The organism is Thermaerobacter litoralis (assembly GCF_054654595.1).
In genome coordinates, this window is sequence record NZ_BAAIES010000008.1 from 1 (window position 1) to 230,686 (window position 230,686).

Sequence of the window (230,686 nt, forward strand, 5' to 3'; positions counted from 1 at the left end):
GTTCAGGGTCTGGCCGGCGGCGGCCAGCATGGCGAAGGAGCCCACCACGGACACCGGCAGCATCAGGCCGACCACCAGGGTGGTGCGCCAGTTGCCGAGGAACAGGTACAGCACCGCCACGGCGATCAGGCCGCCCAGCAGGCCGTGCTCGGCCACGGTGCGCACCGACTCCTCGATGAAGTCCCCCTGGTCGAGGATGGGGCGCAGCTCCACCCCGGGCGGCAGCTGGGGTGCCAGCCGCTCCAGGGCCTGGCGGACGCCGCGGGAGACGGCCAGGGTGTTGCCGTCGGTGGCCTTGAGCACCTGGAGCTGGACCACGGGCTTGCCGTCCAGGTAGGCCAGCTGCGAGGGATCGGCCAGGGTCTCCTCCACCGTGGCGATGTCGGCAATGCGCACCGCCGCCCCCGCCGGCGTGGTGACGACCGCCTGCGCCACGTCCTGGGCGCTGGCGTACTGGGCGTCCAGCCGCACCGACAGGGCGGCCCGGCCCCGGTCCACAGACCCGGCGGTCGCCAGGCTGGCCCCGCCGCCCAGGGCCCGGGCCACCAGAGCCGGGCTCAAGCCGTAGGCTTCCATCCGCGCCGGGTCCAGGACCACCCGCACCTCCCGGTGGCGCAGTCCCACCACGCCGACGGAAGCCACCCCCTCCACCTGCTCCAGGGCAGGGGCGATGCGGTCCTCCGCCAGGGACTGCAGCTGGGCCGCCGGCAGGTCGCCGGTGACGCCGACGATGACCACGGGCTCGGCCGACGGGTCCAGGGTCAGCACCCGCGGGCTGCCGGCGTCCTCGGGCAGGACGCCGCGCACCGCGTCGATGCGCTTCTGCACCTCCAGCACGGTGAAGTCCAGGTCCGTCCCCCAGTCCAGCTCCAGGATCACCAGGGCCGAGCCGGGCTGGGCGATGGAGCGGACGCCCTTGACCCCGTTGATCGTGCTGACGGCCTGCTCCAGCGGTTCGACCACGCGGGCTTCCAGCTCCGCCGGCGCGGCACCGGGGTAGGAGGTGGCCACGACGACCACGGGCAGCTCCAGCTGGGGCAGGAGGTCCACCGGCATGGCCGGCAGGAGGAAGGCGCCGAGGAGGACCAGGGCGATCACCAGGACGGTGACGAAGACGGGCCGGCGGACGGAGAAGCGGGCGATGCTCACGGCCGACCGCCCTCTTCCACGACCTGGACCTGCTCGCCGCCGGCCAGACCGGCCGCGCCCCGGGTGACCACCTGCTCACCCGCCCGCAGCCCCTCCAGGATCAGGGCCTGCTCCGCGGTCACGGTGCCGTAGCGCACCTCTCGCCGCTCGGCCCGGCCGCCCTCGACGACGAAGACCACGCCCCGGCCAGGTTCGTCCCCCTCCTGCAGGGCGTCCACCGGCACCACCACGCCCCGGGTGCCGCCGGTGGGCGTGAACCGCAGGGTGGCCGGCTGGCCCGAGACGGGCCAGTCGACGCCCTCCTGGGGCAGCAACTCCACGGTGACCGTGTAGGCCCCCGTGCGCAGGTCCGGCACCAGCGTCTTGCCGGTCACCCGCCCCTTCCAGGTGGTCGACCCCACCTGGACCTCGGCGGGGTCCCCGGCGGCCAGGGCGTCGTAGAGGCCCGGGGGCAGGTCGGCCTCCACCTGGACGGGTCCCGGTTCCACCAGGACGACCAGCGGGTCCACGGCCTGGGGCGAGGCCAGGGTGCCCACCTGGGCCTTGACCTGGGCCACCACGCCGGCCACCGGGGCCGTCACCCGGGTCAGCTCCAGCTGGCGCCGGGCCAGGGCCACCGCCGCCTCGGCCTGCTCCACTTGCGCCCGGGCGGCCGCCGCCGGGTCGCCGCCCGCCGCCAGGTCGCGGGCCTGGCGCGCGGCGTCAAGACGCACGTCCGCCGCCTGGAGGTTGAACTCGGCCTGGCGCACGGCGGCCCGGGCCTCCGCCAGGGACGCGGCCAGCTGGGCGCAGCCGGCGCTCCCGGTCCCGGGCTCCGCCGCGCCCGCCCCCGGCAGACCGCCGCCAGGGCCCGTGGCGGGGGTGGTCCCGCCGGGTGCCGCCGACGCCGGGGTCCCGGCCCCGGCGCCGGCGGCGCAGCCCAGGGCCTGCCACTGGCGCTCCAGGGTGGCCAGGGTCTGGCGCGCCCCATCCAGCTGGGCGGCGGCCCCCTTCCGTGCCAGCTCCGCCTGGCGCAGCTCGGCGTCGGCCTGCAGGACCTGCAGCCGGCCGCCCTTCTCCGCCTGGCGGGCCGCGGCCCGGGCCGCCTCTAGGGCCGCCTCCGCCTGGCGCAGCTGGGCCTGAGCGGCCGCCGGGTCGATCTCCACCAGCACCTGGCCGGCCTTCACCCGGTCGCCGACCTTCACGTGGACGGCGGTGATCATCCCCGCCGCCTGGGGGCGGACAGCCACCTCGGATCGGGCCCGGACGCGGCCGGCCAGTTCCACCGGCTGGGTCACCGTCCCCTCCTCGGCCACGGCGATCGCCACGGGGACGGGGCCTCCATCACCGGCCCCGGCGCCCTCGGCCGGCTCCCCGCGCCCGCCACCGCTGCAGGCCGAAAGGACCACCGCGGCGGCAGCCATCAGGGCCACGGGAACCGCCCACCGGGCGCGGCGGGCGGCCCGCCGCCCCGGCGCCTGTCGCTCGTGGGGTCCCCGATCGTCTCCACGCAAGGGGAACACAGGCTGGATTGGGCTGCTCACGGCCTTCCGCGCTCCTTTCCCGGGCCGGCCCCCGTCGCGCCGGGGGCTTCGTGCGGCCGGCCAGCTCGGTCGCTCCGGCCGCCGGCTGGGCCGCCGCCGGCTGGGCCGCCACCGGTGGAGTGGACGCCCTGGCCGCCGGCGGCCCCGGCCAGGTAGGTGTCGATGGCGGCCAGCAGGCGGGGCAGCAGGCCCGGCGGCGCCCCGCTGTGGTACCAGGCCGCCAGCCGGGCCAGGGCGATGCCCTCGATGTCCAGGGCCAGTTCCTCCGCCGGCCGCCCGGCCTGCAGCTCGCCCCGCGCCTGGCCGCGGGCGCACAGGTCGGTGACCAGCCGGTGGAGCAGCTGGGACGCCCGTTCCGAGGCGCCCCGGCGCAGGTTCTCGATGCACCAGAGCCAGATCACGTCGGGGTGGACCTCCCGGGTCCACTCCACCAGCCGGCTCAGGAGGCGGTGGAGGGCGGCCCTCATCGGTAGGTCGGCCGCCTGGTCCAGCTCCCGCCGCAAGGCCTCCAGGCGTGGCGGCAGGGCGGCCAGGGCCAGGTCTTCCTTGGTGGCGAAGTAGTTGTAGAAGGTGCCCTTGGCGACGCCGGCCGCGCTGGCGATCTGGTCGACCGTCGTCGCGGCGAAGCCCTGGCGCGCCAGCAGCCGCATGCCCTCCCGGAGCAGGGCCTGGCGCACCGCTTCCCGCTGGGTCTGGCGCAGGTTCATGGGCAACGCCTCGCCTTGACCGCGGTCATTCGATGACCGCGGTCACATCATGGACCCAGCGTAGGCGGGCGACCCCACCTGTGTCAAGATCCTCCGGCTCTAGGTGCAGCGATGTGGGCCGGCGGTCCGGACCCAGAGGCTGCGGGCCTCGCCGAGGGGCTCCGGGCCGGCCCGCCACGGGGCGGGCTGGTGCGAGCTGTGGCAGGCCGGCCTGAGCTGTGGCAGGCCGCCCCGCGGCGGGGCAGGCCGGCCCGAGGTGTGACAGGGCACCCCGAGAGGTTTTGGGGATCCCGTCGGGGTTTGGGAGCCCTCGGTCTTGGAAGGCGCGCCAGGGAAGGGGCACGGCGGATCGGCCGCCGGCGGTCGATCCTAGCGGTCGACCTCGCAGAGGACGATGTCGATGCTGCCGATGATGGCCGTCATGTCCGCCACCAGGTGGCCCCGGGCCATCAGGGGCAGCAGCTGCAGGTGGACGAAGCAGGGCGAGCGCCAGTGGGCGCGGTACGGCATGACGTCGCCGCCGGCAACCAGGTAGAGCCCGATGCTCCCCCGGGGCGATTCGATCTCATGGTAGATCTCCCCGGTCGGGCGCAGGGCCCGGGGCAGCTTGGCCATGACGGGCCCGCCGGGCAGGTTGCGCAGCGCCTCCCGGGCCAGCCGCACGCTTTCCAGCACCTCCTGCACCCGGACCTGGTTGCGGGCCCAGACGTCGCCTCCTTCCGCCGTCACCGGGCGGAAGCCCAGCTCCCGGTAGGGAACCCCGTCGTCGTGGGCGCGCAGGTCCCGGGCCACGCCGCAACCCCGCAGCACCGGCCCGCTGGCCTGCCAGGCCACCGCCTGCTGGGGCGTCAGCACGCCAACCCCTCGCGTCCGGCGGAGGTACAGGTCGTTCTCGAAGAGCAGCTGGACGTACTCGGGCCAGGCCTCCTGCTCCATGTGGTCGAGCCAGGCCAGGGCCCGTTCCACCCAACCGTCGGGCGTATCGTTGCGCAGGCCGCCGATGCGCATGAACTGGGGGAAGAGCCGGCCGCCGGAGAGCTCCTGGACCAGCATGTAGTACATCTCCCGGTCCCGCCAGGCGAACAGGAAGGGGGTCACCGCGCCCAGGTCCAGGCCCATGGTCCCCATCCAGAGGACGTGGCTGGCGATCCGTTCCATCTCGCACAGGGCCAGGCGCAGCCACCGCGCCCGCTCGGGCACCTCGACGCCCAGCAGGCGCTCGATGGCCTCGCAGATCAGCCGCTCGTTGTGGAAGGGCGCGATGTAGTCGTTGCGGTCGGAGAAGGGGACGTTCATCGCGTAGGTGCGGTATTCGGCCTGCTTCTCCCAGTTGCGGTGCATGAAGCCGATGTCCGGCTCGGCGTGGACGATGGTCTCCCCCTCCAGGGTGAGGACGACCCGCAACACCCCGTGGGTGCTGGGGTGCTGGGGCCCCATGCTGAGGACCATGTGCTGGCCCTCGTCGTCCAGGTAGCGCAGCTCGACCCGGGCATCCCCCCGCGGGTCAGGCAGCGCCGCCGTGTACGCCGGATCCCGCTCCAGGACGGCGCTGCCCGCCTTGCCCGGCACGCGATCGCCGCCGGCCATGGTCGCCCGCCTCCTCGGCCGCCAGTTGGGTCCCGCCCGACGGGGTCCGGGTCCCGCCCGGCCGGGCACGGCCCCGCCGAGGACCGCTCCCCCGCCGACGCCCTACCGAACCCCCGCCGAACCTTTCCCGGGTCCTAACCTCTCCCGGGTCCGGGCCCCTTATCCCGACGAACCGGCCGGCGGCGCCGGGCCCCCCGGGACGTCCCGGCGCCGCGCCCCCGGCCGGTCCCGGGCGCTGGATCGCCCCAGGCCGTCCGGGCGCTGTTGCGCGCCGCGTCACGGCCGCTGCCTGTCCTGGCCCGTCCCGGGACCGGGCGCCGGGGCACCGGCAGGCGCTGGCGCCCCGCGGATCGCGGGCCCCGGGCACGGCGGTCAAGCCACCGCCAGGCCCGGTGCGCTAGAGGTGCGCTACACTGGTATCCATGGACGCGATGGACGCGCGCAAGTCCGGGCCCCCTGAGGCCCCATTCCCCGCCGGTGCCCGGCCCCCCCATCCGGCCGGCCCCGCCGCCGGTGGCTACGCCGGTCCCGCCGGCGCCGCCCCTGGCGGCAACGCCGGCCCCGCCGGTGCCGCCGGGGCCGCCGGATCCGGCACCACCCGCCGGCGTCCGGCCGAAAGCGCCGCGCCGGGGGACGGGCCGGCCGCCGGTCCCGGCGGGCTCGACGGCGTGCCGCCGGGCCCCGTGGTGGAGGCCGGGTTCTTCCGCCGCCCCGCCGCCGAGCTGGCGCCGGCCCTGCTCGGCCTGGAACTGGTCCACGAGACGGCCGAAGGCCTGGCCAGCGGCATCATCGTCGAGGCCGAGGCCTACCAGGGCCCCGAGGACCGCGGCGCCCACTCCTACGGCGGCCGGCGCACGGCCCGGACGGAGGTGATGTTCGGGCCGGCCGGCTACGCCTACGTGTTCACCATCTACGGCATGCACCATTGCTTCAACGTGGTGGCGGCCGAGCCGGGTGAGCCCCAGGCCGTGCTGGTGCGCGCCCTGGAGCCCCGCCGCGGCGTGGGGCTGATGGCCCGGCGGCGCAATCTGACCCCCCAGGCGGCGGCCCGCCCCGGCCTCCTGACGGGCGGCCCTGGCCGGCTGTGCCAGGCCCTGGGCATCACCCGGGCCCACTACGGCCTGCCCCTGTTCGACCCCGGCTCGCCCTTGCGGATCCACTACCCGCAGCCGCCCTTTCCGGTCGGCACCGTGGCCCGCGGCCCGCGGATCAACATCGACTACGCCGGGGAGTGGAAGGACGTGCCCTGGCGCTTCTGGGTGGCGGGCAATCCCCACGTCTCCAAGGGGTGACGGCCGACCGCGGCCAACTGCGACCGCCGGCCGACCGCGGCCGCCCCCGGCCGTCCGCGACCGCCGGCCACCCGCGGTCGTTCGTTGCCGTCCCGGCGGCGGTCGTTCCTGGCCGTCCCCGGCCCGCCGCCGCCGTCCGCGATCGGCCCGGGCGCGTCGGGCAGCGGTCGCGGCGCACCCGCCGGCGGCGCCCGCGCCCCGTCCGCCCCCGGACGATCCTTCCGCTCCCGGTCTGCACCATGGGTGCCAGCCGTCCCCTGCGACGGCTGTCATCCCGCACCAGGGGTTGCATCCCGCGGCATCGGCCCCAGAATGTTCTGGCCGGGACGAACGGCTGGGCGGCAGGATATCGTCGGAGGACGGGGAACACGTCCATGGTTCGCGGCTTCGACACGATTCGCGGGGCCGCTCGCACCATCACAGCCTTTCAACGGGGGGTTTCCTATGCGCGGGCGAGCCAGAGGCCGGATGTGGGGTCTGGCCCTCGTGGTGGCGGGTTCGCTGATCCTCTCCGCCTGCGGCGGCGGTGGCGGCGGGACCCAGGAGCAGGGGGGCGGCACGGGTACCGGCGGCGGCGAGCAGGCCAAGGTCCGCGTCGGCCTGGTCTACGACGTGGGCGGGCGCGGCGACCAGTCCTTCAACGACATGGCCTACGCGGGCTTGGAGAAGGCCAAGCAGGAGTTCGGCGACCGGCTGGAGGCCCAGGACGCCGAGCCCGACGCGGGCGGCCAGAACCGGGAGGACCTGCTGCGGACCTTCGCCGACCAGGGCTACGACCTGGTGATCGGCGTCGGCTTCCTCTTCACCGACGCCATCAGCGCCGTGGCCAAGGAGTACCCCGACGTCAAGTTCGCCATCATCGACTCCTGCCCGCAGGAGCAGCTGGACAACGTGGCCTGCCTGACCTTCAAGGAGCACGAGGGCTCCTTCCTGGTCGGCGCGGCCGCGGCGCTCAAGAGCAAGACCGGCACCATCGGCTTCGTCGGCGGCATGAAGACCCCGCTGATCGAGCGCTTTGAGGCCGGCTACCGGGCCGGGGCCAAGTACATCAACCCCGACATCAAGGTGCTGTCCGACTACGCCGGCACCACCGGCGAGGCCTTCAACAACCCGACCAAGGGCCGGGAGCTGGCCCTGGCCCAGATCCGGCAGGGCGCCGACGTGATCTACCACGCGGCCGGCGGCACCGGCAAGGGCGTGTTCGAGGCCGTCAAGCAGCAGGGCAAGCTGGCCATCGGCGTGGACGCCGACCAGTCCCTGACCTCGCCCGACTACGCCGACGTGATCCTGACCTCCATGGTGAAGCGGGTCGACGTGGCGGTCTACGACGTGATCCGCTCCGTGGTCGAGGGCAACTTCCAGGCCGGCCTGCACGCCTACGGCCTCAAGGAGGACGGCGTCGGCTACGCGGTCAACGACAAGAACCGCTCCATGATCGAGGACATCACGGCCCAGCTGGACGAGCTGAAGCAGAAGATCATCAGCGGCGAGATCCACGTCCCCGAGACGCCGGGCGACGTGTGAGGAGCGCACCCCGGGCGCGCCCGGGGAAGCGCGGGCCGGGTTCCACCGCAGGGGACGGCACGGGGGCCGTCCCCTGCCCATGCCCGGGCGCCGCGGCGCAGGGAGGTGCGGTCGTGCCGGAAGCCGAGTGGATGCTGGAGGTCCGCCACATCACCAAGCGCTTTCCCGGCTTGGTGGCCAACGACGACATCAGCTTCGCCGTGCGCCGCGGCGAGATCCACGCCATCGTCGGGGAAAACGGCGCCGGCAAGTCCACGTTGATGAAGATCCTGGCCGGCCTCTACGAGCCCGACGCCGGGGAGATCCTGCTGGAGGGCCGGCCGGTCCGGCTGCGGGGGCCGCGCCACGCGGCCCAGCTGGGCATCGGCATGGTCCACCAGCACTTCATGCTGGTCCCGCGCTTCACGGTGGCGGAGAACGTGGTGCTGGGCAGCGAACCCGGCTCGGCGGGCCGGCTCGACCTGGCGGCTGCCCGGGCCCGGGTGGCGGAACTGGCCGGCCGCTACCACCTGGACATCGACCCCGACGCCCGGGTGGCCGACCTCTCCGTCGGCCAGCAGCAGCGGGTGGAGATCCTCAAGGTCCTCTACCGCGGCGCCCAGGTCCTGATCCTGGACGAGCCGACGGCCGTCCTGGTGCCCCAGGAGGTGGAGGAGCTCTTCCGCCACCTGCGGGAGCTGCGCCAGCAGGGCAAGACCGTGCTGTTCATCAGCCACAAGCTGGACGAGGTCCTGGCCATCGCCGACCGCATCACCGTGCTGCGCCGCGGCCGGGTCATCGGCACCGTCGCCGCCGGGGAGGCGACCAAGCCGCAGCTGGCCGAGATGATGGTCGGCCGCCCCGTCCTCTTCCGGCTGGAGCGGCCCGAGCCGCCCCGGCTGGACGAACCGGCCCCCTTGCTGGCCCTGCACGACGTGACCTGCCTCGAGGGCGCCCGCGCCGTGCTGGACGGGGTCTCCATCACCGTGCACCCCGGCGAGATCTACGCCATCGCCGGGGTCGAGGGCAACGGCCAGGCCGAGCTGGTCCAGGTGGTGACAGGGCTGCGGCCGGTCCACCGGGGCCGGGTGGAGATCTTCGGCCGGGACGCGGCGGGCTGGAGCGTGGCGCGCCGCCGCGCCGAGGGGATGGCCGTGATCCCCGAGGACCGGCACCGCCAGGCCCTGGTGCTGCCCATGACCCTGTGGGAGAACGCCATGCTGGGCAGCCACCGCGACCCCCTCTGGCGGCGCGGCCCCCTCTACCGCCCCGCCGCCATCCGCCGGCGGGTGGCCGGCTACGTCGCCCGCTACGACGTCCGCACGCCCTCCCTGGACGTCCCCGCCGCCGCCCTGTCGGGCGGCAACCAGCAGAAGCTGATCCTGGCGCGGGAGCTGGAGCGCGGGCCCCGGCTCATCGTGGCGGCCCAGCCCACCCGGGGCCTGGACGTGGGCGCCATCGAGTTCGTGTGGAGCCAGCTCCTCGAGGCGCGGGCGCGGGGGCTGGGGGTGCTGCTGATCTCGGCGGACCTGGAGGAGATCATGGCCCTGGCCGACCGCATCGGCGTGCTGGTGCGAGGGCGGCTGGCCGGCGAGCTGGCCCGGGAAGAGGCCACGCCCGAGCGGCTGGGCCGGCTGATGCTGGCCGGAGGTGAGACGGCATGAGGTGGACCCGCGGCCTGCTCTACGCCGCCGTCCCCGTCGTCGCCCTGGTGCTGGCGGGGCTGATCGGGGCCGTGGTGGTGCGCACCACGGGCGGCCATCCCCTGGAGGTCCTCCAGGTGATGCTGACCTACAACCTCTCCAGCCCCGACAGCATCGCCGGCGTCCTGTCGCGGATGACACCCCTCATCCTCTCCGGCCTGGCGGTGGCGCTGAGCTTCCGGGCCGGCCTGTTCAACATCGGGGTGGAGGGCCAGTACCTGATCGCCGCCTTCACCGCCTCCCTGGCCGGGATCTACCTGGCGGGCCTGCCGGCCGCCCTGCACCTGCCCCTGACGGTGCTGGCCGGGATGGCGGGCGGCGCCCTGTGGGCCTGGCTCCCGGCGGAGCTGAAGGTGCGGCGGGGCGTCCACGAGGTCATCAGCACGATCATGCTCAACTTCATCGCCACGTCCCTGCTGCTCTGGCTCATCGGCGACGTGTTCCGCGACCCGACCCAGGCCGGCACGACCCGGGTGCGGATGCCCGAGATCGCGGCGTCGGCCCGGATCCCCCGCATCCACGGCCTGGCCGAGCTGTTGGGTATCCACCTGCGGCCGTCGGTGGCCCTGGACTGGTTCTTCCTCGTGGCCCTGGCCCTGGCGGCGGTGGTGTACCTGGTGCTGTGGCGGACGCCCTTCGGCTTCGAGCTGAGGGCGGTGGGTCTCAACCCCGAGGCGGCCCGGGCCGCCGGCATCCCCGTCCCCGCCGTCCAGCGCAAGGCCCTGCTTTTGAGCGGCGCCCTGGCGGGCCTGGTCGGGATGTCCGACCTGCTGGGCTACTTCGGCTACCTCGACATCGACTTCCCCCGCGGCTACGGCTTCACCGGCATCGCCGTCGCCCTCTTGGGGGCCAACCACCCCGCCGGGGTCGTCCTGGCCTCCTTCCTGTTCGCCTTCCTGCAGCGGGGCGGCCTGGGGGTCCAGGCCCTGGCCGACGTGCCGCGGGAGGTCATCACCGTGATGGAGGGCGTGATCATCCTCACCATGCTGATCACCTCCGCGGTGGCCGGGCGCTGGCTCCGCCGCTGGGAGCGGGCCCACATCCTGGCCGGCCAGTCGGCGGGGACCGCCGGCGGGGGACGAACCCGGCCGGACGCCCCGGGGCGAGAGGAGGGACACCATGCCGGCGCATGACGCCGCTTCGCCGGCCCTGCTGGTGGGACTGGTGGCGCTGGTGGCCGCGACCCTGCGCCTGTCCCTGCCCGTGCTGATCACCGGCGTGGGCGCCACCTTCACCGAGCTGGGCGGCGTGGTCAACATCGGCCTGGAGGGCATGATGCTGTTCGGCGCCTTCTGCGCCGCCTGGGCCGGCATCACCGCGGGGCCGGTGGCCGGCATCGTGGCGGGCGCCCTGGCCGGCGCCGCCCTGGCGGTGGTCCACGCGGTGGCCGCGGTGCGCTTCCGGGTCGACCACATCGTCAGCGGCGTGGCCATCAACCTGCTGGCGACGGGCCTGGTGCGGATCGGCAGCTACCGCGCCTTCGGCACGGCCACCACCTCGCCGCGGGTGGAGGGGCTGCCGGCCCTGCCGGTGCCCTACCTGGGCGACATCTCGCCCCTGGTCCCCGTGGGCTTCTTGCTGATCCTGGTGGTCTGGTACGTGCAGCAGCGCACGCCCTTCGGCCTGCGCCTGCGGGCCTGCGGGGAGAACCCGCTGGCGGCCGACACCCTGGGGGTCAACGTGGAGGCCATGCGCATGACCGGGGTGATCCTGAGCGGCCTCTTCGCTGGGCTGGCCGGGTCCTACCTGGTCGTCGAGCTCAACCACGTCTACGTGGAGGGCATGACCCAGGGGCGTGGCTTCGTCGCCCTGGCCGCCATGATCTTCGGCAACTGGACGCCCGTGGGCGCCGCCCTGGCCTCGCTGCTGTTCGGCGCGGCCGAGGCGCTGTCGATCCAGGCCAACGTGGCCATCCCCTATCAGTTCCTGGAGATGCTGCCCTACGTGGTCACCCTGCTGGTCCTGGCCGGGGTGATGCGGCGGTCGACCCCGCCGGCGGCGGTGGGCACCCACTATACCCGGGGCGAGGAGTAGATCCGGGCTCACCCCACCCATGCGCGCCCATGCGCGAAGGGTGCGCCCATGCGCGAAGGGGACCGCCGGTGGCGGTCCCCTTCGCGCGAGACAGGGGGAGTACCCTGGGGGGTGGACCATCGCAGCCGATGGGCCCGGCCGGGGGACGACCGGCCCCGGCCGCTTACCGATACTCTTCGCAGGCCCGGGCGCCAATCCGGGGGTGGGTCCGCCGTCGTGCCGCTGGCCAGCGCGGCGGTCCCCCGACCGGCCGGCGGCCTGCCCTGGCCCACCGCTGCGGGCCGGCCTCCCCGCCCGGCCGCCGCTACCGCTGCCGCGGCCGGCCGGTACCCTGCCGCTCCCCGCTCCCGCCGTGTGCTATACTGAGAGCTTGCCGGAATTTTCGGGAGACGGGATAACCGGAAAGGATGGAGCCCGTTGGGCAAGCGCATGGCCTTCCTCCTCCGCCTGATCCGCCCCCACTGGACCCGCTACGCCCTGGGCGTGGGTGCCCTGCTGGCCACCGACCTGCTCCAGCTGGCCATCCCCCGGCTGGTCGGCGGCTTCACCGACGCCCTGGACCGGGGTGCCCTGGACCTGGGCGGCGTTTTGCGCTACGCCGGGCTGATCGTCGGCCTGGCGGTGGGCGTGGGCATCTTCCGCTACTTCTGGCGGATCTACGTCTTCGGCACCTCCTGGCGCATCGAGCGGGAGATGCGGGAGCGGCTCTTCCGGCACCTGCTGGGCCTGTCGGCCAACTACTTCAACCACCACAAGACCGGCGACCTGATGGCCCATGCCACCAACGACCTCCAGGCCGTGCGCATGGCGGTGGGCCCGGGCGTCCTGATGCTGGCCGACTCCCTGATGATGAGCGCCGGCACCCTGGCGGTGATGTTGCTGACCATCGACTGGCGCCTGACCCTGCTGGGCCTGGCGCCCCTGCCCCTGCTGGCCCTGTCCTCCTGGGGCCTGGGACGGGCCATCCACGCCCGTTTCCGGCGGGTGCAGGACATCTTCAGCGACCTGACCGACCGGGTGCAGGAGAACCTGTCGGGCATTCGCGTGGTCAAGGCCTTCTCCCGCACCGCCGCGGAAGAACAGGCCTTCCAGCGGGTCAACCACCGCTACCTCCAGGCCAACCTCCACCTGCACCGGGTGGACGCCGCCTTCGACCCGCTGATCGACTTCCTCACCCGCCTGGGGTTCGTCATCGTCCTGGGCTACGGCGGCGCGCTGGTGCTGGACGGGGTCATCAGCCTGGGCGACTTCGTCGCCTTCATCAGCTACCTGGGCATGCTGGTCTGGCCCATGCTGGCCATCGGCTGGGTCGTCAACCTGCTGGAGCGGGGCGCCGCCTCCATGGAGCGGATCGACGCCATCTTCGCCGAGCGGCCCGAGATCACCGACGCCCCCCAGCCGGCGCAGGTGGACCGCCTGGCGGGCCGGATCGAGATCCGGGGCCTGACCTTCCGTTACCGGCCCGACCTGCCGCCGGCCCTGCAGGACTTGACGGTGACGGTGGAACCCGGCCGCACCCTGGCCCTCATCGGCCGGACCGGCTCGGGCAAGACGACCCTGGCAAACCTGCTGGTGCGCGTCTACGACCCGCCGGCCGGCACGGTGTTCATCGACGGCATCGACGTGCGGGACATCCCGCTGGAGGTCCTGCGGCGGGACGTGGGCTACGTGCCCCAGGACCACTTCCTCTTCTCCAAGACCATCGCCGAGAACATCGCCTTCGCGCCGGGCCGGTGGAGCCGGGAGGCCGTGGAGGCCGCCGCCCGCGACGCCCAGGTGGAGGAGGACATCCGCCGCTTCCCCCGGGGCTTCGAGACGCCGGTGGGCGAGCGGGGCGTCACCCTCTCGGGCGGCCAGCGCCAGCGGATCAGCATCGCCCGGGCCCTGCTCAAGGACCCGCCGATCCTGATCCTGGACGACTGCCTCTCCGCCGTGGACAGCCAGACGGAGAGCCGGATCCTGGAGCGCCTGCGGGAGATCATGGCCCGGCGGACCACCATCCTCATCTCCCACCGGGTGTCCACCGTCCAGCACGCCGACGAGATCCTGGTGCTGGACGGCGGCCGGGTGGTGGAACGCGGCACCCACCAGGAGCTGCTGGCCCGCCGGGGCGAGTACTACCGCCTGTACCACCGCCAGCGGCTGGAGGAACAGATCGCCGCCGAGTGAACCCCTTGGGAGACGGGCGCCGCAGCCGCGCCGCCGCGAGAGAGGAGCTGCGCCAACGGGCATGGAGGAATACCGCGAGGACGAACATCTGGGCAAGATCTACGACGGCCGCCTGATGCGCCGGCTGCTGGGCTACGCCCGGCCCCACCTGGGCTGGATCCTGGTCAGCATCGTCCTGCTGCTGCTGGTCACGGCGGCCGACCTGGCCGGGCCCCTGCTGATCCGCACGGCCATCGACCACCACCTGCGGGCGGCCGACCGGCCGCGCATCGCCCTGCAACCGGCGGTCGTGGAGCAGCTGCCGGCCCGCCTGCAACGGGAGGCGGTGGCCTTCGAGGGCCGGTTCTTCCTGAGGGAAGACCGCCTGCCCGCGGGCTTCCTGTCCCCGGCCCAGCGGGCGGCAGCCCGCTACCAGGTGCTGGAGGTGGACGGCGGCCGGTTCTACCTGGTCCAGGTGGGGGACGAACCGGTCACCGCGCCGCCCGCCCAGCTCCAGGTGGGCACGGCCGGCGGCGCCACCGTGGTCCTGGCGCCGCCGGCCGGCGGGACGGGAGGCGATGCCGGAGGGCGGGCCTTGCCGGCCCGGCTGCTCAGCCGCGAGGAGGTCCACCAGTTCCGCCAGCCCGAGCGGGCGGCGGTGGCCCGGATCGCCGGGCTCTACCGGGCCCTGGCGGCGGCTGCCTTCGTGCTGGCCTACACCCAGGGCTACCTGCTGCAGTGGACGGCCCAGCGCATCGTCGCCCAGATCCGGGCCCAGGTGTTCGGCCACCTGCAGCGGATGCACCTGGGCTACTTCGACCGCAACCCCGTCGGCCGGCTGGTCACCCGGGTGACCAACGACGTGGAGACCCTGAACGAGATGTACACCAGCGTGGTGGTCAACCTCTTCCGCGACCTGTTCGTCCTGGTGGGCATCGCGGGGATCATGCTGGCCTACAACGCCCGGCTGGCCCTGACGGCCTTCGCCGTGCTGCCCCTGGTGGTGGTGGCCGCCGCCATCTTCCGCAGCCAGGCCCGCTCCGCCTACCGCCAGATGCGGGTGCGGCTGGCCCGGATCAACGCCTTCCTGTCCGAGAACATCTCGGGCATGCGGATCATCCAGGTGTTCCGGCGGGAGCGGGAGCAGTTCGCCGAGTTCGACGCCATCAACCGGTCGTACTTCGAGGCGACCATGCGCCACGTGACGATCTTCGCCGTCTTCCGGCCGGTGATCGATTTCCTCTCCTCCCTGGCCCTGGCGCTGGTCATCGCCTACGGCGGTGCCCAGGTGCTGGGCCGGCAGCTGGAACTGGGCGTCCTGGTGGCCTTCATCCAGTACGTCCAGCGGTTCTTCCGGCCGATCACCGAGCTGGCGGAGAAGTTCAACATCATGCAGTCGGCCATGGCCTCGGCCGAGCGCATCTTCGGGGTGCTGGACACGCCCCCGGCCATCGTTGACCCCGAGCGGCCGCGGGTCCCCGCCCGCGTGCGGGGCGCCGTGGAGTTCGACCGGGTCTGGTTCGCCTACCGGGATGAGGAGTGGGTGCTCAAGGACGTCTCCTTCCGGGTCGAACCCGGCGAGACGGTGGCCTTCGTCGGCCACACCGGCGCCGGCAAGACGTCCATCCTGAGCCTGATGAGCCGGTTCTACGACGTCCAGCGGGGCGCCGTGCGCATCGACGGCATCGACGTCCGGGAGTGGCCCCAGGAGGAGCTGCGGCGCCACATCGCTGTGGTCCAGCAGGACGTCTTCCTGTTCACCGGTACGATCCGGGACAACATCCGGCTCTGGAATCCCGCCATCTCCGACGCGGCGGTGGAGCGGGCGGCCCGGCTGACCCGGGCGGACGAGTTCATCCGCCGGCTGCCGCGGGGGTACGACGAGCCGGTGACGGAGCGGGGTTCGACCCTCTCGGCGGGCCAGCGGCAGCTCCTGGCCTTCGCCCGGGCCCTGGCCTACGATCCCGCCATCCTGGTCCTGGACGAGGCGACGGCCAACATCGACACGGAGACGGAACAGCTGATCCAGGAGGCGCTGCGCCAGCTGACCCGGGGCCGCACCACGCTGATCGTGGCCCACCGGCTCTCGACGATCCAGCACGCCGACCGCATCATCGTGCTGCACCGCGGACAGATCCGGGAGGTGGGCACCCACCAGGAGCTCCTGGCGCGGGGCGGCCTCTACCACCGCCTGTGGCTCTTGCAGTACGGTGAACAGGAGCAGCTGACCCGGAAGGAGGCCTGAGGGTTGGAGAACCGGCATGGGACCCCGCGTCCCGGCGGAGGCGGCCCCGTCATCCCGGCCCAGCCGCCGCTGCGCGTCGCGGTGATCGGCGACTCTGGCGCCATCGCCCCCGCCCTCTACCAGGCGGCGGTGGAGGTGGGCGCGGCCCTGGCGCGCCTGGGGGCCGTGGTGCTGACGGGCGGCCGCGACGGCGTGATGGCGGCCGTATCCCAGGGCGCCTGGGAGGCGGGCGGCCTGACGGTCGGCATCCTGCCCGGCGACGACCCGCGGGAGGGCAACGGGTGGCTCTCGCTACCCCTGACCACCGGCCTGGGGATGGAGTGGCGCAGCCTGGTGCTGATCCACAGCGCCGACGCCGTGCTGATGATGGGCGGCGGCAACGGCACCCTGGGCGAGCTCTCGGCGGCCTACCTCAACGGCCGGCCCGTGGTGGTGCTGGCCGCCACCGGGGGCTGGTCCGACCGGATCCGGCAGGTCCTGACCGACGGCCGTTACCTGGACCACCGGCGCACGGTGGCCCTGGAGTTCGCCGCCACCCCCGAAGAGGCCGCCCACCGTGCGGTGCAGCTGGCCCGCCAGTTCCGGCAGCGCCACTTCCCGGGCCCGGCCCGCTGGCGGGGCCTGGGCGAGGCCGGCGGCGGGGCCGGCGACGTGGTGGCCCCCGCCTGAGCCGCAAAGGGTTGGTCCCGGCCGGGGCCGGCCCCCGCGGTTTCCCGTCGGGAACTGTCCCGCCGGCTCGGACGTGGCCCGGCGGCCCCGGGGGCGGTACTAACGGCGGCGGAATTCGAAGGTGCGGCGCATGGGGTTGTAGACCGGACGCATATGGGCGTAAAGGCCCGGCAGGGGCTGGGGATCGGACATGGGCAGGATCGCCCCGGCCAAGAGCAGCCGGCCCAGTTCCTCCATCCCCACCTGCCGCAGCTCGGGCCCGCCCTCCCACAGGAAGTAGCGCCGCTCCCGGTCCTGGACGATGGTGACGTCGTTGCGGTGTAGAAACCGGTACACGGCGTAGTAGCGCGCCCGGAAGAAGGGCTCGTCGTCCAGCTCGGGCGGCAGGTACACCGAACTGCCCAGGGCGAAGAGCCGTTGCAAGATGCGATCGACCATGGCCTTGTGACCCACCCCGCTCGTCTTCAGGAAGGTATGTTCGTTTTTGGCAAAGACGGCTCCTGCAGGCGACGCCGGGGAGGCAACGGGATCCGGAGGTGAGGGCGATGGGCGAAGCCGGCCGGGGCAGCGGCGGGCACGATCGGCCGGCGCATCCCCGTGGGAACGGCCCCGCAGGCCGGCCAGGCCGCCATGGCGGGCTGGGCGACCCCGGCGGGCAAGGGCCCGCCGGCCCAGGCCCGGACGGCCCCGCGGGCCGCCCGGGCAGCCACGGCCAGGACGGCCGGCGCCAACGGCCCGGGGGCGGGATTGCGGCGGCCCCGGATTCCGCCGCGGCCCCTGAGCCCGCGGCAGCCCCGGATCCCCAGGGCACCGGCCCCGCGCCCGCGGCCGGTCCTGCGCCGGCGGCCGGCAGGGACGGCAGAGCCGGCGGGGATCCCCCGCTGCGCTACACCGTGGTCGCCACCCCCGTCGGCCCGGCCCGGGTCGTGTGGTCCACGCGCGGCCTGTGCGCCCTGGAGCTGGCACCGGGGGAACGGGGGGAACCGGACGAACCCGCCCCCGCCCCAGACAGGGCGGCCCCGTCGAACGCGGCGGGCCGGGCGGTGCGGGACGACGGCCGGCGGGCGGAGTGGCAGGCCCTGCTCAATGCCTGGTTTGCGGGCGAGCCCGTCGACGTCCCCCTGGACCTGGACGTGTGGAGGCTCGGCCCCTTCACCCGGGCCGTCCTCGACCAGGTCCGCCGGATCCCCCGCGGCAGCGTCCGCACCTACGGGGCCATCGCCCGCGCCCTGGGGCGGCCGGGCGCCGCCCGGGCGGTGGGCAACGCCGTCGCCGCCAATCCCATCGCCCTGCTCATCCCCTGCCACCGGGTGGTGCGGACCGGAGGGGTCCTGGGCGCCTACTCGGGCGGAGGCCCTGCCGTCAAGGAGCGGCTGCTGCGCATGGAAGGGGCCTGGCCACTGCCCCCAGGCCGCCCGGGGAGGACGGCTGGGTGAGGGGACGGCGCCGCGGGCACCCGCACCCGTCTTGGGCTGCGCGGGGCCGGCCGCCGGCGCCGGCCGGCGGTGGCGGGGCCCGCGTGGCGGCCGGCCCCCGCGCCGGCCGGTTCCTCCCGCCGCTGGGCCCGGCCCCACGGCCCACGGGCCTGGCCCTGGCGGTGGGCCTGGGCGCGGCCGGGTGGAGCCCAGGGAGTCTCGCCGCCTTCCTGCAGCTGGTGGCGGCCCTGCTCATCCTGGCGCTGGCCTGGGGCTACCTGGTGGAACCCCGCTGGCTGAAGGCGCGGGCCTACCGGCTGCGCCTGGACCGCCCGGCGGGCGGCCAGCCGGTCTCGATCCCCCTGCCGGCACCAGCCCCCGGCGCGGCCGGGGCTGCCCCGAACCCCGCCCCCCGGGCCGGGGAGGAGCCCGGGACCCGCCCGGCGCGGCTGCGCCTGGTCCACCTGACGGACCTCCATGCCCCGGTCTACCGGATCGCGGAGGGGCGCCTGATCCGGTGGATCGAGGCGTGGCAGCCGGACGCCGTGGTCTTCACCGGCGATCTGGCGGAGGGCAAGGGGCTGCCCGCCGGGCGGGGGGTGGCGCTCTTGCGGCGGCTGGCCCGGCGCTGGCCGGTCTACCTGGTCCCGGGCAACCACGACCACCTCTACGGCTGGTACGGGCTGCGGCGGGATCTGGAGGCGGCAGGGGTCCAGGTCCTGGTCAACCGGGGCGTGCAAGTGGGCTCTGGGGCGGCCGCCATTTTCCTGGCCGGCGTCGACGACCCCCACACCGGCCGGCACGATCTGGGCGCCGCCCTGGCCGGGGCGCCGCCGGGCCTCCCGGTGGTCCTCCTGGCCCATGCCCCGGCGGACGGCATCCGCCAGGAGGCCGCCCGCCGCGGCGTCGCCCTGGCCCTGGCCGGTCACACCCACGGCGGCCAGGTCCGCCTCCCCCTGGTGGGGGCGCTGTGGATCCCCGGCCAGGGGTGGTTCCCCACCTACGATCGGGGCTGGTTCCCCGTCGCAGGCACCTGGTGGTACATCAACACGGGACTCGGCACCCCCCGCCCGTGGATCCGGCTCCTCTGCCGGCCCGAGGTCGTCCTACTGGAGCTGGTCCTGCCCTGACCTCGCGATGAACTGGGATCCCCCGACCTGTTCCCCGCCGCGCCGCGGTGGCCCGGGTCAGGCCCCCGGACCGTCCCCCGACCGCCAGGCCGCCTCGAAGAAGGCCAGCTCCAGCGCCATGGCGGTCCGGTAGACGGCGGCCACCTCCGCTGGCGGCTGGAGGGCGCTGGCGCCGGCGTTCCACCGGTTGAGGAGGTTCTCCAGGCGGGCGGCCAGGGCCGCGAAATCCGGGCTGGCGTAGGTGGCGATCCAATCCCGGTAGGGGTTGTCGGGCCGCTGGCCGGAGCCCAGGGACTGCCCGAGGAAGGCGTACAGCCGCATGCAGGGCGTCATGGCGGCGGCGATGAGGCCCACCGGCCGGGACCACGCCACCTCCAGGACGAACCCGGTGTAGGCCCGGGTCGCCAGGGACGGTTCGGGCCGCAGGTCCACCCCCCAGCGGGCGGCATAGGCCCGGTGCAGGCGGAGCTCGTCCAGGACGCCCTGCAGGAGCTCCTGCAGGGCGGTCATGGCCTCGAGATCGGGCGCCTTGGCCAGGGCCAGGGCGTAGGCCCGGGCGAAGGCCTCCAGGAAGGCGGCGTCCTGGCCCACGTACCAGGCAAAGCGCGACCGCGGCAGGTCGCCCCGGCCGATCCCCTGGACGAAGGGGTGCTCCAGGCAGCGGCGGGCCAGGTCCAGGTTCTGCTGCCAGAGCCGGCCGGCCAGGCCTTCCGGCTCCACGGGATCCAACCTCGCCACATGGCGTCCCTCCCTGCTTGGCATACTGGCCACCCGGGCGCGCCGCCGGGATCGCCCGCCGGTGAACCGGTGCAGAGGTCGCCCCGCCGCGGGGGGGGGGGCGAGGGGGCAGGGCGGGGCGGCGGGCCGTCTCGAAGCCCGCGGGTCCCCCGCGGCGACCGGTCCGTGCCGGCTTACGCCAGCCGCCCGGCCAGCCAGAGGGCAAGCCCGCTGGCCGCCAGCAGGAGGACGGCGTAGGCCACCTCCCGCCATCCGGCCGGCAGGGTGCGGTAGTAGGTCCGCCGCCGGGAGCCGTCGAACCCCCGGGCCTGCAGGGCCACGGCCACCACCTCCGCCGTCCGGATGGCGTGGACCAGCAGCGCCAGGCTGTAACGGTACACCGCCCGCAGCCGCCCCAGGGGCCCCCGCCCCGTCAAACCCCGTACCCGGTAGGCCTGCCGCACCCGTTCCAGTTCCTCCTGGAACAGGGGGACGAAGCGCAGGGCAGCCAGCAGGCCGTAGGCCCACCGGGGGCTGAGCCGCCACTGCTGCATCAGCCCGAGGACCAGGTCGGCCAACCCCGTGGTCCCCGCATAGAGCACGCCCAGGGCCCCCAGGCCGAGGAGCCGCAGGCCGACCACCAGCCCGCTCTCCAGCCCTTCGGCGGTGAACCGGTACCAGAGGATCTGGCCCACCACCTGCTCGCCCCGGCCGAAGGCGCCCAGGGTCCAGAGGCGGGTTCCCGCCACCAGGACGAAGGGGGCCAGGGCCACCAGCCACCGGCGCAGCCCGATCCCGCCCAAGAGCCCGCCGACCAGCACCGGCACAGCCAGCAAGGCCGCCAGCATCCTCGGGTCGCCGGTGGCCAGGATCACGGCGGCCAGGGCCAGGTGGACGGCCAGCTTCCACGCGGGGTGGACGCGGCAGGCCCACGGAACGGGCTGCGGCCGCCCTGCTCCCTCCTGGGGCCTTGGGCCCGAGGCCGGTCCCGCGCCCGCCACCCCGGACCCCACCGCCGCTCCCACGGCGCCGCCGGCCCCGCCCCCTCCGGGCTCCCCGGCCCCTCGCCCCCGAGCGCCCCCTTCCCCACGGGCCGCCACCCCATCCACCGGGCCGCCGGCGCCGGCCCCTGCGGGACCCCGGAGCCGGCCATTGGGGGACCGGGCACCCCACGGCGCCCCGGGAGCGGCGGCCAGGCCCGCGGCCTCCAGCAAGCCGGGTTCGTCCCACAGGGGTTCGGGCGGGCCGTCATAGAGCAACCGCCCCTGGCCAAAGACCAGCACCCGGGTGGCCGCGGCCGCCGCCAGCTCCAGATCGTGGGTGGCCATGACCAGGGTCGTCCCCTGCCGGTGCAGGGCGGCCAACTCGGCCACCAGGGCCGCCGCCGTCCGGGCGTCCTGGCCGAAGGTGGGTTCGTCGAGGAAGAGGATCGGCCGGGGGACCACCAGCACGCTGGCCACGCTGAGGCGGCGCTTCTGCCCCTGGGAGAGGGTGTAGGGGTGGACCTGCTCGAGACCCTCCAGGCCGAAGCGCCGGATCAGCTGGTCGACCCGGGGCCGGAGGACCTCCTCGGGCCATCCCGCCAGCCGGCCGGCCAGGGCGATCTCGTCGTAGACCGTGTCGGTGACGAACTGGTGCTCGGGATTCTGGAAGACGAAGCCGGCCTGGGCCGGGCCGCCCCGGCGCCCCGCCAGGGCGGGCGCGTGGACCACCCGGCCCGCCGCGGGCGGGTGCAGGCCCGCCGCCACCTGGAGGAAGGTCGACTTGCCGGTGCCGTTGCCGCCCAGGACGGCCACCCATTCGCCGGCCCCCAGGCTGAGGGTGACGCCGGACCACACGACCCGCGCCCCCCGGGTGGCCGTGACCGACTCCAGGCGCACCAGGGGCGCGGGGTCGGTGCCCGCGTCGGTCCGGGGCCCCTCGCCGGGATCCCCGGGAGGATCCGGCCGGGGGGCGGGCGCCGCCGGCCGATCCGCCGGGGCCTCACCCCCCGTCCCAGGCGCCTGCGGCCGGGCCGCAGCCCCAGCGGGGGCCCGGCCCGTCCCGCCGGGGGAGGCCGCCGTCTCCCCGGGCCAGCGGTCCCGGGCCTCCCGCAGCACGGGCGCCCAGAAGGGCCCCCACCGCCGCGGCCGCCAGATCCCATCGCGCTCCAGCACCTGGCGGAAGGAGGTGAAGACCTGCTGGGGCGTCCCGTCGGCCAGCAGCCGGCCGTCGGGACCCAGCACGACGACCCGGTCCACCCACTCCACCACCCCGTCCAGGTTGTGCTCGACGACCAGGACGGTGGTCCGCCGGTCCAGCGCCCAGAGGTTCTCCAGCACCAGGGCCCGGCCGGCCGAGTCCAGCTGGGCCGTGGGCTCGTCCAGGATCAACACGTCCGGCTCCAGGACCAGGACGCCGGCCAGGGCCAGCCGCTGTTTCTGGCCGCCTGAGAGGGCGTGGATCGGGTGGCCGAAGGGCACGGCCAGGCCCGCCCGGTCCAGGGCCCGGGCGATCCGGGGCGGCATCTCGGCCGGAGGAACGCAGCGGTTCTCCAGCCCGAAGGCCACCTCCTCGTCCACGGTGAACAGGCAGAACTGGGCCTCCGGGTCCTGGAACAGCACCCCGGCCCGCCGGGCGGGCTGCAGCTCGCCCCGGACCTGTGCCTCGACGACCGCGGGGATCAGCCCCGCCAGGGCCAGGGCCAGGGTGCTCTTGCCCGACCCGCTGGGGCCGAGCAGCAGCACCCGCTGGCCGGCGGCGAGGGTTAAGGTGAGATCCTGCAGGGCGGGCTTGGACCGTCCCGGATAGCGGACGGTCAGCCGGTGGCAGGACGCCACCGGGGACGCCGCCGGGGACGCCACGGCGGAAGCCCGGGTTCCAGGGCCCGTTCCACCGGGGGCGCCCCCGGCCGCCGGACCGGCGGCGGGCCCGCAGGCGGCACCCCCGGGTTCCGGCCGGTTCCACCCCATCTCAGCCCGCCAGCCCCGCCGCCCGGTCCTGCCGGTTGCGCACCACGGCAAAGCCGTTCAGGACCCCGGTCCGCGCCAGGCCGTCGACCAGCACCTTGCCGAAGACACCGGCCACCACGGCGCCGCTCACGAGCCGCACGGCGACTGCCGCCGCCAGCACCCCCGCCTGCATTTCCGCGAAGTAACCGTTGATGTAATCCAGCGGGATGCTGGCCACCGCCGCCAGGAGGCCGGACAAGGCCAGCACCGGCAGGTCGAACCGGCGGTAGCGCAGCAGGGCGAAGGCGGCCTCGGCGCCCAGACCTTGCAGCCCGCCGTAGAGCAGCACCCAAAACACGTCCGGGCTGCCCAGCACCAGTTCCCCGGCGGCCGCGGCCAGCTCGGCGACGAAGGCCACCCCCGGCTTCTGGATGATGTAGGCGGCGACGGTGGCGGCGACGAACCAGATGCCGTAGGTCGTCTCGGCCAGCACGGGATGGACCGCCTGGGCCAGGGACCACAGGGTCCAGGCGTTGATGAAGACCACCGAGCACACGGCTGCGATGAAGGTGAGGATGACGATCTCGCGGAACTGCAACCCGCGGGACGAACCGGCCATCCCAAGGCCCCCCTTGTGGTTCCGGGCGGAACCGGGGGGCTCGCGGGGCCGGCGGACGCCCTGGCCGTCGCCTGGGGGCTGGCCGACCGGTGGCCGCGGCCGCTGCGGGCCGGCCTCCTGGGAGGCCGCGCCGTCATCGCGGACCACGCCGTCGATCCACCCCACCCTGGGTAAACGGCGATCGGGCTGAGGAAAGAGACCCACCTCCGGTCGGAGGTGGGTCGCGTCACGCCGCCCACAGGCGGCCATGCGGTACCTTCCTCACGCCGGTATGACCCGGATCGAGTCCGAAGGGTAGCGCCGGGCCGCCTTGGGGCGGGCGGCGCTTCTCAGCCCAAGCGGGCACCCCCGGTACCGACTTCCCGATGGATTGTGCACCCCGATCATAGGCCGGCACCACCGGCCCCGTCAACGCCCCTCGGGCGCCGTCACCGGCGATCCGGCGCCGCCCCAACAAGGCCGTTCCCGGCAAGCCCGGCGGCGCCCTCATCAAGTCATCAAGGCCGCTGCCGAACCCGTCGCCGCCCGTGGTAGCCCGGCCACGCCCCCGCACCCCCTCACGCCCGGGCCGGATCGCCTCGGGCGCCCCGCGGCAGCCGGGGTGCGGAGGCCGTGGCGCGCCCGCCGCCGGCCCAGTCCCCCGCCCGGCCGGGGTCAGGTGGCCGTCATGCCGCCGTCGATGGCCAGCACCTGACCGGTGATGTACGAACCGGCCTCCGAGGCGAAGAGCAGCACCGCCCCCTGCAGGTCCCGCTCGCCCCCCAGCCGCCGCAGCGGCACCGTCTGCTCGATCAGGGGACCATACTGGGACAGGATGCCCCGGGTCATCTTCGTCGGGAAGAATCCGGGCGCGATGCAGTTCACCGTGATGCCGTATTCGGCCAGCTTGGCCGCCAGGTCCCGGGTGAAGTTGATCACCCCGGCCTTGGAGGTGTTGTAGGGCAGGGTCTGCATCACCCGCGGGTCGCTCCCCCGCAGGCCCGCCACCGAGGCGACGTTGATGATCCGGCCGCCGCGGCCCTGGTCGACCATCACCCGGGCCGCCTCCCGGCTCATGTAGAAGGTCCCGTGCAGGTTCGTCCGGATGACCTTGTCCCAGGCCTCCAGCGGGATCTCGAAGAAGGGGGCGCCCCAGGTGGCGCCGGCGTTGTTGACCAGGATGTCCAGGCCGCCGAAGGCGTCCACCACCCGCCGCACCGTGGCGGCCACCTGGTCGTAGTCGGTGACGTCGCAGGGGACGGCCAGGCAGCGGATGCCCTGGCTGCGCAGCCGCTCCTCCGCCTCCCGCAGGCCCTCCTCCTTGCGGGCGGTGATGGCCACCGCGGCCCCCGCCTCACCCAGCCCCTGGGCGATCTGGAACCCCAGGCCCCGGCTGCCGCCGGTCACGAGGGCCACCTTGCCGTCGAGACGAAAGCGGTCGAGGATGCTCATTCCGCAGGGCGCCTCCTTCCCATGCCCCTCCTACCGGCCGCCGGCGGGACCGGCCCGTCCCGGCGAGCATGCAGGTATTCCCTTCTCGGCGCCGAAGCCAACTCCTACCGCCCGGGCCCTGCGCCGGCGGATCCCGACGACCAGCCGGTCTTCCGCGGCGGGAAGCGATCACCGAGGTGATCCCCGTGTACGACTTCCGCCCCACTCCGGAGCAAGAGGCCGTCCTCGAACGCACCCGCGCCCTCATGGACGCCTACGTCTACCCGGCCGAGGCCGAGTTCTTCCGCACCGGCACCCTGCCGGAGGAACGGCTGAAGGCGATCCAGCAGGCGGTCAAGGACGCCGGCCTCTGGGCGCCCCACATGCCGCGGGAGGCCGGGGGCCTGGGCATGGGCATGGTCACCCTGGCGCTGATGAACGAGATCCTCGGCCGCAGCCCCCTGGCGCCCCGGGCCTTCGGGACCAGCGCCCCGGACACGGGCAACCAGGAGATCCTCTGGATGTTCGGCACGCCGGAACAGAAGGAGCGGTTCCTCAAGCCCAACCTGGCGGGCGAGGTCTACAGCTGCTTCGCCATGACGGAGCCGGAGGTGTCGGGGTCCGACCCCACGACCCTGCGCACCCGGGCCGTGCGGGACGGCGACCACTGGGTCATCAACGGGCACAAGTGGTTCATCACCAACGCAGCCCGCTCCGCCTTCGCCATCGTCATGGCGGTCACCGACCCGGAGGCGCCGCCCCACCGGCGGGCGACCATGATCATCGTCCCCACCGACACGCCCGGCTTCCGCATCGTCCGCCACGTGCCCGTGATGGACGACGGCGGCGGGCTGGGAACCCACGACGAGATCGTCCTCGAGGACTGCCGCGTGCCGGTGGAGAACACCCTGGGCCCCGTGGGCGAGGGGTTCCGGATCGCCCAGGCCCGCCTGGGCCCCGGGCGCATCACCCACGCCATGCGCTGGATCGGCGTGATGAACCGCAGCTTCGAGATGATGGTCCAGCGGGCGCTGACCCGGGAGACCCGCGGCCAAAGGCTGACGGAGTTCCAGACGATCCAGAACTTCGTGGCCGACTCCTATGCCGAGATCCAGGCGGCGCGGCTGCTCACCCTCTACGCCGCATGGCGGCTGGACCAGGGCCTCGACGCCCGCAAGGAGATCTCCCTGATCAAGTTCTTCGGGGCCAACGTGCTCCATCGCGTGGTCGACCGGGCCCTGCAGGTCCACGGGGCCCTGGGGTACTCGAAGGATACGCCCCTGGAGTTGTTCTACCGGGAGGCGCGGGCCGCCCGCATCTACGACGGGCCCGACGAGGTCCACCGGGTGGTGGTCGCCAAGCGGATCTTCAAGGAGTTCGCCCCGGTGCCCGCCGCAACGGGAACCGGCGCCGGCACCGGCGGCACGGGCGGCCCCGGCACCGGTCCGGAGGGCGGGCCGGCATGAGGTGGGCGGACGAACCGGCCCCGGGCCTGGGGCCGGGACGGCGCCAGGAGCCGGTCCCTGTCCCGGAGACGGCCCCCGGCGCGGAGACGGCCCCCGGCGCGGAGACGGCCCCCGGGCCGGAGGCCCTGGCCGGCGGGCCGGCGCCGGTTTCCGACCCGTACGGGGCGGCGGGCCCCGGGCCGGTCCCCGATCCCCAGGCACGCCGCCCGGCCGGGGCCGGTTCCACCGCCGGAACGTCCGGCGCAATGGAAACCGGGGTGCCCCCCGAGACCGTCCCCGTCCGTCCGGGGGAGGAGCTCGACCTGGACGCGGTCAGCCGGTTCCTGGCCCGGGAGGTGCCCGGTTTTCCCGGGCCGCCCCTGGAGGTGCGCCAGTTTCCGGCCGGGGCTTCCAACCTGACCTACTGGCTGCGGGCGGGGGACTGGCAGGCCGTCCTGCGCCGGCCTCCCTTCGGCCCCCTGCCGCCCCGGGCCCACGACATGGTGCGGGAGGCCACCATCCTGCGCCACCTGCACCCGGTCTTCCCCCTGGCGCCCCGGCCCCTGGCCGTCTGCGCCGACCCGTCGGTCCTGGGAGCCCCCTTCTACGTGATGGAATACCGGCCGGGGGTGGTGGTCGACCGCAGCTTCCCGGGGGACCGGGTGCCGCCGCCGGCCACCTGCCGCCGCATCGGGGAGCGGGTCGTCGATACCCTGGCGGACCTCCACGCCGTCGACTACCGGCAGGCGGGGCTGGGCCAGCTGGGCCGGCCGGAGGGGTTCGTCCGGCGCCAGCTGGAGGGGTGGGCCGGCCGCTGGCGGCGGGTCGAGACGGAGCCGATCCCCGTCCTGGATCCCCTGCTGGCCTGGTTGGAGGAGCGGGTGCCCGCGCCGGCCGGCGCCGCCCTCATCCACAACGACTTCAAGCTCAACAACATGATCCTCTCCCCGGATCTGGACCGGGTGGTGGCCGTGCTGGACTGGGAGATGGCCACCGTGGGCGATCCCCTGTTCGACCTGGGCGTCAGCCTGAGCTACTGGGTCCATCCCGACGATCCGGAGGTGCTGCGGAACGGGTTGCCCACGGTGACGGTCCATCCGGGGTTCCTGCGCCGGGGGGAGTTCGTCCACCGCTACGCCCAGCGCACCGGCCGCGACGTGGCGGGCATCGGCTGGTACCTGGTCTTCGCCTACTTCAAGCTGGCCGTGATCCTGCAGCAGATCTACTTCCGCTGGCGGGCGGGCCAGACCCGGGACCCGCGCTTTGCCAGCTTCGGCGACATGGCCCGCGGGCTGATCGAGCTGGCGGCGGAAGCGGCCCGGAACGGGGGCGGCGAGCGGCTCCTGTGAGCCGGCCGGTCCGGGATGCTGGCCCGGGATGCCGGCCCGGGATTCGGGCCGGGGCCCGCCGGCGGCCCCCGAGGACGGTGAGCGAGGAGGGTGAGCATGGACGGCTCCGGCCCGAACCGGCGGCTGACGGCCGCCGACCTCTTCCTGCCCAACCTGCAGGGGTGGCGCCAGGTGCTGATGGCCTGCACCGACGCCATGGACGACGAGCAACTCCATTGGGTCCCGCCGGGCGGGGTGAACTCGGCGGCCTGGTGCGTCCGGCACCTGGCGCAATCGGAGGACTGGTTCGTCAACGCGGTGATCCTGGGGCGGGACATGCGCCCCAAGCGGGCGCGGGAACTGCCCACCCGGGAGGCGCTCTTCGATTACCTGCGGGCGGTCTGGGCCCACACCGACGCCCGCATGGCGGAGTGGGACCTGGACGACCTGCTCGAACCGCGCATCATGCCCCCGGGCTTCCGCGGGACGCCGCCGGCGAACCTGACGGTGCTCTGGGTGGTCAACCAGATGATCCAGCACTTCGCCTACCACGTGGGCCAGGTGCGGATGCTGGCCCGGCTGATGGGGGTGGAACCGGCCCCGGGCGGCTCCGGGGGCGCCACCGGGACCGGCGGGGGCGGCTCGGGCTGAGGGGTGAAGGGGCCCGCCGCCCGAGGATGGAGCGCGAGCCGCCCCCATCACCCCCGCTCCGGACTGCCGCCGCCGGCTGCCTCGATCACCCGTGGGCCGTGGAGCAGCCGCCACCACTGGCGGTACAGCTCCTCGGCGGCGTCGCCGTCGATGGGCCGGAACCGGATCCGGTCGCCGGGCCGGGCCTGGGCGAGCAGCCCCACGTCGGGCGTCACCACCACACCCAGCTTGGGGTAGCCCCCCACCGTCGCCCGCCCCGCCAAGAGCACGATGGGCCGGCCGTCGGGCGGCACCTGCACGGCCCCCAGGGGCTGGCCCTCGGAGAGGACCTCCCCCGGCGGCCTCGGGATGGGGGGCCCCTCCAGCCGCAAGCCCATGCGGTCCGAGGCCGGCGTCACCGTGTACTCGGCGGCCAGGAACGTCGTCCACGCCCCGGAGGGGAAGAACCCGGCCTGGGGGCCCGGGACCACCCGGGCCACGAAGGGCCCGCCGTCGGGGACGAAGCTCCAGCGAACCCGGCGTCCCGCCAGGGCCCGGGGCTGCCGGACCGGCGTCCCCAGGGGGAGCCGGTCGCCGGCCTGCAGGGGCGTGCCCGGCCGCTGGGGCACGCCGCCCAGCCGGCCCAGGGGGTCGGTGGACCGGCTTCCCGCCACCGGCTCCACGGCGATGCCGCCGGCGACGCAGACATAGGCCCGGCAGCCCCGGGAGCCGCCCCGGAAGGCCAGGACGTCGCCGGGTTCCACGGCCACCACCTGGCCCACGGGCAGGGGGCGGCCGTTGAGGGTCGCCCCCAGGTCGGCCCCGATCACGCAGGCGGCCGTTGACACGTGGAACCGCAGGACCGGCCCGATCAAGGTGGCTTCCAGGCCCGCGGCGCCCGGATCGTTTCCCACCAGGCGGTTGCCCAGGATCAGGGCGGCCCGATCCACCGCCCCCTGCACGGGCACGCCCAGGTGCTGGAGCCCGGTTCGCCCCAGGTCTTGGATGGTCGTGTAGAGGCCCGGCTGGATGACCTCGATCATGGCCGGCCGGCGGAGGCACCTCCTTCGGGGTCCGAGTCCCTGGTCGCCGGGCGGCCCGCGCCGGCCGGGCCGGCCGCCGATCCTGGGGCCGGTTCGTCCCGGATCAGCCACTGGGGCCGGTAGGTCCCCCGGGCGACCGCCTCGGCGATCCGCTCGAAGGTGCCGCCGTCGACGGGGACGAAGCGGACATAGTCCCCGGGCCGCAGGAGGGTGGGCGGGTCGGCGGCCGGGTCGAACAGCCGCACCGGCGTCCGGCCGATCAGGTTCCACCCGCCGGGGCTCTCCACCGGGTAGACGCCCGTCTGCTCGCCGGCGATCCCCACCGAACCGGCGGGGACCCGGGTCCGGGGCGTGGACCGGCGGGGGGTGGCCAGGCGCGGGTCGAGCCCGCCCAGAAAGGGGAAGCCGGGGCTGAACCCCAAGAAGTACACGAAGTAGTCGCGTCCCGCGTGGCGCCGGATCACCTCCTCCGGCTCGAGGCCGTGGAAGCGGGCGACCGCCTCCAGGTCGGGGCCCCAGGGGCCGCCGTAGGCCGTCGGCAGCACGCAGATCCGGGTTTCCTCCGGCTCGCCGCCCGCCGCCGCGCCCAGCAGCTCCCGGCAACGGTTGACCAGCCGGTCGAAGGTCACCGTCACCGGGTCGAACTGGATGTACACGGCGGCGTAGGAGGGGACGACGTCGATCACCCCCGGCCAGCGGGCCGCCATCACCGCTCGGGCCAGGCGGCGGGCCTGCCGGTTCACCGCCGGGTCCACCACCTGGGGGAAGAGGGCGTAGAGCCCGCAGTCGCCCGCCCGCACGAAGCGCGGTTCGGAGGGCCCTGCCGCAGACGGCCCTGCAGCGGAGGGGCCTCCTGCGGAGACCCCTGCGGCACCCGAGCCGGCCCCTGCGGTGGCCCCTGCGGCGCCCGCGCCGGCCCCTGCGACCCCGGCGGTGCCCCCTGCGGCGCCCGCGCTGGCCCCTGCGACCCCGGCGGTGCCCCCTGCGGTGCCCGCGGCGGCCCCTGCGGCCCCTGCGGTGCCCCCTGCCGTGCCCGCGGCGGCCTGCGCCAGTCGGGCCGGGAAGGGGCCGGCCGCCGCCGGGCCGGGATCCAGGACTCCGCCCGGCAGCGGCGAGGGCGGCGCGCCGTCGACTCCGCCGTCGTCCAGGTCGTCGACCACCCTGCATCCCTCCCCCGGGCGTCAGCGGTCGGGGCGTCCGGGGTCGAGCAGCCTGCGCAGCGGCCGGATGGCGACGCCCGCCGCCTCCAGCCGCTCCCGCACCCGCCGCGCCAGGTCCACGGCGGCGGGATTGTCCCCATGGATGCACAGGCTTTGCACCCGGAGGTCGATGTCCCTGCCGTCGACCGCCCGCACCTTGCCCTCCCGCACCATCCGCTCGGCGCGAGCGGCCACCTGGTCGGGCTCATGGAGGACGGCGCCCGGCTGCCGCCGGCTCACCAGGCTGCCGTCAGGGTTGTAGCCGCGATCGGCGAAGCCTTCCAGCGCCACGGGCAGGCCCGCCTCCGCGGCCGCCCGGGCCAGCTGGCTGTTGGGCGGCGCCAGGACGATCAGTTGCCGGTCGAAGGCGGCGATGCCCTCCACCACCGCCCGGGCCAGCCCGGCGTCCCGGGCCGCCTGGTTGTACAGGGCCCCGTGGGGCTTGACGTGCTGGAGTTCGACCCCCAAAGCCCGGCAGAAGGCGTAGAGGGCGCCGATCTGGTAGAGCACGTCGGTCCGGACCTCGTCGGCCGTGGCCCGGATCTCCCGCCGGCCGAAGCCCACCCGGTCCGGGTAGCCCACGTGGGCACCGATCCCCACCCCCAGCGCCGCGGCCCGCCGCACCGTCCGCTCCATCACCCGCGGGTCGCCGCCGTGGAAGCCGCAGGCGACGTTGGCCGACGAGACCAGCGGCAGGATGGCCTCATCCATGCCGATGGTGTAGGCGCCGAAGCTCTCGCCCAGATCGCAGTTCAGGTCGATGACGGTGCTCATCGCCTCGCCTCCCCTTCCGGCCCCCCGGCGGCTTGGGGCGGCAGGGCCCGGGCCGCCGCCGGTTCCGCCTCCCACGGGCGCCGCCGCCGGCGCCGCCGGTAGACGGTGGTGCCCTCCACGGCCACCGCCTCTTCGATGGTGACGGGCTGCTGCCGCAGCCAACCCAGGATGGCCAGGTCCACGGCCAGGTGGGCCTCGGCGCAGGTCTCCAGATACGGCCCCACCGCCGTCTCGTCGGCCGCCTCGGTGATGAATTCCACACCGGTGATCTCGGGATGGCGCTGCATGGCGTAGCGGCCGCCGGCATCGGCGCCGATGGGCCAGCGGTAGCACACGAACTCGCCCACCGTCTCCACGTTGAACACCTGGGGCAGCCAGTCGGCTGCGTACTTCCGGTACACGGCCAGCCAGCGGCGGTTCGCCTGGGCGATGGCGGGCCAGCCGTCCAGGCTCCGGGCGACGAATTCGGCCATTTCGATTTGCTTGGCGGCCCGTTGGTCCCCTTCCTTCGCCGCCAAGACCGGCAAGATGCCGTAGATCAGCGCCCGCGGGAGCCAGTAGGAGGTGAACTTCCGGCCCCCGCCGTGGGCGCCGAAGGGCTGGACCCACTCGTGGGAGGGGACGCCGTGTTCGTCGATCACCACGTCGGGCAGCCAGCGGGTCCAGAGATCGGTGTACACCCGGGTCTCCGGCGCCCGCGGCGTCTCGTGGAAGTATTCGCTCGCGTACTCCTGGCCCAGGGCGTTGTAACGGGCGCTGTGCAGGCTCCACCGCGGGTTGTCCCCGCTCAGCTGGCGGTGCAGGGCGGCGCCGTCCACGTTCTCCAGGGGCATGACCACGCAGTTGACCCCCTCGGTGGCGTCAAGGTGCTCCCCCAGCAACGCCAGCAGCGCATTGGTGCTGGACACCTCGTTGGCGTGATGCCGCGCCTTGAACAGCACCGTCGGCCGGAAGAGGGTGGCGTTGACCGGGACCACCAGAAGATCCCCATCGGCGGCGCCAGCGGCCCCGGCCGCCGCCGCCGCGACCGGCGCCCCCTCCTGGGTTCCCGCGGCCTCCGCCTCGACCGGAAACACCTGGTAGACGGGCCGGCCTTCAAAGGAGTGGCCGGCCACCGACCAGCGCAGGGAATCCCGGCCCGAGCCGGCCAGCCACCGCTGCACGGCCTCGGCGTCAAACAGGGTTCGCTGCCACGGGACGTCGCCCGACCCGCCGCCAGCACCGGCGGAGGGGCTGGTGCCAGCCGCCAGCGCCCCCGGGACCCGCGCCACAGCCCCGTCGTTGTCCACGGCCGCGTCGCCGGCCGGGCGGGTGGCCCACGGGCCGGCTAGCGTCGCCACCGCCCGGCCCGCGGCGTCCACGGTGACGGAACCCACGGATGGGCGGCTGCGGCCGGGCGGGAAACCGCGGCCCCCATCGGCTGGGGCCAGGCGGGTTCCGATCCCCATGCCGGTTAGGCGGACGGTGGCCTGCGTCCCCAGACCGGCTTGCACCCGGACCCGGGGCACCACCTTGCCGGGGGCCACAAAGGGCGTGCCCGCCCGCTGCTTGCCCCACTCCTCGAAGAAGTCCAGGGTGTTGAAGTAGATGTCCTCGTGGAGCCCCTCGGCGGTACTGTGGGACTCCTGGCGCACGCCCAGGGGCTCGTCGGGGCGGGTGTCCAGCCGGACGTCGACCTCCAGGGTCAGGAAGAAGGGCTGCCCCTCGGCCCGCAGGTCCGGCCCCAGGGTCTCCTCCAGCACCCGGGCCAGGGCCGGGAGGACCTGGGCCTGATAGCGGTCCCAGAAGATCTCTGCCCCGGTGGGCAGGAGCTGTTCGAACACCACCTGGCACCGGCCCCCGTCTCCGCCGGCGGCCCGTTCCACCCGGCAAAGCCCCGTCTCCACGTGGACCCACCCCAGCTGGGGGTTTGCGTCCTGATAGCGCCGCCGGCGGGCCGCCACCCGGAGGGAATCCTGCCACAGGACCCGGCCGTCCCGGTCGGCCACCATCACGCGGTAGGTGGGCCCGTCGTCCCCGGTGGGTTCCATCGCCCGGAAGACGATGCGCTCGGCGGGAAGTCCCGTGCGGGCCGCTAGCACATCGTCCACCGGGTAGAGGGGCTGCAGCCAGCGGATGGGCAGGTCCAGGCAGGGCGTCCCGTCGCCGGGGCCATCCCCCTCCGACCCCGGGGGGCCGTCCCTTCGCCGGCCGTTCCCGGCCGCCGGCCCCAGGCGGGCGAATTCGACCACCACCTGGTGGGCCCCCGCATGGGCCGCCACGGCCGGCGGCACCACCTGCAAGAGCCAGTGAAACCCCTGGCGGAAGGCAGGCAGCCAGCGCACGTGAACCTCCTCTGGGGCGAAGCCGAGGTCTGCCAGGGAGCGGCGGACCTCGCCGGCCAGTTCCTCCAGCACCGCGTCGGGCTGGTCGAGCCGTAGATCGACCCGGATCTCGTCGCCCGGCCGGCAGCTCGCCCGGATCGCCGGCAAGGCACGCTCGTGCCAGACGGCGCGGAACCGCTCGGCTTCCGGCGCGATGGCGTCTTCGAACAGGATCCGCGGTTCCTCCCGGGCCACCGCCTCCCACCGGCGGCGGGCGTTCTCCCGCTCCAGGGCCACCACCGGGCTGTCCAGGGCGGGCCGGCGGGATCCCGCGGGACGCAGGGCCTCGCTGGCGTGGGCGGTGGCGAGCCACTGGAGCGCCCGGCCACGGCCCGCCGGGTCGCCGGTGATCCAGAGGACGACCCCGGCCCGTTGGCGGCGGAGCTCGATGCGACCGCACCCGGCGGGCAGGGCGTCTCCGCTCAGGCCCGAACCGGCCGCCAGCTTCAACAGGAAGGGGCGGTGCCCGGCCCCGGCGGCGGTCAGGGGAAGGGCGATGCCCGTGCTTTCGAGACCGAGCCGGAAGGCGAACATGATCAGGCCCGCTAGTTCGTCGGGATCCCAGGTGCGGACGGCGTCATCGGGCTCGACGGACAGGGCGACCCGGTCCGGGTGCAGGCCGTCGCTGCTGCCGAGAAGGCCCCGCGGCGTCCAGAGGTGCTCCAGGGGCAGGAGCTCATCCGCAGGGCACCCGTCCTGGCCGCCGGGGCACCGGCCGCCGGGATCGCGGCCGGCCCCGGGCTGCCACGGCTCGGCCTCGATCCCGTGGAGGACCACCTCGGCGGCGTGCCCGGCGGGGTCTAGCCGGACCGCGGCCTGCCACGGGGACGCCACCGGGCGGCCGGTGGGGCCGGAGGGGAAGGCGTGTCCGGGCCCGCCGGCCGGTTCCACCGGGCTCGCCGTGCCATCCCCGGCCCCCGCGACCGCCGCGGCCAGGGGGCCGGTCCCGACCGCCGCCAGCCAGGCGGCCAGCTTCCACAGGTCCCGGCTGTCGGCCGCGGAAAGCCGCAGGCCGGCGTCCGCGCCGGCCAGGCCCGGGACCACCTCCACCCGGCCGCGGCCGGGGGCCGGCCCGGGGGAACCGGCCGGGCCGCCCCAAGGCCCCGCCCCGCCGGAGCCGGCCTCCAGGACGACCGGGACCGCTCCCGGCGCCGGTCGCTGACCCGGCCGGACCACCAGGCGCTCGGGGTCCCCCGCCTCGCACTCGTACCCCAGGCGGGCGGCCAGTTCCACCATGGCCAACCCGGTCCACCGATCCTCCTCACCGCTCAGGAGGAACTGGGCCCGGGGCCGGCGGGCTCCCGTTCGCCGGCCCGGACCGGGAACCAGCAGCCCGCCGGGACTGAAGAGATCCTCCAGTTTCACGCCAACCCCTCCACTTGATGTGCCGCGTTGATCTGCCGCGTTGGTGGCCCGCGGCGGCCCGGCCGCCCCCCTGGGCGGGCCGCGGCGGCCCGGCCGCGCCCCCGGCCGGACCGCGGCGGCCGCCGCCCCTTGCGGTCGCGCTGCCGGCGGCGGCCCGGCGCTAGTCCAGCTTCGGGTCGAGGACGTCCCGGAGCCAGTCGCCCAGCAGGTTGAAGCCCAGCACGGTGAGCATGATGGCGAGGCCGGGGAAGGTGGCGAACCACCAGGCCGTGGTGACGTAGTCCCGCGCGGCGGCCAGCATGCCGCCCCAGGACGGCGTCGAGGGGTCAACGCCCAGCCCCAGGAAGGTCAGGCCGGCCTCGAGCAGGATGTTGTTGGCGATGTTCAAGGTGGCCAGGACGATGACGGAGTTCATCACGTTGGGCAGGATGTGGCGGCGCAGGATCATCCCCGGCGGGGTCCCGATGCAGCGCGCCGCCTCGACGAACCCCATCTGCTTGATGACCATCACCTCGCCCCGCACGACCCGGGCGTACTGGCCCCACTGGGCGATGGCCATCAGGACGATGACCTTCCACAGTCCCGGCCCCAGCACGGCCATGACGGTGATGGCCAGCAGGATGAAGGGGAAGGACAGCTGCAGGTCGACGAACCGCATGAGCAGATCGTCGAGACGGCCGCCGGTATACCCGGCCACCAGGCCCAGCAACACGCCCACGACCACCGACAGGCCCACCGAGGCGACGCCGACCAGCAGGGAGATCCGGGCCCCGTAGACGATCCGGCTCAAGAGGTCCCGGCCGACGGTGTCCGTGCCCAGCAGGAACGGCGACGGCTGATCCGCCACCCACGAAGGTGGCAGCAGCCGGTTCCCCAGCTCGCCCATCTCGGGGTCGAAGGGGGCCAGGTATGGGGCCCCCAGGGCCGCGGCCACCGCCAGCGTGACCAGCAGGGCGCCGGCCACCGGCATGGGCCGGAGGAAGGCGCGGATCCAGCGCCGTTCCCGCCCCACGGGGGTCGCGGCGGGGGTGGCGATCTGCCCTGGCGCGACGCTCACGAGGATGCACCCCCTTCCACCTTCACCCGCGGATCCAGCAGGCCGTAGCTGAGGTCGACCACCAGGTTGATGAACACGGTCACGGCGGCGAGGACGGTGACCACACCCTGCACCACGGGGTAGTCCCGGTAGCCGACGGCGTCCAGGGCCAGCTGCCCCAGGCCGGGCCAGGCGAACACCTTCTCGAGGATCACCGTTCCACCCAGCAGCGCCCCGAACTGGAGTCCGACGAAGGTGACGGTGGGGATCAGGGCGTTGCGCAGGCCGTGGGCCACCACCACCCGCCATTCGGGGACGCCCTTGGCCCGCGCCGTTTCGATGTAGGGCTGTCCCAGCACGTCCAGCATGCTGGAGCGCACCAGGCGCACCAGGGTGGCCGAGAGGATGATGCCCAGGGTCACCGCGGGGAGCACCAGGGAACGCCAGCCGTCAAAGCCCGACGGGGGAACCCACCGCAGGCGCACGGCGAACACCAGCATGAACATGATGGCCAGCCAGAAGTTTGGGAAGGAAAGGCCGAACAGGCTCAGCACGCGGCTCAAGGAGTCGACCCAGGTGCCGCGCCGCAGGGCGGCCAAAACGCCCAGGGGCACGGAGATCACCACGGCCACCGCCATGGCCGAGACCGCCAGCACCACCGTGGCCGGCATCCGCTCCACGATCATCGCGAAGACGGGCTGGCCGGTGCGGAAGGACGTGCCCAGATCGCCGCGCAGCGCCCCGGCGACGAAGTCCGCGTACTGCTCCCAGAAGGGGCGGTCGATGCCCAGGGCGGCGCGCATCTGGGCCAGTTGCTCGGGGGTCGGCGCCGAACCTCCCTGGAACATGGCGACGGTCGGGTCACCCGACAGCCGCACCGCGTAGGCGACGAACAGGGTGGTCAAGAACAGGACGACGGCCGCCCCCGCGAGGCGCCGGAGCACGTATCGCCACATCCAGGTCTCCTCTCCCCTCCTGCAGGGCGCGAGGAACCGGCCCAGCCGGCTCCTCCCGCCCCGCGTCCTTCTGCCCCGGGCCGGGTCCGGTTCCTCCCGGCGTCACTGCGCCCCGGCGATGGACGTCTCGAAGAACCAGTGCCGGGTGTCGGGCGGCGGCACGAAGTCCTGAACCCGCCGGTTGACGGCCCAGACGGTCACGTCCTGGTACAGCGGGACGGTCGGCACCAGCTCGTAGAGCCGGCGGTCCAGCTGCTTGAAGATCTCCAGCCGCTGTTCCTGGTCGTAGGTCGAGCGCTCCGCCTCCAGCAGCCGCTGGACCTCCTCGTCGTAGAAGGTCGGGTTCCAGAACTGGCCCTTGCCGTACAGCAGGTAGGCCGTGTTGTCGAAGTCCAAGGTCCAGCCGCCCCAGCCCTCCTGGTACAGGTGCCCGGCCTGGGCATTGGGGATGACGTCGTTGTAGAAGGTGTTGGTCTCGAAGGTCTTCAGCTCCACCTCAAGGCCCACGTTCTTCAGGTACGACTGGACGGCCTGGGCGATCTCCCCGAAGACGGTGTTCGTCCCGATGTACCCCAGGGTGAGCTTGGTCCCCGGCGTCACGCCGGCCTCCGCTAGCAGCTTCTTGGCCGTCTCCGGGTCATACGGGTACGGTTCCAGGGACGGGTCGTTCCCGAAGGACAGGCTGCTCTGGAAGGTGGAGATCCGCTTCCCATAGCCCTTCAAGATCGTGTCGATGATGGCCTGGGTGTCGATGGCGTAGGCGATGGCCCGCCGCACCCGCACGTCGTCCACGGGCGGCTTGGAGACGTCGAAGCGGAGCCCATACACGGTGGGGCTGTCGGCGGTGACAATCTCGAGGAAGGGCGTGTTCTTCACGTTCTCCACCTGGCTCGGGCTGACGGCGGCGATGTCCACCCGGCCCGTGGTCAGCTCGGCGATGCGGGTCGCTTCCTCGGGGATGAAGCGATAGGTGATCTTCTCGATCTTCGGCTGGCCGCGCCAGTAGCCGTCGAAACGCTCCAGGGTGATGTGGTCGTCCTGCTTGTACTCGACGACCTGGTACGGCCCGGTACCCACGGGGTGCTTGTCGAAGTACTCGTCGCCGTGTTCCTTGATGTACTTAGGCGGGACGATGACGGCGCCGTAGCCGGCCAGCTTGGTCAGGATCACCGGGTCCTTGGTCTTCATGTGGAAGTTGACGGTGTAGTCGTCGACCTTCTCCACCCGCTCGATGCTGGCGTAGTTGCCCTGCTGCGGCCCCTTGGCCCCCTCCTCGCCCAGCAGGCGCTCGAAGGTGAACACCACCGCGTCGGCGTTGAAGGGCTCCCCGTTGTGGAAGGTGACACCCTGTCGGAGCTTGAACTGGAGGGTGTCCTCGTCGATCCACGTCCACTCCTCGGCCAGGCCCGGCTGGAGCTGGAGGTCGGGGCCGCGGAAGACCAGCCCCTCGAAGACGTTGTTCATCACCGACGCCCAGGCGACGAAGAAGGTGTCGATGGGGTCCCAGTTGCCGGGGTCCTGGGCTTGGGCCACCACCAGGTGGTTGCCGCGCTCGGCGGCCGGGTTCGATCCCTGGGCCCCGGAACCCGGGCCCTCACCCGCCGTCCCCCCGCCCCCGCCGCCACACGCCGTCAGCACCAGGGCGGCCGCCACCAACAAACCTGCGACCCCACGGATGGAACGCCACCTCGAAGTCCGCTGCATCGTCGATCCCTACCCCCTTGGGTTCATGAGAAGCGGTGACCGTCGCTTCGGAGCTCTGGAACGAATCGGGGAAGACCCGGCCGGCGCCGACGGGGGCGTCCGGACCGGCGGGGCCCGAGCCTAGCGGGCGGTGGCCGCCACGGGGACGGCCGCGCTCACCCCCTTCCCGGCGGCCTCGCCCTCCCCGGCCAGGTGGCAGGCCACCCAGTGCCCCGGCTCGACCTCCCGCCAGGTGGGGACCTCCGTCCGGCAACGATCCACCGCCAGCGGGCAACGGGTGTGGAACCGGCACCCGGCCGGCGGGCGAGCCGGGCTCGGCAGCTCGCCCCGCAAGACGATGCGCTCCCGCCGCACCGCGGCCTCGGGATCCGGAACGGGCACCGCCGAGATCAGGGCCCGGGTATACGGGTGCAAGGGGCTTTCGAACAGCGCCTGGGCCGGGGCCAGTTCCACCAGCCGGCCCAGGTACATCACGCCGATGCGGTCGCTGACGTTCTGCACCACGGCCAGGTCGTGGGCGATGAAGATGTAGGTCAGCCCAAAGCGCTGCTGCAGGTCCTGCAACAGGTTGAGGATCTGGGCCTGAACGGAGACGTCCAGGGCCGACACCGGCTCGTCGCACACCACCAGCCGCGGCCGCAGGGCCAGCGCCCGGGCGATGACGATCCGCTGGCGCTGGCCGCCGGAGAACTCGTGGGGGAAGCGGCGGGCATGGCCGGCCCGCAGCCCGACGGCCTCTAAGAGCTCCCCCACCTGGCGCTCCAGCTCCCGGCCCCGGGCAAGGCCGTGGACCAGCAGCGGCTCGCCCACGATGTCCCGCACGGTCAGGCGCGGGTTGAGGGAGGAATAGGGGTCCTGGAAGACCATCTGCATGTCCCGCCGCAGCTGGCGCAGGCGGGCGCCGCGGGCCCTTGTCACGTCCTGGCCCGCGAAGCGGATCGTCCCCGCCGACGGTGCCAGCAGGCGCACGATCAGCCGCGCCAGGGTGGACTTGCCACACCCCGATTCCCCGACCAGCCCCATGGTCTCGCCCGGGTAGACGTCGAAGCTGACGCCGTCGACGGCCTTGACCGGCGGCCGGCGGCGGCCCGCGGGGAAGTGCTTCTTGACGTCCCGGACCTGGAGGATCGGTTGCAGGTTCCCGTCCATGACACCACCCAATCACGCCACCCCCGAACCGGCCGCCGGGCCCGCCCACCAGCAAGCCACCCTGTGGGTCTCCGACCGGGGCTCCAGGGTTGGCGCTTCCCGGCGACACCGTTCGTCGGCCAGGGGGCAGCGCGGGTGGAACCGGCAGCCGCCCGGCATGGCGGCGGGATCGGGCACGGTGCCCGGGATCGGCCGCAGCCGCCCCTTGCCCTGACCGAGCCGGGGCACCGACTGCAGCAGCCCGGCCGTGTAGGGGTGGCCCGGCTGGCGGAAGATCTCGGCCACCGTGCCCTCCTCCACCACCTTGCCGGCGTACATCACCACCACGCGCTGGGCCACCTCGGCCACCACCCCCAGGTCGTGGGTGATCATGAGCACGGCCATGCCGAACTCCGCCTGCAGCTGGCGGAGGAGCTCGAGGATCTGGGCCTGGACGGTGACATCCAGCGCCGTCGTGGGTTCGTCCGCAATCAGGAGCCGCGGGCGGCAGGCCAGGGCCATGGCGATCATCACCCGCTGGCGCATGCCGCCGGACAGCTGGTGGGGGTATTCGTGGACCCGCCGCTCCGGGTCGGCGATCTGGACCTTGCGCAGCAGCTCCACCGCCTCGGCCAGGGCCCGCCGGCCCGTCAAACCCCGGTGCAGGCGCAAGGCCTCGGCGATCTGCTGCCCCACGGTGTAGACCGGGTTCAGGGAGGTCATGGGTTCCTGGAACACCATGGCGATGGCGTTGCCGCGAATGCGGCGCATCTCGGCCTCCCCCAGCGAGAGCAGGTCCTGCCCCGCGAAGAGGATCTGGCCCCGGGCCACGCGGCCCGGCGGCCGGATGAGCCCGAGGATCGAGCGGGCAGTGACCGATTTGCCGCAGCCCGACTCGCCGACCAGGGCCACCGTCTCCCCCGCGCCCACCTGGAAGCTCACGCCGTCAACCACCGTCACCGCCTGCCCGTGGCGGGTGAACTGCACCTGAAGGTCACGGACGTCCAATAGCGGCTCCAAGAGCATCGCTCCCCCCTTCCTCCCCGGCGCCCGCCGGCCCGCCCCGGCCCTCCGGTGGCGCGACGGACCCCGGCTCCACGTAGGGCCACGGGCCGCGGTAGCCGAGGCGGCGGGACACCTCTTCCGCCGCCGCCAGGAGCTCGGCCTTGAGCCCCGCGGCGATGGCGGGATCCCGGTACCGCTCCTCAAAGCCCGCCAGGCTCAAGGCACCCACCACGCCCTGGCCGTCCACCACCGGCGCCGCCATTTCCGCCGTGTGTTCGACCAGCTCGCCAAAGCTGATCGCATAGCCCGTGCGGCGGATCTCGGCGAGAAGAGCCCGCAAGTGCCCGGGATCCGTCGGCGTGTGGGGCGTGTAGGCCACCAGCGGGCCCTCGAGGACCCGGCGGACGACCGCTTCCGGCTGCCACGCCAGCAGCAGCCGCGTCGAGGCACCGGCATACAGGGGCGCCCGGCGGCCCCAGCCCACATAGAGGTGGATCGGCGCCCGCGGCGGCACCACGTGGGCATAGATGGCGGCGTCGCCGCTGGCGACAACGAACTGCACCGACTCTCCGCACCGGTCCCGCAACCGTTCCATCGCCTCGCGGATGACCCCGTCGGGGTCCAGCGCCCGGGCAGCCAATCGGCCCAGTTCCAGCAAGCGCAGCCCCGGCCCGTACCGGGTGGCCCGCCCGCCGTCCACGCCCCTTTTGGTGAGCAAGCCGGCGGCGACCAGCTGCTCCAGCAGCCGGTAGGTGGTCGCCCGGGGCATCCCCGTCGCCAGGGCCGCCTCGGCGATGCTGATGGACAGCCGCGATTCGTCGAAGAGCCCCAACAGCGCGATGGCCTTGCCGACCGTTCCCGGTCCCTCTCCCCGCATCGGCATCCCCCGGCTGAAACCCGGCAATATATGGTTCAAATAATGAAACAAGTGTCCATTATTTGAACTTGACGCCCAACATTCGACGCCCTTCGCCAAATCCCTGCCGTGGCGGTCCGGCTTTCGCCGCCGGCCGGCACGAACACACCGGCACGAACACGAAGAAAGCCGGCCGCCGAGATCACGGCGGCCGGCCGATGGCCTTCGTCGGGATGGGATCTTGGTTCTCGGGATGGGATCGTGGCAGGGTGGGCGACCGCACCGCGGCGGCCGAATCGGAAACCCCCGCGGCGGGGTCGGAACCGCGGCGGCCCGGCTAGACGGCGATGGCCCCTGCCCGGAAGTCCGACGTCCCCATCTTCACGTTGACCAGGGCGGGCTTGCCCGAGGCCAGGGCGCGCCGGATGGCGGGCCCCACGTCCTCCGGCCGTTCGACCCACTCCCCCTGACCGCCCAGGGCCTCTACCACCTGGTCGTACCGGGCGTAGCTCAGGCCGGTGGCCACGGCACGGTCGGTGCCGAAGAGCTGGACCTGCAAGCGGCGGATCTGGGTCCAGGCGGCGTCGTTGCCCACCACCGCCACGAAGGGCAAGTCCTGGCGCACGGCGGCCTCGAATTCCAAGAGATCCAGGCCCGCCGCCCCGTCACCCAACAGGACCACCACCGGGTCGTCGGGTCGCAGCACCCGGGCTGCCAGGGCGAAGCCCAGCCCCACCCCCAGGGTGCCCAAGGGACCGGGGTCCAGCCAGCCTGCCGGGTAGCGCCGCGGCCGCACCACCTTGGCGGCGGTGCCGATGAAGTCGCCGCCGTCACCGATCACCGTCACCCCCGGGGGCAGGGCGGCGTCGATCTCGGCGCAGAGCCGTAGCGGATCGACGGGCACCGCCGGGCTGGTCAAGCCCGGTTCCATCTTCCGGGCCCGGCGCTCCTCCTCTTCCCGCAGGCGGGCGAGCCAGGCCTCCCGCTGGCCGGGTTCCTTCGGCGCCGCGCCGGCCTCCAGCAGCTGGTCCAGCACCGTGGCCGTATCCCCGCTGAGGCCCACGGCCACATCCCGGTTGCGGCCGAGCTCCGTGGGGTCGAGGTCGACCTGGATGATCTGCGCCTCCCGGTGGATGGCCTGGCCGTAGTCGAGGCGGAAGTCCAGCGGCGTCCCGGCCACCAGGACCAGGTCGGCCTCGGCCAGGGCCGTCTTGCGGCACAGGTTGAAGAAACAGGGGTCGCCCGCCGCCATGACGCCCCGGGCCATGCCGCTGGTGAACACCGGCACCTGGGCGGCCTCGGCAAACCGCGGCACGGCCGCCGGGTCCGGCGACCAGTGGACCTGGCTGCCCACCAGCACCACGGGACGGCGGGCCTGGCGCAGCAGGGCGGCCGCCCGTTCCACCTCCCGGGGGTCGGCGGGCAGGGCCGGCCGGTCGGGGACGGGCGCCGGAAAGCGCACCGCCTCCAGGTTGACCTGGGCGAAGACCACGTCCAGCGGAATCTCCACATACACCGGGCCGGGCACGCCGTGGAGGCTGCGGCGGAACGCCAGGTTGAGGATCTCGGGGAGCCGCTTGGGATCCTGCACCTGGACGGCCCATTTGGTGATGGGGCGCACGACCCCCAGGTGGTCCATCTCCTGCAAGCTGCCCCGTCCGGCGTGCTCGAGGGGGCCCTGGCCGCCGATGATCACCACCGGCGACTGGGCCCGGTGGGCGTTGGCGATGGCGGTGACGGCGTTCATCACGCCGGGGCCGGCGGTGACCGCGGCCACGCCCGGCCGGCGTGCGATCCGGGCATAGGCGTCGGCGGCATAGACGGCCGCCTGCTCGTGGCGAACGTCGACCACCCGGATCCCCTCGTCCAGGCAGCCGTCGTAGATGGGCATGATGTGCCCGCCGCACAAGGTGAAGAGGGCCCGCACCCCTTCCCGGGCGAGGGCCTGGGCGATGACGCGCCCTGCGTGAACGTGGGCCAAGGCCATTCCCTCCGACCGTGGGTCTTCCCGGCCGACCCCTGCTTCAGACCGGCCGGCCGGCCATCGGCGGTACCCCTGGAGGACCCGGCGGGGGTTTACGCCCCCGCCGCCGTCCCGGCGGAACCGGCCGCCTCCGTTCCGGACGAACCGGCCGCCTGGCGCGCCCGCTCCTCCTCCACCAGGACCCGGCGCAACACCTTGCCGACGGCCGTCTTCGGCAGCTCGCTGCGGAACTCGACCAGCTTGGGCGCCTTGTAGGCCGCCAGGCGCTCCCGGCAGAAGGCGATGATCTCCTCGGCCGTGGCCGAGGCGCCGGGCTTCAGCACCACGTAGGCCTTGACCGTCTCCCCCCGGTAGGGATCGGGCACCCCGGCCACGCAGCACTCGGCCACCGCCGGGTGCTCGTAGAGGACCTCCTCGACCTCCCGCGGGTAGACGTTGTAGCCCGAGGCGATGATCATGTCCTTCTTGCGGTCCACGATGTAGAAGTAGCCGTCTTCGTCCATGGTGGCGATGTCGCCGGTGTACAGCCACCCGTCCCGCAAGGTCTCCGCCGTCTCCTCGGGCCGGTTCCAGTACCCCTTCATCACCTGGGGCCCGCGGATCCGCAGCTCGCCGACCTCGCCGGGGCCCAGGACCCGCGTGCCGGTCTCCACGTCGACGATCTCGGCGTCGGTGTCGGGGTAGGGGATGCCGATGCTGCCCGGCTTGCGCAGGCCGTGGACCGGGTTGCAGTGGGTCACGGGCGACGCCTCGGACAGGCCGTAGCCCTCCAGCACCTGGGCCCCGAAGCGCCGCTCGAAGGCGTTCATCACCTCGACGGGCATGGCGGCGCCACCGGAGTTGCAGAACTCGATGGACCCCACCCCGTACTCCTCGGCGTTGGGGTAGTTGTTGACCGCCACGTACATCGTCGGGACGCCGGGGAAGAAGTTGGGCTGGGTCGCCTTGATGATCTCCATGACCTCCGGCAGCTCGAAGCGAGGCACCAGGATCAGCTCGTAGCCGGAGGCGAGCCCGTAGTTCATGCACACGGTCATCCCGTAGGAGTGGAAGATCGGCAGGATGGTCAGGATGCGCCCCTCACCGGGCTTCATCCGCTCTTCGGCCGGGAACCAGTGCTGGATCTGGACCACGTTGGCCACCAGGTTGAAGTGGGTGAGCATGGCGCCCTTGGACCGGCCGGTGGTCCCCCCCGTGTACTGGAGCACCGCCACATCCTCCCGGGGCGCGATGGGCACCTCCGGCACGTCGTCGCCGGCGCCGGCCAAAAGCGCCTCGAAGGACTGGGCCTCGGGGCCCGGCTGCACATTGCCCAGCAGGCGCACCACCAGGATGTGCTCCAGGTCCAGCTCCGGCAGCGCCGCCTGGACCGTGGGATAGAGGGCATCGGCAACGATCAGCACCTTGCTGCCGCTGTCGCCGATCAGGTAGCTGAGCTCCCGCGGCGTGTAGAGCGGGTTCACCTGGGCCACGATGGCCCCCAGCCGCAGGGTCGCGTAGTAGCTGATCACGTACTGGGGGCAGTTGGGCAGCATGATGGCCACCCGGTCGCCCTTTTGCACCCCCAGGGACGCCAGGGCGGCGGCGCAGCGTTGGACCCGGGCCCACAGTTCGGCGTAGGTCATCCGGACCATGTAGTACCGCAAGGCGGGCAGGTCGGGGTGCTCCCGCGCCGTCCGCGCCAACAGCTCGTAGAGCGGCACCTCCGGGTATTCCAGATGGGCCGGCACGTTGGCCGGGTAGTGCTTGAGCCACACCTTTTCCGCCATCATCAGGCCCCCTCCCGCGGGATTGCCATCCCAGGAAGCTGTCCGGTAACGGAATTCGCGACGGTGTCCGGGAAACCTGCCCCGTCGCCGGATCCTGGGAATTCACCCGGCGGCCGGTTCGTCCCGGCGGGGTCGCAGGATGGCCAGGGGAGCCTGCTGGTCGGTGTTTCCCCAGGGGTTGGCGCACATGACCCGCCGCACGGCGTCCCGGTCGACGCCGGGGCTGGCGCCGACCACCTCCGCCCTGCCCAGGTCGTTGGCGTCGATGATGCAGGCGCCGATCCCGGGCCCGAGGGCGCGGGCAAGCCGGGCCGCCACCCCGTCGGGATCCGCCGGGGGCAGCACGATGTGCTTGTCGAAGGGCGGCAGGGTGCCCATCACGTCGTCGATCACCCGGGCGTAGTAGCCGGCCACCCGGTAGAAGTCGCCGCTGCGGCGCAGCAGCACCCGGGTGAGGCCGCCGACCACAAAGGCCAGGGCGACCCGGCACCGGCCGGTGTGCTCGATCACCGCCTGCAGCGAGTAGGGCGACGAACAGCTGCCCTCCTGGTCGATGAAGCGGGAGACCAGCCGCGCCAGGGTGCCGGGGCGCAGCTCCTCCGGCCGCAGCAGCCGCCCCTGGGTGATGGAGACGATCTTCGTCGACACCGCCACCACGTCGCCCGGCTGCATCCGGCCGCGGGTGTAGCGAGTGACCACCTCTTCCAGGTCGTGGTCGGGGGTGATGATCTCGGTCCGGATCACCTGGACGTCGTATCCCGGTCCCGGGGGCGGCCCGGCGGACCGGCCGCGGTCCCGAGACCGCAGCCTCCCCTCCCGGCCGGCTACCGCGCCTTTCACCGTCCACCCCTCCCTCCGGCGACCGCGGCCGGATCGGCTCCGCCGCCCCTCCCCTGGCGGTGGGGAGCGGCCGGACGACCCACCACCCGCAGGACGGGCCGCCCGGGGCCGGCGGTCCCTCCGGGTCCCGCAGGTCGCACCGGCGTCGAGGCCGCCGGGCGCCCCGCCGGTTCCACCGGCTCGGGCGGCGGCCCCCCGCTCTCCGCGGGCGCGGCGGCGCCCCATCCCACCAAGGTCTCGCCCGGTGCTGCCAGGGACGAGCGGGTGGCAGCCGCCGCAGCCAGCGGCAGCTTGACCTCCGTCAAGGACCAGCGCAGCGGGGAACGGCCGATCACCCCGTGACGGACCACGAGACCCAGCCGGTCCAGGGCCGCCAGGCGGTCGAGGACCGGGTCGGGACCATAGGCGGTCAGCTCGACCTCCAGCGGGACCACCTGGCCCGGCTTGAGCAGGGTGGCGCTCCAGTAACCGGTCTCCTGCACCCCCGGCCAGAAGAAGGCCACCGACCAGCGGACGGGGGCGGCCCAGCGACCCGGGAACTCGGGGCGGACCAGGATCTCGTAGAGCATCCCCTTCTGCCGGCCCCGGTTGACCACGGGCAGGCGGAAACGGACCTGCCAGCGGCCGGGCCGGCGTTCCACCGCCAGGACCGACACCGCGCGGGCATCGACCTGGACGTCGGCGTCGCCCTGGCGGCGGACGTAGAGGGCCAGGGCGGCCGGGCCGGCGGCCAGGCCGGCCAGGGTCCATGCCAGCCAGCGCAAGGTGGTTCCTCCCCTGCGCCGCGCTCGGGCCTGGGAGGGTCACGGATGTGGGACGAACCGGGCCGGCCCGCCAGGCGGGGCCGGGACGCCCGCCCCACCGGCCGGGACGGAAGCCCGGCCGGCCGGGACGTTCGCCCGGCGCGGCGCATCCGCACCATATGCAGGGCGGCCGGGGACCGTCACGGTGCGGGCGGGGTGCCAAGCCCGGGGGCGCGGGAGGCCGCGGCTCAGCGGTCCCGCAGGTCGGGGGCCGGTTCCGGCCCCACCTCGCCGCGGCGGTGGCGGATCACGCCGCGGACGATGGCCTCGGCCAGGGCCCGGCGCCGGGCAGGGTCGTGGAGGATGGCCCGGTCGTGGGGGCTGTCGACGAAGCCCAGTTCCACCAGGACGCCGGGCATGCGGGTCAGGCGCAGCACCCGGTAACGGCCCGTCTGGATCTCCCGGTAGTTCTCGGGGTCCACCTTCTTGAGCTCGTCCTGGACCAGCAGGGCCAGCCGCCGGCTCTCCTCCCGGCCGGGGAAGTAGAAGGTCTGGGCGCCGAAGCAGGTGGGGTCGGGGAACCAGTTGACGTGGATGCTGAGGAAGTAGTCGGCGCCGTTGGCGTTGGCGATCTCGATCCGCGGGTCCAGGTCCAGGTCCTCATCGGTGGTGCGGGTGAGGAGGACCCGGGCGCCCCGCTCCCGCAGCAGATCGCGCAGCAGGAACGCGAACTCCAGGTTGATCTCGCTCTCGATGGTGCCGGAGGGAAGGTGGCAGGCGCCCCGGTCGATCCCGCCGTGGCCGGGGTCGACCACGATCAGGGTGCCGGCCAGGGGCCCCTGCTCCGGGGAGGCAGCGACCCCGGCCACCCGGCCCAGGGCCAGGAGGACCAGGACCGCCAGGACCAGGGCCGGGGCCCAGGAGAGGGCGAGGATGCCGGTGGGCGGGCCGGCCTGCGCCGGTGGCGTCCCCGCACCCGCTGGGAGCAAGGGGCCCGTGCGGGTCGCCCGCCGCACCCAGGGCCCCCACGCTGCCCCCAGGTCCCGGCCCTCGAGGTCACGGCCGGCGAAGGGGCCGCGGGCGGCGGAGGGGTGGCCGGCGGAAGAAGGTTGGCCGCCAGCCGAGGGGTGGCCGGCGGTAGAGGGGTCGCGGCCGGCGGAGCCCTTCTCCGCTGGTTCCGGCCGGTGCGCGGCATCGTGCCCCTTCAGCTCGTCCCGTCGGTCCAAGGGCCGGTCCCCCTGTGGGGGGCCCCCCGCGGCGACACCCGGGGTGGAGAAAGGGGTCTCGGGGGCCTGGCCGGCCACGGTGCGCACCGGTCCCGGCGGCCGGGGTGGGGCCGCCGGCGGGATCCCAACGGGTCCCGCCACCCCGCCGGCGGGATTTCCGCCGGGTCCCGCGACCCCACCCGCAGGCCGCCCCGGACCTCAGCGCCCGTACCAGAGCACGCACCCGGCGAAGACGCACCCGCACCGGTCGACCACGTGCTCGATGGAGCGGACCAGGATCTCCCGGGGGCGCCCCCCGCGAATGGTGAAGCTCTCCTCGACCATGCGGCGGATGGTCGCTTCGACCTCGCTGGCACTGGCATATGCCGTGTGCTCCATGATCATGCCGAACCGGCCGGGTTCGTCCCGCCCCACCGCCACAGCCGCCGCGATGCGGGTCCCCGGCTCGGCGGAGATTAGCCGGCCGTAGGCGATGGGGACCAGGGCCCCCGGGGGCAGGACCAGTTCCTCCAGCGGCTCCGCGTGGGGCGGCAGGATGCTGGACACCTTGATCAGGTTGACGTTCGCCACCCCGGCATCCAGGAGCGCGGCGTCGAAGGCCGTCAGCGGCGTCTCGCCCTCGGCCCGGCCCGTCACCAGGGCGAACCGGTTGGGAATCGGCAGCATGCCTTCACACCTCCCGGCCGTGGCGCGGGCCCTTGGGGCCTGGGCCGTTGACCCGGCCGCGGGCCCACGCGACTCACGCCCCATGCTATGGCGCGGCGCAGCCGGGGGTGCCGGGCGCCGGGGAGGCAGGCCGCCGCGAAGGCCCCTGGGGCCCGGGGCGCCACCGATTCCACCGATGGTGCCGATGCCGGAGAGGGGGGCGGGGGCCGGCGATGGCGGCGGAGCCGGTGGGGGCCCGTGGGGGCCGGCGGGGGCGGGTAGGGGCCGGTGGAGGCTAGCGATGCCCGGGGCCGGTCCTTCCGCAGGGCGCCGCCCGGCGCCTACCGCTGGCCGGCGGCCGGCACCTTGCGAGCAAGCCACCGGCTCCCCGGATGCGGGGCCCCGTGGGAACGCGCCAGGACCACGCCGCTCGAACGCTATCCACAGGAGGCGGGCCGTTCATCCCCAGGTTGAGGGGCGGTTATCCCCACCCAACCCCTCGATATCCCCAGGAATCGACAGTTGCCCACAGCTTGTCAACAAGGAGCGACACGCCCTCCCAAGAATGGACAGCGCGGTAGCGGCCTGCACGACCGGGCCGGGGGCGCCCCTGGGGGAGGGCGGGCGGCCTCCGGCCCGGCCCGTCCCCGTGGAGGTGGCCCCTGTGACGATGCCCCTGCCCGCCGGTTCCCAGCGGCCCCGGCGGTGGCAACAGGCGGAGATCGAGGCCCTGCGGCGCGAGCTGTACCGGCTGGCCCGGCGCCGCGGATACGCCGATCCCCAGGTGGTCGAACTCAGCCGGCGCCTGGACGAGCTCATCGTCCGCTGGCACCGCCGCTTCGGAGCCGGGGGCGCCCGGGCGGCGACGAGCCCGTCATCCTGAGGGCGCCCCCTTCGTCCCCGCCAGGGCGCCCCGTTCGTCCGCGGCGTAGGACGATCGCCCCGGCATCCCCTTCCGGACCGGCCCCCACCCCCGCGCCGGTTCGCCCCCGGCCCCCTCCGTCCCGCAACGCCCGGCGGCGACCGTCGGGGCAGCGGCCCCCGTGGCGACCGTCGGGGAGGCGGCCCCCATGGCGACGGCCGGGGAAGGCGGCTCCCATGGCGCCGGCCGGGGGAGCCCACAGCCGTGGTAGAATCGGGACATGAGCCAGGACCCGAACGTGGCCCATCGGCCGGCGGACAACGGGCCCGAAGGGCCCGCAGCCATCGACTGGGACGCCTTCCAACTGGTGGCCCTCGACCTCGACGGCACCTTGGCCGGCCCCGACGGCCGGGTCAGCCCGGCGGGCCTTCACGCCCTGCAGGCGGCGGAACGGGCCGGCCTGCACCCCGTCATCGTTACGGGCCGCGCCCTTCCCGCCGCCATGGGCATCTGGCTGCGGGCGGGCCTCACCCGTCCCGTCATCGTCTGCGGCGGGGCGCTGATCACCTGGCCCAGTGCGGGACGGGCCCTCTGGGAGCGCCCGCTGGAGCCGGCCGTCGTCGACCGGGCCCTGGACCTGGCCCTGACACTGGGGCTGGCGCCCTTCCTCTACGGCCCGGACGCCATCGTCACCGACCGCCGGGGCCCCTGGCGGGACCGGCTGGCCCACCTCAACGAGATCCCGATCCCCGTGATCGACCCGCCGCCGGCGGGGCCCGGCGACGGGCCCGCGGAGACGCCGGCCCCCGGCGCCGCCGTCCCAGGGCGGCCCGGGGCTCCTTGGGCCGGTTCCTCCGAACCCGCCGGCGCGGGACGGCAGACCGCCCCCGCCGCCCCCATGGCTCCGCCCACCGCGCCGTCAGGTTTCAACCGTTCCGGGGCCGCCGGGCCCTCGACCGCCGGCCCGGACCAGGGTGCGGGCCCGGACCCCGCCGCCGGTCTGGCCGGCTGGCACCGGGGCCGGGTCTACAAGGTCATCCTGGCCGGTGAACCGGAGCAGGCCGCGGCGGTCCGGGCCCAGGTGGAACAGGGCCTGGAGGACCTGCCGGCCGTGGTCGTCGCCACCTTGCCGGGCCTGCTGGAGATCATCCGGCCCGACGCCACGAAGGAGGCGGCCCTCGCCGAGCTCTGCCGGCTGCTGGGGGTGCCCCGGGAGCGGGTCATCGCCGTCGGGGACGGCGAGAACGACCTGGGGATGATCCGCTGGGCGGGGCTGGGGGTCGCCGTGGCCAACGCCCGGCCCGAGGTCCGGGCGGCCGCCCGCCTGGTCATCGGACACCACGCCGACGAGGGGGTGGCCCGCTTCCTCCAGGCGGTGGTCGCCCGGCGGGGACGCGGGCCGGCGCCCCAGGGGCCGGGGCCCCAGGGACCGGCGCCCCAGGGGCCAGGGCCCCAGGGGCGCCATGATTGAAGGAGGTGGCAGGGGTGGAGGTCGCAACCCGCCGTGGCCTCCCCGGGCCGGACCGGCCCGCCGCGGCGCCGTCCCGCCCCCGGGACTGGCGCCACGAGTCGCCGGCCCTGCGGGAGGCCGCCGTCCGGGTCGCCCTGGGCCAGCAGCCGCCCGACGTGTGGTTCCGCGGCGGTACGGTGCTCAACGTGTACACCGGCCGGTGGGAACCAGCCGAGGTGTGGGTGGCCGGCCCCCGCATCGCCTACGTCGGTCCGGAGGAACCCCGCCCGGGCCCGGACACCCAGGTGGTCGATTGCCGGGGACGTTACCTCGTTCCCGGTTATCTGGAGATCCACGCCCACCCCTTCCAGCTCTACTCCCCCCGGGCCCTAGGGGCCGCCATCGCCCCCCGGGGCACGACGACCCTGGTCAGCGACACCTTGTTGCTGGGCCAGATCCTGGGGCCCCGCCTGGCCGAGGCCCTGGACGCCGGCCTGGTGGCTCCGGTGCGGGACCTGTGGGGCTTGCGGGTCGCCCCCCAGACGATGACCCCCGAACGGGCCGGCTTTCTCCCCGGCGCCGCGGCGGGCACCCCATGGCCGGCGGCTGATGGCGCCCCCGGCCCCCACGTCCCGGCCGGGCCGGAGGATGGGGGTGACGGGGCCCGCCCGGCCGGCGCCGCCGACTTCGCAGCCGCCTACGGGATGCCGGTGGAACAGGGCATCGCCCTGCTCCACCACCCCCGGATCGTGGAGATCTTCGAGTGGACCAGCTGGGCCGGCACCCTGCGCCGGGGGGAGCCGCTGCCGTCCGTGCTGGCCGCCGGCCTCGCCCAGGGCCTGCCGGTGGACGGCCACGCACCGGGCGCCTCGGCGCGGACCCTGGCTGCCCTGGCCGCCGCCGGGGTCGGCGACTGCCACGAGAGCATCCGGCCGGAGGAGGTCCTGGAGCGGGTGCGGCTCGGCCTGTTCGCCATCCTCCGCCACAGCTCCCTGCGCCCCGACCTGCCCGAGCTGGTGGCCGCGGCCCGGGAGGCCTTCGCCCAGGGATACGGCCACCGGCTGGCCCTGACCACCGACGGCCCGACGCCGGACATGGTCCAGGAAGGCTTCCTCGACCTGGCCCTGCGGGTGGCCATGGCCGGTGGGCTTCCGCCCGAGGCGGCCTACCGGATGGCCACCGTCAACCCGGCGATGTACCTGGGCCTGGACCGCTACCTGGGCGCCATCGCCCCCGGCCGGCTGGCCGACGTCAACGTGCTGGCCCGCCCCGACGACCCGGTGCCCGTGGAGGTCTGGATCGATGGCCGGCCCGTGGCCCGGGAGGGGCGCTTGCTGGAGGAACCGGCCCCCCTGGATTGGGCCGCTCTGGGGCTGGGCCCCCGGCGGCTGGCCGGCGCCGGCGCCGCCGTCCGCGCAGCCCTCAAGCGGCCGGTGCCCACCCGAGCGGGCGCCCCGGCCCCGGCGGCGGCGAAGGCCGGTGCCGGAGCCCGGATCGGGGGCGAGCCGGGTGCGGCGGCCCAAGCCGGAGGGACGAAGCCGGCAGGGGCACCCGGGGCCCGGCGGCGTGCCGCGGAAGGCCGCGCCGCCGAAGGCGCTGCCGGTGACACGCCGAACCGGGTGCGCCTGCCCGTGATCCGCCTGCTGAACGCGGTGATCGGCCGGCTGGAGGAGCGGGAGCTGGAACTCGATCCCCAGGGGCTGCCGGTTCTTCCGCGGGAGGACGACCTGCTCTTTGCCGCCCTCTTCGACGGGGATGGGGGGAGGGTGACGCGGGCCCTGGTGGCGGGCTTCGGGGCCGGCATCGAGGGCCTGGCCACCACCTACACCATGGCCGGCGGGCTCTTGGTGCTGGGCCGGGATCCGGACGCCATGGCCCGGGCGGCCGAGGGAGCCGCCGAGGGCGGCATCGTCCTGGTGGAAGGGGGCCGGGTCCTCTTCCACCTGCCGCTGCCCATCGGCGGGTTCCTCTCCGATCTCGACATCCCCCAGCTGGCCCGTCGCTGCCGGGAGCTGGCCCGCCTCTTGCGGGAGCGCGGCCACCCCTTCCACGACCCCGTCTACTCGCTGCTCTTCCTCTCGGCCGACCACCTGCCGGGGCCGCGGCTGACGCCCGCGGGCCTCTGGGACGTCAAGGGCCACCGGCTGCTGGTCCCGGCCGAGCCGGCGGGCGACCAGGTGCTGCCATGGGGGTCCGGCCCGGCCGGGGGGCGCGCCGAGGGGTAAGGGGCGTGCCGGGGCCCCCAAAAGGCCCCGGCCCTCAGGCCTCGGCACCCGCCCGCAGGCGGATGGCCGCGGTGACCGCCTGCTGGCAGGGGGTGTCGACCCCGTGGCGCTGGCCGTAGCGGACGATGGCCCCGCACAGGGCGTCCACTTCCACCGGCCGCCGGGCGGCCAGGTCCCGCTGGAGGGAGGAGGTCATGGCCGGGTCCATCCCCAGGGTCGTCGCCATGACCTGGTCGAAGGCGTCGGCGGGCAGGTCGATCCCGGCAGCCCGGGCGACGGCGACCGCCTCCCGCACCATCCGCTCGTAGACCGCGCGGCCGTCGGGATCGCCGAGCACGGCCCCCAGGGGCCGGTTTGCCACCGCCGTCATGCCGCCCATGGCGGAGATGAAGATCAGCTTCATCCACATGTCGACCAGGATCCGCTCCGACACCCGGTGGGGGATGCCGGCGGCGGCGAAGGCGGCGGCGATCTGCTCCACCCGGGGCGTGATCCGGCCGTCCAGCTCTCCGAAGGTGATGTCCCGGCGGGCGCTGGTCTGGCGGATCTTGCCTGGCTCGATCAGGGCGGTCTCGATGTGGCAGAGGCCGCCCAGCACCCGTTCCGCGCCGAACCGCTCCGCCAGGATCTCCAGGTGGTCGATCCCGTTCATCAGCGGCAGGATGGCGGTGCGGGAGCCGACCAGGGCGGCCATCTCGTCCAGGACGCCGGGCAGGCCGTAGGCCTTGACGGCGACCAGGACCAGGTCGGCGCCCTCCCCGGGCGGCAGGGCCAGTTCCTCCGCCAGCCGCAGGCCCCGGTCGCTGGCCAGGGGGCGCAGGCTGAACCGGCCGTGAACGCTCTCGATCTGCAGCCCGCTGCGCCGCATGACCCGCAGGTGACGCCCCCGGGCCAGGAACCCGACCCGGGCGCCCTCCAGGACGGTCCCCGGTTCGGCCCACTGGGCCGCCCGGGCCAGCAGGGCGCCGAAGTAGCCGCCGACGCCCCCCGCCCCGATGACGGCGATGCGCATGGCGCTCACCTCCTCTTCACCGGATGGGAAAGGTCCCAAGACGGTCTGCCCGCGGCCGCGGCGCCGGGACCCCTGGGGTCCAGCGGCCGCATTCCCCCTATCCCCGCCCCCCGGCCCCCAGGCCTGTCTCAGGGTGCGGGCCAGCGGTCCACCACGGGGTTGCGCAGGCGGCCCAGGCCCGTGATCTCGATCTCCACCACGTCGCCCGGCCGCAGGAAGCGCGGCGGGTCGAACCCCATGCCCACGCCGCTGGGCGTGCCCGTGGCGATGATGTCCCCGGGCTCCAGGGTGATGCCCGCCGACAGGGTCGCCAGCAAGGTGGGGATGTCGAAGATCAGCTGGCGGGTGTTGGCCTCCTGGCGCAGCTCGCCGTTGACCCAGGTGCGCACGTCGACCTCCACGGGCCACCCCACGGCGTCCCGGTGGACCAGGTACGGCCCCGTCGGGCAGAAGGTGTCCAGGCTCTTGCCCAGGTGCCACTGGCTGGTGCGCCGCTGCAGGTCCCGGGCCGTGACGTCGTTGAGGATCATGTAGCCGAAGATGTACTCGCGGGCCCGCTCCCGGGGGATGGACCGGCCCCGCCGGCCGATGACGACGGCCAGCTCGCCCTCGTAGTCGACCGCCTCCGTCACCCCCGGATGGGTGTAGATCGGGTCGCCCGGTCCCTGAACGGCGGAAGCCGCCTTGGTGAAGACCACGGGGTGCTGGGGGACGTCGCGGCCGCTGATCTCGAAGACGTGGTCCCGGTAGTTGAGGCCGATGGCCATGACGTTTTTGGGCGGGCGAGCGATGGGCGCCAGCAAGCGGACCGCCTCGGCGGGATGCCAGAGGGGCCCGGCGGGCCCGTCCTCACCCGGGCCGCCAGGGACGGCGCCGCCCGCGGGCGCTTCACCGCCGCCGGGTGCTTCCCCGCCGGCCCCGGCGGGCTCGGCCCCACCCGCCAGGGACCACCAACGGCGGGCGGCGACCACCGCCTCGTCTCCGAGGGCGATCCACTCCACCATGTCGGGAGGAACCGGCGGTCCCCCCCAGCGCGCCCGGGCCGCCGCCAGGTCGAGCACCCGGCGCAACCGGCCCTCGCCGTCCACCTCGGCCAGGCCGATGGCCACCCGGCCGGCCTGCTCAAACCGCACGAAGCGCAATCCCGATCCCTCCCCGGGCGGCTCCCGGGCCCGCCGGAACCCCGAGGGCCGCCCCCGCGGGTCCCCCCTGGCGGGCCCGCTGCCGCACCGCCATTGCGACGAGAAGGCCCTTTGAAGACGAGAAGGCCCTTTAAAGAGGTAACTCTAGGGAATTCCCTCCGGATCGCGCCAATCCTTCCCGGGGCAAGGGGCGGCTGCAGGCCGGGTTAGGGAAAAGCACGCGGGTGGCGGGGTGCCCGCTCGTGCACCCCGCCACCCGCCTTGGCCGGGCTCTCCGGTGGCCTTAACGGCCGGATCGCTCGCCGCCCCGGCCCCGCTCGTCGCCCCGGTGTCCGCGCTCCTCCCGGTCCTTGGCGTGGGCGCGCCCGGGCTTGTCCTCCGAACGGTGCTCGACCGCCGGCCGGTCGGCATCATCCTCGTCGTCCTCGGCGGCGGCGATCACGGCATCCTGGTCCGGCTCGCCCTCATCTTCCTCCACCGCCTCACCGGCCTCCGGGGCCGATCCGTCGGGCTCGGCGTCCTCCGGCGCCTCGACGGCCGTCCCGTCGTCCGGCGCCTGGCCGTCCTCCAGGGCGCCGTCGCCGTCCTGCTCCGGTTCCGTGGCCTCCGGCTCCTCACCGGCCGGCTGCTCGGCGGGCGGCTGGAGGGTGGCCCGGTGGGCCGCCGCGATCCAGCGCCCGGGCTTCAGGTCCCGGCGCTCGATGCCATAGAGGGCCAGGAGCTCCTTCAGTGTCCGCCCGAAGGCCCTGACCTTGGTGGCGGGCAAGACGCCCGTCTGGGGCGTGCCGTCGTCGTCGAGGGTCGCGCCGGTGGCACCGGCCGCGGTCCCCTCCGGGGCCGCCAGACCCTGCCCTTCCGACGAACCGGCCTCGCCCGCCGGCTCCGCAGCGTCCCCGGTGGGCGCCGGCGTCGCGTCGTCGGCGTCCCCGGACCCCGGCGGCGCCGCTTCACCGCCGGAGCCGGAGCCCGGGCCGGCGGCCAGGGCAGCCAGCTGGGCCGCCAAGTCGAGGACGCCCACCTCCTCGCCGCCGGCCAGCCGGATGGCTTGGGCCGTGGCGTAAAGCAGCGCGATCTGGCCGTAGCCGTAGCCCTGGTCCCGCAGGGCGGTGATCTCCGCGGGATCCATCATGGCGACGGAGCCGGCCACCAGCTCGGCTTCCGCGGCCGCCTCCAGGGCTTCGTCGAGGGCACCGGTCCCCTCCTCGTCCCCGGGTTCGACGGCCTCCGGCGCCTCCCCGGCGGGTTCGGCCCCTTCACCCGTCCCGCCTTCTTCGGCAAGGGCGGGCTCCTCCTGGGGTGCGGCGGTTGCGGGCTGGCCGTCGTCAACCCCGGCCCCGGCCGAACCGGAGACGTCACCGGCCCCGCTGGCGACATCCCCGGCCCCGGTGTCCGCGGGCCCGCCGCTGGCCGCGGCGTCTGCCGGCCCCGTCACCGCCTCCTCTCCGGTCCCGTCGCCGGAACCGGCGGCGCCGGCCCGCTGGGGCAATTCCGCCACCTGGGCCGCCGCCTGCTGGAGGGCCGCCACCGCCTGATCCGTCGCGGCCCCCTCCGCCTGGGCCTCGACCAGGCGCTCCTGGGCCAGGCGCAGGTATGCGGCAATATCGGCGGCCAGGCGCTCGAACCAGTCGGACCCGGGGGCCAGCTCCGCTGCCTGGGTCGCCCGCTGCTGGGCGAAGGACGCCGCCAGGGCCGCATCGCCCGCCGGGTCGAAACTCGCCCAGAGGCGGACCTGTTCCGCCGCGTACCGGGCGTAGTAGCCCACGGCGAACCACCAGCCGGGCTCGGCGGACGAACCCGCCGGGCCGGCGGAAGCCGCCTCCCCGCCCGCCGCAGTCGCGCCGGTGACCGCCCCGCCGTCCGACGACGCCAGGGCCAGTCCCGGCAAGCCGGTCGCCAGCACCAGGACCCAGAGCAGGGTCGCCGCCACCCACCGGCCTGCGGCGCCGCCGGGCCACCGCCTGCCACGCTCCACCATCGCGCCACCTCCCACCGGTTTCTCCCCGGGAAACGGCGGGGCCCGTTTCCCGTTCCCTCACATTTTCGGACAAGCCGGCCGGCTTTTCGGGGCCCGGTGTCGAGCAGCGGCGAAAATTGAACCAAAGGGCCTACCCGATGGGACCCGAGACCCCCATGGCACCCCCGGCCATCGGGTCGCCGGGCCCAGTGTCGGTGTACGGGAGGATCCGGGCCTCCACGGCAGCGCGCCAACCCATGGGCCCGGCCCGGGCACGGTCCGGCGAGGGGCCGCTTGCCCCGAGGGATGGCGACCGGCCGGGAACCGCTCGGAGGGCCACCGGCTGCCGGCGGGTCTGCGGACAATGGACGGACAATGTGCGGGCCAATCTTGCGGACAATCTATTGTTTGCAAATCGGATTTATTGACATTACAGGAAGCCCCCGCTACAATCGCCGTGAACGAGCGGGTTCTCGCCAGCGGCCGGTGGGGTCCGGATCGTCAGGGCCTCGACGGGGAGGCTCTGGGAGAACGGAGCCGGGCTGCCATCCTACGCCGGCGGCAGGCCGGCCCCAGGAAAGGCCAACGGCGCCCCTCGGCGACCGGTCGCCGGCGGTTCAGCTGCCTGCCGCCCAGGGCGAGGGGCGAGGACCCGCGTCATCAACCGGGGGAGTGGGGAGGAGGAAGGGATGGACCTTCACGGGCCGGTTCTCCTTGGCCTCGGTGCCGCCTTCGGCCTGGTGTACGGTTTCTTGCTCCAGCGCGGCGACTTCTGCTTCACGTCGGCCTTCCGCGACCTGTACGCCTTCCGCCACACCCGCGTGCTCCAGGGCATCGTCACGGCGGTGGCGGTGACAACCCTGGGCTGGGGCCTGGCCCTTTCCGCCGGCTGGGCGACACCCGACCGCCTCTGGGTGCCGCCGGTGGGGTGGAACAGCCTGCTGGGCGGCTTCCTCTTCGGCATCGCCATGTACATCGCCGGCGGCTGCGCCTCGGGCACCCTCTACCGGGCGGGGATGGGCTACGGCCAGTTCTGGCTCACCCTGCTGGGCATGGGCGCCGGCTACTACGCGTTCCTGCGCCTGTTCCCGGACGTGCTCCAGCCATACTTCTTCAAGCCCCTGCAGATCACCGGCCCCGTCACCCTCTACCGCCTGCTGCCCTGGCCGCCCCTGGTGACGGCCCTGCTGGCGGTGGCGGTCCTGCTGCTGGCCGTCGCCCTGGTGGCCGGCCCCGGGGCCATCGGGCGCAGCCTGCGGGAGGTGGCCGCGTTCTTCCGCCAGGGACCGGCCACCTTGCTGCGGCTGCGGTCCTGGGACACCCGCGCCGTGGGGCTGCTGCTGGGCCTGGTGTCCACCCTGCAGTTCAGCCTGTGGACCATCTGGGGCATCACCGGGCCGGAGACCCGCTGGGTCGCGCTGGCCTGGTCCGCCGTGGACGACCCGGCGCGGGTGGCCGCCAACCCCTACGTGGCCAACCTCTTCAAGGGCTATCCGGGGCTGGTGCCGGGCGGTGAGGAGCTGCTGATCCTGGGCATCATCGCCGGGGCGGCCCTGTCGGCCCGCCTCAACGGGACCTTCCGCTGGCGCAAGCCCCGGCTGCACCGCCTCCCCAACGCCATCGGCGGCGGGTTCTTGCTGGCCTTCGCCTCCCGGCTGACGCCGGGGTGCAACATCGGCAACCTGCTGAGCGGCTTGCCGGCCCTGTCGTTGCACAGCCTGCTGGCCTCGGTGGGCATCGCGGCGGGCATCTACGTCGCCTGGAAGGTGGCCCACCTGCGCCAGGCCGCCCTCCTGCGCTCGTGCCAGGTGGAACCGGCCGCGGCCGGCACACCCCCGAGCCGCACGGCGGCCGGTGCGGCGGTCACCCCCGCGTCCCGGTGACGGGCCCGGTGACGGGCCCGGGGAAGGGCCCGGTGGCGGGGCGGGGTCCAGGTCCCCACGGGACCCCCGCCCGCCCCCGCCGCGCCCCAGCCCCCGCCGGGCGGCACCGGCACGGCCCAGCCGCCGCCGGACGGCACCGGCGCTCCGCGCCCCGGCGGCCCTGGCGCCCGGGCCGCCAGCCCGCCCCGCCCGGGCGCCCGTGCCCACCCGGCGGTCAAGGCTTTCCAAAACCTGCGCCAAACCTGTCACGGCGGCTGGCCCCGGAGCCTGCGACGGGCTCCGGAGCCTGCGCGAGGACGTCTTCGAGGAGGGACCCACCCATGGCGCTGTTCAAGCGGCCGAACCTGGAGCAGGCCCGCCGGCGGCTGGAAGCCCTGGGCCAGGCCAACCTGGTCGACCGGGCGGGCACGGCGGCGACCCTGACCGCCGACCGGGAGCTGGACGTCACCGGTGAGATCTGCCCCTATCCCGTCGACGCGGCCCTGGAGGCCCTGGCCCAGATGGCGCCGGGCCAGATCCTGGCGGAGCTGACCGATCACACCATCTCCACCCACACGGTCCCGGCCGCGGTGGAACGGTCTGGCCTCGGCGAGGTGCTGCGGGTGGAGGAGAAGGAACCGGGCCTCTACCGGATCTGGATCCGCCGGCGCTGAGGGGGCTGGGGGCGGGAACGCCGCGGGCGGTCCCATCCGGCTCACGCCCTGGGAGCCGCCGGCAAGGTGAACCAGAGCCGGGTCCCCCGGCCCGGGGCGGAGGCCACCCCCACCCGTCCCCCGTGGGCCTCCACCAGGGCCCGGACGATGCTGAGGCCGAGCCCCGCGCCCCGGCTGCGGGCCGCCTCCCGGCCCCGGTAGAAGGGCTCGAAGATCCGGGGCAGGTCGGCCGGGTCGATGCCCGGCCCGTCGTCGGCCACCTCCACGCGCACGCCGCCCGGCACCGCGGCGGCCTGGAGGACCACGCGTCCTTCCGGCCCTGCGTGCCGGGCGGCGTTGTCCACCAGGTTGCCCAGCACCTGGGACAGGCGGTGGGGATCGGCCTCCAGCCACACCTCGGCCAGGGCCGGGTCCACCCGCGCCTCCCAGCCCGCTCCCCGTTCCCGCACCAGGGCCTCCAGGGCCGTGGCCCGTTCCTCCAGCCAGGGACCGGCGGCGAACCGGCGGAAGCGCAGGTCGAGCTGGCCGGTCTCGATCTGGGCCAGCTGGAAGAGGTCGTCGATCAACCGGCCCAGCCGCTCGGCCTCGGCCACGATCTGCCCGGCGTGGCGGCGGCCCTGGGGGCCCGGTTCCACCAGCCCGTCCCGCAGGGCCTCCCCCAGGCCGCGGATCACCGTCACCGGCGTGCGCAGCTCGTGGGAGATGGTGGCCAGCATGGCCCGGCGCAGGGCCTGGGAGCGGCGGAGCTCGTTGACCAGCCCTTCGATGCGCTCGGCCATGTGGTTGAACCCGGCCGCCAGGCCGGCGATCTCGTCGCGGCCGGCCACCTGAAGCCGCCGGGACAGGTCGCCCGCGGCCAGGGCCGCCGCCGCCTCCTGGATGGCCGCCAGCCGGCGCACCACCCGGTAGCCGACGGCCCACCCCGCGGCCAGGGCCACGGCCAGGGCGGCCCCCGTGCCCAGGGCCAGCCAGGTGCCGATCTCCCGGCGCACACCGGCCAGCTCCCGCAGGGGGCGGAAGACCACCACCGTCCCCAGGGTGCCGCCACCCCCGGGGACGGGGATCGGCGCCACGGCCACCACCGCCGGCACGTTGGCCAGGATCTCCCGCACGCCGTAGCCCGGCGCCTGGATGCCGCGGATCACCTCCGGCGCCAGCTGCCAGCCCTCCAGGTCGCCGACCAGGGTGGCCGAGTTCCAGCGGATCCGCCCCGAGGGGTCGACCACCAGGACCTCGCCGTCGACATAGAGGCGGGAGAGCCGCACCGCCGCCAGGTCGGCCAGGTAGGTGGCGTGCAGGCCCGGGAAGGCCTGGACGTCCAGCAGGGCCACCACGCTGCGGGCCTGGCGCAGGAGCACCGGGCCCAGGGCGTCGACCATGGCCCGCTCGGCCAGGGCGGGGGCGGCGACCAGGAGCACCCCGGCGACCGCCACCAGGATCGAGGCATAGACCGCCGCCAGACGCCAGGCCAACCGCACGTCAGCTCGCCTCGCCCTCGGGGTCGAACCGGTACCCCACGCTCCAGACCGTCTTCAGGTAGCGGGGCCGCTGGGGATCGGGTTCGATCTTGCGCCGCAGCCGCTGCACGTGGACGTCCACGGTGCGGGTGTCGCCGGCGTAGGTGAAGTCCCAGACCCGTTCCAGCAGCTGCTGGCGGGTGAACACCCGGTGGGGATGGGTGACCAGGAGGGCCAGCAGGTCGAACTCCTTGGGCGTGCAGGACACCTCGCGGCCGTCCACCCACAGGCGGCGTGCGGCCAGGTCGACGGCGCAGCGGCCGAAGCGGACGGTCACCGGGGCCGGCTCCCGGGAGCCCCGGGCCCGGCGCAGCACGGCCCGCACCCGGGCCACCAGTTCCCGCGGGCTGAAGGGCTTGGTCACGTAGTCGTCGGCGCCCAGCTCGAGCCCCAGGACGCGGTCCGTCTCGTCGGCCCGGGCCGTCAGGCAGACCACCGGGATCCCCGCCTCCACCAGCTCCCGACAAAGGTCGAGGCCGCTGCCGTCCGGCAGCATCAGGTCCAGCACCACCAGGGCCGGGGCACCGCCCCGCAGGGCGGCGCGGGCGCCCGCCAGGCTGGCCGCCTCCCGGACGGCGAACCCCTCCCGCTCCAGATAGAGCCGGCAGATCTCCCGGATGCCCGGCTCGTCGTCCACCACCAGGATCGGCTCTCCCGGCACCTCCCGGCCCCTCCCCCACCGCGCCGGCCGCGGCGGCCGGCGCCCCTGCCGGCGTAAGGCAGGCGGAAGCCATCAGAACAACCCGTAGCGCTGCTCCTTCCAGGGATCGGCCTCGTTGTGGTAGCCGCGTTCCTCCCAGAAGCCGGGCCGGTCCTGCCGCAGCAGTTCGAACCCCCGGACCCACTTGGCCGACTTCCAGAAGTAGCGGTGGGGCACCAAGAGGCGCACTGGATAGCCGTGCTCGGGGGTCAGGGGCTGGCCGTCGAACTCGAAGGCCAGCAGGACGTCGTCCCGGTACAAGTCCGCCAGGGGGATGTTGGTGGTGTAGTCCGGGTCGGCGTGGACCAGGACGAACCGGGCCTCCGGCCGTACGCCCGCCTCCTCCAGCACCCGGGCGGCGGGAACGCCGCGCCAGCGGGTGCCCAGCTTGCTCCACCGGGTCACGCAGTGGATGTCCACCACCACCTCCCGGGTCGGCAGCCGGCGGAACGCCTCCCAGGAGAGGGTGACGGGCCGCTCCACCTCGCCGAAGACGCGGAAGGTCCAGTCGCTCAGGTCGTCCCGGTAGCGGGGGACCTCCCCCGTGTGCAGGACGGGGAACTTCTCCGTCACCACCTGGCCGGGAGGAACCCGGTCGCGAACGCCGGCCTCGGTCATGGCCTTCACCTCCGACGGCTAGTGTGACCCGCGGGCGCGGGGGCGGGGCGGACTGACGGGCCGGCCGCTGTCCCATCTTAGCAACGGACGACGAAGGAGGTCGACGGACCATGCCCAGCAGCCTCTGGCAGGCGGGCCGGATCGCCCGTCCCGCCGTCTACGCCCGGCCGGAGGACCCCGTGGCCACCGTGCTCGCCACCCTGCGCCGCGCCGGCTACAGCCGTGCCCCCGTCTGGGACGGCCACCGGGTGACCGGGGCCCTGACGGCCCGCACCTGGCAGCAGCTCCTGGAGGCCGGGGCCGACCTGCAGCGGTTGACGGCCGCCCAGGTGCAGGAGCCCCCCTTGCCCCAGGTGGCCCCCAGCGCCGGGCTTCTCGAGGTGCTGGACGGGCTGGAGCGGGCTCCCGCGGTGGTGGTGGCGGCGCCGGGCCGGCCTCCGGGCATCATCACCTACGTGGACGTGGTCCGGGATGCGGCGCCCTACCTGCGCCTGCGGGAGCTGGAACAGGTGCTGCGAGCCCTTCTCGACCGCCTGGAAGGCGCGGGGCCGCCCGGCGGCTGGCTCGCCCTGCTGCCGCCCGGCCAGGCCCGGCGCATCGAGGCGTACTGCCGGCGGGACGGCGGGACCGACCCCCTGGACTACATCGACCTCTACGACCTGCGCCAGCTGGTCGAGGCCGGCTGGGAGCGCTGGTTCCAGCCCTGGTTCGCCCCCCTGGGGCTCCCCGCCATCCTGGACCTTCTGGACCGGCTGCGCCGCACCCGCAACGACGTGGCCCACATGCGGGATCTGGCCCCCGGCCAGGAGGAGGAGCTGGAGCAGGCGGTGCGCCGGCTGCGGGAGCCGGTGCGCCGCCGCCTGCTGGAGGAACCGGCCGGGCCGCCGCCCCGGCCGTGAGCCGGCCGCGGCCCCATGTCCCTTACCGGCCGGGCCGGTCGCCGGACCCGGACCGGCCCGGCTCCTGCCGCTCCAGCTGCCGGCGCAAGAGGTGGTACACCAGCCAGAGGACGGTGGCGTCGTCCAGCCACGCCAGCGGCGGCAGCCCCGGCAAGAGGTCGGCCGGCCAGATCAGGTACAGGGCGGCCAACAGCGCCAGCAGCCGCGGCCCGGGTCCCGACCGGGGGTCCCGGAGGAAGCGGTACACCTCCAGCCACTGGCGCCAGCCCAGGCGGGGGCGGCGGCCCCCCGTCGGCATCGTCGTCCCCTCCTCGCGGCGGCGGGCTCCTTCCCGGCCCACCGGCAGGCTCACAGCCGGCCCGAGCGGACGATGGCCCAGAGCAGGGCCGCGGTGGCCAGGGCCAGCACCGCCACCCCCACCTCCAGGAAGGGGAAGCGGAGGACCGGCTCGCTGCGGCCCAAAAGGGCCCCCGCCACCACCAGCGCCGCCATCAAGATCGTAAAGGAAAGCAGCAGCACGCTGAAGGCGAGGCGGTTGACGAGCCGGCTCAGCCCCTGGTGGAACTCCTCCCGCTCCACCACCTCGACCTTGAACACCGGCCGGCCGGCCCGGGCCTGGACCAGCAGGGCGTGGAGCTGGGCGGGCAGGTCCAGCAAGGGTTCGGCCCGTTCCTCCCACCGGTCCAGCCAGCGCCGGCCCACCTCCGCCGGCGACAGGTACTGGCGCAGGAGGCGCCGGCCCAGGGGCCGGGCCAGGTCCAGCACCGACAGGCCGGGGTCGACCGCCCGCACCACGCCCTGCAGGGCCAGCAGGGTCTTGCCGACCAGGGCCAGATCCGCCGGCACCCGCACCCGGTAGCGCCGCAAGAGGTCGAAGAAGACCGGCAGGATCTCCCCCAGGTCGAGCCGGCTCAGGGGCACGTCCAGGTACCGGTCCAGCAGCAGCTCCAGGTCGCGGCGCAACCGGCGCCGGTCGGTGCCGGGCGGCACCAGGGCCAGCCCCTCGACGGCCTCCAGCAGCGCCGCCGCATCGCCCCGCCAGAGGGCGATGACCATCCCGGCCAGCCGCCGGCGGGTGGTCCGGTCCAGCTGGCCCGTGATGCCGAAGTCGACCAGGCCGATCCGCCCGCCGGGCAGCAAGAGGATGTTGCCCGGGTGGGGATCGGCGTGGAAGAACCCCGCCCGGAACAGCGGATCGAGCACCGCGTCGACCAGGGTGCGGGCGAGCCGCCGGGCGTCGCCGGGCGCCAGGGGCCCGGCCTCGGCCAGCCGCGTCCCCTCCAGCCGCTCCATGGTCAGGACCCGGGGCGTGGTGTACTCCCAGATCACCTGGGGCACCCGCACCCCCGGACGGCCGGCCAGGAGCCGCGCCAGGCGCTGGGCGCTGCGGCCCTCCCGCACGAAGTCCAGCTCGGCCCGCAGGCTGGCGGCCAGCTCGCCGGCGATGTCGCGGAAGGGGTAGAAGGCCGCCCAGGGGCTGTAACGCTCGGCCAGCTCCGCCAGGTCCAGCAGCAGCGCCAGGTCCGCCTCGATGGTGCGGCGGATCCCGGGGCGCTGCACCTTGACGACCACCGCCCGCCCGTCGGGCAGCTGGGCCGCGTGGACCTGGCCGATGGAGGCGGCGGCCAGGGGCCGCGGGTCGAAGCGGGCAAACAGCTCGGTCAGGGGCCGCCCCAGCTCCCGCTCGATCTGGGCGGCGGCCTCTTCGAAGGGGAAGGGCGGCACCCGGTCCTGCAGCCGCTCCAGTTCCCGCAGGATGTCGGGCGGCACCAGGTCGGGGCGCGTGCTGAGGAGCTGGCCCAGCTTGACGAAGGTGGGGCCCAGCTCCTCCAGGGCCTGGCGCAGGTGGGCGCCCAGGCCCTGGCCCCGCTCCTCCCCGCCGGCGGGCCGCGGCGGGGCGGGGGCCGGCGGCACCCCGTCTGGGCCGGGACGGCCGCCGGGGGCCGGCGCGGTCCCGGGCCCCTCCGCCTCCCAGGACCCCGGCCAGCGGCCGGCGACCGGCCCCCCGGCGGCCCGCTCCCCCGCCGCCCCCTCGCCGCCGGCACCGGCGCCCTCCACCGGCCCCGTCCCCGGACGGGCCGCCGTGCCCACCGCCCTCCCGTCGTAGCCCGGGCGGCCGCCGTCCGCGCCGTCCGCCCGGGCCGCCTCCCGCCGGCGCCGCAGGCGCGGCCGGATCCAGGCCCAGCGGTCCCGGCGGCCCTGGCGGGGCAGGCCAGCCTGTTCCACCAGCACCGTCAGGCCGTGGCGGGCCAGGACGGCCGCGATCTCCCGATAGCGCCTCAGGTTGCGGAGCCGCTGGTAACGGCTGCTCGCCGCCATTCCCCGTCCTCCTCGCCGCCGCCGCCCCCCAGGGACCGCCGGCCTCTAGGACGCGGTGCCGGAACCGGGCGCGCCCGCGGCCGGTTCCTCCGCCGGGATCAGGTCCAGGTACCAGAACCCGTTGCGCTCCACCCTCGGGCCGGCCCGGAAGCCCACGGGCGCCGCGAACCCAGGTCCATCATAGACGAAGGTGTGGAATTCACCGCGCTCGCCGCACGGGTCGACCCCGGCGGGCAGCGCCGCCAGGAACGCCTCGTCGTAGGGCCGTCCCAGCCACTCGGGTCCCAGGTGGCGCGGGTCGACGGCGACCACCACGGCCCGCACCCCCGCGCCCACCACCTGCCGGGCCAGCTCCCGCGTATCCTTCCCCCAGAGGGGGAAGAGGGCGGCCATCCCCGCCCGGGCCAGCTGGGTCTCCCGGTAGGCGCGGATGTCGGCCAGGAAGAGGTCGCCGAAGGCCACGGTGGCGATGCCCCGGGCCGCCAGGTGCTCCAGCGCCCGGGCCATGCGGGCCTCGTACTCGGCGTTGGTGCAGGGGTCGGGCAGCGGGACCCACCAGAGGGGCAGGCCCAGGGACCGGGCCTGGGCCTCGACCAGCGCCTGCCGCACGCCGTGGATGCTGATCCGCCCGTTGGTCTCGTTGGCCGTCGCCAAAAGCCCGGCCACCCGCACCGCGGGATCGGCCGCGAGGCGAGCCAGGGCCAGGGCCGAGTCCTTGCCGCCGCTCCAGCTCAGGACCACGGGACGAACCGGCCCCGGGCCGGCGGCGGGCCCGCGGGACCCAAGGGGCGCCTGCGCCGTCACGCCGGCCTCACCCCCTTCATGCCGGCCTCACCGCCCCGGGGCCGGGGCCCGGGTCCCCGGCGACCCCGAGCCAGCCGGCGAAGGTGGCCGCGTAGAGCAGGGCCCCCTGGGCCAGTTCGTCCAGGCGGATGAACTCGCCCGGGGCGTGGGCCAGATCGGACCGCCCCGGCCCCACGATGACCGTGGGGATGCCGGCGGCCACCAGGTAGCGCATGTCCGTCACCGCCACCGTCCCCGCCTCGGGCAGGTCCTGGCCGGTCACCGCCCGGCCGGCGGCCTCCACCAGGCGGACCACCGCGGCGCCGGGGGGCGTCTCGGCGGGCTCCGCCCAGCGCCAGCGGGTGATGGCCGCCCGCACGCCGGGGTGGCGCGCCAGCACCTGGGCCACCACCGCCTCCACCTCTTGGCGGACGGCGGCCTCCGTCTCCCCCGGCACCGCCCGGCGGTCGACCACCAGTTCACACCGGTCGGGCACCCGGTTGGGACTGTCCCCGCCCCGGATCGTGCCCACGCTGGCCGTCGGCGGCCCCAGCAGCGGGTGGAAGGCGTCCCACACCCGCTCTTCCAGCGCCAGGACCAGGCGGGCGGCGGCGGCCACGGCGCTGGCGCCCTGATGGGGCGTGGCCGCATGGGCGGAGCGCCCGTCCAGGCGCAGGTGGATCCAGGCCGCCCCCCGCTGGGCCCGCACGAGGTGCAGCCGGGTGGGCTCGCCGACGATGGCGCCGTCGGCCCGCAGCAGGCCCCGGTCCACCAGCCAGCGGGTGCCCCAGCGGCCCATGGCCTCCTCGTCGGCCACCAGGGCGAGCACCAGCTCGCCGCGGCGGGGACCGCCCAGCCGGTGGAGGGCGGCCGCCGCGCCCAGGGCCGCCGCCACCGGTCCCTTCATGTCCACCGCACCCCGCCCGTACAGGCGGTCGCCCTCGACGACGCCGGCGAAGGCCGGGTGGGGCCAGGCAGCCCCATCCCCCGGTTCCACCACATCCAGGTGGCCGCACCAGAGGAGGGTCGGCCCGGGCTCGGGCCCCCGGCGGCGGGCGATGACGTTGACCCGCCCCGGCCGGGGTTCGTAGACGCGAACGGCAAAGCCGTGGGCCTCCAGCCAGGGGATGGCCACGGCGGCGGCCCGGCCCTCGTCCCCCGGCGGGTTGACCGTCACCGCCCGGATCAGGTCCTGGGCCAGGGCGACCAGCGCTTCCCGGGGCAGCGCCGCCTCCAGGTCGGGGAGGAGCCGCCGGATCCCGGCCTCGAGCGCCCCTTCTCCCCCTGCGCCCGCCGCGTCACCACCCGCCCCCTGGCCGGCTGCTCCTTCCCGGCCTGTCCCCTCGCCGCCGGCAGCCCCGGCGCCGGCGGCCCCGGGGCTGCCCGCAGGAGGCGCGCCTGGGAATGCCTCGGCACCACCCGCCGCCTCCGGCTCGCCGGCGGGCGCCGGGCCACCCGGTGCCCCCGGGCCGCCGCCAGGGCGCGGCACCTGCGGGTTGGCCGCGGGGGCGGCGCCCGGTCCAGCCGCCGGCGGGGCTGCCGGTTCGTCCCGATGGGTTCCTGGGTCTGGTCGCAATGGCGTACCTCCTTGCCGCCGGCCCAGCGCCGGCGCCTGCGGACCGCCGGGACCCGGTCTTGCCGGCGGCCCCCACAAGGCTACAATGGGGCGAGAACGGCCTGGCGACAACCCCGGCGGGCGCCCCGCGGCGGTGGGGCCGGCCGCCGGCGGCCCCGGACGCCCCGGTCCGGATTCGCCCGGGCGCGCCCGGAACGGGCCTCCTGCCGCCGATGGGGGGACCTCCGGACGGGGACGGGGCGCGCAACCGGCGACGACGGGGCCGGGAACCTGGGGGGTTGGCGATGGCGAGCGAGACCCCGCAAGCGCCGCTGCGCATCGGGATCAGCTGCTACCCCTCGTCGGGGGGCAGCGGGGTGGTGGCCACCGAACTCGGGCACCAGCTGGCGGCCCGGGGCCACCAGGTCCACTTCATCAGCCACGACGTCCCCTTTCGCCTCGACCTCACCCGCCCGGGGATCCACTTCCACCCCGTGGAGGTGCCCTCCTACCCGCTGTTCACCTACCCGCCCTACGACCTGGCCCTGGCCAGCCAGATGGCGGCCGTCGCCGAGGAGTGGCGGCTGGACCTGCTCCACGTCCACTACGCCATCCCCCACGCCACCGCGGCCTACCTGGCCCGGGCCATGCTGGGGCCGGAGCGGGCGCCGCGGGTGGTGACGACCCTGCACGGGACCGACATCACCCTGCTGGGCACCCACCCGTCCTTCCAGCGGATCGTGGAGTTCAGCATCAACCAGTCCGACGCGGTCACGGTGGTCTCCCAGCACCTGCGGGACGCCACCCGGGCCGCCTTCCGGGTGGAGCGGCCCCTGGAGGTCATCCCCAACTTCGTCGACCCGGCGGTCTTCCACCCCGGGCGGCGCCGCGACGCCAGCCTGCGCCGCGGCCTGGCCGAGCCGGGGGAGCGGCTGCTGCTTCACATCTCCAACTTCCGTCCCGCCAAGGACGCCCCGGCCGTCATCGAGATCTTCGCCCGGGTGTGCCGGCAGCTGCCCGCGCGCCTGTTGCTGGTCGGCCACGGCCCCGACGTGGACCGCTGCGCCCACCGGGCCCGGCAGCTGGGGATCGCCGACCGGGTGCGGTTCCTGGGCGAGCACACCGACGTGGCCCGGCTGCTGGCGGCGGCGGACCTGTTCCTCCTGCCGTCGCGCCAGGAGGCCTTCGGGCTGGCGGCCCTGGAGGCCATGGCCTGCGGGGTGCCCGTGGTGGCCGCCCGCACCGGCGGCCTGCCGGAGGTGGTCGAACACGGCCGCACCGGCTACCTCTTGCCACCGGGCGACGTGGACGGCATGGCCCGCTGCGCCCTGGAGCTCCTCACGGACCCGGAGCGCCACGCGGCCTTTTCCCGGGCAGCGGCCGAAGCGGCCCACCGGCGCTTCGCCGCCGCGACCGTCGTGCCCCGCTACGAGGCCCTCTACCGGCGGCTGCTGGCCGGACCCGCGGGCCCCGTCAAGGCCAGCCCGGCGGATGCCCTGGGCCCGGGGATGGGACCTGCGGCCCCGGGAACGGGGCCTGCCCGCTGGGCGGGGGCCGGTTCCTCCCCTTCAGTTCCGCCCGCGGATGTGAGATAATAGGTCCATCCTGGCATCTAGGAGGCTCGGCATGGCGGAAGCATATTCGGTCGGGGACATCGTCGAGGGCACGGTGGACGGCATCACCGGCTTCGGCGCCTTCGTCAAGCTGCCCGACGGGCGGACCGGCCTGGTCCACATCTCGGAGATCGCCCACGGTTGGGTCGAGAACGTCAGCGACCACCTGTCGGTGGGCGACACGGTGAAGGTCAAGATCCTGCGCATCGACGAGACGAACAACAAGATCGCCCTGTCGATCAAGGCCACCCAGCCGGCGCCCGCCGACGGCGGCCGCCGGCCCCGGCGCGACAACCGCGATTTCGAGCGCAAGCTGGCGGACTTCCTCAAGCAGTCGGAGAAGAAGCTGCGCGACGCCCGGCTCGAGCGCTGGTGAGGTCTGGCCCCCTCACCCGCGAAGCCGCCGGCCCCACCGGCGGCCCGGCCACCGATGCGACGATCACCGCCCGCACCCGCCCGCCGGTCCGGCGACCGGCGGGCCTTTGATTTCCCGTGGCCTGTTTTGTGCCCGTCCCCGCCCGCATAGCCATGGTTGCGTGAGAGGGGACGGATCGGCATGGGGGGCATCATCCGCTCCACCCTGTGGCTCACCGCCGGCAACCTGGCCAACCGCATCCTCGGCCTCGTCTACCGCTTGCTGCTGGGCCGGCTCCTGGACCCGGCGCGGCTGGGTCTCTTCCAGCTGGCCATGTCCCTGTACTTTTCCCTGCTCACCCCGGTGGTGGCCGGGCTGCCCGACGCCGTGGCCCGGGTGACGGCCCGTAGCGTGGGCCATCCCGCCCTGCCCCGGGTGATCACCCGGACCGCCGGCCTGGCGGTGGCCGGCGTGGTCCTGCCCGCCGCCTGGCTGCTGGCCACCGGCTGGACCCCGCCGGGTCCCGGCTGGGCCGAGGCCCGCCGCGCCGTCCCCCTGCTGCTCTTGCTGCCGGCCATCGCCCTGGCGGCGGCCTCCGCCGTGTTGCGCGGCCAGTTCCTGGGCGATGGGCGCTCGGCCTGGATCGTGGTCGCCCAGCTGGTCGAACAGGTGGTGCGGGTGGGCGCCCTGGCCCTGGCCGTCCACCCCGGCCTGGCCCTGCCCTGGCCGCCCCTGGTGTTCCTGGTGGGCCTGCTGGTGGCCGGCGAGGCGGTGGGCTTCCTCAGCACGTGGTGGGCCTACCGCGCCGTGCCGCCGCCTCAAGCTCAAGCAGGCCACGGCCCGTTCAACCCGCCGGGAGCGCCCCGGGACCCGACCCGGCCGCCGGGGGTCGATCGCGCCGCCTCCCGGCCCCCGGACCCGTCGCCCCCCACCCCCCGACCGGCCGGCCCTGCCCTCCCCGGCACCGCGCCCGGCGGCCCCGGCGGCGCCGGCGGGCCCGCCGGCCCGGCCGCCTCGGGGACCGGCGGGCCGGCGGCGGCCGGTTCGTCCCCCGCCGGTTCGCAGGACCTCGGGCCACCGGCTGCCCCGGCGAGCCCGCCCACCCTGGTGGAGGTCCTGGCCCTGGCCGGACCCGCCACGGTGGAGCGGATCCTGCTGTCCGCGGCGCGGCTGGTGGAGGCGACCCTGATCCCCACCCGCCTGGTCCAGGTGGGCCTGACGGTGACCCAGGCCCTGGCCGTCTACGGCGAGCTGGGCAGCCTGGCAGCGCCTCTGCTGCTGCTGCCGACGGTCTTCAGCGGGGCCCTGGCGGCGGCCATCGTGCCTGCCGTCGCCCAGGCCGAGCACGACCCCCGGCGCCTGCGGGACCAGGTGCGGCGGGTGGTGGCCGTCGCCCTGCACCTGGGCGTGCTGGCGGCGGTCCTCTTCGCCCGGGAGGGCACGACCCTGGCCGCCCTGCTCTTCCCCGGCGCGGCCGGGGGCGACTACCCCGGCGCCGGCCGGCTGATCCACTGGGTCGCACCAGCGGCCCTCCTGTTGTACACCGACCAGGTGGCGGCGGCGGTGATGCGCGGCCTCGGCCGCCCCCTGGAGCCCATGCTGGTTGACCTCACCTCGGCGGCGGTGCGGGTCGGCGTGATCGCCTGGGGGATCCGCCCCGGCATGGACCCGGAGGCGGCGGTGCAGGTGGTTTGCCTGTCCCTGGTGGCCGACGTGGTGGTGGCGGGCAGTGGCAACCTGGCCTTCGCCCTGTGGCGGACGGGGACGGCGCCCGACCTGCTGGGCTGGGTCGTCCTGCCGGCCTGTGCCGGGCTGGCCGCCCTGGGCATCCTGGACGGCCTGGGCCCCTTGCTGGGCGCCGGCCTTGCCGGCCGGCTGCTGACGTGGGGCCTGGCCGCCGCTGCCGTTGCCGCCATCGCCTGGGTGGCGGCCGCGCCCTTGCGGGCGGCCCGGCCGGCCCTGCCGTCCTGAGCGGCTCGCGCCGCCCGGGTCTCGCCCCAACGGGGGTCTCCCCACCCGAGCGACGGGGAGCCCGCGACCGCAAGAGGGAAACGGCCCCGGCCGAATCGAAGAGAGCCTCCCCGGCAAAGGCTGTGAGGGATCCCGCCGGCCCGCCGGCGGCCCCCTCCGATCCCGTCAAGAACGGCCGGGGAGGCGATGGGAATGCGGGTGGCGTTGATCGCCCACGACAAGAAGAAGCCCGATCTCCTGGAGTTCGTGAAGCGCTACCGGGACGTCCTGGCCCGCCACGAGCTGGTGGCCACCGGCACCACGGGGCGGATGGTCGCCGAGGCCACAGGTCTACCTGTCCACTGCTACCTGTCCGGGCCCCTGGGTGGCGATCAGCAGATCGGCAGCGAGATCGCGGCGGGACGGATCGATGTGGTCTTCTTCCTGCGGGACCCCTTGACCGCCCATCCCCACGAGCCCGACGTCAGCGCGCTGCTGAGGCTGTGCGACGTCCACAACCTGCCCATCGCCACGAACCTGGGCACGGCGGAGGCGGTGATGGCCCACCTGGCCCGCCAGGGCGGCCCGGGTGGGGACGAACTGGCCCGCCAGGGCGGCCCGGGTGGGGACGAACTGGCCCGCCAGGGCAGCCCGGGCGGGGACGAACCGGCCCAGCGGGGCGGCGCGGCGGGGGACGAACCGGCCCGGGGCGCGCCGTAGTGCCCCGCAACGCTGTTCAAGCCGGCAAAACCCGCCACCGTCCCGACCAACCCGAGCCCGCCGCTGGCCACGGCGCGCACCGCCGCCGGCGATCGCCCATGGCTGGCAGCCGGTCCCGGCAGCCCGGGAGCGCGATCCCAACAGCAAGGAGGCGGGGACGAAAGCCCCCGCCTCGGGGTGTCCTGGGTCACGCGGATCCGGCCGTGCCGCCTCCAAGGCCCGAACCGGTGCCCCTTGTGGGGGCCGTGCCGGCCGGGATCCGCTGCAGGGACCTGGAGCGGTTACCGGGTCTGCTGGCCGGGAATCTGCTGGCTCACCGGAGGCAGGGTGCCCTGCTGCGCCAGCTGCTGCTCGGCCAGGGCGATCATGCGCCGCACCATGTGACCGCCGACGGCACCCGTCAGGCGGGTCGGCATGTCACCCCAGTAACCGTCCTGCGGGACCTGAATGCCCAGCTCCTGCGCCACCTCATACTTGAAGCGGTCCAGCGCCTGCTCCGCACCGCGGAAGAGGGCGCGGTTCCGCTGCTGACCCTGAGCCATCGTCGCACCTCCTTCACGGCTTCTTGAGGGCCGTCGTTGCCCGAGGCAGTCATAGCATGAGGACGCCTATCGGCCTTCATGCTGCCAAGCTCAGGGTTCTTCACCGGCATCCGGGTTCGGCCCGCCGTCGCGCAGGGAGCCGCGAACAGGACGCCACCCGCCGTCCCGCAGCGCACCACGGCGCCTTCATCCCTGTGGAACGAAATGGCAACCCTGCAGGAAACGTTGCGCGCCCTTGCAAAGTTGCATGGGCGGTTGCGAGCGGGTCGTAGTACAATACGGGTGCAGTAGAGAACGGATGGCGGCTTCCGCCGAATCCCTCTAAGGAGGCAGCGTCCGTGAGCAATGAGCTCACCTGGGTGGTAGGCGGCCAGCAAGGCGAGGGGATCGATACGACGGGTGAGATCCTGGCGTCGGCGCTGAACCGCCTTGGCTATCATATCTACGGTTATCGGACCTTCGGGTCCCGGATCAAGGGCGGTCACACGAACTATCGCATCCGGATCGCGCACCGGCCGGTCTACGGCATCGCACCCCGGATCGACGTTCTCATCGCCTTCGACCAGGACAGCATCAACCGCCTCGCCGGCGAGATGGCCCCGGGAGGCGTCGTTGTTTTTAACGGCAAGGGTGGCCGCGGCAAGCTGCCCGCGGGCATCGAGGGCGTGCGGCTGATCGAGGTCCCCATGGTCGACCTGGCGCGCGAGCTGGGCAACCCGATCATGAAGAACATGGTGGGCGTCGGCGTCTCCACCGCGCTGCTGGGCCTGTCGCCCGAGGACATCGAGCCCATCATCGACGAGCGGTTCGCGGGCAAGGGCGGCAAGCTGGTGGAGGCCAACAAGGAGGCCCTGCGGCGCGGCTACGACGCGGCGCGGGCGGCCCTGGGCGAGGTGGACGGGCGGCTGCACCTGGCTCCCGCCGACGGCCGGCGCCGCTACCTGATGACGGGTGACGAGGCGGCGGCCTTCGGCGCCCTGGTGGCCGGTTGCCGGCTGGTGGCGGCCTATCCCATCACCCCCGCCTCGGAGATCATGCACTGGCTGGTCAAGAAGCTCCCCAAGTACGGCGGCGTGGTGGTCCAGTCCGAGGACGAGATCGCGGCCATCAGCACGGTGATCGGCGCCGGCTACGCCGGCGTGCGCGCCCTGACCTCCACGTCGGGCCCAGGCTTCTCCCTGATGCAGGAGGCCCTGGGCTACGCGGGCATGATCGAGGCGCCGTGCGTCATCGTCAACGTGCAGCGGGCGGGCCCCAGCACGGGGATGCCGACCAAGCACGAGCAGTCCGACCTGTTCGAGATGGTCATGGGCTCCCACGGCGACTTGCCGCGGATCGTGCTGGCGCCCGTGAGCATTGAGGATTGCTTCTACGGCGCGATCGACGCCTTCAACCTGGCCGATCGCTACCAGACGCCGGTGATCCTGGCGCTGGACCTGGCCCTCGGCCTGGCGAAGCAGACGGTGGAGGACATCGACTTCAGCCGCGTGCGCATCGATCGCGGCGAGATCGCCGTGCCCGACGACCTCAACTGGGAGGGCGGCGACTTCAAGCGCTACCGCTTCACCGACAGCGGCATCTCGCCCCGCTCCCTGCCCGGGATGCCCGGCGGCCTGCACCTGGCCACGGGCCTGGAGCACGACGAGACGGGCCACATCACCGAGGACCGCGGCAACCGCGTGCGGATGATGCAGAAGCGGCTGCGCAAGTTCACCGCCGTCGAAGGCGTCGAGGCCGTGCGCTACGAGGGCCCCGAGCACCCCGAGGTGCTGCTGGTGGGCTGGGGCGCCAGCTACGGCGCCCTGCGCGAGGCCCGGGAGATCCTGGCCGAGCGGGGGGTGGCCGCCGGCCACGCCCACATCCGGCTGCTGGCACCCTTCCCCGTGGCACCGGTCAGCGACCTGCTGGGCCGCGCCAAGCACGTGTTCGTGGTGGAGAACAACGCCCTGGGCCAGCTGGCGGCCCTGATGCGCCAGCACATCGACAGCGCCGACAAGGCGCGCCTGCGCACGGTGAACAAGTACGACGGCACCCTCTTCCTGCCGGCGGAGATCGTGGAGCCGGTGCTGGCGGCGGTGTCGCCCATGGCGGCATCGGCCAAGGAGGTTGGATGAGGCATGGCGACGGTCATCCGCACCCCCAAGGACTACCGGACGAACGCGGCCCCCTGGTGGTGCCCCGGCTGCGGCGACTTCGGCGTGCTGCGCGCCCTGCAGGAGGCCGCGGCCAAGCTGAACCTGGCGCCGGAGAACGTGGTCCTGGTGGCCGGCATCGGCTGCTCGGGCAAGATCGGCGACTACTTCCGGTCCTACAGCGTCCACACCGTCCACGGGCGCACCATGCCCGTGGCCACGGGCATCAAGCTGGCCAACCGGAACCTGACGGTGATCGCCGCCGGCGGTGACGGCGACGGCTACGGCATCGGCCTGAACCACTTCATCCACGCCGTGCGGCGCAACATCGACATCACCTACATCGTCATGGACAACCACATCTACGGGCTGACCAAGGGCCAGTTCTCGCCCACCAGCGCCCAGGGCTTCAAGACCACGTCGTCGCCCGCGGGCACGGCGGACCGGCCCATCAAGCCCTTGCAGCTGGCCCTGTCGGCCGGGGTCACGTACCTGGCCCAGGCCTTCTCGTCCCATCCGGACCACATGGCGGAGATCATCGCCGAGGCCATCCAGCACAAGGGCTTCTCCCTGGTCAACTGCATCAGCCCGTGCGTGACGTACAACAAGGTGAACACCTACGACTTCTACAAGGAGAACCTGGTCAACCTGGACGAGGACCCGAACTACGACCCGCGCAACTACGACCTGGCCGTGGAGACGGTGCGCAAGTACGACGAGCTGGTCATCGGCCGGATCTACATCAACGACAGCCAGCCCTCCTACCAGGACCTGCTGCCCGGCTACGCCGAGGAGCCGCTGGTCCAGGCGCGGCTGGAGTACGAACCCGAGCACTGGCAGGAGATCCTCAAGGAGTTCGCCTGAAGGGGAGGCCGGACGGCCCGCGGGGGCGCGGGCCGTCCGGTGCCCGCCCGATCCCGGTGGACACGATCCCGGTGAAAGAGAGGACCCGGCCCGGCGGCCGGGTCCTTTGCTTCCACCACCGCCTGCTGGCCACCGGCCACCACTCGCCCCGGGTCCGCCACCGCTGGCCGCCCGCCGCGCGCATGACCCCCGTTCCCGGGGTACAATACGAACAAACCTTACCAGGGGACTTGGACGGCCGGACGGCCGATGGGAGGTGCCCGCCATGCCGGTGCACACCCTGGAGGACCTGCAGAGTTACATCGACCACGCGCGGCGCAAGGTGCTGCGGCTGGCCGGCGGGGTGCCCCGGTCCCTGTGGCGGGAGCGGCCGGCCCCCGATCGCTGGTCGGTGCTGGACAACCTGGAACACCTGGTGCTGACCGAACGCTTCTGTGGGGATCTACTGGAGCGGATGCTGGAGCGGGCGCGGCGGGAGGGCCGGATGAGCCGCGGCCTGCCCATCCAGTGGGTCGACGCCCGCCCGGTCATGCTGGACGCCGAGGGCAAGACCTACACCGCCCCCGTCTGGGCCGAACCCCGGGGCCGCTGGGACGACCAGGAGGTGGCGGAGGAACTGGCCGCCAGCCGCCGGCGCCTCGAGGCGATCCTCCAGGACCTGCCCCGGTATGACGTGGAGCGGGTGATCGAGCCCCACCCCCTCTACGGCTGGCCCTTCAACGCGGCCCAGTGGATCCACTTCGTCGGCCTGCATGAGAACGTCCACGCCCGCCAGTTGGAGCGCATCGCCCGCCACTGGGCCCAGCAGGGGGCGTTGAACGCCTGACGCCAGGGAGCGGGTCCCGTTCAAACCACCCCCACTGGGGCGTCAGCCACGGCGCCAGGGCGCCGGCCACGGCCATGGCCCATAGCTGGGTGCGGTCCACCAGCCCCCGGGTGAAGAGGCCCACCGCCCCGGGCCCGCGCCCGATGCCCGGCACGCCGCCCAGCCGTTCCAGCAGGGGGCCCAGTTCCTCCCCGTCCAGCACCGCCCGCACCACCTGGGGCGGCAGGGGCATCCGCAGGCTCCAGGCCACGCTCTCCCGCCCCCGGCGGTCCCGGACGCAGCAGGCGCTGAGGAGGAACCCGCCGGGGTCCACACCACCTTCCAGGCCCACCCCCAGGTCCGCCTCCGGCACCGCCTCCAGGACCCGGCGGGCCCGCTGCCGGGCGCCCGCCTCGGTCTCGGCGGTCCCCAGGGGCTGGGCCCGGACCCCGCTGGGCACGTCGCGGCCCAGGACCTGGACGGCCGGCCAGGCGGCCGCCGCCACCTGCCGGACCGCCTCCACCTTGGTGGGGTTGGTCGAACCGACGGCGATGCACCGAGGTGCCCCGCATTCCGCGGATGCCCGGATGGCTCCCTCCAAGGTCCCGTCCCCCGTCCCCGCACCGCCCCCGCGGCCGATCCCCGGCCCCCCGGCCCTCAGTCGTCCAGGGAGATCAGGCCGTGGCGGATGGCGTACTTGGTCAGCTCCACGGCATCGTGCAGGTCCAGCTTCTCCATGATGTTGGAGCGGTGGGCCTGGACCGTCTTGATGCTGATGAACAGCCGGTCGGCGATCTCCTGGTTCGTCAGTCCCTGGGCGATCAGGGTGAGGACCTCGGTCTCCCGCTCGGTCAGGCCGTCGACCCGGCGCGGGACGCCCTCCGCAGGTCCCTCCGCCTTCTGGCGGCGGGCCGCCCCGCTGACCACCTTGGCGGCCACGTCGGGGTGCAGGATGGTGTGGCCCTGGACCACCGCCCGCAGGGCCGACACCAGCTCGGTGGCGGCCGAGCGCTTGAGCACGTACCCCGCCGCCCCCGCCTCCAGGATGGGGAAGATGTACTCCTCGTTGTCGTGCATGGACAGGATCAGGATCCGCGTCTCCGGCCGCTGCTTGAGGATGGCCCGGGTGGCCTCGATCCCGTTCATCCCCGGCATGCCGATGTCCAGCAGGACCACGTCGGGGCGCAGCCGCCGGGCCAGTTCCACCGCCTCCCGCCCGTCGGCCGCCTCCCCCACCACAGCGATGTCGGGGTGGGCCTCCAGCAAGGTGCGGATCCCGTCCCGCAAGATGGCGTGGTCGTCGGCCACCAGCACCCGGATCGGCCGCTGGGCCTCGCCGTCGCCGGCGGCCGCCTCCTCCGCGGCTGGGGAGCGGCCCGCCGCTCCCGGCGATGCCGCAGCGGGGGCCGGGCCGGCCGCGGGGGCCGGGTTCGTCCCGTCCCTTGTCCCTTCCGCGGCTTCGCCGCCAAACCCTTCGCCGGCAAAGGGCCCCTTGGGGGTCTCAGACATGGCCCATGGCTGCCTCCTCCCGGGCGTCGTCCTCGCCGGCCGCGGTCGCCGGCCCCACCGCCGCGCCGGTCCACGGCTCGCTGGCCCGTGGCGTGCCCTCCCCGGTCGACCCCGCCGGGGCGCCGGGGGCACCCTCCAGCGGGATCCACACCCGCAGCCGGGTGCCCTGGCCCGGACGGGAATGGAGGTCGATCCGGCCCCCGACCAGGGCGGCCCGCTCCCGCATCCCGAACAGCCCCAGGCCCCGGCCGGGGTCCGGCCCCATGCCGGGAACCGCCTGGCGGGGGTTGAAGCCGACGCCGTTATCCCGGATCTCCGCCGACACGCCCCCGGGTTCCCGCCGCAGCATGACCTGGGCCCGGGTCGCCCGGGAGTGCTTGAGGATGTTGGTCAGGGCCTCCTGCACGATCCGGAACAGGGCCGTCTCGATCTCGTCCCGTAGCCGCCCGTTGAACCCGCTGGCGCTCAGTTCCACGGCGATGCCGGCCGGCTCCAGCACGTTCTGCACGTACCAGCGGACGGCCGGGACCAGGCCCAGGTCGTCCAGGATGGTGGGGCGCAGGTCGAAGGTCAGCCGGCGGATCTCCTCCAGGGTATCGCTGGTCAGCTGGCGGATGAAGGCCACCTTGCGCTGGACGTCGTCGGGCGCCTCGGGGCCCAGCCGCTCCTTGAGCAGGTCGAGGTGGATCAGCAGCGAGGTCAGCACCTGGCTGGTCTGGTCGTGCAGCTCCCGGGCGATGCGCTTGCGCTCCTCCTCCATGGCCCGCAGGACCTGGGAGGCCGTGGCCCGGCGGTACTCGTCCAGCCGGTCCAGCATCTCGTTGAAGATGGCGCCCATGGCGGCCACGTCGGGGTCGCCGACGATGGCAGGGGCCCGGGCGTGGAACTGGCCGGCCCGCACGTCGTCCATGATCTCCCGCAGCCGGAAGAGGGGCAGGAAGGCGACCCGCAGGATGATCCAGTTGATCCCCAGGCTGACCACCAGGCCGGCGGCCAGGAAGGCGACGATCACCACGGTCAGGGCCTGGTCGTGGAGCCAGCGCTGGACCAGGGGCAGCTGGCGCACGTGGACGGCCAGGGCCGCCGCCCCGACGCCGGTGACCACCAGGAAGACCGCGTTGGCGATCAGGACCTTCTGAAAGATGTTGAGCCGGTTGTGGAGCGCGTAGATCCAGCGCATCCGCGGTGCCTCGCCCATGGCGGGGGTATGATACGCACAAGCCGGCCGGCCGTCCATCGGGCTCCGGTCCGGAACAGGGACGCGGCCCGTCCGGCCGATCCCCGAACCGGGGTTCCCGGGCGAAGGCCCGTGGTTCCCCCGGTGGGGACCCGGTCCAGGCCGGTTCGACACCCGATCCCGCCATCGCCAGCATACGGCCCTTGCCGCCAGGGCGCAAGGCAGGCGGCGACCAGGGAGCGGGGCGCCAATCCCGCCCCGGGCCGCGGTGCCCACCTCTAACCAGCCCCTAACCGAGGCCGAGGCCGCGGAGAAGCAGGGCGTAGGCGGCCACCCCCACCACCACCGTCGCGGCCATGTTGCGGGTCGCCAGGGCCACCGCGCCCGCCGGCAGGGCCGCCGCCAGCCGCGGCCCCAGGCCCCACGGCGGCTGGCCCCAGGTGGCCGCCAGGTCCGGCGCCACCAGCGCCGCCATGACGGCGATGCCCACGTAGCGCAGGGCCTGTTCGACCAGCTGCGGCAGGCGCACCCGGCTCAGCCCCAGGAGGGGCAAGCAGCGGGGCAGGTAGGTCACGGCCCCCATCAGGAGGAAGGCCGCGAGCAGCGACTCGCGCACCGGTCCATCACCACCCCGACGGCGCTGCCCGCCAGCGCCGCCCCCAGGACCCGCCAGTGGGTCCACCCCAGGGCGCCCAGGCCCAGGGACACCGCCGCCGCCACCCCGGCGACCACCAGGCCGCGGCCCATCCGGCCGCCCAGCTGCAGGGCGATCAGGGCGAGGAACATGGCCGGCAGGGCGTAGTCGAGCCCCCAGTCCGCCAGGCCCGCCAGGGCGTCGCCGATCAGGGCGCCGGCGGCCGACGCCCCGCACCAGGCAACGTACGCCGCCACCTCCAGGCCCAGCAGGTACGGCCAGGGGCGGGGCGCGCCGTCCAGGGTGGCCTGGGCCACGGCGAAGACCTCGTCCGTCAGCCCGAAGGCAGCCAGGGCCAAGCGGCCCCACCGGCGCTCCCCCAGCCGCGGCGCGAGGGCGGCGCCAAATAGCACGTGGCGCAGGTTGATCAGGAAGGTCGTGACGACCAGGGACGCCGTGGCGGCCCCCGCCGCCAGCATGCCGGCGGCGGCGAACTGGGCCGACCCGGCGAAGACCAGCAGGGACATGGCGACGGCCTCCAGGGGGGTCAGACCCGCCTGGACGGCGACGACCCCGTAGGCCAGGCCGATGGGAAGGTAGCCGGCCACGATGGGCAGGCCCGCCACCAGGCCCCGGGCGAAGGCGCCCCGTTGCCCGGCGCCGGCCCACACCGGCCGGACGGGAAGCGTCCTCTCCATATTTCTATCGGGTACCACGCCGGGGGCCGAGCTCCTGCCCCGAGGCGCCTGGGAGGCCGGCCGCGGGGGCCCGGTCCCGGCGGCGCTCCGGGCGGCGTGGGATCCCGTCGCCCGCCCCCGTTCAAGCTGCGCGGGCGTTGCTCCGGCCGCGAGCCGTCGCGCGGGGACGATACCAGCTCCGCGGAGGGCCGGTCCGGGCCGGCCCGCCCCGGATGGGCTGCGCCCGGGCCGGCACCGGCCGGTTCGTCCGCCCGGGTGCTATACTGATTGTGAAGGATGGTGCTGGCAGCTTGTGAAGGATGCCGGTGGCGCCCGCCGGAGCCGGCGCCACCGGGCCGCCGGGCGCGGGAGAGGAGCCCCAGGCCGTGGTCGACCCCGATTTCCCCGCGGAAGAACTGGCCGCCGTCGAGGCCCGCCTGGGCCGCCCCCGCTGCCTGCGGTGGACGGGCGAGGTGGGTCCCGACGAACTGGCCCTGGTCCGGATCAGCACCCGGCGGGGACGCCACCACGACCTGACCTTCTTCGCCTTCGACCCCCAGGGCCGGGTAGCCGCCATCCGCAAGCCCTCCTTTCCCCCGGGGATCTACCGGGCGCCCAGTGGCGGTGCCCGGCCCGGCGAGCCGCTCCTGGAGGGGTTGCGCCGGGAGGCGTGGGAGGAGACCGGCCTGGACATCGAGCCCACCCGCTACCTGCTGCGCATCCACGCCCGGTTCACCTGCGGCGACCAGTGGGAAGACTGGGTGAGCCACGTCTTCGCCGCCCGCACGGCCTCCACCGAGCTGGATCCCCACGACCGCCGGGAGATCGCCGAGGCCCGGTTCGTCACCCTGGACGAACTGGCCGGGCCCATCCGGGAACGCATGCTGGCCACGGGCCGGGGCCTCTTCCGCTACCGGGTGGCCTTGACCGACGCGGCCCTGGCGTGCCTCGGGGCCTTGCCATCCCCGGTCTCGCCGGCCGCAGGGGACGGACCCCGCCGGCCCGCGGGGCCCGGGGCCCCTTCCGCGCCGGCGGATGGCTCCGGGCACGGCCCGGCCGGGAACCGTGAACCCACGACGGGAGGGTGATGGCCGCCGGTGCTCCAACCGCCTTCTGCCCAGGCCGGACCCGGCGGGGGCGATGCGCCCGCCCCCGCGGCGTCCCCCGAGTCGCTGGTGCGCCAGGTCCTGCGCGACGCCGTCTGGCGCCAGGGCTGGGCCTATCTCCGGCGCCACCTGGACCGCTACGTTGAGGAGATCGTCCGGGTCACCGGCATCCCCGCCCCCACCTTTGGCGAGGAGCCCCGGGCCCGTTACGTCGCCTCCCGCCTGGCGGCCTTGGGCCTGGTCCCGCGCCAGGACGACGCGGGCAACGTCTGGACGTGCTGGCCGGCCCCGGCCCCGGCGCCCGGCCCCGAGGCGCCGGCCCCCGTGGTGATCTCCGCCCACCTGGACACGGTCTTCCCCGCCGGCACCCCCCTGGCGGTGCGCCAGCAGGGGCGCCGCCTCTATGGCCCCGGCATCGGCGACAACTCCGCCTCGGTGGCCTGCTTGCTGCTCCTGGCCGAGGCGCTGCGGCAGGCGGGCTTCGCGCCCCGGGTCCCCGTGGTGTGGCTCTTCAACACGGGGGAGGAGGGGCTGGGGAACCTGCGGGGCATGCGGGCGTTCCTCGACGGCCTGGCCGTGGCGCCGGCCGCCATGCTGGTCCTGGACGGTGGCCTGGGCATGCTCTGCTACCGGGGCATCGGCAGCCGGCGCCTGCGGGCCACCTTTACCGGCCCGGGCGGCCATAGTTGGAAGGACTTCGGCCAGCCCAGCGCCATCGTGGCCGCAGGACGAGCCCTCCACCGCCTGGCCAGCCTGCCGGTCCCCACCGAACCCCGGACCACCTGGAACGCCGGCCGCATCCAGGGCGGCACCTCCGTCAACACCATCGCCGCCACGTGCCAGCTAGAACTGGACTTGCGCTCGGAAGACGGCCAGGCCCTGGCCCGGCTGGAGCAGGCGGCCCGCCGCGCCCTGGAGGACGCCGCCCGGGAGGAAGGCGTCGACCTGGAGGTGGAGGTGATCGGCGACCGCCCGCAGGGCGCCTTGCCCGCCGATCACCCGCTGGTCCGGCTGGTGCGGGAGGCGATGCGCACCTGCGGCGTCCCCGCCCACGAGCTGCCAGCCAGCACCGACGCCAACCTGCCGCTGAGCCGCGGCATCCCGGCCGTCACCTTCGGCATCCGCCACGGCGACGGCGCCCACACCGTGGGTGAGTACATCGAGCGGGCCGGGCTGGACCGGGGCCTGCGCCTGGCCCTTCTGGCCCTGCTGGTCGTGGTGCGCTGGACCGAGGCCCAGGGGGGCCGCCGGTCCAAGGACCCGGCCGCCCGCGGCCTTTCCGCCGGGCCTGCTGGCGCGGCCCATGCTGGTACGGCCCACGCCGGCGCGGCGCCCGAGGACGCCGGATGAATCGCCTCCCGCCACCGAATCGCCTCCGGCAACCGGCCGTGGCGTAGCTTGCCGCCGGCCGGTCTCGCCCCCTCCACCCCCAGCCGGCCGGCCCCGGCATGGCCCGGAGCCGGCCGGGCACACTAGGCTCCGGACACGCTCGGAACCGGAAGGCGGGCCGGCGCCGGGGCGGCCGCCCGCCCCAGCGGCGTGGACCCCGGCAAAGGGCCCCGGCCCAGCCGCGCGGAGGGGGCCTCACGGTGACGCGCTTTCTTCTGCAACCGTTGCCCTATGTTCTCCTGGGTATCCTGGGCCTGGTGGCCCTGGCGGGGATGGTCGCCGGGGTGACGGCCATCGTGACCGGCAAGAGCAGCCTGTTCCGGTTGCGCAGCCACGCCGCCGGCTGGCTGGCGACAGCCCTGTCCCTGGCCGTCCTCTCCCTGGCGGTGTGGATCGGCTGGGAACCCCACAGTGCCGGGCGGGCCGCGGTCTTCACCAAGCCGCGCTGGAACGAGGGGCCGCTGTTGAGCGCCGACCTGCAAGCGGCGGTGACGCCCTCCAACCGCGGCGAGAACCGCAAGGTCTTCGTCCAGCAGGGGCCGGACGACCACCGGGGCTCCCAGGCGGCCAGCACGACCCTGCTGGTCTCCCTGCGGGCCGACCGGGCTCCGTCCAAGGAGGCCTTGAAAGCCGGCATCCTGGAGGATTGCCGCCGGATCATGGACGTGGTCTTCGGCCGGCCGGAATACGCCAAGTGGCAAGCGGTGTCGGTGGGGGCCACCTACCCCACCACCCGCGCGGGCGAGCAGGTGGTGGCCGCGGTGACCATGACCCGGGACGAGTACCGCCAGGCCACCCGGGACGGCCGCCTCGACGCGGACGAACTGGCCCGGCTGGGCACCGTCACCTGGCTGCCGCCCCTGGGGCCCGGCGACACCCGGGGCGTCGGGGAGCTCCAGCTGGGCCGCTAGCCGGGGATGGCGCTGGCCCGCTCACATCCGGTTGAGGTAGCGGGCCACCAGCTCTTCGAACTCCCGCTGGGTCTCCTCGATGACCTCCATGCGCCGGCCAGCGTACTCGGGTCCCTCCATGGCCTTGACGTCGACGTTGCTCAGGATGACGGCCTCCAGGTCCCGCAGGAAGTCCACCACCACCTGGGGATCGACGGGACCCCACTCGCCGGCGTCCAACCGGTCGAGGAACCGGCGCAGGTCGACGCCCTCCATGGAGACCTCGTAGTAGAGGTCCATCAGGGCCTCGGCGTCGGTGATGGCCCCGGATCCCGCCCGCTCGGCCGACCCATCGGCCGGTGGATCGGACGGCCCACGGCGGTCTCCGCCACCCGCCCCTGGGGCGCCGCGGCCGCCGGCCCCCGCCGGTTGGGACGCCGCGTCCTTCGGCCGCTCCCCGGCCGGTTCCGGCCCCGGCCGCGCCCCGTCCCGCTCCCTCTCTGCCCGGTCCATGGACATCCGCCTCCTTCGACCTTCGAGGGTCGTCTCGCCGCTCCGCAACGCCTGCCCAGCTCGGCCACGCCTACCCGCCGCCGGCCCCCGGCGAGGGGTCGAAAAGCCCCCATTCCCGGGCCGCGGCCACCGCCTCCCGGACCTCCGGCGGCGCCTCGGCAGCGGCCGCCTGGGCCGCCGGGTGGGCGGGTCCGGGAGGCAGGGGCGGCCAGACCCGGTAGAAGAATTCCCATCCCAGCCGCGGGGATCGCGGCGGGGGGAAGCCGCCAAAGGCCCGTTCCACCGACCGGTGCTGGGTGCGGTGGCAGGCCAGGGCGGCCCGCTTGCGGTCCGCCCAACGCCGGGCGTCGACCACCGTGGTGACGGCGGCGTCCAGGGGGTCCGGTGGCGCGCCCAGGCCGTTCAACCGGTAGACCGGGGCCGGCAGGGTGAAGTAGTAGAGCCTCGCCCGGCCCTGGCGGGCCAGGGTGCGGGAAAACGCCCGTTCCACCGCCCGGGACAGCACCTGGTGATCCCGGTGGCCCGAGATCCCGCCCGGCGGGAAGGTCAGGACCACGTCGGGGTCCACCTGCTCCATCCAGCGGCCCAGCACGGCCTCCAGCTCCGCCGCCGGCACCTGGGCCAGCCGGCCGTCCTCGTAGTCCAGCAGGTGGACCTGGGCCACGCCCAGGGCGCGGCAGGCGGCGCGCAGCTCCGCCTCCCGCACCCGCGGCAGTTCCTCCCGGGTGCAGAGGGGCGGATCGCCCGGCTTGCCCGCCTGGCCCCGGGTGGCGCACACCACCGTCACCGCCACGCCCTCGGCGGCGTACCGGGCCAGGCTGGCCCCGGGGCTGAAGGATTCGTCGTCGGGGTGGGCGGTCAGGCAAAGCAGGCGCCCGCCCCGGCGGCCGCCCGGCCCCCTCCCGTCAGCGGCCTGCGAACCCTTGGCCGGATGGGCCCCGGCCGGGGTGGCCGGTTCCACCATCGGCGCGTCCCTCCTCCCCCGGCGCTGCGATGTCGGGACCCGCCGGCGCCGGCCGGCCCCGGCGGCGCCGGTGGATCAGCCAGCACAGCCCGTAGCCGATCTCGTACAGGACGGCCAGCGGGGCGGTGAAGATCAGCTGGGTGATCACGTCGGTGGTCGGCGTGAGGAAGGCCGCCACCACCACGGCGACCAGCAGCGCGTACTTGCGCAGGTGGGCCATGAAGGGCGGCGTCAGAAGGCCGATCTCGGTCAGGAGCCCCACCGCCACGGGCAGCTCGAAGATGAAGCCAAACGGCCAGACCAGGCTGACGACGAAGTCGACGTAGGCCTGGACGGACAGGGTGCGCTGGATGGGGCCGGCGTTGAAGCCCAGCAGGAAGTTGAGGGCCATGGGCACGGCGACCAGGAGGCCGAAGGCGAGACCGCCGGCGAAGAGCAGCAGCGCCGGCAGGGCGTACCACCGCACGTAGCGGCGCTCGGCCTCCGTCAGCCCGGGCCAGATGAAGCGCAGGGCCTGGTAGGCCACCACCGGTGAGGCCAGCCCAAGACCGACCAGCACCGCGATGCGCAGGGTCACCAGAAAGGCCTCGGCGGGCGCCAAGGCCACCAGCTGCACGGCCGGTCCCCGGTCGATCAGCCATCCCAGCACCGGCCGGGCGTAGACGAACCCCACCACGACGCCGGCCGCCACGGCCAGGCCGCTGTAGATCAGCCGCAGCCGCAGCTCGTCCAGGTGCTCGACCAGGGAGGGCCAGATCCCGCTTCCTCCGGTCTCCTCCACCGGCGCGACCATCCTTCAACCGGCTGCGTCTTGGCCCTGGGTCCCCGGAGCCGTCCCCGCGGCCGTCGCCGCGGCCGTCCCCGAACCGTCCGCGGCGGTGCCGCGGGCAGGCCCGCCGGCCCCGGCCGGCGCCGCCGGCCCGGTCCCCTGGGCCGGCGAGGTCGCGGAGGCCGTGCTACGACCGGCGCCGTCCCCCTGGCCGCTGCCGTTGGGGCTGTCGTCGTCCAGGGCGCGGACGGCGGAGCGGAACTCCCGCATCGCCCGCCCCAGGGAGCGGCCGAGCTCCGGCAGGCGCGCCGGGCCGAAGACCACCAGGGCCACGGCCGCGATGAGCAAAAGCTCCGGCAAACCGATGGGTCCCATGGACCGCACCTCCTCGGGCGGCCGCCTTGTTCCCTCGTCGACGGCGGCCTGCCCCGGGCGGCCGCCGCCGGCAGCCGCCCCGGCGGCCCCGCCGGCGGCCTCTGTCCATGGCTTCCCCGCTATTGTAACGCACCGCCCGGCCGCGCCCCACATCAACCCCCCACCAGGAGCCACACCGCGAAGAGCACGGCCCCCGCCACGATCAGCTGGAGGAACAGGACGTCCCGCCGGGCCAGCTCCTCGGGCGGCGGCTGGGGCTGGGCGGTGACCAGCTCGGTGAAGGTGCGCCGCCCCCAGAGGAACCCCGAATAGTTGAGGGCGGCCAGCAGCACCAGAACGACCTCCACGGCCAGGACCCGGCCCAGGGCCGCCCGTTGGAAGGGCCCCGGCCAGAAGGCCACGGCCAGGGCCGACAAGGCGGCCAGGGCCAGCCCGGCACCTGCGGGGACGAACCAGCGCACCAGCCGCCGGCGGGCCGGTTCGGCGGCCGGCGCCGGGCCGTCGCCCTCAGGCTGTCGCCATCCCCTGGCCATAGCCGGCGGTCATCCCTCCCCGCCCGGCCCGCCGTGGAGGAAGTACACGGTGTCCAGCCCCACCTGCCGGGCCACCTCCTGGACCTCGGCCCGGCCCATGGCCTGCCAGGCCCGGATCAGTCCCTCCGGGTCGTCCCGGTGGCCGTAGACCTCCCCCTCCAGCGCGGCCCGGATCAGGGCACCTGGCTGGTCGAGCTCGGCCCGCAGCCGCTCCACCAGCGAGCGCCGGGTGGCCTCCAGCTCCTCGTCGCTGATGCGCCCGGCCGCGATGTCCTCCATCTGCCGCAGCATGATCGCCTCGGCCTCCGCCCGCTTGCGGGGGTCGATGCCGGCCATGGCCAGGATGAGCCCCTTGCCGCGGACCAGGCGCGACCAGGCGGAGTACGCCAGGCTCGCCCGCTCCCGCACGTTGAGGAACAGCTTGGAGTGGACGAACCCGCCCAGGATGCCGTTGTACATCTCCAGGGCCGGCCGCAGCGGGTGGTCGAACCCGATGGGCGCCCGCAAGCCCAGGACGAGCCAGCCCTGCTCCATGGGCAGCGTCTCCTCCACCCGGCGCGGCTCCGGCCGCGGTCCCCGGATCACCGCCGCCGGCAGGGCGAGGACCTCCCGCGGCCCGCCGCCCACCCGCTCCCAGGCGGCGGCCACGGCCTCCAGCAGGGGCGCCGGTTCCACCGGCCCAGCGACGAACAGGTCCAGGGGAGCCACCGCCCGCACCCGCCGGTGCAGGCGCAGCACGTCGTCGCCGTCCAGGCCGGCCAGGCGCTCCGGATCCCCCAGCTCGCTGAGGCCGTAGGGCTCACCGGCGCAGAGGTGCTCCAGGCAGTGGCGCACGGCGTAGGTCGCCTTGTCGTTGACCAGGGCGCGGATCCGCTGGATCTGGGCTTCCCGCTCCTCGGCCACCCGCTCGGCGGGGAAGCCCTCGCCCTCCAGGTAGGGATCGGCGAAGACCTCCAGCAACAGGCCCAGCGCCCGCGCCACCAGGCCGCCGGGCCCCTCGTCCCCCGCCCCCGGGACGAACCGGCCTCCCGGCCAGGTGAGGCTCAGGGTCGCCAGGTGCCGGTCGCCCATCTTCTCGACCCCGGCACCCAGGCTGGCCCCGTAGAGGTCGGCCAGGGCCCGTTCCAGGGCGGGCAGATCCGGATGCCGGCGGGTGCCCCGGCGCAACAGGCGGGGCAACAAGGCGAAGGGGCTCGCGGTCTCCGCCGCCAGGGGCATCTGCCAGGCCAGGACGGCCGCGACCCGCTTGAACCGGGGGTCGGGCCGGACGTGGACCCGCAGGCCGGGCAGATCGTGCCGGACGAACCCGGTCGCGGTAGCCGCCGGTGCAGGGTCCGTCCCCGCCGCCGGGGCCCGTCCCGCCAGGGGCCGGGCCGCGCCATGGGCCGTCGCCGCCGGGGCCCGTCCCGCCAGGGGCCGGGCCGCGCCATGGGCCGTGCCGTCCAAGCCGCTGCCACCGCTCATGCTGTCGCCTCCTCCCGTGGCAGCACCGCCGCCCGCACCGTGCGCCGCGGGTCGGCATGCTGCCGCAGCCAGCCCGTCGCCGCTTCGGCGTCCAGCTCCGCCAGCACCTCGAGGCGCTGGAAGAAGTCCCAGCCCAGGAACCGGTCGGTCAGGAAGGCGTGGGCCAGTTCCTCCGGCGAATCCAGCACCGCCAGGAACTCCCCCAGGGCCTTGCGGCGGACCGCCTCGAACAGGTCCGCATCCAGGCCCTGGGCCAGCGCCTCCCCCAGCCGCCGGCTGCAGGCCTCGGCGAAGGCGTCGGGATCGCCCGTCTCCCCGCCCACCTCCCAGTGGGCCGCTCCCGGGACCACCGAGAGGCCGAACCAGTACCGGTCGGTGATGACGTGGCGGCGGTACTGTTCCTCGTACCAGGGGCTGAGCCGGCCGAAGAGGGCCTCGGCCACCAGGTCGCCCAGGACGGCGTCCCGCAGGCCGTCCCGCGTCGGGGCGAAGGCACCGAACTTAATCCCCCACTGGACGAAGGGCCGGGAGACGCCCATGCGGCGTTCCACCGCGGGCTGGGCCAGGTCCGGCCCCTCCGCCGGCAAGCGGCGCTCGGGGCGCGGGCGGGGCGGGATGTCCCTCTCCTTCAAATCGGTGGCGACCATGGTCACCACCTGCTCCGGGTCCACGTCGCCGACGACGCAGACGGTCATGTTGGCCGGGTGGTAGGCGATCCGGTGGATCGTCTCGAGCAGTTCCGGCGTCAGGGTGGCGATGGACTCGGGCGAGCCCAGGATCCAGTCGCGGATCGGGTGCTCCCGGTACATGGCGCCCAGGAAGTCGTAGTAGAGCCGGTGGGTGGGGTGGTCGTAGGCGGTGGCGATCTCCTGGCCGATGATGCCCTGCTCCTTCGCCACGCTCTCCGGCGTGAAGCGCGGGTCCTGGACGTAGTCCAGGAGCAGCTCGAAGCACGGCTCGAAGGCCTCGACCACCGAGAAGAGGTACACGGTGTAGAAGTGCCCGGTGTAGGCGTTCATGCTGGCCCCCAGCCGGGCGAAGCGCTCCAGGATGCTGCCCTCCGGCTTGTCGAACATCTTGTGTTCGAGGAAGTGGGCGGCCCCCGCGGGCACCTCCACCCGGCGGCCCGTGGCGGGGTCCGTGAGAACCCGGTCGATGCTGCCGTACCGGGTCGCGTAGGTCGCGTACTTCTTCCCGAACCCCGGCTTGCGGATCACCACCACCTCGGCGCCGGGTTCGACCCGGGTCTCGAAGACCCGCTCGCCCAGGGCAGGAACCACGCGCTCCTCAAGCCGCATGGCCCTCGCGCCTCCTTCCTTCCATGCCATGGCGCCGCACCCGGCGGCGCCCGACGACGGCGGCCACCGGCCGCCCCCGGCGGCGCCCCACGACGCGTCCACCGGCCGCCTCCGGATCCGCCAGCCCGCGCTCCTCCTTAGGAATACCGCCCGCCGGGGGCGTGGATACTACGCCCGACCAACGGGAAGGAGGGAATTCCCCATGCCCGTGACCGACCAGTTCCAGCAGTTCGCCCGCGAACTCTCCCAGCGGATCCAGGCGGCCCAGCAGGCCGGGATGTCCCAGCAGGACATCAAGGCCCGGGCCCAGCAGATCGGCGACTGGCTGGCCCAGGAGGTCGAACCGCGCACGCCCGAGCAGCGGCTGCTGAAGGAGATGTGGCAGGTGGCCAACCAGCAGGAGCAGGAGGCCATCGCCAGCTCCCTGGTCAAGGCCATCCAGCGCCAGCCCAACATCAGCGGCTGAGGGCGGCGGACCACGGCGCACCGGGGCGCCACCACGGCCCCGCGCGGCCCATCGCTCTGGACGGCGGTCCGCAGCGGGAGGGGGCGCCCCGGGCGGCCTCGGGTCCGGCGGGGGCGGGCATGAACCCCTTCGCCGCCGCCACAGCCCCCGGGTACCGCCGCGGCCCCCAACCACTTGGAAGCCGGAGTGAAGCCGGAACCACGGAAGGATCGGCACCGGTATGGAGGACCCCGGCCGGCCCGCCCTGCTGCTCGACCAGGCGGCGGGCCCGGGACCGGGGTTCCCGATTGCGTCCGTGGGGCGGCGAAGCGCCGGCAGGCCGTCCTGCGGACCCGCCCCTCAAGCCCCCCGCCGGCCTGCCGCCAGCCCGCAGGACTGCCGGATCACCAGCCGCGGGGCCAGCCGCACCGCTTCGGCCCGGACCTGGCCCGCCCGCCGGCCTTCCTCCGCCAGCGCCGCCAGGCCCGCCGCCGCCTGGCGGGCCAGTTCCTCCAGGGGCGGCACCACGGCCGTCAGGCGCGGTCGCAGCGCCCGCGCCAGCACGCCGTCCCCGTAGGCCACCAGGGCCACCCCATCCGGCACGGCCTTACCCAGTTCCTCCAGCGCGTCCAGCGCCCAGGCGGCCAGCCGCGGAGAGGCGGCAAACAGCGCCGTGGGCTCCGCGCCGCCCGACCACCACCGCCGGCAGGCCTCGGCCACCGCGGCCGGGTCGGGTTCCACCTCGGCCACCCGCTCAGCCGGCAGGTCCCGGCCGTTGTGGGCCAACGCCTGGCGAAAGCCCCGCAACCGCTCGGCGGCGGCCGGCGAGCCGCCGGCCGGGCCCAGGTAAGCGACGTCCCGGTGCTTGAGGTTGACCAGGTGCTTGCCGGCCAGATACCCCGCGCGGTAATTCTCGACGACCCAGGTGTCCAGGCGGCTCTCCGCCAGGACGCGGCCGGCGGCGACGGCCACCCGGCCGGCCACCAGGCTCGCCAAGGGCGCGCCGGCGTCCTGGGCAGGGACCAGCAGGACCGGTTCGTCCTCCGGCAGCGCCGCCAGGCAACGGACCTGATCCGCCTCCGCGTCGGCCACCGGCCAGACGGCCACCCGATCCCACCGGCGCCGCAGGGCGGCCACCAGCGCGGTCACCAGGCCATCCTCTTCCGCGTCCATCTCTTCGGGTGCCACCAGATGCACCACACCGTCCAGGGGACCGGTCAACGCTCCCACCCCCGCGCACCGGGGCCACCCGTCCCTCGCCGGCGCCCCTTCCCGCCCCCCCGGTGCCGGCGGACAGGCTTCCCACCGTTCCCAGGTTAGCCCACCCGCCTCCCGGGGACAACGGGGCGACCCCATCACCGTGCCGGATGACCCTGCCGGGCCACCGCTCCGCGGCCACGGGCGGTACCGCCCCTTGGCGGCCACGTCCCGGACCGCCCCTCCGCCCCCACGGGCCGGACCGCGGCTCCCTGGCCACGGGCCGGCCCGCCGCTGGGGCGCGCCGCGCGGGGAGGGATGCGAGCGGGGCCGCCTGCCCGGTGGGGCGGCCCCTGGACGGGCGGAATAATCGCTGACAGCCCCCCATATTCCTGTACCACGAGAGGAGGGTGCGGGTATGGAGCGACTCAATCGCCTCTGGGTCGTGGTCGCCGTCCTGGTGGTCGCCTTCATGGCGTACAGCGTAGGGGGCTGGCTCAACAACGTCCAGCAGACGATGACCACCGTCGACGACCTTATGGTTCGCATCACCCAGCTGGAGGCCCAGCAGGCCGAGATCTCCGCGGCCCTGGCGGGCGGCGGCGACCTGGCGGCCGGCTGGTCCGAGCAGGAGGGCACCGGCGATGACCAGGCGGCCGCCGGCGATCAGGCCGGTTCCACCGGCGCCGGGGATCAGGCGGCCCAGCCGGCCGAGCCCCAGGCCAGCACCGGCCAGACGGCCACCGTCACTACCCAGTACCTGAACGTGCGGGCCGAACCCACCCAGGACTCCACCCGGGTCGGCACCCTGGCCAAGGGCAGCACCGTCCAGGTGCTGGAGGAGCAGAACGGCTGGGCCCGGGTGCGCTACCAGGCCAACGGCCGGACCTACGAGGGGTGGGTCGACGCCCGGTACCTGCAGCGGTGACGGCGGTGCGGCGCCGCCACCGGCCGCCCCGGAGGCCGCGCCGCACCCGCCCCGCCCAGGACCGGCCCTCCCAGCCGGGCCTCGCACCGCCCAGCCCCCCGGGGCCCGCGAGGGCATCCTGCCCCCCACCGGCCACGCCGCCCGGCGGCCAGCGGCCCGAATCCTGGACCCGTCCCGGCCCCATCTCCCGCGGCCTCGTCCGGAGGCCGCCTTTCTTCTTGGCCCGCCCCGCCCAACGGCGCGGGGGTGGGCCCACCGGCCGGCTGGACCGGTGGAACCCACCCCCGAAGGGTTCCCTGGGTTCGGGCCCGGGCAAGGCCGGTCAGGCCGGCCGCACCGCGGCAAACGCCTCCTCCAGGGTCAAAAACAGGTCGTTGACACCGAAAGGTTTTTCCAAAACCCAGCGCGCACCACATTCGAAGGCAATCTCGTCGACACCGACGCTGCCGGTCATCACGATGACCGGCACCCGGCTCAACTGGGGGTCGCGGCGCAGGGCCCGGAGCACCTGGGCCCCGTCCATCCGCGGCATCACCCAGTCCAGGAGAATGAGGTCCGGCTGGACCTCCCGGGCCAGTTCCAGGGCCGTGCGGCCGTCCTCGGCCAGCACCACCTGGTAGCCCTGCTCCGCCAGGGCCAGCTGCAGAAAGGCACGCACGGCGGGCACGTCGTCGACCACCAGGACGCGGCGCCCGCCGGTGGATTCCTCGGGCAGCACCCCCTCGACCTCCCCACCCGGCCCACCGTGGGATGGCGACGGCACCGGCCTGCCGCCGGGCCCGTCCAGCTCCGCTCCGGGCCGGGACGTGTTCTCCATACAAAAAGGGATACCGCCGGCCCTGGCCGGTTCCTGCCCGTGTCGAACGAAAGACAGGATTCGACACGCGGCGGTGGAACGGGCCCGGCGGCTCACACGGGGTGGACCGGGCAGTGCCGCGCCGGCCATTCCCGCCGCCGGTTCTCGTAGAGGGCGAAGCGGCGGGCCAGTTCGTCCCGCAAACGGGCCCCGGGGATCACCTCATCGACCACCAGGTCCGAGGCCATGCGGTAGATGTCGATGTCCTGGGCGTACTCGCGACGCTTCTCGGCGACGAAGCGCTGCCGCTCCTCGCCCTCCAGCTGGGCGATGTGGTTGTAGTACACGGCGTTGACGGCGGCCTCGGGTCCCATCACCGCGATCTGGGCCGTGGGCAGGGCCAGGCAGGCGTCGGAGCCGAAGGCGGGCCCCGCCATGGCGTACAGGCCCGCGCCGTAGGCCTTGCGCACGATGACGGAAATCTTGGGCACCTCGGCCTCGGAGACGGCGGCGATCATCTTGGCGCCGTGGCGGATGATGCCCTGGCGCTCCACCGCCGAGCCGATCATGAACCCCGGCACGTCGGCCAGGAACAGCAAGGGGATGTTGAAGGCGTTGCAGAGCCATACGAACCGGGCCGCCTTGTCGGCCGAGTCGACGAAGAGCACGCCGCCCCGCACCCGGGGCTGGTTGGCCACCACGCCGATGACCCGCCCCTCCAGGCGCGCCAGCCCGGTGATGAGCTCCGGGGCGAAGAGCCGCTTGATCTCGAAGAAGGACCCCTCGTCCACCAGCCGGTCGATCAGCCGGTACATGTCGAAGGGCACGTTGGCGTTGGCGGGCACGATCGCCTCGATGGCCGGACCGGGCGCCGGCGGCCGGGGCTCGGCCCGGGGCGGGCGCTCCTCCCAGTGGCTGGGCATGTAGGACAGGTAGGCCCGGGCCGCGGCGATGGCCTCCTCCTCGCTGCCCACCAGCACGTCGCCGCAACCCGAAACGGTGCAGTGCATCCGGGCGCCGCCCATCTCCTCCAGGGTGACCTTCTCGCCGATCACCATCTCGGCCATGCGCGGCGAGCCCAGGTACATGCTGGCGTTGCCCTCGACCATGATGACCAGGTCGCAGAAGGCGGGGATGTAGGCGCCGCCCGCAGCCGACGGGCCAAAGAGCAGGCAGATCTGGGGCACCACGCCCGACATCCGCACCTGGTTGTAGAAGATCCGGCCGGCTCCGCGCCGCCCGGGGAACATCTCCACCTGGTCGGTGATCCGCGCCCCGGCGCTGTCGACCAGGTAGAGCATCGGCACCCGCTGGCGCAGCGCCTGTTCCTGGATGCGGAGGATCTTCTCCACGGTGCGCGCGCCCCAGGAACCCGCCTTGACGGTGGAGTCGTTGGCCATCACGGCCACCGGCCGCCCGCCGATCCGGCCCAGCCCCGTGATCACCCCGTCGGCCGGCAGGTCGCCGGCCAGGACGTTGGCCAGGGTGGCGTCCTCCACGAAGCTGTCGGGATCCAGCAGGCGGCGGAGCCGCTCGCGGGCGAAGAGCTTGCCCTGCTGCCGGTTCTTCTCGTGATAGCGTTCCGGACCGCCCCGCCGTACCGCGGCCAGGCGCTCCTCCAGCTGCCGGTCCAGCTCGGCGGTACCGCCGCTCATGGGCTCCCCTCCCGTGACCGATCCCCGGCTCAGGTGTCGATCTCGATCAGCACGTCGCCCTGGTTGACGAAATCCCCCGGCTGGACCCGCACGGCCCGCACCGTCCCGCCCGCGGGGCTGGCGACGGGGATCTGCATCTTCATCGACTCGAGGATCACCACGTCCTGGCCGGCCTCCACCGCCTGGCCCTCCCGCACCAGGACCTCCTGGACGATGCCCGCCATCTCCGCCTGAACCTGCACCGCCATCCCCTCCCGCTGGCTTTTGATCACGGCGAGTCAAGCACGACCCAAGCACAAAGAAGGCCGGTGCCCAGGCACCGGCCTTGCCGTGCTTCAGCGCGAGTAGAACTCGACGATCAGCGACTCTTCGATGTCGATGGGGATCTCGTCCCGGGCGGGAATCCGCAACAGCGTGCCCTGGAACTTCTCGGGCTCCACGCTGAGGTACTCCGGCGCCCGCTGGGCGTTCTCCAGGCTCTCCTGGATCAGCGGGATGCGGCGGCTCTTCTCCCGCACCGCGATGACGTCGCCCGGCCGCACCTGATACGACGGCCGGTCGACCTTGCGGCCGTTGACCTGGATGTGGCCGTGGACCACCAGCTGGCGCGCCGCCCAGATGGTGGGCGCGAACCCCATCCGGTAGACCAGGTTGTCCAGCCGCGTCTCCAGCAGCTGCAAGAGCCGCTCGCCGGTGTTGCCCTTGGACCGCTGCGCCCGCTCGAAGTAGCGCCGGAACTGGCGCTCCAGCACGCCGTACATGAAGCGCAGCTTCTGCTTTTCCAACAGACGGCGGCCGTACTCGCTGAGCTTCTGCCGCCGGCCCGGCCCGTGCTGTCCGGGCGGATAGGGCCGCTTCAGGGCGGGGCACTTGGGCGACCCGCAGAGCGGCCGGCCCACACGCCGGCACATGGCGTGCTTGGGGCCTGTGTAGCGTGCCATCCAACCGACCTCCCAGATTGCCAGCAGCCAAAGGCTATTTTAACCGATCGCGACGCGGAGGAAAGGGGCATCCTGCGCTCTTCAGCCATCCGCCGGCACCGCCGGGCGCGCCGGCGGGCGGGGCCGCCGGACGGACGCCGGTCCGGCGCGCCCACGAGGCCGGATCAAGCCCCCCGGAAGGTGGCCACGTGGCCCCGCCAGCGCTGGGCCTCCTTGTAGATGCAGCGGTTCATCACCACGGCGAGGCCGCCCTCGGCGGCGATGCGCGCCGCCTCGGGGCTGACCACGCCCTCCTGCAGCCAGAAGACCCGGGCGCCCCGCGCGACGGCTTCCCGCGCCACCTGGGGCGCGTGCTCCGGCGCGCGGAACACCACCACCACGTCCACGGGCCCGGGCACCGAACCCAGATCGGGATAGGCCCGCTCCCCGAGGATCTCGCTGGCGCGCGGGTTGACCGGCACGATCTTGTAACCCATCCGCTGCAGCTTGCGCGCCACCCGGTAGCTGGGCCGCCCGGGGTCGGACGAAAGGCCGACCACCGCCACCACCCGGGGCCGCGGGCCGTCCGGGGTGTCCACCGTCGCCCGGCCCACCACCTCCCGGATGATCCCCTCGTCGTTGAGGCGCACGGCCGTCACCGGATCGCCGTCCGCCCCCGCCGCCGGCAGGCCCGCCGCGGCCCGCAGGCCCCGGTCCAGGTCGGCCTGCAGGTCGGCCAGGCCTTCGATGCCCACCGACAGGCGGATCAGGTCGTCGGGGACCCCGGCCGCCTGGCGCTGTTCGGAGGTCAGCTGCTGGTGGGTCGTGGAGGCCGGGTGGATGACCAGGGACTTGGTGTCCCCCACGTTGGCCAGGTGGGACCAGAGGGACAGGTTGTCGATCAGCCGCCGCCCGGCTTCCAGCCCGCCCTTGACACCGAAGACGATCATCGAGCCGAAGCGGCCCGGCCGCAGGTACTTCTTGGCCAGGTGGTGGGTCGGGTGATCGGGCAAGCCCGGATAGGCCACCCACTCCACGGCCGGGTGGTCCTTGAGCCAAAGGGCCAGGGCCAGGGCGTTCTCGCAATGCCGGTCCATGCGCACGTGCAACGTCTCCAGGCCCTGGAGGAAGAGCCAGGCGTTGAAGGGGCTCAGGCTGGCGCCCACGTCGCGCAGCAGGTGGACCCGCAGCTTGGTGATGTAGGCCAGGGTGCCGAAGTCGTTCCAGTAGGAGATGCCGTGGTAGCCGGGATCCGGTTCCACCAGCCGGGGGAACTTGCCGTTGCCCCAGTCGAACCGGCCCGAGTCGACGACCACGCCGCCGATGGAGGTGCCGTGACCGCCGATCCACTTGGTCGCCGAGTGGACGACGATGTCGGCGCCCCACTCGAAGGGCCGGCACAGGTAGGGCGTGGCGAAGGTGTTGTCGACGATCAACGGGATCCCGTGCTCGTGGGCGATCCGGGCCACCGCCTCCACATCCAGCACGTCCAGCCGCGGGTTGCCGATGATCTCGGCGTAGATGCAGCAAGTGCGCTCGTTGATCGCCCGGCGGAAGTTCTCGGGGTCCGACGGGTCGACGAAGCGGACGGTGATCCCCAGGTCCTTGAAGGTGTTGGCGAAGAGCTGGAAGGTACCGCCATAAAGGCTGGAGGAGGCAACCACCTCCTCACCCGCCCGGGTGATGTTGGTGATGGCCAGGGTCGTCGCCGCCTGGCCGCTGGCGGTCGCCACCGCCGCCACGCCGCCCTCGAGGTAGGCCATGCGCTTCTCGAAGACCTCGGTGGTCGGGTTGCTGATCCGGGTGTAGATGTTGCCGGGTTCGTCCAGGTTGAAGAGCTGGGCGGCGTGGTCCGTGTCCTGGAAGACGAAGGACGTGGTCTGGTAGAGCGGCACCGCCCGGGAGCCCGTGGCCGGGTCGGGGGCCTGCCCCGCGTGCACCGCCAGGGTCTCGATGGAGTATTCGCGGAAGGGGTCGCGGCGGTCGGTCAAGGGAATCCCTCCTTCGGCGTCGGAATTCCGGTTCCCCGCGGGACCGTGGAATCCTGCCTGGCCATGGCGCCGGCCGGTACGCGGCCGGCGGCCGGCCCCCGTCCGGCGCCGGGGACGTCCCGCCGGGCCCCCGCCCCAGGCCCCCGTCCGGCGCCGGGCACGTCCCGCCGGCCCCCGCCGCCCCAGGTCCCCGCCGGCACCGGGCACGTCCCGCCAAGCCCCGCCGCCCCAGGCCCCCGCCGGCCCCCGCCCCAGGCCCCCGCCGGCGCCGGGCCGCCCGTCACGGGCGCAGGTCGCTGCGGATCAGGGCGAAGACCTCGTGCCGGCTGGCCACGTTCTCCCGGAAGAGGCCCCGCACCGCCGAGGTGACGGCGTAGGAGCCGGGCTTCTGGATGCCCCGCATGGTCATGCACAGGTGTTCCGCCTCGATCACCACCACGACGCCCCGCGGGTTGAGGCGCTCCTCGATGGCATCGGCGATCTGCACGGTCAGCCGCTCCTGGAGCTGGGGCCGGCGCGAGGCCACCTCCACCGCCCGGGCCAGCTTGCTCAAGCCGGTGATGCGCCCGTTGCGGGGCAGGTAGGCCACGTGGGCGCGGCCATGGAAGGGCAGCAGGTGGTGCTCGCACATCGAATAGAAGGGGATGTCCTTGACCAGCACGACCTCGTCGTGGTCCGTCTCGAAGAACACGCTGAGCTCGTCGGCGGGGTCGCGGCCCAGGCCGCTGAACAGCTCCTGGTAGGCCTCCGCCACCCGCCGCGGGGTGTCCACCAGACCCTCCCGCTGGGGGTCCTCGCCGACGGCCTCCAGGATGTCCAGGACCGCCCGCTGGATCCGCTCCAGGTCGAACTCTTCGGCACGTCGTGGCATGGGGGCGTCTCCTTTCCATCGAAGGTGGAACCCAGCGCCCTTCGGCGGTGAACGCCGGCGGCCGGGCTCGCAAAGCCGGTACGGCCGGGCTCGTCCCACCCGGCCGCCGGTACGCCCCCATTGTAGCCCATGGCGGATCCCGCGGCCGCCCGGCGACCTGGGTACCCGCCGCCGCCGCTAGCCGCCGTGGATCCGCGCGACGCACCAGAGGACCACGGCCCCCAGGGCCGCCTCCAGGGCCAGCAGCAGGACCAGCCACCGCGCCGCCACGGGAAAGCGCTCCATGCCGCGGGGGTCCCGCAGCATGGCCGTGACGCCGAAGGCGATGGCGGCCCCGGTCAGCAGCATGCCGGCGGCGCCGGCCATCTTGCCCAGCAGCAGGCGGCCGTAGAGGGTGCCCGGCAGGCGCTCCCAAGGCCAGGGCAGGGCCAGCACCCGGAGGACGCCGCTGGCGACGACGGCCACGGCGGCGATCCCGGCGACGGCGTGGAAGCGGCCGACCAGCTGCAGCCACAGGCGCCGGCGGAGCAGGGGCGGCTGGCCGGCCAGGACAGGCGCCACCACCAGGAGCTGGTAGAGGACGCTGCCCAGCCAGAGCATCGCACCCAGGTCGTGCGCCCAGACCCACCAGGCCTTGGGCCCCATGGCGGGACATCCCCCCGGTGCACCATACGAAAGGCACCCGGGGGGTAGAACCGGCCGGGCCGGGACCGCGGGCGGGGGCCGGGGCGAGGGCGGGCCGGGCCCCGGCCCGCCCTCAGCCGGCACCGCCGTCCTCCGCCCCCGCCGGTTGCGGCGGTTGCGGCGGCCAGGGCCGGACCGTCAGCTCCTCCCGGCCGGCATACCGGGCCAGGTCGATGCAGAGCACCGCCCGGCGGGCCGCTTCTTGCCCGTCCTCGCCGTACCAGTCCCGGACGAAGTCGTCCACCAGGGGATCGACGTACACCTCCACCGCCGGCACGGGCGGCGCCGCGGCGCCCGCCTCCCCGGCCGGGGCGGCCATGCCGCTCGCGGCCATACCCGGGCTGGCCGGCGCCGCCCCGTCGCCGCTGGCCGCGCCCGGGCCCCCCGGGGCGGTGCCCCGGCCCTCCGGGTTCGCCGGTTCGTCCCGCACCGCCCGATCCCCCAGCGGCACCGTCACCGCCCGGAAGTCCCCGCTGGGCGGTGGGCCCAGCCGGACCTCCGGCGGCAGGCTGGGGGAGCAACAGCCCGCCACCAGGAAGGCCTCCACCGTGAGGGTGTGGTTCAGCTCCGGCCGCCGCGCCAGCTCCCGGGCGGCGTAGGCGGCGGCGGCCGGCGTCAGTTGGACCCGCATCGTCGCACCTCCGCGGCGTTCCCCCTCGGCGGCAACGGGTGTCCCGCCTGCGCCTCGCCGCCGAGGGAAGCCCCTGCTTGTAGTACAATGTTTCCTGGTAGTCATGTCGATTGCTCGGGACGAAGGAGCGTGCAGGGCGATGGCGACTGCGACCCCATCTCTCACCCGGCCGCTGGAGGTTCCCCGCGACCGCTTCGAACAGGAGGTCCTGCAGCACCGGGGCCAGGTCCTGGTTGAGCTGTGGCGGCCCGGGAAGGATACGGAGTTCTTCACCCGGGCCCTGGCCGAACAGGCCCAGCGGCATCCCGACGTGAAGCTGGTTCGCATCAACGTCGACGAATACGCCGACCTGATCCAGGAGTACCACCGGCGCCGGGCCATCAACCAGACCTACGACCTGGCCCACGTGCCCGGGGTCGCCCTCTTCCGCAACGGCAAGCTGATCACGACGATGAAGCCCCTCATCGTCAACTCCGATCCGGAGCTCATCGCCTACAACGTCCGGCGGCAGCTGGACGTGTTCCTGGCCAAGTTCGTCGAAGACGTCAAGACCTCGGTGCCCACCGACGAATCCGACGCGCCGGGCGGCGCCGGGGAGGGCGGCGCCGGCGCGGGGGCTGCCGACGACAAGGACGCCAAGATCAAGGCGGCGCTGGAGAAGGCGGCGAAGCTCAAGGCCGAGCGGGCCAAGCAGAAGGCGGCCGCCGGCGAGGGGGCGCCGGCCGCCGCGTCCGCCAAGGCGGGGGCGGCCGACAAGGACGCCCGGGTCCAGGCGGCCCTGGAGAAGGCGGCCCGCTTGAAGGCGGAACGGGCCAAGCAACAGGCGGCCCAGGCTGCCGGCACCAGCCCGGCGGGCGGCGAGGCCCAGGGTGCCGCGGGGGAGGCCGGGTCCGCGGCCCAGCCTGCCCCCGCGCCGGAGGCGGCCGCGCCGGCCCCGGCGGCGGTCCCAGCGAAGGAGGCGGCCCCGGCCCAGGTGGCCGCCCCGGCTCAGGAGGTTGCTCCGGCCCAGAAGGCTGCGACTCAGGAGGCTGCCCCGCCTCAGGCGGCTGCACCGGCCCAGGACGGCCCGGCAGGGCAGGACGCCCGGGAGCCCGGCGGCAAGTCGTCCTGACGGCTGCCGGGATGCGGCCTCCACGTCAGGCCAAGGCAACGGGGCGGGGAGGCATCCTCCCCGCCCCGTACTGGTTCGTCCCGTCCGGCAACGCCGGCCGGCCAGGCCAGACCCCGAACCCTCAGTCGATGCGCTCGTAGGCCGGCAAGGTCAGGAACTCGATGAAATCGGGGCTGAGGGCGACCAGCTCGAAGAGCTCCCGCGCCTCGTCGAACCGGCCGTTACGGAAGAAGTCGTCCCCCACGGCCCGGCGGATCCCTTCCATCTCCTCGTCGGCCACCTTCCGCACCAGCTCGGGGGTGACGGCGGGCCCGCCGTCCAGGCTGGCCCCGTGGTGGGTCCACTGCCAGACCTGGGCCCGGGCGATCTCGGCGGTGGCCGCGTCCTCCATCAGGTTGAAGATGGCCGCCGCTCCATTGCCCCGCAACCACGAGGCCAGGTACTGGATGCCCACGCTGACGTTGTTGCGCAGGCCCTCTTCGGTGATCCGCCCGCCGGGCACCCGCACGTCCAGCAGGTCCCGGGCCGTGACCTGGACGTCGTCCCGCTGGCGCTCCACCTGGTTGGGGCGATCGCCCAGCACCCCGTTGAAGACCTCCATGGCCACCGGTACCAGGTCGGGATGGGCCACCCAGGTGCCGTCGAAGCCGTCCCCCGCCTCCCGGACCTTGTCCTCCCGCACCTTGGCCAGGGCCACCTCGTTCACCTGGGGGTCCTTGCGGCTGGGGATGAACGCGGCCATGCCGCCGATGGCGTGGGCGCCGCGCCGGTGACAGGTCTTCACCAGCAGCTCGGTGTAAGCCCGCATGAAGGGGACGGTCATGGTCACCTGGGCCCGGTCGGGCAGCAGGAAGGCCGGATCGTGGCGGAACTTCTTGATCACGCTGAAGATGTAGTCCCAGCGGCCGGCATTGAGCCCGGCGGCGTGATCCCGCAACTCGTAGAGGATCTCGTCCATCTCGAAGGCGGCCAGGATCGTCTCGATCAGGACCGTCGCCTTGATGGTCCCCCGCGGGATGCCCAGGGCGTCCTGAGCCAGGTTGAACACGTCGTTCCAGAGCCGGGCCTCCAGGTGGCTCTCCATCTTGGGCAGGTAGAAATACGGGCCCGTTCCCTTCTCCAGCAGCCGGCGGGCGTTGTGGAAGAAGTAGAGGCCGAAGTCGAAGAGGCTGGCCGAGACGGGCTGGCCGTCGACCAGCACGTGCTTCTCCACCAGATGCCACCCCCGGGGCCGGACCACCAGGGTGGCCACCTTTTCGCCGAGGCGGTAGATCCGGCCGTCCGGGCTGGTGTACTCGATGGTGCCCTCCACGGCGTCGATCAGGTTGATCTGGCCCTGGATGCAGTTGTCCCAGGTGGGGGTGTTGGCGTCTTCGAAGTCGGCCATGAACACCCGGGCCCCGGAGTTGAGGGCGTTGATCATCATCTTGCGGTCCACGGGGCCGGTGATCTCCACCCGGCGGTCCTGCAGGTCGGCCGGCACGGGAGCGACCCGCCAGTCGCCCTCCCGGATCGACCGGGTGGCGGCCAGAAAGTCCGGGCGCGCCCCCGCTGCCAGCTCCTGCTGCCGCTCGGCCCGCCGCTGGAGCAGCTGGCGCCGGACCGGATCGAACTCCCGCTGCAGGCGGGCCACGAAGGCCAGCGCCTCGGGCGTCAGGACCCGCTCATAACCCTCCCGGATCGGTCCCCGCACCTCGATGCCGTCCAGGGTCACCTTGCACTCGACCTCCTTGGGGTCCGCCACCGGCCACCCCAGCCGCCCCGCCGCATCCCCCATCCCAGCCAAGACGCAGCCAAGCGCCGGCATGGCGCCCCCTCGACCCGTCTGCCGGAACGCCCACGGCCGCAGCCTGCACCCGCCCCGCCGGCCCGGGAGAAGGGACACCGGGCCCGGCGCAGGGTACGGGACGCCGGCCTCCGGCCCGGGCGGAGGGGCCCCGGCCCGAGCGCGGGGGTCGGGACGCCGGCCTCCGGCCCACGCCTCTCCGGGTCCGGCGCCGGTCCCGCCGGCAGGCCGCTTCGCAGCCCCGCGGCCGCCGGGCACCGGAGGACACTCCGGGCCGCCGCGGCCGCCTCCCCGGGTGGCACCGGCACCCGCCTTCCCGGGCGGGGCAGGGTGCTGGCCCCACCGGCCGGGGCGGCGTGGATGTTTTTTACAGCACCATGGTCCCTTCGCCGCCCCCGGCCCGCCCTCCTGCCCCAATCCGCCAGTGGACGGGTTGGGGTGGCGGACGGCCGGCAGGCGGGCGCCAGCGGCACGCCGCGCCCCCTCCCCCACCACCACGGCCCGGCTCCGGTTAGCCCCCTGCCCCGTTTTCGCCCCGGTGCGCCCATGGCCCGTTCCCTGCGCCTCCCCGCCGCCGGCAGCCCCTTCGCCCAGCGCCGTCCCCGGCCCCGGCGATGGGGGAGGCACGCTCACCCGACCACCTCCCCTGGCACCGCCTTCCCTGGCGGGCCGCCGCCTTGCCAGGCCCCCCGGTGGGCGCCCAAGGCCCGGAGCGCGGGTGGGGGCGGGGCATCCCGCCGCCGGGACGGCCCGAACGTCCCGGACCCGAACGCCCCGCCCCGCCCGTTCATCACCCGCCCTGTAACTGCCGCAGCACCTGCACGCCCGTCTGGTAGACGAAGAAGGCATAGAAGGCCGAGAGGGCCACCAGGCCGAGCCGTGACAGCCAGCCGGGCCGCAGCTCCGGCGGGAGGATCCGGGTGTTGAGCCAGAGGACCAGCAGCCCGCCCAGCACGAAGGCGACCCCGGCCATGTTGGCCACCAGCAGGACCAGGGTCAGGGGGTTGTAGGCGAACAGGAAGGCCAGCCACACCGTGACGACCGCCAGGATGATGTAGTAGACGACCCGGATGTCGTTTCGGGTGAACCGCCCCAGTCCCGCCGCCCACAACAGGTCCGTCAGGTGCCGCACCACGGCGTCGGTGGCGTTGATCTGGGTGCCCCACAGGACCCAGAAGCCGATAAGCAGGACCCAGACCCAGCCGAGACCGCCCAGGAACTGGGACACGGCGTGGGCCTGGATCGCCGCGACGTCATAGTTCCCCTTGAGCGGCGTGCCCGGGGCGATGAGCCCGACGGCGAGGAGGACGCAGAGGTACATGCCCAGCAGGCAGCCGCCGAAGTAGAGCGTCCACTGCTCCCAGCGGCAGTAGCGCAGCCACTCCCGGAACCGCGCCAGGCTGTCGGCCGTCAGGTCGAAGACCTTGCCGGTGGGCGACACCTCCACCTTGCGGCCGCCGATCAGGGCCGGGATGTAGCCCACCTGCCCGCCCATGCCCCAGCCCCGGTCCCGCATCCAGTTGGAGGCCGCCATGTTGAGGACGCCGCCGGTGGCCGCGTAGGCGGCGAAGCCGCCGATCAGGGTCCAGTTCACGCTGCCGCCCTCCCCCGACGGCAGGAAGCCGAACTGGAAGAACCCGGCCGCGACCCGGCCCCACCACTCCCACGGCACCAGCCACAGGTCGAGGACGATCAGGCTCAGGAAGATGAAGACGACGGCGAAGGTGGAGACCCGCGCCAGGGTCCGCTCGACCCGGCTGCCGAAGGTCACCACCAGCATGACCAGCAGCATGGCCAGGATGCCGTAGACCAGGACCAGGCCCTTGTCGGCGTCACCGGGCAGCCGCCCCAGGTGCAGGGCGGCCAGGGCGGTGGCCGAGGAAGCCGCCCAGCCCGGCGAGACGGAGAGGATGCAGATGAGCGCCCAGACCGGACCCCACAGCCACCGGCCGGGCCAGAGGCGCATGAGGCCGGGGATCACCGACTCCCCCGTGGCCAGGGTGTAGCGCTGGCACTCCAGGTTGAACACCGTCTGCAGGACCGTCGCCACGGTGGCGATCCACAGCAGGGCCGGCCCGTACTGGATGACCGACCGCGGCCCCAGCAGCCACTCGCCGCTGCCGATGGAGATGCTGAGCAGGATCGCGCTGACGCCGATCATCTTGAGGAAGTTCCGCCCCGTGAAGGGCGGCGGTGCCGGGAGTTCGCCGACCTCCATGGCCGGACCCAATCCCATGGGCACCGTCCGGACGCCGTTCGCCACGGTTCACCCCTCCCTGCGGCGGGCCCCTTTGGGCCCCGCCGGCGGTGGCCGTCCTCCCGGACGGCGGTGCACTGGACGCTGGGCGCCGCCTTCCGCCCCGGCTCCCCCAGAGCCCCGGGGCGGCGCGGCCGGTTCCACCGGATTCGCTGGCGATGCCCCGGCCCGGTGCGGGTCGCCCCTGCGGCCCCTCCCCGGGCTCCCACCCCCTTCCCGTCCCCGTACTGCTCTCTATGAAGAGGCGGCCGTCCCGACCACCTTGCCGGGGTTGAGGATCCCCCAGGGATCGAGCAGCCCCTTGAGGGAACGCATCAGCGCCACCGCCTCGTCGCCGTGCTCGGCGGCCAGGTACTTCACCTTGCCCATGCCGACGCCGTGCTCGCCGGTGCAGGTCCCGCCCCGGGCCAGGGCGTCCCGGACGATGCGCTCGTTGACGGCCTCGGCCCGGGCCACCTCCGCCGGGTTCTCCGGGTCGACCATGAAGATCACGTGGTAGTTGCCGTCTCCCACGTGCCCGAGGACGGCGGCCTCCAGGCCGTGTTCCTCCGCCACCTGGCGGGCGAAGCGGATGCTGGCGGGCAGCTGGGAGAGGGGCACGCACACGTCGGTGGCCATCATCCGCCGGCCCGGCGACGCCGCCGCGATGGCCAGGGCCGCCTGGTGCCGGGCCTCCCAGAGCTTCTCCCGGGCCGCGGGGTCCGTCTCGAAGGCGAACTCCACCGCGTCCTCCAGGGCGGCCAGCTCCTGGGCCAGGGCCACCTCCTCCCGGACGGCCGCCTCCGGGCCGGCGAACTCCAGGAACAACGTGGGCCGCTCGGGATAGGCCGTCCCCTTGTAGCCGTTGACGGCCCGGATTGTGGCCCCGTCGACCAGCTCCACCCGGGCCACGGGCACGCCGGCCCGGATCAAGGCCACGGCCACGCGGGCGGCGGCCTCCACCGTGGCGAAGCCGGCCCGGGCGGCCAGGACGAACTCCGGCAGCGGGTAGACCCGCAGGATCGCCTCGGTGACCACGCCCAGGGTCCCCTCGGACCCGACGAACAGGGCGGTCAGGTTGTACCCCGCCGACGACTTCACCGCCCGGCTCCCCGTGCGGATGACCTGGCCGCCGGCCAGCACCACCTCCAGCCCCAGCACCTGGTGTTTCATCGCCCCGTAGCGGACGGCGTTGGTCCCGCTGGCGTTGTTGGCGATCATGCCGCCGATGGTGGCGTCGGCGCCGGGATCCACGGGGAAGAACAAGCCCTCCCGGGCCAGGCGCTGGTTGAGCCGGGAACGGGTGAGGCCGGGCTGGACGCGAACCAGGAAGTCCTCGGGGCGGATCTCCAGGATGGCGTCCATCCGCGTCATGTCCAGGCTGACGCCGCCGGCCAGGGGGACCGTGTGGCCCTCCAGGCTGCTTCCCACCCCGAAGGGCACCACCGCCACCCGGTGGCGGGCGGCCCACTCCAGCACGGCCTGCACGTCGGCCGTCGACTCGGGGTAGACCACCGCCGCGGGCAGGCGGGGCGGATGGTAGCTGAAGTCGTGGCTGTGGTGCTCGCGGGCCGCCTGGCCCGTCACCACCTTGCGGGCATCGCCCAGGCGGGCCCGCAGGTCCTCCAATTCCGCGGGGCCCGGTTGGGACAGCGACGGTTGCGGCGATGAGGGCGTCGACATGGGCCGGGTCCTCCCCTTCGGATGGTTTTCGCGTCGTTGTGGTCCGGGGCCGTTCCGGTCCGGGGCCGGACGGCACGGGACCGGACGGCCCGGTCACGGCTGGCGCGGCGGCCGGACGGCGGGCGGCCGGGGCCGGGACCGGAACCGGGGCGGTACAGGCCGCCGGTGCAGGGCGCCGGGGGCCACGGCCCGGCGGCCCTGGCTGCCGCGGCCAAGGGCGCCGCGGCCAAGGGGGCGCTGCCCCTCCCTGCCCCCCTTCACCCGCCCGCCGCCGTCTCCTCATAGGCGGCGGCCAGCAGTTCCACGGTGTGGACCACGGGGATCGCCAGTCCCGCCCGCTCCAGGCCCTGGCGCAGCTGGACGATGCACCCGATGTTGCCCGTCGCCACCGCCTCCGCCCCGCTGCGCCGGATGGCCGCCACCTTGCGGGCCTGAAGGGCCCGGGCCACCTCGGGCTGCTCCAGGTTGTAGGTCCCCGCCGAGCCACAGCACAGGTCGGGTTCGTCCAGTTCCACCAGCTCCAGGTTCGGGATGGCCGCCAGCAGCTGCCGCGGTTCGGAGCGCACCCCCTGGCCGTGGGCCAGGTGGCAGGCGTCGTGGTAGGCAACCCGCCGGGGGGCAGGGAGCGGCCCTGGCGGCCGCAGGCCCAGCTGGCCGAGGAACTCCGCCACGTCCCGCACCCGGCCGGCCAGCCGGCGGGCGGCCTCCTCCTGGGGATGCCCGGCGAAGAGGTGGCCGTACTCCTTCATCGCCGACCCGCAGCCGGCGGCGTTGACCACGATGGCGTCCACGTCCTCGGGAAAGGCCTTGAGGTTCACCGCCGCCAGCCGCCGCGCCCGGTCCAGGTCCCCGGCGTGCATGGGCAGGGCCCCGCAGCAAACCTGGGCCGGCGGGATGATGACCTCGACCCCGTTGGCCGCCAGCAGGCGGATGGTGGCCTGGTTGATCTCGGGCGCCAGGACCTGCTGGACGCAGCCCGCCAGCAGGGCGACTCGAGCCCGGCACGGCCCCTGGGCGGGCACCACCTGGGGCAGGGGCCGGGCCGGGGGCAACCGGGAAGGAGCCAGCTCCAGAAGGGCCGCCAGCCGGCGGGCGAGCCCGCCCCCCAGGGCCTCCCCCGGGGCCTCCCCCGGGGCCTCGGTGGAGGTCTCGGCCTCACCCACCGTCCCTCCTGCGGCCGCGGCCGGCCCAGGCGTGCCGGGGCCATGCCCAGGCTGGGGCTCGCCGGCCACCGCCGGGCCCGGGAATGGCGTCCCGCCGGGCGCCGGGCCCGCCGGCCGCGGGCTGGCATCCAGAGGGATGGCTGGCCCCGGAGCGGGGCCTGCCGAGCCGTCCGCGGCCGGTTCGTCCGGTAACCGCAGCCACCGCCGCGCCAGGGGGGCCGCCACCGCCGCCAGCCGCACCGCCCAGCGGAACCGCCGGGGGTCCGTCAGGGTGGCCAGGAGGGCCCGGCGCAGCCACCGCTCGGCGGCTGGCCGGGGAGCCCGTTCCTCCCTCAGGGCGCGGAAGGGCGTGAGCAACTGGCCGTACTGCACCCCCGACGGGCAGGCGCTGACGCAGGCCAGGCAGCCCAGGCAGCGGTCCACGTGCAGGGCCACGCTGCCCGCCACCGGCAGGTGGCCCTCCAGGGCCTCCTTCATCAGGTAGATCCGGCCCCGGGGCGAGTCCATCTCCTCGCCCAGCACCTGGTAGGTCGGGCAGGCGCTCAGGCAGAAGCCGCAGTGGACGCAGGCGTCGACGGCCGCGGCCATGGCGGGCCCGGCCGGCCCCAGCTCCTGGATGGGGATCTGGTGCTGCAACGGTTCGCCCCCCTTGGGTTCGGACGGCCGCGACGGGCGACCGCGGCCGGGCCGGCGGCCGTCAGGCGCCCCCGGCCCCGGCGATGCCGGCGGGCGTGGGCTCCCGGACCGCCTCCCACCAGGGCAGGGCCGGGAACCGCCCGCCGGGGTCGAACACCGCCTTGAGGGCCCGGGCCACCGCCGTGCCCTCCGGCGGCACGAGGAAGGCGGGCGGCGGACCGCCCCAGCCGTCGCCGCTCCAGACCAGGGCGGGGATGCCCTGCTCCGCCAGCACGGCCCGCAGCCCGTCGCGCCGGGCCGGTTCCACCGGGTCGGGGAACAGGACCCAGGCGCCCGTGGCCGCCTGGGTGTACAGGACGGTCCCGCCGTGCCGCCGCCAAAGGTCGTCCAGGGCCAGGAGGCGGGCCGGACGGCCGTAGAGGCGCAGGAGGCCGCCCTGGGCGGAGCGGGTCCACGCCAGTTCCCGCAGGCCCCGCCACAGGGCCTCCTCCTCCGGGCCCGTGAGGATCTCCGCCCGGCCGGCGCCGGACACGGCGGCCCGCACCCGATCGAGCCAGGCCGGTAGGATCGCCGCCGGCCCCGCCACCCGCACCAGGAGGACATAGCCGGGCCCCACGCCGGGCCACGCCCCCGGCCCCGCCCCGGGTCGTGCCGCCCCCGCGCCGGACCACGCCCCTGGCCCCGCCCCGGGCCGTGCCGCCCCCGCCGCGGCCGGCAGGCGGTCCAAAACGCCCGGAGCCGCCAGTTCCAGGGCGTGGGGCTCCAGCGGCGAGCGGTAGACCGCCGCCAGGGCGGCGGCCGCCTCCTGGATGCCGGCGAAGGCGAGGGCGACCGTCCCCCAGGCCTCGGGCCGCGGGAAGACCTTGAAGGTCAGCTCGGCCAGGACCCCGAAGCGACCCATGCTGCCGCAGAGGAACTTGGGCAGGTCGTAGCCGGCCGCGTTCTTCACCACCCGGCCGCCGCCCCGGACGACCCGGCCCCGCCCGTCCACCAGGGTGACCCCCAGGACGAAGTCGCGCACCCCGCCATATCGCAGGCGGCAGGGGCCGGAGACGCCCATCGCCACCGTCCCCCCCAGGGTGGCGCCGGCGTCGACCAGCAAGGGGTCGAAGGGCAGGTACTGGCCGTGGCGGGCGAGCACCGCCTCCAGCTCCGCCACCCGCGTCCCCGCCCGGACCGTCACGGTGAACTCGGCCGGGTCGTAGTCGACGATCCCCGCCAGGCCGGTGGTGTCGACCACCAGGGTTCCGGCGGGAAGCCCCTCCGGCGGGTCGGAATCGGCGCCCCCGTCCCCCCGGACCCGCAGGGTGCCGGGACCATCCCCGCTTCCTCCCACCGCTCCTTGGGCGCCGGCCCCCCGGGCCCCGGGGACCCACCCACCTCCGGCCGGCCCGGAACCGGCCTTGGTCCCCCCACCCCGGGGGATGACCCGGGACGCCTCCCGGACCAGGGCGGCCAGTTCCTCCACGCTTTGCGGACGCAGCGCTGGGACATCACCGCGGTCGGAGGCTGGCGCGGCGGTCGTGCCGGAACCGGCGGAGGGGTGGCCGGGCGGGTGGCCGGGCGCCTGCGACACGCCGCTCGGGGTGGTCACCGCGGTTCCCGCCGCCGCGGCCGCCACCGGGCTGCGGACGCCCGGATCCCCAGGGCCGGGGGGCGCCGGTTCGTCCGGGAAGACCTTGCCCCGGTTGGCCAGCTCCTGGGGATCGAAGGTGCGGCGGATGGACCGCATCAGGTCCAGGGTGACGGGGTCGAACATCCGCGGCAGGAACCGGCGCTTTTCCAGCCCCACCCCGTGCTCGCCGGTGATGGAGCCGCCCAGCTCGATGCAGGTCTCGATGATGGCAGCGGCCAGCTCCTCCGCCCGCTGGACCGTCTCGGGCGAGCGGTCGTCGAAGAGGATCAGAGGGTGCAGGTTGCCGTCGCCGGCGTGGAAGACGTTGGCGACCCGGAAGCCGTGGCGGGCGGCCAGCTCCTCGATCCGGGCCAGGGCCTCCCCCAGGCGGGTCCGGGGGACCACGCCGTCCTGGACCAGGTAGCCCAGGCTGATGTGGCCGACGGCCGAGAAGGCGCTCTTGCGTCCCTTCCAGAGGCGCTGGCGGTCGGCCTCGTCCCGGGCCAGCCGGATCTCCGTCGGCCCCGAGGCCTCGATCACCGCCATCAGCCGGCGGAAGTCGGCTTCCACCTCATCGGCGGGACCGTCCAGCTCGACGATCAGCAAGGCCCCGGCCTGCCGGGGGTAACCGGCGCCCACCGCCGCCTCGGCAGCATCCATGGCCAGCCGGTCCATGATCTCCATGGCGGCGGGCAAGAGCCCCGCCCCCACCACGGCGCTCACCGCGTCCCCCGCCTGGTCGAGCCGCCGGTAGGCCGCCAGGACGGTCCGGACGGCCTCCGGCCGCGGCAAGAGGCGCACGGTCACCTCGACCACCACGCCGAACTGGCCCTCGGCGCCGGTGAAGAGGCCGGGCAGGTCGGGGCCGGCCACGTCCAGGCTGGTGCCGCCGAGGCTCACCGTCTCCCCCGTGGCCAGCACGACCTTCATGCCCAGGACGTGGTTGGCCGTCATCCCGTACTTCAGGCAATGGGCGCCGCCGGAGTTGAAGGACACGTTGCCGCCGATGGTGCAGATCACCTGGCTGGAGGGATCGGGCGCGTAGTAGAGGCCGTAGGGAGCGGCCGCCCGGCTGATCTGGAGGTTGACGACGCCTGGTTCCACCACCGCCAGCCGGTCGCCGGGATCCAGGTGCAGGATCCGGTTCATCCGGTTCAGGGCGATGACGATCCCGCCCGGCACCGGCACGGCCCCGCCCGAGAGGCTGGTCCCGCTGCCCCGGGCGACGAAGGGGACGCCGTGCTCGCGGCACAGGCGCACCGTGGCCTCCACCTGCTCCCGGCGGGTGGGCAGGACCACCGCCAGGGGCCGCGACCGGAAGACCGTCAGCCCGTCGCACTCGTAGGCCGCCAGCTGGGCCGGGTCGGTGTGGATCGCGCCGGAGGGGTAGATCCGGCGCAGGGCGGCGAGGAAGGCCCCCCGATCCCCGTGCTCCCCCATGAGCATCGCCCCCGATGCTGCCCGCGGCGCCCCCGGCCCACGCGGGGCGCTGCGGGCCGAGCGTGCGCGGATCTCGGACCGCCGATCGGTGGGGATATGGGATTCCTATTCACTGCCCGCGGCCGAGTTCCTGTTTCCGGAAGGGAAGGGGCCATGGCTGGGGGTCGCGCGCCGCCTGGACGAGGCCGCGGCCGCCGCAGGTAGGAACCGGCTCCCGCCAGGGCGAAATGTGCCCCATCCCTTCTTCCCCGAGACGTGGCAGAACGGAGGCGGTGCGGTGTTCGACGGCAGCGGGGTCCTCTTCTTCCAGCAGGCGTCCAACCCCCTGATGGACGCGGTGGCCCAGGTCTTCACCTACCTGGGCAGCGAGTACTTCTACATGCTGGTGCTGCCCTTCATCTACTGGTGCGTCGACCGGCGGCGGGGCCACCAGCTGGCCTTCCTGTTTCTCGTCTCCATGTGGCTCAACGGCTGGCTGAAGGACCTGGCCAACATGCCGCGGCCGTCGGCCGCCTTCGACGGCGTCCGGGTGCTGGTCCGGGAGACCAGCCCCGGCTTCCCCTCGGGCCATGCCCAGGGGGCCGTCACCCTCTTCGGCTACCTGCTCATGGAGTACCCGGCCCGCTGGTGGCGGGCCCTGGCCGTGGCCCTGATCGCCCTGATCGCCTTCTCCCGCCCGTACCTGGGCGTCCACTACCTGGGGGATACCCTGGGCGGGCTGGCCATCGGCCTGGCGATGGTCGCCCTCTTCCGCTGGGGCTTCCGGCGGGGATGGGGCGGGACCTGGCCGCGGGGCCGCAAGCTGGCCTTGAGCCTGATCGGACCGCTGCTCCTCTTGCCGCTTTACGGCGAATCCGTGGCCTACCAGACCCTGGGCTTCCTGATGGGCTTCCTGGCGGGCGACCTCTACGCACCGGACGCCCTCCCCTATTCGACGCCCCCGCGGCCCGGGATCGCCGCGGCGCGCATGGCCCTGGGCCTCGCCGGCTTCGCCATCCTGTACGGGCTGCACGGGGCGCTGATCCCCAACGGCCTGGCGGAGCTACCGGGGTATGCCTTGCTGGGCCTGTGGGTGACGGCCGGGGCGCCGTGGCTGTTCCGCCGCCTGGGTCTGGCGGACGAACCGGCCGCCCGGCGGGGGGCGGCCCCTGGCGGGGCCGGGCTGGCGGTGGCCGGCGGGTCTGGGGCCTCCCTGGCAGGGGTCCGGGTCCGGCCCGCGCCGCCCCTCCGGCCGGCGGCGGAGGGGGCGGTCCCTGCCGGGGCGCCGGCGGGGCCGGTTCGTCCCCTGCTGCGGCTGGCGGCGGGGTTCGGCGCGGCCGCCGTGGCGGGCACCCTGCTCACATTACCGCCCGTCGACCGGGCGGCCTTCGGCCCTATGGCCGGTTCGTCCGCGGACCGTCCCCTGCCCCTGGTCATCGCCCACCGGGGCGGCGACCTGCGGCCCGAGGACACCCTGGAGAGCTTCCGTTACGCCGCCGCGCTGGGGGCGGACTGGATCGAGATGGACGTCCACCGGATCCGCGACGGCTCCCTGGTGATCCTCCACGACGAGACGGTGGACCGCACGACCAACGGCCAGGGGGACATCCACGCCATGACCTTGGAGCAGGTCAAGGCGCTGGATGCGGGCTACTGGTGGACCCCGGACCAGGGCCAGACCTATCCCTACCGGGGCCGCGGGCTGACCATCCCCACCCTGGAGGAGGTCCTGGAGGGCCTGCCCGGCCAGCGGCTGCTCATCGAGCTCAAGGACGACGACCTGGCCCTGGCCGAGGCCGTGGCCCGGGAGCTCCAAGAGCATGGGGCCACCGGCCGGGTCATGGTCGCCTCCTTCCACGACCGGGTCCTGCAGCACTTCCGGGCGCTGGCCCCCGAGGTGCCGACCAGCCTGGCCAGCGGGGAGGCCTTGCGGTTCGTCATCCTGCAGCGGTTCGGCCTGACCCCCTACCACCGGCCGCCGGCCATCGCCCTGCAGGTGCCGGAGTACCAGGGCATCCTCAAGGTCTTCTCCAGCGGGCTGGTGCGGCTGGCCCACGACCGGGGGGTGGAGGTCCACACCTGGACGGTCAACGATCCCCGCAAGATGGAGCAGATGTTCCTGGCCGGGGTGGACGGCATCGTCACCGACCGGCCCGACCTGGCCCTGGAGGTGCGCAACCGCCTCTTCGGCGCAGACCGTCCTTGACATGACCACAGCGGGGCGCCCGGGTCCGGCTCCGGGCCCGGGTCTGCCCCGGGCCGGGCCAGCGGGGCGCCAGGGAAAGGGAGTGGAAGCCCGTGAGCACCTTGCCGTGGGGCCAAGGCAACTTCGGCCTGCAAGCCCAGGTGGAGATCTACCTCTCGGCGGCCCAGCCCCAGCGGCCGCCCGTCAGCGTCGACCGCTGGCGGGAGGCGGCCCGGGCCGTCCTGCCCGACGGCCCCTGGTGGTACGTGGAGGGCGCGGCCGGCGGCGGTGCCACCATGGCCGCCAACCGGGCGGCCTTCGACCGCTGGCGCCTGCGGCCCCGCATGCTGCGGGACGTGGCCCAGCGGGACCTCTCCGTCGAGCTCTTGGGACGCCGGTTGCCGGCGCCGGTCTTGCTGGCGCCCGTGGGCGTCCTCTCGGTGGTCCACCCGGAGGCCGAACGGGCACCGGCCCGGGCGGCGGCCCGGCTGGGCATCCCCTTCGTCGCCAGCACCGTCTCCTCGGTGACCCTGGAGGGCATCGCCGAGGCCTCGGGCGACGCCCCCCGCTGGTTCCAGCTCTACCCGACCCGGGACCGGGAGGTGATGGCCAGCCTGGTGCGGCGGGCCGAAGCCGCCGGCTACGAGGCCCTGGTGGTCACCGTGGACACCACGATGCTGGGCTGGCGGGAGCACGACCTGGAGAACGCCTACCTGCCCTTCTTGCTGGGCGAGGGCATCGCCAACTACCTGTCGGACCCGGCCTTCCGCGCCCGGTTGCCCCGGCCGCCCGAGGAGGACCGGGAAGGAGCGATCCTCCAGTTCCTTCAGGTCTTCGTCAACCCGTCCTTCACCTGGGACGAACTGGCCTTCCTGCAAAGCCAGACCCGCCTGCCCGTCCTCGTCAAGGGGATCACCCACCCCGACGACGCCCGGCAGGCGGTGGAGCAGGGGGTCCAGGGCCTCATCGTCTCCAACCACGGGGGTCGCCAGGTGGACGGCGCCGTCGCCGCCCTGGACGCCCTGCCGGAGGTGGTGGCGGCCGTGGGCGGCCGCGTCCCCGTCCTCTTCGACAGCGGCATCCGGCGGGGGGCCGACATCCTGAAGGCCCTGGCCCTGGGGGCCCGGGCGGTGCTGGTCGGCCGGCCCTACGTCTACGCGCTGGCCGTCGCCGGCGAGGCGGGGGTCGCCCGGCTCCTGCGCCACCTGCTGGCCGACCTGGACCTGACCATGGGCCTTTGCGGCGTCCGCTCGGTGGCGGAGATCGGCCCCGACCTGGTGACCCGTACCTGATCCCGGTGCCACCCCAGGGCCGGGGCGGCACCTTCGCGGGGACGGCGCTGATGGGGCGCGGCTGGGCGGGGGCCGGGTTGGCGGGGCCCGGCTGGGCGGGGGCCGGCTCCCGTGGAGCCGGCCCCCTTCGTCCCCGTTCCGGTTACCGCTTTTCCGAAGCGGTTGCCGCGGCGGCCCCCGCGGCGGCCGCGGAGCCCGCCTTCCGCAACAGGGCCTGCACCGTGGCCAGGACCAGCCGGTCCCGCAGGCCCACCGGCAGCCAGCGCAAGAGGCGCACCTCCCGGGCCCGCTCCGGCGCCGCCACCAGGTACCGGGCCCGGGGCCGGGGTGCCGTGAGGGCGTGGACCACCGCCCGGGCCACGGCCTCGGGCGGCAGGCCGTGGCGAGCGTTGCGCTGGGCCACGCGGGTCATCGCCGCCACCGCCGCGGGGTAGACCGACTCGGTGCCGGGCGGGGGCGGCAGCAGGTACCCCTGGGCCGCCTCCGCCGACCGTTGCCAGATCGGGGTCACCACCGAGCCCGGCTCCACGATGCTGACCCGGATGCCCCAGGGCGCCAGCTCGATGCGCAAGGCGTCGGCCAGGGCCTCCAGGGCGAACTTCGACGCCGAATAGGGTCCCATGAAGGGCAAGGACACCAGGCCCGAGACGGACCCCATCAGGACGAGCCGCCCCCGCCCCCGGCGCAGGGCCGGGAGCAGAGCCCGGGTCACGGCCACCACCCCGACCACGTTGACCTCCAGCTGCTCCCGCCAGACGGCCTCGGGGATCAGCTCCACAGGGCCGGCGGCGGCGATCCCGGCGTTGTTGACCAACCCTTGCAGGCCGGCTGGCCCGACCCGCTGCTCGACCGCCTCGGCGGCCGCCCGGACCTGTTCCGCGTCGGTCACGTCCAGGCGCAGGGGCTCCACGCCCCCGCCTGTTTCTTGCCGGAGCGCCTCGCCGTCTTCCGGCCGGCGCACTCCGGCCAGTACGGTCCAGCCGGCCCGGGCCAGCGCCAGGGCGCTGGCCCGGCCGATGCCGCTGCTCGCCCCGGTGATCAGCACGTACGGCATCCCCGGTTCCCCTCCCGGCCCCCGTTCACGGGCCTGTCGGTTCGGTCCACCCCGGCCGGCTCAGCGGGCCGCCGCCTGCGCCCTGCGCTCGGCCGCCAGCTCCAGCAAGGCATCGGCCACCAGGGCCCGGATCAGCTCCAGCTTGAACCGGCTGCCCGGCAAGGGGTCGGCCCCGTCTACCGCCAGCTCGCCGGCCCGGCGGGCCGCCCCTTCGTCGAGGGCCCGCCCCTCCAGCCAGGCCTCGACGGCCTCCAGCCGCCAGGGCTTGAGGGCCACCCCCCCCAGGACCAGCCGCGCCCCGCCCACCACGGGAGCGGCGCCGGGACCCTCCCACTCCTGCCAGCGCACGGCCACCGCCAGGCTGACCAGGGCGAACTGCCAGGCCTGCCGGTCGGTGACCTTCCGGTAGAGGCTGCTCCACGCCCCCTCGCCGGCCGGCGGCAGGTGGACCGCCACCACCAGCTCGCCGGGTTCCCGCGCCGTCAACCCCCTCCGCCCGCCGTCGACCCGGCCGGGGAAGTAGGATCCGGCGGGCACCCGCCGCCGGGCCAGCCCGCCCTCGGTCCACCGGGCCAGTTCCACCTGGGCATCCAGGGCCACCAGGGCCACCGCCGGATCCGACGGGTGGACCGCCCCGCAGCCGGCGCCCGGTTCCCCGGCCCGGTGCCCGAAGACGGCCTGGAAGGGCCCGGCCGCGCCGGGGGCCGCACAGGCGCAGTGGTCGTCCCCCACCAGCAGGCAGGGCAGCCCGGTGCGGAAGAACCAGCACCGCACCTGCTGTTCCAGGTTCCCCCCCAGGGTCGCCCGGTTGCGCAGGGCCGGGGTCGCCGAGGCCGCCGCGGCCTGCGCCAGGGCCCGGTAGGCCGGAGGCAGGGCCCCGGGCCGGGCCAGCTCGGCCAGGGTCGCCAGGGCACCGATCCGCCAGCCCCCTTCGGCGTCGGGGCCAAGACCGGCCAGCCCCTCCAGGCGCCCGATGTCCATGAGCCGCGCCGGCCGGGCCCGGCCCTGGTGGATCAGGCTGAAGAGGTCGGTCCCCCCGGCCAGGGCCACCGGCGGGGGAGACGCCTCCGCCAGGGCCCGCAAGGCCTGCTCCAAGGACTGGACCCGGGCATAGGCCGCTCCCCCTGGCGCCCCCGGGGCCACGGCGGCCGGAGCCCCGGGCGGGGCCCCGGGCTCCTGGACGTCCCTCATCACCGGTCCTCCCCCCCTTCGGCCGCGCCGGCCCGGGACGGCTGCCGGCGGCCGTCGGGCCCGATGCCGTGCCGGCGCAACAGGGCCAGGACCCGGTCCCGGCTCAAGGGCAGCTCCCGCACCGGGATGCCCGTGGCGTGGTAGAAGGCGTTGGCGATGGCCGCGGCCGTGGGAATGATGGGCGGCTCCCCCGCCCCCTTGACCCCCAGGTTGTTGCCGTGGGGATCGGGTTCCCCGGTGAAGGCCACGTGGAGCCGCGGGATGTCGGCCACGGTCGGCACCCGATAGTTCTCCAGGTTGGGATTGAGCACCCGCCCGCTCACGGGGTCCATCACCCGCTCCTCCAGCAAGGCGAAGCCCAGCCCCTGGATCATGCCGCCCTCCATCTGGGCCGACGCCGTCAAGGGGTTGACCACCCGCCCGATGTCGTGGACCGCCCACAGGTCCAACACCCGGACCTCGCCGGTGGCGGGGTCCACCTCCACCTCGGCGAACTGGGCGCCGAAGGTATGGATCGCGTACTCGTCGGGGTTGGGACCGCGGCTCCCCCGGCCCACGATGACGTACTGGCCCAGGGTCTTGCCCAACTCCGCCAGGCCGACCCCCCGGTCGGGGGCGCCCTTGACCTGCACCCGGCCCGGAGGAACCAGCTCCAGGTCCCGCGGGTCAACCTCCAGCAGGCCGCCGGCCAGCTCCAGGATCTGCCGGACGGCGTCGGCGGCGGCCGATCGCACCGCCGGCCCCATGGACGGCACCGTCATGCTGCCGGCACTGATGGGCGCATAGGGCCCGCCGTCGGTGTCGCCCAGCTGGACCCGGACCCGCTCCAGGGGCAGGGCCAGTTCCTCCGCGGCGATCTGGGCCAGGACGGTCCGCGTCCCGGTGCCGATGTCCTGGCCGGCCGTCACCACCGTGGCCGTCCCGTCGGGATGGACCCGCACCTCGGCCTGGGCCGGCGGCCCGCCCGCCCCGCCCCAGATCTGGCTGGCCATCCCGATGCCGCGCAGGCGCCGCCGGGCCGGTTCGTCCGGCTCCGTCGCGGCCCCGGCGGCGACCCGGCCCCGCTTGGCGTCCCAGCCGGCCATGGCCGCCCCCAGCGCGTAGGCCTGCCGCAACCCCTTGGAGGAGTAGGGCCGGCCGCTGATGGGGTCGACCTCCGTGTAGTTGCGCAGCCGCAGCTCGATGGGATCCAGGCCCAGGCGTCCGGCCAGCTCATCCATCAGGACCTCCAGGGCCACCGTCCCCTCCACGTACCCCGGCGCCCGGAAGGCGGAGGCGGGCCCGGTGTTGGTGTGGACCGGCACCTCCACGGTACGGACGTTGGGGCAGGCGTAGAGCTGGCGGGCCGGCCCCCCGATGCTGCCGGCGCTGCCCAGGACCCCCACCGCTGCGTAGGCCTCCAGGTCGATGGCCACCAGCCGGCCGTCGGCCGTGGCGCCCAGCCGGAGCCGCTGCAGGGTGCTGTGGCGGTTGCCGGCGGCCAGGTTCTCCTCCTCCCGGTCCAGCACGCAGCGCACCGGGCGGCCCAGCTGGCGGCTGAGGATCCCGGCCAGCACCGTGTACTTGTGCAGCCCGTTCTTGCTGCCGAAGCCGCCGCCCATGTGCTCCTTGACGACCCGCACCCGGTGGACGGGCAGGCCGAAGAGCTGGGCGAACCGGTCCCGCACCCCGAACAGGTGCTGGGTCGAGTCGTAGATGGTCACCCGGTCCTGCTGCCAGTCCACCACGCTGCCGTGGGTCTCCATGCAGTTGTGCAGCTGGACCGGGGTGCGGAAGGTGCCCTCGACCACCACGGCGGCCCGCCGGAGCCCCTCCTCCACGTCCCCCCGGCTGTAGCGGCTGGCCCGGTCCCAGCGCACGTTGCCCTGGGGACGAACCGGCGGCGCATCGGGCTTCATCGCCTCCTCCAGGTCGACGACGAAGGGCAGCGGCTCGTACTCCACCTCCAGGGCCGCCGCCGCGGCGCGGGCCGTGGCCAGGTCCCGGGCCGCCACCACCGCCACCTCGTCGCCATGGTAGCGGACCACCGGGTTGAGGACGCGATCGCCCTCCCGTCCCCACGGAATCGGCGGGCAGTTCTCGTGGGTCAGCACCGCCAGCACGCCCGGGATGGCCAGGGCACCGGCAGTCCGGATCGCCCGGATCCGGGCATGGGGATAGGGGCTCCGCACCACGACGGCGTAGACCATCCCCGGCAGCCGCACGTCGTGGGTGTAACGGGCCCGGCCCGTCACCTTCTCCCAGCCGTCGACCCGGGGGACGGGCCGGCCCACGTATCGCAGGGCGCCTTCTTCGGGGAGCGGGCCGGCGGGGTCGTCCTCCACCACCACGTACCGCTCCTGGACCCGCCCTTCGAACTCAAACTGGGTCTTGACCAGCCGTGGCACCCGGCACCCCTCCCTCCCCGCCGCGGCGACCCGCCGGGCCGTCCCCGGGCGCCGCAGCATCCTGCCCCCGGGCCCCTTGCCCGGACGCTGCCCCCGCCCCGGGACCCGCGCCGGCCTCGGCCCGCATCGCCGCCGCCCGCAAGGCCGCGTTGACGATGCGCAGGTAGGCGCCGCAGCGGCACAGGTTGCCGCTGAGGGCCGCCACCACCTGCTCCCGGGTCGGGTGGGGCTCCTGATCCAGCAGGGCCTTCACCGCCATGATCTGCCCCGGCGTGCAGAACCCGCACTGGAGGGCGTCTTCGGCGATGAAGGCCTCCTGGATGGGGTGCAGCCGATCCCCCTGGGCCAGACCCTCCACCGTCTCCACGCGGCTGCCGTCGCAGGACGCCACCGGCACCAGGCAGCTGTACACCAGCCGGCCGTCGACGATCACGCTGCAGGCGCCGCAGTTCCCTTCCCCGCAGCCGATCTTGGTGCCCGTCAGGCCCAGACGCTCGCGGAGGAACGCGGCCAGGGTGAGCCCGGCGGGCACCTCCCCGACCCAGCGCTCCCCGTTGACGTCCAGTTCCACGGGAACCTGGGACTGAAACACCGGCAGCGCCGGGGCGGCCCCGCCGCCGGCGCCCGCCGGTTCCTTCCACCCGCTGGACAAGGTGAGCCCTCGCCTCCTCACCGCCCCTTCCACTGGGGCGCCCGCTTCTCCAGGAAGGCTTGCATGCCCTCCTTCTGGTCTTCCGTGGCAAAGAGGCTGTAGAACAGGCGGCGTTCGAACTCTAGCCCCGCGCCCAGGGGGGTCTCATAGGCCTGCAGGACCGCGGCCTTGGCCATCTGCACCGCCAGGGGCGGCATCCCGGCGATGGTGTGGGCCAGCCGCACTGCCTCGGGCAGGCACTGCTCGTCGGGGACCACCCGGGTCACCAGGCCCCACGCCTCCGCCTCCCGGGCCGGGATCATCCGCCCGGTGAGGATCGCCTCCATCGCCTTGTACTTGCCGGCCACCCGGGTCAGGCGCTGGGTGCCGCCCGCCCCGGGGATCACGCCGATCTTGATCTCCGGCTGGCCGAACTGGGCCGACTCCCCGGCGATGATGATGTCGCAGCCCATGGCCAGCTCGAAGCCGCCGCCCAGGCAATAGCCCTGCACCGCCGCGATGACGGGCTTGCGGATGCGCCAGAGGCGCTGCCAGGCGCCCAGCAGGTCGTCCCCGGTCACCTCCGCCAGGCCCTTGCCCGCCATCTCGGCGATGTCGGCGCCGGCGGCGAAGGCCCGCTCGTTGCCCGTCAGCACCATGCAGCGGATGGCGGGGTCCCGGTCGAACCCGGCCAGGGCCCCGGCCAGCTCTTCGATCAGGTCCCGCCGCAGGGCGTTGAGGACCTTGGGCCGGTTCAGCCGCACGATGGCCACCGGCCCGTCGGTCTCCACCAGCAGGTATTCGTAACGGCGTTCCATCCCATCCCCCGTCGCGGTCAAGCCGGTTCACCTCCGCCCATCCATTCGCCTGGGAAGAACCGGTTCCCTGCGGGGGCCCGCGGCCGGGTCCCGGCCCGCTTTACTGTGACGCGCCGCCGGGTCCCGGCCCGCTGGGCGATGACGCTTTGCTATGATGAGCGGGGCATCGCCATCGCCGCCAAGCCGGCGACGCCCCCTGGAGGCGAGAACCCGTGACCACCGAGAGCCCAATCCTGCCCCAGCCGGAGGGCTCCCCGGCCTCCGGCGCCCTGGCCGCCCCCTCCCCCGAGGGCACGGCCGCCGCCGGCCTCAACCTGGCCGGCCTCAACCCGGCGGGCACCGGCCCCCTGGCCCCGTGGAGCCTGTTGCCCCGGGCCTGGCTGGAGCCCGCCGGCCGCCGGCCCGGGCCCTGGCGCCCCGAGCAGGGCCTGGCCCCCGGGCCCCTGACGCCCTATTCCGCCGCCCTGTGGCTGGACGTGCTCCCCGCCGTCACCGCCCGCATCAGCCGGGACCTGGTGCTGCCCAGCGCCGGGGTGGAGCTGCGGCTGGATGCGGAGGGCCGGCTCCTGGCCCGCCCGCGCCCGGTGGGAGGCTGGCCCGGGGCCCTGGCCTGGCGCGCCGCCCGCCACGGCTGGACGGCCGGCCGCCAGGCCGCGGAGCTGGTGCGCTGGTGGGACGAGACGGGCGCCCGGGCCATGCTGGCCGACGCCGGGGAACTGCGGCTGCGGATCGTCCCCCTGGAGCGGGCCGGGGCGGCGGGCGACCTTAAGGAGTGGCGGCGGACGCTGGAGCGGTGCCGGGCCATCTGGACGGACCACCTGGACCGCCTGCTCCGCCTGGAGGCGCTGGCGGCCCTGAGCCTCTGGCAGCTGGACGCCCTGCTGGCCGCCTTTCGCCTGCCCGGGGCGCCCCGGGCCGAGCAGCTGGTCCCGGTGCCGGCCGTGGTGGCGGAGATCGGCCAGCGCCTCTGGCACCTGGCCGCCCGGGGCCGGGAGGTGCCCGCGGTGGCCGCCGCCTTTGCGGCCCCGCCCTACCATCCCCGCCTCTCCCGGCTGGCCCGGGAGGTGGGCCACCAGGCCGGCACGGCCGGGGCGGCGGATTTCTTCGAGCTCTGGCACCAGTTCCTGGAGCGCTACGGCTACGTGGCCCTGCCTGCGGCGGAACTGGCCACGCCGCCCTGGGCCGAAGACCCCGAGCCCGCCCTGGCCTGGCTGGCCCGGTTCTTCCACGACCGGCGCCTCAACCCCATCGCCGCCGAGATCAACGCCCACCGGCACCAGCAGGAGCTGGAGGGCCTGATCGCCCGGCACCTGGCCCGCCGCCCCCTGGACCGCGGCCGCATCGAGGAGACACGGCGCCTGGCCGAGGCCACCACCCGGGTGGCGGCCGAGATGGGCTATCACATGCTGGTGCTGCGATCCTGGTGGCACCGGGCGGTGGAGGGGGCCGGAAGGGCCCTGGCAGCCCGCGGCCGGCTGGACGAACCGGCCCAGGCCTGGCGGTATACGCCCAGCGAGCTGGAGGCGGCCCTAGACGGAGGCGCTGGCGAGAGGGGCCAGCCCGGCGGTCCAGGGCCATCCGGCGGGGCGGGGGCCGGGACCGGGCCGTCGGCGGAGGGCCGTGCTTCACCGGGCGCCGGTTCGTCCGGTGGAACGGGCCGCCCGGCCGCCCATGGACCGGCGGGGGCGCCCGATCCCGAGGCGCTGGAACGGGCCCGCCGGCGCGCCCATGCCTTCTTCCGCTATGCGGGCATGGCCTACTTCGTCCTGATCGCCCTGATCCCCGTGATCATGGCCCGCCAGGGCCTCCTGTGGGCCGGGCTGCGGGAGATGGCGCTGCTGCTGGCGGAACTGGTCGTGGTCCTGCTGCCCGTGGCGGCGGTGGCGGGGGCCGTCTACGTCCTGCGGCGGGCAGGACGCCGCCGCCCGTAGGACGAACCGGCCCGCCTCCCGCTGCGGAAGCAGGCCGCGGAAGCAGGCGGGGCCGGCCTGGCGGGGACCGTCGACGACGACCCGGCGGGAACCGGCCCCCCGCCCACCGCCCGGGGCGCCTGTCCCTAGCGCGCCGCCAGGTGCCCGCTGCGCTCGAGGCCCGCCCGCACCAGGTGGGCCAGGCTGTCCTCCTCCAGCCGGCCGATCATCTGCTCCAGGGTGGAACCGGCGCAGGCCCAGTTGTCCTTGGCGGAGTCATAGCAGTAGAGGAGCCAGCCCTCCGGGCAGCGATAGATCTCCACCTTGCCCGGGCGGGTGAAGGGTTCGATCCGGGCGACCAGGTCGCCCTGAAAGCGCAGGCGGTCGCCCTGCTCCTGCACGTCGGGGGCGACCCGCCGGACTTCCTCGACCACCGTGGCCGAAGCCGGATCAGCCGCCGGGTGGGACAGGCGGACTTCCTGCAGGTCCATCGCCGCACGCTCCTTCCCCGCGCTCCTGCCGGCCTTCTTCGCCGGCCTCCTGGCGGGCGAACCCCTCCAGGAGGCCGGCCAGCCGTTCCAGTCCCTCCACCAGGCGGGGACCGGGCCGGCCGAACAGGGCTTCGGGCAGGGGCACGATGCGCCCGCGGGCCACGGCCTCCAGCCGGTTCCACCCCGGCCGCACCGCCACCCGCCCGGGATCCATGTGCCCCTGCAGGGTGCCGCACCAGCAGAGCAGGATGACATCCGGCTCCCGCGCCACCACGGTCTCCGGCTCGACGACCCCGCTGGTGCGGTCGAGATCGGCGAAGATATTCTGTCCGCCCACCAGCTCCGCCATGTCGGTGAACCAGCTCTGCCGCCCCGGGGTGATCAGGGGCCGCGGCCACCACTCCAGGTACAGCCGCCACGGCCGGCGGCGGCGGGCCGCCAGGGCGGCCATCCGCCGCCGCACCGCCGCCGCCCGGGCCTGCAGGTGGTGGACCAGCGCCCGGCCCCGTTCCTCCCGTCCGGTGGCGGCGGCCACCGCCTCGATGGAGGCCAGGACCTCCGGCCAGCGCCGCGGATCCAGGACCAGGTAGGGCAGCCCCCGCTGGCGCAGGGCCTCCACGTTCCGCTCCATGCCGGGGACGCTCAGGGACGCCAGGACCAGGTCGGGGCGCAGGGCGGCGACCCGGTCCACGTCGACGGACAGGTCGGGACCTACCCGCGGCAGGTTCGCCACCTCAGGCGGGTAGTCCGAGTCGTCGTCGACGCCCACCACGTGCTCGCCAAGGCCGAGGGCGAAAACGATCTCGGTGTTGCTGGGCGCCAGGGAGACGATGCGCACGGCCGATTCCTCCCGCCCTGCCGCCCTGGGCCGGCGGCGCCGGCAGGCCGGCGGGACGGCCGGTTCGTCCCGGGATCCAGCCGGGTGCCGCCCGCCGGATTCCGCCCTCCGGGCTCCGGCCCGCCGGCGGCCGGCCCGGACCGCTCCTCAGCCCGCCAGCTCCAGCTGCGGGGCGATGCCCCGCAGCGCCTCGATGACGTGGGCGATGTGCTGGTCCAGGGGGATGCCCAAGTCCTCCGCCCCGCGGATCACATCCTCCCGGTTCACCCCCCGGGCGAAGGCCTTGTCCTTGAACTTCTTCTTGACCGACTGGACGGTCAGGTCCGCCAGGCCGGTGGGACGGACCAGGGCGCAGGCGATGACGAAACCGGTCAGCTCGTCCACCGCGTAGAGGGTCTTCTCCATGGGCGTCTCGCGCGGCACGCCGGTGTGATCGCCGTGGGACAGGATGGCCCGGACGATCTCCTCCGGCCAGCCCCGCTCCCGCAGGATCTCGGCCCCGCGGAAGGGGTGGTCGTCCAGGGAGGGGTAGCGGTCATAGTCGAAGTCGTGGAGCAGGCCGGTGATCCCCCACTTCTCCTCGTCCTCGCCGAAGAGGCGGGCGTAGTAGCGCATGCACGCCTCCACGCCCAGGGCGTGCTTGATCAAGTGGGGGCTCTGGGTGAACTCGGTGAGCAGGGCCCAGGCGGCTTGCCGGTCGAAGGATTGTTCGGCCATTGCCATCCCTCCAGTTGCCACCAGCATAGCGCGGCAACGGGGCGGGGACCAGTCCCCGGACCGGGACCGGGCCGCTCTCGGCGTTGCCGACACAGCCAGAAGGCGGCAACGGGGCGGGGACCAGTCCCCGGACCGGGACCCGGGCGGCTGCCGGCCGCTCCTCACCCCCCGATGGCGTACATCGCCCGCTGGGGCTTGACGAAGCCCTTCTGGTTGATCAGGTGGCCGGCCCATTTGACCCATACCGCCCGGCGGATGGCGGCCGCCACGGCCGCGTCGTCGGCACCGCCACGCAAGAGCTCCCGCAGGTCGAACTCTTCCACGGCGAACAAGCAGTTGCGGATCTTGCCGTCGGCCGTCAGCCGGATCCGGTCGCAGCTGGCGCAGAAGGGCTGGGAGACCGAGGCGATGATGCCGAAGGTGCCCCGCCCGTCGGCAAAGCGGTAGAGGCGGGCCGGGTCGGCCGGGTCGTTGTTCACCGGCTCTACGGGTGCGATGCGCTGCGCCTGTTCGAGGATCTCGGCGGCGGTGTAGACCAGCTGCCGGGTCCACACGTTGGACCCGTCCAGGGGCATGAACTCGATGAAACGCAACGTCAGCTGGATGGGCTGCTCCCGCACCCAGCGCAGGAAGGTCTCGATCTCGCCGTCGTTGATGCCCCGCATCACCACGGCGTTGATCTTGATGGGCTCCAGGCCCGCCGAGGCCGCGGCCGCGATCCCCTCCAGCACCCGGTCCAGCTCGTCCCGGCGGGTGAGCTGGCGGAACCGGTCCCGGTCCAGGGAGTCGAGGCTGACGTTGATGCCGGCGAGGCCCGCGGCCTTCAAGGCGCCCGCTTTCTCCTTCAGGAGGAATCCGTTGGTCGTCATGCTGACGGACCGGATCCCCGGGATCCGCACCAGGCGGGCGACCAGCTCCTCGACGCGGGGCCGCAACAGCGGCTCGCCGCCCGTCAGGCGGATCTTCTCCACCCCCATGGCGGCGCAGAGGCGCACGACCCGCTGGATCTCGTCGAAGGTCAGGATCTCCTCGGTCGGGATCCAGGGAATGTCGCCTTCAGGCATGCAGTACACGCAGCGGAAGTTGCACCGATCCGTCAGCGAGATGCGCAGCTTCCGCACCACCCGGCCGAACCGGTCGACCAGCGGGCCGGCGGTGGGCATCCCCGGCGGCGCCGGGTCCGTCGCCCGGCTGACCACCGTCCGCACCGTGGCGGCCGGTTCAGGCCCCCCCAGTGTCATGGGCTCACCCCCAGGCGGGTGCGGGGCCGGGTTCGTCCGGTAAGGGATCCGGCCCCCGACCGCTCCGTCCCTTCCATTCGGGGGCCAAGGGGGCGGTTCCTGTCAACCGGCTTCCGCAGGCTCTACGTCGAACGTGCGGGCCAGGTAAACAGCCCAAGATCCGTCAGACCTGCACCGGTCGCGTCGCACCGGAGGGGGCGTTCACGCCTCCGGGACGACAGCCCCTCCGTTGAGGCGGACCACCCGCTGGAAGGCCCTGGCCAGGCCGAGGTCATGGGTGACGAACAGGACGGTCATGCCGAAGCGATCCGCCAGGTCGTGGATGAGGCGCATGACGTCCCGTTCGGAGTCCTCGTCCAGGTTGCCCGTGGGTTCGTCGGCCAGCAGCAACGTGGGGTGGTTGATCAGGGCCCGGGCGATGCAGACCCGCTGCTGCTCGCCGCCGGAAAGCTGCGCCGGCAGGTGGTCCAGCCGGTGCCCCAGGCCCACCAGTTCCAGCAGTTCCCGCGCCCGCTCCCGGGGATCGTAATCCACCTTCCAGGGCACGCAGGGCAACATGACGTTCTCCAGAGCGGTCAGGGTCGGGATCAGGTGGTACTGCTGGAAGACGAAACCCACATTCTCGAAGCGGAAACGTGGCAGTTCAGCAGGCCGGGCGGCCGTCACGTCCACCCCGGCGGCCACCACCCGCCCCGCGGTGGGAGGCTGGAGCCCGGCGACGATGGAGAGCAGGGTGGACTTGCCGGAGCCGGAGTGGCCCACCAGGGCCACCTTCTCACCGCGTGCGAGGGTAAGGTCCACCCCGTTAAGAACCTGCACCTCGGTATCGCGGAGGCGGTAGGACTTCTTGACACCTTCCAGGATCAGCGCCGCGTCGGGTTGCGCCCGGGGCTCGACCTGTGCCCCCGCAGCTTCCACCTCCATGTCGCTTCCCCCCTGACCCCAGGCTTGACATACAGTCCACGTGTGGCCACGGCATTTACGGCAACGCTTCGAACCAGCGCCGGAACTCCGGGTCGAGCTCAGCCCAGGACTTGCCCGTCACCTCCTCGATGGCCTCGATGGTGGCCCGGCTGCGCTCGTCAAAGGTCGCCGGGCCGGTCATGCGCGGGTCCGCCGGCCGCCGCGCCAGAGCCTCAAGCACCCGGGCCAGCGTCCCCTGCCGCTGCTCATCTTCCAAATAGGCCACCAGCAGCGCCGCCGAGTCCGCCACCCGGTTCCATTGCTCGGGCGGCAGGTCCAGGCCGTTCTGGTAGCGGGGCAGCTCGGGCAGCGGCAGCGGCCCGCCCCCCTCCCGCAGGCTCGAAACGAGCGCTGCCAGGTCCCGGCCGGTGAGCCGGTCCGCCGCGTACCGCCCCACCCCCTCCCGCAACCACTCGGCGGCATGGTTATGGCTTGCGTCCATCGCCACCTTCTGGCCCAGCAGGTAGGCGAGCAGGCCCTCGGACGGCTCGTTCGCTCCTGCGATCCGCACCGGCTCGCCATATTCCACCCACGGCGGAATCCCTTGCTTGGTGGCCAGGTTGGGCCCCAAGAGGGTCCGCAGAGCGTTCGGGTCGGCGTGCCATTCCACGATCAGCGGTTCGGCAAGCCCGATCCCCACTTCTCCTTCCAACCGCTCCGCCAGCGCCGCCAGGCGCATGGCCGTCGCCTCGACCCGCTCCTCAGGTAATTCCGGCTCGTACCACACCGTCACGCCGTCCATGTCGCGGGCCGCGAGGTTCAGCCCATGCTCATACCAGCGTTCGCCCCGCTTCACCCACACCGTCTCGATGACGTAGGCCTGTGAGGGTCCGCCGGGGGCCTCCACCGTCACGCGAACCGGGACGTGGGCCGTCGCCTCCCCCAGCAGCCGGACGGTGACCGGCTGGAGGGTCACGCGGCCGTCCGGATGCACCTGCATCCAGACCTGCAGGTCCTCCAGCCAGTGCCGCTTGATCTGCCGGTACGCGGGAGCCTCGGGATCCACCGTCTCCAAGAACTTCTGCGGGTTCCCTTCCTCCGCGGCCCGCGCCTGCTGGTCGAGGGCGGCGGTGATCGCCTGGGTCACCGTCGCCTCGGGTCCGGCGGTATCCGCCCGGAGCGGCCGACTGCGCCACTCCTCGATGGCCCGGGGCACGGTCAGCACCAGTACGATGCCGAGCGTCGCCAGGACCACGGCCAGGAACGCCCGGCGAAGGCCCCGCCCGCCCCGCACCACCTGCCCGGCCTCCACTCCCGCCAGCGCCTGCCAGCCCCACGACCGCAGTTCCACCAGGGCGCTCAGCCACCCCGTCAGCGCCCCCAGCCCCACCGGCACCAGCCACACCCACAGCGCCGTCCGCCAGGCCTGCAGGCCGCCGGTCCCATACAATAGCCCGATCGCGACCATCCCCAGCAGGTCCCCTGCCACGCCCGCGATAAGCCCCAGCAGCGCTCCCTCGGCGACCATCAGCCGCCCGATCTGCGCCCGCGGCCAGCCCAGGGCATGCAGCAGTGCCCGCTCCTGCCGGTGGTCGATGGCGTTCTGGCGGATCAGATCAAAGGCCGTCACCCCCGCCACCGCCAGCGCCACCACCCCGATGGCGTACTGGATCGGCCCCACCTTCAGCGCCGCGTACTCCCCGGTGATGGTCGTGTACAGTACCCCCCGCAGGTGCAGGGCGATGTGGCTCAAAAGCAGGATCAGCCCCGTCGGCAGGGCCACGGCCAGCGCCGTCAGCAGCGTCCGCCCCGGCCGCCCGAACAGGCTCGCCACCGCCAGCGGCGCGACCCCACTACCGGGCAGCACCCGCCGCCCCGGCGCCACGTCCCCCCACTGCAGCGCCTCCCCGGGCGCCACACCCCGCACCGCCCACCCCGCCGCCACCATGGCCGGCAGGTACAGCACCGGCCCCGCCAGCAGCATCAAGCCCACGGCACCCGCCGGCAGCCCCCCCACCGCTGCCGCCAGCGCCGCCATCAGCCCCACCGCGCCACCGAGCACCGCCTGCTCCCCCACCGCCAGCCGCCCCAACGCCCGCCCCGGCCAGCCCACCGCCGCCGCCACGCCCAGCTCCCGCCGCCGGGCGGTGACACCCGTCAGGGCCGTGGCCACCGCGTACAGCAACCCCACCCCCAGGGCCACCACCACGAAGGCCCCGTGGCCAAACTGCGCCTGCTCCACCGCCGTCACCGCGCCCGACAGGTCGATCCACACGTCTTCCACCCAACCCAGGGCCGGGTGGCCGTTGGACTCCGGCACCTCGATCAGCACCCGGGCCGGCGCCGCCCCCATGGTGACCCGGGCCACCAGGCCCGTCTGCTCCTCGATCGTCCGGGCGATGTCCCGGGCCCGGGCGATGGTCTCGGGGGTGATCTGCTCGCTGCCCTCGATCTTGACCCGCACGGCGTTGATGGCGTCCTCGCCCTCGATCTTCAAGGCCGCGTCCAAGGTAGTGACAAACACCGGCGGTGAGGTCAGAAAGTCGGTGGGGGTGAGCCCGCCCCGGACCGTCTGTGGGGGATTGACCGGCCGCCCCTGGGGGTCGAGCACCCGGGTCGCCTCGGCCGGGCGGTAGGTCTCCAGCGGCTGGCCCGCTTCATCCTTGCTGACCGCCAGCCGCTGGGGGTCGAAGTAGCCAACGATCTCTGGGGTGATCGCCGCGCCCGACCGGTGCGGGAGTTGAAAGGAGCGGTAGACGCGACCGAAGGAGGCTTTGCGGGTGTCCGTGATGCGGGGATCGACCTCAAGGAATCGGGCTTGCCGCAGGGAAAAATAGTTTGGTTCATAGTAGGCCCTGACAATCCTTGAGGAATCCCACGCATCGCGCAATGGCGTGGCGTCCAGGCTCCGTAGACGGACCGCCCGCGGCCAGCGGGATGGGAATGGGCTTGCGGCCCCTTCGTATTGCAACGAGCCGGCCCGGCCAAGCAACCCACGCCACGGAACATACCCTTCCCGCCAGTAGGTCATGTCGTCGTCCTGCCAACCCGCCCCCAGACTCGCCCGGATGATGTCGAGCCCCTCATGGACCACCCGAAATGCGACGTCGACCGGTCGCCCCTCGGGGCCCATCCGTTCGACCACGAATTCGGCGCGGACGCCATCCAAGGCCCGGGTATTGACAAGAACCGGGATGTAGAAATCTTGACCGACCCGCACCTTGCGCAACCGAGCCAGCTTTTGGAGGAGATTCGGATCGTCGAGTCGCAGGTTCGCCTTCTTCACGTCCTCGATCGGGATGGCCAAGCGGTCTTCGCTGCGGACCGCATCCGAAGGAGCAAAATAGCGACCTTCCGTGATCGCCTGGTCCATGCCGAGCAACGCGGCTTCCGCCTCGGGATCGACCCCTACCAGCAAGACCGGTGCCGGCGCCACGGCGTCCGCTGGCTGGAGCCAATCCCAATCCGGCGGAATCCCAGGGGCGTAGTAGTCGCTGATCCCGTCTGGAGCCCACGCCGGAAGCACCCCGTTGTCGCTAGCCGCCACCCACGTCGTCCGGGAAAAGGACTCATTCAATCCCGCCCGGTCGGAACGGACCGTTTCCGTCACCCGGTAGACTCCCGGCGGCCATCGGCGTGGCGGCGAGACCGGCCCCTCGGGATCATACCGGGGGAAGAACTTGCCCGGCCCCACCTCGATGAACCCGACCACCGCCAGGGGCGCCGCCAGCGCGACGCCCGGAATGTGCCGGATCGCTTCGACCTGTTCGGGACCGATGCCCGGTGTGAGGTTCAAGAGTTCATTGGGGGGCAGGCGGTCCGGCAGCGATTCGCCGTTCGCTCGGGGCGCGTACACCAGGATGTCATAAGAGGCGCGGGCCGACTCGGAGTAGACCTCGACCACGGTCCCCATCACGGAACCCGACAACAGGGCGATGACCGAGAGGCCCACCCCCAACACCAGCGCCCCGATCATCGCCAGCGCCAGCCGGTCCCGCCGCCCGCTCCAGAATCGCCAGGCCATCATTCAACCCCCGATCACCAAAACCAATCAATGGCAAAGGTGGGGGCGCGCCCAACCCCTACCTTGCCAACGCGGCGCCCTAGCACCGGATGTTTACGCACCCGCAATCGTCGCCGTAGCTTACGTCACAGACCCTCAGCCTGCCATCGGAGCAGCAACCGCACGCACGAACCTCGCTGCAGATCGGGTAGTTCGGCCGAACATCTCCACCGACGAGCAGCGCACCGAGCCTTGTAAACAGGCTCACCGAAGTTCACCTCCTTTATCGAAAGACACGCTGTGGCAACCAGTAGCCAAGCCACCACAGGCGGACCTCGCGAGGATCTTCCCAAGGGATTCGTGGGCTGGGCGCTAGCTCCATCCCCGAAGCGATCCTCGCAATTGTTAACAAAGCGCTGTGAGGTTCAACCTATCCAACGACGTCTGACGCATCGGAAAACGCCTTTAGTTCTGCCAGCAACTCATGCCAAGTCGAAACCGGGCGTTGCCGTTCCACGGTACCAGCAGGACCAATGGTCATTACGGTTGGCACCGACCATATTCGATACGCTCGAAACAGGTCACTACGAGGCAGCACCTTGAACGTGTCCTGAAGCGTCCACCCCGGCCAGCTCGCTTCGGGTTGGCGCGGGCTGCTGTTGACAATTACGAGAGAGGCCGCGAACTCGGCAAACTCCGCCCGTTTCTCGTTGACTTCGTCCAACAAACGCTCACACGCCTTGCAGGTTATGGAGGTAAACAACAGTGCAATATGCCTGCCTGCCAGCGACTTTAGCGTGACTACCTCACCACTCGCGCTGCGTTCACTGAAATCCGGTGCGGGAGTACCCAGCGGAAGGCCCTGGCCGACCCAGGCACCCCGTTGCCGAACCTCGACCAGCACCTCCCGTACTAGCCGCACCACGGAATAGAAGCAAACAACAAGAACGGCAACCACAACCCAGAGGGCGATCACGGATACGGTCAACGCATCCATTGCACTCACTTACCTTTCGTCGTTCACTTGCCGTGAACGAGGTCTGCGACGTAGCCCAACTCATCCGTCAAGCCCACGATGAACAGGAACACCACTGAAGCGGACAGCGTCAGTAACGAGGAGCCGCCAGCTGCCGGCGTGGACAGACAGAGAGGAGGCAGAGCCAATACGGCCGCAGCCCCGTTACGCAGCAAGAGGGTCCAGCTCACCGTGCGGTCGCTTCCAAAGGCGAAACAACCGCATCCGATGCCCTTCCGCCCCGACATCAGTGCAAAAGCCACCACACCCGAATAGATGCATAGCAAGAATAAGACAGCAGCGGCAGTCAAAGCGGGCTTGAATCGGAGCAAGCACGCCACCGCGATAGCTGCTTCCGTGGTGACCAGAATCGGTGCCAGGACACCCGCCCAATGCCGCGGAAAGCCATAGCCCTCTAGAGCTCCCACGAAAAGGCGGGGATTGCGCACCTTTGGCCATACCGAGGTGAACAGGAACATCCCCAGGGCTAACAGACAGGCTGACGTCAAGCTCATGACAGGCTCACCTCCGCCCCCATTGGCGTGCCTGACTCCAGCCACGCCCGCCGCATTAGGCGGCGGTATGTCGGCACTGTACGCAATAGGTCCTTATGCTCGCCTTCTGCCACGACGTGCCCCTGTTGGAGCAGCACCACCCGGTCGGCGACGGCGGCGATCACGGGGTCATGCGTGGCTACCACTACCGCAGTGCACTGCTGGCTAAGGTCCTTCAGTAATGCCGATAGATGGCGGCGCTGGTCGCCATCCGCACTCGCGGTGGGTTCGTCCAGTAGGAGCAGCTTCGCATTGCGGTAAAGGGCCCTGGCCAGCGCGATCCGCTGCCACTCGCCTCGGGAAAGCCCGCGACCGTCATTGATTTCCGGTCCAAGTGGGGCGTACAGGCCAACCCGGTCGACAAGACCGCCGGCGCCTGCTAGTGTTAGCGCCGCAAGGACGCGCCGTTCAGTATCCGGGTTCGGCTCGTCACTGGTCAGAGCTACATTCTCAAACAGGGTTAGGTGGAGTCCGAGAAACTCCTGCGCAACCAGCGCAATGTCCTTCAGGTCATCACCTTGGGGAGAACGCAGAAGGGTGCCAGTACGGACCACCCCGGACGTGGGCGAGCTTAACCCCGCCGTGATCTGGAGTAGCGTCGTCTTCCCGGCACCGTTGGGACCGACGAGGGCCAGCACCTGACCGGCTGACACCACAAGAGTGATGTCACGTAGCGCGAGTTCGGATGACCCGGGGTAAGCAAACGATACCTTTTCAAGCTCGAGCAAGTGTTCGGGGTGGTCATATTTCACGAACGTCCCTGTAGGAACGAGCTGGGTGGCTGACCTTTCCACCCGGCCTAGGGGCTCATGGGAATTCGGGTCCACACCGCCTGTTGGGTGCCCTTGTCCATGCCCAAAGAACTCTCGTAGCCTCTCCATGTACAGTAAGACTTGCCAGAGTGATGACAGGGATGTGTAGAACGAGGTGGCCGCGTTCTGCACGAAGGTGATACCCTGCACCCCGGCCACGAATCCGCCTACAGAGAGGGAACCCTCTGCTACGTACCGGGCAAATGCCAATGTGGTACCCGCCAGGGAAACCACGTTGAGCACCTGGACGGGGACCTCCACCGCGGTCTGAGTCCGGAAAGCCCTCCACGCCCGATCCAACGCCCGTTCAGCGTGAAACCGCCACACCCGCCGGAGAAAGTCACCGGCCCGGTGGAGAGTGATTTCGGCCGCATGCTTGCGATTGAGCAGTAACTCGTAAAAGCTGTGGGCTCGGTAAGTGTCGCCGGCTTGCTGGAGGGATGCGTTGAACTGAACCCGCACGGCGCGGCGAGCGGCGAACAATGTGGGCACCGTTGCCACTAACACGACCATCCCCAGATGCCACCGGGTGGTGCCAATGGCGGCAACCACACCCGCAGCCGTTACAGCCGCCGCCACGAGAGCATTAACGGCATTCACCACCTGGTAGGCTCGGAATGGCGCGTTGAAACGGAGAAACGCTACTTCTTCGTTAAAGCGCGTGGTTTGGCGTATATCGAACGGCGCCTGCTGGACACGGCCGATTAATATGTCCAGGACGTGGGTGGCCGTTTTCTGCTGGCCTAGTTGTGAGGCTAAACTGACAGCGGTCTCTACCGCGTGTTGCGCCAGCACTAGGAGTGCTTGGAGCACGAGGAATCGCACCGCCAGCCCCAGACCCGACATGGCGGATACTCGAACGGCATCGACCAACAGCGAGGTGACCTTCACAGAAAGCGCGGGTAGGACTGCTTGTAGCACCTGTGCGGTGACATGAATCACCAGTGCGAGGGGGGCGGCATCCCATGCCAGACGGTAGGCGAAGATGATGGTATGAGTGAACTGAGTAATGTGCCCCGTACTGGCAATTCGCAGGCTGGATGACACTCTACGACCTCCCGTCACCACCCGTTCGGCGGATGCGCTGGGCATGACGACGAGCTGCGAAACCTGGTACGTAATACAACCGGGTGGGAATCCGTCAACACGGCACCTCAAAACTCCTGCAAACGCCCCCGGCGGAGCTAACGATAACCACGTCTGCATAGCACCCTCAGCTTTGGCAGAAATGTGCTTCGCCACGAATACGGGAAATCCTGCCGCAAATGAAAAGAACTGTTCGACAAGAAACGACAGACTACACGCATGATGCCTAGTAGCCTCTGTCACGGTAGAACCAACTGTGGAACGCTTGGTCAAGTTCCGCCCAAGACTTCCCCGTCACCTCTTCGATAGCCTCGATGGTGGCCTGGCTACGGGCCTCGAAGGTGGCCGGGCCGGTCATGCGGGGGTCCGCCGGCTTCCGCGCCAGTTTCTGAAGGACACTCGCCAGCGTCCCCTGCCCGTGCTCTTGTTCCAGGTAGGCGGATAACAAAGCCGCCGTATCAGCGGCTCGGTTCCATTGCGTGGGCGGTAGCTCCAGGCCGTTCTGGTAGCGGGGCAACTCCGGCAGGCGAAGTAGCCCACCGGCGTCCCGCACGCTCGTCACAGCGGCGGCCAGAGCCCGCCCGGCGAGCCGGTCCGCCACGTACCGCCCTACCCCCTCCCGCAACCACTCGGAGGCATGGTTGTGGCTCATGTCCATCGCAGCCTTCTGGGCCAGGAGGTAGGCCAGAAGTTCCTGTGAAGGAATGTGGTTTCCCGCGACCCGCAACGGCTCGCCATACTCCACCCACGGTGGGATGCCGCGTTTGGTGCCCAGGTTAGGGCCTAGCAACCTGTGCAGGTGGTCCGGTGTCGCGTGCCATTCCAGAACCAGCGGAGGAGATGGGGTCAGCTGTAGTTCCCGTTTCAGCCTTGCCGCGACCCGCCCCGCGGCCCTCGCGGCCTCTTGGGCAGCTTCCTCCGTGATCCGCTCGTCGTGCCAGACCATCACTCCATCGTGCTCAAGGGCCTTCAGGTCGAGCCCGTGCTCATACCAGCGGTCCTGCCGCTTCACCCAGACCGTGCCGACCAAATAAACCTGTGAGGCCCCCGGGTCCTCGGGGTCCACCACCTCGACCCGCACCGGGACAAGAGCAGAGCGCTCCCCCAGCAGCGTCACGTCCTCCGGCTCCATGCTCACCCGGCTCTGCGGGTGCGCCTGCTTCCAGACTTGCAGGTCCTCGAACCAGTGTCGTTTGACCATTCGGTACGTCGGCGTATCGGGATCGACGGTATCCAGAAAACCTCCGAGATCTCCTTCCGATGCGGCTTCCGCCTGCGCCTCCAGCCGGGCGATGATGTCCTGCGCGACCTTAGCGTCAGGTTGAGAGGTATCCGCGGTGACTGTGCCCGCGGCGGCGCGGTGTCTCCACTCTTGAAAAGCTCTCGGTAGGGTCAGCACCAGCACGGTCCCGAGCGCCGCGAGGGCCACGGCCAGGGAGGTCCAGCGGAGGGCCCGCCCGCCCCGCAGCACCTGCCGGGCCTCGACCCCCGCCAGCGCCTGCCAGCCCCAGGATCGCAGCTCCACCATGGCGCTCAGCAGCCCCGTCAGCGCCCCCAGCCCCAGCGGGACCAACCACACCCATGCCGCTGTTCGCCAGGCCGCCGTGACTCCCGCCCCGTACAGCAGCCCGACCACGCCGACCCCCAGCAGGTCGCCGAGCACCCCGGCCAAAAGCCCCAGTACCGCCCCCTCGGCTACCATCAGCAGCCCGATCCGCCCCCGCGGCCAGCCCAGGGCGTGCAGCAGTGCCCGCTCCTGCCGGTGGTCGATGGCGTTCTGCCGCACAAGGTCGAAGGCCGTCACCCCCGCCACCGCCAGCGCAACCAAGCCGATGGCGTACTGGATCGGCCCCACTTTCAGCGCCGCGTACTCACCTGTGATGGAGGTATAGAGCACCCCCCGCAGGTGCAGGGCGATGTAGCTAAGAAGCAGGATCAGCGCCGTGGGCAGGGCGATGGCCACCACCGTCAATAGCGTCCGGCCCGGCCGGCCGAACAGGCTGGCTGCGGCCAGGGGCAGCACTCCGCTCCCCGGCAGCACCCGCCGTCCGGGAGCCACGTCCCCCCACCGGAGCGCCTGATCAGGCGAAACGCCCCGTACCGCCCGGCCCGCCGCCGCCATGGCCGGAAGGTACAACAGCGGCCCTGCCGCCAGCGCGAGCCCCACCGCCGAGGCCGGCGAGCCGCCCACCGCAGCAGCCAGCGCCGCCATGAGCCCGACCGCGCCGCCGAGCAGGGCCTGCTCCCCCACGGCAAGCCGCGCCAAAGCCCGCCCCGGCCAGCCCACCGCCAACGCCACCCCGAGCTCCCGCCGCCGGGCGGTGACCCCCGCCAGGGCCGTGGTGACGGCGTACAACAGCCCCACCACCAGAGCCACGGCGACGAAGGCACTGTAGCCGAACTCCGTCTGCTCCACGGCCGTCACCGCCGCGTCCAGGTGGATCCACTGCTCCTCCACCCAGCCCAGGGTGGGATGGCCGTTGGATTCGGGTACGTAGATCAGCACGTCGACGGGCGAAGAGCCCATCGTGACCCGGGCCACGAGGCCAGTACGCTGCTCGATCTCCCGGGCGATCCGCTTGGCACGGGCGATGGTCTCGGGGGTGGTCAGATCGTCATCCTCGATCTTGACCCGGACGGCGTTTATGGCATCCTCGCCCGCCGTGGCCAGGGCGGCGTCCAGGGTGGTCAGAAACACCGGCGGCGAAGAGAGGAAGTCTGTGGGCGTCAAGCCGCCATACACCTTGCGCGGAGGATTGACCGGCCGGCCCTGGGGGTCCAACACCAACTCGGCCTCGGCGGGACGGTAGGTGTCCAACGGCAAGCGACCGTCCCCTTCGCTGACGTCCAGAAGCTGGGGATCATAATAGCCCACCACGAACAAACTCAGTACTCCGGCGAATCTCCGGGATGGAGCGAAGGACCTGAACACCCGCCCCAGATCCGCCTCTCGCGACGCCAGCACCCGGCCTTGGCCGGGTCCGTACGGCTCGCTGTCCGCGGTTTCGCTGAAGAACCGGGGAAGAGCCCGTTCCTGGTCCTTCTCGACCTGCAACCGGACGGCATGGCGCCAACGTTCAGGGAAAGGGCTCGTCATTGGTTCGTACTGAAGCAAACCTGACTGACCCAGTAGCTGTCGAAACTGAACCCATGACGACCCGTAACTCCCCTCATGGCCCGGATCATACCGTTCCATGGCACGGACGATGTCCAGGCCCTCGAAGCGGGCATGAAAGGCGGTTTCTGTAGGTTCCATGCCCGGCCCGAGCCTTTCCGCAACCGTTTCCAGATGCACACCCTCAAAGCCACGAATGTTGACCAGCACGGGGAGGCCCACGATGTCGGGACCGAAGGGATGATCCGCGACGTCAGTACTACGAAGATAGCGCCCCTCGCACACTGCGCCGTCGAGGCCGACCAGCGCAGCCTCCTGGGCGGGATCAACCCCCACGAGGAGCGCTGGGACATTGGCGGATGCACGGATCCTGACCGGCGTTTGCCGGTTCTTATTGGCCACGAAAAGGCCTTCCGGTGCCCAATCCGGTAAGCGACCCGCCGCATCCCCGACGCCAAACACCAATTCACCCGTGAAGCGTTCTCCAAGCCCGGACCGGGAACTGTGAACCGTTTCCCTGACACGGTATACACCCGGTTGAAGAGGCTTGCCTTCCGGATCCGTTACTCCGAAATACAGGCCAAGGGTCGCGTTGACGTAGCCTAGCACAGACAGCGGGGCGGCCACGTCAACACCATCGATACGGCGTATATCCTCCAACTGGCGGCGCGTGATGCCGGGCGGCAAACTGGTCAGCACATTTGGCTCTACTAACCCCGGGAGTGGTTGCTCAGTCTGCTTATGCACAAGGATATCGTAGGGCGTCCGCCAGGACCGGGAGTAGACGCGAACGACGGTACCGGTAACTGATTCCGACAATATTGCAACGACAGACAGTCCCATGCCCAAGACTAATGCACCGATCAGGGACAAGGCGAGGCGGTCACGTCGGCCGGACCAAAGTCTCCTGACCATGCCCGCACCCCTTCAGGAGGACCAATGTGCGGCGGAGGGTGTAAAGGCCAAGAGCGGGAAACGACCATCAACCCCACCTCCGCTTTCCGTTTGTTCCGAGGAGGTTAGCAGCGCGACGGACAACCATAACCACATTTCTCGCAGCAGACCTCGCCAGTACGGCTGTCGCAGTACCGGACGCAGCCATACTGTGTTAAGGAGTCACACCAACGGTCACAGAGTACGACGCTGCTACAGATGGGGTAGTTGGGCACTACAGCGTCCCCCACCAGTAGGGAGCCGAGACGCGCGAACAGGCTCACCCGATTCACCCCCTTTCCTCGAATACCGGAACCCTGGCCGCTAAACGGGTTCGGCTCTCCAAGGGTCGTCTCGACGAAGCTGCTTCGGACTCAAGACGGTCGATACGGAAGCAAGATCAATTCGTGAAGCGGCCATTCGCCAGTAAAGTGGTAATCCAAGGCCAGATGCCACCGACGGTCAGGAGCGTCGGACGATGCGAGAGGTGTGCTGCGAAGTCATCACGGAAAGGACCACATTTCGGTATTTTTTACATTATACGTTCTCATACAACCGGTATCAATAGTGCGCAATCACTCAGCCAAAATGTAACCGAAGGGGTCCCGGATTGCTCACAGAAAAATCTTACCGAAGGGACGTGCTGCGCCGGTCACTCGCCTGCCGCCGCGAGGATCTTGGACTTGCCCCGGTTAAGTCGACACCCCGATACTTGGGGGCGGAACGTCTTGCCTTGCCGCATGGGGACCTCCCGGCCCCCGCGGCCGACCGCAGCCCCGTGGGGTCCGGGACGCGAAGGGCACGGGACGGTCCGCTGTGGCGGTAACGGAACGGGAGATGACCACCGGGAGCGGCCGTCGGGGCACCCCCCAGGGCCGAGGGCGGGGAGCCCTATCGCCTGGGGCGAGGAGCCAGGCGCGGCGGGCCCGTGGGGATCTGCCGGCCGGTGTGGTCGATGTAGTAGGGACCCTTGTGCAGTAGCTGCGAGACGGGCACGATCTCGTACCCCTCGGCCTGGAGCCGGCGCAAGATCTCCGGCAGGGCGGTGGGCGTCGACTCGGCGTTGTTGTGGAAGAGCACGATGGAACCGGGGCGAACCAGCCGGGTCACCCTATAGACGATTTGCTCCGGGGTCACCTTCATCCAGTCCAGGGAGTCCACGTCCCACTGCACTGGGATGATGCCCATGCTCTCGACCACGGTGATCACGCGGTCGTCGTAGGCGCCGAAGGGCGGGCGGAACAGCCGGGCCTCGAAGCCCGTGGTCTCCCGGACGGCCCTCAGGTTGTCCTCCAGCTCGCGCCGGATCTCGGCGTCGGAGAGGGTGCGGAAGTCCGGGTGGGTCGCCGAGTGCAGCCCGATCTCGTGGCCCTCCCGGGCGATCATCCGGGTCTCCTCGGGATACTTGCGGATCCACATGCTGACCAGGAAGAAGGTGGTCTTGACGTTGTGCTGGCGCAGGATCTCCAGGAGCCTGGGCGTCTTGTCGGCCCCCCAGGTGGCGTCGAAGGAGATGGCGATGCGCTTGGCGTCGGTCTCGACGCTGTAGATGGGCAGTTTCTTCTTGGCCGGCGCAGGCGGGTCCGCCACGGCGAAGCGCGGCACCACCGGGGCCGGGCCGGCCGGCGAGACCATGTCGTCGGCCGGGGTGGGCGCCGCCACCCGCAGCACCAGGACCAGGACGAACAGGCCGGCCAGAAGGCCGGTGACGAACCAGCGGCGTTCCTCCCCCGCCACGGTGGTCCCTCCGCTCCAGGGCTTTTGGGTCGCGCCCGATCCGGGGCACCCGTCCTGCCGGGCGCGGGGCCTGCCCCCGGAACCGGCGGCGGGAACGGGACGCCCGGCGGCCAGGCCGCCGGTTTCAGGCTCCGGGCCCGTTCATGCCTATGCCGGGCGGGGGAGCACCATGCTAGCGTGCCATGGGGCGACCGCGCCATGCTACAATGAACCAGTCGCGCCGCGGCGCCACCTGAGGCTTCCGTCAAGCAGGAGCCGGAACGAGGAGCCGGATCATGGCCAAGCAACCGCCCCTGGCGGGGCGCAGTGACCCCCGCCTGCAGGAACGGTACGAACAGTTGCTGGAAGCGGCCGCCGTGGAGTTCGCCACCCGGGGCTATCACCAGACGACGATCAAGGACATCGTCGACCGGGCGGGGGTGGCCACCGGCACCTTCTACCTCTACTTCGCCAACAAGGAGCAGTCGTGCATCGCCCTGATCGAACGCCTCTACGGCCGCGTCCTGGCCGAGGTGGTGGCAGCGCGGGCCGGCAAGGCGACCAAGCTGGAGAAGCTGGCCGCCTCCATCCGGGCCGCCCTGGAGGTCTTCGGCGCCCACCGCAACCTGGCCCACATCGCCCTGGTGCGGGCGCCGGGGGCCCACCCCCTTTTCGACGAGCTGCTGGCCCGCATCCACCGGCAGTTCTGGGACCTGGTGGCCGAGGACATCACCGAGGCCATGGCGGAGGGCCTGTTGCCTCCCCAGCCGGCAGACATCGCCGCCCGGGCCCTGATCGGTGCCCTGTATGAGGTGGTCATCAGCTGGCTGCAGGCGGGCGTCCCGGCGGACCTGGGCCAAGCCGTCGAACCGCTGGTGGGCTTCTGCCTGCGGGGGCTGGGGACCCCCTGGCCCCTCCCGCCCGGCGCGGCCACGCCGCCGGCGCGGTAAACCCGCCGGCTTGGACGGCGGCGCCTGGCGGCTTCCACCGGGCCGCCTCCCTTCTCCCTTCGGGCGGGCCGCTGCCCTTGCCCCGTCGGGGCGGGCCGCCAGCTTCCGCTCGCCAGGACTCCGAACCGAGTCTAGCCCACCGGCGCCAGGCCCCAGGGAACGACGCCCACCGCCAGAAGCACCGCGATCAGCACCGCCAGCGCCAGGTAGACCCACCCGACGCCGCGGGCCAGGCGGCGGGAGACGACATCCAGGTCGGCATCCCGCCCCTCCACCAGCAGGAGGAACAGGCCGCAGGCCAGGAACACCGCCGCCGTCACCGGTTCGGCCGCCTCGGCCACAAGACCTATGACCGCCATGATCTGCGCCAAGGCCGCTCCCCCTTCAACCCCCGGCCGGCTACCGGATGGTCAGCCCCGTGCGGCGCAGCCGGACCACCACCTCGACCCGGGCCTGGCACCGCTGGGCGGCCGCACGGGTCACCCCGGGCGGCTCCCGCCACAGGCGGGGTTCCACCGTGCGCAGGGCGCGGCCGATGCCGAAGGGGTCGGCCCCCTGGCGGCGGACCTGGTCGACCAGGCGCTGAACGCGTCCCTGCAGGTCCCGCTGGGTCTGGTCCTGGATGCGCCGCATGGTGGCGGTCTTGGTCAGGTCGATGCCGCCGGCCCTGTGCTCCGCCACCCGCCCCTCGATCAACAGCCGCACCACCGCCTGCCGCCCGTCCGGCGGCCCCTGCACCGTGAGGCGAGAGTCCACGTGGAAGATGTCCAGGATCACCCCGCCCGACACGGGCTCCCGCACCGGGACGAACAGGGTGGTCCGCCGTGGGCTGCCCATGGCCCACATCAGATACCACGCCTGGGGCGGACGGACCACCGCCCGCAGGCGGTCGTCCCGGAAGACGCCGAGCCCCACCCACTGGACCCCCGCCTCGGTGCCCGGACCCCGCCCCAGGATGGAGACCACGGGGTCGACGCCGGGTTCGGAGACGTCGGTCAGGAAGCGGGACAGGTCCACGTTGGGCGCCCGGCCGGTGCGGATCAGATCGTCCAGCATCTGGCTGAGGTACAGGGCCGCTGTGTTGTCCTGGGCCACCGTCATCATCAGATAATCGCGGGCCCGGCCCCGGACCACCGCCATGGGGATCAGCCGCCGGATCTCGGGGTTCTGGACCAGCATCTCCAGGTGCTGCAGGACGCCCTGGCGGGCCAGCTCCTCGCCGATCAGCACGATCCGCACGTGGCCCAGGAAGAGGTCGAAGCGGGTCCCATCCCGCATGGCCGCCAGCGCCTCGTGGACGGTGGCGCCGGTCCCCGACAGCACGACCTTGGTGCCTCCTGGCCCCGCGCCCCGCTGGCCGGGCTGGTTGCCGCTGATGCCCGGCCGCGTGGTGGTGCCGCCCGGGATGGTGACCTCCAAGCTCACCTGGATGCCGCCGCCCTGGGCTCGGTCCAGGCCCACGCCCACCACGATGGCCCGGTCCTCCAGGTCGCGGGCGTCCCAGCAGCCACCCAGGACGGCAGCGGCCAGGATGACCACCAGGGCAACCAGCCGGCGGGTCCGGCCGCGGCGCAGGGGACGGGGACCCACGGCCTCACCCCCCGGCCCCGGCACCGGGAGTGGCGGGCCCGGCGGCACTGCGGGGGGCCGCATGCCGCCGGGTCCGCCGGTTCTTCCAGCCGGCGATGGCCCACAGCAGCAGGGGCACCAGGACCTCCAGCCCCAGACTGATCCAGCCGAGGACGGCGAGGAGCTGGCTGACGGCGGCGAAGTTGGTCGGCAGCAGGGCGACCACGTAGAGCAGCGGGAGGAACATGGGGGCCAGGATGCGGTGCTCCTGAAGGCCCAGCACCGCCTGCAGCGCCTTGGCGGCGACGAACAGGGCCGGCCCCACGGTGGTGAACACCGCCGTCACCCACACGGCGAGGAACGCCGATTCCAGCCGTTCAAAGACCCGCCCGGGGATCTGGGTCACCTTCACCAGCTCGATGGTCGGCCAGGTGATGCGCTGGACCTCGATGACGCCGAAGGTGCCCACGGCGGAGAAGACGACCATGCTGTAGATCAGGCCGACCAGCCCCGCCACCAGCCAGGGCATGTGGCGACGTGGCCGGTCCTCCAGCTCAGGAAGGAGGAAGAGATAGGCTCCAAAGCCGGAGTAAGCGAACAGGGAGGCGGCCGCCCCGCGGATCAGCGGCTCGAGGCCCAGCGCCCACTGGGGCCGCACGTACACCAGGTTGGCCCGCCCCATGGTGGCCAGGGCCAGGGCGACCAGGGTCACCAGCAGCACGGGGAAGGTCAGCTCGATGGCCCGCATCATCGTCACCGTGCGGTGGTGGACCAGGTACACGGCGGCGAACAGCATGGGCATCATGATGGCCTCCACCGGCGTGTTGCGCAGGACGTTGGCGTTGACCACCTCGGCGAAGCCGCGGGCGATGACGGCGGCCAGGGTGCCGAAGTAGAGGAAATAGGCGAGAAGCAGCGCCCGGGCCGGCCAGCGGCCCAACAGGGTCTCCAGGCCGTGCTCGAGCCGGCGCCGGTGCATCCACGGCGCCACCCTGTTGAGCGCCGCCAGGACGACGGCGACGGGCACCGCGCCCAGCAAGGTGGCGACCACGCTGTCGGGCCCCGATTGAGCGGCCACCTCCCGCGGCAGGGTGAGGATGCCGATGCCGATCATCACGTTGACGATGACGGTCAACGCACCCCGCACGGTGACCGCCTGGCTGCTCGACATGGCCCTCACCTCCTGTCCTGGACGAACCGGCCCGGCCCCGCCCCTCGACACCCGCCCCTCCCCGCAGCGCCCCGGCCGCACCCCGTCGCACCCGCACCGCCCCATGGGGCGGCCGCCCGCGCCCCGCGGCGGCCCGGCCGGGTCCCGTGACGCCGGGCGCTCCCCGCGCTTGCCGGGCCGCCCGCGGCGAGGCACCCGGGCACCCTGCGGTGGCGCCCAGGGCTTCCCAGGGCCTTAGAGCCGCGTCGCCCCCTCGCCCCGTTGCACCGCCGGCAGCGGCGCCCGCACCAGCGTATCCCGCAGCTCCTTGATGGACCGCGGCGGCGTGTACGGGTACAGGTACGGCACCCCGAAGGACTCCAGATCCGCCAGGTGGACCACGATCAGGATCAGCCCGATGACGACCCCGTAGAGGCCGAAGACCGACGCCGCCAGCATCAGCGGGTAGCGCAGGATGCGCAGGGCGATGGCGGCGCTGTAGGTGGGCGAAGCGAAGGATCCGATGGTGGTGACGGCCACCACGATGACCATGGCCGGGCTGACCAGCCCCGCCGAGACCGTCATCTCGCCGATGATCAGGCCGCCGACGATGCTGATGGCCGGGCCGATGGGACCGGGCAGCCGGATGCTGGCCTCCCGCAGGATCTCCACCGCCGTCTCCAGCAGCAGCGCCTCGCCGATGGCGGGAAAGGGCACGCCGCCCCGCATGGCGGCCAGCAGCACCGCCAGCGGCGTGGGGATCATCTCCGGGTGGAAGGAGACGAAGGCGATGTACAGGGCGGGCATCAAGAGCGCCAGCGCCATGGACAGTACCCGGATCAGGCGGATCAGGCTGGCGATGACCCAGCGCTGGTAGTAGTCCTCCGGCGACTGGTAGAACTGGCTGAACAGGGCCGGGGCGATGATGGCGAAGGGGCTGCCGTCGACGAAGAGGGCGATGCGGCCCGCCAGCAGGTTCGCCACCACCCGGTCCGGCCGCTCGGTCTCCATCAGCTGGGGGAAGGGCGAGTGGGGCCGGTCCTCCAGCCACTGCTCCAGCTGGCCGGAGTCGAGGAGGGAGTCCGACCGCACCCGGGCCAGGCGCCGCTCGACCTCCGTCACCAGGTGGGGGGGCGTCAGCCCCTCGATGAAGAGCAGGACGACCCGGGTGCGGGCCACGTCGCCCAGGCGGTAGACCCGCACCACCAGCCGCGGCGTCACCAGCCGCTGGCGCACCAGGGCCACGTTGACCTCGACGTTCTCGACGAACCCGTCCCGGGGCCCGCGCACCAGGCGCTCCGCCTCGGGCTCCTGAACCGCCCGCTGGCGGAAGCTGCGGACCTCGAACGCCCAGACCTGCCGCTGACCCTCCAGGCAGAGGACGGCGTGGCCCGTGAGCAGGCGGGTCACCGCCTCGTCGACCTTGGGGACCGCCTCCACCTCGTCGCCGAACCGCCACCAGGCCGGGTTCGGGGCGGCCTTGGGTGGCCCCTGGCGCAGGAACTTGTCCAGGTCTTCGACCAGGCCCTTGAGCCGCTGGGTGTCCACCAGGGGCTCCAGGAAGACCAGCACGGCCAGCAACCGCCCCCGGTGCCGGAAGAAGCGGGCGTTGAGGTCGGCCGTATGGTGCAGGGCGGCCCGCAGTCGCTCCAGGTCCACGGTCACCGTGCCCGTGAACTCGCCGGTGAAACCGGCCCGGTTGGACGACGACAGCTCCTGCACCAGGTCGCCCAGCCGCTCGGACAGGGCCGACGAGAGGCGCACCAGCTGCTTGACCTGATGGACCACCTGGGCCTTCTGCCGCTGCTCCGCCACGGGTCACCGCCACCGGGGGGCCCGGCGGGAGCCGGTTCCACCCCACGGCGACGCACCCGGCCCCCGGCCGCAGCCCAGGGTGTGGCCGGGGGCCCGCCCCGGTCCGGCTCGGGCCCCGGCACGCCAACAGCATGCACCGGTGGCAGCGGTGCCATTCCCGGCCGCCGGAGGGTGCCGGAGCCGATGAGTCCGCTCAGGCCGGCAGGCGCCGAAACAGATCGGCCATCTCCAGCGCAGCAAGGGCCGCCTCTGCACCCCGATCGCCTGCCCGCAGCCCCGTCCGGTCGAAGGCCTGTTCCAGCGTCTCACAGGTGAGCACCCCGCACACCACCGGAACACCGGTTTGGAGGCTCGCTTGCAGCAGCCCCTGGGTCGCGGCCGCAGCCACGTACTCGAAGTGGGCCGTCGCCCCTCTCAGCACCGCACCCAGGGCGATGACCGCCTGATAGCGTCCCGATTCCGCCAGGCGGCGGGCCGTCACCGGCAATTCAAAGGAACCGGGAACCCACACCACATCGACGGCGTCATCGGGCATGCCATGGCGCCGCAGGGCCTCCTGGGCCCCCGCCAACAATGCCTGCGTGATCGGGCGGTTGTACCGGGCGACCACGATGGCCAACCGGAGTCCTTCGGGATCGAACCGTCCCTCGTAGACCGGCATGTCATTCCGCCTCCTGGTGGTCCGTATCCTTTGCCGGCAGTCGCCCGCCCGGTCCCGTTGGGGCGGGCGGAGCCGCCGGGGCCGTTGGTTGGGGTGACGGATCGTCCACGCCGGCGTCGGTCCCCGCCAGGGTCAGCCAGTGGCCCAGACGCCGTCGCTTGGCCAGCAGGTACCGGCGGTTCTCGGGGTGGTGGGCGGGCTCCAGGGGAAGGCGATCCGTCACCTGGATGCCGTAACGCTGCAGCTGGGCCACCTTGTCCGGGTTGTTCGTCATGAGCCGGATCCGGTGGGCCCCCAGGGCCCGCAGCATCTGGGCTGCGACCCCGTAGTCCCGGCTGTCCACCGGCAAACCCAGGGCCAGGTTGGCGTCCACGGTGTCGAGCCCCTGGTCCTGCAGGGCATAGGCACGGATCTTGCCGGCCAGCCCGATCCCGCGTCCCTCCTGCTGCAGGTAGATCAGGGCACCCCGGCCCTCCCCCGCGATGGCGCGCAAGGCCGCCTGCAGCTGGTCCCCGCAGTCGCAGCGCAACGACCCGAAGGCATCGCCAGTCAAACACTGACTGTGGACCCGGACCAGCAACGGCGCATCCCCGGGCGCAGGGGGGTGCTTGGTTTCGCCGGCCGGGCGGGGGCTGGTTCCTGCCAGGACGCCGTCGCCCCCAACCCGGCCGCTGGCGCCACCACCGGCCCCGGCCGTTCCCGCGCCGTAGACCAGGGCCAGGTGGACGGTGCCGGTGGGCTGGTATTCGAAGGCTGTCAGGCGGAACTCGCCATATCGCGTCGGCAGCCGGGTGGAGGCCACAGGCCGCACCAGGTCCTCCCGTCGCAGGCGGTAGGTGACGATGTCTGAGACCCGCACCCAGGGGAGCCCGGTTTGCGTCGCCCACGCGACGATGGCAGGCGGGCGGGCCGAACGGCCGTCGGGCGTGAGGATCTCGCAGATGGCGGCCACGGGTTCCAGGCCCGCCAGGCGCATCAGGTCGACGGCCGCTTCGGTATGCCCCCTGCGCTGTAGGACCCCCCACGGCCGGGCCCGCAGGGGGAACACGTGGCCCGGCCGGACCAGATCCCCCGGCCTGCTGGCCGGGTCGGCCAAGGTCCGCAGGGTGCGGGCACGATCGGCCGCCGAGATTCCCGTCGTCACACCCTCCCGGGCGTCGACGCTGATGGTGAAGGGGGTTCCCATGGGATCGGCCGGCGGGTCCACCATCAGGGGGAGCCCAAGGGCCCGGCAGCGGGACTCCGCCATGGCGGCACAGATCAGCCCCCGCCCGAAGGAGAGCATGAAGTTGACATGGGCCGGCGTGGCGTGCTGGGCCGCCACCACCAGGTCCCCTTCCCCTTCCCGGTCCTCGTCGTCGAGGATGACCACCATCTCACCCTGGCGCAAGGCGTCGAGCGCCGCTTCCACCCGCCGGACGGGGTCAAGGAGGCCGGCGTCGCGGGGCTGGGCTTCACCGGCTCGGCCGGGCCGGCCCTTGGCCGCCGCGGGAGCAGCCGCCAGGCTGCGGCCCGGTCCCGGCGCCAGCCACCCCGCCCCATAGCGTGCAAGCCAGTCGGCCTCCAGGTTGACCCGGTCTCCCGGTCGCCGCCGGCCCAGGGCCGTGCGCTCCAGGGTGTGGGGCACCAGCGCCACGCTGAACCGCTTCCCGTTGACCGCCACCACCGTCAGGCTCACGCCGTCCACGGCGATGGACCCCTTGGGTGCGAGGAAGGGAATCAGATGGTCCGGGGCCTCGATCTCGACCGACAGTGCGCCGTCTTGCGGCACCACGGCGACGACCCGCCCCGTTCCGTCCACGTGCCCCAAGACCACATGGCCCCCTACGGGATCCCCCCAGCGCAACGCCGGCTCCACGTTCACCTCGTCACCCGGCTGGAGATCGGCCAGGGTGGTCACCCGCAGGGTCTCCGGCACGGCGGTGAAGGCGAGCCGGCCGGCCTGGACGGCGGTGACGGTCAGGCACACCCCGTTGACGGCGACGCTATCGCCCGGCCGCACGCCGTGAAGGAAGGGCGCCTCAATCCAGAGCTCCAGGCCGCCGCCCCGGGTCCGCCGGTCGGTGCAGCGGCCCACCCCTTGGACGATGCCCGTGAACATCGCGGGAACCTCCTTCCAGCTAGAAGACCGGTGATTGCCGTTGGACCGAGCCCCGGGAAGGGGTCAGGGAGGCCGCGGCGGATCGGCGTCGCGGGCCCCCTCGCTGGAAGAAGGGCCCCGGCGGCCCAGGGCGACCGGATCGCGGAGGTAGCCATCGACCACCAGATCGCCGTCCACCTGCCGCCACCTCACCCGCTGGAGGACCGGGGCCTCTGCCATTCGCTCGAACCCGGCACCGCCGATGGGGCCCGGCGCCCGTTCCCCGCCGATCAGCTTCGGGGCGACCCAGGCGATCACCCGGTCGGCCAGGCGGGCGGTGAAGAACGCGGCGTGCACCGTCGCCCCGCCCTCGACCAGCAGGTGGAGGACGCCGCTCCGGGCCAGTTCGTCCAGAAGGTGGGGAAGGGAGACGCGCCCGTCCGGGCCCGCCGGAAGCCGGAGCACCCGGACTCCCGCCCGCTCCAGGCGGGCCACCCGCTCGCGAGGGGCCCACGGGGTGACGGCTACCCAGGTCGGCGCCGAAGACTGGCGGGCGACCTGCACCACCCGGGCCGCCGGAGGCGTCCGGGCCTGGCTGTCCAGCACGATGCGGAGCGGATCCCGGCCGCCCGGATGCAGTCGCACCGTCAGGGCCGGGTCGTCCGCGAGAACCGTCCCAACCCCCACCAGGATCGCGTCGACGCGGTCCCGCAACCGGTGGACCCAGCGCCGGGCTCGTGGCCCGGTAATCCAACGGCTGTCCCCGCGGGCGGTGGCGATCCGCCCGTCCAGGGTCATGGCGTACTTGAGGGTGACCATGGGCCGCCCCAGCAGCCGGTGGACGAGGTAGGCCTCATTGAGCCGCCGGGCCCGGTCTTCTTCCAGCCCCCAGGCGACCTGAAGTCCCGCCCCGGCCAGGGCGCGGAGGCCACGGCCGGCCACCCGCGGGTCGGGATCTTCCATGGCCGCCACCACCCGGCGCACCCCCGCCGCCAGGATCGCCTGGGTGCAGGGCGGGGTCCGGCCGTGATGGCAGCAGGGCTCCAGGGTCACGTAGAGGGTGGCCCCCTGGGCACGGGGGCCGGCCCGCTGCAGGGCCTCGACCTCGGCATGGGGCTCCCCCGCCCGCCGGTGGTAGCCCTCGCCCACGATCTGTCCGTCTTGCACCACGACGGCGCCGACCATGGGGTTGGGGTGGGTCCGTCCGCGGGCCCGTGCCGCCAGCTCCAGCGCACGGCGCATGAAGAACCGGTCCGCCCTGGACCAGCTGGCCCGGCCGGCGGCGTCTCCGCCTCCAGGTTCGCCCCCGGGCCTCAACCCTTGGCCGAGGAACCCCGCACCGCATTCGGCCATCCCTGCCACCCCCTAGGCCCCATCGCATGCTGCCGCAACCGTGCGCACGGGGGTCAACCGGGCAAACCCGAGGGATCGGCGCCGCCACCGGGAGACACAAGTGGGGAGGGGCCACCGGCTTGCCGGCGGATGGAGGAGCTGCCGCCGAGCCGGTCGCGGAACAGGCGGTCATGGCGCGTCACCAAAAAGGCCCCGGTGCAAGACCGGGGCGGGACGCGACAGGAGTTGGGGCCGGCCGAGCACGGCACGGCCCGCCACCCTGCCCCCTTCTCCCATCCGGACTGTACCGTCGGCGCCGGGATCTCACCGGCTCCTGCCTTCCGGCGCCCGACCACAGCGGGCACCGGTCGGCTCGCGGGCTCGTCGTGGCCCCAGCGGCCACGCATCACCGCCGGTCGGGAATTGGCCCCCGGGCGCCGGCTTTGGGCCGGCCCCGTGGCCTCACCCTGCCCCGAAGGAGACACGGCTGCGTATGGGGTTTGTGATGCCTTTCACAAATTGATCTCGCCCATTGACTTCGCCAAGGGCGGCGGGGTTCCTGCCGGCGCGTCTCAGCCCGTGGGTCATCGGCTCGTCAACCAGCCGCACGCCGCCTCACTGGCGCCCCCATCCGTCATCCACCGCCCCGGCCCCGTCCCCGGCGATGTCCCGCCGGAACCGGCAGCCCGGGAAGCGGATGAGGGCGGCCGCCTCGTAAGCCCGGCGCCGGGCCTCGGCCAGGGTGGGCCCCAGGGCCGTGACGCCCACCACCCGCCCGCCGGCGGTCACCCAACCTCCCGGCTGGCGGCGGGTGCCCGCGTGGTCGACGAACACGCCCGGCCGGGCGGCGGCCTCCTCCAGGCCCGTGACGGGCAGGCCGTGGGCCGCTTCGTCGGGGTAGCGGGGCGCCGCCAGCACGACGCAGACGGCCGCTTCCGGCCGCCAGGCGGGCTCGGTTGCCGGCAGCCGCCCCGTGGCCACCGCCCAGCAGAGGCCGGCCAGGTCCGTCGCCAGGCGCGGGACGAGGACCTGGGCCTCGGGGTCTCCCCAGCGGCAGTTGAACTCCAGAACCCGGGGCCCCTCCGCCGTCAGCATCAGACCGGCGTAGAGGACCCCGCGGTAGGGATGGCCCTCCGCCGCCAGCCCGGCCACGGCCGGCTCCAGGATCGACCGGCGCACGGCATCCAGCAGGGCCGGCGTCACCTCCGGCACCGGGGAGAAGGCCCCCATGCCGCCGGTGTTGGGGCCCCGGTCGCCGTCCTCCAGGCGCTTGTAGTCCCGGGCCGCGGCCAGCACCTGGACCCGTTCCCCGTCGGTCAAGGCCAGGACCGAGAGCTCCCGGCCCTCCAGCCGCTGCTCGATGACCACCCGCCGGCCGGCGGCCCCCAGGTCGCCCCGGCGCATCAGGCGGCCGACCGCCGCCAGGGCGGCGGCGGTATCGTCGCAGACGAACACGCCCTTGCCCGCCGCCAGGCCGTCGGCCTTGACGACCCACGGGCCCGGGTGACGGCGCAGGAAGTCCTCCGCGGCGGCGGGATCGTCGAAGATGGCGCCGGGGGCGGTGGGGATGCCGTGGCGGGCCATGAAGGCCTTGGCGAAGGCCTTGCTGCCCTCGATGCGGGCGGCGGCCTGGCGGGGACCGAAGACGGCGATGCCCGCCGCCTCCAGCCGGTCGGCCAGTCCGGCCACCAGGGGGGCCTCCGGCCCGACCACCGCCAGGTCCACCCTCCGGTCCACCAGCCGGCGCACCGTACCATCCAGATCCAAGGGGTCGCCGCCCAGGCACTCCACGCCCATGGCGGCCATGCCGTCGTTGCCGGGCAAGGCCAGGACCCGCTCCACCCGCGGGCTGGCCGCCAGGGCCCGGGCCAGGGCGTGCTCGCGCCCGCCGCCCCCGATCACGGCCACGCGCATACCGGCTCCTCCTCCCGGTTCGATCCAGAACGGCCCGTTGGTAACGGGGCGGCACCGCTGGCGGCCGGGCCATCAGTGGCGGAAGTGACGCCGGCCCGTGACGACCATGGCGATCCCGGCCTCGTCGGCCGCGGCGATCACCTCGCCGTCCCGGACCGAGCCGCCGGGCTGGATGATGGCGGCGATACCGGCGGCGGCCGCCCGCTCCACCGAGTCGGGGAAGGGGAAGAACCCGTCCGAGGCCAGCACGGCGCCCCGGGCCCCGGCGCCCGCCAGGGCCAGGGCCTGTTCCACCGCCCGGACGCGGCTGGTCTGGCCGGCGCCGATGCCCAGGGTCCGCCAGCCGCCGCCGGGCTGGGGCGCCGCCACCACGATGGCGTTGGAGCGGCAGGCCTTCACCGCCCGCCAGGCGAAGTCCAGCGCCGCCCACTGGTCTTCGGTGGGCACCGCCCGGGTCACCACCCGCCAGTCCTGGCGAGCCCCGGCGGGCACGGGCGGGTCGAACCGCTGGATCAGCCACAGCTCGCCCAGGCCGCGGACCTCCCAATGGCGGCCGTCCTCGTCCTCCGCCCCGTTCCACCGACCGCCGCCGGCGTCGTTGGCAGCGCCCGTCGGGCCCGGGGGTTCGGGCGCCCCCGGGACCGGCTCCAGAATGCGCAGGTTCTTCCGGCGGGTCAGGGCCTGCAGCGCCTCACCGGTGAAGGCGGGCGCCACCACCACCTCGAGGAAGATCTCCGCCAGCAGGCCGGCGGCCTCCCCGTCCACCGGCCGGTTGAAGGCGACGATGCCGCCGAAGATGGACTCGGGGTCGGCATCCCGGGCCAGCTGGAAGGCGGCGGCCGGCGTGGCGGCGGCGCCGATGCCGCAAGGGGTGGCGTGCTTGACCGCCACCGCCGCCGGGGTCGTGAACTCCTGGACCGCCCGCCAGGCGGCCAGGGCGTCGAGCCAGTTGTTGTAGGACATGGGCTTGCCGCCGTGCTGGACGAACCCGCCCGCCGGCCGTTGGCCCAGGGAGGCCCCACCGGCGGCCAGGCGGTAGAGGGCGGCCGGCTGGTGGGGGTTCTCGCCGTAGCGGAGGACCGCCTCCCGCCGCAGGGTGAGGTGCAGGACGGCGGGCCACGGCCCGGCGCCGGGTTCCTCCCCCGCGGTCCCGGCGGGCCCCTCCGCGGCGGTCTCCGCAGGACCCTCCGCCCCGGCCCCGTCCCCCTCCTCGGCGGCCAGGACCCGGGCGATGACGGCGTCATAGGCGCTGGTGTGGCCAAAGGCTTTGACGGCCAGCTGCCGCCGCAGGGCGGCGGGCAGTTGCCCCTCGGCCTCCAACCGCGCCACCACCGGGCCGTAGTCGGCCGGGTCGACCAGCACGATCACGAAGGGCCAGTTCTTCGCCGCCGCCCGGATCAGGGCGGGCCCGCCGATGTCGATCTCCTCCAGCAGGGCCGGTCCCCTCACCCCCGCGGCCGCTGCCTGGGCGAAGGGATACAGGTTGACCGCGACCAGGTCGATGGGGGCGATGCCGTGGGCCTGGAGGGAGGCCAGGTCGTCCGGCCGGTCGCGGCGGGCCAGGATGCCGCCGTGGATCGCCGGATGGAGGGTCTTGACCCTCCCCTCCAGCAGCTCGGGGAAGCCCGTCACGCGGCTGACGGGGGTGACGGGCAGGCCGGCCTCGGCCAGGAGGCGGGCCGTCCCGCCGGTGGATACCAGCTCCCACCCCAGCCGGTGCAGGGACCGGCCGAGCTCCACGATGCCCGCCTTGTCGGCCACGCTCAAGAGGGCCCGCCGCCGGGCGCCGCCACCGGCGCCAGCACGGGCAAATGCCGCAGGTTCCGTCACGTCGCGTCCACCTCCACGGGGACCTCCCTTGCTCCCGGGACCTCCCTGGCCCGGGTGACCTCCCGCGAGACGCCGCCCCTCAGCCCGCCCGTCCCCCAGTCCCGCCGGTTCCCGGCTCCGCGCCTGCGAGGATCCGGACCCGGCGGCCTTCCACCCGCACCCGCCCCGTCGCCACCAGGCGCACCGCCAGGGGATAGAGCCGGTGCTCGGCGGCCTGGATGCGCCCGTGGAGGCGGGCCGGATCGTCGTCCTCCCGCACGGGCACGGGTGCCTGCAGGAGGATCGGCCCCGTGTCGACGCCCTCGTCGACGAAGTGGACGGTGCAGCCGGTCACCTTGACGCCGTGTTCCAGGGCCTGGCGGGGCGCGTCCTTGCCCGGGAAGGCGGGCAGCAGGGAGGGGTGGACGTTCAGGATCCGGTTCCGGTAGGCCGCCACCACCGCCGGTCCCAGGATGCGCATGAACCCCGCCAGCACCACCAGATCGGGCCGCCAGCGCCCGAGCTCCGCCAGGATCGCCCGGTCCCAGGCGGCCCGGTCCCCCGCGGCGCGGGGCGCTGGCCTGATGGGGGCGGAGAGGGGAGGGCCGGCCGCCGCCCTGGGGTCGCCCTCCGGCGCCGCCCCGCCTTCGCCGGGGCCGTCCGCCGTCCCATCCGGGGACGAACCGGCCGCCGCCGGCTCCGGCCGCACCACCACGGCCGGCTTGCCGGCCCGCTGCGCCCGCCGGAGGGCGCCGGCGCCGGGCCGGTCGGACAGGACGGCCACGATGCGGCCGCCCAGCCACCCTTGCTGTTCCGCGTCCAAGAGGGCCTGCAGGTTCGTCCCCTCCCCCGAGGCCAGGACGACGATCCGGCAGCCGCCCCCCTCTCCGGGGGCGGGGGGACCGGCCGGGCCCGGTTCCGGGTGCAGAGCCGGAAGAGGCTCCCCCGCTCCGGCCGGTCGCGGACCGGGGGCGGCCCCGGCCGCCCAAGCGGACCGGAGGCCGGGGCCGGCGTCGTCCCTGGTCCCGGCCCCGGCCCCTGGGGCCCCGTCCCCGGGTGGCCAGGGGCCTCCGCCGGCGGTGGGGCCCGGGGCCGTCACGGGCAGCCCCCCTGGGGCCGGTTCGTCCCCAGCGGCGGGTCGAACCGGACGGACCGGGGGCCGGCCACCACCCGGCCGATGATGTAGACCTCCTCCCCCAGCGCCTCGGCCGCCGCCCGGGCCGCGGCCGGGGCCTGGGGCGCCGGCACGACCACGGTGAAGCCGATGCCCAGGTTGAAGACCCGCGCCATCTCGTCCCAGGCAACCGGCCCGGCCTGCTGGATCCACCGGAAGAAGGGGGGCACCGGCCAGCGGCCGGGCACCAGCACCGCGCCGCACCCCTCCGGCAAGGTGCGGGGCAGGTTGCCGGGCAGGCCGCCCCCCGTGACATGGGCCATGGCGCGCACGTCAAACTCCGCCAGCAGCCGGCGCACGGCCTTCCCGTAGAGGCGGGTGGGCACCAGGGCGGCCTCGCCCAGGGTGCGGCCGCCACCGGGCAGGGGGTCGTCCCAATGGGCCCCGGCCCGGGCCACCACCCGGCGGATCAGGCTGAAGCCGTTGCTGTGGGGCCCGGAGGAGGGGAGCCCCAGGATCGCGTCGCCGGGTTCCACCCTCCGCCCGTCGACCAGCCGGTCCGCGGCCACCTGGCCCACGGCGAAGCCCGCCAGCTCCAGGCCGCCCGGGGGCAACAGCCCGGGCACCTCCGCCGTCTCGCCCCCCAGCAGGGCGCAGCCCGCCTCCCGGCAGGCGGCGGCCATACCCCGCACCAGCCGCGCCACCCGGTCGGGATCCAGGCGGGCCGTGGCCACGTAGTCCAGGAAGAAGAGGGGTTCGGCGCCGTGGACCCAGAGGTCGTTGACGTTCATGGCCACCAGGTCGCGGCCGATGCCCTCCAGGGCGTCCCCGCCCAGGCCCCAGGCCTCCCATTCCAGGGCCACCGCCAGCTTGGTCCCCACGCCGTCGCAGGTGGCCGCCAGCAACCGGTCCCCGTCCGCTCCCCAGCGGAAGAACCCGGCGAAGGCGCCGAGCCCCCCCACCACCTCGGGCCGGCGGGCCGGGGCCGCCTCCCGGGCGATCCAGTCGACCACCCGCTCCGCCGCCTCCAGATCGACGCCGGCGTCCCGGTAGGTCAGGGGCGGCAGGCTGGTGGGCTCCGGCCGCCCGGCGGCCTCGGGCCGGTTCGTCATGGTCTCTCCCTCCCCCGCGGCTCCGCCGCAACAGGGCCCGCCGCCGGCGCTCCGGGCCGCCGCTCCTTGCCCTCAGGATCCAGGGGGTAGCGGCCGGTGAAGCAGCCCAGGCACAGGGACGCCGCCGGCCGCCCCGTGGCCGCCACCACCTCCTCCAGGGGGAGGAAGGCCAGGGAGTCGGCCCCCAGGGCCCGGCCCAGCTCCTCGGGGGAACGGCCGGCCGCGGGCAGCTCGTCGCGCCGGCCGGTATCGATGCCGAAGGGGCAGGGATGGCGATAGGGGGGCGCCGTGATCCGCAGGTGGACCTCCCGGGCGCCGGCCTGGCGCAAGGCGGCCACCAGCCAGCGGGCGGTGGTGCCGCGGACCAGGGAGTCGTCCACCACCACGACCCGGCGGCCGGCCAGCACCCCCGGCACGGGATGGAGCTTGAGGCGAACCGCCTCGTCCCGGGCGCCCTGCCCGGGCCGGATGAAGGTGCGCCCGACGTACCGGTTCTTCACCAGCCCCAGCTCGTGGGGCAGGCCGGCCTCCTCCGCGTAGCCCGCCGCCGCCGGCAGGCTGGAATCGGGCACGCCCACGACCACGTCGGCGGCCGCGGGGTGCCGGCGGGCCAGCCGCCGGCCCAGCTCCTTGCGCACGGCGTAGACGCTGCGGCCGCCGAAGCAGCTGTCGGGCCGGGCGAAGTAGATGTACTCGAAGACGCAGAAGGCCTCCGCACCGCTCCCCGCACTACCCTCCGCACCGCTCCCCGCCCCGCCCCCGTCCCGGGCGGAGGAACCGGCCCACCCGCCACCGGCGGCGATCCGGCCCACGGCGGGGAGCGCCGCCTCCGCCAGCCACACCCAGTGGCCGGGCGGGACCTCGGCCTCCGCCCGCCCGCCGGCCGTCTCCAGGGCGCAGGTCTCCGAGGCCACCGCCCAGGCGCCGTCGATCCGGCCCAGCACCAGGGGCCGGATCCCCCAGGGATCCCGGGCGGCCAGCAAGCCCCAGGGCGTTAGCACGACCACCGCATAGGCGCCCCTTACGGCAGCCAGGGCCCGGAGCAGCGGCCGGGGCGGCCCCGGCGGCCGCGGCGGCCCCGACCCCTCTGGTCCCCGGTGCCGGGCCGCCCAGGGTTCATCGGACCGCTCCAGCCGCGCCAGCCGCTCCGCCACCCGCCCGATTACCTCCGTGTCGGCGGTGGTGGCCAGTTCGACCCCCCGGCGCGCCAGAAGGCGGCGCCACCGCATGCCGCCCACCAGCTGGCCGTTGTGGGCCAGGGCGAAGGGGCCCAGCCCCGGGCCGCCGGGGAAGAGCAGGGGCTGGGCGTTGCCCGGGCCGGGGTCGCCCGCCGTGGCGTACCGGACGTGGCCGATGGCGGCCTGGGCGCCCGCCGGCAACCCGGGCACCTGGACCGGGTCGGGGAAGACCCGGCTCACCAGCCCCGCGCCCTTGTGGACCACCAGCCGCCCGGCGCCATCCAGGGCCGCCACCCCGGCGCTCTCCTGGCCCCGGTGCTGGAGGGCATACAGAGCCCGGACGGCGCAGGTCACCGCCTGGGGATGCCCCCACAGGCCGAAGACGCCGCACGCCTCCCGCGGGCCAGGGCTCAGCGGTCCGGCCCGTCCGGCGCCGGTGGATCCAGCAGGCATGGCAGCGCCTCCTCCCACAAGGCCCAGAGGGCGCCGGCCGGTTCGTCCAGCCAGAGCCGCCCGTCCCACCAGACCCGCAGCCGCTCCCCCGGGCCGGTCACCCGGCCCAGGGCCCGGCAGGGAACCCCCCGCTCCGCCGCCCGGGCGGCCAGTTCCTCCCAGCCCCCGGGCGCCACGGCCACCAGCACCCGGCTGGGCCCCTCGCCGAAGAACACCGCGTCCCGCCGGGTCCCTAAGGCGCCGCCGCCGTCGGCCTCGGAGGCGGGCAGGGTCACCTCCAGGCCCAGGGCCTGGCCGGCGGGTTCCGCCCCCGGCGCCGCCGGCCCGCCGCGGAACGCCATCTCCGCCAGGGTGACCAGGAGACCCCCACCGCCCACCGGCCGGGCCGCCAGGACCCAGCCGGCCGCCACGGCCTCCTGGAGCAGCGCCAGCAGGCGGCGGTGGGCTTCCCAGTCCACGGCGGGCACCGGGCCGTCCACCCGGCCGTGGCAGCGCTTGAGGTACTCGCTGCCCCCCAGCTGGCCGGCCAGGGGGCCCAGGAGGGCGATGCCGAGCCCCGGCCCGGGGAAGAACCCGGCCGCCCAGCGGCCCGGCGGCGGGATGACCCCGACCACGCCGACCGCCACCGTGGGGTCGATGGCGCGGCCGGCGGTCTCGTTGTAGAGGCTGACGTTGCCGCCCGTCACCGGCAGCTCCAGGGCGCGGCAGGCCTCCGCCAGCCCGTCCACCAGCCCCACCAGCTGCGCGGCCACCGCCGGCCGGCCCGGGTCGCCCAGGTTGAGGCCGTTGGTCAAGCCCAGGGGCCGCGCTCCGGTGCAGGCCACGCGCAGGGCGGCTTCCGCCACCGCCAGGGCCGCCCCCCGCCGCGGGTCTAGCCGGGCCAGGCGGCCCGTCCCCGCCATGGCCACCGCCAGCCGCCGCTGGCTGCCCGGCACCTCCAGCACCGCCGCCGCCCCGGCCCCCGGCCGCAGCCGGGTGCGCCCCCCCACCAGGTGGTCGAACTGGCCGTAGATCCAGGCCTTGGAGGCCAGGGCGGGCGAGCCCAGCAGCCGGCGCAGGGCGGCGGCCACCCCTTCCGGCCCGTCCACATCCGGAAGCCCCGTCCCAGCAGCAGCAGTGGCGCCAGCGGCGGCAGCGACCGCGGCTTTCGCCGGGGCCCCGCCTCCCCGGCCAGGACCGCTGGGGTCGCCGGCACCGCCCTGCTGCCCCGGGCCGGGCTCCGGGCCGGGGCCGCCGGCGCCGGCCCGCCGGGCGATCCCTTCCACCTCGTAGACCGGCGCCTGGCGGGTCAGCAGCGGCAGGGGCAGATCCGCCACCGTCCGCCCCCGGTGCCGGACCTCCAGGCGGCCGTGGTCCACCAGCCGCCCCACCACCCGGGCGGGCAGCCCCCAGCGGCGGGCAACCCGCCGGACGGCCGCCAGGCGGGCCGGTTCGACCACCGCCAGCATGCGCTCCTGGGATTCCGCCAGCAGGATGACCTCGGGCTCCAGGTCCGGCTCCCGGAGGGGAACCCGGTCCAGGTCCAGGCGGGCCCCTGTCCCCGCCCGGGCCGCCAGTTCGGCCGCCGCCGCGCCCAGCCCGCCCGCGCCCAGGTCCTGCAGGGCGGCCACCAGCCCCGCGGCGACCAGCTCCTGGCAAGCCTCGATCAGCACCTTGCCTGCCAGGGGGTCGCCCACCTGGACCGCCGGTCGCCGGGCCAGGGCGTCGCCGTCCAGGCTGGCCGAGGCGAAGGTGGCGCCATGGACCCCGTCGCGGCCCGTGGGCGGCCCGATCAGCACCAGGCGGGCGCCGGTCCCGGCCGCCACACCCCGCAGCAGCCGGCGGGCGGGGGTGAGGCCGACGCAGAGGACATTGACCAGCGGGTTCGTCCGGTATCCCGGCTCGAACAGCACCCGCCCGCCCACCACCGGCACCCCGGTGCAGTTGCCGTAGGCGGCGATGCCCGCCACCACGCCGCGGACCAGCCGCCGGCCGGCCTCGCCGGTGGGGTCCGCGAAGCAGAGGAAGTCCATCAAGGCCACGGGCCGGGCCCCGGCTGCCAGCACGTCGCGCAGGATCCCGCCGACGCCCGTGGCGGCGCCCTGGAAGGGCTCGACGAAGGAGGGGTGATTGTGGGACTCGACCCGAAAGACCACCGCCGTCCCGTCCCCCAGATCGACGGCGCCGGCGTTCTCGCCGGGCCCCAGCAGCACCTGCGGGCCGCCGGTGGGCAACCGGCGCAGGAGGGGGCGGGAGTGCTTGTAGGCGCAGTGCTCGGACCAGAGGACGCCGATGAGCCCCAATTCCACCGCGTTCGGCTCCCGCCCCAAAAGGCGGCAGGCCCGGCGGTACTCGGCGCCGGTCAGGCCCACGGCGTCCCACGGGGCCGGCGCTGGACCGGCGGCGGCCTCGCCTCCCGCCGGTGGGGCCGGCGCCGGACCGGCGGCGACGTCGCCTCCCGCCGGTGGGGCCGGCGGATCCAGGCGGCCACCGCCCTCCGACGGGCTCGGCCTCGCCGCCGGCCCTGCCGGGGCCTCCGGCCCAGGCTCCACCGCCGCCTCCACCCCGGCCTTCCTCACCGCCTCCACCGGCGCCTCAACCGGCCTGGCGCGCACCATCACCCACCCCGCCTCCTGCCGCCGCCCGCCGGCGGCTCGACCACCAGCGTTCCGCAGAGCCGACCCACCGGGCCAGCAGGTCCAGGCCGTCCCAGCCGTCGCCGCCGGCGGTCCCGCCGCCCGGCCCCTCCGCCGGGCGCCGCTCGGGATGGGGCATCAGGCCGACCACGTTCCCCCCGGCGTTGCAGATCCCCGCCACGTTGTCGACGGAACCGTTGGGGTTGGAGCCCGGGACGGCCCGGCCCTCCGCGTCGGTGTAGCGCAGGATCACCCGCGCCCCCGTCCGGGGGCTGAGGGCGCCCCCGGGCCCGTCGCCCACGTAGGCCCCCTCCCCGTGGGCGATCTCCAGGCGGATGACCCGGCCCGGTGCCAGCCCGCCGGTCAGGGCCGAGGGCCCTTCGACCCGAACCCACACCGGCCGGCACTGGAACCGGCCCTGCCGGTTGGGCCGCAGGGCGCCGGGCAACAACCCCGCCTCGCACAAGATCTGAAAGCCGTTGCAGATGCCCAGCACGGGGCCGCCGGCGGCGGCGAAGGACCGCACCGCCTCCATCACCGGCGTGCGGGCCGCCAGGGCCCCGGCCCGCAGGTAGTCGCCGAAGGCGAAGCCGCCCGGCAGCACGACTCCCGCGAAGGACCGCAGGTCGCTGCGCCGGTGGTCGACCACCTCGACCCGCTGCCCGAGGTCGCGGGCCAGCACCGCCGCCACGTCGTGGTCGCAGTTGGAGCCGGGGAACCGGATCACGGCCAGGCGCACGGCGATCCCCCGCCCTCTCGCGGGGCCGGCTCTGCTGGCACGACGGCGGCCGCCGCGGACGGTGACGCAGCCGGCGCCTCCCCCTCCACCCGTACCCGGAAGACCTCCAGCACCGGGTTTGCCAGCAGCTGCTCGGCCATGGACCTGGCCTGTTCCTCCGCCTCGGCGGCGCTGGAAGCCTCAAGGTCGATCTCGACGCGCTTCCCGACCCGCACGGCGGCGACCCGGCGGTACCCCAGCCCCTGCAGGGCCGCCCGCACCGCCTCGCCCTGGGCATCGAGGGCGCCGGGACGCAGGTCCACCTCCACCACCACGCGGAAGAACCGGCGGGCCGCCCCGCCACCCGCCTTCCGGGCGTCGCTCATGCCGTCGCCCCCAGCCGCCGCCAGACCTCGGCGTAGGCACCCGCCACGTCGCCCAGGTCCCGGCGGAAGCGATCCTTGTCGAGGGGCTCGCCCGTCGCCCGGTCCCAGAGGCGGCAGGTGTCGGGCGAGATCTCGTCGGCCAGCAGGAGCTGGCCGGCGGCGCGGCCGAACTCCAGCTTGAAGTCGACCAGGATCAGGTCCCGCTCTGCCAGGTAGGCCCGCAGGGTCCGGTTGACGCCGAGGGCCATGGCTTCCATGCGGTCCAGTTCCTCCGGCGTGGCCAGGCCCAGCAGCCCCACATGGGCCCGGTTGATCAGGGGATCGCCCAGGTCGTCCCGCTTGTAGTAGAGCTCGACGACCGGCTCGTCCAAGACCCGGCCGGCCTCCAGCCCCAGGCGGCGGGCCAGGCTGCCCGCCACCACGTTGCGGACCACCACCTCGATGGGCACGATGTCCACCCTCCGGGCCAGCAGCTCCCGCTCCCCGGCCACCGCCACCAGGTGGGTCGGCACGCCGGCCGCCTCCACGACCCGGAACAGGTGGGCGCTGATCTGGGCGTTGAGCCGGCCCTTGTCGCCGATGGTGCCGCGCTTGCGGCCATCGAAGGCGGTGGCGTCGTCCTTGAAGTAGATGCGGACCAGCCCCGGGTCCGGGGTGGCGTAGACGATCTTGGCCTTCCCCTCGTACAGCCGCTCCCCCCGCGGGGGGATGGTCGCCGCCTCCGGTGCCATGCTGGCTCCCCTCCCTGATCGCCGGCCCGGCCCACCGGCCGCACCGGCTGTCGCTGGCATCCCACGGGGCCGATCCGGACGCGCCCCCGACGCGCCCGGACGCCTTCAGTCGCCCTCTTCCCCATCGCTCCCGCCGGACAGCAGGCCCGCCCGGCGGAAGATGGTGTCCACGTGGCGCAGGTAGGCCTTCGGGTCGAACAGGGCGGCCAGTTCCTCCGGTGTCAGGACCTCCCGCACCCGGGGGTCCTCGGCCACCAGCTGGCGGAAGGGCTTTTGGCCCTGCCAGCCCCGCATGGCCAGCTCCTGGACGATGGCGTAGGCGTCCTCCCGGCTCAGGCCGCGTTCCACCAGGGCCAGGAGCACCCGCTGGGAGTAGATCAGGCCGCCGGTCCGCTCCAGGTTGGCCGCCATGGCCTCGGGGTAGACGTGCAGGTCGCGGACGATCTCGGTCAGCAGGGCCGTCATGTAATCGGCCAGGATCAAGGCGTCGGGCAGGATGATCCGCTCCACCGACGAGTGGGAGATGTCCCGCTCGTGCCAGAGGGCCTGGTTCTCCAGGGCGCTGACCAGATGGCCGCGGATCACCCGGGCCAGGCCCGAGATCCGCTCGCACTTCTCGGGGTTGCGCTTGTGGGGCATGGCGGAGGAGCCCTTCTGGCCCCGCCGGAAGGGCTCTTCCACCTCCCGCACCTCGGTGCGCTGGAGGTGGCGGATCTCCACGGCCATCTTGTCGTAGGTGCCCGCCAGGATCGCCAGGGCCGCCAGGAGCTCGGCGTGGCGGTCGCGGGAGACGATCTGGCTGGAGACCGTCTCCAGCTCCAGGCCCAGGCGGCGGCAGACGTAGGCCTCCACCTCCGGGTCCACGTGGGCGAAGGTGCCCACGGCGCCCGAGATCTTGCCCACCGCCACCGCCTGCCGGGCCCGCCGCAGCCGCTCCAGGTTCCGGCCCAGCTCGGCGTACCACAGGGCCAGCTTCAGGCCGAAGGTCAGCGGCTCGGCGTGGACCCCGTGGGTGCGGCCGATCATCACGGTGTCCTTGTGGCGCCGGGCCTGCTCGGCCACCGCCTCCCGGAGCGCCGCCACCTCCTCCAGCAGCAGGTCGACGGCCTGGGTCAGGTTGACGGCCAGGGCCGTGTCGACCACGTCGGAGGAGGTCAGCCCGTAGTGGATCCAGCGGGCGTCCTCGCCCACCTGCTCCGCCAGGGCGGTGGTGAAGGCGATCACGTCGTGGTGGACCTGGCGCTCGATGGACAGGATGCGCCCCACGTCGATCCGGGCCCGGCGGCGGATGCGGGCCGCCGTGCCCGGGGGCACCACGCCCCGCGCCTCCCACGCCTCCACCACCAGGAGCTCCACCTCGAGCCAGGTGGCGTACTTGTGCTCCAGGGTCCAGAGGCGACCCATGGCGGGGCGCGTGTAGCGCTCGATCATGGGGCCACCGCCTGCCCGCTTCCCTCGCCGGTGGAACCGGCCTCCGCCCCGGCGGCCTCCGGCCCGGCGGCCATCGACCCGGCGGCAGCCGCCGCGGGCCGGGTCCCAGCCAGTTCGTCCTGCAGCCGGCGGTCCGCCTCGTCGACCCGGGCCTGCAGGCGCTGGCGGTAGGCTTCCAGGCGCTGTCCCAGGCCGGGGTCCTGCAGGGCCAGGATGCGGGCCGCCAGCAGGGCGGCGTTGGCGGCCCCGTCCAGGGCGACGGTGGCCACCGGCACGCCCCGCGGCATCTGGGCCGTCGCCAGCAGGGCGTCCAGGCCCCCCGCCGCACCGCCCTTGAGGGGCACGCCGATGACGGGCAGCAGGGTGTGGGCGGCCACCACGCCGGCCAGGTGGGCGGCGCTGCCCGCGGCGGCGATCAGCACCTTCAGCCCCCGCTGGGCGGCGGTGGTGGCGTAGTGGGCCACCCGTTCGGGGGTGCGGTGGGCGGAGGCGACGGTGGCCTCAAAGGGGATCTGGAGCTCCTGAAGGACGGCGAAGGCCTGGCGCAGGGTGGGAAGGTCCGAATCGCTGCCCATGAGGATGCCGACCCTGGGGGCCGACGGATCGGGGGTCGCCGGCGACGCTGCATTGACGGTGGGCGCCGCGGCGGGGCTGGCGGTTGCGCTCACGGGTGCCACCTCCTCGGGTCTTTCCCTTGGTCCAAAGGTCCGGCGGGCGGCCGGCGCGCCCAGCGGGCTCCAGGGCGGCAGCCCCCGGGCGGCGGGCCGCGGTCCCGGGAAGGGGGGAAACGTTCGGAAACCATCCGACATATTATCGGTTCCACTTCGATTTCATTGGGTTAATTTCCGAATGTCAATCCCGATGTTCCGGATTAAACATTCGGATTTCGGCTGCTCCGCCTAGGCCGCGGGGGTCCCCGCCGGGTTCCCACCCGTTGAGGTGCCGTGGCGTCGCACCCGTTTCGGCGTCCTCCCGTCCCCTGCGGCATCGCTCCTCGGCCCGAACCTGTCGGGCCGCGTCTCGGGCCCTCCAGCCGCGTCTCGGCCTCCGCGTCTCGGCCCCTCCAGCTTCGGTCGTCCCGCCCCGTCCCACCCCCCACGGGGCCGCCCCGGGTGGGGCGGGAGAACCCTGCCCGCCCCTGCCGGCCCGCAACCCCGGCACCGGCCCCTCCCCGGCCGCCCAGGGACCCTTTTCGCACCGGATCCTCCGGGACCCCGGCCACCTCAGCCAGGGAGGACCGCCGGCTGCCTGCGGGGAACCCTGGGTCTGGGTGCCGGCCCCCTCCGGGGAAGGCCACCCTGGGGGCCCGGACCCTCACCCAGCGAGAGGAGGCGCCTGCATGCTCGTCGTCATCAACCGCATCTGGCCCGAACCGGGAGGCGAAGCCCGCTTGGAGGAGGCCTTCTCCCGCACACCGGGGATGAAGGACGTCCCCGGCTGCCTGGGCTTCGAGTTCTGGCGCGCCACCGGTAGGGCCGGGGAGGCCGGCCGCGCCGAGTACCTGGTCGTGACCCGCTGGGCCTCCCGCGAGGCCTTCGAAGCCTGGCGCCAGAGCGCCCACTTCCAGCATGCCCACCGCCACAGCGGCGCGTCGGCCGGCGCCCGCAGCGAGCTGGTGATCTACGAGGTCCTGCGCCAGGCCTGAGGCCCAGGGCCAGCCGCGGGGGCACGCCGACCCGGGGGCCAGGGGAGCGGGGAGCGGGGCGCGGCCCGGGGGGCTCAGGGGGCCGCCGGCGGTTGCGGCGCCCGGGAGGGTTCGGGACCGGCCACCGGGTGCACCGGCCGGACCGGCGCGGCGGGCCGGAAGCGTGGCAGGACCCACGCACCAGGCCGGCGGCCCGCCGCTGCCCGGGCCGGTGCCCCATGGGCGCCCCGCCGCTGCCCGGGGCGGCGCCCCGCAGGCGCCCCGCCGGTGTCCGGGGCGGTACCCCGCAGGTGCCCCGCCGCTGCCCGGGCCGGCACCCCATCGGCGCCCCGGCGGTGCCAGGGCCGGCACCCCGTCGGCACCCCATCGGCGCCCCGACGGTGCCAGGGCCGGCACCCCGTCGGCACCCCACCGCTGCCCGGGCCGCCGCCCCGCCGGTGCCCGGGACACCGGCCCGGGATTGACGGCGACGCCGGCCCCTCCCATAATCGGGGTAAGGCGAATATCGAGTAGTCCGATAGGGTTTTGGGAACACGCCGGCCCTGACGGCGCCGCGGAGCCCGCCGCCGCCGGGCCGGCTAGACCCGACGGGCCTCGAGCCGCCACCCCGAGGAGGGACCCACCTTGCGCGACGGGATTCCCGTGCCCCTGGTGCGGGCCAACCAGACCTTCATCATCCTGACCGCCGTCCTCAGCTTCGCCTTCCAGTTCCGGCCGGGCGCCCTGATCGGGCTGGCCGTGCTGCTGTTGCCGCTGCTCTTCGGGCCCCGGGGCCACCTGGTGTTCCACCTGGCCCGGCCCCTTGTGGCCCGCTGGCTGCCCGGCGCGGAGCGGGAGGATGCCCACGTCCAGCGGTTCAACCAGACCCTGGCCGCCCTGTTCTTCGCCATCGGTGCCGCCGGCCTGTACCTCCTGGCGCCTGTGTCGCCCCTGTGGGGCGCCGTGATCGGCTGGGGCGCCCTGCTGGCCGTCGGCACGGTGGCCTTCATCGCCTCCCGCGGCTTCTGCCTGGGCTGCACGATCTACTACCAGCTGCTGCAGCGGGGCTGGATCCGGCGCCCCGGCTCCCACCCGGCCGCCTGATCCGGCACCACCCCGAACCCCTTGACAGGTGGCACGGCGGCGGGCATAGTAATCGGCAAACCGTGGCAGCCCCCTGAAAAGGGCCCTTTGGGCCGGCCATATCGTCGAACGGCGCCGGGAGGACGAGTACCCGGCGGCCCGCCGGCCAGAGAGCGGGACCATGGGCGACCATGGGCTGCGAGTCCCGTCCGGCGGCCCCGCGGGAAGATCCCCTCCCCGGCCGGCCCGCCCCGACGCGGGGCGAGGCCGGCCCGCCGCCGCCCGAACGGGCGGAACCGCCCGGCCACAGGCTGCCGGGCCGGTTCCACCCCAGTAGACGCGGCCGGGTTCTCCCGTTAACGGGACAGGGCATCGCCCCCTGCGTGGCGCGCCGGCTCCGTTCCCGGCGCCCGGCCGCCGCCCCGGCCGGCCGGCGCCCGTTCGTCCCTCTCGCCACCCCCGTTCGGCGGCCCCTCGGGCCGCCGCGTTCCAGCACGCGCCGCCCGCCGCCACGCCGTCGGGCCGTGCCCGGCCGAGTGGGCCGGCGCTTTCGCTGCGCCCCGCGACCCCCAGCCCGGGCGCGGGAGCCGCAGGCGCCGGCCAAGGAGGGTGGTACCGCGGAAGGCAACCACGACGAGCCCCCGTCCCTCGGGACGGGGGCTCTTTGCATCCAGACCCCCCAGGAGGTGATCCCCATGGGCGACGATGCCGTCTTCCCCCGCTCGCCCGTTACCGGCGCATCCGCCCTGGACGGAGGCCGATCCCCCCGGCCCTCGGGCGGCCCCGCAGACGATCCTGGCCGGCCGGGGTCCGGGACCGAATCCCTTGACGTGGTGCTCTACGACACCACCCTCCGCGACGGGACCCAGCGGGCGGGCATCCACCTGACCCTGGCCGACAAGGTGCGGCTGGCCCGCCGCCTGGACGCCTTCGGCATCCCCTACATCGAGGGCGGCTGGCCCGGGTCGAATCCCAAGGACGCCGCCTTCTTCCAGGCGCTGGCCGCCGAGCCCCTGGAGCGGGCGCGGCTGGTCGCCTTCACCAGCACCCGCCGGCCGGGGCTTTCCGTCCGGCGCGACCCTGCCCTGGCGGCGGCCCTGGCGGCCGGGACGCCGGCCGTGTGCGTGGTGGGGAAGGCCTGGGACCGCCACGTCACCGTCGCCCTGGGGACGACCCTGGCCGAGAACCTGGCCATGGTCCGGGAGACGGTGGCGTACCTGGCCGCCCACGGCCGCGAGGTGATCTTCGACGCCGAGCACTTCTTCGACGGCTACGCCGCCAACCCCGACTACGCCCTGGCCGTCCTGGCCGCCGCGGCCGAAGGCGGCGCCCGCTGGATCGTCCTCTGCGACACCAACGGCGGCTCCCTGCCCGAGGCGGTGGCGGCCGCCGTGAGGGCCGCCGCCGCGGCCGTGGAGGTGCCGCTGGGCATCCACTGCCACGACGACGCCGGCCTGGGCGTCGCCAACTCCCTGGCCGCCGTCACCGCCGGCTGCCGCATGGTGCAGGGGACGGTCAACGGTTACGGGGAGCGCTGCGGCAACGCGAACCTGCTCACCATCGCCGCCAACCTGGAGCTGAAGCTGGGGCGGCGGTGCCTGCCCCCCGGCGCCCTGGCCGGGCTCACCGCCCTGAGCCGGTCCACCAGCGAGCTGGCCAACCTGCCCCACCGGGAGGAGGCGCCCTACGTGGGTGCCAACGCCTTCGCCCACAAGGCGGGCATCCACGTCTCGGCCCTGCTCAAGGAGCCGGCCCTGTACGAGCACGTGGACCCCGCCCGGGTGGGCAACCAGCGCCGGGTGCTGGTCTCCGAGCTCAGCGGCCGGGCCAACCTGCGCTACGCCCTGGGCCCCGACCTGGACGAACCGGCCCTCGCCCGCCTGCTGGAGCGCATCAAGGAGCTGGAGCACCAGGGCTACCAGTTCGAAGGCGCCGAGGGCACCCTGGCCCTCCTGGCCTGGGAGGCGCGCCGGGCCGCGGGCCACGGCGGGGGCGGCGGCGATGGCCAGGACACCGGTGACGGCGGTGACCGGGGCCGCGGCGACGGCGACCCTGGCGAGCGTCCCGGTGACGGCGACGGCCGGGGCCGCGGCGACGGCGAGCGACCGGGCGACGGGGCAAAGGGCGGCGGGGATTCCACCACGGCAGCGCCCTTCGTCCTCGAAGCCTACCGGGTGACGGCCATCCACGACCCCGCCGCCGGCTCGCGGGTCGAGGCCACGGTCAAGGTGCGGGTGGGCCGCCGGGTGGTCCACACGGCGGCGGAGGGCAACGGGCCGGTCAACGCCCTGGATGCGGCCCTGCGCAAGGCGCTGGTGGAGGTCTTCCCCGGCCTGGCCCGGGTGCGCCTGGTGGACTACAAGGTCCGGGTGCTGGAGGGCGATGCCGGGACGGGAGCCCGGGTGAGGGTGCTGGTGGAGTGCACCGACGGCTTGGGGCGCTGGGGCACGGTGGGCGTCTCGACGAACATCCTGGACGCCTCCTGCCAGGCGCTGGTCGACGGCCTGCGCTACCACCTGCTGGGCCTGGGCTCTAGCACCCGCCCGGGACGGGACGAACCGGCCCCGGCCGGCCCGCGGCCGCACCCCGGTCCGGCCGCCGTGGGCGGCCCCGGTGCCGCCCGGCCCGCCACCGGGACGGCCGGCGGCCGCTAGCGGCAGCGGGCCGCGCCGGACCGGCGAGGGTCTGTCAGCGATGCCCCTGTCCAAATGTCCAAACACGATGGCGGGCGCCGCCTCAGAGGGTGGCGCCCGCCTCGTCGCAGGAGGCCGGCTGGCCGGCGTCCTCCCGGGTGCGGAAGGACTGGCCGCAGCCGCAGGTGTGGATGGCGTTGGGGTTGTGGATGGCGAAGCCCGAGCCCGAGAGGGATTCCACGTAGTCGATGCGGGCGCCCTTGAGGAACCGGGCGCTCATGGCGTCGAGCACCACGCGCACCCCGTCCTGCTCGATCACGCTGTCGTCGTCGTTCAGGCTGGAGTCCAGGGCCAACCCGTAGTTGAAGCCGCTGCAGCCGCCCGGCTGGACGAAGACCCGCAGCGCCAGGTCGTCCCGCTGGCGCTCGGCCAAGAGCTCCTTGACCTTGGCCACCGCCTCCGGTGTCAAGGTGATCATCGTCTCACCTCCTGCCGGCTCCTTCTCCAACATAGCACAAGGCGGCTGGGCCGGACCCGGCGCCGGTTTGAGGCCACTGGATAGGCGCGGCCCGCCGGGCGCGGCCCGCCGGCCGCGGCCGCGGGGGCCGGGATCCGGCCGCCGGCACGGCCCGGCGCGCCACCAAGGTGACGGGGCAGGGGCGCCCGCGCCGCGGGCGCCCCTGCCCCGGTGCCGCGTTCGTCCCGTACACGGGCTCAGGCGAACTGGGCCTCCAGCGCCTCCAGCTCCGCCGGGTCCAGGGCCAGGGGCTGGTGGGCCAGGCCCTCCTCCGGGAAGCCGGGCAGCTGCTCCTCATAGGTCGGCTTGTCGGTCTCGTAGACGACGCCGATCACCATGCCGCCGGTCTCCATGACCTTGCGCATGGCGGCCGCCCGGTCGTGCCGGTCATAGTCCGGGTCCTCGTCCAGGTTGATCAGCCGCGCCTTGAAGTAGTCGTAGGTGTTCAGCTTGTTGAAGGTCACGCAGGGGCTGAAGACGTTGACCAGCGAGAAGCCCTTGTGCTGGATCGCCTTCTTGAAGACCTCGGCCATGTGGTTGATCTCGCCCGAGAAGGCCTGGGCGACGAAGCCGCAGCCCTGGGCCAGGGCCAGCTCCAGGGGCCGCACCGGCTCCTCCACCGAGCCGTAGGGCGAGGTCTTCGTCTTCATGCCCTTGTCGCTGGTGGGCGCCAGCTGGCCGGTGGTCAGCCCGTAGATGTGGTTGTCCATGACGATGTAGGTCAGGTCCACGTTCCGCCGGATGGCGTGGATCACGTGGCTGAGGCCAATGCCGTAGCCGTCACCGTCGCCGCCGGCGGCGATCACCGTCAGGTCGCGGTTGGCCAGCTTGACGCCCTGGGCGATGGGCAGCGAGCGGCCGTGGATGCCGTGGAAGCCGTAGCCGCCAAAGTACTGGGAGATCTTGCCCGAGCAGCCAATGCCCGAGACGACCACCACGTCTTCCGGCTCTAGCCCCAGGTCCGTCACCGCCCGGGTCAGGGCGTTGAGCACGCCGAAGTCGCCGCAGCCCGGGCACCACGTGGGCCGGGCCGCCCGGAAGTCCGCCACCTTAGCCATGGAGCAACACCTCGCGCGCCCGGGAGTAGATCTCGCTGGCCAGGAAGGGATCGCCGTCGTACTTGGTGCAGCTCTGGAGCTTCTCGTGGAAGCCCACTTCCCGGGCGAGGAATCCGGCCAGCTGGCCGGTGTAGTTGTTCTCCACCACCAGCACCCGCGGCGCCGCCTCCAGGTAGGGGCGCACCTTCGCCCTGGGGAACGGGTAGAGGGCCCGCAGGTGCAGGTGGCCCACCTTGTAGCCGTCGGCCTCCAGCCGCTGGGCGGCCTCCTGGATGCGGCCGATGGTCGAGCCCCAGCCGACCAGCAGCAGGTCGACCTGCCCCGCCGGTTCGTCCCCGTAGTAGTCGACGTACGCGCTCAGATCCAGGTCGTCCAGCTTGCGCATGCGCTTCTTCATCTGGATCTCGCGGGTGGCGGTGTCCTCGATCTCCTCCGTGCCCGCCTCGTCGTGCTCGTTGCCCAGGGCCACGTAGCGGCCGTTGCGCATGCCGGGCAGGCTGCGGGGGGAGATGCCCGACTCGGTCACCAGGTAGCGCTTGTAGGCACCGCGCTCCATGGCGTCGAGCTCCTCCTGGGTGATCAAGGCCCCGCGGTCGATCTGCACCCGGCTGTAATCGAGCCCGTCGATGGACTGGCGGGACATGCCCAGGGACAGGTCGCTCACCAGGTACACCGGGCACTGGTAGCGCTCGGCCAGGTTGAAGGCCTCGATGGCCTGGTAGAAGCAGTCCTCCACCGTGGCCGGGGTCAGGACGATGCGCGGGATCTCGCCGTGGGTGCCGAAGATCAGCTCGTTCAGGTCACTCTGCTCCGTCTTGGTCGGCAGGCCCGTGGACGGGCCGCCCCGCATGACGTCGACGATGACCAGGGGCGTCTCCGACATCCCGGCCAGGCCCACGGCCTCCTGCATCAGGGAGATGCCGGGCCCGGAGGTGGAGGTCATCGCCCGCACGCCGGCGTAGTTGGCGCCGATGGCCATGTTGACCGCGGCGATCTCGTCCTCCGCCTGGACGACCACGCCGCCGTACTTGGGGAAGTTCTTGAGGAACCAGTACATGATCTCGGTGGCCGGCGTGATGGGGTAGGCCGCCAGGAAGCGGCACCCCGCCGCCAGGGCGCCGAAGGCGATGGCCTCGTTGCCCGAGATGAACAGGCGGCGCCGGACCTCAGGCCGCCGCGGCAGGGTGGCCACCTGGCCGATCTCCCGGGCCCCGTACTCGAAGCCCCGGCGCAGGGCCTCCATGTTGAGCTCGACCACCTGGTCGCCCTTGTCGCCGAAGCGGGCCTCGATGGTCGGCCGGAAGTCCTCGACGGGAAGGCCCACCAGGGCGGCGGTGACGCCCACGGCGACCATGTTCTTCATGATCGGGTTGCCCAGTTCCCGGGCGATCCGGCTGAGGGGCACCCCGTAGACCCGCACCTGCCGGCCTTCGGGAATGCGGGCCTTGAAGGTGTCGTCGTGGACGACGACGCCGTCCCGCACCAGCTCGTGGAGGTTGTGGTCGATGGTCTTCTGGTCGAAGGCGATCAGGATGTGCAGCTCGTCGCCATGGTGCCGGATCAGGTGGTCGGCGGCCCGCACCTTGTAGTTGGTGTGACCGCCCTTGATCAAGGACATGAAGTGGCGGTACTGGTAGACGTAATACCCCAGGCGGTTCAGGGTCTGGGAGACGATCTCACCGGTGCTGTCGATCCCCTCGCCCTGCTGGCCGCCCACCTTCCAGTTGAACTCCCCGGTCAAGGTCCTGGGAGCCCCCGTTGCAGGATCGTGCAACTCCTTGGCCACAGCCCTCACCCCTTTGCCTACCCTCATCATACCACCAGTTGGCGACGATTCTAAGGGATCCTGCCGCTGCCATGCATTTCACCCCCGGCCGGCGACCGTTCACCGGCGCGAACGTGCCGCTGGCGGATCGAGCCTCCATCCGGAAGAACCATTTTGTTCCATCAACTGGGGCGGCCGGGGCGCCCGGCGGCCCGGCAGGATGCGGGCAGAGTGCAAGATGAACGCCTTGGGCTTGCAGGACGGCGCGCCCGGCGCAAGGACCGCCCCTGGATCCTTGCAGCCGGCCCGGCGCGCCGCCTTGGGTCCGGGGTAGAAACGTAGCGGCCCCCGGCCATCGGCCGGGGGCCGCGAAGGTTTTGGCGTGGGTGCCGGGGCTCGGGTCCGCGGGGCTCAGGTCAGCGACAGGATCAGGCGGTTCGGATCCTCCACCGTCTCCCGCTGGGTGATCATGTCGACGATCTTCTTGCGGGCCCGCAGGTCGCCGATCAGCACCGCGCCCACCAGCCGGCCGTCCAGGAAGAACAGGCGCTGGTACTGGCGGTTGTCCCAGTCCACGTGGGAGACGGCCTCCACCCCGGGGTGGTTCTCGGGGGTCGCGCCGATGGCGGTGATCTTCGAGTCGAAGAGGCCGCTGGAGTACACGGGGACCTCCCGGTAGGGCCGGTTGGCGCCGGCCATGTTGGCGCCCACCACCCGGCCGTGGGTCATGGCGTTGTTCCAGGTGCCCATCTGGTTGTGGCGGCCGATGAACACGTCGAAGAACCGCGCCACGTCACCGGCGGCGTAGATCCCGGGAACGTTGGTCTGGAGGAACTCGTCGGTCACCACGCCGCCCTGGACCTCCACCCCCGTCCCCTCCAGGAGCTCGGTGTAGAAGTCCAGGCCCAGGCCGCACCCGACCATGTCCGCCTCGATGCGGTGGCCACCGGTGGTGGTGACGGCCCGCACGGTGCCCTGGGCGGCATGGACCTCGGCGACCTCCTCCCCGTAGAGGATCTCGATGCCGTGGTCCCTGGCCAACAGGTCGACCAGGCGGCCGCCGTCCTCGTCCAGGATGCGCCGCAGCCAGCGGGGCCCGCGGATCAGCCACACCACCTCCAGGCCCCGCCGGCGGAACCCCTCGGCAAGCTCGTAGGCGATGAAGCTTCCCCCCACCACCACGGCCCGCCGGGCGGTGGCGAACCGCTCCACCATCTGCCGGGTGTCATCCAGGGTCTGGAAGTAGTAGACGCCGGGGGTGTCGGCGCCTGGCGCCGGCAGGGGCCGGGGCCGGCCGCCCGTGGCGATCAGCAGCCGGTCGTAGGGGAAGGTCTCGCCGGCCTCGGTAACCACGACCCGCTCGTCGGGGTGGACGGCGACCACCCGGGTCTCCAGCCGCAGGTCGATGCCCCGCTGGGCGTGTTGCTCGACGGACCGCATGAAGACCTTGTCCTCGGACACCGTGCCCTTGAGGTAGTGGGGCAAAGAGACCCGGTTGTAGAGGGGGTAGGGCTCGGCCGCCAGGAGGGTGACCTGGCTCTGGGGCTCCAGCTTCTTCAGGGTTTCGGCCGCCGTCGTCCCGGCGACGCCGTTGCCAACGATGACGTAACGCTTCGAGTCGGCCATCGACGCTCCTCCTCGCCGCCCCCGGCGCCGGCCAGGGGCGGCCCCCAAGGGGCGGCCGCCCGGGCCCCGCAGGCCCGGCCGGCGGCCCGGCCGGTTCGTCCCGCGCTCCCTCACCCGGCGCGCCGGTTTGCAGACCACATCCATTATGTTGGTCTGCGGTGGGCAGCGCAACCAATCGCCCGTCCGCCACCAAGCGACCTCAGGGGTGCAGGATCTGGGACAAGAAGCGCCGCGCCCGCTCGTGGGCCGGCTCGCGGAAGAACCGGTCCGGCGGGGCTTCCTCCAGAAGCATCCCCTGGTCAATGAAGACGATGCGGTCGGCCACCTCCCGGGCGAAGCCCACCTCGTGGGTGACGACCAGCATGGTCATCCCCGAGGCCGCCAGCTCCCGCATGACGTCCAGGACCTCCTTGATCATCTCCGGATCCAGGGCGGAGGTGGGCTCGTCGAAGAGCATGACCTTGGGCTGCATGGCCAGGGCCCGGGCGATGGCGACCCGCTGCTGCTGGCCCCCCGAGAGCTGGGCCGGGTACTTGTGGGCGTGCTCGGCCAGGCCGACCCGGGCCAGCAGCTCCCGGGCCAGTTCCTCCGCCCGGCGGCGGGGCCACTTGCGCACCCACACCGGCCCCAGGGTCACGTTCTGCAGGGCCGTCAGGTGGGGGAACAGGTTGAACTGCTGAAAGACCATGCCCACCTCCCGGCGCACCGCCTCGATGCGGTGCAGGTCGGGCCCCAGCTCGATGCCGTCGACCACGATGCGGCCGCGCTGGATGGGCTCCAGGGCGTTGATGGTGCGGATCAGGGTCGACTTGCCCGATCCCGAGGGCCCCATGATCACCACCACCTCGCCCGGCTGCACCGCCAGGCTGATGCCCTTGAGCACGTGGACGGCCCCGAACCACTTGTGCACGTCCTCGCAGATCACCATGGGCTGGGCGGCACCCGCCGCCGCGTCGGACGAACCGGCCCGCGCCGCGGCCGCCGCCGGCCGCGGCCCGCCCGGCGCGGCGGGAAGGCCGGCGCCGGGGGCTTCGCCGCCCGGGGTGACGGGGGATGTCAAGGCTCTCGCCTCCTTTGGAAATTCCCTGCGTGGGCCCGTGGTCTCCCGGCCCGGCCGCTGCGGGGCGGGCCCGCCTTGCCGGACCACCGGGCCGGCCTGGCCGGCCCGGTGGGACGGCCGCGCCGGACCGGGCTGCGTGGTCCACGAAGGCCCGCACCAGCGCCCGGGCGCCGGCCACGGCCCCTTCGCCACCTCGCCAGCCGGTGGGACGGCCCGGTAAGGGCGGGCCGGAGGCCCCGTTCCCTTCCCGCGGCCTGCCGGCTCCCCTCCCCGCCGTCCCGGGGCGCGTCCCCGCTGGGGCACCGGGGATCGGTGCAGTTCCCTCAGCGCTCGCCGACGCCGAGGCGGCGCTCCAGGCGCCGGCTGGCCAGGGACATGCCGTAACAGAAGACCCAGTACACCGCCGCCACGAAGGCGTAGATCTCCACGTGCCGCCCCAGGTAGGCCGGGTTCGACAGAACGCTCTGGGCCACGCCGACGAACTCCAAGAGGCCCCAGACGGCCACCAGGGACGTGTCCTTGAACAGGCTGATGAACTGGCCCACCAGGGCGGGGATCACGGCCCGCAGGGCCTGGGGCAGGATGATCAGGAACACCGCCTGGCGGCCCGTCAGGCCCAGGGCCTGGGCCGCCTCCCACTGGCCCCGCGGCACGCCCTGCAGCCCGCCCCGCACGGCCTCCGCCACGTAGGCGGCGGTGAACAGGACCAGGCCCGCGGCAGCCCGGGTGACCAGGTCGGGCCGCACCGCCGGCGGCAGGAACAGGGGCAGGGCGGTCATGGAGAAGAACAGCACGACCATCAGCGGCGTGCCCCGCACCAGCTCGATGTAGGCGATGGACAGGGCCCGGACGACGGGCAGCGAGCTGACCCGGCCCAGGGCCAGGGCCACGCCCAGGGGGAAGGACAGGGTGATCCCCGCCACCGCCAGGACCAGGGTCAGCACCAGGCCGTATCCGGTGCCGGTGCCGCCCTGGCGCGGCACCGAGAGGACCATGACCATGGCCGCGGGCACCAGGACCACCCAGGCCGCCACCACCGGCATCTGGGCCCGGCGCCAGCGGGCCGGCCCCACCCAGGCCAGGCCGCTGGCCAGGACCAGCACGGCCAGCAAGGCCACGGCGGCCACCACCCGCCACAGTTGATCCCGGGGATAGGCCCCCACCAGCAAGAGCAGCAGGTTGTCGGTGACCACGGCCCACTGGGCCCGGCCGAAGGCCCACTCCGCCAGGGCCCGCCCCGCCAGGACCACCACGGCCAGGGCCAGCAGGGTCAGCAAGCCGTGGTACCAGGTGGCGAGGAGGTTCTGGCGCAGCCACGCCGCCAGCCGCTGGGGCCAGGGGGCCTGGGGCGGAAGGGCGGGCACCGGGGCATCCGTCCAGGAGCCGGGCGCCGGCCGTCCCGGCGCCGGCTCGGCCCCCCCGGTCCCGCCACCGCTCCACGGCCGCTGGGGGCCGGGCAGGGCAGGGCCGGTGACCGGTTCGTCCATTCACGCCACCCCCCGCCGCAAGGACCGGTTGTAGAGGTTCATCAGCAGCGACGTGATCAGGCTGAAGGCCAGGTAGGTGCCCCCGACCAGCAGCAGCACCTCCAGGGTGCGGCCCGTCTGGTTGACGATGGTGCTGCTGACGTTGAGCAGGTCGGGGAAGGCCACCGCCATGGCCAGGCTGGAGTTCTTGATCAGGTTGAGGTACTGGCTGGTCAGCGGCGGGATGATGATCCGCAGCGCCTGGGGGAAGATCACCAGCCGCTGGACCAGGACGGGGGACAACCCCAGGGCCCGGGCCGCCTCCCACTGGCCCCGGGGCACCGCCAGCACGCCGCCCCGCACCACCTCGGCGATGAAGGCGCCGGTGTAGATGACCAGGGCCAGCAGCAGGGCGGTGAACTCGGCCGACAGGGTAAGGCCTCCCTGGAAGTTGAACCGGGCCAGCTGGGGCCGGTCCAGGACCAGGACCGGGCCCGGCGCGACGGCGGCGGCCAGGGCGGCGCCCACCACGACGAGGCCCAGGGCCACCAGGCCCGGCCGCGTCTCCCGGCCTTCCTCCAGCCGGCGCCGCAGCAGCACCCGGTACGCCACCAGTGCCGCGACCAGAGCCAGCCCAACCAGGGCCGCCGCCAGGGGAAACCCGGGTCCCGGCCGGGGTGCCGGCATCACCAGCCCCCGGTTCATCAGGAACACGGACCCCGGCAGGGCCAGGGCCCGGCTGGCCGGCGGCATCGTGTAGACGATGGCGCCGTACCAGAAGAAGAGCTGGAGCAGCAGCGGCGTGTTGCGGACCACCTCGACGTACAGCGACGCCAGCAGCCGCACCAGCCCATTGGCCGAGAGCCGGGCCAGGCCCGCCACCACCCCCAGGACGGTGGCCAGGATCACCCCGAGCACCGCGACCCGCAGGGTGTTGACCAGGCCGGCCAGGAAGGCGCGGCCGTACGGGTCCGTCGCCTTGTACGGGATCGAGGTCTCCCCGATGGCGAAAGAGGCGGGATGGCGCAGAAAGTCAAAGCCCGGCGTGATGCCCAGTTGCTGCAGGTTCCGCTGCACGTTGCCGAACAGGTAGACTCCCACCGCCACGGCGACGACCACCACGGCCAGCTGGAGAAGCAGCCGCCGCAGGCGGATGTCGCCCACCCCGGCCCGCACCGGTCGGGTGGGCCGTGCCGTCATAGACCCCCCTCCTTCAACATCCCTGGAAGGCCCGCGGCGGAGCACCGGCGGCCCCGCCGGTCCCCGCCGCGGGCCCCAGGCGTGCCGGCCCCTGGGGGCCGGTTCGTCCCGCGCCCGTCGCTGGCGCGCCCGCCGATCAACGGAAGGGCGGCGAGTAGAGCAGCCCGCCGTTGGTCCAGAGCTCGTTCAGGCCCCGCTCCAGCTTGAAGGGCGTATTGGGCCCCAGGTTCCGGTCGTAGATCTCGCCGTAGTTGCCCACGTGCTTGATCACCCGGTAGGCGAAGTCGTTGCTGATGCCCAGGCCCTTGCCCAGCTCGCCCTCGACGCCCAGGAAGCGCCGGATGTCGGGGTTGTCGCTGTTGAGGAACTGGTCGACGTTCTGGGAGGTGATGCCGAACTCCTCGGCCTGGATGGTGGCGAAGATGATCCACTTCACCACGTCGAACCAGGTGGAGTCGTTGTTCTTGACCGCCGGCCCCAGGGGCTCCTTGGACAGCATCTCCTCCAGGATCACGTGGTTGTCGGGGTCGGAGAGGACCGCACGCCGGCCCGCCAGCTGGGACTTGTCGCTGGTCACGGCGTCGCAGCCGCCGGACTCATAGGTGGCGTAGAGCTGGTCGGCGTCCTCGAAGGTCTTCGGCGTGAAGCTGGCGCCCAGCGCCCGCATGCGGTCGGTCAGGACCATCTCGTTGGTCGTGCCGCTGAGGACGCAGATGGTGGCGCCGTCCAGGTCCTTCAGGCTCTGGACGTTGCGGTCCTTGCGGACCATGACGCCGCCGCCGTCGTAGAAGGTGGTCGGCAAGAACTCCATGCCGTTGACCGTGTCGCGCCCCAGGGTCCAGGTGGTGTTGCGGATCAGCACGTCGACCTCCCCGGACTGGACGGCGGTGAACCGCTCCTGGGCGCTCAACGGGCGGAACTCCACGGCGTTGGGGTCGTCGAACAGGGCCGCCGCGATGGCGCGGCAGAAGTCGGCGTCGAAGCCGGTCATCTGCCCGTTGGGATCGAGGTAGCTGAAGCCCGGCAGCTGCCCGTTGACGCCGCAGATCAGCTTGCCGCGTTCCAGCACCACCTGCAGCCGGCTCTGGCCGCCCTGCCCGCCGGCGCCGGCGCTGTCGCCGCCTCCACCGCCGGACGAACCCGCCGGCTGGGACCCCCCGCTGGAACAGGCCGACGCGACCAGGGCGACCGTGGCCAGCAGGGCGGCCGCGGCCAGCCGAAGACGCCGTAACGACAAAAAGACCACCCCCAGGAGAATGGTACGGTGTGGTGTGGTGAGGAAACCGACGGGCCGGCCGGGGCCGGCGGCCCGTTTGCGCCGGGAATCGGCAACAGGTTGTTGGTTTCGCCAGAAACCGGTCAAACCCTGCCCCTGGATGTTGAAAGGGGTCGGCCCGGCATCCCTTGAATCGGACGCGGCCGGCGTGTATAAATATGTGAAAGCTCACACCCGATGCGGCGATGACGGGATCAAGGGGTGCGATCCCGGCTGGGACAGAGAGCCGGCCCCGGCGGCTGGAAGGGCCGGCCCGGCCCCGCGCCCCGACCCGCCCCCGAGCCGTGCGGCAACGGTCCCGGCCGGCCCGGCGCGTGCCATGGCGGCGCCCCGACCATGGCCGCCCGGAGGACCCGAACCGCACCGGCGCCCGCCCGTTACGCGGGTCAAGGGGTGGATGGATCCTCCACCCCCGAGGCCGAACCGGCTCTGCCGCCCGCCAGGGCGGGCCGGTCCGGTGAAGCAAGGTGGTACCGCGGTGCCCCCGCCCTTGCAGGGCGGGGGTTTTCGTTTCGGCAGCCCGTTCATCCTGACGAGGAGGTGGTCGCCCGTGACCGGACGCGACACCCCGGTGGCCCTGATCGGCGCCGGCAAGATGGCCGAATGCCTGATCGCCGGCTGGATCGCCGCCGGCCAGGACCCCCAATCGCTGGCGGTGACGAACCGGCGCAACGACCAGCGGCTGGCGGAACTGGCCGGCCGCTACGGGATCCGGACCCACCGGGACAAGGCCGCCGTGCTGGCCGGCGCGCAAGTGGTGGTGATGGCCGTCAAGCCCGCCGACATGGCCACCGCCCTGGAGCAGGTGGCCCCCCACCTGGAAGCGGGAGCCGCCGTCGTCTCGGTGGCGGCAGGCATCCGGCTCCAGGACCTGGCGCAAAGGTTGCCGGGCCACCCCGACCTGGTGCGGGCGATGCCCAACACCGCCAGCCGCCTCCGCCAGTCGGTGACGGCCCTGTGTGCCGGGCCTGCCTGCAGCCGCCGGGCCTTCGACCGGGTGCGCGACCTCTTCCAGCGGGTGGGAGCCACGGTGGAGGTGGGCGAAGAGGCCTTCGACGCCGTGACCGCCCTGAGCGGCAGCGGACCGGCCTACGTCTACCTGCTGGTCGAGGCCATGCTGGCGGCCGCCCAGGACCTGGGCTTGCCCGCCGAGGTGGCCCGGGAGCTGGCCGTCGGGACGGTGGTGGGCGCGGGCAGCATGCTGCGGGAGACGGGCCTGCCGCCGGAGGAGTTGCGCCGGCAGGTGACCTCGCCCAACGGCACCACGGCGGCCGCCCTGGCGGTGCTGGAGGAGATGGCCGTGCCGGCGGCCGTCCGCCGGGCCGTGAGCCGGGCGGCCGCCCGCTCGGCGGAGCTGGCCGCCCTGATCGCCGGCACCCCCGCCCCCCAGTCCCCGGCCGCCACGCCCGCCGCCGCCCTGGGAGGCGACTGAACCCCCGGGGCCCCGGGCGCGGGGCGGGGCGGCGCCCCATCCCCGGGCGCCATGTTGTACCATGAAAAGCGGCGGTGGCCATCGCACCGCCTTGCCGGCTTCCGGGAGGCACGGACATGACCCAGCGTCTGGACGAACCGGCCATTCAGCAGCGCCTGGCGGCCCTCAAGGGCTGGGAGCGCCAGGGCGAGGCGATCCGGCGGACCTATCGCCTGGCCACCTTCCGCGACGCGGTGTTCTTCGTCAACGCGGTGGCCGGTCTCGCCGAGGCGATGAACCACCACCCGGACGTGGACATCCGTTACCGCCAGGTCACCCTGACCTTGACGACCCACAGCGCCGGGGGACTTACCGCCCCGGACTTCGAGCTGGCCGAGGCCATCGACCGCCACACCGCCCGCTGGCGGGAAGCCGGGGAGGCACCGGCGGCCCCATGAGGCGCCAGGATGGGGGGACGCCAGAACCGGACCGGGTCTCCCCCGCGCCACCGGCCGCCGGGGGGCCGGGCCCCGGCCCGGGCGGCGACGGGAAGCCGGCCCCCGGCGGCGGGCGGGAGCGGCCGCCGGCCGCGGCCGGTTCGGCCGGCCCGGCCGCCCATGCCGGCATCCAGGACTCCGCTACGGACGAACCGGCCTCCGGCGCCCCGGCCACGGGGATGGGTGCCCCGGGCGCGGGGACGGGCGCCCCAGGCGCCCCGGCCCCGGCGGGCGCGCCGGCCGGAGCCGGCGCCGGCGGCGGTCCGGGCCACCCCGACGACGCCATCCCCTTCCGGCGCCACGTGGGCATCCGGGTGCTTCAGACCGGCGGCGGGCGGGCGTTGCTGGAGCTCCCCGCCCGCCCCGAGGTCGGCAACCGCTTCGGGTATGTCCACGGCGGGGCGCTGGCCACCCTGGTGGATGGCGCCATGAGCAACGCCATCCTCTCCCGGCTGCCCGCCGGCGATCGCATCGGCGGGACCATCGAGCTCTCCATCCGCTTCCTCGAGCCCGCCGCCGGCACCCTGGTGGCCGAGGGGCGGGTGCTGCGGCTCGGCGGGCGCATCGCCTTCGCCCAGGCCGACGTCCGCGATGCGGATGGGCGCCACGTGGCCACGGCCCAGGGCAGCTACGTCCTGGTCCGGCGCCCGCCGGAAGGGGAGGCCCGCCCACCGGCTCGCGGGCGCGCCCGCCCGGCATGAACCGGGGCCGGCGGGGGTGTCCACCGCCGGCCCAGGCCGGGGGGCGCCCATCTTGTCGCTGGAGGTCGTCCCTTTGACGCCTTCGTTCCACTCCACCGCCGAGACGGACCCCGCCGCCCTGCCCCGGGAGCGGCCGACCCGGGTCCAGCTCAAGCCCGGGCGCGACGCCGCCTTGCGCCAGGGGCGGCTCTGGGTCTACCGCACCGACGTCTACACCGTCTCCGACGACGCTTACGATCCGGGCGACATCGTCCAGGTGGTCGACGCCCGGGGCCGGTTCGTCGGCAAGGGTTACATCAACCCCCGTTCGATGATCTTCGTCCGGCTCCTGACCACCGACCCCGGCGAGGCCATCGACCGGGCCTTCTTCCGGCGCCGCCTGGAGCGGGCGCTGGCCCTGCGGCGGCGGCTGGCGGCAGCCCACCCCGACACCGACAGCTTCCGGCTGGTCTTCGCCGAGGCGGACCTGCTGCCCGCCCTGATCGTCGACCGCTTCGCCGGCGTCCTGGTCGTGCAGACCCTGGCCCTGGGGATCGACCGCTGGCAGCCGTTGATCGTGGAGCTGCTGGAGGAACTGGTCGAACCGGTAGGGATCTACGAGCGCAACGACGTGCCCGTACGGGAGCTGGAGGGGCTGCCCCAGCGGACCGGGGTCCTGCGGGGCGAGTTCGACCCGCGGGTGACGATCCGGGAGAACGGCCTGCCCCTCCTGGTCGACGTGGCGCGGGGCCAGAAGACCGGCCACTTCCTGGACCAGCGGGACAACCGGGCCGCCCTGCGGCGTTACGTGGCGGGAGCCCGGGTGCTGGACGCCTTCTGCCACACCGGCGCCTTCACCTGCCACGCCCTGGCCTATGGGGCCCGCCAGGTGGTGGCCGTCGACATCCAGGACGACGCCCTGGCCATGGCCCGGGCGAACGTGGAGCGGGTGGGGCAGGCGCTGGGGAAGGCCGGGGTGCCGGTGACCTTCCACCAGGCCAACGCCTTCGACTTCCTGCGCCAGCAGGCGGCGGAGGGCGAGCGGTATGACGTGATCGTCCTCGACCCGCCGGCCTTCGCCAAGAACCGCCAGGCCCTCGAGGGCGCCTACCGCGGCTACAAGGAGATCAACCTGCGGGCGATGAAGATGCTGCCACCCGGCGGGATCCTGGTCACCTGCTCCTGCTCCTACCACATGACCCGGGACCTCTTCGAGGCCATGCTGCTGGACGCCGCCCGCGACACGGGGCGCCGGGTCCGCATCCTGGAACGGCGGGGTGCAGCCCCCGACCACCCGGTGCTGCTGGGAGCCGGCGAGAGCGACTATCTGAAGTGCTTCATCCTCGAGGTCTGGTGAGCGAGCCGGCTCGGGCCGGGCCGGCTCACGCCGGGGCCCGCGCCAGCAGGTCCCGCAGGGCCGGCTCCAGCTCCGGGAAGCGGAACCGGAATCCCGCCTCCAGGGCCCGCCGCGGCACCGCCCGCTGCCCGCTGAGCAGCAAGGCGTCGGCCATCTCGCCCAGAGCCAGGCGCAGGGCCGCAGCGGGCGCCGGCAGCCAGGACGGCCGCCCCAGGACCCGCCCCAGGGTGCGGGCGAATTGCCGGTTCGTCACCGGTTGAGGTGCGGTGCCGTTGAAGGGCCCCTCCAGCCCCTCCCCCTGGATCAGGAAGACGAAAAGCTCGACCAGGTCGTCCAGGTGGATCCAGGGCATCCACTGCCGGCCGCTGCCCAGGGGACCGCCGGCGCCCAGCCGGAAGGGAAGAACCAGCCGGGGCAGCGCACCGCCGCGGGCGGCCAGGACCAGGCCCGTCCGCACCAGGGCGACCCGCACCCCCGCCTCCGCCGCCCGCCGGGCCTCGCCCTCCCAGGCCACGCAGACCCGGGCCAGGAAGTCGTCGCCGGGCGGGGCCCCTTCGTCCAGCTCCTCATCGCCCCGGGGGCCGTAATAGCCCACGGCCGAGCCGCTGACCAGCACGGCCGGCTTGTTGGCCACGGCCGCGATGCCCTGGACCAGCGCCCGGGTCGCCCGGATGCGGCTCTGGAGGATCCGCTCCTTCTGCCGCGGCGTCCAGCGGCCGGCGGCGATGGACTCCCCCGCCAGGTTCACCACGGCCCCCGCACCGTCCAGGGCCTGCCACCAGCCGGGTGGGCCGGCGCCCGGCTCCACCGGGGCGGCGGTCCAACGCTGCAGCCGCAAGGCGGCCTCGCCGCCGCCCACCCCGCGAGCCGGATCGCCCGCGGCCCCGTCCCCGCGGTCCTCCGCCGGCGCATCCCCTGGCCCGCTGGCCCGCGCCGGCGCGTCCCCCGCCCCGCCGCCCCGGCTGCCCGCCGTTGGGGCCGAGCGGGTCAGCACTACCACCTCGTGCCCCAAGCTGCGGAGCCGCGCCGCCAGGGCCGACCCGATGAGCCCCGTGCCGCCGCTGATGACCACCCGCACCGCATCCACCTCCGGTTGGATCCGGTTGGCTTGAATTTCCATGCCCGGCAGGAGGAGTCCTGCCGGCAGGGCGCCGGCCGCCCACCGCCGGCCGCCCGCCGCCGGCCGCTCGCCGCCCGCGGACGACGGCCCGCGGGACCCAGGGCCATCCGGGCGGCCGGGCCGGCCCGGGCGTCCGGCGAACCCCGGTCCGGGGAACCGGACCACGCGTCCGGCCAAATCAAATTTTTTAAGTTGATAGTTGACATCTTTGAACTGGCCGTGCCATCCTGATCGTGCAAGGTTTGCCCGCCTCCGCCCCACCGGGCCGGCCCGGATCCATCCCGCCGGTCCCGGCGACGGCGGGGTGCAGGCCAAGGAGGCGGCTCCGCGTGTCCCCTGCCCGCTCCGGCGATTCCGGCCGGGTTCCTCCGGCTCGACGGGCCCCGGGTGGTCCCGTCGCCCGCTCCCTCTGGCGGCATCGCCCTTTCGTCGTCCTCTGGCTGGCCCGCATCGTCTCGGTGGCGGGCGGCATGGCCAGCATGGTGGCCGTCCAGTGGTGGGTGCTGCAGGCCACGGGCTCCGCCCAGTGGATGGCCACCACCAACGCCGCGGTCACCCTGGTGATGGCCCTGGTCGGCCTGCCCGCGGGGGTCCTGGTCGACCGGGTCCACCGGGGCCGGTTCTTCCTGGCGCTGGAGCTGGGTCGCGGTGCCGTGATGGCCGCCCTGGCGGCCTTGCTGCTGGGCGGCCACGCCACCCTGCCCGCGGTCATGGCGCTCCTGGCCCTGGACGCCGCCGGGCTGGCCCTCTTCATGCCCCTCAACAGCGCCATCTGGCCGGAGCTGGTGCCGGCCCACCAGCTGGCGGCGGCCAACGGGCTCGTCGCCACCGGGGAGAGCGTGGGGCGGATCGTCGGGCCGGCCGTGGGCGGCTTGCTGGCCACGCGGCACCCCGGCTGGGCGGCCCTCACCGATGCCGTCAGCTACGCCGTCTCGGCCCTGGCCCTGGTGGCCGCCGGGGCCCTGGGCTGGGCGGCCCCCGGTTCGCCCGCCGGCGCAGCGGGCCGGACCCCGCGGGCCGGGATCCAGGCGGAGTCCGGGGGCCCGGGCACCGCTCCGGCCGGGACGGCAGCAGAGGCGGCAGGAGAGGCGCCAAAACCGGCGGCCGGGCGCCGGGCGGGCTTTGCCGTCCAGTTCCGCCAGGGGATGGCGGCGGTCGTGGGCCGTCCGGACCTGGGGCCCTTCTTCCTCCTGGTCTCGGCCCTCAACCTGGCCTTCAGCATGGCCTTCGTGCTGATCCCGGTGGTGGTCGAAGAGGTGTTGCAGGGCGGCCCCCAAACCCTGGGCTGGGTCCAGGCGGCCTTTGCGCTGGGGGCCATCGCCGGCGGCCTCTGGGCCGGCTCGGGCCGCATCCCCCGCCGGGCGACGGCCTGGTTCCGGATGCTGTCGGTCCAGGCGCTCCTGGGAGCGGCCCTGGGCTCCAGCCGCTGGCTCCTGCTCAGCCTGGCGGTGGCCTGGACCTTCGGCCTGCTGAACGCCCTGGTGAACGTGGCGGTGTCCACCCTGCTGCAGGAAAGCGTCGAGCCCGGGCTAAGGGGCCGGGTCTTCGGGCTGCTGTTCACCGTGGCGATGATCCTCCAGCCCCTGGGGCAGATGACCGGCGGCATCCTGGCCGACCGGATGCCCGTGGCCTGGGTCTTCGCCATCTCCAGCCTGCTGGTCGTCACGAGCCTGGTGGTCGCGTGGTGGCGGGCGCCGAGCCTGCGGTCGTTCCTCGACCGCCTGCCGGCGCCGGCGGCGGTGGCTGCCCCGGGGACCGGACCGGGCACCGGCGGAGACGGCCTTCCGGCCGGCGGAGGGCCTGCCCCGTCCCCCGCCCCCGCCCCACCGGGCCGGGAGGTGAACCCGTGAGTCAACCGGTGTACGAGGTCCCCGCCCGCTGTCCCACCTGCGGTTCGGCCGTGGAGGTGCGGGAGGTGAGCTGCCCAGCCTGCGCCACCCAGGTGCGCGGCCGTTTCGCCCTCAGCCCCTTCGACCGGCTGGACCCCGAGCAGCGCCGGTTTGCCCTGCTCTTCCTGCGGGCGGCGGGGAACCTGCGGGAGATGGAGCGGTTGCTGGGCGTCTCCTATCCCACCGTGCGGAAGAAGCTGGACGAGATCATCGAGGCCCTGGGCGGGCCAGCGGCCGCGGCCACCGGCACCCCGGCCGCCCCCGCCGGGGGAGGCGAGGGGCCGGTCGCGGAACCGGCCGGGCCTGCCGGGGATGGCGGCGACGGGCCGCCCGCGGGCGGGCGGCCGGCCCTGAGGGGCGGGCCCCCGTCACGGCGGCGCCTGGCCATCCTGGAGCAGGTGCGGCGGGGCGAGCTGGCCGTCGACGAGGCCCTGGCCCTTCTGGAACCGCGCCGGGGAGCAGGCCTCGCCGGCGGCCATGGGGCCGGCGATGGAGCGGCCGATCCCGGCCACGGGAACGGATCCGGACGAACCGGTCTGAAGGACGAAGCGGGCCCGTCCGCCCGCGGCGAGGAGGAACGGTGACATGGCGGCGATGACGAGCCGGACCTGGCCGGCCGAAGGGATTCGGCGGGTGGAGGTGCGGGGCGGCAGGCTGGCGGTGCGGGTTCGTCCGGGCGACCGGCTGGCCTGGGAGGCTCCGCCGGAGGTGGAGGCCCGCCAGGAGGGGGACACCCTCCACCTGCACAGCCCCCGCCCCCGGGACCGGGGATGGGCGGGGGCCGCCCTGGCATGGCTGGGGCCGGTGGAGGAGATGGTCCTCACCCTGCCCCCCACCGTCACGGCCCTGACCCTCCGCACCACGGGGGACGTGGAGCTCCTGCGCCTTGCGCTGGAGGCCGACGTCCACGTGCGGGCGGGGGACCTGGTGGCGGCCGACGGGCGCGGGCGCTGGCGGATCCGCAGCGGCGCCGGCGACGTCACCCTGACCGGCCACCGGGGCGAGCTGGACGTACAGACGGGCGCCGGTGAGGTGACCATTCGGGACGGGCGGCTCGACCGCGCCCGCATCCGCTCGGGCGCGGGCGACGTGTTCTTCGAGGCGGAGGTCGGCATCGAGGCGGAGGTGACCACCGGGGCCGGGTCCATCGACCTGCGGCCCCGGCACCGCGGGAACGCCGTGGTCCGGGCCCGGTCCGGCTTCGGCAGCGTGGTCCTCGACCTGGCCGGGGTCCGGGGCGGGCGGATGGAACTGCAGACGGGCGCCGGGTCCATCGACCTGGCCGGGGGGATCCACGTCGGCCGGCGGGGCGGCATCGGCCAGCGGGTGGTCGACGTCCTGGGCCCCGGCGACGGCGTGGTGGACATCACCACCGGGGCGGGCAACATCCGGGTGGTGGGTTACGGGCCCCAGCCGTGGGGACGTGCCGCCGAACCGGCGGCGCCCCCCTCCCCGCCGGCGGCGCCGGCGGCGGTGCCGCCATCCGGGCCGGCGGCGCCCTCCACACCGGATGCGCCCCCGCCCCCTCCGGCGGCACCGGAAGGACCGCCTGCGTCCGTGCAGCCCGCGCCGGAGGGAGCGGCCGCCTTTACCCCGGCGGTGCCGGAGGGATCGCCCGGGCCGGCCCTGCCGGCGGTCGGGCCGGGGGCGCAGCCCGGTTCCTCCCCGTCCCCCTACCGCCACGCCCGGGACGTGCTGGAAGCCCTGGCCCGCGGCGAGCTCACGGTGGAGGAAGCCGACGCCTGGCTCCGCCGGCTGGAGGAGGCCCCCGGCGCCTAGCCGCCCCCGCGGCCCGTGCATACTTCTGCCATCCGGCGGGCACCTTGGAACCGGCGCCCGCCCGCGCCTCCAGCCGGGCTCCGTCGCGGTGGCCGGTGGGATCCGGCGGCGGGCCGGTGGAGGGCGGCGGGCGCCGGGGAGGGTTCGTCCCGTGCACGTGCTGATGTTCGACCCGGGCAGCACGACCTGGCACTACGGCTACATCCCCGGCGCATCCCGCACTCCGACCCAGGGGACCCTGCGGCCCGTCAGCGCAACCCTGTGGTTCGGCATCGTCCTCTCCTTGCTGCGCAGCGCGGGATACGCCCTCCCGTCCCTTCCCTCGGGGGAGACGGCATCGGTGCTGGTGAGCTGGGACCGCGAGGGCAACGCGTCGGTCTTTCCCCTGGGCAAGAACGCCGCCGACCGCTGGACGGAACTGGGCCACGTCCTGCACCGCGTGGCCCAGTCGCTGATCGAGGATCCGGAAGCCTGGGAGACGGCGATCATCGAACCCGAGGGTGGGAGCCAGGGCTAGGGCGCCAGCGCCTGGCGCAGGGCCGTGACGAAGGCGGTGGCCGCCTCCACCACGGCACCAACCCGCGCCGCGTCGCCGGCGGACGAACCGGCCGGGGCCGCCCCCCCGTCGGGCGAACCCGCCTGGGCCGCCCCTTCGATGCGCTCCACCAGGGCCGAGCCCACGATGATGCCGTCGGCATGGGCCGCCAGGGCCCGGGCCTGCTCCGGCCCCGAGACGCCGAAGCCGATGGCCACCGGCCGCGGGCCCGCCGCCCGGACCCGGTCCAGCCACGCGGGCAGCTCCTCGGGCAGGTTCTGCCTCGCCCCCGTCACCCCCGTCACCGACACGCAGTAGACGAACCCGCCCCAGCCGGCGGTGGCCTGGCGCACGTGCTCGGGCGAGCTGGTGGGCGCCACCATGGGGATCAGGTGCAGGCCGGCGGCCCGGAAGGCCCCCTCCACCGCTCCCCGCTCCACCAGCGGCAGGTCGGGGACGATCACCCCGTCCAGGCCGGCGGCGGCCAGGGGGGCCGGTTCGTCCAGCAAGCCACGGGCCAGCAGGGGGTTGGCGTAGGTCAGCAGCACCAGCGCCCCGTCCACGCCCCCGGCCCGCAGATCCCGCACCAGGTCCAGCACGTCCGCCAGCCGCACCCCCCGCGCCAGGGCGTGCTGGGTCGACCGCTGGATGGTCGGCCCGTCGGCCAGCGGGTCCGAGAAGGGCATCCCCAGCTCGACCACGTCGGCCCCGGCCGCGAAGAGGGCGGGGACCAGGCGGCGGGTGGCCTCCAGGTCCGGATGCCCCGCGGTGACGTACACGATCAGGGCGGCCCGGCCGCCGGCCCGGGCCCGGGCCAGGGCGCCGTCCAGGCGGTTGGAGGGCTCCGGCACCGTCATCGGCCGCCCTCCTTCCCCGCCAGGCCCCCGCGGAGCCGGGCCACCTCGGCCACGTCCTTGTCGCCCCGCCCCGAGAGGCACACCACCACCACGCGGCCCGCCGGCAGCTCGGGCAGAAGCCGCCGCAGGTAGGCGATGGCGTGGGCGCTCTCCAGGGCCGGGACGATCCCCTCGGTCCGGCACAAGAGCTCGAAGGCCTCCAGCGCCTCCTGGTCCGTCACCGCCTCGTACCGGGCCCGGCCGGTCGCCTTGAGGTAGGCGTGCTCGGGCCCCACCCCGGGGTAGTCGAGACCGGCCGAGACCGAGTGGGCCGGCTGCACCTGGCCGTCCTCGTCCTGCAGCAGGTAGCTCAGGGCACCGTGCAGGATCCCCGGCCGCCCGGCGGTCAAGGAGGCGGCATGGCGCCCGGTGGCGAGCCCCTCGCCCGCGGCCTCCACGCCGATCATGGCCACCCCCGGGTCCGTCACGAAGGGGTGGAACAGGCCCATGGCATTGCTGCCGCCCCCCACGCAGGCCACCAGCACGTCGGGCAGCCGCCCCTCCTTCTCCAGGACCTGGGCCCGGGCCTCCCGGCCGATCACCGACTGGAAGTCGCGGACCATGCGGGGATAGGGGTGGGGTCCCACCACGGACCCGATGATGTAGTGGGTGTCCCGCACGTGGGTGACCCAGTGGCGGATCGCCTCGTTGGTGGCGTCCTTCAAGGTGGCGGTCCCCGAGGCCACCGGCCGCACCCGGGCGCCCAAAAGCTCCATGCGGAAGACGTTGAGCTGCTGGCGGCGCATGTCCTCGGCGCCCATGAAGACCTCGCACTCCAGGCCCAACACCGCGGCCGCCGTGGCCGTGGCCACGCCGTGCTGCCCCGCCCCGGTCTCGGCGATCACCCGCCGCTTGCCCATGCGCCGCGCCAGCAGGGCCTGGCCCAGGGCGTTGTTGATCTTGTGGGCCCCGGTGTGGTTCAGGTCCTCCCGCTTGAGGTAGACCCGGACCCCCGGGTTGCCGCAGGCCGCCGCCAGCCGGTCCGCCCGGTAGAGGGGGGTGGGCCGGCCGCAGAACTCGGCCAGGTAGCCCTCCAGCTCCGCCCGGAAGGCCGGGTCGGCCATGGCCTCCTCGTAGGCCTGCTCCAGTTCCGCCAAAGCCGGGATCACTGTCTCGGGGACGAACCGGCCGCCGAAGGGGCCGAAGTAGCCCCGGCCGTCGGGCAGGGCGCCTGCCCCGGCCGGTGCCGCCCCGTCCCCCGCCACCGCGGCGGCCTTCACCGGTCCGTTGTCCATGGTCACTCCCCTTTCTGTTCGGTTCGCCGTCAGGCCCGCCGGCCCGGCTCCACCGGGGCCAGGGCCGCCGCGCCGCCGGCCGCGGCCGCAGCCGCCCGCGCCGCCGCGACGAAGCGGGCGATCAAGAGGGGGTCCTTGACGCCGGGGGCCCGCTCGACGCCGCTGGAGACGTCGACTCCCCAGGGGCGGACGACCCCGATGGCCTCGGCCACGTTGTCCGGCCGCAACCCCCCGGCCAGGATCAGGGGCCGCCGCCGGGCCAGGCGGGCCGCCACCGCCCAGTCCGCCACCTGACCCGTCCCCCCGTGCCGCCCCGGCACCGCCGCATCGACCAGGACCAGGTCGGCCCCGGTCTCCAACGCCCGGGTGGTCGCCCCGGCCGTGCCGGCCTCCCCGGCCCCACCGGGGTGGACCTCCCCCAGAGGGCTCTCGCCCGGAAGGCCGCCCTGCCGCCCGGCGCCGCGCCGGGGGCCGGCAGCCAGGCGGACGGCCCGGATCACCGCCAGCCCCTGCGCCTGGAGGGCCGCCACCACCGCTTCCGGTTCATCCCCGTGGAGCTGGACGTGGGTGAGCCCGGCGTGGCGGGCGACCGCCACCATCTCCGCCACGGGCGCGTCGACGAAGACGCCGACCACCGCCAGGGGCCGTTCCCCTGCCCCGCCGCCGCCCGCCGCCGGGGCGCCGGCGTCCCCCACGGGCCCCCCGCTGGCCGGCCCGGTCCGCCGCAGGGCCGCCGCGATGCGGGCGGCCCTATCGGGGTCGACCCGGCGGGGGCTCGGGGCGAAGACGAAGCCGATGGCGTCGGCGCCCGCCTCCACCGCCGCCTGGGCGGCCTCGGCCTCCCGCAGCCCGCAGATCTTGATCCACAGGGCGCTCACCGTCCACCACCCCCCGGCCCGGCCACCAGCACCCGCAGCCACCCGGCGGGGTCGCCGCTGCGCATCAGGGCCTCCCCCACCAGCACCCCATCGGCGCCCAGGGCGTGGAGCTCCCGGGCCCGGTCCGGGGTGACGATGCCGCTGGCCGCCACCCGGACCGCCTCGTCCGGCAGGAGGGGGACCAGGGCCGCGAACCGCTCCGGGTCGATGGCGAAGGTGTCCAGGTCCCGGTGGTTGACCCCGATGAGCCGCGCCCCCGCCGCCACCGCCGCCTCCACATCCCGGCGGTCGTTGACCTCCACGAAGGGCTCCAGCCCCAGCTCCTCGGCCGCCCGCACCAGGCGGGCCAGCTCCCGGGGCGGTACGATGCGGGCGATCAGCAGCACCGCGTCGGCCCCCGCCAGCACCGATTCGAGGAGCTGGTAGCGGCTGACCACGAAGTCCTTCTGCAGCACCGGCAAACCCAGCGGCCGCACCCGCTCCAGGTCCGCCCTATCGCCGTGGAAGTGGTCGGGCTCGGTGACCACGCTCAGGGCCGCCGCCCCGCCGGCCCGGTAGGCCCGGGCCTGTTCCACCGGGTCGAACCCGCCCCCGCCGGCTCCGGCCAGCCGCCCCGCCGCCGGCGAGGCCCGCTTGATCTCGGCGATGACCGCCGGGACGGGCCGGTGCCGCCCGCCCGCCAGCACCGCCGCCAGGCTGCGCCGCGGCTCGCGCTGGAGGACCTGCTCCACCGCCCGTTCCAGGGCCGCCTCCGGCCGCCGGGCCTGGCGCTCCGCCAGCCGCCGCTGGACGCTGGCAACGATGGCCGCCAGCCGGCCGGCCCCGGAGCCCGGGGCCGCCCCCGCCGGCACCGGCGGGATCCCCGCCGGGCCATCCCCCACCGGACGAACCGGCCCTCCGGCCCGGCCGCCGGCCGTCATCCCGCCACCTCCCCGGCCGCCCGGGGGGCCAGGGCGTGGCTCACCCGGACCCACTCCTCCAGCTTGGCCGCCGCGGCGCCGCCGTCGATGACCCGGGCTGCCTCCGCCACCCCTTCCCGCAGGTCGGCGGCCCGCCCCGCCGCCACCAGGGCCCCGGCGGCGTTGAGCAGCACCGCATCCCGGTAGGCACCGGGCCGGCCTTCTAGGACCTGGCGGGCGATGGCCGCGTTGCGGGCGGGATCGCCGCCGGCGATGGCCTCGAGGGGGTACACCGGCAGGCCCGCGTCCGCCGGTTCCACCGTGAAGGTCTGCACCCGGTCGCCGTCCACCTGGGCGACCAGGGTGGGACCGCAGACCGACATCTCGTCCAGCCCCGGGGCCCCGTGGACCACCAGGGCCCGCTGGACCCCCAGCTCCACCAGCACCTGGGCGACCGGTTCCACCAGCTCGGCGGCGTAGACGCCCAGCAGCTGGTAGCGGGCGCCGGCCGGGTTCGTCAGGGGACCGAGCAGGTTGAAGATCGTCCGCACCCCCAGTTCCCGTCGCGGGCCGGCCGCGTGGCGCATGGCGCCGTGCAGCCGCGGCGCGAAGAGGAAGGCGATGCCCACCTCGTCCAGGCACCGGCCCAGGGCCTCGGGTTCCAGGTCCAGGCTGACGCCCAGGGCCTCCAGCACGTCGGCGCTGCCGCAGCGGCTGGAGACGGAGCGGTTGCCGTGCTTGGCCACGGGCACCCCCGCCGCCGCCACCACCACCGCCGCCAGGGTGGAGATGTTGAAGGTGTGGCGCCCGTCGCCGCCGGTGCCGCAGGTGTCCATCACCCCTTGCCGGCGGGTGCGGACGGGCGTGGCGTGGCGCCGCATGGCCCGGGCGGAGCCGGCGATCTCCGCCGGCGTCTCGCCCTTCATGCGCAGGGCGACCAGGTAGCCGGCCACCTGGGCGGCGGTGGCCGCCCCCGACATGATGACGTCCATGGCCGCCTCGGCCTCGGCGGCCGTCAGGTCGCGGCCCGAGAGCACCTTGGCCAGGGCCGCCTGCAGGGCGTTGACCTCCATCTCAGGACCCCTCCTCGATGGCCAGCGTCTCGACGGGGATGCGCCCTGGTCCCGGGGCGGTGGCAGGCGGCCCCGCGGGACCGGGGGCACCGGGGGCGGCGGGGGCGCCGGGGGCACCGGGTGCACCGGGGGCGCCCAAAGCCCGGCGCACCGCCCGCATCCGCCGGGCCAGGGCGAGGAATTCCTGGAGGATGACCCGGCCCTGGGGCGTCAGCACCGACTCGGGGTGGAACTGCAGGCCGTAGACGGGACGGTGGCGGTGCCGCAAGCCCATGATCAGCCCATCCTCCGTCCAGGCGCAGACCTCCAGCTCGGGCGGCAGGGAGGCCGGTTCGACCACCAGGGAGTGGTAGCGGCCGGCTTCGAAGGGAGAGGGAAGGCCGGCCAGCAGGCCCGTGCCGTCGTGATAGATCGGCCAGGCCATGCCGTGGACGGGCTCCGGCCCCCGCACCACCCGGCCGCCCAGGGCGGCGGCGATGGCCTGGTGGCCCAGGCAGACCCCCAGCAGGGGTCGCTGGGGGTGGAGCCGGCGCACGACCTCCATGGAGCACCCGGCTTCGGCCGGCGTGCACGGGCCCGGCGAGAGGACGACGGCGTCCGGGTCCCGCGCCTCCACCCCCTCCCCGTCCAGGGCGTCGTTGCGGAAGACCTCCACCTGGGCGCCCAGCTCGGCCAGCAGCTGGACCAGGTTGTAGGTGAAGGAGTCGTAGTTGTCGATCACCAGCACCCGCAGGCTCACGCCCGGATCCCTCCTCGACCGGCCGGCGCGCCCGGGCCCACAGCCACGGCCGGCGCGGGACCCGAGAGACCCACCAGCGCCAGGGCGCGCAGCCCCGAGCGGGCCTTGGCCTCCGTCTCCCGCCACTCGGCTTCGGGCCGCGACCCGGCCACCACCCCGGCGCCCACCTGGAGGAAGCCCCGCCCGCCGTGGAGCACCAGGGTCCGGATGGCGATGCACATGTCCAGGTCGCCGTCGTAGCCCAGATACCCCACGGCGCCGCCGTAGGGCCCACGGGCCACGGGCTCCAGCTCGTCGATGATCTCCATGGCCCGCACCTTGGGGGCGCCCGTCAGGGTCCCCGCGGGGAAGCAGGCGGCCAGGGCGTCCACCGCGTCCCGGCCCTCCGCCAGGCGCCCGGCCACGTCGGAGGCCAGGTGCATCACGTGGGAGTAGCGCTCCACCGCCATCAGCCGCTCCACCCGCACCGTGCCGGGCTCGCAGACCCGGCCCAGGTCGTTGCGCCCCAGGTCGACCAGCATGGTGTGCTCGGCCCGCTCCTTGGGGTCGGCCAAGAGCTCCCGCTCCAGGGCCTGATCGTCGGCCTCCGTGGCACCCCGGGGTCGGGTGCCCGCCAGGGGCCGGGTCAGGGCCCGCCGCCCCTCCACCCGCACCAGCAGTTCGGGCGAGGCACCCAGCAGGGTGGTGTCGCCGTCGAAGCGCAGGAAGAACATGTACGGCGAGGGGGAGATCACCCGCAGGGCGCGGTAGAGGTCGATGTCCACCGGGCCGGGCTTATGGGGCTTCTGGCCTCCGGCCGGCCGGCCCCCGCCGGCCCCGCCGGGCTCGGGCGCCGGGACGCCGCTGGGCCAGGGGAACTCGAGGCGCCGGGAAAGGACGACCTGGAACACGTCGCCCGCCCGGATGTAGGCCTGGGCCCGGCCCACGGCCTCCAAAAACGCCTCCCGATCCACGTTGCTCCGTACCCCCGCCAGGACGGCCCCCGGATCCTGGGGGTCCTGGGAACCGGCACCGGGCCCCATCCCGGCCGGGCCGCCCGGTCCCCGGCTGGCGCCATCCCCCGCGCCCGGTGCTCCGGCCGGCGCCCCCGCACCCGCGGCGCCGGCGGTAGCGGCCTCACCCAGCCGCAGCGGGGGCCGCGGCGGCAGGGGCGCCTCCAGCGCCGCCAGCGCCCGCTCCAGGCGCCGCTGGGCCGCCCGGAGGGCGTCCTCCGGCCCCTGACGCGGACCGGCCAGGACCGGCGCCATCAGGTGGAGCCGGTGGGTCCGGTGGTCCAGCACCGCCAGCAGGGCGCATTCCATGAACCGCGCCACCGGCAGCAAGGGATCGGCCGGGGGGCGGCCGGGCAGCCGCTCCAGGTGGCGGACGGCGTCATAGCCCAGGTACCCCACCGCCCCGCCGGCAAAGCGGAAGCCGGCGGGCACCGGGCGCCGGGGGACGAACCGGCGCAGGGCGGCGAACGGATCGGCGGGACCGGGGGTGACGTCGGTGACGGGGCCGCCGGGTTCGTCCCGGTGGTAGACCACCGACGCCGACCCGGTGCAGACCAGCTCCCGCACGGGTTCCGCACCGACGTAGGAATAGCGGCCGGACCGCTCGCCCCCGCCGAGGCTCTCCAGGATGAAACCGGGGCCGTCGCCGGCCAGCCGCCGGAACAGGGTGACCGGCGTCTCCTGGTCCAGGGCCAGTTCCAAGACCAGGACCGCGGGGATGCTCTCCATGGGCCTCTCCTCTCCCTTTGCCCGCCGGTGGGGCCGGCGGGCGGCTCGCCCGGGTCCGGCGTCCCCCGTGAACCCCACCCCTCGGGGGCGGCCGCCGAACCCGCCCTAAAAACACAGGGCGCCTTCCGTCGGGGACGGAAGGCGCCGCTCCGTGGTGCCACCCCAATTAGGTCCACCGGGCCGCCGCCCCGGCCAGCCGGCGCGGCGCAAGGCGACCTTGCGCTCCCTGCCGGGACCCGCAGGCGATCTCCGGTCCCCCGGATCCGGGGGCGGGGCACCTCTTGGCGGGCCGGCAGAACCGGCGGGCGGGACCGGCGGCGGGGGATCCACCGCTGAAACAAAAAACCCTTTCGCCTTCGGGGCGAAAGGGAGCTTCCGCGGTGCCACCCGAGTTAGGCCGGTGGGCCTCACTCGTTCGGGTACGGGCCCAACGCCCGGGACGGGCCGGGGCCGATACCCTCCCCCGGGTCACGGTGGGGGTTCCGGCAGGGCCTACTGGCCGGCCATCGGCTGGGCGGCTGCCGAGGGGCGGGTCCCACCCCCGGGCCCTTCGGTCCCCGCCCGGCCCGATCCCGCCGGCGTTCGGCCTGCGGCTTGCGGGTCCATTCAGCGTGCCCTGTGACGGACCGGCCTCGCACCATCCCGGCATCCCGGGCCGCCGGCTCGCTGGCCGCCGGTACACGCCTACTCGTCCCGCGCATCGCCTTTGGCGTGCTGGGCTGTTGCCTCGGATTGTAAAGAGGTGCCGGCCCCCTGTCAACACGTCAGGGGTCGACCCACTGGTTCCTCACTCGTTCCCCAGTTCCTCCGGGAAGGCCCCCAGGACCACGGGGACCTGCAGCTCCTGGCCGTCCCGGTTGATGCGCAGGGTGACCCGGTCGCCCACCCGCTTCTGGTCGAGATAGGCGACCAGGTCCGGCACGCTCCGCACCGCCTGCCCGTCCACGGCCAGGATCACGTCGCCGCCGAAGGGGACCACCGAGCCGCCCACCCGGCGCGGCTCGGCCGCCTGCAGGCCCGCCCGGTCCGCCGGGCTGCCCGGGACGACCTCGGCCACCTGGATCCCGTGGTCAACGGCCAGGCCGCGGGCGCGGTAGGTGGCCGGGTCGACCTCGACGCCGCCGATCCCCAGCCAGGGGTGCTGGACGGTGCCGCCTGCCAGGAACAGGTCCAGCTCCCGCTTGAGGATGTTGATGGGCACGGCGAAGCCGATGCCGATGGACCCCGGCCGCGACTCCACGTTGGAGAGGATGGCCGTGTTGATGCCGATGACCTCCCCGCGGGCGTTGACCAGGGCGCCGCCCGAATTGCCGGGGTTGATCGGCGCGTCGGTCTGGATCACCTCGCGGATGATCCGGCCGTTGGGCGCCTGCAGGTTGTTCCGGTGCAGGCCGCTGATCACGCCCGTGGTCGCCGTCTTCGGCAACCCGAAGGGATAACCCACGGCCATGACGGGCTCCCCGACGGTCAGCCGGTCCGAATCACCCAGGCGGGCGGGCCGCACCTTGTCCGCCGGCAGGTCGGCCTGCAGCAAGGCCAGGTCGTGGCTGGGGTCCTGGGCGACGAGCCGCGCCTCCACCTGGGTGCCGTCATCCAGCACGATCATGACCCGCGACGCGCCCTCCACCACGTGGTAGTTGGTGACCACGTGCCCCTGCTCGTCGATCACCACGCCCGAGCCCGAGCTCTCCTCCTGCACGATGCCAAGCCACGGGCTGATGCCCCGGGCGGTGCGCACCACCCGCACCACCGAGGGGGCCACCTGGGCGTACACCCGGGAGAAGTCCACCACCGGGCCGCCCGCCACCGGCGGGGCCGGCGTCTCCACGGCCGGGCTGCCCGGCCCCGCGCCGGGCCCTTCCCCGGCACCTGCGCCCGGGTGGCCCCCTGGGGCGGCAGCCAGCGGACCGGCCGTCACGGCGTAGAGGACCAGGCCGCCGCCCAGCAGCCCGCCCACCAGGGCGGTCACCAGCCGCGACCACCAGGCGTGGCGCCCCCCATGATGGTCGAACCCGGCGGCGGCGCCGGCCCCGCCGCCGGCGCCACCCCAATGGCCGTCGCCGCCCAGGGCGCCGTAGCCGCCCAAGTCGCGGCCGCCGCCGGCGTGGCCCGGGTCACCGGAGCCGCCCTCGAAGGGGCCCGTCGCCGGGGCGCCGGCGTCCCGCCCGCCGGAGCCGCCCCAACCGGCGCCGTCGCCCGGGCCCCCCTCACCCGGCGCTCCTGCGGCCGCCAGGGCTGCACCGGCCGGCGGCGCGCCCCGAACCCCCGCCCCTGCCCCGGAGGCGGAGGCGGGCTCGGGCTCGAACACCAGCCACGTCCCGTCGCCCCCGGCGCCGCCGGCGACGCCATCCCCATGGCGTTCTTTGCTGCGGTCCTCCAGGTTCATGGCGTCGGCTCCTTCCCTTTCCGGTGTCTGCCGGTGTCCATTTTAACCCGGACGGCGGCGACGGCCGTTGCCGAAGGGGCACGGGGCTGTAAACGTTCTGTAAAAGCCGGACGGCCCCGATCCCCCGGGCCCAAGGCACGGGCAGGGGGCTTGCGGCCCCCTCCCGCAAGCCCCCTGCCCCTGGGGCGTCGCCCCGGCGACCGGCCACCGGCGGCGTCCTGCCGCGGGCGGAGCCGGCCCCCGGGGTACCCGATCCGCACCGCCTTCCCCGTGGGCCCCTCAGCCACCGGGCGCGGCCGCCGTCTCCGCCGCCGCCCGGCGCGGCGCCGCGGGGGGCCGGGCCACCAGCGGCAGGAGGAGCGCCACCAGCATGGCGACGGCGATCACATACAGGGCCGTGGTATAGGTCCCGGTCAGCTCCCGCACCCGGGCGATCATCAGCGGGCTGGGGATGGCGCCGAGCCCCCAGGCCAGCAACATCAGGCCGTAGATGCTGCCGGCGTACCGCGGGCCGAAGTAGTCCGCGCTCCACGAGGGCATCGTGCCGAACCCGCCGCCGTAGCAGAGGGCGACCAGGGCCGTGGCCGCCACGAACAGCAGCGGCGTCCGCAGGGAGGGCAGCAGGGCGAAGAGCACCACCTGCAGCCCGAACATGGTCAGGAACACCGCCCGCCGGCCGATGTAGTCCGACAGCGCGGCCCAGAACATCCGGCCCAGGGCGTTGAAGATGGAGATCGTCCCGACCACCAGGGCGGCCGCCTCGGTCTCGCTCATGCCGACGATCTCCTGCCCCATGGGCGACGCCTGGGAGATGATCATGATGCCCGCAGACACGTTGAGGAACAAGGTGACGAAGAGCACCCAGAACTGCCAGGTGCGCACGGCCTCCTGGACGGTGAAGTCGCGGCGGGCCCGGGCCGCCTGCTGGCGCGCCGACGGCTGCCAGCCCGGCGGCGCCCAGCCCTCGGGCGGGTTGCGGAAGAACTGGGCGGCCGCCACCACCACCAGCAGGTAGACGATGCCCAGGCTGAAGAAGGTGGGGGCGATGCCGCGGGCCTGCAGGCTGGCCGCGGCATAGGGGCTCATCACCAGGGCCCCGGCGCCGTAGCCCGCCACCGCCAGGCCCGTGATCAGCCCGCGCAGGTCGGGGAACCACTTGACCAGGGTCGCCACGGGCACGATGTAGCCCATCCCCATGCCCAGGCCGCCCACCACGCCGTACCACAGGTACAGCTCCGCCAGGCTGTCGGCGGTCCCGGTCAGCGTGTACCCGGCGCCGTAGACGAGCCCCGCCAGGGTCGCCACCAGCCGGGGTCCCCTGCGGTCCATCAAGAGGCCCCCGATGATGGTCCCCACGCCCAGGAAGGCGATGGACAGGGTGAAGGCCAGGGTGACCTGGGACCGGCTCCACCCGAAGGCCTCCATCAGGGGCTTGACGTAGACGCTCCAGCCGTAGACGGCGCCCAGGCAGAGCTGCATCAGGATGGCGGCCACCACCATGACCCACCGGTTGGGCAGCCGCTCCTCCGCACCGGCCGTGCTCGCCATGGCACACCCCTCCCCTTGGGCACCGCCGGGCCGGACGAACCGGCCCGGCGGCACTCCCAGGCCGCTAGGACGCCGCCGGCGTCCCCGCCACCGGCGCCGCCACGTCCTCCCCCTGGCGCAGCGGCACCAGCTCGCAGATGGCGTTGTAGTCGGGCTCGCCGCAGTAGGGGTCGCATACCCCCGTCGGGATGAGCCCGTTCCCCTCGGGCCAGTGGACCTGCAGGTTGCCGGGCCGGATCCGGCTGATGCGCACCCGGCCCCGGAACTCGCCGTACTCCGACCGCAAGAGCACCGGATCGCCGTCCCGCAGGCCCAGGCGCTCTGCGTCCTCCCGGGCCATGAACACCTGGTCCCGCCGGGCGCCCGTCAGGGGGTCGACCTCATCCCAGACCATGCTGTTGAACTGCTTGCCGCGCCGGGTCCCCACCCGGAACTTGCCCTCGGGGACGTCCTGCTCGGGCAGCGGCGCCACGATGAAGTGGGCCTTGCCGTCGGGGGTGTTGAACCGGTTGCCGGCGCAGAGCAGCGGCCCGCCCCACTGGAACTGGTCGCCCTTCTTCTCGAGATGCTGGATCCCGTCGTAGAGGGGCACGGTGCGGGCGATGTCCTCCCGGATCTGGCGGGTGTTCTCGTAGCGGATCAGGTGGGCCCGTTCCGGGAAGACCCGCTCGGCGATGCGGACGGGGATCTCCCACTCCGGGCGGGCCTCGCCGACGCGCCGGCCCGGGATCTCGGGGCTGAAGATCACCCGCCGCTCGGTGCTGGTCTGGGTGACGCCCCCCGGCGTCTCGTAGCGGGTCGCCGCCGGCAGGATGACGTTCACGTCGGCCGGCTCCAGCAGCATCATCGGGTTGATCACGATGTCCTGGAACACGCGGACCGGGACCCGCTCCAGGGCCGCCCGCACGTAGGCCGGGTCGGGCAGGGTCTCGAGGAAGTTGCCGCCCGCCGAGTAGAGGACGTCGATCTCGCCGCGGTACATGGCGTCGATGGCGGCGGTGGCCGTCAGGCCGGGTTCGTCCGGCACGTCGAAGCCCCAGATCGCCCGCATGGCCGCCATGGTGGCCGGGTCGCCCACCGGCCGGCCCATGCCGTAGCTGTTGGGCACGGCGCCCATCTCCGCCCCGCCCTGGACGCCCGAGTGGCCGCGGATGGGCATCAGGCCGCAATGGGGTTTGCCGATCCGCCCCAGGGCCAGGGCCAGGTTGGAGATGGCCAGCACGTTGTGGGTGCCGTGGCGGTGCTGGGTGACGCCCATGCTCCAGACGGTGATGGAGGTGCGGGCGGAGGCGTAGAGGTCGGCGAAGCGGCGCATCTCCGCCGCCGGGGCGCCCGACGACCGCTCCAGTTCCTCCCACGACAGCTCCCGCAAAAAGGCGGCCAGCTCGTCGAAGCCCGCGGTGTGCTCCCGGATGAAGGCGTGATCCAGCCGGTCGGTCTCGATCAGGTGCTTGAGGACCCCGTTGAAGAAGGCCACGTCGCCGCCCTGGTTGATCGGGAAGAACTCGTCCATGATGCGGGTGCCGAAGAGGGCGCTCTCCACGCTGGAGGGAACCCAGTAGCGCTCGAGGCCCTCTTCCCTGTAGGGGTTGACCACGGCCACCCGCGTGCCCGCCTTCTTCGCCTCATAGAGGTACTTGGTCGTGACGGGCTGGTTGTTGGCCAGGTTCGTCCCCACCAGCACGATCAGGTCGCAGCCGATCCAGTCCTTGTAGGAGACCGTGGTGGCGCCGTAGCCGATGGTCTTGGCCAGCGCCGAGGTGCTGGGCGCGTGGCAGATGCGGGCGGCGTTGTCGATGTTGTTGGTCCCGAGGAACCGCGCCACCTTCTGGAAGGCGAAGTAGGCCTCGTTGGGCATGCCCCGCGACGTCATGTAGAAGTAGAGCCGGTCGGGGTCCTTGGCCACCGTGGACCGGATCCGGCCGGCCACCAGGTCGAAGGCCTCGTCCCAGGACACCCGCCGGTAGCCCGGCTCGCCCTTGCGCCAGACCATCGGGTAGGGCAGGCGGCCCAGCTCCCGCAGCTGGCGGCTCGTCATCCGGCGCAGGGAGGCCGGGTCCTCCAGCACCCGCGGGTCGACGGCGGGCATGGTGTTCAACCGCAGCATCTTCAGGCGAATGGTGCAGAGGTGGATGCCGTCGATGGTCCAGTCGCGGATGCCCGTGGTGCCCAGCGAGCAGCCGTCGCAGCAGCCGTCCCGCAGGATCCGCCAGGCATAACCCAGCTGGTCCCGGTTCTCCCAGATGGTCTTGAGGATCTCCATGTAGTGGTTCGGCCGCTGTTCGCCCAGGCCGTAGGGCTTCCAGCCCGCCCAGTGGCGGGGGTCGAACCGGCGCCGCCGCCCGGCCGGATCGGCCGGGGCCGCCGGCTGGTGATCCGCTGCCGGCCTCAACTCGGCCGCCATCCCAACCCCTCCTTCCCGTCGCATCCCGTCTTCGCCCGTCGCAACCACTCCTCCAGGGCGGCTGCCGTCACGGCCAGCCGCCGGCGGTCGAACCCCGGCGGCAGGCGGTCGATCACCTCCCCCCTCGGGGCGGCCTTGGGCTCGCCGACCACGATCTCGGGCCAGCCGCTGCCCGCGCCGCCTTCCACCAGGACCAGGTCCGGCGGCGGGCCGAGGCACGCGGCGGCGTCGGCCAGCCGCTCCACCCAGGCGGTCCAGCCGGGACCGGCGGCCTCCTCGTCCTCGGGCGGGTGGCCTGGGGAGGTGCCCGGGTCCAGGTGGCGCAAGGCGACCTCGCCCGGCCCGACGAGGCCCACGGCCGCCGCTCCCGCCTCCCCCAACCGCTGGCTGTCCGACTCGGGCCGGTCCAGCTGGAAGCCGTGGGCCGTGTGCTTTACCGCCAGGACCCGGTGGCCCCGGGCCGCCAGCAGGGCGACGAGCCCGGCCGCCGCCTGGGTCTTCCCGCTGCCCGACCGGCCGGTGACGGCGACGATGGGCGGCCGCCGGGGACCGGCCGGCCCGGTGGGGGATCGGGCGTCGAACCAGGCGAGCCAGGGCCGGTCGTCGGGCGCCTCCAGATCGAGGACGCCGACCAGCGACCCCGGGGCGGGGACCGGTTCCCCCGGCCGCCCGTAGAGCAGGGCGTTGCTGTGGCCGATGGCTACCAGCCGCCCGGCCGCGGGGACCCGCGGTTCGACGGTGCCCGCCTGCCGGTCGAGGTGGGCCCAGAGCAGCCGGGCCCGGCCGCCTCCCTTGGGCCAGGGCGCGGCCAGCCGGGCCGGCACCACCGGCCGGGCGATGGCTCGCCGGCCGGCCAGGCGCAAGAGGAACGGGCGGACCAGGACCTCGAACACCGCCAGGCACGCCGCCGGGCTGCCGGGCAGCCCCACCAGCCACTGGCGGCCCAGGCGGCCGGCGAAGAAGGGACCGCCGGGCTTGACGTCGATCCGCCCCAGGAGGCGGCGGGCGCCCAGGCGCAGCCAGGTCCGGGCCACCCGGTCCCGGGGTCCCACGGATACGCCCCCGGTGGTCAGCACCACGTCGGCGCCCGACGCCGCCGCCCGCCTCAGGCCCGCTTCCAGGGCCGCCGGATCATCGGGCAGGATCCCGCCGGCCTCCACCAGAAGACCCAGTTCCTCCAAGGCCGCGGCCAGGACCAGCAGGTTGCTGTTGGGCACGGCGGCGGGGTGGCGGGCCGGCGACCACCGCCCGGCGGGCACCAGCTCGTCGCCGGTGGCCACCAGCAGCACCCGGGGCCGGCGCCATACGGTCACCCAGCCCACCCCGGCCGCCGCCAGCAGGCCGGCGATCCGCGGGCCGATGCGCTGGCCGGCTTCGACCAGGACCTGGCCCGCCACAACGTCCTCCCCGGGCGGTGCTACGTGGCGCCCCGGCGGCAGGGGCACCGCCACCTGGATCCCGTCCCCCTGCCGGCGGGCCCCCTCCACCGGCACCACCACGTCGGCTCCCGGGGGTAACAGGGCCCCCGTCGCCACCTGCCACGCCTCCCCGGCGCCGACGGCGTCCCCTTGGCTGTCAGGACCGGCGGCCCGCGGGCCCGGGTCCGGGCCGTCGGACCCGGCCCCTGCCGAGCCTCCGGCCCAGCGCCAGCCCGTCAGGCGCAGGTGGACCGGCCGCTCCGCCCGGGCACCGGCCAGATCCACCGCCCGGCAGGCGTAACCGTCCATCATCACCCGGGGGGCCACCGGAACCGGACCGGGAGCGACGACCGGTTCGGCGGCGATGCGTCCCGCCGCCCGGACCACCGGGACCCGCTCCGTCCCCAGGGGGGCGGCGGCCTCGAGGAGCGTGGCGAAGGCTTCTTCGAGGGAGATCACGGCCCTGTCACCACCGGATCGCCGTTTGCCAGCGGCCGGGGCCATGGGGCCCACGGGCGCCGCCGCCATGCAGGGAGCGCCCGGCCGGATCGCCCCGGCGCCGGCTGCGGGCCCGGGTCAGGCCGGGGTCGCCGCCGGGTCGCCCACCCGGGAAGCGCCGGTGTAGACGTTGAACCGGTCGCCCCGGGCAAAGCCGATCAGGGTCAGGCCGAACTCCCGGGCCGCATCGCAGGCCAGGCTGGAGGGGGCCGAGACGGCGACGACCACGGGAATCCCGGCCACCACCGCCTTCTGCACGATCTCGAAACTGGCCCGGCCGCTGACCATCAGGATGGTGTCGGCCAGGGGCGTCCGGCCTTGCAGGAAGAAATGGCCGATCAGCTTGTCGGTGGCGTTGTGCCGCCCCACGTCCTCCCGCAACTCCAGCAGCCGGCCCTCCAGGTCGAACAGGGCCGCGGCGTGCAATCCCCCGGTCCGGTCGAACAGGGCCTGGCGCCGGCGCAGGGTCTCCCCCAGGGACGCCAGGACCCCGGGCCGGACGACGGCCCCGGCCGGCTGGGGCAGGGCACACGCCCCCCGGCTGTGGATCGCCTCCAGGGACGCCTTGCCGCAGACGCCGCAGCTGGAGGTGGTGTAGAAGTTGCGTTCCACGGTGCGGGGCTCGACCCGCACCCCCGGCCGCAGCCACACGTTGACGATGTTGTACTGCTGGTCGCCGTCCACCTCGGGGTCGGTGCAATAGCTGATGGCCGCGATCTGGTGGGGATCGTCGAGGAGGCCTTCGGTGAAGAGGAACCCGCCTGCCAGCTCGAAGTCATGCCCCGGGGTCCGCATGGTCACGGCGACGCGGACCGGTTCCTCCTGACCGGCCGGCCGCAAGCGGATCTCTAGGGGCTCTTCCGTCACCAGCACGTCGTCGGTCCACCGGGAGCGCCCCGCTTCCCAGCGCTGCACCCGCCGGCGGACCGTGCTGGTCCGCACCGCCTGCACCGCCTTCCCCTCCCCCAGAGGTCTATGCGGCGTGTCCGCCTTGCTTGCCCGGTGCGGCGTGGGGTTGGCGCCCGCCGTCCCGACCCCGGCCGGATCCTCCGCCGGGGCCGCCCGGCGGGCCGGGCGGCTTGTGCCGCGCCCGCCGATGCCTTACGTTAAGTCTACCAAAAGTCCCCAGGACTTCAACCCGGAGGCCCGGACGCCGGGGACCCGGACGGCCGAGCGGCCCGTCCGGGCCAGGTCCCCCGGCGGGCTCCCGGCAGGCTCCCGGCCGGCACCCCGTCCCGCCGGGGATCGCCCCGGGGGCCCGAAGGAGGCGCTCCCATGGACGCCCGCACCGGTTCGACCCTCCTGCCCGCGGCGGGCATCGTCCTGGCCGGCGGGCAGAGCCGCCGCATGGCCCGGGACAAGGCCCTACTCCCCACCCCCGACGGCCCCCTCCTGCACCGCATCGCCCGCACCCTGGCCACCACCTGCGCCCAGGTCCTGGTGGTCGACCGGCCGCCCGGCCGGTACCGCGCCCTGGGCTGGCCCCTGGTCCTGGACCGCCACCCGGGCCAGGGGCCGCTGGCCGGGCTCCACGCCGGCCTGGAGGCCATGGCGTACCCCTACGGCCTCTTCGTGGCCTGCGACATGCCGGGTCTCACCCCCGCCGTCGCCCGCTTCCTCCTGACCGAGGCCCTCGCCGCCCCGGGGGACGAACCGGCCGACGCCGTCGTCCCCCTGCGGGCAGGGCGCCCGGAACCGCTGCTGGCCGTCTACGCCCGCCGCCTCGCCCCCCTGGCCGGCCGGCTGCTGGAGGCAGGAGGTGGCCCCCTGCGGGCCCTCTTGGACTCCCCGGGCGTCCGGGTGCGGTGGGTCGAGGAGGACCGCCTCCGCCGGGTCGACCCCACCCTGGCCTGCCTGGTCAACGTCAACACCCCGGCCGACTGGGCGGCCTGGCAGGCGGCGGAGGACGCCGGCGCGGCGGGCAGGGGCGATCCCCCCGGGCGTGGAACTCCCCGGGGGATGCGCACGGAACGGCCGGCCGCCCTGGGGCGGCGGCCCCACGGGAGGGATCGCCATGATCTGGGACCGGGATGTGGAGATGGCGTCCCGGGAGACCTTGCGGCGCCTGCAGCTGGAGCGGCTGAAGGCCACGGTGGAGCGGGCCTATCACCGGGTCGACCTCTTCCGCCGGCGGATGGAGGAGCGGGGGCTCACCCCGGACCACATCCGCCACCTGGAGGACCTGACCCGCCTGCCCTTCATGACCAAGCAGGACCTGCGGGACCACTACCCCTTCGGCCTGTTCGCCGAGCCCCTGGAGCGGGTCGCCCGCATCCACGCCTCCTCGGGCACCAGGGGCAAGCCCACGGTGGTGGGCTACACCCGCCACGACCTGGAGGTCTGGGCCGAGTGCGTAGCCCGCTGCTTCTGCATGGCCGGCGGGGAACCGGGCCACATCCTGCACAACGCGTACGGCTACGGCCTCTTCACCGGCGGCCTGGGCCTGCACGCGGGGGCCGAGCGGGCCGGCGCCACGGTGGTGCCCGCCTCCGGCGGCAACACCGCCCGGCAGGTCCTGCTGATCCAGGACCTCAAACCCCACGGCATCTGCTGCACCCCCTCCTACCTGCTCAACCTGGCCGATTACATGGAGGAACACGGCATCGACGGGCGGTCCACCAGCCTGCGCTACGGGATCCTGGGGGCCGAGCCCTGGTCGGAATCGCTGCGGCACCAGCTGGAGGAGCGCCTGGGCATCGACGCCGTCGACATCTACGGGCTCAGCGAGGTGATCGGCCCGGGGGTGGCCAACGAGTGCCGGGAGGCCAAGGACGGCCTGCACATCAACGAGGACCACTTCCTGCCGGAGGTGGTCGACCCCGAGACGGGCGAGCCGCTGCCGCCCGGCCAGTTCGGGGAGCTGGTCTTCACGTCGCTGACCAAGGAGGCCTTCCCGGTGATCCGCTACCGCACCGGGGACATCGCGGCCCTCTACCCCGAGCCCTGCCGCTGCGGCCGCACCCTGGTGCGGATGAGCCGCATCAAGGGCCGGGTCGACGACATGCTGGTCGTCAGGGGGGTCAACGTCTTCCCCTCGGAGGTGGAGTACCAGCTGCTCCAGGTCCCCGAGCTGGCGCCCCATTACCAGATCGTGGTCGACCGCGGCCGCTCCCTGGACCGCATCGAGGTGTGGGTGGAGCCGGCACCCGCCGTGGCCGCCGCCTGGGGTGGCTTCGACCCCGCCTCCGATGCGGCCCGGCAGCTGGAGGAGGCGGTCACCGACCGGCTGGCCGGTGCCCTGGGCCTGCAGGTCACCGTCCGGCTGGTGGAACCCGGCTCGGTGCCCCGCAGTGAGGGCAAGGCGGTGCGGGTGGTCGATCGCCGCCAGGTGACGGGGTGAGCAGGGCGGAGAGGGGACCCGGCGGCGGCCCCGCCCCGGCCGGTGACGGCCCGCCGGCGCCCGGCGCGGCGGAGGCCGGGGCGGCCGGCCCGGACGCCGTGCCCCCGGGGTGGCGGGCCCGCATCGCCGCCGACCCCTTCTGCCGGCTGCTGGGGATCGAGCTGGAGGAGCTGCGCCGCGGCTACGCCCGCCTGGGCATGACGCTGCGGCCCGAGATGGCCAACTTCCACGGCGCCGGGCACGGCGGCGCCGTCTTCGCCCTGGCCGACGCAGCCCATGCGGCGGCGTCCAACAGCCACGGCGTGCCCGCCGTCGCCCTGCACGTGGCCCTGCACTACGTCGCCCCGGCCCGGCCCGGGGACCGGCTGGTGGCCGAGGCGTGGGAGGAACACTGCGGGCGGCGGACCGGCCTCTACCGGCTGGAGGTCCGCCGCCGCCCCGACGGGCGGCTGGTGGCCGCCGGCCATGGCCGGGTCTTCCGCGGGACCTGACGCCGGCCCCGGCCGCCGGGCCCCAAGGAACGGGGAGGCGAGGTCCCCGGGCAAGAGGCGAGGTCCCCAGGGAAGGGGAGGCGATGGGAGCCGATGAAGGCCGTTCTGGTTCGTCAACCGGGTGGCGCCGAGAACCTGGTGCTGGGCGAATTCCCCGACCCCGAGCCCGGCCCCGGGGAGCTGCTGGTCCGGGTTCGGGCCACGGCCCTCAACCGGGCCGACATCCTCCAGCGGCGGGGCCTCTATCCCCCGCCGCCGGGGGCCAGCCCGCTGCTGGGCCTGGAAGCCGCCGGCGAGGTGGTGGCCCTGGGCGAGGGTTGCGAGGGATGGCAGGTGGGCGACCGGGTCTTCGCCCTGTTGCCCGGCGGCGGCTACGCCCAGTACGTCACCGTGCCGGCCACCATGGCCCTGCCAATCCCGCCCAACCTCACCTTCGAGGAGGCGGCGGCCATCCCCGAAGCCTTCCTCACCGCCTACCAGACCCTCTTCTGGATCGGGCGGCTGGAGGCCGGCGAGTGGGTCCTGATCCACGCCGGCGCCAGCGGGGTGGGGACGGCGGCGATCCAGCTGGCCCGGGACGCCGGCGCCCGGGTCGCCGTCACGGCCGGCACCGAGCCCAAGCTGGAGGCCTGCCGCACCCTGGGGGCAGAGGTGGCGATCAACTACAAGCTGGGACCCTTCGCTCCGGCGGTGCGGGAGGCTGTCGGGGAGCGGGGGGTCGATCTGATCCTGGACTTCGTCGGCGCCCCCTACTGGGAGCAAAACCTGGACTGCCTGGCCGTCGACGGGCGGCTTGTGCTGATCGCCACCATGGGCGGCGGCGTCCTGGACCGGTTCGACCTGCGCCGGATCATGGCGAAGCGGCTGCAGGTGACGGGCACCACCCTGCGCTCCCGCAGCCCGGCTTACAAGGCCCAGCTGACCCGGGAGTTCGCCGTGCGGGTGCTGCCCAAGCTGGCCAGCGGGCGGATCCGCCCGGTCATCGACCGGGTCTTCCCCTGGGATCAGGTGCGGGAGGCCCACCGCTACATGGAGCGCAACCTCAACATCGGCAAGATCGTCTTGCGGGTCGACTGATGCGGTCTCGGGGGTCGACTGGCGCGGGCGGGATGGGGCGCCGGCCGCCGCGCCCCGCTTCCCGCCCTGCGGGCCGGCCCTTGGGCGGCTCCCCCGGCCCCGCCCCCTGACCGGCGGCACGGCAGTCCCCACCCCCCGGACGCCGGCGGCACAGCAGCCGCGCTCCCCAACGCAGGCGGCCCAGCGATCCCCACCCCCGGACGCGGCCGGTCCGGCGGCCCCACCCTCGGACGCCAGCGACACCGCGGTCCCCGCCAGCCGCGAAAGGGCCTTCGCCTGCCGCCGGGGTGCCCCTTCGACGGTTCCCGGAATCCGGCACGAATTTTTCGTCACTTCACCGCCCTCGGGAGAAGGAATCGGGGGACAAGGCGCGAATACGCGAATCCAATCTCCCGGGGGGAGAAACGACGTTTCCCAATAGGAAACCGACGAGCCGCGGCTTGAAGGGGGTGACGGCCGCGCCGCGCGCCACCATCCAGTCCCTGGGCCGGGCCCTGCGGTTGCTCCAGCACTTCTCCGCCTCCAACCCCGAGTGGAGCGTCGGCGAGCTGGCGGCGGCCACCGGGCTGCCCAAGGGGACGGTCTCCAAGATCCTGGCGACCTTCCAGGAGCACGGTTACCTGTTTCAGGACCCCGTCACCCGCCGCTACCGGCTGGGACCCGCCTTTCTCGTGGCAGGGCGCGTCGCCGAGGCGGGGCTCGACGTGGCGCGCCTGGCCGTCCCCCTGCTGCAGCGGGTGACGGCCGCCAGCGGCGAGACGTCGGTCCTGATGCTGCGGGCGGGCTGGCGGAGCGTCTGCGCCGCCAAGGTGGACAGCCCGCACCCGGTGCGGATGGCGGCGGAGGTGGGCCGGTTCGCCTCCCTGCACTCGGGGGCTTCCAACAAGCCGATCCTGGCCTACCTGCCCGCCGAGGACATCGACGCCTACCTGCGCTCGCCCTACTTCGTCCGGCGGGGGCCACGGACCATCACCGACCGGGAGCACCTGCTGGCGAACCTGGCGGAGATCCGCCGGCGCGGGTACGCGGAGAGCGACTCGGAGGTGGAGGTGGACATCCAGGCCTTCGGGGCCGCGGTCTTCGACAACCTGGGCCACGTCACCGGCGCCATCAGCATCGTGGGGCCCCGGGAGCGGCTGGCCCAGCGGCCGGTCGACGCCATGGTGGCGGCCGTCCAGGCGGCCGCCCGGGAGCTGAGCCGCCTTCTGGGGTGGCAGGGCCCGTGGCCGGCGCCCTGGCCCCCGGCGCCGCCGGCCCGGCGGGTGGCCGCCGGCCTGCACCGAACGCCGCCGGACCGGTCCCTCTGACCGGACGGGACCGAACCGGCCATCCCGGGACGGGATGCCCCGGACGGGGTGCTCCCGAAACCGGCCCCCGGTCATCCCGGGGCGGCGCACCCCGGACGGGGTGCCCCCGGAACCGGCCCCCGGACCCGGTGAAGGGCGAACCCGGCCGGCCCTCGGACCGGCCAGCAGCCGGAGCCGGAGCCACCGGAACGGGAGCTGCCCGCGAACAGCGGCCCTCGCCGGCCCTAGCCCACGGACAAGCCCGTGAACCCGGCGACTTCACCCGGCCGCCGGCGTCTTCACCGCCGGCCCCTGTCAGGCCGGCGGGGCTCCGGCGGCCACTTTCCAGGAACGCTTCCCACGGAAGGGGGTTTCCTCGATGACCCGCTTGCTCGGAACCCTTGGGACGAACCGGCCCGGCGCCCGCCAGGGCGATGGGGCGGACCATGGCCGGCCGGCCCGGCGCCGTTCCCGGCGGCGACCCGCGGCCTACCGGCGGCTGGCCTGGCTGGCGCTGATCGCCCTGGTGCTGGCCGGCTGCGGTAGCGGCGCCTCAGGGGGCGGCGCCGCCTCCGGCGGGGCCGGTTCGTCCGGGGGAACGGGGGCCTCGGGAGGAGCGGGGCCCTCGGGCCCGGTGACCATCACCATCGGCATCAACGCCGATCCGCCCAACCTGGATCCGGCCATGTCCAGCGCCCTGGTGGACCGTTACGTCCAGAACAGCATCTTCGACAAGCTCTACGAGCTGGACGAAAACCTGCAGGTGGTGCCCGAGCTGGCGGAGGACCTGCCCCAGGTCTCCGACGACGGCAAGGTGTACACCATCAAGCTCCGCCAGGGGATCACCTTCCACGACGGGACGCCGCTGAACGCCGACGCCGTGGTGTTCAACCTGGAGCGCTACCTGGACCCCGACTCGGCCCGCTACAGCGAGCTCTCCGCCGTGGAGCGGGTGGAGAAGGTCGACGAGTACACGGTGCGCATCGTGCTCAAGCAGCCCTACAGCCCGCTGCTCTACACCCTGACCGACCGGGCGGGGATGATCGCCTCGCCCAAGGCGATCCAGGAGGCGGGCGACCAGTTCGCCCAAAAACCCGTCGGTTCGGGTCCCTTCAAGTTCGAGAGCCGGATCAAGGGCGACCAGATCGTCCTGGTGAAGAACCCGGACTACTGGCGGGAGGGCCTGCCCAAGGCGGACAAGATCGTGTGGAAGGTGGTCACCGACGACAACGTCAAGGTGGTGAACCTCAAGGCGGGGCAGCTGGACATCATCGACACGGTGCCGGCCCAGGCGCTGGCCGACCTGCGCGGCAACCCGAACCTCAAGGTCGACATCGGGCCGGGCCTGGGGTTCCAGGGCATCTACCTCAATACGGAGAAGGAGCCCTTTGACAACCCCTCCCTGCGGCGGGCGGTGGACCTGGCCATCGACCGGGCGACCCTGGTCCGGGTGGTCTTCCAGGAGACGGCCGACCCCGGCTATGGGCCCTTCCCGCCGTCGAGCCCGGCGGCCGCCGCCTCGGGGGAGCCGCCCCAGCGGGACCTGGAGGCGGTGAAGGCGCTGCTGGCCCAGGGCGGCAAGCCCGACGGCTTCCGCTTCACCCTCAAGACCGGGACCGGGCCCGTCACCCAGCAGATCGCCCAGGTGATCAAGGACATGCTGGCCGACGCCGGCATCGAGATGGAGATCCAGCAGGTGGAGTTCGGCAGCCTGCTCGACGACACCGACAACGGCAACTACCAGGCGGCGGCCCTGGGCTGGAGCGGGCGGCCCGATCCCGACGGGAACATCTACCCCTGGTTCTACACCGACGGGAGCCAGAACGACTCCCGCTACAGCAATCCCCAGGTGGACCAGCTGCTGGACGAGGCGCGCCAGATCCTGGACATGAACCAGCGGGTCGAACTCTACCGGCAGATCATGGAGCAGATCCACGCCGATGCCCCGTACATCTACCTCTACTATCCGAAGAACGTGAAGGCCTACTCGGCCAAGGTCCAGGGCTTCGTCAACTACCCCGACGGCATCATCCGCACGGAGAACCTGACGAAAACCCCCTGATCTCCACGCCGGCGGCAGGAGGGGCGGGGCCGGCGGGGGTGCACCCGGCGGCGGTGCGCCCGGCGGGGGCGCCCCTGCCGCCCGCCCGGCTTGCCGGCAGGGAGGTGAGCCCTTGCTCCAGTTCGTGGTGCGGCGGTTGCTGCTCAGCATCCCCGTGCTGATCCTGGTCACCCTGCTGGTGTTCATCCTGATCCACGTGGTGCCGGGCAACCCGGGACGGGCCATCCTCGGTCCCGAGGCGTCGCCCGAGGCGGTGGCCGCCTTCAACCGGGCCCACGGCCTCGACCGGCCCCTGCACGTCCAGTACCTGACCTGGCTGGCCGGCGTGCTGCGGGGGGATCTGGGGCGCTCCCTGGTGGACGGGACGCCCGTAGCCACCCTGATCGCCCAGCGCCTGCCGGCCACGGTGGAGCTGGCCGTGGGGGCCATGCTGGTGGCCACCCTGGTGGCGCTGCCCGCCGGCATCGTGGCCGCCACCCGCCGGGGCACCGCCGCCGACCACGTGGGCACGGTGCTGGCCCTGGCGGGGCTGTCGGTTCCCCAGTTCTGGCTGGGCATGCTGCTGATCCTCTTCTTCGCCGTGCGGATGAAATGGCTTCCCGCCTCGGGGTACGTGCCCCTGACCGTCGACCCGGTGCAGAACCTGAAGACGATGATCCTGCCCATCGTCGTCACCGGCCTGCGGGAGTCGGCGGTGCTGATGCGCATGATGCGGTCCAGCCTCTTGGAGGTCCTGCGGCTCGACTATGTCCGCACCGCCCGGGCCAAGGGGCTCGGCCGCTGGGGCGTGGTCGTCCGCCACGCCGCCCGCAACGCCCTGGTCCCCGTGCTCACCGTCAGCGGCCTGCAGCTGGCGGGACTGCTGGGGGGCCTGGTGATCACCGAGCAGATCTTCGTCATCCCGGGATTCGGCCGGTTGATCGTGGACAGCATCTTCACCCGCGACCTGATCACCCTGAAGGGCGCCGTGCTGGTCGCCGCCGCCCTGGTGGTCGCCGTCAACCTGGTGGTCGACATCCTCTACGCCTGGCTGGATCCGCGGATCAAGGTCACGGGAGGGAGCCGGGCATGAGCCTTGAACCGGAACCCGTTGCCGTCCCGGATCTGGAGCCCGGCGGCGCCGGCGATGGGGCCGCCCTCCCCGGCGGACCCCAGGGTGTTCCTGGCTGGCGGCGCCTGGGGCGCCGGTTCGTCCGCCACCGGCTGGCTGCCGCGGGGGCGGCCGTGGTGCTGGTGCTTCTCGTGGTGGCCCTGCTGGCCCCCGTGCTGGCCCCCTACGATCCGGTGGAACCGGACTATGCCGCGGTCCTGCAGCCGCCGTCGCCGGCCCACCCCCTGGGCACCGACGAGCTGGGCCGGGACATCCTCTCCCGCCTGATCTACGGCGCCCGGGTGTCGATCCTGGCGGGCCTCATCTCCGTGGGCCTGGCCCTGGCCATCGGCCTGCCCGTCGGGCTGGTGGCCGGCTACTTCCGCGGCTTCTGGGACGAGGGGGTCATCATGCGGCTGACCGACGCCCTGATGGCCTTTCCCTCCCTGGTGCTGGCCCTGGCCATCGCCGCCGTCCTCGGGCCCAGCTTCGGCAACGCCATGGTCGCCATCGGCATCAGCCTCGCCCCCACCTTCATCCGGCTGGTGCGTGGGCAGGTGCTGGCGGTCCGGGAACTGGAATACGTGGAAGCAGGCCGGGCGGCCGGGGCGGGCCACCTCTGGCAGATCGGCCGGCACATCCTGCCCAACATCCTGAGCCCCGTCCTGGTCCAGGCCACCCTGAGCCTGGCCGCGGCGGTGATCAGCGAGGCCAGCCTGAGCTACCTGGGTCTGGGGATCCAGCCGCCGTACCCCAGCTGGGGCTACGACCTGCGGACGGCCCAGGGCTACCTCGACCTGGCGCCCTGGATGGCCTACTGGCCCGGCCTGGCCATCTTCGTCACGGTGCTGGCCTTCAACCTGCTGGGGGATGGGCTGCGGGATCTCTTGGACCCGCGCCTGCGGAATTGACGTGCAGCATCGAGGGGACCGGCGGCGAGCGGCAAGGAGGGACCGAGGTGTCGTGGGAGCGCTTGTGGCAACTGGCCGTGGCCTTCGGGCAGAGCGGGCTTCTGGGATTCGGCGGTGGCCCCGGCGTGGTGCCCTTCATCAAGGAACAGGTGGTCGACCATTACCACTGGCTGGATGAATCCGGCTTCGCCGAGACCCTGGCCCTGGGTAACGCCCTGCCCGGCCCCATCGCCACCAAGCTGGCCGCCTTCATCGGCTTCAAGGTGGCGGGGCTGGCGGGCCTTCTGGTGGCCACCACGGCGGCGGTGGCGCCGACGGCGGTGGCGATGATCGCCCTGGTCGGCGTCTTCCAGGCCTACCGTCACTCGCCGGCGGTGGCCGGGGCCCTCAAGGCGGTGAAGCCGGTGGCCGTCGCCTTGATGCTCCAGGTGGCCTGGGATCTGGGAACCCGCTCCTTCCCCGGGGTGGCCACGTGGGTCATCGGGGCGGCCAGCGCCGTGCTGCTCTTCGCCGGGGTGAACCCGGCCCTGGTGGTCGCCCTGGCCCTGGCCACCGGCGCGGTGCTCCGGATCTAACGGGGCGGTGCCAGGGATCGAGGAGGGGCGGCCCATCGCCACGGCATCCATCTATTCATCCATCCGTCGCCGTCACGCACCATGCATCACGCACCGTGAGGTGAGCGCCATGATCGATCCCGCGCTGACGTCCGATCCCGGCCGGCCCGTCTGGGCCCGTAACGGCCTGGTGGCCTCCGGCCAGCCCCTGGCCACGGCGGCGGGCCTGCAGGTGCTGGCCCGGGGCGGCAACGCCGTCGACGCCGCCCTGGCCATGGCCGCGGTGACCGGCGTGACCATGCCCGAGATGTGCGGCCTGGGGGGCGACGCCTTCGCCCTGGTCTACGACGCCCGCACCCGCACCGTCACGGCCTTCAACGGCAGCGGCCCGGCGCCCATGGCCGCCACCGTGGCCCGGTACCGGGCCGCGGGCCACACCGAGATGCCCTTCGAGGGCTGGTGGTCCGTGGCGGTGCCGGGGGCTGTGGGCGTCTACCTGGAGATGCACGCCCGCTTCGGCTCCAAGCCCCTGGAGGAGCTCTGGGCGCCCGCCATCCGCTATGCCCGGGAAGGCTTCCCCATCGACGCCCGGCTGGCCGCCAACATCGCCGCCGGGGCGAAGAAGCTGGCCCAGGATCCCGCGGCGGCGGCCGTCTTCCTGGCCGCGGGGCCGCGGCCCCGGCCGGGGACCGTCCTCAAGAACCCCGACCTGGCCCGCAGCCTGGAGCGGGTTCTGGCGGGCGGCGCCGAGGACTTCTACAAGGGCGGGCTGGCCCGGGCCATCGGCGAGGCGTCCCAGGCTGCCGGTGGCCTGCTGACGGCCGAGGACATGGCCGCCTTCGAGGTGGAGGTCTACCGGCCGCTGGTCACCACCTACCGCGGCTACCGGGTCTTCGAGACGGCGCCGCCCTCCCAGGGACTGATCCTCCTGGAGATGCTGAACCTGCTGGAGGGCTTCGACCTGGCCGGCCGGTCCCCCACGGACCCCGACGTGGTCCACCTGCTGGTGGAGATCAAGAAGCTGGCCTTCGCGGACCGCAACGCGTACCTGGGCGATCCCCGGTTCGTCCAGGCGCCCGTCGAGCGCCTCCTGAGCAAGGCCTACGCCGCCCGGCGGCGCCGGGACATCGACCCCGAGCGGGCCAACAACGCCCCCGCCGGCGGGGAGCTGGACGGCGACACCACCTCCTTTGTCGCCGTCGACGCCGAGGGGAACGCCGTCTCCTTCATCCACAGCATCTCGGCCCTCTGGGGCGCCGGGGTGATGGTGCCCGGCACCGGCTTTCTGATGAACAACCGGGCCGGGCGCGGGTTCGTCCTGAGCGAGGAGCATCCCAACGGCCTGGCCCCCGGCAAGCGGACGATGCACACCTTGAATACCTACCTGGTGACCCGGGCGCCGGCCGGCGACGGCCAGCCGGCGGCGGGCATTGCCGGCGGCGACGGCGCCGGCGACGGCACGCCCGGTAGCGGGACCCCTGGTGGAGGGCTCGGCGCCACCCCGGCGAGCCCCGCGGTGGGCTCCGCGGCGAGCCCCGCAGCAGGCCCCGCGGCCGGCGCCACCCGCGCCGCCCGCGACGACGGCGAGCTGGTCCTGGTGGGCAACACCCCTGGCGGCGACGGCCAGCCCCAGTGGAACCTGCAGGTGCTCGTCAACGTGCTGGACTTCGGGATGGACGCCTACCGGGCCGTGGCGGCGCCCCGCTGGACCAGCTTCCCCGGCACCGATCCCATCAGCCTGAAGGCGCCCCTGGAGCTGCGCCTGGAATCCCGCTTCCCGGCGGAGACGGCGGCCGAGCTGCTGCGCCGCGGCCACGTGCTGCGGGGGGTGGGCCCCTGGGCCGCCGGCGGCTCGGCGATGCTGATCCGGGTCCTGGAAGACGGGGTCTACGAAGGGGCGGCCGACCCGCGGGACGGCGGCGCGGCCCTGGGGCTGTGAGGCGGCGCCCCGCCGCCTCACCCGGCGCCAAGGAGGTGGGATGGCGTGAGCCAACGGGTTGGACGGGCCCCGGCCGGTTCCACCGCCCCGGTCCTGTCCGTGGAGGACCTGTGGGTCCGGTTCCACACCGAGGACGGCCCCTTTGATGCCGTGCGGGGCGCCACCTTCCAGGTGGGGGAGGGCGAAACGGTGGCGCTGGTCGGCGAGAGCGGCTGCGGCAAAAGCGTCACCGCCCTTTCCATCATGGGGCTTCTGCCCGAGCCCCAGGCCCGGGTCCGCCAGGGCCGGATCCTCTTCGAGGGCACCGACCTGGCCCGGGCCGGCGAGGGGGTGATGCGCGGCATCCGGGGCAACCGCATCGCCATGATCTTTCAGGAGCCCATGACGAGCCTGAACCCGGTCTACACCTGCGGCGAGCAGGTGGCCGAGGCGATCCGCGTCCACCGCCGCTGCAGCCGCCAGGAGGCGCGGGCCCTGGCGTTGGAGGCCTTCCGGCAGGTGGGCATCGCCGACCCCGAGCGGCGGCTGGACCAGTACCCCCACGAGCTCTCGGGCGGCCTGCGGCAGCGGGTGATGATCGCCATGGCCGTGGCCTGCCGGCCACGGCTGCTGATCGCCGACGAGCCCACCACGGCCCTGGACGTGACGATCCAGGCCCAGATCCTGGACCTCTTGCGGGCGCTGCAGCGCCAGCTAGGCACCAGCATCCTCTTCATCACCCACGACCTGGGCGTGGTGGCGGAGATGGCCGACCGGGTGGTGGTGATGTACGCCGGTGAGGTGGTGGAGGAAGGGCCGGTCGAGGCGGTCTTCCGCCAGCCCCGCCACCCGTATACGGCGGGCCTGCTGCGCTCCATCCCCCGGCGGGACCTGCCGCGCAAGACGCCCCTGCCGGCCATCGAGGGGGCGGTCCCCCATCCCTCCCGCCGCCCGCCGGGCTGTCCCTTCGCGCCCCGCTGTCCCGACGTCATGGACGTCTGCCGCCGGGAGGCGCCGCCGTGGGTTCCGGTGGAACCGGGCCGGGGCGCCCGCTGCTGGCTGCACGGCCAAGGCCGCCGGGAGGTGAGTGCACGATGAGGCGACAGATCACGGCAGGCGCCGCCCCCTCTTTTGACCCCGGCTCGGGCTCCGGCGGCCCGTCCCGGGCCGGCGGCGGGACGTTGACGGCGTTTACGGATGAGGACGGTTCGTCCGCGGGGGCGCCCCTGCTGGAGGTCCGGGACCTCAAAAAGTACTACCCCATCCGCCGCGGGGTCTTCGGGCGGGTGGAGGGGTTCATCCGGGCCGTGGACGGCGTGTCCTTCACCCTTCACGAGGGGGAGACGTTGGGCCTGGTCGGCGAGAGCGGCTGCGGCAAGACCACCACGGGACGGGCCATCCTGCGGCTGGTGGAGCCCACGGCGGGTCAGATCCTCTACCGCGGCCGGGACCTGACCCGGCTCCCGGCCGCTGCCATGCGGCGGCTGCGCCGGGAGATGCAGATCGTCTTCCAGGACCCCTTCGGGTCCCTGGACCCGCGGATGACCGCAGGGCAGATCGTGGCCGAACCCCTGGTCATTCACGGCGTGCCCCGGCGGGAGCGGGAGCGGCGGGTGGCGGAACTCTTGGAGCGGGTCGGCCTGTCGGCCCAGGACGCCCGCCGCCTGCCCCACGAGTTCTCCGGCGGCCAGCGCCAGCGGCTGAGCATCGCCCGGGCCCTGGCCCTCAACCCGCGGCTGGTGGTGTGCGACGAGCCCGTCAGCGCCCTGGACGTCTCCATCCAGTCCCAGATCCTGAACCTGCTGATGGAGTTGCAGCGCGAGTTGGGGCTGACCTACCTGTTCATCGCCCACGACCTCAACGTGGTCCGGCACGTCAGCGACCGGGTGGGCGTGATGTATCTGGGCAAGCTGGTGGAACTGGCCGGCGCCGATGAGCTGTACGCCTGGCCCGCCCACCCCTATACCCAGGCCTTGCTTTCGGCCATCCCCGAGCCCGATCCCGAGCGCCGGCGGGAGCGCATCGTCCTGCAGGGCGATGTGCCCAGTCCCGCCCGGCCCCCCGCCGGGTGCCGGTTCCACACCCGCTGCCCCCTGGCCCGGGACCGCTGCCGCCGGGAAGAACCGGCCTGGCGGGCCATCCGGCCGGGCCACTGGGTGGCCTGCCACTTCGCCGAGGAGGCGCTGGGCCGGGCCGGTGCCGTGGCCGGGGCCGGGGTGTGAGGGGCCGGGGTGTGAGGGGCCGGGGGAGGAGCCGGGTCCAGGGAGCGACCGGCCGCCGGCCGCAGAACGCCTGTTGCGCAAGCAAGCGATACCCCGCTCCAGCCCCGGCCCCGCGGGCCGGGTTCACCGGGGAGCAAGGCCGGGTTCGCCGGGGAGCGGGCGGCCGGCGGCCTGGGGGACCGGTCCCCAAGGGGTGTCGGCAAAGAGCTGCGTGCCGGCAAAGCGGTGCCGGGGCGGCTGGCCCCCTGCCCCCTCATGCCACCGTGGCCGCCGTGGCGGGGATCACCTGGGTCCCCGCCCGCCCGTCGACCACGTCGGCCGCCCGCTCCAGCGGGCCGATGGCCGCTCGCCGGCCGGTGGCCTCGACGAACCGGAGGACCGCCTCCACCTTGGGCCCCATGCTGCCCGCCGCGAAGTGCCCGGCCTCCCGGTAGGCGGCCAGCTCCGCCGCTGTCACCCGCCCCAGGCTGCGCTGGCGGGGCGTCCCCCAGTGGACGGCCACGTGGGGCACATCGGTCAGGATGAACAGGCCGCCGGCGTCCAGGTCCACGGCCAGCCGGGCCGCGGCCAGGTCCTTGTCGATGACGGCCTCCACCCCCTGCCCTTCGGCCCACGGGATGCCACCCCCGCCCGCCGCCACCACGGTGACCCCCGCCGCCACCAGCTGGGCGATGACGTCCAGCTCGGCGACGGCCAGGGGGTCGGGGGAGGCCACGCGCCGCCGCCAGCCGCGGCCGGCGTCTTCGGCGACGTGCCATCCCCGCTGGCGGGCCAGGGTCCGGGCGGCCTCTTCCCCGAAGAAGGGCCCCACGGGCTTGGAGGGCCGGGCAAAGGCCGGGTCCTCCGGACGAACCTGCACCCGGGTGATCAGCGCCGCCGTCCGGGGGCGAAGCCCCCGGTGGGCCAGCTCCCGCTCCAGGGCCTGCTGCAGCATGAAGCCCAGCAGGCCCTGGGTCATGGCCACGCAGGCATGGAGCGGCATGGGCGGCACCAGGGCGGCCGCCTCCTCCTGCTGGATCAGCAGATTGCCCACCTGGGGCCCGTTGCCGTGGACGATCACCAGGCGGTCGCCCCGGGCGACCAGCCCGGCCAGCTGGCGGGCTGCGGCGGCCAGGTTGGCGGCCTGCTCCTCGTAGGTCCCCCGCTCCCCGCGGCGCAGGAGGGCGTTGCCACCCAGGGCCACCACCCAGAGGGCCCCCGGCCTGGCCGGGGCTTCCGGTTCCCCCGCCTTTACGTCTTCCGGCGCACCGGGCATCGCCAGGGCGCCCGCTCCCTGGCCGTCCTTCAGATCGTCAGGCGCTGCGGCCATGCCCCTCTCCCCTTGCTCCCGTGGGCGGGCCCCGGCGGCCGCGCCCGGCTTCCGCCAGGTCCTGGTGCCGGCGGCCAACCCGCGGTTCACCGCTGGACGAAGGCCACCACGCGGCAGAAGGCCGCCTCGCCACCCTCGAACTTCCAGGGGAAGCAGCCGATCCAGACCCGCTGGTTCAACACCCGGTCGATGTCCCCGCCCACGTTCTCCACGTGGACCAGGTCGTGGGGGAAGAGGACGTTGTGCATCAGCTGGAACTCGTGTTCGGGGAAGATCTCGTCCAGCGGCCGGCCCAGCTTGCGCTCCGCTTCCCGGGCCAGGTCGGGCCGCAGCTTGCGGATGATGGTGTTCATCGGGTGGTCCGCCGAGCCCGCGTCGATGCCGATCCAGCGCAGCTCCATGGACAGCGCCCACTCGGCGAACTCCCGCGTCGGGCCCGGGTGCTTGCAGAAGTAGCGCTCCTCGTCGGGCCGGTCGCCATGGTTGTAGTAGTGGTGGTAACCGGTGTGGATGATCAGGATGTCTCCCTTGCGCACCTCCACCTTGCGGGTGATGTGGTCGGGGGTGTAGATGTCGTAGTCGCCCACCTCGTCGCTGATGTCGACCACCACCCCCGGGCCGAAGAGGCGGTCCAGGGGCAGGCTGGCGATGTCCTTGCCCCCGGTGATGAAGTGGATCGGCGCGTCCAGGTGGGTGCCCACGTGGAGGGTCGTCTCGATCTTCTGGCCGCCCACCCGGTCAAAGGCAGGCCGCTTGATCCACTTGACCACGGGGCCGTCGTAGCCGGCGAAGGCCGGGGTGTGGACGCCCCAGGGGTGGGAGAGGTCGATCAGCTCGACGTGGCTGAGGTCGACGGGCACGACAGGTCGGGTCATGGGGATGCCTCCTTGCCTGGTCGGAACGGGCTCCGGGGCGTTTCCACCCCGGGGCAACGGCCGGCGGCCCGGCATCGTCGGGGGCTCGGACCGGCCCGGTGACCGCGCCTGCATTCAACCCGGGTGGGGTCTTAGGGTTGGCGGGACCCAAAACCTTTGTTGAAGCGAAACAAGGGAAAGGGCGTGGGTTTGTGAACTCGCTGGTCACGGGGCTGGCGGCCGCGGGCAGCCGGTCCCGTGTCCGATCAAACCAGGCCGGGCGGAACGGCCCTTGCCCCGGGGCCGGTGGCGCCGTCCAGCCGGGCCGCCATCCACAGGCCCCAGGCCAGATCGACCCCGGAGGAATGGCCGACCCGCAGGAGCCGGCGGGCGGCCCCCGGGACGGCCGCGGCCCGGCCGGTCCAGAGGGCGGCCAGAAGCCCGGCCGCGGGTTCGGGCAGCTCGCCGGCCAGGGCCCCTTCCAGCAGGGCCCGGCTCACGGGGCCCGTCCGGCGGCAGGCGGCCTCCCGGATCGCGCCGGCCCACCGGTCGAACCCGCCGCTGCCGGCCGAACGCCAGGCCCAATAGGCCGTCCACCCCGCCAGCCAGTCGTCGCCCGACGGCGTGAGCCCCGGCCCGGCCCCCAGCACGTCCAGGGCGGCGGAGGAGGCGGCGTCCCACCGGCCGGCGGCGGCAGAGCGCCACACCGCCGCCACCCGCCCGGCCACCGGCTCCCATCCCGGCCGCCGGGCCACCGCCAGCAGGTGGCCAAGGACGGCACAGGCCTGCCGGCGCGCCGGGGCCGGACCCTGCGGCCCCCGGGGTGGGGTCCAGCGCTTCCAGTGGGACGGTGGCGGGATCGGCAGGGCCCGGGGGCCGGACCCTACCACCCCGCCTTCCGCGCCCCAGGCGACGGGGGCCCCGGGGGCCAGCCACGCCCGCCACCCGGCCGGTTCGTCCCCCAGGATGAGGGGCAGGCGGAGGTGCCAGGGACCGGGCGGCCAGCGCCGGTCCCCCACGGCGACCACCACGAAGGCCCGGGGAAGGCGGTGGGGCCGGCCCGGCCCGGCGGCCTCCCCGCCCCCGGCCGGCCCCGGGAACCAGGAGAGTTCAGGGGCTTCAACGACACCGGCCGGCCGGGTCCACCCGGCCGCATAGGCGCCAGCCCGGTGGACCGCCACGACCCGGCCCGTGAAGCAAGGGGGGACCCGGGTACCGGCTTCGGGTCGATCCAACCAGCGATCGCCCTCCACCCCGCGGGCCCCCCTCCGGCCTCCCCGCCATTTCTCGAGCGGAGGCGGCGCGTGCCGCGATGCGCGGCTTCCCTCGTTGCCGCCGGGCGAGCAGGCTGCCCCGGCGGCTCAGTCGTCCCCGCCGGCCGGTGACGGCGCCGGCTCCGCCAGCCGTGCCGCTTGCCCCGTCGCCTGATTCCGGTCGAAGGCGAGGAAGATCAGGTTGAGCAGGATCCCCGCCACCGCGGCGGTGGCGATGGCCGGGAGCTTCATGCCCCAGATGGGGATGTTGCCGCCCTCGAAGGCGTTGCCGCCCAGGCCCACCACCAGGATCACCGCGCCGATGGCCAGCTGCCGCGGGTCGAACAGGTTCACCCGCTCCGACATCATCAGGGCGATGCCCTGCATGCCGATGACGCCGAACAGGTAGATGGCCAGGCCGCCGGTGACGAACTCGGGCAGGGTGCCGACCAGGGCCGACAGCTTGCTGAAAAAGCCCAGGATCATGGCGATGACGCCGGCCGCCACCAGCACCGCCGTCGAGTAGTTGCGGGTGATGGCCATCAGGCTGTTGTTCTCGCCGTAGTTGGTGCCCGACGAGGCGCCCAGCATGCCGTGGACGATGTCCGCCAGCCCGTCCAGGATCAGGTTCAGCCCGATCAGGTCCTTGATCCGCAGGGGCGGCTTGCCCTTCTCTTCCGCCAGCCGGTCGATGTAGAGGCTGATCTGGTAGAGGTGGGCCGTGCTCTCCGGGATCGTGGCGATGGCAATGGGCGCGATGGCCAGGATGGCCTGCCAGGCGCCGGGCGCCGTGAAGTCCGGCAGCTGGAAGCGAGGCAGGGCGAACCAGGGCGCCTCCACCACCGGCCGGAAGTCCACGTGGCCCGTGGCCGCCGCCACCACGTAGCCGCAGGCCGCCCCGAGCAACACGGGCAGCATGCCCAGCAGCCCCCGCCCCTGCAGGTAGACGGAGAACAGGATGGTCAGGATCAGGGTGAGCAGGGCGATGCCCCAGTTCTTCGACGCCATGTCCATCGCCGTCTTGGCCAGGGCGATGCCGATGACGATGGCCACGGCGCCCGTGACCGCCGGCGGCAGCACCCGGTCCAGCCGCGCCTTGCCCGCCCGCTGGATCAGCCAGCCGCAGACCGCGTTGAGCACGCCCGTGGCCACCACGCCGGCCTGGGCCACGGCCAGACCCGACGTCTTCGCCACCGCCTGCACCGGGGCGATGTAGGCGAAGCTGCCGCCGTAGTAGAGCGGGATGCGCCCCCGGGACCCCACCACGGCCACGATGGTGGCCAAGCCCGAGGCAAACAACGTCACCCCCACGTCAAAGCCCGTCAGGATGGCCACCAGCACGGTGGCCGGGAACATGGTCAGCACGTGCTGAAAGCCCAGGCTGACCAGGGCCCCGAAGGGCGGCCGGTCTTGGGGCAGGTACCCCACGACCCCGTTACGCTCTGCCGCCATCACGCAACGCCCCCCTGGGAGGTGCCTCGCTCCTCCCTCAGTTTGAAGAAAACCGCGCGGATGAACCCGCCCTCCGGCCCCGGCGCCCCGCAGGCCACCCGGGCTCCCCGGCCAGGAGGTCATCCGGGACCCCCAGAGGGGGGTCATCCGGGCCCCCGGGGGCGGGGACCCTACCGGGCCCGCCAGGAGCCGTCACGGGCCGCCGGCCGGACCGTGCCCGTCCGCGCCCGCACCTCCCGCGCCATTCGCGACGGGCCGCGGACTTCCTCTTTGGAGTGCCGGTTTTCCTCCCGCCGGCCGGCCCGCCTTTGTGGCCGTTCCGCAATCCCCCCATTGACACTTTGTTAGGAGTTCACCAAAGATCGGCCCGCCCCGAGGGGGAAAGGCCCAGAGGGGAAAGGTCGACCCACCAACCCGCGGGGCGCGCTAGACCCACCGGCGCCTGCGGGACCCATAGGGGAGGCGTGAGGCGATGACAGCCGCCCAGCCGCCCGGGGGCGGTACCGTCCGCAGCCTGGTCCGCCCGGGCGCCTACTTCGACTCCATTACCCTGATGCAGCTCCAGCGCCGCCTGCGCCAGCTCCCCGGCGTGGAGGAAGCCGGCGCGGTCATGGGTACCGAGACCAACAAGGACCTCCTGGCCATGGCCGGCCTTCTCGACCCGGCGGCCGCCGCGGCGGGACCCGGTGATCTCGTGGTGGCGGTGCGCGGGCCCGATCCGGGCCAGCTCGACGCCGCCCTCGCTCAGGTCGAGGTCCTGCTGTCCCGGCGGGGCCCCGCCTCCCCCTGGCCGCCCACCGGCGCGGACGAACCGGCCGGTACCGGCACGCCGGGCACGGAAACGCCGGGGGTCCCCGGCCCGGCTGGCCTCGGCGGACCGGCCCCCCGGACCTTGCGCCAGGCCATCGCCCTCCGTCCCGACGCGAACCTGGCCCTGATCTCCGTCCCGGGCCGCTTCGCCCGCTGGGTCGCCGAAGAGGCCCTGGACCTGGGCCTGCACGTGTTCTGCTTCTCCGACAACGTCCCCCTGGACGACGAGGTCGTCCTGAAGGCGGCAGCCCGCCGCCGCGGCCTGCTGTTCATGGGACCCGACTGCGGCACCGCCCTGATCCGCGGGGCGGGGCTGGGGTTCGCCAACGCCGTGCGCCCGGGGCCGGTGGGCATGGTCGCCGCCTCGGGCACCGGCCTGCAGGAGGTGGCCTGCCAGCTGGACCGGCTGGGCGTCGGGGTCCGCCATGCCATCGGTACGGGCGGCCGGGACCTCCACGAGGCGGTGGGCGGGGCCACCTTCCTGGCCGCCATCGCGGCCCTCGCGCGGGACCCCGGGACCCGGGTGATCGTTGCCCTGTCCAAGCCGCCGGCCCCGGCCGTCCGCCAGCGGGTGCTGGACGCCCTGGCCGCCTGCGGCAAGCCGGCGGTGGTCCACTTCCTCGGCGATCCGACCCAACCGTGCCCGACCCTGGCGGCGACGGCCCGGGCGGCCGCGTGGCTGGCCGGCGCCGCCGGCTCGTCCGCACCGGGGGACGAACCGGCCCGGCCCGCGGCCGCCGGCCCGGCCGCCGCCGCTGCGCCGGCCGCGGGTCTTCTGGCCGCCGAGGCGCCGGCGAGGTACGGCGGCGACAACCCGCTGCACCGCGAGGCCCAGCTGGCGGCCCAGGCGCTTTTGGCACGGGCCCGGCAGCTGGCCGCCCCGCTCCGGCCGGAGCAGCGCTGGGTGCGCGGGCTCTACGGCGGCGGCACCCTGTGCTACGAGGGCCAGCTGCTCATCGGCGATCTGGCCGGGCCGGTGGCCTCCAACGCCCCGCTGCCGGGCCGGGCGCCCTACCGCCCCGGCGATCCGGCCCCCGAGGCCCACCTGCTGCTGGACCTGGGCGCCGACGAGTTCACCGCCGGGCGGCTGCACCCCATGCTCGATCCCGAGGTGCGGCTGCGGTACCTGGCCACGGCCGCCCGCGACCCTCGGGTGGCGGTGGTGCTGATGGACGTGGTCCTCGGCTACGGGGCCCACCCCAATCCGGCGGAGGAACTGGCTCCTGCCGTCGTGGCGGCCCGGGCCGCGGCCGCCGGCGCCGGGCGGCACCTGGTGGTGATCGCCAGTCTCTGCGGCACCCCGGCCGACCCCCAGGGCTTTGAGGACCAGGCCCGGCGCCTGGAGGCCGCAGGCGCCGTGGTCCTGGGGTCCCACGCGGAAGCCGCCCTGCTGGCCGGCACCGTCGCCGCCCTGGCGGCCGGCCGGGCGGTGGAACCGGCAGCCCTCACCCGCTGGCTGATTCCCCGGCTTCCGGCCCGGACCGGGTGGGACCACCCGCCGGCCGCCGCCTGGGATGCCCCGGACGGCGATGGTCGCGGCGGGCGGGAGGATCGCGGCGGCCCGCGGCGCCCCGCCGGCGCCGGAGACCCTGCCGCCGCTCCAGACCCCGGCGGCCGGAGTACCGCCCCCGGCTCCGGTTCCGATCCGGTGGCACGGCTGCTGTCGGGCGTGGTGGCGGTCAACGCCGGCGTCGGCCTGTTCGCCGAGAGCCTGGCCCGGCAGGGGGTGCCCGTCGTCCCCCTCGACTGGCGGCCGCCGGCCGGCGGCAACCCGCGGGTGCTGGACGCCCTGCGGCGCCTGCGCGGGTAGGTCCGGTCGCCGGCGGCGTGGCCGCGGCGTTCCGGTCCGCCAGAGGCCCGCCTCTCGACGGCGTGCATCGCGTCCATCATGGCGTCCATCAAGGGAAGGTGAGCGGGATGGTCAGCGTCGATCAGGCCAACCATGAAGCCCTGCGCCGCATCCTGGCGGCCCGGCCGGTGCTGGTGGCGGTGGCCCCGGCGGCCGAGGTGGTGCCGGGGCTTGGCGAGGGAGTGATCCTCCACGCCGGGCCGCCGATTTCCTGGGAGCGCATGTCGGGCCCCCTGCGGGGTGCCGTGATCGGCGGCATCCTCTTCGAAGGCTGGGCCCGCAGCGAGGCCGAGGCCGTCGCCCTGGTCGAAGGCGGCCAGATCCGCTTCGACCCTTGCCACCACCACCAGGCGGTGGGCCCCATGGCGGGGGTGACGACGCCCTCCATGCCCGTCTGGGTGGTGGAGAACACCGCCTTCGGCAACCGGGCCTTCTGCAACCTCAACGAGGGGCTGGGCAAGGTCCTGCGCTACGGCGCCTACGGCGAAGAGGTCCTGCGCCGCCTGGCCTGGATGCGGGACGTGCTGGGTCCCGCTCTGGCCGCCGCCCTGGAGCGCCTGCCCGGCGGGATCGACCTCAAGCACCTGATCGCCCAGGCCCTGCACATGGGGGACGAGGGACACAACCGCAACAAGGCGGGTTCGGCCCTGCTCCTGCGCACCCTGGCGCCGGCCCTGGCCCGGGTCGGGGCTGCGGGGGACGGGCGGCTCGGCGGCCGGCTGGCGGAGGTCTTTGACTTCCTGGCCGCCAACGAGATGTTCGCCCTCAACCTGGTCATGGCCGCCTGCAAGGCCACCATGGACCCGGCCCACGGCATCCCCGGCAGTTCCGTGGTCACGGCCATGGCCCGCAACGGCACGGACTTCGGCATCCGGGTGAGCGGCCTGGGAGACAGGTGGTTCACCGCCCCCTCCCAGGTGCCCCAGGGCCTCTATTTTCCCGGCTTCCGGGCGGAGGACGCCAACCCCGACATCGGCGACAGCACCATCACCGAGACCGCCGGCCTGGGCGGCTTCGCCATGGCCGCGGCCCCGGCCATCGTCCAGTTCGTGGGGGGAACCCCCCGCGACGCCTTGCAGGCGACCCTGGACATGTACGCCATCACGGCCGGGGAGAACCCCGCCTTCGGGATCCCGGTGCTGGACTTCCGGGGCACCCCGACCGGCATCGACATCCGCAAGGTGGTGGAGACGGGCCTCTTGCCCCGGGTCAACACCGGCATCGCCCACAAGGAGGCCGGCATCGGCCAGATCGGCGCGGGGCTGGTGGAACCGCCCATGGCCTGCTTCGAAGAGGCCCTGCTGGCCCTGGCGGAAGCCGTCGACCCGGAGGAACCGGCCCCCTCGCCGGGCGAGCCGGCCGGCGGCGCCAGCGCCGGCTGACCCCCGGCGGGCCGGGACCTGGCGAGATGCAACCGGCAAGAACGAGGGAAGCTCCCGCGGCGAGCGCCGGGGGTGGGGAAAGGCCCGCGACCGGCACCGGTATCCACCCAAGCCGCCGCGGCAAAGGGCGAAAGCCTGGGAAGGTTGCGACAACGATCCGGGGCGGCCCCCGCGGGGGACCGCCCCGTTCCCTCCATCCCGGCCACCGGTGGCTCCGGCCCACCATCCGGCCCACCCGGGGCCCGCGAGCCCGGGCCCGCTGGCCCGGGGGCGCGCCGGCCGGCGGGTCAACCGGCCCGTTCGTCCCGAGCCCGTCCCGCCCTCGCCTCCCGGATCTGCTCCGCCAGCCAGTTGGGGTCGATGGGCATGTGGTCGACCCGGATGCCGAAGGGTTCCAGGGCGTCTTCAATGGCGTCGGCGAAGAGGGCGGGCACGGGGATGACGCCCGCCTCCCCGGCCCCCTTGATCCCCAGGGGGTTCAAGGGCGACGGCGTCTCGATGTGAGCCGTCTCGATGGGGGGGACCTCGGCCGCCGTGGGCAGCAGGTAGTCCATGAAGGAGGCGTTCAGCAGCTGGCCGTGTTCGTCGTAACAAAGCCGCTCGTAGAAGCAGCCGCCGATGCCCTGGGCCACGCCCCCGTGGATCTGGCCGTCCAGGACCAGGGGGTTGATCACCCGGCCGCAGTCGTGGACCACCACGTAGCGGAGGAACCGGGCCATGCCCGTCTCAGGGTCCACTTCGACCAGGGCGGCGTGGCAGCCCGCCGCGAAGGTGCCCCGGGGCGGGGCGTAGTAGCCGGATGCCTCCAGGCCCGGGCCCTCCCACTCCTCCGGGATGGTCCCCCGCAGGGGGTTGGCCGCCCGGGCCACGTCGCCCAGGGCGATGGCCCGCTGGGGCGCCCCCTTGACCCGGACCATGCCACCCGCCAGCTCCAGGTCCTCCGGCCGGGCCTCCAGCAGGCCGGCTGCCACCTGCAGGGCCTTCTCCCGCACCTTGACCGCCGCGTTGTAGCAGGCGTTCCCCGCCACCACCGCCCCGCGGCTGGCGAAGGTCCCCGTCCCCCAGCCGAAGAGGCCGGTATCCCCCGTGACCACCGTGACGTCGGCCGGGTCGACCCCCAGCTGGTCGGCCACGATCTGGGCGAAGGTGGTGGCGTGGCTCTGCCCCTGGGTACCCACGCCGGTGGCGACGAAGACCTTGCCGCTAGGTTCCACCGTCACCCGGGCGCCCTCGTAGGGACCGATGCCCGTGCCCTCCACGTAGAAGGCCACGCCCAGGCCCACGTAGCGGCCCTCGGCCCGGTACCGCTCCCGGACCTCCGGCCAGCGGTCGTAGCCGATCATCTCCAGGCACTTCTCCAGCACCGCGGGGTAGTTGCCGCTGTCGTAGACCAGGGGCGCGTTGTCCTGGTAGATCAGGCCCACGTCGTAGGGGAACTCGTCGGGCTGGATGAAGTTGCGCCGCCGCACCTCATTGGGGTCGAGGCCCAGGTGCTCGGCGATGCGCTTGATCACCCGCTCCATGACGAACACGCCGTGGGGCCGGCCGGCACCCCGGTAGGGGCTGGTCTGGGTCTTGTTGGTGTAGACCGCCTTGAACTCCGCCCGGTAGTTGGGGATCTTGTAGGGCCCCGGCAGGGTGCACTCGGCCACGATGGGGATGATCAGCCCGTAGGCGGCAAAGGCCCCGCAATCGTGGAGAAACACCGTCTGCAGCGCCAGGATGCGGCCGTCGTCGTCGAAGCCCACCTCCACGTCGTGGATCTGCAGCCGCTCATGGTTGGTGGCGACGAAGTGCTCGCGCCGGTCCTCGATCCACTTGACCGGGCGTCCCAGGCGCATGGCCGCCCACGGGATCAGGACCTCCTCGGGGTAGAACATCATCACCTTGCAGCCGAATCCGCCGCCCACGTCGGGCGCCACCACCCGGACCCGCTGCTGGGGCAGGCCCAGCATCTCCGCCAGCCCGTTGCGGATGGGGATCGGCGCCTGGGTCGAGTCCCACACCGTCAGGCTGCCCTCCTGGCGGTCGAAATGGGCCACCACACCCCGGGTCTCCATGGGGGAGGCGGCGCCCCGCTCCAGGGAGAAGCGGGCCCGGATCACGTGGGGCGCCCGCCGGATCGCCGCGGCGAAGTCCCCCCGCTCCTGGACCACGTGGGCGGCGATGTTGTCCCCCAGCTCGGGGTAGATCACCGGCGCCCCGGG

At 74.1% G+C, this 230,686-nt stretch carries 181 protein-coding genes, 2 pseudogenes and 1 riboswitch (1 of these 184 cut by a window edge); of the genes and pseudogenes, 61 read left to right on the plus strand and 122 right to left on the minus strand.

Annotated features, from left to right (window positions below):
• The 4 genes from ACYQ02_RS05365 to ACYQ02_RS05380 form a co-directional block, all read right to left on the minus strand.
• On the minus strand, window positions 1–1,149 hold a 1,149-nt coding region (locus ACYQ02_RS05365; protein ID WP_460039418.1), incomplete at its 3' end, for an efflux RND transporter permease subunit.
• Window positions 1,146–2,552: an efflux RND transporter periplasmic adaptor subunit gene (locus ACYQ02_RS05370; RefSeq protein ID WP_460039760.1), complete on the minus strand. Its 1,407-nt coding sequence runs from the start codon at window positions 2,550–2,552 to the stop codon at window positions 1,146–1,148. The genes ACYQ02_RS05370 and ACYQ02_RS05365, both read right to left, overlap by 4 nt.
• 116 nt (window positions 2,553–2,668) lie before the next feature.
• Entirely contained in the window at window positions 2,669–3,379 is a 711-nt protein-coding gene (locus ACYQ02_RS05375) for a TetR/AcrR family transcriptional regulator (protein ID WP_460039419.1), read from the minus strand.
• Between the two features lie 369 nt (window positions 3,380–3,748).
• A complete protein-coding gene (locus ACYQ02_RS05380) occupies window positions 3,749–4,966 on the minus strand; it encodes an NADH-quinone oxidoreductase subunit D (protein WP_460039420.1) in 1,218 nt (405 codons plus the stop codon).
• Between the two features lie 431 nt (window positions 4,967–5,397).
• Here ACYQ02_RS05380 and ACYQ02_RS05385 point away from each other — a divergent pair, with 431 nt between their 5' ends.
• The 8 genes from ACYQ02_RS05385 (at window position 5,398) to ACYQ02_RS05420 (ending at window position 16,560) form a co-directional block, all read left to right on the plus strand.
• Window positions 5,398–6,258, plus strand: coding sequence for a DNA-3-methyladenine glycosylase (locus ACYQ02_RS05385; RefSeq protein ID WP_460039421.1), 861 nt, complete (start codon window positions 5,398–5,400; stop codon window positions 6,256–6,258).
• 468 nt (window positions 6,259–6,726) lie between these two features.
• On the plus strand, window positions 6,727–7,782 hold the full coding sequence (locus ACYQ02_RS05390; protein ID WP_460039422.1) for a BMP family lipoprotein: 1,056 nt from the start codon (window positions 6,727–6,729) through the stop codon (window positions 7,780–7,782).
• Window positions 7,783–7,895: 113 nt separating this feature from the next.
• On the plus strand, window positions 7,896–9,425 hold the full coding sequence (locus ACYQ02_RS05395; protein WP_460039423.1) for an ABC transporter ATP-binding protein: 1,530 nt from the start codon (window positions 7,896–7,898) through the stop codon (window positions 9,423–9,425).
• Window positions 9,422–10,597 (plus strand): ABC transporter permease, encoded by a 1,176-nt coding sequence (locus tag ACYQ02_RS05400; RefSeq protein WP_460039424.1) that lies wholly within the window; start codon window positions 9,422–9,424, stop codon window positions 10,595–10,597. Before ACYQ02_RS05395 ends, ACYQ02_RS05400 begins: the two co-directional genes overlap by 4 nt.
• The gene (locus tag ACYQ02_RS05405; RefSeq protein WP_460039425.1) at window positions 10,584–11,498 is read left to right on the plus strand and encodes an ABC transporter permease; all 915 of its coding nucleotides are present in this window, start codon (window positions 10,584–10,586) and stop codon (window positions 11,496–11,498) included. The genes ACYQ02_RS05400 and ACYQ02_RS05405 overlap by 14 nt, the downstream gene beginning before the upstream one ends.
• Window positions 11,499–11,915: 417 nt before the next feature.
• Entirely contained in the window at window positions 11,916–13,667 is a 1,752-nt protein-coding gene (locus ACYQ02_RS05410; RefSeq protein WP_460039426.1) for an ABC transporter ATP-binding protein, read from the plus strand.
• A 61-nt stretch (window positions 13,668–13,728) separates the two neighbouring features.
• The gene (locus ACYQ02_RS05415) at window positions 13,729–15,891 is read left to right on the plus strand and encodes an ABC transporter ATP-binding protein (RefSeq protein ID WP_460039427.1); all 2,163 of its coding nucleotides are present in this window, start codon (window positions 13,729–13,731) and stop codon (window positions 15,889–15,891) included.
• A gap of 3 nt (window positions 15,892–15,894) precedes the next feature.
• Entirely contained in the window at window positions 15,895–16,560 is a 666-nt protein-coding gene (locus ACYQ02_RS05420; protein ID WP_460039428.1) for a TIGR00725 family protein, read from the plus strand.
• 99 nt (window positions 16,561–16,659) lie between these two features.
• On the opposite strand, the gene ACYQ02_RS05425 is transcribed toward ACYQ02_RS05420, so the two are convergent.
• Window positions 16,660–16,998, minus strand: coding sequence for a hypothetical protein (locus tag ACYQ02_RS05425; RefSeq protein WP_460039429.1), 339 nt, complete (start codon window positions 16,996–16,998; stop codon window positions 16,660–16,662).
• A 488-nt stretch (window positions 16,999–17,486) separates the two neighbouring features.
• On the opposite strand from ACYQ02_RS05425, the gene ACYQ02_RS05430 reads away from it, so the two are divergent.
• Both ACYQ02_RS05430 and ACYQ02_RS05435 read left to right on the plus strand, forming a co-directional pair.
• A complete protein-coding gene (locus tag ACYQ02_RS05430; protein WP_460039430.1) occupies window positions 17,487–17,996 on the plus strand; it encodes a methylated-DNA--[protein]-cysteine S-methyltransferase in 510 nt (169 codons plus the stop codon).
• Window positions 17,993–19,105 carry a metallophosphoesterase gene (locus ACYQ02_RS05435; RefSeq protein WP_460039431.1) on the plus strand — a complete coding sequence of 371 codons (1,113 nt, stop codon included), beginning with the start codon at window positions 17,993–17,995 and terminating at the stop codon, window positions 19,103–19,105. The genes ACYQ02_RS05430 and ACYQ02_RS05435 overlap by 4 nt, the downstream gene beginning before the upstream one ends.
• Window positions 19,106–19,162: 57 nt before the next feature.
• On the opposite strand, the gene ACYQ02_RS05440 is transcribed toward ACYQ02_RS05435, so the two are convergent.
• The 4 genes from ACYQ02_RS05440 to ACYQ02_RS05455 all read right to left on the minus strand — a co-directional run bounded on the left by ACYQ02_RS05440 (window position 19,163) and on the right by ACYQ02_RS05455 (window position 24,802).
• On the minus strand, window positions 19,163–19,843 hold the full coding sequence (locus ACYQ02_RS05440) for a TenA family protein (protein WP_460039432.1): 681 nt from the start codon (window positions 19,841–19,843) through the stop codon (window positions 19,163–19,165).
• A 173-nt stretch (window positions 19,844–20,016) separates the two neighbouring features.
• Entirely contained in the window at window positions 20,017–22,773 is a 2,757-nt protein-coding gene (locus ACYQ02_RS05445) for an ATP-binding cassette domain-containing protein (RefSeq protein WP_460039433.1), read from the minus strand.
• A 1-nt stretch (window position 22,774) separates the two neighbouring features.
• Entirely contained in the window at window positions 22,775–23,371 is a 597-nt protein-coding gene (locus ACYQ02_RS05450; RefSeq protein ID WP_460039434.1) for an ECF transporter S component, read from the minus strand.
• A gap of 240 nt (window positions 23,372–23,611) precedes the next feature.
• Window positions 23,612–23,731: riboswitch (TPP riboswitch) on the minus strand.
• A 294-nt stretch (window positions 23,732–24,025) separates the two neighbouring features.
• Complete coding sequence (locus tag ACYQ02_RS05455; RefSeq protein WP_460039435.1) at window positions 24,026–24,802, minus strand: SDR family oxidoreductase; 777 nt, start codon at window positions 24,800–24,802, stop codon at window positions 24,026–24,028.
• A gap of 176 nt (window positions 24,803–24,978) precedes the next feature.
• On the opposite strand from ACYQ02_RS05455, the gene ACYQ02_RS05460 reads away from it, so the two are divergent.
• The 3 genes from ACYQ02_RS05460 to ACYQ02_RS05470 all read left to right on the plus strand — a co-directional run bounded on the left by ACYQ02_RS05460 (window position 24,979) and on the right by ACYQ02_RS05470 (window position 28,205).
• On the plus strand, window positions 24,979–26,247 hold the full coding sequence (locus ACYQ02_RS05460; protein ID WP_460039436.1) for an acyl-CoA dehydrogenase family protein: 1,269 nt from the start codon (window positions 24,979–24,981) through the stop codon (window positions 26,245–26,247).
• Window positions 26,244–27,575, plus strand: a complete 1,332-nt coding sequence (locus ACYQ02_RS05465; RefSeq protein WP_460039437.1) for a phosphotransferase family protein — start codon at window positions 26,244–26,246, stop codon at window positions 27,573–27,575. The genes ACYQ02_RS05460 and ACYQ02_RS05465 overlap by 4 nt, the downstream gene beginning before the upstream one ends.
• 96 nt (window positions 27,576–27,671) lie before the next feature.
• Complete coding sequence (locus ACYQ02_RS05470) at window positions 27,672–28,205, plus strand: DinB family protein (RefSeq protein ID WP_460039438.1); 534 nt, start codon at window positions 27,672–27,674, stop codon at window positions 28,203–28,205.
• A 47-nt stretch (window positions 28,206–28,252) separates the two neighbouring features.
• Here the strand turns inward: ACYQ02_RS05470 and ACYQ02_RS05475 are convergent, their stop codons facing one another.
• The 16 genes from ACYQ02_RS05475 to ACYQ02_RS05550 all read right to left on the minus strand — a co-directional run bounded on the left by ACYQ02_RS05475 (window position 28,253) and on the right by ACYQ02_RS05550 (window position 48,841).
• A complete protein-coding gene (locus tag ACYQ02_RS05475; protein WP_460039439.1) occupies window positions 28,253–29,227 on the minus strand; it encodes a 5-oxoprolinase subunit C family protein in 975 nt (324 codons plus the stop codon).
• Window positions 29,224–30,387, minus strand: a complete 1,164-nt coding sequence (pxpB, locus tag ACYQ02_RS05480; RefSeq protein WP_460039440.1) for a 5-oxoprolinase subunit PxpB — start codon at window positions 30,385–30,387, stop codon at window positions 29,224–29,226. Before pxpB ends, ACYQ02_RS05475 begins: the two co-directional genes overlap by 4 nt.
• 21 nt (window positions 30,388–30,408) lie before the next feature.
• Entirely contained in the window at window positions 30,409–31,200 is a 792-nt protein-coding gene (locus tag ACYQ02_RS05485) for a LamB/YcsF family protein (protein ID WP_460039441.1), read from the minus strand.
• A complete protein-coding gene (locus ACYQ02_RS05490) occupies window positions 31,197–34,928 on the minus strand; it encodes a M14 family metallopeptidase (protein WP_460039442.1) in 3,732 nt (1,243 codons plus the stop codon). Before ACYQ02_RS05490 ends, ACYQ02_RS05485 begins: the two co-directional genes overlap by 4 nt.
• Window positions 34,929–35,088: 160 nt before the next feature.
• Window positions 35,089–35,985: an ABC transporter permease gene (locus ACYQ02_RS05495; RefSeq protein WP_460039443.1), complete on the minus strand. Its 897-nt coding sequence runs from the start codon at window positions 35,983–35,985 to the stop codon at window positions 35,089–35,091.
• Window positions 35,982–36,920 carry an ABC transporter permease gene (locus tag ACYQ02_RS05500; protein ID WP_460039444.1) on the minus strand — a complete coding sequence of 313 codons (939 nt, stop codon included), beginning with the start codon at window positions 36,918–36,920 and terminating at the stop codon, window positions 35,982–35,984. The genes ACYQ02_RS05495 and ACYQ02_RS05500 overlap by 4 nt, the downstream gene beginning before the upstream one ends.
• Window positions 36,921–37,022: 102 nt before the next feature.
• The gene (locus ACYQ02_RS05505) at window positions 37,023–38,573 is read right to left on the minus strand and encodes an ABC transporter substrate-binding protein (RefSeq protein ID WP_460039445.1); all 1,551 of its coding nucleotides are present in this window, start codon (window positions 38,571–38,573) and stop codon (window positions 37,023–37,025) included.
• Between the two features lie 171 nt (window positions 38,574–38,744).
• Complete coding sequence (locus ACYQ02_RS05510) at window positions 38,745–39,773, minus strand: ABC transporter ATP-binding protein (protein WP_460039761.1); 1,029 nt, start codon at window positions 39,771–39,773, stop codon at window positions 38,745–38,747.
• Between the two features lie 12 nt (window positions 39,774–39,785).
• Window positions 39,786–40,778 carry an ABC transporter ATP-binding protein gene (locus tag ACYQ02_RS05515; protein WP_460039446.1) on the minus strand — a complete coding sequence of 331 codons (993 nt, stop codon included), beginning with the start codon at window positions 40,776–40,778 and terminating at the stop codon, window positions 39,786–39,788.
• Window positions 40,747–41,634 (minus strand): IclR family transcriptional regulator, encoded by an 888-nt coding sequence (locus tag ACYQ02_RS05520; protein ID WP_460039447.1) that lies wholly within the window; start codon window positions 41,632–41,634, stop codon window positions 40,747–40,749. Before ACYQ02_RS05520 ends, ACYQ02_RS05515 begins: the two co-directional genes overlap by 32 nt.
• Window positions 41,635–41,950: 316 nt before the next feature.
• On the minus strand, window positions 41,951–43,594 hold the full coding sequence (locus tag ACYQ02_RS05525) for a thiamine pyrophosphate-binding protein (RefSeq protein ID WP_460039448.1): 1,644 nt from the start codon (window positions 43,592–43,594) through the stop codon (window positions 41,951–41,953).
• Window positions 43,595–43,689: 95 nt separating this feature from the next.
• A complete protein-coding gene (locus ACYQ02_RS05530; protein ID WP_460039762.1) occupies window positions 43,690–45,366 on the minus strand; it encodes a long-chain-fatty-acid--CoA ligase in 1,677 nt (558 codons plus the stop codon).
• 102 nt (window positions 45,367–45,468) lie between these two features.
• Window positions 45,469–46,206, minus strand: coding sequence for a coenzyme F420-0:L-glutamate ligase (locus tag ACYQ02_RS05535; protein WP_460039449.1), 738 nt, complete (start codon window positions 46,204–46,206; stop codon window positions 45,469–45,471).
• The gene (locus tag ACYQ02_RS05540) at window positions 46,203–46,970 is read right to left on the minus strand and encodes a hypothetical protein (RefSeq protein ID WP_460039450.1); all 768 of its coding nucleotides are present in this window, start codon (window positions 46,968–46,970) and stop codon (window positions 46,203–46,205) included. The genes ACYQ02_RS05535 and ACYQ02_RS05540 overlap by 4 nt, the downstream gene beginning before the upstream one ends.
• A 227-nt stretch (window positions 46,971–47,197) precedes the next feature.
• Window positions 47,198–48,175 carry an N-acetylmuramoyl-L-alanine amidase family protein gene (locus ACYQ02_RS05545; protein WP_460039451.1) on the minus strand — a complete coding sequence of 326 codons (978 nt, stop codon included), beginning with the start codon at window positions 48,173–48,175 and terminating at the stop codon, window positions 47,198–47,200.
• A 198-nt stretch (window positions 48,176–48,373) separates the two neighbouring features.
• Complete coding sequence (locus ACYQ02_RS05550; RefSeq protein ID WP_460039452.1) at window positions 48,374–48,841, minus strand: pyruvoyl-dependent arginine decarboxylase; 468 nt, start codon at window positions 48,839–48,841, stop codon at window positions 48,374–48,376.
• A gap of 649 nt (window positions 48,842–49,490) precedes the next feature.
• On the opposite strand from ACYQ02_RS05550, the gene ACYQ02_RS05555 reads away from it, so the two are divergent.
• The 3 genes from ACYQ02_RS05555 (at window position 49,491) to ACYQ02_RS05565 (ending at window position 53,357) form a co-directional block, all read left to right on the plus strand.
• Window positions 49,491–49,703 carry a Spo0E family sporulation regulatory protein-aspartic acid phosphatase gene (locus ACYQ02_RS05555; RefSeq protein WP_460039763.1) on the plus strand — a complete coding sequence of 71 codons (213 nt, stop codon included), beginning with the start codon at window positions 49,491–49,493 and terminating at the stop codon, window positions 49,701–49,703.
• A gap of 259 nt (window positions 49,704–49,962) precedes the next feature.
• Window positions 49,963–51,153, plus strand: coding sequence for an HAD family hydrolase (locus ACYQ02_RS05560; RefSeq protein ID WP_460039453.1), 1,191 nt, complete (start codon window positions 49,963–49,965; stop codon window positions 51,151–51,153).
• 14 nt (window positions 51,154–51,167) lie between these two features.
• Window positions 51,168–53,357: an adenine deaminase C-terminal domain-containing protein gene (locus ACYQ02_RS05565; protein ID WP_460039454.1), complete on the plus strand. Its 2,190-nt coding sequence runs from the start codon at window positions 51,168–51,170 to the stop codon at window positions 53,355–53,357.
• Between the two features lie 34 nt (window positions 53,358–53,391).
• On the opposite strand, the gene ACYQ02_RS05570 is transcribed toward ACYQ02_RS05565, so the two are convergent.
• The 3 genes from ACYQ02_RS05570 to ACYQ02_RS05580 all read right to left on the minus strand — a co-directional run bounded on the left by ACYQ02_RS05570 (window position 53,392) and on the right by ACYQ02_RS05580 (window position 57,483).
• Window positions 53,392–54,369: a ketopantoate reductase family protein gene (locus ACYQ02_RS05570; protein WP_460039455.1), complete on the minus strand. Its 978-nt coding sequence runs from the start codon at window positions 54,367–54,369 to the stop codon at window positions 53,392–53,394.
• A gap of 128 nt (window positions 54,370–54,497) precedes the next feature.
• A complete protein-coding gene (locus ACYQ02_RS05575; protein ID WP_460039764.1) occupies window positions 54,498–55,502 on the minus strand; it encodes a fumarylacetoacetate hydrolase family protein in 1,005 nt (334 codons plus the stop codon).
• A 292-nt stretch (window positions 55,503–55,794) separates the two neighbouring features.
• Window positions 55,795–57,483, minus strand: a complete 1,689-nt coding sequence (locus ACYQ02_RS05580; RefSeq protein WP_460039456.1) for a DNA polymerase III subunit gamma/tau domain-containing protein — start codon at window positions 57,481–57,483, stop codon at window positions 55,795–55,797.
• Window positions 57,484–58,154: 671 nt separating this feature from the next.
• Between ACYQ02_RS05580 and ACYQ02_RS05585 the strand changes: the two genes are divergently transcribed.
• Together ACYQ02_RS05585 and ACYQ02_RS05590 are read left to right on the plus strand one after the other, a co-directional pair.
• Window positions 58,155–59,348: a YeeE/YedE family protein gene (locus tag ACYQ02_RS05585; protein WP_460039457.1), complete on the plus strand. Its 1,194-nt coding sequence runs from the start codon at window positions 58,155–58,157 to the stop codon at window positions 59,346–59,348.
• A gap of 320 nt (window positions 59,349–59,668) precedes the next feature.
• Entirely contained in the window at window positions 59,669–60,001 is a 333-nt protein-coding gene (locus tag ACYQ02_RS05590; protein WP_460039458.1) for a sulfurtransferase TusA family protein, read from the plus strand.
• Window positions 60,002–60,042: 41 nt separating this feature from the next.
• Here the strand turns inward: ACYQ02_RS05590 and ACYQ02_RS05595 are convergent, their stop codons facing one another.
• From ACYQ02_RS05595 to ACYQ02_RS05605, 3 genes are all read right to left on the minus strand, one after another.
• Complete coding sequence (locus ACYQ02_RS05595) at window positions 60,043–61,479, minus strand: sensor histidine kinase (protein ID WP_460039459.1); 1,437 nt, start codon at window positions 61,477–61,479, stop codon at window positions 60,043–60,045.
• A 1-nt stretch (window position 61,480) separates the two neighbouring features.
• Window positions 61,481–62,179 (minus strand): winged helix-turn-helix domain-containing protein, encoded by a 699-nt coding sequence (locus ACYQ02_RS05600; RefSeq protein WP_460039460.1) that lies wholly within the window; start codon window positions 62,177–62,179, stop codon window positions 61,481–61,483.
• A gap of 72 nt (window positions 62,180–62,251) precedes the next feature.
• A complete protein-coding gene (locus ACYQ02_RS05605; protein ID WP_460039461.1) occupies window positions 62,252–62,836 on the minus strand; it encodes a sulfite oxidase-like oxidoreductase in 585 nt (194 codons plus the stop codon).
• A 110-nt stretch (window positions 62,837–62,946) separates the two neighbouring features.
• Here ACYQ02_RS05605 and ACYQ02_RS05610 point away from each other — a divergent pair, with 110 nt between their 5' ends.
• Window positions 62,947–63,735 carry a CBS domain-containing protein gene (locus ACYQ02_RS05610; RefSeq protein ID WP_460039462.1) on the plus strand — a complete coding sequence of 263 codons (789 nt, stop codon included), beginning with the start codon at window positions 62,947–62,949 and terminating at the stop codon, window positions 63,733–63,735.
• 22 nt (window positions 63,736–63,757) lie between these two features.
• Here ACYQ02_RS05610 and ACYQ02_RS05615 read toward each other — a convergent pair whose 3' ends face one another.
• From ACYQ02_RS05615 to ACYQ02_RS05630, 4 genes are read right to left on the minus strand one after another with little or no spacing between them, the layout of a single operon-like run.
• On the minus strand, window positions 63,758–64,033 hold the full coding sequence (locus ACYQ02_RS05615; RefSeq protein WP_460039463.1) for a hypothetical protein: 276 nt from the start codon (window positions 64,031–64,033) through the stop codon (window positions 63,758–63,760).
• A gap of 50 nt (window positions 64,034–64,083) precedes the next feature.
• Window positions 64,084–66,054 carry an ABC1 kinase family protein gene (locus tag ACYQ02_RS05620; RefSeq protein ID WP_460039464.1) on the minus strand — a complete coding sequence of 657 codons (1,971 nt, stop codon included), beginning with the start codon at window positions 66,052–66,054 and terminating at the stop codon, window positions 64,084–64,086.
• 45 nt (window positions 66,055–66,099) lie between these two features.
• Window positions 66,100–66,858, minus strand: coding sequence for a Dph6-related ATP pyrophosphatase (locus ACYQ02_RS05625; protein ID WP_460039465.1), 759 nt, complete (start codon window positions 66,856–66,858; stop codon window positions 66,100–66,102).
• 16 nt (window positions 66,859–66,874) lie between these two features.
• Complete coding sequence (locus ACYQ02_RS05630; RefSeq protein ID WP_460039466.1) at window positions 66,875–68,413, minus strand: M20 family metallopeptidase; 1,539 nt, start codon at window positions 68,411–68,413, stop codon at window positions 66,875–66,877.
• A gap of 284 nt (window positions 68,414–68,697) precedes the next feature.
• On the opposite strand from ACYQ02_RS05630, the gene bshA reads away from it, so the two are divergent.
• The 4 genes and pseudogenes from bshA to ACYQ02_RS05650 form a co-directional block, all read left to right on the plus strand.
• The gene (gene bshA / locus ACYQ02_RS05635; RefSeq protein ID WP_460039467.1) at window positions 68,698–69,987 is read left to right on the plus strand and encodes an N-acetyl-alpha-D-glucosaminyl L-malate synthase BshA; all 1,290 of its coding nucleotides are present in this window, start codon (window positions 68,698–68,700) and stop codon (window positions 69,985–69,987) included.
• Window positions 69,988–70,018: 31 nt separating this feature from the next.
• Window positions 70,019–70,381: a S1 RNA-binding domain-containing protein gene (locus ACYQ02_RS05640; protein ID WP_460039468.1), complete on the plus strand. Its 363-nt coding sequence runs from the start codon at window positions 70,019–70,021 to the stop codon at window positions 70,379–70,381.
• Window positions 70,382–70,561: 180 nt separating this feature from the next.
• Window positions 70,562–72,331: an oligosaccharide flippase family protein gene (locus ACYQ02_RS05645; RefSeq protein WP_460039469.1), complete on the plus strand. Its 1,770-nt coding sequence runs from the start codon at window positions 70,562–70,564 to the stop codon at window positions 72,329–72,331.
• A 192-nt stretch (window positions 72,332–72,523) separates the two neighbouring features.
• Window positions 72,524–72,871, plus strand: a pseudogene (locus ACYQ02_RS05650) (methylglyoxal synthase); the annotation flags it as partial.
• 440 nt (window positions 72,872–73,311) lie between these two features.
• Here the strand turns inward: ACYQ02_RS05650 and ACYQ02_RS05655 are convergent.
• Complete coding sequence (locus ACYQ02_RS05655; protein ID WP_006903780.1) at window positions 73,312–73,572, minus strand: alpha/beta-type small acid-soluble spore protein; 261 nt, start codon at window positions 73,570–73,572, stop codon at window positions 73,312–73,314.
• Window positions 73,573–73,910: 338 nt separating this feature from the next.
• On the opposite strand from ACYQ02_RS05655, the gene ACYQ02_RS05660 reads away from it, so the two are divergent.
• From ACYQ02_RS05660 to ACYQ02_RS05670, 3 genes are all read left to right on the plus strand, one after another.
• Window positions 73,911–75,686, plus strand: coding sequence for a 2-oxoacid:acceptor oxidoreductase subunit alpha (locus ACYQ02_RS05660; RefSeq protein WP_460039470.1), 1,776 nt, complete (start codon window positions 73,911–73,913; stop codon window positions 75,684–75,686).
• A gap of 3 nt (window positions 75,687–75,689) precedes the next feature.
• Complete coding sequence (locus ACYQ02_RS05665; protein ID WP_460039471.1) at window positions 75,690–76,568, plus strand: 2-oxoacid:ferredoxin oxidoreductase subunit beta; 879 nt, start codon at window positions 75,690–75,692, stop codon at window positions 76,566–76,568.
• A gap of 265 nt (window positions 76,569–76,833) precedes the next feature.
• Window positions 76,834–77,394 (plus strand): DinB family protein, encoded by a 561-nt coding sequence (locus tag ACYQ02_RS05670; protein WP_460039472.1) that lies wholly within the window; start codon window positions 76,834–76,836, stop codon window positions 77,392–77,394.
• Here the strand turns inward: ACYQ02_RS05670 and yjjX are convergent.
• The 5 genes from yjjX to ACYQ02_RS05695 form a co-directional block, all read right to left on the minus strand.
• Window positions 77,285–77,974 (minus strand): inosine/xanthosine triphosphatase, encoded by a 690-nt coding sequence (gene yjjX / locus ACYQ02_RS05675; protein WP_460039473.1) that lies wholly within the window; start codon window positions 77,972–77,974, stop codon window positions 77,285–77,287. The genes ACYQ02_RS05670 and yjjX overlap by 110 nt on opposite strands.
• Window positions 77,975–78,030: 56 nt before the next feature.
• Window positions 78,031–78,882, minus strand: a complete 852-nt coding sequence (locus ACYQ02_RS05680) for a response regulator (RefSeq protein WP_460039474.1) — start codon at window positions 78,880–78,882, stop codon at window positions 78,031–78,033.
• Window positions 78,875–80,062, minus strand: coding sequence for a HAMP domain-containing sensor histidine kinase (locus ACYQ02_RS05685; RefSeq protein WP_460039475.1), 1,188 nt, complete (start codon window positions 80,060–80,062; stop codon window positions 78,875–78,877). Before ACYQ02_RS05685 ends, ACYQ02_RS05680 begins: the two co-directional genes overlap by 8 nt.
• Before the next feature lie 286 nt (window positions 80,063–80,348).
• Complete coding sequence (locus ACYQ02_RS05690; RefSeq protein WP_460039476.1) at window positions 80,349–80,675, minus strand: AzlD domain-containing protein; 327 nt, start codon at window positions 80,673–80,675, stop codon at window positions 80,349–80,351.
• Window positions 80,642–81,391, minus strand: a complete 750-nt coding sequence (locus ACYQ02_RS05695; protein ID WP_460039477.1) for an AzlC family ABC transporter permease — start codon at window positions 81,389–81,391, stop codon at window positions 80,642–80,644. Before ACYQ02_RS05695 ends, ACYQ02_RS05690 begins: the two co-directional genes overlap by 34 nt.
• A gap of 299 nt (window positions 81,392–81,690) precedes the next feature.
• Between ACYQ02_RS05695 and ACYQ02_RS05700 the strand changes: the two genes are divergently transcribed.
• The 3 genes from ACYQ02_RS05700 to ACYQ02_RS05710 all read left to right on the plus strand — a co-directional run bounded on the left by ACYQ02_RS05700 (window position 81,691) and on the right by ACYQ02_RS05710 (window position 84,776).
• Window positions 81,691–82,458 (plus strand): NUDIX hydrolase, encoded by a 768-nt coding sequence (locus ACYQ02_RS05700; RefSeq protein WP_460039478.1) that lies wholly within the window; start codon window positions 81,691–81,693, stop codon window positions 82,456–82,458.
• A 9-nt stretch (window positions 82,459–82,467) separates the two neighbouring features.
• Complete coding sequence (locus ACYQ02_RS05705) at window positions 82,468–83,826, plus strand: M20/M25/M40 family metallo-hydrolase (RefSeq protein WP_460039479.1); 1,359 nt, start codon at window positions 82,468–82,470, stop codon at window positions 83,824–83,826.
• A gap of 239 nt (window positions 83,827–84,065) precedes the next feature.
• Window positions 84,066–84,776 (plus strand): hypothetical protein, encoded by a 711-nt coding sequence (locus ACYQ02_RS05710; protein ID WP_460039480.1) that lies wholly within the window; start codon window positions 84,066–84,068, stop codon window positions 84,774–84,776.
• A gap of 21 nt (window positions 84,777–84,797) precedes the next feature.
• Here the strand turns inward: ACYQ02_RS05710 and ACYQ02_RS05715 are convergent, their stop codons facing one another.
• The 7 genes from ACYQ02_RS05715 to yfmH form a co-directional block, all read right to left on the minus strand.
• Entirely contained in the window at window positions 84,798–85,268 is a 471-nt protein-coding gene (locus tag ACYQ02_RS05715) for a hypothetical protein (RefSeq protein WP_460039481.1), read from the minus strand.
• A gap of 70 nt (window positions 85,269–85,338) precedes the next feature.
• The gene (locus ACYQ02_RS05720; protein ID WP_460039482.1) at window positions 85,339–86,232 is read right to left on the minus strand and encodes a PIG-L deacetylase family protein; all 894 of its coding nucleotides are present in this window, start codon (window positions 86,230–86,232) and stop codon (window positions 85,339–85,341) included.
• Entirely contained in the window at window positions 86,174–87,013 is an 840-nt protein-coding gene (gene tatC / locus ACYQ02_RS05725) for a twin-arginine translocase subunit TatC (protein ID WP_460039483.1), read from the minus strand. Before tatC ends, ACYQ02_RS05720 begins: the two co-directional genes overlap by 59 nt.
• 15 nt (window positions 87,014–87,028) lie before the next feature.
• On the minus strand, window positions 87,029–87,376 hold the full coding sequence (locus ACYQ02_RS05730; RefSeq protein WP_460039484.1) for a twin-arginine translocase TatA/TatE family subunit: 348 nt from the start codon (window positions 87,374–87,376) through the stop codon (window positions 87,029–87,031).
• Window positions 87,377–87,528: 152 nt separating this feature from the next.
• Complete coding sequence (locus ACYQ02_RS05735; RefSeq protein ID WP_460039485.1) at window positions 87,529–87,909, minus strand: hypothetical protein; 381 nt, start codon at window positions 87,907–87,909, stop codon at window positions 87,529–87,531.
• A gap of 9 nt (window positions 87,910–87,918) precedes the next feature.
• Complete coding sequence (gene yfmF / locus ACYQ02_RS05740) at window positions 87,919–89,373, minus strand: EF-P 5-aminopentanol modification-associated protein YfmF (protein ID WP_460039486.1); 1,455 nt, start codon at window positions 89,371–89,373, stop codon at window positions 87,919–87,921.
• Complete coding sequence (gene yfmH, locus ACYQ02_RS05745) at window positions 89,370–90,671, minus strand: EF-P 5-aminopentanol modification-associated protein YfmH (protein WP_460039487.1); 1,302 nt, start codon at window positions 90,669–90,671, stop codon at window positions 89,370–89,372. Before yfmH ends, yfmF begins: the two co-directional genes overlap by 4 nt.
• A gap of 202 nt (window positions 90,672–90,873) precedes the next feature.
• On the opposite strand from yfmH, the gene ACYQ02_RS05750 reads away from it, so the two are divergent.
• On the plus strand, window positions 90,874–91,137 hold the full coding sequence (locus ACYQ02_RS05750) for a DUF3243 domain-containing protein (protein WP_460039488.1): 264 nt from the start codon (window positions 90,874–90,876) through the stop codon (window positions 91,135–91,137).
• Between the two features lie 339 nt (window positions 91,138–91,476).
• Here the strand turns inward: ACYQ02_RS05750 and ACYQ02_RS05755 are convergent, their stop codons facing one another.
• Entirely contained in the window at window positions 91,477–92,337 is an 861-nt protein-coding gene (locus ACYQ02_RS05755; RefSeq protein WP_460039489.1) for a LacI family DNA-binding transcriptional regulator, read from the minus strand.
• A gap of 394 nt (window positions 92,338–92,731) precedes the next feature.
• Between ACYQ02_RS05755 and ACYQ02_RS05760 the strand changes: the two genes are divergently transcribed.
• Window positions 92,732–93,241, plus strand: coding sequence for an SH3 domain-containing protein (locus ACYQ02_RS05760; protein WP_460039490.1), 510 nt, complete (start codon window positions 92,732–92,734; stop codon window positions 93,239–93,241).
• A 322-nt stretch (window positions 93,242–93,563) separates the two neighbouring features.
• Here ACYQ02_RS05760 and ACYQ02_RS05765 read toward each other — a convergent pair whose 3' ends face one another.
• From ACYQ02_RS05765 to ACYQ02_RS05800, 8 genes are all read right to left on the minus strand, one after another.
• Entirely contained in the window at window positions 93,564–93,959 is a 396-nt protein-coding gene (locus tag ACYQ02_RS05765) for a response regulator (RefSeq protein WP_460039491.1), read from the minus strand.
• Between the two features lie 191 nt (window positions 93,960–94,150).
• Entirely contained in the window at window positions 94,151–95,692 is a 1,542-nt protein-coding gene (locus ACYQ02_RS05770; RefSeq protein WP_460039492.1) for an acyl-CoA carboxylase subunit beta, read from the minus strand.
• 29 nt (window positions 95,693–95,721) lie between these two features.
• On the minus strand, window positions 95,722–95,934 hold the full coding sequence (locus ACYQ02_RS05775) for an acetyl-CoA carboxylase biotin carboxyl carrier protein subunit (protein WP_460039493.1): 213 nt from the start codon (window positions 95,932–95,934) through the stop codon (window positions 95,722–95,724).
• Between the two features lie 93 nt (window positions 95,935–96,027).
• On the minus strand, window positions 96,028–96,633 hold the full coding sequence (gene rpsD / locus ACYQ02_RS05780; protein WP_460039494.1) for a 30S ribosomal protein S4: 606 nt from the start codon (window positions 96,631–96,633) through the stop codon (window positions 96,028–96,030).
• Between the two features lie 164 nt (window positions 96,634–96,797).
• Window positions 96,798–98,603: a PLP-dependent aspartate aminotransferase family protein gene (locus ACYQ02_RS05785; RefSeq protein ID WP_460039495.1), complete on the minus strand. Its 1,806-nt coding sequence runs from the start codon at window positions 98,601–98,603 to the stop codon at window positions 96,798–96,800.
• Between the two features lie 280 nt (window positions 98,604–98,883).
• Window positions 98,884–99,474 carry a GTP cyclohydrolase I FolE gene (folE, locus tag ACYQ02_RS05790; RefSeq protein WP_460039496.1) on the minus strand — a complete coding sequence of 197 codons (591 nt, stop codon included), beginning with the start codon at window positions 99,472–99,474 and terminating at the stop codon, window positions 98,884–98,886.
• A gap of 177 nt (window positions 99,475–99,651) precedes the next feature.
• A complete protein-coding gene (locus ACYQ02_RS05795; protein WP_460039497.1) occupies window positions 99,652–100,119 on the minus strand; it encodes a CopD family protein in 468 nt (155 codons plus the stop codon).
• Between the two features lie 112 nt (window positions 100,120–100,231).
• Window positions 100,232–100,789: a hypothetical protein gene (locus ACYQ02_RS05800; RefSeq protein WP_460039498.1), complete on the minus strand. Its 558-nt coding sequence runs from the start codon at window positions 100,787–100,789 to the stop codon at window positions 100,232–100,234.
• Window positions 100,790–100,928: 139 nt separating this feature from the next.
• Here ACYQ02_RS05800 and ACYQ02_RS05805 point away from each other — a divergent pair, with 139 nt between their 5' ends.
• Complete coding sequence (locus ACYQ02_RS05805; RefSeq protein WP_460039499.1) at window positions 100,929–101,900, plus strand: thioredoxin family protein; 972 nt, start codon at window positions 100,929–100,931, stop codon at window positions 101,898–101,900.
• A 121-nt stretch (window positions 101,901–102,021) separates the two neighbouring features.
• On the opposite strand, the gene aceB is transcribed toward ACYQ02_RS05805, so the two are convergent.
• The 5 genes from aceB to ACYQ02_RS05830 form a co-directional block, all read right to left on the minus strand.
• On the minus strand, window positions 102,022–103,707 hold the full coding sequence (aceB, locus tag ACYQ02_RS05810) for a malate synthase A (protein ID WP_460039500.1): 1,686 nt from the start codon (window positions 103,705–103,707) through the stop codon (window positions 102,022–102,024).
• 769 nt (window positions 103,708–104,476) lie between these two features.
• Window positions 104,477–105,949, minus strand: a complete 1,473-nt coding sequence (locus tag ACYQ02_RS05815) for an Nramp family divalent metal transporter (protein WP_460039501.1) — start codon at window positions 105,947–105,949, stop codon at window positions 104,477–104,479.
• 228 nt (window positions 105,950–106,177) lie between these two features.
• A complete protein-coding gene (locus ACYQ02_RS05820; RefSeq protein ID WP_460039502.1) occupies window positions 106,178–107,605 on the minus strand; it encodes an FAD-binding oxidoreductase in 1,428 nt (475 codons plus the stop codon).
• A gap of 257 nt (window positions 107,606–107,862) precedes the next feature.
• The gene (locus ACYQ02_RS05825) at window positions 107,863–109,404 is read right to left on the minus strand and encodes a heterodisulfide reductase-related iron-sulfur binding cluster (protein ID WP_460039503.1); all 1,542 of its coding nucleotides are present in this window, start codon (window positions 109,402–109,404) and stop codon (window positions 107,863–107,865) included.
• Window positions 109,405–109,465: 61 nt separating this feature from the next.
• Window positions 109,466–112,459 carry an FAD-linked oxidase C-terminal domain-containing protein gene (locus tag ACYQ02_RS05830; protein WP_460039504.1) on the minus strand — a complete coding sequence of 998 codons (2,994 nt, stop codon included), beginning with the start codon at window positions 112,457–112,459 and terminating at the stop codon, window positions 109,466–109,468.
• A gap of 277 nt (window positions 112,460–112,736) precedes the next feature.
• On the opposite strand from ACYQ02_RS05830, the gene ACYQ02_RS05835 reads away from it, so the two are divergent.
• Both ACYQ02_RS05835 and ACYQ02_RS05840 read left to right on the plus strand, forming a co-directional pair.
• Entirely contained in the window at window positions 112,737–114,644 is a 1,908-nt protein-coding gene (locus ACYQ02_RS05835) for a glycerophosphodiester phosphodiesterase family protein (RefSeq protein WP_460039505.1), read from the plus strand.
• 92 nt (window positions 114,645–114,736) lie between these two features.
• On the plus strand, window positions 114,737–115,915 hold the full coding sequence (locus ACYQ02_RS05840) for an alpha-hydroxy-acid oxidizing protein (protein ID WP_460039506.1): 1,179 nt from the start codon (window positions 114,737–114,739) through the stop codon (window positions 115,913–115,915).
• 142 nt (window positions 115,916–116,057) lie between these two features.
• Here the strand turns inward: ACYQ02_RS05840 and ACYQ02_RS05845 are convergent, their stop codons facing one another.
• Genes ACYQ02_RS05845 through ACYQ02_RS05865 form a run of 5 tightly spaced genes read right to left on the minus strand, consistent with a single transcriptional unit; the run spans window position 116,058 to window position 122,017 of the window.
• Window positions 116,058–116,969, minus strand: a complete 912-nt coding sequence (locus tag ACYQ02_RS05845) for an SDR family oxidoreductase (protein WP_460039507.1) — start codon at window positions 116,967–116,969, stop codon at window positions 116,058–116,060.
• Between the two features lie 60 nt (window positions 116,970–117,029).
• On the minus strand, window positions 117,030–118,160 hold the full coding sequence (locus ACYQ02_RS05850; protein WP_460039508.1) for an FAD binding domain-containing protein: 1,131 nt from the start codon (window positions 118,158–118,160) through the stop codon (window positions 117,030–117,032).
• Window positions 118,160–120,547, minus strand: a complete 2,388-nt coding sequence (locus ACYQ02_RS05855; protein ID WP_460039509.1) for a xanthine dehydrogenase family protein molybdopterin-binding subunit — start codon at window positions 120,545–120,547, stop codon at window positions 118,160–118,162. The genes ACYQ02_RS05850 and ACYQ02_RS05855 overlap by 1 nt, the downstream gene beginning before the upstream one ends.
• A complete protein-coding gene (locus ACYQ02_RS05860; RefSeq protein WP_460039510.1) occupies window positions 120,519–121,199 on the minus strand; it encodes a (2Fe-2S)-binding protein in 681 nt (226 codons plus the stop codon). The genes ACYQ02_RS05855 and ACYQ02_RS05860 overlap by 29 nt, the downstream gene beginning before the upstream one ends.
• Window positions 121,200–121,216: 17 nt before the next feature.
• Window positions 121,217–122,017 carry an enoyl-CoA hydratase-related protein gene (locus tag ACYQ02_RS05865; RefSeq protein WP_460039511.1) on the minus strand — a complete coding sequence of 267 codons (801 nt, stop codon included), beginning with the start codon at window positions 122,015–122,017 and terminating at the stop codon, window positions 121,217–121,219.
• Window positions 122,018–122,208: 191 nt separating this feature from the next.
• Here ACYQ02_RS05865 and ACYQ02_RS05870 point away from each other — a divergent pair, with 191 nt between their 5' ends.
• Window positions 122,209–123,927, plus strand: coding sequence for a hypothetical protein (locus ACYQ02_RS05870; RefSeq protein WP_460039512.1), 1,719 nt, complete (start codon window positions 122,209–122,211; stop codon window positions 123,925–123,927).
• Between the two features lie 125 nt (window positions 123,928–124,052).
• Here the strand turns inward: ACYQ02_RS05870 and ACYQ02_RS05875 are convergent, their stop codons facing one another.
• The 11 genes from ACYQ02_RS05875 to ACYQ02_RS05925 form a co-directional block, all read right to left on the minus strand.
• Entirely contained in the window at window positions 124,053–124,397 is a 345-nt protein-coding gene (locus ACYQ02_RS05875) for a hypothetical protein (RefSeq protein ID WP_460039513.1), read from the minus strand.
• On the minus strand, window positions 124,357–125,235 hold the full coding sequence (locus tag ACYQ02_RS05880) for a cobalamin-binding protein (RefSeq protein WP_460039514.1): 879 nt from the start codon (window positions 125,233–125,235) through the stop codon (window positions 124,357–124,359). The genes ACYQ02_RS05875 and ACYQ02_RS05880 overlap by 41 nt, the downstream gene beginning before the upstream one ends.
• Window positions 125,236–125,382: 147 nt before the next feature.
• A complete protein-coding gene (locus tag ACYQ02_RS05885) occupies window positions 125,383–125,952 on the minus strand; it encodes an HD domain-containing protein (RefSeq protein WP_460039515.1) in 570 nt (189 codons plus the stop codon).
• Window positions 125,953–126,113: 161 nt separating this feature from the next.
• The gene (gene moaA, locus ACYQ02_RS05890) at window positions 126,114–127,193 is read right to left on the minus strand and encodes a GTP 3',8-cyclase MoaA (protein ID WP_460039516.1); all 1,080 of its coding nucleotides are present in this window, start codon (window positions 127,191–127,193) and stop codon (window positions 126,114–126,116) included.
• 201 nt (window positions 127,194–127,394) lie between these two features.
• Complete coding sequence (locus ACYQ02_RS05895; protein WP_460039517.1) at window positions 127,395–128,117, minus strand: ABC transporter ATP-binding protein; 723 nt, start codon at window positions 128,115–128,117, stop codon at window positions 127,395–127,397.
• A 55-nt stretch (window positions 128,118–128,172) separates the two neighbouring features.
• Entirely contained in the window at window positions 128,173–132,120 is a 3,948-nt protein-coding gene (locus ACYQ02_RS05900; protein WP_460039518.1) for an FtsX-like permease family protein, read from the minus strand.
• A gap of 409 nt (window positions 132,121–132,529) precedes the next feature.
• A complete protein-coding gene (locus ACYQ02_RS05905; protein ID WP_460039765.1) occupies window positions 132,530–133,096 on the minus strand; it encodes a peroxiredoxin family protein in 567 nt (188 codons plus the stop codon).
• A 23-nt stretch (window positions 133,097–133,119) separates the two neighbouring features.
• Window positions 133,120–133,629: a MauE/DoxX family redox-associated membrane protein gene (locus tag ACYQ02_RS05910; RefSeq protein ID WP_460039519.1), complete on the minus strand. Its 510-nt coding sequence runs from the start codon at window positions 133,627–133,629 to the stop codon at window positions 133,120–133,122.
• The gene (locus ACYQ02_RS05915; protein WP_460039520.1) at window positions 133,626–135,527 is read right to left on the minus strand and encodes an ATP-binding cassette domain-containing protein; all 1,902 of its coding nucleotides are present in this window, start codon (window positions 135,525–135,527) and stop codon (window positions 133,626–133,628) included. Before ACYQ02_RS05915 ends, ACYQ02_RS05910 begins: the two co-directional genes overlap by 4 nt.
• Before the next feature lie 265 nt (window positions 135,528–135,792).
• Window positions 135,793–138,444, minus strand: a complete 2,652-nt coding sequence (locus ACYQ02_RS05920; protein WP_460039766.1) for an FtsX-like permease family protein — start codon at window positions 138,442–138,444, stop codon at window positions 135,793–135,795.
• A 2,061-nt stretch (window positions 138,445–140,505) separates the two neighbouring features.
• On the minus strand, window positions 140,506–141,351 hold the full coding sequence (locus ACYQ02_RS05925) for a polysaccharide deacetylase family protein (RefSeq protein WP_460039521.1): 846 nt from the start codon (window positions 141,349–141,351) through the stop codon (window positions 140,506–140,508).
• 275 nt (window positions 141,352–141,626) lie between these two features.
• Here ACYQ02_RS05925 and ACYQ02_RS05930 point away from each other — a divergent pair, with 275 nt between their 5' ends.
• A complete protein-coding gene (locus ACYQ02_RS05930; RefSeq protein ID WP_460039522.1) occupies window positions 141,627–142,280 on the plus strand; it encodes a TetR/AcrR family transcriptional regulator in 654 nt (217 codons plus the stop codon).
• Between the two features lie 131 nt (window positions 142,281–142,411).
• Here the strand turns inward: ACYQ02_RS05930 and ACYQ02_RS05935 are convergent, their stop codons facing one another.
• The 18 genes from ACYQ02_RS05935 to purE all read right to left on the minus strand — a co-directional run bounded on the left by ACYQ02_RS05935 (window position 142,412) and on the right by purE (window position 165,016).
• On the minus strand, window positions 142,412–142,651 hold the full coding sequence (locus ACYQ02_RS05935) for a hypothetical protein (protein ID WP_460039523.1): 240 nt from the start codon (window positions 142,649–142,651) through the stop codon (window positions 142,412–142,414).
• 28 nt (window positions 142,652–142,679) lie between these two features.
• Complete coding sequence (locus ACYQ02_RS05940) at window positions 142,680–143,870, minus strand: Ger(x)C family spore germination protein (RefSeq protein WP_460039524.1); 1,191 nt, start codon at window positions 143,868–143,870, stop codon at window positions 142,680–142,682.
• A 4-nt stretch (window positions 143,871–143,874) separates the two neighbouring features.
• On the minus strand, window positions 143,875–145,020 hold the full coding sequence (locus tag ACYQ02_RS05945) for a GerAB/ArcD/ProY family transporter (protein ID WP_460039525.1): 1,146 nt from the start codon (window positions 145,018–145,020) through the stop codon (window positions 143,875–143,877).
• 234 nt (window positions 145,021–145,254) lie between these two features.
• Window positions 145,255–146,814, minus strand: a complete 1,560-nt coding sequence (locus ACYQ02_RS05950; protein WP_460039526.1) for a spore germination protein — start codon at window positions 146,812–146,814, stop codon at window positions 145,255–145,257.
• Between the two features lie 193 nt (window positions 146,815–147,007).
• Window positions 147,008–147,475 carry a 6,7-dimethyl-8-ribityllumazine synthase gene (ribH, locus tag ACYQ02_RS05955; protein ID WP_460039527.1) on the minus strand — a complete coding sequence of 156 codons (468 nt, stop codon included), beginning with the start codon at window positions 147,473–147,475 and terminating at the stop codon, window positions 147,008–147,010.
• A 1-nt stretch (window position 147,476) separates the two neighbouring features.
• Window positions 147,477–149,576: a 3,4-dihydroxy-2-butanone-4-phosphate synthase gene (gene ribB, locus ACYQ02_RS05960; RefSeq protein ID WP_460039528.1), complete on the minus strand. Its 2,100-nt coding sequence runs from the start codon at window positions 149,574–149,576 to the stop codon at window positions 147,477–147,479.
• A gap of 63 nt (window positions 149,577–149,639) precedes the next feature.
• Complete coding sequence (gene ribD / locus ACYQ02_RS05965) at window positions 149,640–150,908, minus strand: bifunctional diaminohydroxyphosphoribosylaminopyrimidine deaminase/5-amino-6-(5-phosphoribosylamino)uracil reductase RibD (protein ID WP_460039529.1); 1,269 nt, start codon at window positions 150,906–150,908, stop codon at window positions 149,640–149,642.
• 594 nt (window positions 150,909–151,502) lie between these two features.
• Window positions 151,503–152,801, minus strand: coding sequence for a phosphoribosylamine--glycine ligase (gene purD / locus ACYQ02_RS05970; protein WP_460039530.1), 1,299 nt, complete (start codon window positions 152,799–152,801; stop codon window positions 151,503–151,505).
• A 72-nt stretch (window positions 152,802–152,873) separates the two neighbouring features.
• Entirely contained in the window at window positions 152,874–154,631 is a 1,758-nt protein-coding gene (gene purH, locus ACYQ02_RS05975) for a bifunctional phosphoribosylaminoimidazolecarboxamide formyltransferase/IMP cyclohydrolase (RefSeq protein WP_460039531.1), read from the minus strand.
• A 79-nt stretch (window positions 154,632–154,710) separates the two neighbouring features.
• On the minus strand, window positions 154,711–155,709 hold the full coding sequence (gene purN, locus ACYQ02_RS05980) for a phosphoribosylglycinamide formyltransferase (RefSeq protein ID WP_460039532.1): 999 nt from the start codon (window positions 155,707–155,709) through the stop codon (window positions 154,711–154,713).
• Window positions 155,706–156,836, minus strand: coding sequence for a phosphoribosylformylglycinamidine cyclo-ligase (gene purM / locus ACYQ02_RS05985; RefSeq protein WP_460039533.1), 1,131 nt, complete (start codon window positions 156,834–156,836; stop codon window positions 155,706–155,708). The genes purN and purM overlap by 4 nt, the downstream gene beginning before the upstream one ends.
• Window positions 156,833–158,467, minus strand: a complete 1,635-nt coding sequence (locus ACYQ02_RS05990) for an amidophosphoribosyltransferase (RefSeq protein ID WP_460039534.1) — start codon at window positions 158,465–158,467, stop codon at window positions 156,833–156,835. Before ACYQ02_RS05990 ends, purM begins: the two co-directional genes overlap by 4 nt.
• Window positions 158,425–161,064, minus strand: a complete 2,640-nt coding sequence (purL, locus tag ACYQ02_RS05995; RefSeq protein WP_460039767.1) for a phosphoribosylformylglycinamidine synthase subunit PurL — start codon at window positions 161,062–161,064, stop codon at window positions 158,425–158,427. The genes ACYQ02_RS05990 and purL overlap by 43 nt, the downstream gene beginning before the upstream one ends.
• A complete protein-coding gene (purQ, locus tag ACYQ02_RS06000; RefSeq protein ID WP_460039535.1) occupies window positions 161,042–161,821 on the minus strand; it encodes a phosphoribosylformylglycinamidine synthase I in 780 nt (259 codons plus the stop codon). Before purQ ends, purL begins: the two co-directional genes overlap by 23 nt.
• Window positions 161,806–162,186, minus strand: a complete 381-nt coding sequence (gene purS, locus ACYQ02_RS06005) for a phosphoribosylformylglycinamidine synthase subunit PurS (RefSeq protein ID WP_460039536.1) — start codon at window positions 162,184–162,186, stop codon at window positions 161,806–161,808. Before purS ends, purQ begins: the two co-directional genes overlap by 16 nt.
• Window positions 162,183–162,917 carry a phosphoribosylaminoimidazolesuccinocarboxamide synthase gene (gene purC, locus ACYQ02_RS06010; protein ID WP_460039537.1) on the minus strand — a complete coding sequence of 245 codons (735 nt, stop codon included), beginning with the start codon at window positions 162,915–162,917 and terminating at the stop codon, window positions 162,183–162,185. The genes purS and purC overlap by 4 nt, the downstream gene beginning before the upstream one ends.
• Before the next feature lie 105 nt (window positions 162,918–163,022).
• The gene (gene purB, locus ACYQ02_RS06015; protein ID WP_460039538.1) at window positions 163,023–164,348 is read right to left on the minus strand and encodes an adenylosuccinate lyase; all 1,326 of its coding nucleotides are present in this window, start codon (window positions 164,346–164,348) and stop codon (window positions 163,023–163,025) included.
• Complete coding sequence (gene purE, locus ACYQ02_RS06020) at window positions 164,345–165,016, minus strand: 5-(carboxyamino)imidazole ribonucleotide mutase (RefSeq protein WP_460039539.1); 672 nt, start codon at window positions 165,014–165,016, stop codon at window positions 164,345–164,347. The genes purB and purE overlap by 4 nt, the downstream gene beginning before the upstream one ends.
• 671 nt (window positions 165,017–165,687) lie before the next feature.
• Between purE and ACYQ02_RS06025 the strand changes: the two genes are divergently transcribed.
• From ACYQ02_RS06025 to cimA, 3 genes are all read left to right on the plus strand, one after another.
• The gene (locus tag ACYQ02_RS06025; protein ID WP_460039540.1) at window positions 165,688–165,993 is read left to right on the plus strand and encodes an antibiotic biosynthesis monooxygenase family protein; all 306 of its coding nucleotides are present in this window, start codon (window positions 165,688–165,690) and stop codon (window positions 165,991–165,993) included.
• Between the two features lie 624 nt (window positions 165,994–166,617).
• Window positions 166,618–167,076 carry a DUF4395 domain-containing protein gene (locus tag ACYQ02_RS06030; RefSeq protein ID WP_460039541.1) on the plus strand — a complete coding sequence of 153 codons (459 nt, stop codon included), beginning with the start codon at window positions 166,618–166,620 and terminating at the stop codon, window positions 167,074–167,076.
• 674 nt (window positions 167,077–167,750) lie between these two features.
• Window positions 167,751–169,709: a citramalate synthase gene (cimA, locus tag ACYQ02_RS06035; protein WP_460039542.1), complete on the plus strand. Its 1,959-nt coding sequence runs from the start codon at window positions 167,751–167,753 to the stop codon at window positions 169,707–169,709.
• Between the two features lie 82 nt (window positions 169,710–169,791).
• Here the strand turns inward: cimA and erpA are convergent, their stop codons facing one another.
• The 8 genes from erpA to ACYQ02_RS06075 all read right to left on the minus strand — a co-directional run bounded on the left by erpA (window position 169,792) and on the right by ACYQ02_RS06075 (window position 179,626).
• Complete coding sequence (gene erpA, locus ACYQ02_RS06040) at window positions 169,792–170,166, minus strand: iron-sulfur cluster insertion protein ErpA (RefSeq protein WP_460039543.1); 375 nt, start codon at window positions 170,164–170,166, stop codon at window positions 169,792–169,794.
• Window positions 170,167–170,402: 236 nt separating this feature from the next.
• A complete protein-coding gene (locus ACYQ02_RS06045; protein ID WP_460039544.1) occupies window positions 170,403–171,263 on the minus strand; it encodes a 2-oxoacid:ferredoxin oxidoreductase subunit beta in 861 nt (286 codons plus the stop codon).
• A complete protein-coding gene (locus tag ACYQ02_RS06050) occupies window positions 171,256–173,049 on the minus strand; it encodes a 2-oxoacid:acceptor oxidoreductase subunit alpha (protein WP_460039545.1) in 1,794 nt (597 codons plus the stop codon). The genes ACYQ02_RS06045 and ACYQ02_RS06050 overlap by 8 nt, the downstream gene beginning before the upstream one ends.
• A gap of 390 nt (window positions 173,050–173,439) precedes the next feature.
• Window positions 173,440–174,654, minus strand: coding sequence for an NAD(P)/FAD-dependent oxidoreductase (locus ACYQ02_RS06055; protein ID WP_460039546.1), 1,215 nt, complete (start codon window positions 174,652–174,654; stop codon window positions 173,440–173,442).
• Between the two features lie 199 nt (window positions 174,655–174,853).
• Window positions 174,854–175,582, minus strand: coding sequence for an amino acid ABC transporter ATP-binding protein (locus tag ACYQ02_RS06060; RefSeq protein ID WP_460039768.1), 729 nt, complete (start codon window positions 175,580–175,582; stop codon window positions 174,854–174,856).
• Window positions 175,583–176,037: 455 nt separating this feature from the next.
• Window positions 176,038–177,201 carry an amino acid ABC transporter permease gene (locus ACYQ02_RS06065; RefSeq protein ID WP_460039547.1) on the minus strand — a complete coding sequence of 388 codons (1,164 nt, stop codon included), beginning with the start codon at window positions 177,199–177,201 and terminating at the stop codon, window positions 176,038–176,040.
• Window positions 177,202–178,380, minus strand: a complete 1,179-nt coding sequence (locus tag ACYQ02_RS06070) for an amino acid ABC transporter permease (protein ID WP_460039548.1) — start codon at window positions 178,378–178,380, stop codon at window positions 177,202–177,204. It abuts the gene before it with no gap.
• A gap of 136 nt (window positions 178,381–178,516) precedes the next feature.
• A complete protein-coding gene (locus ACYQ02_RS06075; RefSeq protein WP_460039549.1) occupies window positions 178,517–179,626 on the minus strand; it encodes an amino acid ABC transporter substrate-binding protein in 1,110 nt (369 codons plus the stop codon).
• Between the two features lie 580 nt (window positions 179,627–180,206).
• Here ACYQ02_RS06075 and proC point away from each other — a divergent pair.
• From proC to ACYQ02_RS06095, 4 genes are all read left to right on the plus strand, one after another.
• A complete protein-coding gene (gene proC / locus ACYQ02_RS06080; RefSeq protein ID WP_460039550.1) occupies window positions 180,207–181,088 on the plus strand; it encodes a pyrroline-5-carboxylate reductase in 882 nt (293 codons plus the stop codon).
• Window positions 181,089–181,204: 116 nt separating this feature from the next.
• On the plus strand, window positions 181,205–181,525 hold the full coding sequence (locus ACYQ02_RS06085; RefSeq protein ID WP_460039551.1) for a 4a-hydroxytetrahydrobiopterin dehydratase: 321 nt from the start codon (window positions 181,205–181,207) through the stop codon (window positions 181,523–181,525).
• Window positions 181,522–182,265, plus strand: coding sequence for a PaaI family thioesterase (locus ACYQ02_RS06090; RefSeq protein ID WP_460039552.1), 744 nt, complete (start codon window positions 181,522–181,524; stop codon window positions 182,263–182,265). Before ACYQ02_RS06085 ends, ACYQ02_RS06090 begins: the two co-directional genes overlap by 4 nt.
• A 73-nt stretch (window positions 182,266–182,338) precedes the next feature.
• The gene (locus ACYQ02_RS06095) at window positions 182,339–183,601 is read left to right on the plus strand and encodes a class I SAM-dependent rRNA methyltransferase (RefSeq protein ID WP_460039553.1); all 1,263 of its coding nucleotides are present in this window, start codon (window positions 182,339–182,341) and stop codon (window positions 183,599–183,601) included.
• Between the two features lie 25 nt (window positions 183,602–183,626).
• On the opposite strand, the gene ACYQ02_RS06100 is transcribed toward ACYQ02_RS06095, so the two are convergent.
• Window positions 183,627–184,679: a TIGR01777 family oxidoreductase gene (locus ACYQ02_RS06100; RefSeq protein ID WP_460039554.1), complete on the minus strand. Its 1,053-nt coding sequence runs from the start codon at window positions 184,677–184,679 to the stop codon at window positions 183,627–183,629.
• Between the two features lie 371 nt (window positions 184,680–185,050).
• On the opposite strand from ACYQ02_RS06100, the gene ACYQ02_RS06105 reads away from it, so the two are divergent.
• The 4 genes from ACYQ02_RS06105 (at window position 185,051) to ACYQ02_RS06120 (ending at window position 188,906) form a co-directional block, all read left to right on the plus strand.
• Window positions 185,051–186,571, plus strand: coding sequence for an MFS transporter (locus ACYQ02_RS06105; protein ID WP_460039555.1), 1,521 nt, complete (start codon window positions 185,051–185,053; stop codon window positions 186,569–186,571).
• Window positions 186,568–187,194, plus strand: coding sequence for a DUF2089 domain-containing protein (locus ACYQ02_RS06110; RefSeq protein ID WP_460039556.1), 627 nt, complete (start codon window positions 186,568–186,570; stop codon window positions 187,192–187,194). Before ACYQ02_RS06105 ends, ACYQ02_RS06110 begins: the two co-directional genes overlap by 4 nt.
• Window position 187,195: 1 nt before the next feature.
• Window positions 187,196–188,389 carry a DUF4097 family beta strand repeat-containing protein gene (locus ACYQ02_RS06115; protein WP_460039557.1) on the plus strand — a complete coding sequence of 398 codons (1,194 nt, stop codon included), beginning with the start codon at window positions 187,196–187,198 and terminating at the stop codon, window positions 188,387–188,389.
• A gap of 151 nt (window positions 188,390–188,540) precedes the next feature.
• Window positions 188,541–188,906, plus strand: a complete 366-nt coding sequence (locus tag ACYQ02_RS06120) for a hypothetical protein (RefSeq protein WP_460039558.1) — start codon at window positions 188,541–188,543, stop codon at window positions 188,904–188,906.
• Here ACYQ02_RS06120 and trpA read toward each other — a convergent pair.
• From trpA to fdhD, 12 genes are all read right to left on the minus strand, one after another.
• Complete coding sequence (gene trpA, locus ACYQ02_RS06125) at window positions 188,903–189,781, minus strand: tryptophan synthase subunit alpha (RefSeq protein ID WP_460039559.1); 879 nt, start codon at window positions 189,779–189,781, stop codon at window positions 188,903–188,905. The two genes, ACYQ02_RS06120 and trpA, sit on opposite strands and share 4 nt — an antisense overlap.
• On the minus strand, window positions 189,778–191,055 hold the full coding sequence (gene trpB / locus ACYQ02_RS06130; RefSeq protein ID WP_460039560.1) for a tryptophan synthase subunit beta: 1,278 nt from the start codon (window positions 191,053–191,055) through the stop codon (window positions 189,778–189,780). Before trpB ends, trpA begins: the two co-directional genes overlap by 4 nt.
• Before the next feature lie 29 nt (window positions 191,056–191,084).
• Complete coding sequence (locus tag ACYQ02_RS06135; RefSeq protein ID WP_460039561.1) at window positions 191,085–191,933, minus strand: phosphoribosylanthranilate isomerase; 849 nt, start codon at window positions 191,931–191,933, stop codon at window positions 191,085–191,087.
• Window positions 191,930–192,853 (minus strand): indole-3-glycerol phosphate synthase TrpC, encoded by a 924-nt coding sequence (locus tag ACYQ02_RS06140; protein ID WP_460039562.1) that lies wholly within the window; start codon window positions 192,851–192,853, stop codon window positions 191,930–191,932. The genes ACYQ02_RS06135 and ACYQ02_RS06140 overlap by 4 nt, the downstream gene beginning before the upstream one ends.
• Window positions 192,850–193,905 (minus strand): anthranilate phosphoribosyltransferase, encoded by a 1,056-nt coding sequence (trpD, locus tag ACYQ02_RS06145; RefSeq protein WP_460039563.1) that lies wholly within the window; start codon window positions 193,903–193,905, stop codon window positions 192,850–192,852. Before trpD ends, ACYQ02_RS06140 begins: the two co-directional genes overlap by 4 nt.
• A gap of 1 nt (window position 193,906) precedes the next feature.
• Complete coding sequence (locus ACYQ02_RS06150) at window positions 193,907–194,644, minus strand: anthranilate synthase component II (RefSeq protein WP_460039564.1); 738 nt, start codon at window positions 194,642–194,644, stop codon at window positions 193,907–193,909.
• A complete protein-coding gene (locus ACYQ02_RS06155; RefSeq protein ID WP_460039565.1) occupies window positions 194,641–196,365 on the minus strand; it encodes an anthranilate synthase component I family protein in 1,725 nt (574 codons plus the stop codon). The genes ACYQ02_RS06150 and ACYQ02_RS06155 overlap by 4 nt, the downstream gene beginning before the upstream one ends.
• 787 nt (window positions 196,366–197,152) lie before the next feature.
• Window positions 197,153–198,751, minus strand: coding sequence for a S1C family serine protease (locus ACYQ02_RS06160; protein ID WP_460039566.1), 1,599 nt, complete (start codon window positions 198,749–198,751; stop codon window positions 197,153–197,155).
• Window positions 198,752–199,030: 279 nt separating this feature from the next.
• Complete coding sequence (locus tag ACYQ02_RS06165) at window positions 199,031–200,299, minus strand: L-lactate MFS transporter (RefSeq protein WP_460039567.1); 1,269 nt, start codon at window positions 200,297–200,299, stop codon at window positions 199,031–199,033.
• A 64-nt stretch (window positions 200,300–200,363) separates the two neighbouring features.
• Window positions 200,364–202,703, minus strand: coding sequence for an FdhF/YdeP family oxidoreductase (locus ACYQ02_RS06170; RefSeq protein ID WP_460039568.1), 2,340 nt, complete (start codon window positions 202,701–202,703; stop codon window positions 200,364–200,366).
• The gene (locus ACYQ02_RS06175) at window positions 202,688–204,580 is read right to left on the minus strand and encodes a molybdopterin-guanine dinucleotide biosynthesis protein MobB (RefSeq protein ID WP_460039569.1); all 1,893 of its coding nucleotides are present in this window, start codon (window positions 204,578–204,580) and stop codon (window positions 202,688–202,690) included. Before ACYQ02_RS06175 ends, ACYQ02_RS06170 begins: the two co-directional genes overlap by 16 nt.
• Window positions 204,581–204,697: 117 nt before the next feature.
• On the minus strand, window positions 204,698–205,570 hold the full coding sequence (fdhD, locus tag ACYQ02_RS06180; RefSeq protein WP_460039570.1) for a formate dehydrogenase accessory sulfurtransferase FdhD: 873 nt from the start codon (window positions 205,568–205,570) through the stop codon (window positions 204,698–204,700).
• Window positions 205,571–205,966: 396 nt separating this feature from the next.
• On the opposite strand from fdhD, the pseudogene mobA reads away from it, so the two are divergent.
• From mobA to ACYQ02_RS06240, 12 genes and pseudogenes are all read left to right on the plus strand, one after another.
• Window positions 205,967–206,344, plus strand: a pseudogene (gene mobA / locus ACYQ02_RS06185) (molybdenum cofactor guanylyltransferase); the annotation flags it as partial.
• A gap of 289 nt (window positions 206,345–206,633) precedes the next feature.
• A complete protein-coding gene (locus ACYQ02_RS06190; RefSeq protein ID WP_460039571.1) occupies window positions 206,634–207,959 on the plus strand; it encodes a phenylacetate--CoA ligase family protein in 1,326 nt (441 codons plus the stop codon).
• Entirely contained in the window at window positions 207,956–208,450 is a 495-nt protein-coding gene (locus ACYQ02_RS06195; protein ID WP_460039572.1) for a hotdog fold thioesterase, read from the plus strand. The genes ACYQ02_RS06190 and ACYQ02_RS06195 overlap by 4 nt, the downstream gene beginning before the upstream one ends.
• A gap of 93 nt (window positions 208,451–208,543) precedes the next feature.
• Entirely contained in the window at window positions 208,544–209,527 is a 984-nt protein-coding gene (locus ACYQ02_RS06200; protein ID WP_460039573.1) for an NAD(P)H-quinone oxidoreductase, read from the plus strand.
• Window positions 209,528–209,976: 449 nt separating this feature from the next.
• Entirely contained in the window at window positions 209,977–210,834 is an 858-nt protein-coding gene (locus ACYQ02_RS06205; RefSeq protein WP_460039769.1) for an IclR family transcriptional regulator, read from the plus strand.
• A gap of 358 nt (window positions 210,835–211,192) precedes the next feature.
• Entirely contained in the window at window positions 211,193–212,875 is a 1,683-nt protein-coding gene (locus tag ACYQ02_RS06210; RefSeq protein ID WP_460039574.1) for an ABC transporter substrate-binding protein, read from the plus strand.
• Between the two features lie 112 nt (window positions 212,876–212,987).
• Window positions 212,988–213,947: an ABC transporter permease gene (locus ACYQ02_RS06215; RefSeq protein ID WP_460039575.1), complete on the plus strand. Its 960-nt coding sequence runs from the start codon at window positions 212,988–212,990 to the stop codon at window positions 213,945–213,947.
• Complete coding sequence (locus ACYQ02_RS06220) at window positions 213,944–214,876, plus strand: ABC transporter permease (protein WP_460039576.1); 933 nt, start codon at window positions 213,944–213,946, stop codon at window positions 214,874–214,876. Before ACYQ02_RS06215 ends, ACYQ02_RS06220 begins: the two co-directional genes overlap by 4 nt.
• A 47-nt stretch (window positions 214,877–214,923) precedes the next feature.
• Window positions 214,924–215,451: a chromate transporter gene (locus ACYQ02_RS06225; RefSeq protein ID WP_460039577.1), complete on the plus strand. Its 528-nt coding sequence runs from the start codon at window positions 214,924–214,926 to the stop codon at window positions 215,449–215,451.
• 109 nt (window positions 215,452–215,560) lie between these two features.
• Window positions 215,561–217,369: a gamma-glutamyltransferase family protein gene (locus ACYQ02_RS06230; protein ID WP_460039578.1), complete on the plus strand. Its 1,809-nt coding sequence runs from the start codon at window positions 215,561–215,563 to the stop codon at window positions 217,367–217,369.
• A 45-nt stretch (window positions 217,370–217,414) separates the two neighbouring features.
• A complete protein-coding gene (locus tag ACYQ02_RS06235) occupies window positions 217,415–218,446 on the plus strand; it encodes an ABC transporter ATP-binding protein (RefSeq protein WP_460039579.1) in 1,032 nt (343 codons plus the stop codon).
• On the plus strand, window positions 218,443–219,570 hold the full coding sequence (locus ACYQ02_RS06240; RefSeq protein WP_460039580.1) for an ABC transporter ATP-binding protein: 1,128 nt from the start codon (window positions 218,443–218,445) through the stop codon (window positions 219,568–219,570). Before ACYQ02_RS06235 ends, ACYQ02_RS06240 begins: the two co-directional genes overlap by 4 nt.
• A gap of 253 nt (window positions 219,571–219,823) precedes the next feature.
• Here ACYQ02_RS06240 and arcC read toward each other — a convergent pair whose 3' ends face one another.
• The 4 genes from arcC to ACYQ02_RS06260 form a co-directional block, all read right to left on the minus strand.
• A complete protein-coding gene (arcC, locus tag ACYQ02_RS06245; protein ID WP_460039581.1) occupies window positions 219,824–220,879 on the minus strand; it encodes a carbamate kinase in 1,056 nt (351 codons plus the stop codon).
• A gap of 86 nt (window positions 220,880–220,965) precedes the next feature.
• The gene (locus tag ACYQ02_RS06250) at window positions 220,966–221,754 is read right to left on the minus strand and encodes a cyclase family protein (RefSeq protein WP_460039582.1); all 789 of its coding nucleotides are present in this window, start codon (window positions 221,752–221,754) and stop codon (window positions 220,966–220,968) included.
• A gap of 245 nt (window positions 221,755–221,999) precedes the next feature.
• Complete coding sequence (locus ACYQ02_RS06255; RefSeq protein ID WP_460039583.1) at window positions 222,000–222,968, minus strand: oxamate carbamoyltransferase subunit AllH family protein; 969 nt, start codon at window positions 222,966–222,968, stop codon at window positions 222,000–222,002.
• A gap of 126 nt (window positions 222,969–223,094) precedes the next feature.
• Window positions 223,095–224,438 (minus strand): uracil-xanthine permease family protein, encoded by a 1,344-nt coding sequence (locus ACYQ02_RS06260; protein WP_460039584.1) that lies wholly within the window; start codon window positions 224,436–224,438, stop codon window positions 223,095–223,097.
• A 472-nt stretch (window positions 224,439–224,910) separates the two neighbouring features.
• Between ACYQ02_RS06260 and ACYQ02_RS06265 the strand changes: the two genes are divergently transcribed.
• Together ACYQ02_RS06265 and ACYQ02_RS06270 are read left to right on the plus strand one after the other, a co-directional pair.
• A complete protein-coding gene (locus tag ACYQ02_RS06265) occupies window positions 224,911–227,058 on the plus strand; it encodes an AllF/FdrA family protein (protein WP_460039585.1) in 2,148 nt (715 codons plus the stop codon).
• A gap of 107 nt (window positions 227,059–227,165) precedes the next feature.
• A complete protein-coding gene (locus ACYQ02_RS06270; protein WP_460039586.1) occupies window positions 227,166–228,479 on the plus strand; it encodes a YlbE family protein in 1,314 nt (437 codons plus the stop codon).
• Window positions 228,480–228,766: 287 nt separating this feature from the next.
• Here ACYQ02_RS06270 and ACYQ02_RS06275 read toward each other — a convergent pair whose 3' ends face one another.
• Window positions 228,767–230,686: the 3' portion of a molybdopterin cofactor-binding domain-containing protein gene (locus ACYQ02_RS06275; protein WP_460039587.1), read on the minus strand. 432 nt of this gene lie beyond the right edge of the window; the window shows 1,920 of its 2,352 coding nt (coding positions 433–2,352); its start codon lies beyond the right edge, outside the window; it ends in the stop codon at window positions 228,767–228,769.

Bases quoted from the DNA above. Each gene is read 5' to 3' on its own strand.
- purS (WP_460039536.1), bottom strand. From the start codon at position 162,186: ATGAGCGACGCCCGGAAGGCGGGTGGCGGGGCGGCCCGCCGGTTCTTC.
- ACYQ02_RS05770 (WP_460039492.1), bottom strand. From the start codon at position 95,692: ATGAGCGGCGGTACCGCCGAGCTGGACCGGCAGCTGGAGGAGCGCCTG.
- ACYQ02_RS05795 (WP_460039497.1), bottom strand. From the start codon at position 100,119: ATGGGGCCCAAGGCCTGGTGGGTCTGGGCGCACGACCTGGGTGCGATG.
- ACYQ02_RS05895 (WP_460039517.1), bottom strand. From the start codon at position 128,117: ATGGAGGTGGAAGCTGCGGGGGCACAGGTCGAGCCCCGGGCGCAACCC.
- ACYQ02_RS06155 (WP_460039565.1), bottom strand. From the start codon at position 196,365: ATGGAGAGCATCCCCGCGGTCCTGGTCTTGGAACTGGCCCTGGACCAG.
- ACYQ02_RS05945 (WP_460039525.1), bottom strand. From the start codon at position 145,020: ATGTCGAGCAGCCAGGCGGTCACCGTGCGGGGTGCGTTGACCGTCATC.
- ACYQ02_RS05930 (WP_460039522.1), top strand. From the start codon at position 141,627: ATGGCCAAGCAACCGCCCCTGGCGGGGCGCAGTGACCCCCGCCTGCAG.
- ACYQ02_RS05470 (WP_460039438.1), top strand. From the start codon at position 27,672: ATGGACGGCTCCGGCCCGAACCGGCGGCTGACGGCCGCCGACCTCTTC.
- ACYQ02_RS06065 (WP_460039547.1), bottom strand. From the start codon at position 177,201: ATGGACGAACCGGTCACCGGCCCTGCCCTGCCCGGCCCCCAGCGGCCG.
- ACYQ02_RS05885 (WP_460039515.1), bottom strand. From the start codon at position 125,952: ATGGCCGAACAATCCTTCGACCGGCAAGCCGCCTGGGCCCTGCTCACC.
- ACYQ02_RS05515 (WP_460039446.1), bottom strand. From the start codon at position 40,778: ATGCTCTTGGAGCCGCTATTGGACGTCCGTGACCTTCAGGTGCAGTTC.
- erpA (WP_460039543.1), bottom strand. From the start codon at position 170,166: ATGATCACCTTGACACCGGAGGCGGTGGCCAAGGTCAAGGAGCTCTTG.
- purC (WP_460039537.1), bottom strand. From the start codon at position 162,917: ATGGCACCGGAGGCGGCGACCATCCCCCCGCGGGGGGAGCGGCTGTAC.
- ACYQ02_RS06055 (WP_460039546.1), bottom strand. From the start codon at position 174,654: ATGGCCGACTCGAAGCGTTACGTCATCGTTGGCAACGGCGTCGCCGGG.
- ACYQ02_RS05685 (WP_460039475.1), bottom strand. From the start codon at position 80,062: ATGCGCTGGATCTACGCGCTCCACAACCGGCTCAACATCTTTCAGAAG.
- ACYQ02_RS05375 (WP_460039419.1), bottom strand. From the start codon at position 3,379: ATGAACCTGCGCCAGACCCAGCGGGAAGCGGTGCGCCAGGCCCTGCTC.
- ACYQ02_RS05640 (WP_460039468.1), top strand. From the start codon at position 70,019: ATGGCGGAAGCATATTCGGTCGGGGACATCGTCGAGGGCACGGTGGAC.
- ACYQ02_RS05735 (WP_460039485.1), bottom strand. From the start codon at position 87,909: ATGGCCAGGGGATGGCGACAGCCTGAGGGCGACGGCCCGGCGCCGGCC.
- ACYQ02_RS05465 (WP_460039437.1), top strand. From the start codon at position 26,244: ATGAGGTGGGCGGACGAACCGGCCCCGGGCCTGGGGCCGGGACGGCGC.
- purL (WP_460039767.1), bottom strand. From the start codon at position 161,064: ATGGTGCGCGCCAGGCCGGTTGAGGCGCCGGTGGAGGCGGTGAGGAAG.
- ACYQ02_RS05700 (WP_460039478.1), top strand. From the start codon at position 81,691: ATGCCGGTGGCGCCCGCCGGAGCCGGCGCCACCGGGCCGCCGGGCGCG.
- folE (WP_460039496.1), bottom strand. From the start codon at position 99,474: ATGCCACGACGTGCCGAAGAGTTCGACCTGGAGCGGATCCAGCGGGCG.
- ACYQ02_RS06060 (WP_460039768.1), bottom strand. From the start codon at position 175,582: ATGGTGATCTGCGAGGACGTGCACAAGTGGTTCGGGGCCGTCCACGTG.
- ACYQ02_RS05500 (WP_460039444.1), bottom strand. From the start codon at position 36,920: ATGTGGCGATACGTGCTCCGGCGCCTCGCGGGGGCGGCCGTCGTCCTG.
- ACYQ02_RS05990 (WP_460039534.1), bottom strand. From the start codon at position 158,467: ATGCCTGCTGGATCCACCGGCGCCGGACGGGCCGGACCGCTGAGCCCT.
- ACYQ02_RS06070 (WP_460039548.1), bottom strand. From the start codon at position 178,380: ATGACGGCACGGCCCACCCGACCGGTGCGGGCCGGGGTGGGCGACATC.
- ACYQ02_RS05670 (WP_460039472.1), top strand. From the start codon at position 76,834: ATGCCGGTGCACACCCTGGAGGACCTGCAGAGTTACATCGACCACGCG.
- ACYQ02_RS05530 (WP_460039762.1), bottom strand. From the start codon at position 45,366: ATGGCGGAAAAGGTGTGGCTCAAGCACTACCCGGCCAACGTGCCGGCC.
- ACYQ02_RS05450 (WP_460039434.1), bottom strand. From the start codon at position 23,371: ATGGCCGGTTCGTCCCGCGGGTTGCAGTTCCGCGAGATCGTCATCCTC.
- ACYQ02_RS06200 (WP_460039573.1), top strand. From the start codon at position 208,544: ATGAAGGCCGTTCTGGTTCGTCAACCGGGTGGCGCCGAGAACCTGGTG.
- ACYQ02_RS06210 (WP_460039574.1), top strand. From the start codon at position 211,193: ATGACCCGCTTGCTCGGAACCCTTGGGACGAACCGGCCCGGCGCCCGC.
- trpB (WP_460039560.1), bottom strand. From the start codon at position 191,055: ATGGACAACGGACCGGTGAAGGCCGCCGCGGTGGCGGGGGACGGGGCG.
- ACYQ02_RS05830 (WP_460039504.1), bottom strand. From the start codon at position 112,459: ATGGGGGAGCACGGGGATCGGGGGGCCTTCCTCGCCGCCCTGCGCCGG.
- ACYQ02_RS05760 (WP_460039490.1), top strand. From the start codon at position 92,732: ATGGAGCGACTCAATCGCCTCTGGGTCGTGGTCGCCGTCCTGGTGGTC.
- ACYQ02_RS05555 (WP_460039763.1), top strand. From the start codon at position 49,491: ATGCCCCTGCCCGCCGGTTCCCAGCGGCCCCGGCGGTGGCAACAGGCG.
- ribD (WP_460039529.1), bottom strand. From the start codon at position 150,908: ATGGCCGAATGCGGTGCGGGGTTCCTCGGCCAAGGGTTGAGGCCCGGG.
- cimA (WP_460039542.1), top strand. From the start codon at position 167,751: ATGGGCGACGATGCCGTCTTCCCCCGCTCGCCCGTTACCGGCGCATCC.
- ACYQ02_RS05850 (WP_460039508.1), bottom strand. From the start codon at position 118,160: ATGAGGGACGTCCAGGAGCCCGGGGCCCCGCCCGGGGCTCCGGCCGCC.
- purB (WP_460039538.1), bottom strand. From the start codon at position 164,348: ATGATCGAGCGCTACACGCGCCCCGCCATGGGTCGCCTCTGGACCCTG.
- ACYQ02_RS06270 (WP_460039586.1), top strand. From the start codon at position 227,166: ATGGTCAGCGTCGATCAGGCCAACCATGAAGCCCTGCGCCGCATCCTG.
- ACYQ02_RS06090 (WP_460039552.1), top strand. From the start codon at position 181,522: ATGAGGCGCCAGGATGGGGGGACGCCAGAACCGGACCGGGTCTCCCCC.
- ACYQ02_RS05905 (WP_460039765.1), bottom strand. From the start codon at position 133,096: ATGGATGCGTTGACCGTATCCGTGATCGCCCTCTGGGTTGTGGTTGCC.
- trpD (WP_460039563.1), bottom strand. From the start codon at position 193,905: ATGGAGGTCAACGCCCTGCAGGCGGCCCTGGCCAAGGTGCTCTCGGGC.
- ACYQ02_RS05570 (WP_460039455.1), bottom strand. From the start codon at position 54,369: ATGCGCATCGCCGTCATCGGGGCGGGGGGCGTCGGCGGCTACTTCGGC.
- ACYQ02_RS06240 (WP_460039580.1), top strand. From the start codon at position 218,443: ATGAGGCGACAGATCACGGCAGGCGCCGCCCCCTCTTTTGACCCCGGC.
- ACYQ02_RS06230 (WP_460039578.1), top strand. From the start codon at position 215,561: ATGATCGATCCCGCGCTGACGTCCGATCCCGGCCGGCCCGTCTGGGCC.
- ACYQ02_RS06265 (WP_460039585.1), top strand. From the start codon at position 224,911: ATGACAGCCGCCCAGCCGCCCGGGGGCGGTACCGTCCGCAGCCTGGTC.
- ACYQ02_RS05400 (WP_460039424.1), top strand. From the start codon at position 9,422: ATGAGGTGGACCCGCGGCCTGCTCTACGCCGCCGTCCCCGTCGTCGCC.
- ACYQ02_RS05550 (WP_460039452.1), bottom strand. From the start codon at position 48,841: ATGCTGCCGATTCCCAACCGGTTCGCCCTGGTGACGGGCCGGGCCGAG.
- ACYQ02_RS05645 (WP_460039469.1), top strand. From the start codon at position 70,562: ATGGGGGGCATCATCCGCTCCACCCTGTGGCTCACCGCCGGCAACCTG.
- ACYQ02_RS05665 (WP_460039471.1), top strand. From the start codon at position 75,690: ATGGCGACGGTCATCCGCACCCCCAAGGACTACCGGACGAACGCGGCC.
- ACYQ02_RS06165 (WP_460039567.1), bottom strand. From the start codon at position 200,299: ATGGCGAGCACGGCCGGTGCGGAGGAGCGGCTGCCCAACCGGTGGGTC.
- rpsD (WP_460039494.1), bottom strand. From the start codon at position 96,633: ATGGCACGCTACACAGGCCCCAAGCACGCCATGTGCCGGCGTGTGGGC.
- ACYQ02_RS05875 (WP_460039513.1), bottom strand. From the start codon at position 124,397: ATGGACCTGCAGGAAGTCCGCCTGTCCCACCCGGCGGCTGATCCGGCT.
- ACYQ02_RS05605 (WP_460039461.1), bottom strand. From the start codon at position 62,836: ATGACCGAGGCCGGCGTTCGCGACCGGGTTCCTCCCGGCCAGGTGGTG.
- ACYQ02_RS05485 (WP_460039441.1), bottom strand. From the start codon at position 31,200: ATGAGCACCGTCATCGACCTGAACTGCGATCTGGGCGAGAGCTTCGGC.
- ACYQ02_RS05610 (WP_460039462.1), top strand. From the start codon at position 62,947: ATGCCCAGCAGCCTCTGGCAGGCGGGCCGGATCGCCCGTCCCGCCGTC.
- purM (WP_460039533.1), bottom strand. From the start codon at position 156,836: ATGACGAACCGGCCCGAGGCCGCCGGGCGGCCGGAGCCCACCAGCCTG.
- ACYQ02_RS05455 (WP_460039435.1), bottom strand. From the start codon at position 24,802: ATGAGCATCCTCGACCGCTTTCGTCTCGACGGCAAGGTGGCCCTCGTG.
- ACYQ02_RS05715 (WP_460039481.1), bottom strand. From the start codon at position 85,268: ATGGACCGGGCAGAGAGGGAGCGGGACGGGGCGCGGCCGGGGCCGGAA.
- ACYQ02_RS05385 (WP_460039421.1), top strand. From the start codon at position 5,398: ATGGACGCGCGCAAGTCCGGGCCCCCTGAGGCCCCATTCCCCGCCGGT.
- ACYQ02_RS05620 (WP_460039464.1), bottom strand. From the start codon at position 66,054: ATGGCGGCGAGCAGCCGTTACCAGCGGCTCCGCAACCTGAGGCGCTAT.
- arcC (WP_460039581.1), bottom strand. From the start codon at position 220,879: ATGGCCGCAGCGCCTGACGATCTGAAGGACGGCCAGGGAGCGGGCGCC.
- ACYQ02_RS06025 (WP_460039540.1), top strand. From the start codon at position 165,688: ATGCTCGTCGTCATCAACCGCATCTGGCCCGAACCGGGAGGCGAAGCC.
- ACYQ02_RS06220 (WP_460039576.1), top strand. From the start codon at position 213,944: ATGAGCCTTGAACCGGAACCCGTTGCCGTCCCGGATCTGGAGCCCGGC.
- trpA (WP_460039559.1), bottom strand. From the start codon at position 189,781: ATGACGGTGCCGGAGCCCTCCAACCGCCTGGACGGCGCCCTGGCCCGG.
- ACYQ02_RS06045 (WP_460039544.1), bottom strand. From the start codon at position 171,263: ATGGCTAAGGTGGCGGACTTCCGGGCGGCCCGGCCCACGTGGTGCCCG.
- ACYQ02_RS05910 (WP_460039519.1), bottom strand. From the start codon at position 133,629: ATGAGCTTGACGTCAGCCTGTCTGTTAGCCCTGGGGATGTTCCTGTTC.
- ACYQ02_RS06115 (WP_460039557.1), top strand. From the start codon at position 187,196: ATGGCGGCGATGACGAGCCGGACCTGGCCGGCCGAAGGGATTCGGCGG.
- ACYQ02_RS06170 (WP_460039568.1), bottom strand. From the start codon at position 202,703: ATGGCGGCCGAGTTGAGGCCGGCAGCGGATCACCAGCCGGCGGCCCCG.
- ACYQ02_RS05805 (WP_460039499.1), top strand. From the start codon at position 100,929: ATGGCGACTGCGACCCCATCTCTCACCCGGCCGCTGGAGGTTCCCCGC.
- ACYQ02_RS05520 (WP_460039447.1), bottom strand. From the start codon at position 41,634: ATGCGGGGAGAGGGACCGGGAACGGTCGGCAAGGCCATCGCGCTGTTG.
- ACYQ02_RS05560 (WP_460039453.1), top strand. From the start codon at position 49,963: ATGAGCCAGGACCCGAACGTGGCCCATCGGCCGGCGGACAACGGGCCC.
- ACYQ02_RS05585 (WP_460039457.1), top strand. From the start codon at position 58,155: ATGGACCTTCACGGGCCGGTTCTCCTTGGCCTCGGTGCCGCCTTCGGC.
- ACYQ02_RS05900 (WP_460039518.1), bottom strand. From the start codon at position 132,120: ATGGCCTGGCGATTCTGGAGCGGGCGGCGGGACCGGCTGGCGCTGGCG.
- ACYQ02_RS05615 (WP_460039463.1), bottom strand. From the start codon at position 64,033: ATGCCGACGGGGGGCCGCCGCCCCCGCCTGGGCTGGCGCCAGTGGCTG.
- ACYQ02_RS05380 (WP_460039420.1), bottom strand. From the start codon at position 4,966: ATGGCCGGCGGCGATCGCGTGCCGGGCAAGGCGGGCAGCGCCGTCCTG.
- ACYQ02_RS05370 (WP_460039760.1), bottom strand. From the start codon at position 2,552: ATGGCTGCCGCCGCGGTGGTCCTTTCGGCCTGCAGCGGTGGCGGGCGC.
- ACYQ02_RS05425 (WP_460039429.1), bottom strand. From the start codon at position 16,998: ATGGTCGATCGCATCTTGCAACGGCTCTTCGCCCTGGGCAGTTCGGTG.
- ACYQ02_RS05475 (WP_460039439.1), bottom strand. From the start codon at position 29,227: ATGATCGAGGTCATCCAGCCGGGCCTCTACACGACCATCCAAGACCTG.
- ACYQ02_RS05405 (WP_460039425.1), top strand. From the start codon at position 10,584: ATGCCGGCGCATGACGCCGCTTCGCCGGCCCTGCTGGTGGGACTGGTG.
- purD (WP_460039530.1), bottom strand. From the start codon at position 152,801: ATGCGCGTGGCCGTGATCGGGGGCGGCGGGCGCGAGCACGCCCTGGCC.
- ACYQ02_RS06190 (WP_460039571.1), top strand. From the start codon at position 206,634: ATGATCTGGGACCGGGATGTGGAGATGGCGTCCCGGGAGACCTTGCGG.
- ACYQ02_RS05655 (WP_006903780.1), bottom strand. From the start codon at position 73,572: ATGGCTCAGGGTCAGCAGCGGAACCGCGCCCTCTTCCGCGGTGCGGAG.
- ACYQ02_RS05590 (WP_460039458.1), top strand. From the start codon at position 59,669: ATGGCGCTGTTCAAGCGGCCGAACCTGGAGCAGGCCCGCCGGCGGCTG.
- ACYQ02_RS05845 (WP_460039507.1), bottom strand. From the start codon at position 116,969: ATGCCGTACGTGCTGATCACCGGGGCGAGCAGCGGCATCGGCCGGGCC.
- aceB (WP_460039500.1), bottom strand. From the start codon at position 103,707: ATGCCGGCGCTTGGCTGCGTCTTGGCTGGGATGGGGGATGCGGCGGGG.
- ACYQ02_RS05695 (WP_460039477.1), bottom strand. From the start codon at position 81,391: ATGGAGAGGACGCTTCCCGTCCGGCCGGTGTGGGCCGGCGCCGGGCAA.
- ACYQ02_RS05750 (WP_460039488.1), top strand. From the start codon at position 90,874: ATGCCCGTGACCGACCAGTTCCAGCAGTTCGCCCGCGAACTCTCCCAG.
- ACYQ02_RS06140 (WP_460039562.1), bottom strand. From the start codon at position 192,853: ATGACGGCCGGCGGCCGGGCCGGAGGGCCGGTTCGTCCGGTGGGGGAT.
- ACYQ02_RS05390 (WP_460039422.1), top strand. From the start codon at position 6,727: ATGTGGGGTCTGGCCCTCGTGGTGGCGGGTTCGCTGATCCTCTCCGCC.
- moaA (WP_460039516.1), bottom strand. From the start codon at position 127,193: ATGACACTGGGGGGGCCTGAACCGGCCGCCACGGTGCGGACGGTGGTC.
- ACYQ02_RS05680 (WP_460039474.1), bottom strand. From the start codon at position 78,882: ATGTCTGAGACCCCCAAGGGGCCCTTTGCCGGCGAAGGGTTTGGCGGC.
- ACYQ02_RS05510 (WP_460039761.1), bottom strand. From the start codon at position 39,773: ATGGACGGGAACCTGCAACCGATCCTCCAGGTCCGGGACGTCAAGAAG.
- ACYQ02_RS05415 (WP_460039427.1), top strand. From the start codon at position 13,729: ATGGAGGAATACCGCGAGGACGAACATCTGGGCAAGATCTACGACGGC.
- ribB (WP_460039528.1), bottom strand. From the start codon at position 149,576: ATGTTCACGGGCATCGTCCAAGGGGTGGGCCGCTGCACCGACCGGCGG.
- ACYQ02_RS05445 (WP_460039433.1), bottom strand. From the start codon at position 22,773: ATGGGGTGGAACCGGCCGGAACCCGGGGGTGCCGCCTGCGGGCCCGCC.
- ribH (WP_460039527.1), bottom strand. From the start codon at position 147,475: ATGCCGGTCTACGAGGGACGGTTCGATCCCGAAGGACTCCGGTTGGCC.
- bshA (WP_460039467.1), top strand. From the start codon at position 68,698: ATGGCGAGCGAGACCCCGCAAGCGCCGCTGCGCATCGGGATCAGCTGC.
- yfmF (WP_460039486.1), bottom strand. From the start codon at position 89,373: ATGAGCGGTGGCAGCGGCTTGGACGGCACGGCCCATGGCGCGGCCCGG.
- ACYQ02_RS06085 (WP_460039551.1), top strand. From the start codon at position 181,205: ATGACCCAGCGTCTGGACGAACCGGCCATTCAGCAGCGCCTGGCGGCC.
- ACYQ02_RS05730 (WP_460039484.1), bottom strand. From the start codon at position 87,376: ATGGGACCCATCGGTTTGCCGGAGCTTTTGCTCATCGCGGCCGTGGCC.
- ACYQ02_RS05720 (WP_460039482.1), bottom strand. From the start codon at position 86,232: ATGGTGGAACCGGCCACCCCGGCCGGGGCCCATCCGGCCAAGGGTTCG.
- ACYQ02_RS05820 (WP_460039502.1), bottom strand. From the start codon at position 107,605: ATGTCGACGCCCTCATCGCCGCAACCGTCGCTGTCCCAACCGGGCCCC.
- ACYQ02_RS06160 (WP_460039566.1), bottom strand. From the start codon at position 198,751: ATGAACCTGGAGGACCGCAGCAAAGAACGCCATGGGGATGGCGTCGCC.
- ACYQ02_RS06250 (WP_460039582.1), bottom strand. From the start codon at position 221,754: ATGACCCGACCTGTCGTGCCCGTCGACCTCAGCCACGTCGAGCTGATC.
- ACYQ02_RS06260 (WP_460039584.1), bottom strand. From the start codon at position 224,438: ATGGCGGCAGAGCGTAACGGGGTCGTGGGGTACCTGCCCCAAGACCGG.
- yfmH (WP_460039487.1), bottom strand. From the start codon at position 90,671: ATGCGGCTTGAGGAGCGCGTGGTTCCTGCCCTGGGCGAGCGGGTCTTC.
- ACYQ02_RS05800 (WP_460039498.1), bottom strand. From the start codon at position 100,789: ATGCGGGTCCAACTGACGCCGGCCGCCGCCGCCTACGCCGCCCGGGAG.